Origin of the sequence: Allomuricauda sp. M10, assembly GCF_020782875.1 — a bacterium.
Lineage (GTDB): Bacteria > Bacteroidota > Bacteroidia > Flavobacteriales > Flavobacteriaceae > Flagellimonas.
Genome location: NZ_JAJGBN010000006.1, coordinates 1 through 230,686, shown reverse-complemented (window position 1 = coordinate 230,686; position 230,686 = coordinate 1). Strand labels below are relative to the sequence as shown.

The 230,686-nt window shown below is 43.6% G+C and carries 205 protein-coding genes, 3 tRNA genes and 2 pseudogenes (1 of these 210 cut by a window edge); 112 read left to right on the top strand and 98 right to left on the bottom strand.

Annotation, left to right across the window (positions count from 1 at the left end; all coding sequences use genetic code 11):
* Positions 1-1,270, bottom strand: partial view of a sensor histidine kinase gene (locus tag LKX84_RS15505; protein WP_228238179.1) — the 5' portion only. The gene continues 467 nt to the left of window position 1, outside the view; the window shows 1,270 of its 1,737 coding nt (coding positions 1-1,270); its start codon is at positions 1,268-1,270; its stop codon lies off the left edge, out of view.
* Positions 1,271-1,549: 279 nt separating this feature from the next.
* Here LKX84_RS15505 and LKX84_RS15500 point away from each other — a divergent pair, with 279 nt between their 5' ends.
* The 5 genes from LKX84_RS15500 to LKX84_RS15480 all read left to right on the top strand — a co-directional run bounded on the left by LKX84_RS15500 (position 1,550) and on the right by LKX84_RS15480 (position 9,923).
* On the top strand, positions 1,550-2,740 hold the full coding sequence (locus LKX84_RS15500) for a hypothetical protein (protein WP_228238177.1): 1,191 nt from the start codon (positions 1,550-1,552) through the stop codon (positions 2,738-2,740).
* 49 nt (positions 2,741-2,789) lie between these two features.
* Positions 2,790-5,327, top strand: coding sequence for a hypothetical protein (locus LKX84_RS15495; protein ID WP_228238176.1), 2,538 nt, complete (start codon positions 2,790-2,792; stop codon positions 5,325-5,327).
* A 68-nt stretch (positions 5,328-5,395) separates the two neighbouring features.
* Entirely contained in the window at positions 5,396-5,971 is a 576-nt protein-coding gene (locus LKX84_RS15490; protein WP_228238175.1) for an RNA polymerase sigma factor, read from the top strand.
* Positions 5,961-6,689, top strand: a complete 729-nt coding sequence (locus LKX84_RS15485; protein ID WP_228238174.1) for a tetratricopeptide repeat protein — start codon at positions 5,961-5,963, stop codon at positions 6,687-6,689. Before LKX84_RS15490 ends, LKX84_RS15485 begins: the two co-directional genes overlap by 11 nt.
* Positions 6,690-6,725: 36 nt before the next feature.
* Complete coding sequence (locus LKX84_RS15480) at positions 6,726-9,923, top strand: CHAT domain-containing protein (RefSeq protein ID WP_228238173.1); 3,198 nt, start codon at positions 6,726-6,728, stop codon at positions 9,921-9,923.
* Between the two features lie 18 nt (positions 9,924-9,941).
* On the opposite strand, the gene LKX84_RS15475 is transcribed toward LKX84_RS15480, so the two are convergent.
* Positions 9,942-10,709: a hypothetical protein gene (locus LKX84_RS15475; protein WP_228238172.1), complete on the bottom strand. Its 768-nt coding sequence runs from the start codon at positions 10,707-10,709 to the stop codon at positions 9,942-9,944.
* Between the two features lie 111 nt (positions 10,710-10,820).
* A tRNA-Leu gene (locus LKX84_RS15470) sits at positions 10,821-10,902 on the bottom strand.
* A gap of 158 nt (positions 10,903-11,060) precedes the next feature.
* Here LKX84_RS15470 and LKX84_RS15465 point away from each other — a divergent pair.
* From LKX84_RS15465 to pth, 3 genes are all read left to right on the top strand, one after another.
* Positions 11,061-12,002 carry a ribose-phosphate pyrophosphokinase gene (locus LKX84_RS15465; RefSeq protein ID WP_228238169.1) on the top strand — a complete coding sequence of 314 codons (942 nt, stop codon included), beginning with the start codon at positions 11,061-11,063 and terminating at the stop codon, positions 12,000-12,002.
* Positions 12,003-12,050: 48 nt separating this feature from the next.
* Complete coding sequence (locus LKX84_RS15460; protein ID WP_228238168.1) at positions 12,051-12,686, top strand: 50S ribosomal protein L25/general stress protein Ctc; 636 nt, start codon at positions 12,051-12,053, stop codon at positions 12,684-12,686.
* A gap of 90 nt (positions 12,687-12,776) precedes the next feature.
* Entirely contained in the window at positions 12,777-13,403 is a 627-nt protein-coding gene (gene pth, locus LKX84_RS15455) for an aminoacyl-tRNA hydrolase (RefSeq protein WP_228238167.1), read from the top strand.
* 1 nt (position 13,404) lies between these two features.
* On the opposite strand, the gene LKX84_RS15450 is transcribed toward pth, so the two are convergent.
* Both LKX84_RS15450 and LKX84_RS15445 read right to left on the bottom strand, forming a co-directional pair.
* Positions 13,405-14,091 carry a hypothetical protein gene (locus LKX84_RS15450; protein ID WP_228238165.1) on the bottom strand — a complete coding sequence of 229 codons (687 nt, stop codon included), beginning with the start codon at positions 14,089-14,091 and terminating at the stop codon, positions 13,405-13,407.
* Positions 14,088-17,732 (bottom strand): reprolysin-like metallopeptidase, encoded by a 3,645-nt coding sequence (locus tag LKX84_RS15445; protein ID WP_228238164.1) that lies wholly within the window; start codon positions 17,730-17,732, stop codon positions 14,088-14,090. Before LKX84_RS15445 ends, LKX84_RS15450 begins: the two co-directional genes overlap by 4 nt.
* A gap of 185 nt (positions 17,733-17,917) precedes the next feature.
* Between LKX84_RS15445 and LKX84_RS15440 the strand changes: the two genes are divergently transcribed.
* The 18 genes from LKX84_RS15440 (at position 17,918) to LKX84_RS15355 (ending at position 30,745) form a co-directional block, all read left to right on the top strand.
* The gene (locus tag LKX84_RS15440; protein WP_228238163.1) at positions 17,918-18,850 is read left to right on the top strand and encodes a bifunctional riboflavin kinase/FAD synthetase; all 933 of its coding nucleotides are present in this window, start codon (positions 17,918-17,920) and stop codon (positions 18,848-18,850) included.
* A gap of 107 nt (positions 18,851-18,957) precedes the next feature.
* Positions 18,958-20,229, top strand: coding sequence for a serine--tRNA ligase (gene serS, locus LKX84_RS15435; RefSeq protein WP_228238159.1), 1,272 nt, complete (start codon positions 18,958-18,960; stop codon positions 20,227-20,229).
* A 230-nt stretch (positions 20,230-20,459) separates the two neighbouring features.
* A complete protein-coding gene (locus LKX84_RS15430) occupies positions 20,460-22,247 on the top strand; it encodes a tetratricopeptide repeat protein (protein ID WP_262909163.1) in 1,788 nt (595 codons plus the stop codon).
* A 176-nt stretch (positions 22,248-22,423) separates the two neighbouring features.
* Positions 22,424-22,738 (top strand): DUF4286 family protein, encoded by a 315-nt coding sequence (locus tag LKX84_RS15425; protein WP_228238158.1) that lies wholly within the window; start codon positions 22,424-22,426, stop codon positions 22,736-22,738.
* 4 nt (positions 22,739-22,742) lie between these two features.
* Positions 22,743-23,051, top strand: a complete 309-nt coding sequence (locus LKX84_RS15420) for a gamma-glutamylcyclotransferase family protein (protein ID WP_228238149.1) — start codon at positions 22,743-22,745, stop codon at positions 23,049-23,051.
* A gap of 18 nt (positions 23,052-23,069) precedes the next feature.
* Positions 23,070-23,942 (top strand): 16S rRNA (adenine(1518)-N(6)/adenine(1519)-N(6))-dimethyltransferase RsmA, encoded by an 873-nt coding sequence (rsmA, locus tag LKX84_RS15415; protein WP_228238147.1) that lies wholly within the window; start codon positions 23,070-23,072, stop codon positions 23,940-23,942.
* Positions 23,929-25,284, top strand: coding sequence for a magnesium transporter (gene mgtE / locus LKX84_RS15410; RefSeq protein WP_228238145.1), 1,356 nt, complete (start codon positions 23,929-23,931; stop codon positions 25,282-25,284). Before rsmA ends, mgtE begins: the two co-directional genes overlap by 14 nt.
* A 10-nt stretch (positions 25,285-25,294) precedes the next feature.
* Positions 25,295-25,660, top strand: a complete 366-nt coding sequence (locus LKX84_RS15405; RefSeq protein WP_228238143.1) for a cupin domain-containing protein — start codon at positions 25,295-25,297, stop codon at positions 25,658-25,660.
* 18 nt (positions 25,661-25,678) lie between these two features.
* Positions 25,679-26,611 carry a 2-hydroxyacid dehydrogenase gene (locus LKX84_RS15400; protein ID WP_228238141.1) on the top strand — a complete coding sequence of 311 codons (933 nt, stop codon included), beginning with the start codon at positions 25,679-25,681 and terminating at the stop codon, positions 26,609-26,611.
* A gap of 9 nt (positions 26,612-26,620) precedes the next feature.
* Positions 26,621-27,037, top strand: a complete 417-nt coding sequence (locus LKX84_RS18010) for a response regulator transcription factor (protein WP_317206480.1) — start codon at positions 26,621-26,623, stop codon at positions 27,035-27,037.
* Between the two features lie 87 nt (positions 27,038-27,124).
* Positions 27,125-27,640, top strand: a complete 516-nt coding sequence (locus tag LKX84_RS15390; RefSeq protein ID WP_228238139.1) for a DUF4199 domain-containing protein — start codon at positions 27,125-27,127, stop codon at positions 27,638-27,640.
* Positions 27,637-28,095: a DUF1801 domain-containing protein gene (locus LKX84_RS15385; RefSeq protein ID WP_228238137.1), complete on the top strand. Its 459-nt coding sequence runs from the start codon at positions 27,637-27,639 to the stop codon at positions 28,093-28,095. The genes LKX84_RS15390 and LKX84_RS15385 overlap by 4 nt, the downstream gene beginning before the upstream one ends.
* Positions 28,092-28,478 carry a VOC family protein gene (locus LKX84_RS15380; protein ID WP_228238134.1) on the top strand — a complete coding sequence of 129 codons (387 nt, stop codon included), beginning with the start codon at positions 28,092-28,094 and terminating at the stop codon, positions 28,476-28,478. The genes LKX84_RS15385 and LKX84_RS15380 overlap by 4 nt, the downstream gene beginning before the upstream one ends.
* Positions 28,479-28,530: 52 nt before the next feature.
* The gene (locus LKX84_RS15375) at positions 28,531-28,911 is read left to right on the top strand and encodes a TM2 domain-containing protein (RefSeq protein ID WP_163633275.1); all 381 of its coding nucleotides are present in this window, start codon (positions 28,531-28,533) and stop codon (positions 28,909-28,911) included.
* Positions 28,912-28,988: 77 nt separating this feature from the next.
* Positions 28,989-29,312, top strand: coding sequence for an ArsR/SmtB family transcription factor (locus tag LKX84_RS15370; protein WP_228238132.1), 324 nt, complete (start codon positions 28,989-28,991; stop codon positions 29,310-29,312).
* Between the two features lie 2 nt (positions 29,313-29,314).
* Positions 29,315-29,803, top strand: coding sequence for a DUF6428 family protein (locus tag LKX84_RS15365; RefSeq protein WP_228238131.1), 489 nt, complete (start codon positions 29,315-29,317; stop codon positions 29,801-29,803).
* 10 nt (positions 29,804-29,813) lie between these two features.
* Positions 29,814-30,305 carry a GNAT family N-acetyltransferase gene (locus tag LKX84_RS15360; protein WP_228238130.1) on the top strand — a complete coding sequence of 164 codons (492 nt, stop codon included), beginning with the start codon at positions 29,814-29,816 and terminating at the stop codon, positions 30,303-30,305.
* A gap of 17 nt (positions 30,306-30,322) precedes the next feature.
* Positions 30,323-30,745, top strand: a complete 423-nt coding sequence (locus tag LKX84_RS15355) for an arsenate reductase ArsC (protein WP_228238129.1) — start codon at positions 30,323-30,325, stop codon at positions 30,743-30,745.
* On the opposite strand, the gene LKX84_RS15350 is transcribed toward LKX84_RS15355, so the two are convergent.
* The 3 genes from LKX84_RS15350 to LKX84_RS15340 all read right to left on the bottom strand — a co-directional run bounded on the left by LKX84_RS15350 (position 30,742) and on the right by LKX84_RS15340 (position 34,406).
* Positions 30,742-32,565, bottom strand: coding sequence for a GNAT family N-acyltransferase (locus tag LKX84_RS15350; protein ID WP_228238128.1), 1,824 nt, complete (start codon positions 32,563-32,565; stop codon positions 30,742-30,744). The two genes, LKX84_RS15355 and LKX84_RS15350, sit on opposite strands and share 4 nt — an antisense overlap.
* A gap of 79 nt (positions 32,566-32,644) precedes the next feature.
* On the bottom strand, positions 32,645-33,895 hold the full coding sequence (locus tag LKX84_RS15345) for an aspartate kinase (RefSeq protein ID WP_228238127.1): 1,251 nt from the start codon (positions 33,893-33,895) through the stop codon (positions 32,645-32,647).
* 28 nt (positions 33,896-33,923) lie between these two features.
* Complete coding sequence (locus LKX84_RS15340; protein WP_228238126.1) at positions 33,924-34,406, bottom strand: GNAT family N-acetyltransferase; 483 nt, start codon at positions 34,404-34,406, stop codon at positions 33,924-33,926.
* Between the two features lie 110 nt (positions 34,407-34,516).
* On the opposite strand from LKX84_RS15340, the gene fbp reads away from it, so the two are divergent.
* Positions 34,517-35,530 (top strand): class 1 fructose-bisphosphatase, encoded by a 1,014-nt coding sequence (fbp, locus tag LKX84_RS15335; RefSeq protein WP_228238125.1) that lies wholly within the window; start codon positions 34,517-34,519, stop codon positions 35,528-35,530.
* Here the strand turns inward: fbp and LKX84_RS15330 are convergent.
* On the bottom strand, positions 35,527-35,955 hold the full coding sequence (locus LKX84_RS15330; protein WP_228238124.1) for a TerB family tellurite resistance protein: 429 nt from the start codon (positions 35,953-35,955) through the stop codon (positions 35,527-35,529). The two genes, fbp and LKX84_RS15330, sit on opposite strands and share 4 nt — an antisense overlap.
* Before the next feature lie 98 nt (positions 35,956-36,053).
* Between LKX84_RS15330 and LKX84_RS15325 the strand changes: the two genes are divergently transcribed.
* The 4 genes from LKX84_RS15325 (at position 36,054) to LKX84_RS15310 (ending at position 40,821) form a co-directional block, all read left to right on the top strand.
* Positions 36,054-38,516 (top strand): ligase-associated DNA damage response DEXH box helicase, encoded by a 2,463-nt coding sequence (locus LKX84_RS15325; RefSeq protein WP_228238229.1) that lies wholly within the window; start codon positions 36,054-36,056, stop codon positions 38,514-38,516.
* 131 nt (positions 38,517-38,647) lie between these two features.
* Positions 38,648-39,280, top strand: a complete 633-nt coding sequence (pdeM, locus tag LKX84_RS15320; protein ID WP_228238115.1) for a ligase-associated DNA damage response endonuclease PdeM — start codon at positions 38,648-38,650, stop codon at positions 39,278-39,280.
* A gap of 528 nt (positions 39,281-39,808) precedes the next feature.
* Positions 39,809-40,141, top strand: coding sequence for a single-stranded DNA-binding protein (locus tag LKX84_RS15315; protein WP_228238111.1), 333 nt, complete (start codon positions 39,809-39,811; stop codon positions 40,139-40,141).
* A 245-nt stretch (positions 40,142-40,386) separates the two neighbouring features.
* Positions 40,387-40,821: a hypothetical protein gene (locus LKX84_RS15310; protein ID WP_228238109.1), complete on the top strand. Its 435-nt coding sequence runs from the start codon at positions 40,387-40,389 to the stop codon at positions 40,819-40,821.
* 59 nt (positions 40,822-40,880) lie between these two features.
* Here the strand turns inward: LKX84_RS15310 and LKX84_RS15305 are convergent, their stop codons facing one another.
* The 8 genes and pseudogenes from LKX84_RS15305 to LKX84_RS15270 all read right to left on the bottom strand — a co-directional run bounded on the left by LKX84_RS15305 (position 40,881) and on the right by LKX84_RS15270 (position 52,306).
* Positions 40,881-42,440, bottom strand: a complete 1,560-nt coding sequence (locus LKX84_RS15305; protein WP_228238105.1) for a M20/M25/M40 family metallo-hydrolase — start codon at positions 42,438-42,440, stop codon at positions 40,881-40,883.
* Between the two features lie 102 nt (positions 42,441-42,542).
* On the bottom strand, positions 42,543-42,728 hold the full coding sequence (locus LKX84_RS15300; protein ID WP_143070710.1) for a hypothetical protein: 186 nt from the start codon (positions 42,726-42,728) through the stop codon (positions 42,543-42,545).
* A gap of 58 nt (positions 42,729-42,786) precedes the next feature.
* Positions 42,787-43,620: a phosphatase PAP2 family protein gene (locus LKX84_RS15295; RefSeq protein WP_228238104.1), complete on the bottom strand. Its 834-nt coding sequence runs from the start codon at positions 43,618-43,620 to the stop codon at positions 42,787-42,789.
* A 30-nt stretch (positions 43,621-43,650) separates the two neighbouring features.
* Positions 43,651-44,552 (bottom strand): annotated as a pseudogene (locus tag LKX84_RS15290) (histone deacetylase).
* A gap of 8 nt (positions 44,553-44,560) precedes the next feature.
* On the bottom strand, positions 44,561-46,684 hold the full coding sequence (locus tag LKX84_RS15285) for a Tex family protein (RefSeq protein ID WP_228238103.1): 2,124 nt from the start codon (positions 46,682-46,684) through the stop codon (positions 44,561-44,563).
* A gap of 108 nt (positions 46,685-46,792) precedes the next feature.
* Positions 46,793-48,919: a methionine--tRNA ligase gene (gene metG / locus LKX84_RS15280; protein ID WP_228238102.1), complete on the bottom strand. Its 2,127-nt coding sequence runs from the start codon at positions 48,917-48,919 to the stop codon at positions 46,793-46,795.
* A gap of 144 nt (positions 48,920-49,063) precedes the next feature.
* Positions 49,064-50,782: a DUF1501 domain-containing protein gene (locus LKX84_RS15275; RefSeq protein ID WP_228238100.1), complete on the bottom strand. Its 1,719-nt coding sequence runs from the start codon at positions 50,780-50,782 to the stop codon at positions 49,064-49,066.
* A 9-nt stretch (positions 50,783-50,791) separates the two neighbouring features.
* Positions 50,792-52,306 (bottom strand): DUF1800 family protein, encoded by a 1,515-nt coding sequence (locus LKX84_RS15270; RefSeq protein ID WP_228238099.1) that lies wholly within the window; start codon positions 52,304-52,306, stop codon positions 50,792-50,794.
* Between the two features lie 171 nt (positions 52,307-52,477).
* Between LKX84_RS15270 and LKX84_RS15265 the strand changes: the two genes are divergently transcribed.
* The 6 genes from LKX84_RS15265 (at position 52,478) to LKX84_RS15245 (ending at position 57,433) form a co-directional block, all read left to right on the top strand.
* Positions 52,478-52,837: a YraN family protein gene (locus tag LKX84_RS15265; protein WP_228238098.1), complete on the top strand. Its 360-nt coding sequence runs from the start codon at positions 52,478-52,480 to the stop codon at positions 52,835-52,837.
* A gap of 52 nt (positions 52,838-52,889) precedes the next feature.
* Positions 52,890-53,549 (top strand): aspartate kinase, encoded by a 660-nt coding sequence (locus tag LKX84_RS15260; RefSeq protein ID WP_228238097.1) that lies wholly within the window; start codon positions 52,890-52,892, stop codon positions 53,547-53,549.
* Positions 53,550-53,622: 73 nt separating this feature from the next.
* Positions 53,623-55,605: a DUF3352 domain-containing protein gene (locus LKX84_RS15255; protein WP_228238096.1), complete on the top strand. Its 1,983-nt coding sequence runs from the start codon at positions 53,623-53,625 to the stop codon at positions 55,603-55,605.
* Between the two features lie 291 nt (positions 55,606-55,896).
* Complete coding sequence (locus tag LKX84_RS17970; protein ID WP_262909162.1) at positions 55,897-56,028, top strand: hypothetical protein; 132 nt, start codon at positions 55,897-55,899, stop codon at positions 56,026-56,028.
* Between the two features lie 17 nt (positions 56,029-56,045).
* Positions 56,046-57,200 (top strand): serine hydrolase domain-containing protein, encoded by a 1,155-nt coding sequence (locus LKX84_RS15250; RefSeq protein ID WP_228238092.1) that lies wholly within the window; start codon positions 56,046-56,048, stop codon positions 57,198-57,200.
* A 59-nt stretch (positions 57,201-57,259) separates the two neighbouring features.
* Complete coding sequence (locus tag LKX84_RS15245; RefSeq protein ID WP_228238088.1) at positions 57,260-57,433, top strand: hypothetical protein; 174 nt, start codon at positions 57,260-57,262, stop codon at positions 57,431-57,433.
* Positions 57,434-57,513: 80 nt separating this feature from the next.
* On the opposite strand, the gene mfd is transcribed toward LKX84_RS15245, so the two are convergent.
* Positions 57,514-60,999, bottom strand: coding sequence for a transcription-repair coupling factor (gene mfd, locus LKX84_RS15240; RefSeq protein WP_228238086.1), 3,486 nt, complete (start codon positions 60,997-60,999; stop codon positions 57,514-57,516).
* A gap of 1,126 nt (positions 61,000-62,125) precedes the next feature.
* On the opposite strand from mfd, the gene LKX84_RS15235 reads away from it, so the two are divergent.
* Both LKX84_RS15235 and LKX84_RS15230 read left to right on the top strand, forming a co-directional pair.
* On the top strand, positions 62,126-62,350 hold the full coding sequence (locus tag LKX84_RS15235) for a hypothetical protein (protein ID WP_228238085.1): 225 nt from the start codon (positions 62,126-62,128) through the stop codon (positions 62,348-62,350).
* 73 nt (positions 62,351-62,423) lie between these two features.
* Positions 62,424-63,026 (top strand): GNAT family N-acetyltransferase, encoded by a 603-nt coding sequence (locus LKX84_RS15230; protein ID WP_228238084.1) that lies wholly within the window; start codon positions 62,424-62,426, stop codon positions 63,024-63,026.
* A gap of 10 nt (positions 63,027-63,036) precedes the next feature.
* On the opposite strand, the gene LKX84_RS15225 is transcribed toward LKX84_RS15230, so the two are convergent.
* The 3 genes from LKX84_RS15225 to LKX84_RS15215 form a co-directional block, all read right to left on the bottom strand.
* Positions 63,037-64,173: a glycerate kinase gene (locus LKX84_RS15225; RefSeq protein WP_228238083.1), complete on the bottom strand. Its 1,137-nt coding sequence runs from the start codon at positions 64,171-64,173 to the stop codon at positions 63,037-63,039.
* A 46-nt stretch (positions 64,174-64,219) separates the two neighbouring features.
* Positions 64,220-64,876, bottom strand: coding sequence for a hypothetical protein (locus LKX84_RS15220; RefSeq protein ID WP_228238082.1), 657 nt, complete (start codon positions 64,874-64,876; stop codon positions 64,220-64,222).
* 125 nt (positions 64,877-65,001) lie between these two features.
* Complete coding sequence (locus LKX84_RS15215) at positions 65,002-66,324, bottom strand: hypothetical protein (RefSeq protein ID WP_228238081.1); 1,323 nt, start codon at positions 66,322-66,324, stop codon at positions 65,002-65,004.
* A gap of 232 nt (positions 66,325-66,556) precedes the next feature.
* Between LKX84_RS15215 and LKX84_RS15210 the strand changes: the two genes are divergently transcribed.
* The 5 genes from LKX84_RS15210 (at position 66,557) to LKX84_RS15190 (ending at position 71,950) form a co-directional block, all read left to right on the top strand.
* A complete protein-coding gene (locus LKX84_RS15210) occupies positions 66,557-67,258 on the top strand; it encodes an SIMPL domain-containing protein (RefSeq protein ID WP_228238080.1) in 702 nt (233 codons plus the stop codon).
* 19 nt (positions 67,259-67,277) lie between these two features.
* Positions 67,278-67,769, top strand: a complete 492-nt coding sequence (locus LKX84_RS15205; RefSeq protein ID WP_228238078.1) for a DUF6265 family protein — start codon at positions 67,278-67,280, stop codon at positions 67,767-67,769.
* A gap of 96 nt (positions 67,770-67,865) precedes the next feature.
* Positions 67,866-71,015 (top strand): VPS10 domain-containing protein, encoded by a 3,150-nt coding sequence (locus LKX84_RS15200; RefSeq protein ID WP_228238070.1) that lies wholly within the window; start codon positions 67,866-67,868, stop codon positions 71,013-71,015.
* Positions 71,015-71,587, top strand: coding sequence for a pentapeptide repeat-containing protein (locus LKX84_RS15195; RefSeq protein WP_228238067.1), 573 nt, complete (start codon positions 71,015-71,017; stop codon positions 71,585-71,587). The genes LKX84_RS15200 and LKX84_RS15195 overlap by 1 nt, the downstream gene beginning before the upstream one ends.
* Before the next feature lie 9 nt (positions 71,588-71,596).
* Entirely contained in the window at positions 71,597-71,950 is a 354-nt protein-coding gene (locus LKX84_RS15190; RefSeq protein ID WP_228238066.1) for a hypothetical protein, read from the top strand.
* A 1-nt stretch (position 71,951) separates the two neighbouring features.
* Here the strand turns inward: LKX84_RS15190 and LKX84_RS15185 are convergent, their stop codons facing one another.
* Positions 71,952-72,422 (bottom strand): CBS domain-containing protein, encoded by a 471-nt coding sequence (locus tag LKX84_RS15185; protein WP_228238064.1) that lies wholly within the window; start codon positions 72,420-72,422, stop codon positions 71,952-71,954.
* Positions 72,423-72,543: 121 nt separating this feature from the next.
* Here LKX84_RS15185 and LKX84_RS15180 point away from each other — a divergent pair, with 121 nt between their 5' ends.
* From LKX84_RS15180 to LKX84_RS15170, 3 genes are all read left to right on the top strand, one after another.
* Positions 72,544-74,814: a M28 family peptidase gene (locus LKX84_RS15180; protein ID WP_228238062.1), complete on the top strand. Its 2,271-nt coding sequence runs from the start codon at positions 72,544-72,546 to the stop codon at positions 74,812-74,814.
* Positions 74,807-75,616, top strand: coding sequence for an SDR family oxidoreductase (locus LKX84_RS15175; protein ID WP_228238061.1), 810 nt, complete (start codon positions 74,807-74,809; stop codon positions 75,614-75,616). Before LKX84_RS15180 ends, LKX84_RS15175 begins: the two co-directional genes overlap by 8 nt.
* Positions 75,617-75,698: 82 nt before the next feature.
* On the top strand, positions 75,699-76,397 hold the full coding sequence (locus LKX84_RS15170) for a hypothetical protein (protein ID WP_228238059.1): 699 nt from the start codon (positions 75,699-75,701) through the stop codon (positions 76,395-76,397).
* Here the strand turns inward: LKX84_RS15170 and LKX84_RS15165 are convergent.
* Together LKX84_RS15165 and LKX84_RS15160 are read right to left on the bottom strand one after the other, a co-directional pair.
* Positions 76,394-76,903 (bottom strand): nuclear transport factor 2 family protein, encoded by a 510-nt coding sequence (locus tag LKX84_RS15165; protein WP_228238057.1) that lies wholly within the window; start codon positions 76,901-76,903, stop codon positions 76,394-76,396. The two genes, LKX84_RS15170 and LKX84_RS15165, sit on opposite strands and share 4 nt — an antisense overlap.
* Entirely contained in the window at positions 76,893-77,393 is a 501-nt protein-coding gene (locus LKX84_RS15160) for a hypothetical protein (protein ID WP_228238056.1), read from the bottom strand. The genes LKX84_RS15165 and LKX84_RS15160 overlap by 11 nt, the downstream gene beginning before the upstream one ends.
* Before the next feature lie 64 nt (positions 77,394-77,457).
* Between LKX84_RS15160 and LKX84_RS15155 the strand changes: the two genes are divergently transcribed.
* Positions 77,458-78,399: an NAD-dependent epimerase/dehydratase family protein gene (locus LKX84_RS15155; protein WP_228238050.1), complete on the top strand. Its 942-nt coding sequence runs from the start codon at positions 77,458-77,460 to the stop codon at positions 78,397-78,399.
* 7 nt (positions 78,400-78,406) lie between these two features.
* Here LKX84_RS15155 and LKX84_RS15150 read toward each other — a convergent pair whose 3' ends face one another.
* Both LKX84_RS15150 and LKX84_RS15145 read right to left on the bottom strand, forming a co-directional pair.
* Positions 78,407-78,832, bottom strand: coding sequence for a DNA primase (locus LKX84_RS15150; RefSeq protein ID WP_228238049.1), 426 nt, complete (start codon positions 78,830-78,832; stop codon positions 78,407-78,409).
* Between the two features lie 63 nt (positions 78,833-78,895).
* A complete protein-coding gene (locus LKX84_RS15145) occupies positions 78,896-79,102 on the bottom strand; it encodes a hypothetical protein (protein ID WP_228238047.1) in 207 nt (68 codons plus the stop codon).
* A 4-nt stretch (positions 79,103-79,106) separates the two neighbouring features.
* Here LKX84_RS15145 and LKX84_RS15140 point away from each other — a divergent pair, with 4 nt between their 5' ends.
* From LKX84_RS15140 to LKX84_RS15130, 3 genes are all read left to right on the top strand, one after another.
* Complete coding sequence (locus LKX84_RS15140) at positions 79,107-81,401, top strand: TonB-dependent receptor (RefSeq protein ID WP_228238045.1); 2,295 nt, start codon at positions 79,107-79,109, stop codon at positions 81,399-81,401.
* Positions 81,402-81,611: 210 nt separating this feature from the next.
* Entirely contained in the window at positions 81,612-82,514 is a 903-nt protein-coding gene (locus LKX84_RS15135) for a serine hydrolase (RefSeq protein ID WP_228238043.1), read from the top strand.
* 88 nt (positions 82,515-82,602) lie between these two features.
* Positions 82,603-85,338 carry a hypothetical protein gene (locus LKX84_RS15130; RefSeq protein ID WP_228238039.1) on the top strand — a complete coding sequence of 912 codons (2,736 nt, stop codon included), beginning with the start codon at positions 82,603-82,605 and terminating at the stop codon, positions 85,336-85,338.
* Here the strand turns inward: LKX84_RS15130 and LKX84_RS15125 are convergent.
* Together LKX84_RS15125 and LKX84_RS15120 are read right to left on the bottom strand one after the other, a co-directional pair.
* Entirely contained in the window at positions 85,325-86,587 is a 1,263-nt protein-coding gene (locus LKX84_RS15125) for a serine hydrolase (RefSeq protein ID WP_228238038.1), read from the bottom strand. The two genes, LKX84_RS15130 and LKX84_RS15125, sit on opposite strands and share 14 nt — an antisense overlap.
* Positions 86,584-89,496 carry a PEP/pyruvate-binding domain-containing protein gene (locus LKX84_RS15120; protein ID WP_228238037.1) on the bottom strand — a complete coding sequence of 971 codons (2,913 nt, stop codon included), beginning with the start codon at positions 89,494-89,496 and terminating at the stop codon, positions 86,584-86,586. The genes LKX84_RS15125 and LKX84_RS15120 overlap by 4 nt, the downstream gene beginning before the upstream one ends.
* Positions 89,497-89,801: 305 nt before the next feature.
* Here LKX84_RS15120 and LKX84_RS15115 point away from each other — a divergent pair, with 305 nt between their 5' ends.
* Entirely contained in the window at positions 89,802-91,424 is a 1,623-nt protein-coding gene (locus LKX84_RS15115) for an RluA family pseudouridine synthase (RefSeq protein WP_228238036.1), read from the top strand.
* A gap of 259 nt (positions 91,425-91,683) precedes the next feature.
* Here the strand turns inward: LKX84_RS15115 and LKX84_RS15110 are convergent, their stop codons facing one another.
* The 3 genes from LKX84_RS15110 to LKX84_RS15100 are packed head-to-tail and all read right to left on the bottom strand — an operon-like array spanning position 91,684 to position 94,008.
* Positions 91,684-91,869, bottom strand: a complete 186-nt coding sequence (locus LKX84_RS15110; RefSeq protein WP_228238035.1) for a hypothetical protein — start codon at positions 91,867-91,869, stop codon at positions 91,684-91,686.
* A gap of 11 nt (positions 91,870-91,880) precedes the next feature.
* A complete protein-coding gene (locus LKX84_RS15105) occupies positions 91,881-93,275 on the bottom strand; it encodes a radical SAM protein (protein ID WP_228238034.1) in 1,395 nt (464 codons plus the stop codon).
* Positions 93,265-94,008: a prolipoprotein diacylglyceryl transferase gene (locus LKX84_RS15100; protein WP_228238032.1), complete on the bottom strand. Its 744-nt coding sequence runs from the start codon at positions 94,006-94,008 to the stop codon at positions 93,265-93,267. Before LKX84_RS15100 ends, LKX84_RS15105 begins: the two co-directional genes overlap by 11 nt.
* A 185-nt stretch (positions 94,009-94,193) precedes the next feature.
* On the opposite strand from LKX84_RS15100, the gene LKX84_RS15095 reads away from it, so the two are divergent.
* A complete protein-coding gene (locus LKX84_RS15095; protein WP_228238030.1) occupies positions 94,194-95,288 on the top strand; it encodes an acyltransferase family protein in 1,095 nt (364 codons plus the stop codon).
* Positions 95,289-95,478: 190 nt separating this feature from the next.
* Here the strand turns inward: LKX84_RS15095 and LKX84_RS15090 are convergent, their stop codons facing one another.
* The 17 genes from LKX84_RS15090 to LKX84_RS15020 all read right to left on the bottom strand — a co-directional run bounded on the left by LKX84_RS15090 (position 95,479) and on the right by LKX84_RS15020 (position 112,421).
* The gene (locus LKX84_RS15090) at positions 95,479-97,785 is read right to left on the bottom strand and encodes a hypothetical protein (RefSeq protein WP_228238025.1); all 2,307 of its coding nucleotides are present in this window, start codon (positions 97,783-97,785) and stop codon (positions 95,479-95,481) included.
* 421 nt (positions 97,786-98,206) lie between these two features.
* Positions 98,207-98,278 (bottom strand) — tRNA-Arg (locus LKX84_RS15085).
* Positions 98,279-98,359: 81 nt separating this feature from the next.
* Complete coding sequence (locus LKX84_RS15080) at positions 98,360-98,770, bottom strand: response regulator (RefSeq protein ID WP_228238024.1); 411 nt, start codon at positions 98,768-98,770, stop codon at positions 98,360-98,362.
* A 102-nt stretch (positions 98,771-98,872) separates the two neighbouring features.
* Complete coding sequence (locus LKX84_RS15075; protein WP_228238022.1) at positions 98,873-99,286, bottom strand: DUF6691 family protein; 414 nt, start codon at positions 99,284-99,286, stop codon at positions 98,873-98,875.
* Positions 99,283-99,840: a YeeE/YedE family protein gene (locus LKX84_RS15070; RefSeq protein ID WP_228238021.1), complete on the bottom strand. Its 558-nt coding sequence runs from the start codon at positions 99,838-99,840 to the stop codon at positions 99,283-99,285. The genes LKX84_RS15075 and LKX84_RS15070 overlap by 4 nt, the downstream gene beginning before the upstream one ends.
* 59 nt (positions 99,841-99,899) lie before the next feature.
* Positions 99,900-100,103, bottom strand: a complete 204-nt coding sequence (locus tag LKX84_RS15065; protein WP_119620086.1) for a DUF2892 domain-containing protein — start codon at positions 100,101-100,103, stop codon at positions 99,900-99,902.
* A gap of 9 nt (positions 100,104-100,112) precedes the next feature.
* Positions 100,113-100,418 carry a hypothetical protein gene (locus LKX84_RS15060; protein ID WP_228238020.1) on the bottom strand — a complete coding sequence of 102 codons (306 nt, stop codon included), beginning with the start codon at positions 100,416-100,418 and terminating at the stop codon, positions 100,113-100,115.
* Positions 100,419-100,522: 104 nt separating this feature from the next.
* Positions 100,523-103,717 (bottom strand): efflux RND transporter permease subunit, encoded by a 3,195-nt coding sequence (locus tag LKX84_RS15055; RefSeq protein ID WP_228238019.1) that lies wholly within the window; start codon positions 103,715-103,717, stop codon positions 100,523-100,525.
* A 16-nt stretch (positions 103,718-103,733) separates the two neighbouring features.
* Positions 103,734-104,822 (bottom strand): efflux RND transporter periplasmic adaptor subunit, encoded by a 1,089-nt coding sequence (locus LKX84_RS15050; protein ID WP_228238017.1) that lies wholly within the window; start codon positions 104,820-104,822, stop codon positions 103,734-103,736.
* A gap of 7 nt (positions 104,823-104,829) precedes the next feature.
* Positions 104,830-106,134 carry a TolC family protein gene (locus LKX84_RS15045; protein WP_228238015.1) on the bottom strand — a complete coding sequence of 435 codons (1,305 nt, stop codon included), beginning with the start codon at positions 106,132-106,134 and terminating at the stop codon, positions 104,830-104,832.
* Positions 106,135-106,289: 155 nt separating this feature from the next.
* A complete protein-coding gene (locus LKX84_RS17965) occupies positions 106,290-106,424 on the bottom strand; it encodes a hypothetical protein (RefSeq protein WP_262696584.1) in 135 nt (44 codons plus the stop codon).
* Positions 106,425-106,431: 7 nt separating this feature from the next.
* Positions 106,432-107,889 (bottom strand): NAD(P)/FAD-dependent oxidoreductase, encoded by a 1,458-nt coding sequence (locus tag LKX84_RS15040; protein WP_228238013.1) that lies wholly within the window; start codon positions 107,887-107,889, stop codon positions 106,432-106,434.
* 117 nt (positions 107,890-108,006) lie between these two features.
* Entirely contained in the window at positions 108,007-109,044 is a 1,038-nt protein-coding gene (gene cydB, locus LKX84_RS15035) for a cytochrome d ubiquinol oxidase subunit II (RefSeq protein WP_228238009.1), read from the bottom strand.
* A gap of 5 nt (positions 109,045-109,049) precedes the next feature.
* Positions 109,050-110,423, bottom strand: coding sequence for a cytochrome ubiquinol oxidase subunit I (locus tag LKX84_RS15030; protein ID WP_228238008.1), 1,374 nt, complete (start codon positions 110,421-110,423; stop codon positions 109,050-109,052).
* A 127-nt stretch (positions 110,424-110,550) separates the two neighbouring features.
* On the bottom strand, positions 110,551-110,679 hold the full coding sequence (locus tag LKX84_RS17960) for a hypothetical protein (RefSeq protein ID WP_262909160.1): 129 nt from the start codon (positions 110,677-110,679) through the stop codon (positions 110,551-110,553).
* 93 nt (positions 110,680-110,772) lie between these two features.
* Complete coding sequence (locus LKX84_RS15025) at positions 110,773-112,035, bottom strand: FAD/NAD(P)-binding oxidoreductase (RefSeq protein ID WP_228238007.1); 1,263 nt, start codon at positions 112,033-112,035, stop codon at positions 110,773-110,775.
* Between the two features lie 179 nt (positions 112,036-112,214).
* Positions 112,215-112,421 (bottom strand): DUF2892 domain-containing protein, encoded by a 207-nt coding sequence (locus tag LKX84_RS15020; protein WP_228238006.1) that lies wholly within the window; start codon positions 112,419-112,421, stop codon positions 112,215-112,217.
* A gap of 247 nt (positions 112,422-112,668) precedes the next feature.
* Between LKX84_RS15020 and LKX84_RS15015 the strand changes: the two genes are divergently transcribed.
* The gene (locus LKX84_RS15015) at positions 112,669-113,547 is read left to right on the top strand and encodes a sterol desaturase family protein (RefSeq protein ID WP_228238004.1); all 879 of its coding nucleotides are present in this window, start codon (positions 112,669-112,671) and stop codon (positions 113,545-113,547) included.
* A gap of 7 nt (positions 113,548-113,554) precedes the next feature.
* Here the strand turns inward: LKX84_RS15015 and LKX84_RS15010 are convergent, their stop codons facing one another.
* The 14 genes from LKX84_RS15010 to LKX84_RS14945 form a co-directional block, all read right to left on the bottom strand.
* A complete protein-coding gene (locus LKX84_RS15010; protein ID WP_228238001.1) occupies positions 113,555-114,193 on the bottom strand; it encodes a DUF3365 domain-containing protein in 639 nt (212 codons plus the stop codon).
* Positions 114,190-114,459, bottom strand: a complete 270-nt coding sequence (locus tag LKX84_RS15005) for a heavy-metal-associated domain-containing protein (protein ID WP_228237994.1) — start codon at positions 114,457-114,459, stop codon at positions 114,190-114,192. Before LKX84_RS15005 ends, LKX84_RS15010 begins: the two co-directional genes overlap by 4 nt.
* An 11-nt stretch (positions 114,460-114,470) precedes the next feature.
* A complete protein-coding gene (locus tag LKX84_RS15000) occupies positions 114,471-114,815 on the bottom strand; it encodes a rhodanese-like domain-containing protein (RefSeq protein ID WP_228237993.1) in 345 nt (114 codons plus the stop codon).
* An 85-nt stretch (positions 114,816-114,900) separates the two neighbouring features.
* Positions 114,901-115,281: a rhodanese-like domain-containing protein gene (locus LKX84_RS14995; RefSeq protein ID WP_228237992.1), complete on the bottom strand. Its 381-nt coding sequence runs from the start codon at positions 115,279-115,281 to the stop codon at positions 114,901-114,903.
* A gap of 8 nt (positions 115,282-115,289) precedes the next feature.
* Positions 115,290-116,699 carry an MBL fold metallo-hydrolase gene (locus LKX84_RS14990; RefSeq protein WP_228237991.1) on the bottom strand — a complete coding sequence of 470 codons (1,410 nt, stop codon included), beginning with the start codon at positions 116,697-116,699 and terminating at the stop codon, positions 115,290-115,292.
* A 56-nt stretch (positions 116,700-116,755) separates the two neighbouring features.
* Positions 116,756-118,489, bottom strand: a complete 1,734-nt coding sequence (locus LKX84_RS14985) for a SulP family inorganic anion transporter (RefSeq protein ID WP_228237989.1) — start codon at positions 118,487-118,489, stop codon at positions 116,756-116,758.
* A 61-nt stretch (positions 118,490-118,550) separates the two neighbouring features.
* Positions 118,551-119,183, bottom strand: a complete 633-nt coding sequence (locus LKX84_RS14980; RefSeq protein WP_228237987.1) for a Crp/Fnr family transcriptional regulator — start codon at positions 119,181-119,183, stop codon at positions 118,551-118,553.
* A 146-nt stretch (positions 119,184-119,329) separates the two neighbouring features.
* Positions 119,330-120,403, bottom strand: a complete 1,074-nt coding sequence (locus tag LKX84_RS14975) for a sulfatase-like hydrolase/transferase (RefSeq protein WP_228237985.1) — start codon at positions 120,401-120,403, stop codon at positions 119,330-119,332.
* 3 nt (positions 120,404-120,406) lie between these two features.
* Positions 120,407-121,996 carry a fibronectin type III domain-containing protein gene (locus tag LKX84_RS14970; protein ID WP_228237983.1) on the bottom strand — a complete coding sequence of 530 codons (1,590 nt, stop codon included), beginning with the start codon at positions 121,994-121,996 and terminating at the stop codon, positions 120,407-120,409.
* Positions 121,996-123,357, bottom strand: a complete 1,362-nt coding sequence (locus tag LKX84_RS14965; protein WP_228237981.1) for an aspartate aminotransferase family protein — start codon at positions 123,355-123,357, stop codon at positions 121,996-121,998. The genes LKX84_RS14970 and LKX84_RS14965 overlap by 1 nt, the downstream gene beginning before the upstream one ends.
* Positions 123,344-124,618 carry a hypothetical protein gene (locus LKX84_RS14960; RefSeq protein ID WP_228237979.1) on the bottom strand — a complete coding sequence of 425 codons (1,275 nt, stop codon included), beginning with the start codon at positions 124,616-124,618 and terminating at the stop codon, positions 123,344-123,346. The genes LKX84_RS14965 and LKX84_RS14960 overlap by 14 nt, the downstream gene beginning before the upstream one ends.
* Position 124,619: 1 nt before the next feature.
* A complete protein-coding gene (locus tag LKX84_RS14955) occupies positions 124,620-126,257 on the bottom strand; it encodes an alkaline phosphatase family protein (protein WP_228237977.1) in 1,638 nt (545 codons plus the stop codon).
* A gap of 41 nt (positions 126,258-126,298) precedes the next feature.
* Positions 126,299-127,753 (bottom strand): SusD/RagB family nutrient-binding outer membrane lipoprotein, encoded by a 1,455-nt coding sequence (locus LKX84_RS14950; RefSeq protein WP_228237976.1) that lies wholly within the window; start codon positions 127,751-127,753, stop codon positions 126,299-126,301.
* A 20-nt stretch (positions 127,754-127,773) separates the two neighbouring features.
* Positions 127,774-131,061: a SusC/RagA family TonB-linked outer membrane protein gene (locus LKX84_RS14945; RefSeq protein ID WP_228237974.1), complete on the bottom strand. Its 3,288-nt coding sequence runs from the start codon at positions 131,059-131,061 to the stop codon at positions 127,774-127,776.
* Between the two features lie 280 nt (positions 131,062-131,341).
* On the opposite strand from LKX84_RS14945, the gene LKX84_RS14940 reads away from it, so the two are divergent.
* Positions 131,342-131,908 (top strand): helix-turn-helix domain-containing protein, encoded by a 567-nt coding sequence (locus LKX84_RS14940; RefSeq protein WP_228237972.1) that lies wholly within the window; start codon positions 131,342-131,344, stop codon positions 131,906-131,908.
* Here LKX84_RS14940 and LKX84_RS14935 read toward each other — a convergent pair whose 3' ends face one another.
* The 3 genes from LKX84_RS14935 to LKX84_RS14925 are packed head-to-tail and all read right to left on the bottom strand — an operon-like array spanning position 131,909 to position 135,031.
* A complete protein-coding gene (locus LKX84_RS14935) occupies positions 131,909-132,592 on the bottom strand; it encodes a phosphonatase-like hydrolase (RefSeq protein ID WP_228237971.1) in 684 nt (227 codons plus the stop codon). It lies immediately after the preceding gene.
* Positions 132,589-133,761: a TIGR03364 family FAD-dependent oxidoreductase gene (locus LKX84_RS14930; protein WP_228237970.1), complete on the bottom strand. Its 1,173-nt coding sequence runs from the start codon at positions 133,759-133,761 to the stop codon at positions 132,589-132,591. Before LKX84_RS14930 ends, LKX84_RS14935 begins: the two co-directional genes overlap by 4 nt.
* Complete coding sequence (locus tag LKX84_RS14925) at positions 133,751-135,031, bottom strand: DUF5690 family protein (protein WP_228237969.1); 1,281 nt, start codon at positions 135,029-135,031, stop codon at positions 133,751-133,753. Before LKX84_RS14925 ends, LKX84_RS14930 begins: the two co-directional genes overlap by 11 nt.
* A 197-nt stretch (positions 135,032-135,228) precedes the next feature.
* Between LKX84_RS14925 and LKX84_RS14920 the strand changes: the two genes are divergently transcribed.
* The 3 genes from LKX84_RS14920 to LKX84_RS14910 all read left to right on the top strand — a co-directional run bounded on the left by LKX84_RS14920 (position 135,229) and on the right by LKX84_RS14910 (position 139,764).
* Positions 135,229-136,713 (top strand): xylulokinase, encoded by a 1,485-nt coding sequence (locus LKX84_RS14920; protein ID WP_228237968.1) that lies wholly within the window; start codon positions 135,229-135,231, stop codon positions 136,711-136,713.
* A 13-nt stretch (positions 136,714-136,726) separates the two neighbouring features.
* Positions 136,727-138,052, top strand: a complete 1,326-nt coding sequence (xylA, locus tag LKX84_RS14915) for a xylose isomerase (protein ID WP_228237967.1) — start codon at positions 136,727-136,729, stop codon at positions 138,050-138,052.
* A 62-nt stretch (positions 138,053-138,114) separates the two neighbouring features.
* Positions 138,115-139,764 carry a solute:sodium symporter family transporter gene (locus LKX84_RS14910; protein ID WP_228237966.1) on the top strand — a complete coding sequence of 550 codons (1,650 nt, stop codon included), beginning with the start codon at positions 138,115-138,117 and terminating at the stop codon, positions 139,762-139,764.
* Between the two features lie 78 nt (positions 139,765-139,842).
* On the opposite strand, the gene LKX84_RS14905 is transcribed toward LKX84_RS14910, so the two are convergent.
* Complete coding sequence (locus tag LKX84_RS14905) at positions 139,843-140,535, bottom strand: LytR/AlgR family response regulator transcription factor (RefSeq protein WP_228237965.1); 693 nt, start codon at positions 140,533-140,535, stop codon at positions 139,843-139,845.
* A 3-nt stretch (positions 140,536-140,538) separates the two neighbouring features.
* Positions 140,539-141,537, bottom strand: coding sequence for a sensor histidine kinase (locus tag LKX84_RS14900; protein ID WP_228237963.1), 999 nt, complete (start codon positions 141,535-141,537; stop codon positions 140,539-140,541).
* A 295-nt stretch (positions 141,538-141,832) separates the two neighbouring features.
* Here LKX84_RS14900 and LKX84_RS14895 point away from each other — a divergent pair, with 295 nt between their 5' ends.
* From LKX84_RS14895 to LKX84_RS14875, 5 genes are all read left to right on the top strand, one after another.
* On the top strand, positions 141,833-142,393 hold the full coding sequence (locus LKX84_RS14895) for a YceI family protein (protein ID WP_228237961.1): 561 nt from the start codon (positions 141,833-141,835) through the stop codon (positions 142,391-142,393).
* Between the two features lie 24 nt (positions 142,394-142,417).
* Positions 142,418-142,984, top strand: a complete 567-nt coding sequence (locus LKX84_RS14890) for a PepSY domain-containing protein (RefSeq protein ID WP_228237959.1) — start codon at positions 142,418-142,420, stop codon at positions 142,982-142,984.
* Positions 142,985-143,179: 195 nt separating this feature from the next.
* Positions 143,180-143,707: a DinB family protein gene (locus LKX84_RS14885; protein ID WP_228237957.1), complete on the top strand. Its 528-nt coding sequence runs from the start codon at positions 143,180-143,182 to the stop codon at positions 143,705-143,707.
* The gene (locus LKX84_RS14880; protein ID WP_228237955.1) at positions 143,691-144,431 is read left to right on the top strand and encodes a DUF1080 domain-containing protein; all 741 of its coding nucleotides are present in this window, start codon (positions 143,691-143,693) and stop codon (positions 144,429-144,431) included. Before LKX84_RS14885 ends, LKX84_RS14880 begins: the two co-directional genes overlap by 17 nt.
* A complete protein-coding gene (locus LKX84_RS14875) occupies positions 144,424-145,287 on the top strand; it encodes an alpha/beta fold hydrolase (RefSeq protein ID WP_228237953.1) in 864 nt (287 codons plus the stop codon). The genes LKX84_RS14880 and LKX84_RS14875 overlap by 8 nt, the downstream gene beginning before the upstream one ends.
* A 43-nt stretch (positions 145,288-145,330) precedes the next feature.
* Here the strand turns inward: LKX84_RS14875 and LKX84_RS14870 are convergent, their stop codons facing one another.
* The 4 genes from LKX84_RS14870 to rseP all read right to left on the bottom strand — a co-directional run bounded on the left by LKX84_RS14870 (position 145,331) and on the right by rseP (position 147,794).
* Positions 145,331-145,807 carry a cupin domain-containing protein gene (locus tag LKX84_RS14870; RefSeq protein WP_228237951.1) on the bottom strand — a complete coding sequence of 159 codons (477 nt, stop codon included), beginning with the start codon at positions 145,805-145,807 and terminating at the stop codon, positions 145,331-145,333.
* Positions 145,808-145,943: 136 nt separating this feature from the next.
* Positions 145,944-146,017: transfer RNA gene (locus LKX84_RS14865), tRNA-Asn, on the bottom strand.
* A 3-nt stretch (positions 146,018-146,020) separates the two neighbouring features.
* Positions 146,021-146,305, bottom strand: a complete 285-nt coding sequence (locus LKX84_RS14860; RefSeq protein WP_228237949.1) for a GIY-YIG nuclease family protein — start codon at positions 146,303-146,305, stop codon at positions 146,021-146,023.
* Between the two features lie 133 nt (positions 146,306-146,438).
* Positions 146,439-147,794 carry an RIP metalloprotease RseP gene (rseP, locus tag LKX84_RS14855; RefSeq protein WP_228237947.1) on the bottom strand — a complete coding sequence of 452 codons (1,356 nt, stop codon included), beginning with the start codon at positions 147,792-147,794 and terminating at the stop codon, positions 146,439-146,441.
* Positions 147,795-147,944: 150 nt separating this feature from the next.
* Between rseP and LKX84_RS14850 the strand changes: the two genes are divergently transcribed.
* The 10 genes from LKX84_RS14850 to LKX84_RS14805 all read left to right on the top strand — a co-directional run bounded on the left by LKX84_RS14850 (position 147,945) and on the right by LKX84_RS14805 (position 155,401).
* Entirely contained in the window at positions 147,945-148,619 is a 675-nt protein-coding gene (locus LKX84_RS14850; RefSeq protein ID WP_228237945.1) for an SCO family protein, read from the top strand.
* Between the two features lie 86 nt (positions 148,620-148,705).
* Positions 148,706-148,948 (top strand): ferrous iron transport protein A, encoded by a 243-nt coding sequence (locus LKX84_RS14845; RefSeq protein ID WP_228237941.1) that lies wholly within the window; start codon positions 148,706-148,708, stop codon positions 148,946-148,948.
* Positions 148,945-151,161 (top strand): ferrous iron transport protein B, encoded by a 2,217-nt coding sequence (gene feoB, locus LKX84_RS14840; protein ID WP_228237935.1) that lies wholly within the window; start codon positions 148,945-148,947, stop codon positions 151,159-151,161. Before LKX84_RS14845 ends, feoB (LKX84_RS14840) begins: the two co-directional genes overlap by 4 nt.
* Positions 151,161-151,310 (top strand): hypothetical protein, encoded by a 150-nt coding sequence (locus LKX84_RS14835; protein ID WP_228237934.1) that lies wholly within the window; start codon positions 151,161-151,163, stop codon positions 151,308-151,310. Before feoB (LKX84_RS14840) ends, LKX84_RS14835 begins: the two co-directional genes overlap by 1 nt.
* 70 nt (positions 151,311-151,380) lie before the next feature.
* Positions 151,381-151,779 (top strand): Plug domain-containing protein, encoded by a 399-nt coding sequence (locus LKX84_RS14830; protein ID WP_228237932.1) that lies wholly within the window; start codon positions 151,381-151,383, stop codon positions 151,777-151,779.
* 139 nt (positions 151,780-151,918) lie between these two features.
* Complete coding sequence (locus LKX84_RS14825; protein WP_228237931.1) at positions 151,919-152,443, top strand: RNA polymerase sigma factor; 525 nt, start codon at positions 151,919-151,921, stop codon at positions 152,441-152,443.
* Between the two features lie 2 nt (positions 152,444-152,445).
* A complete protein-coding gene (locus LKX84_RS14820; RefSeq protein ID WP_228237929.1) occupies positions 152,446-153,237 on the top strand; it encodes a HEAT repeat domain-containing protein in 792 nt (263 codons plus the stop codon).
* Positions 153,238-153,256: 19 nt separating this feature from the next.
* Positions 153,257-154,009 (top strand): DUF4097 family beta strand repeat-containing protein, encoded by a 753-nt coding sequence (locus LKX84_RS14815; RefSeq protein ID WP_228237928.1) that lies wholly within the window; start codon positions 153,257-153,259, stop codon positions 154,007-154,009.
* Positions 154,010-154,042: 33 nt separating this feature from the next.
* Complete coding sequence (locus LKX84_RS14810; RefSeq protein ID WP_228237927.1) at positions 154,043-154,753, top strand: hypothetical protein; 711 nt, start codon at positions 154,043-154,045, stop codon at positions 154,751-154,753.
* Between the two features lie 45 nt (positions 154,754-154,798).
* A complete protein-coding gene (locus LKX84_RS14805) occupies positions 154,799-155,401 on the top strand; it encodes a hypothetical protein (protein WP_228237926.1) in 603 nt (200 codons plus the stop codon).
* A gap of 33 nt (positions 155,402-155,434) precedes the next feature.
* Here LKX84_RS14805 and LKX84_RS14800 read toward each other — a convergent pair whose 3' ends face one another.
* From LKX84_RS14800 to LKX84_RS14790, 3 genes are read right to left on the bottom strand one after another with little or no spacing between them, the layout of a single operon-like run.
* The gene (locus LKX84_RS14800) at positions 155,435-155,827 is read right to left on the bottom strand and encodes a DUF423 domain-containing protein (RefSeq protein ID WP_228237925.1); all 393 of its coding nucleotides are present in this window, start codon (positions 155,825-155,827) and stop codon (positions 155,435-155,437) included.
* A gap of 10 nt (positions 155,828-155,837) precedes the next feature.
* Complete coding sequence (locus LKX84_RS14795; protein WP_228237924.1) at positions 155,838-156,248, bottom strand: DUF2141 domain-containing protein; 411 nt, start codon at positions 156,246-156,248, stop codon at positions 155,838-155,840.
* Positions 156,249-156,689, bottom strand: coding sequence for a hypothetical protein (locus LKX84_RS14790; RefSeq protein ID WP_228237923.1), 441 nt, complete (start codon positions 156,687-156,689; stop codon positions 156,249-156,251).
* A gap of 57 nt (positions 156,690-156,746) precedes the next feature.
* Here LKX84_RS14790 and LKX84_RS14785 point away from each other — a divergent pair, with 57 nt between their 5' ends.
* From LKX84_RS14785 to LKX84_RS14755, 7 genes are all read left to right on the top strand, one after another.
* Positions 156,747-157,544: an SDR family NAD(P)-dependent oxidoreductase gene (locus tag LKX84_RS14785; protein ID WP_228237922.1), complete on the top strand. Its 798-nt coding sequence runs from the start codon at positions 156,747-156,749 to the stop codon at positions 157,542-157,544.
* A 6-nt stretch (positions 157,545-157,550) separates the two neighbouring features.
* Positions 157,551-158,027: a hypothetical protein gene (locus tag LKX84_RS14780; RefSeq protein ID WP_228237921.1), complete on the top strand. Its 477-nt coding sequence runs from the start codon at positions 157,551-157,553 to the stop codon at positions 158,025-158,027.
* A 139-nt stretch (positions 158,028-158,166) separates the two neighbouring features.
* Positions 158,167-161,274, top strand: a complete 3,108-nt coding sequence (locus tag LKX84_RS14775) for a VPS10 domain-containing protein (protein ID WP_228237920.1) — start codon at positions 158,167-158,169, stop codon at positions 161,272-161,274.
* A gap of 72 nt (positions 161,275-161,346) precedes the next feature.
* Positions 161,347-163,095: a glycoside hydrolase family 13 protein gene (locus LKX84_RS14770; protein WP_228237919.1), complete on the top strand. Its 1,749-nt coding sequence runs from the start codon at positions 161,347-161,349 to the stop codon at positions 163,093-163,095.
* A gap of 86 nt (positions 163,096-163,181) precedes the next feature.
* On the top strand, positions 163,182-163,580 hold the full coding sequence (locus LKX84_RS14765; protein ID WP_228237918.1) for a hypothetical protein: 399 nt from the start codon (positions 163,182-163,184) through the stop codon (positions 163,578-163,580).
* 77 nt (positions 163,581-163,657) lie between these two features.
* Positions 163,658-168,007, top strand: a complete 4,350-nt coding sequence (locus tag LKX84_RS14760) for a CusA/CzcA family heavy metal efflux RND transporter (protein WP_228237917.1) — start codon at positions 163,658-163,660, stop codon at positions 168,005-168,007.
* A gap of 2 nt (positions 168,008-168,009) precedes the next feature.
* On the top strand, positions 168,010-169,143 hold the full coding sequence (locus tag LKX84_RS14755) for an efflux RND transporter periplasmic adaptor subunit (protein ID WP_228237916.1): 1,134 nt from the start codon (positions 168,010-168,012) through the stop codon (positions 169,141-169,143).
* Here the strand turns inward: LKX84_RS14755 and feoB (LKX84_RS14750) are convergent.
* The 3 genes and pseudogenes from feoB (LKX84_RS14750) to LKX84_RS14740 form a co-directional block, all read right to left on the bottom strand.
* Positions 169,140-171,373, bottom strand: a pseudogene (feoB, locus tag LKX84_RS14750) (ferrous iron transport protein B). The gene LKX84_RS14755 and the pseudogene feoB (LKX84_RS14750) overlap by 4 nt on opposite strands.
* Positions 171,357-172,400, bottom strand: a complete 1,044-nt coding sequence (locus LKX84_RS14745; protein ID WP_228237915.1) for a metal-dependent transcriptional regulator — start codon at positions 172,398-172,400, stop codon at positions 171,357-171,359. Before LKX84_RS14745 ends, feoB (LKX84_RS14750) begins: the two are co-directional and overlap by 17 nt.
* A gap of 25 nt (positions 172,401-172,425) precedes the next feature.
* Positions 172,426-173,073, bottom strand: a complete 648-nt coding sequence (locus LKX84_RS14740) for a metal-dependent transcriptional regulator (RefSeq protein ID WP_228237914.1) — start codon at positions 173,071-173,073, stop codon at positions 172,426-172,428.
* Between the two features lie 81 nt (positions 173,074-173,154).
* Between LKX84_RS14740 and LKX84_RS14735 the strand changes: the two genes are divergently transcribed.
* The 5 genes from LKX84_RS14735 to LKX84_RS14715 all read left to right on the top strand — a co-directional run bounded on the left by LKX84_RS14735 (position 173,155) and on the right by LKX84_RS14715 (position 179,861).
* Positions 173,155-175,425, top strand: coding sequence for a TonB-dependent receptor (locus LKX84_RS14735; protein ID WP_228237913.1), 2,271 nt, complete (start codon positions 173,155-173,157; stop codon positions 175,423-175,425).
* A gap of 50 nt (positions 175,426-175,475) precedes the next feature.
* The gene (locus tag LKX84_RS14730; RefSeq protein WP_228237912.1) at positions 175,476-175,970 is read left to right on the top strand and encodes a DinB family protein; all 495 of its coding nucleotides are present in this window, start codon (positions 175,476-175,478) and stop codon (positions 175,968-175,970) included.
* Between the two features lie 224 nt (positions 175,971-176,194).
* A complete protein-coding gene (locus tag LKX84_RS14725) occupies positions 176,195-177,061 on the top strand; it encodes an inositol oxygenase (RefSeq protein WP_228237911.1) in 867 nt (288 codons plus the stop codon).
* 3 nt (positions 177,062-177,064) lie between these two features.
* A complete protein-coding gene (locus tag LKX84_RS14720; RefSeq protein ID WP_228237910.1) occupies positions 177,065-178,669 on the top strand; it encodes a solute:sodium symporter family transporter in 1,605 nt (534 codons plus the stop codon).
* A 49-nt stretch (positions 178,670-178,718) separates the two neighbouring features.
* A complete protein-coding gene (locus LKX84_RS14715) occupies positions 178,719-179,861 on the top strand; it encodes a lycopene cyclase family protein (protein ID WP_228237909.1) in 1,143 nt (380 codons plus the stop codon).
* On the opposite strand, the gene LKX84_RS14710 is transcribed toward LKX84_RS14715, so the two are convergent.
* Positions 179,858-180,841 (bottom strand): polyprenyl synthetase family protein, encoded by a 984-nt coding sequence (locus tag LKX84_RS14710; protein WP_228237908.1) that lies wholly within the window; start codon positions 180,839-180,841, stop codon positions 179,858-179,860. The two genes, LKX84_RS14715 and LKX84_RS14710, sit on opposite strands and share 4 nt — an antisense overlap.
* A 178-nt stretch (positions 180,842-181,019) precedes the next feature.
* Between LKX84_RS14710 and LKX84_RS14705 the strand changes: the two genes are divergently transcribed.
* From LKX84_RS14705 to LKX84_RS14675, 7 genes are all read left to right on the top strand, one after another.
* Entirely contained in the window at positions 181,020-181,568 is a 549-nt protein-coding gene (locus tag LKX84_RS14705) for an RNA polymerase sigma factor (protein ID WP_228237907.1), read from the top strand.
* Positions 181,558-181,980 (top strand): hypothetical protein, encoded by a 423-nt coding sequence (locus tag LKX84_RS14700; protein ID WP_228237906.1) that lies wholly within the window; start codon positions 181,558-181,560, stop codon positions 181,978-181,980. Before LKX84_RS14705 ends, LKX84_RS14700 begins: the two co-directional genes overlap by 11 nt.
* On the top strand, positions 181,967-182,110 hold the full coding sequence (locus tag LKX84_RS14695) for a hypothetical protein (protein WP_228237905.1): 144 nt from the start codon (positions 181,967-181,969) through the stop codon (positions 182,108-182,110). The genes LKX84_RS14700 and LKX84_RS14695 overlap by 14 nt, the downstream gene beginning before the upstream one ends.
* Before the next feature lie 90 nt (positions 182,111-182,200).
* The gene (locus LKX84_RS14690; RefSeq protein ID WP_228237904.1) at positions 182,201-182,806 is read left to right on the top strand and encodes a TetR/AcrR family transcriptional regulator; all 606 of its coding nucleotides are present in this window, start codon (positions 182,201-182,203) and stop codon (positions 182,804-182,806) included.
* Entirely contained in the window at positions 182,807-184,138 is a 1,332-nt protein-coding gene (locus LKX84_RS14685) for a TolC family protein (RefSeq protein WP_228237903.1), read from the top strand.
* 23 nt (positions 184,139-184,161) lie between these two features.
* Complete coding sequence (locus tag LKX84_RS14680) at positions 184,162-185,337, top strand: efflux RND transporter periplasmic adaptor subunit (protein WP_228237902.1); 1,176 nt, start codon at positions 184,162-184,164, stop codon at positions 185,335-185,337.
* Positions 185,338-185,383: 46 nt separating this feature from the next.
* Entirely contained in the window at positions 185,384-188,890 is a 3,507-nt protein-coding gene (locus LKX84_RS14675; RefSeq protein ID WP_410548885.1) for an efflux RND transporter permease subunit, read from the top strand.
* A gap of 73 nt (positions 188,891-188,963) precedes the next feature.
* Here the strand turns inward: LKX84_RS14675 and LKX84_RS14670 are convergent, their stop codons facing one another.
* Complete coding sequence (locus LKX84_RS14670) at positions 188,964-189,314, bottom strand: toxin-antitoxin system YwqK family antitoxin (RefSeq protein WP_228237900.1); 351 nt, start codon at positions 189,312-189,314, stop codon at positions 188,964-188,966.
* A gap of 376 nt (positions 189,315-189,690) precedes the next feature.
* Between LKX84_RS14670 and aspS the strand changes: the two genes are divergently transcribed.
* The 4 genes from aspS to LKX84_RS14650 all read left to right on the top strand — a co-directional run bounded on the left by aspS (position 189,691) and on the right by LKX84_RS14650 (position 193,818).
* Complete coding sequence (gene aspS / locus LKX84_RS14665; RefSeq protein ID WP_228237899.1) at positions 189,691-191,436, top strand: aspartate--tRNA ligase; 1,746 nt, start codon at positions 189,691-189,693, stop codon at positions 191,434-191,436.
* A 54-nt stretch (positions 191,437-191,490) separates the two neighbouring features.
* The gene (locus LKX84_RS14660) at positions 191,491-193,281 is read left to right on the top strand and encodes a chloride channel protein (RefSeq protein ID WP_228237898.1); all 1,791 of its coding nucleotides are present in this window, start codon (positions 191,491-191,493) and stop codon (positions 193,279-193,281) included.
* Positions 193,278-193,541, top strand: coding sequence for a hypothetical protein (locus LKX84_RS14655; RefSeq protein WP_228237897.1), 264 nt, complete (start codon positions 193,278-193,280; stop codon positions 193,539-193,541). The genes LKX84_RS14660 and LKX84_RS14655 overlap by 4 nt, the downstream gene beginning before the upstream one ends.
* Before the next feature lie 82 nt (positions 193,542-193,623).
* Complete coding sequence (locus tag LKX84_RS14650) at positions 193,624-193,818, top strand: cold-shock protein (RefSeq protein ID WP_163632942.1); 195 nt, start codon at positions 193,624-193,626, stop codon at positions 193,816-193,818.
* Between the two features lie 54 nt (positions 193,819-193,872).
* Here LKX84_RS14650 and LKX84_RS14645 read toward each other — a convergent pair whose 3' ends face one another.
* The gene (locus LKX84_RS14645; RefSeq protein WP_228237896.1) at positions 193,873-194,322 is read right to left on the bottom strand and encodes a nucleoside deaminase; all 450 of its coding nucleotides are present in this window, start codon (positions 194,320-194,322) and stop codon (positions 193,873-193,875) included.
* Positions 194,323-194,372: 50 nt separating this feature from the next.
* On the opposite strand from LKX84_RS14645, the gene dxs reads away from it, so the two are divergent.
* Together dxs and LKX84_RS14635 are read left to right on the top strand one after the other, a co-directional pair.
* Positions 194,373-196,178, top strand: a complete 1,806-nt coding sequence (dxs, locus tag LKX84_RS14640) for a 1-deoxy-D-xylulose-5-phosphate synthase (RefSeq protein WP_410548884.1) — start codon at positions 194,373-194,375, stop codon at positions 196,176-196,178.
* Positions 196,175-197,233, top strand: a complete 1,059-nt coding sequence (locus LKX84_RS14635; RefSeq protein ID WP_228237895.1) for a DUF3078 domain-containing protein — start codon at positions 196,175-196,177, stop codon at positions 197,231-197,233. The genes dxs and LKX84_RS14635 overlap by 4 nt, the downstream gene beginning before the upstream one ends.
* Here the strand turns inward: LKX84_RS14635 and dgt are convergent.
* Positions 197,230-198,588 carry a dGTP triphosphohydrolase gene (gene dgt, locus LKX84_RS14630; RefSeq protein ID WP_228237894.1) on the bottom strand — a complete coding sequence of 453 codons (1,359 nt, stop codon included), beginning with the start codon at positions 198,586-198,588 and terminating at the stop codon, positions 197,230-197,232. The two genes, LKX84_RS14635 and dgt, sit on opposite strands and share 4 nt — an antisense overlap.
* 148 nt (positions 198,589-198,736) lie before the next feature.
* Here dgt and LKX84_RS14625 point away from each other — a divergent pair, with 148 nt between their 5' ends.
* Genes LKX84_RS14625 through LKX84_RS14615 form a run of 3 tightly spaced genes read left to right on the top strand, consistent with a single transcriptional unit; the run spans position 198,737 to position 202,865 of the window.
* The gene (locus LKX84_RS14625; RefSeq protein ID WP_228237893.1) at positions 198,737-201,010 is read left to right on the top strand and encodes an inorganic phosphate transporter; all 2,274 of its coding nucleotides are present in this window, start codon (positions 198,737-198,739) and stop codon (positions 201,008-201,010) included.
* A 32-nt stretch (positions 201,011-201,042) separates the two neighbouring features.
* Positions 201,043-201,762, top strand: coding sequence for a DUF6503 family protein (locus LKX84_RS14620; protein WP_228237892.1), 720 nt, complete (start codon positions 201,043-201,045; stop codon positions 201,760-201,762).
* Complete coding sequence (locus tag LKX84_RS14615; protein WP_228237891.1) at positions 201,762-202,865, top strand: glycoside hydrolase family 130 protein; 1,104 nt, start codon at positions 201,762-201,764, stop codon at positions 202,863-202,865. The genes LKX84_RS14620 and LKX84_RS14615 overlap by 1 nt, the downstream gene beginning before the upstream one ends.
* A 3-nt stretch (positions 202,866-202,868) precedes the next feature.
* On the opposite strand, the gene nadD is transcribed toward LKX84_RS14615, so the two are convergent.
* From nadD to LKX84_RS14585, 6 genes are all read right to left on the bottom strand, one after another.
* The gene (gene nadD / locus LKX84_RS14610; protein ID WP_228237890.1) at positions 202,869-203,453 is read right to left on the bottom strand and encodes a nicotinate (nicotinamide) nucleotide adenylyltransferase; all 585 of its coding nucleotides are present in this window, start codon (positions 203,451-203,453) and stop codon (positions 202,869-202,871) included.
* A gap of 3 nt (positions 203,454-203,456) precedes the next feature.
* Positions 203,457-204,056, bottom strand: a complete 600-nt coding sequence (gmk, locus tag LKX84_RS14605; protein ID WP_228237889.1) for a guanylate kinase — start codon at positions 204,054-204,056, stop codon at positions 203,457-203,459.
* The gene (locus tag LKX84_RS14600; protein ID WP_228237888.1) at positions 204,053-204,910 is read right to left on the bottom strand and encodes a YicC/YloC family endoribonuclease; all 858 of its coding nucleotides are present in this window, start codon (positions 204,908-204,910) and stop codon (positions 204,053-204,055) included. The genes gmk and LKX84_RS14600 overlap by 4 nt, the downstream gene beginning before the upstream one ends.
* An 86-nt stretch (positions 204,911-204,996) precedes the next feature.
* On the bottom strand, positions 204,997-205,707 hold the full coding sequence (locus LKX84_RS14595) for a DUF1080 domain-containing protein (protein WP_228238225.1): 711 nt from the start codon (positions 205,705-205,707) through the stop codon (positions 204,997-204,999).
* Positions 205,708-205,750: 43 nt separating this feature from the next.
* Positions 205,751-206,488: a DUF1080 domain-containing protein gene (locus LKX84_RS14590; RefSeq protein ID WP_228237887.1), complete on the bottom strand. Its 738-nt coding sequence runs from the start codon at positions 206,486-206,488 to the stop codon at positions 205,751-205,753.
* The gene (locus tag LKX84_RS14585; RefSeq protein WP_228237886.1) at positions 206,485-207,537 is read right to left on the bottom strand and encodes a sugar phosphate isomerase/epimerase family protein; all 1,053 of its coding nucleotides are present in this window, start codon (positions 207,535-207,537) and stop codon (positions 206,485-206,487) included. The genes LKX84_RS14590 and LKX84_RS14585 overlap by 4 nt, the downstream gene beginning before the upstream one ends.
* A gap of 159 nt (positions 207,538-207,696) precedes the next feature.
* Between LKX84_RS14585 and LKX84_RS14580 the strand changes: the two genes are divergently transcribed.
* Positions 207,697-208,161, top strand: a complete 465-nt coding sequence (locus LKX84_RS14580) for an ASCH domain-containing protein (RefSeq protein WP_228237885.1) — start codon at positions 207,697-207,699, stop codon at positions 208,159-208,161.
* Between the two features lie 42 nt (positions 208,162-208,203).
* Here the strand turns inward: LKX84_RS14580 and LKX84_RS14575 are convergent, their stop codons facing one another.
* Genes LKX84_RS14575 through LKX84_RS14560 form a run of 4 tightly spaced genes read right to left on the bottom strand, consistent with a single transcriptional unit; the run spans position 208,204 to position 212,065 of the window.
* Positions 208,204-209,340 (bottom strand): Gfo/Idh/MocA family protein, encoded by a 1,137-nt coding sequence (locus tag LKX84_RS14575; protein WP_228237884.1) that lies wholly within the window; start codon positions 209,338-209,340, stop codon positions 208,204-208,206.
* Between the two features lie 13 nt (positions 209,341-209,353).
* Positions 209,354-210,583 (bottom strand): nucleoside permease, encoded by a 1,230-nt coding sequence (locus LKX84_RS14570; protein ID WP_228237883.1) that lies wholly within the window; start codon positions 210,581-210,583, stop codon positions 209,354-209,356.
* Between the two features lie 19 nt (positions 210,584-210,602).
* Entirely contained in the window at positions 210,603-211,046 is a 444-nt protein-coding gene (locus LKX84_RS14565; RefSeq protein WP_228237882.1) for a DinB family protein, read from the bottom strand.
* A gap of 20 nt (positions 211,047-211,066) precedes the next feature.
* Entirely contained in the window at positions 211,067-212,065 is a 999-nt protein-coding gene (locus tag LKX84_RS14560) for a sugar phosphate isomerase/epimerase family protein (RefSeq protein WP_228237881.1), read from the bottom strand.
* Between the two features lie 136 nt (positions 212,066-212,201).
* Between LKX84_RS14560 and LKX84_RS14555 the strand changes: the two genes are divergently transcribed.
* Together LKX84_RS14555 and LKX84_RS14550 are read left to right on the top strand one after the other, a co-directional pair.
* Positions 212,202-213,920 (top strand): GMC oxidoreductase, encoded by a 1,719-nt coding sequence (locus tag LKX84_RS14555; RefSeq protein ID WP_228237880.1) that lies wholly within the window; start codon positions 212,202-212,204, stop codon positions 213,918-213,920.
* Positions 213,920-214,573, top strand: coding sequence for a gluconate 2-dehydrogenase subunit 3 family protein (locus LKX84_RS14550; protein WP_228237879.1), 654 nt, complete (start codon positions 213,920-213,922; stop codon positions 214,571-214,573). Before LKX84_RS14555 ends, LKX84_RS14550 begins: the two co-directional genes overlap by 1 nt.
* Positions 214,574-214,731: 158 nt before the next feature.
* Here LKX84_RS14550 and LKX84_RS14545 read toward each other — a convergent pair whose 3' ends face one another.
* Both LKX84_RS14545 and LKX84_RS14540 read right to left on the bottom strand, forming a co-directional pair.
* Complete coding sequence (locus tag LKX84_RS14545; RefSeq protein ID WP_228237878.1) at positions 214,732-217,197, bottom strand: ribonucleoside-diphosphate reductase subunit alpha; 2,466 nt, start codon at positions 217,195-217,197, stop codon at positions 214,732-214,734.
* 118 nt (positions 217,198-217,315) lie between these two features.
* Positions 217,316-218,302, bottom strand: a complete 987-nt coding sequence (locus LKX84_RS14540; protein WP_228237877.1) for a ribonucleotide-diphosphate reductase subunit beta — start codon at positions 218,300-218,302, stop codon at positions 217,316-217,318.
* 898 nt (positions 218,303-219,200) lie between these two features.
* Between LKX84_RS14540 and LKX84_RS14535 the strand changes: the two genes are divergently transcribed.
* Both LKX84_RS14535 and LKX84_RS14530 read left to right on the top strand, forming a co-directional pair.
* Positions 219,201-219,935: a LytR/AlgR family response regulator transcription factor gene (locus LKX84_RS14535; protein ID WP_228237876.1), complete on the top strand. Its 735-nt coding sequence runs from the start codon at positions 219,201-219,203 to the stop codon at positions 219,933-219,935.
* Between the two features lie 15 nt (positions 219,936-219,950).
* A complete protein-coding gene (locus LKX84_RS14530) occupies positions 219,951-221,918 on the top strand; it encodes a tetratricopeptide repeat protein (RefSeq protein WP_228237875.1) in 1,968 nt (655 codons plus the stop codon).
* Here LKX84_RS14530 and LKX84_RS14525 read toward each other — a convergent pair.
* On the bottom strand, positions 221,911-222,480 hold the full coding sequence (locus LKX84_RS14525; RefSeq protein ID WP_228237874.1) for a DUF3109 family protein: 570 nt from the start codon (positions 222,478-222,480) through the stop codon (positions 221,911-221,913). The genes LKX84_RS14530 and LKX84_RS14525 overlap by 8 nt on opposite strands.
* 121 nt (positions 222,481-222,601) lie before the next feature.
* On the opposite strand from LKX84_RS14525, the gene LKX84_RS14520 reads away from it, so the two are divergent.
* Together LKX84_RS14520 and LKX84_RS14515 are read left to right on the top strand one after the other, a co-directional pair.
* A complete protein-coding gene (locus LKX84_RS14520) occupies positions 222,602-223,186 on the top strand; it encodes a MarC family protein (RefSeq protein ID WP_228237873.1) in 585 nt (194 codons plus the stop codon).
* 9 nt (positions 223,187-223,195) lie between these two features.
* Positions 223,196-223,393 (top strand): hypothetical protein, encoded by a 198-nt coding sequence (locus LKX84_RS14515; RefSeq protein WP_228237872.1) that lies wholly within the window; start codon positions 223,196-223,198, stop codon positions 223,391-223,393.
* A gap of 6 nt (positions 223,394-223,399) precedes the next feature.
* Here the strand turns inward: LKX84_RS14515 and LKX84_RS14510 are convergent, their stop codons facing one another.
* The 4 genes from LKX84_RS14510 to LKX84_RS14495 form a co-directional block, all read right to left on the bottom strand.
* Complete coding sequence (locus LKX84_RS14510) at positions 223,400-225,028, bottom strand: S41 family peptidase (protein ID WP_228237871.1); 1,629 nt, start codon at positions 225,026-225,028, stop codon at positions 223,400-223,402.
* Between the two features lie 16 nt (positions 225,029-225,044).
* Positions 225,045-225,482 carry a deoxycytidylate deaminase gene (locus LKX84_RS14505; protein WP_228237870.1) on the bottom strand — a complete coding sequence of 146 codons (438 nt, stop codon included), beginning with the start codon at positions 225,480-225,482 and terminating at the stop codon, positions 225,045-225,047.
* 86 nt (positions 225,483-225,568) lie between these two features.
* Positions 225,569-226,153: a HupE/UreJ family protein gene (locus LKX84_RS14500; RefSeq protein ID WP_228237869.1), complete on the bottom strand. Its 585-nt coding sequence runs from the start codon at positions 226,151-226,153 to the stop codon at positions 225,569-225,571.
* Positions 226,154-226,224: 71 nt separating this feature from the next.
* On the bottom strand, positions 226,225-226,962 hold the full coding sequence (locus tag LKX84_RS14495) for a TerB family tellurite resistance protein (protein ID WP_228237868.1): 738 nt from the start codon (positions 226,960-226,962) through the stop codon (positions 226,225-226,227).
* Between the two features lie 122 nt (positions 226,963-227,084).
* On the opposite strand from LKX84_RS14495, the gene LKX84_RS14490 reads away from it, so the two are divergent.
* From LKX84_RS14490 to LKX84_RS14475, 4 genes are all read left to right on the top strand, one after another.
* Positions 227,085-227,495: a BrxA/BrxB family bacilliredoxin gene (locus tag LKX84_RS14490; RefSeq protein WP_228237867.1), complete on the top strand. Its 411-nt coding sequence runs from the start codon at positions 227,085-227,087 to the stop codon at positions 227,493-227,495.
* 79 nt (positions 227,496-227,574) lie between these two features.
* Complete coding sequence (locus tag LKX84_RS14485; protein WP_228237866.1) at positions 227,575-228,312, top strand: lysophospholipid acyltransferase family protein; 738 nt, start codon at positions 227,575-227,577, stop codon at positions 228,310-228,312.
* On the top strand, positions 228,309-228,968 hold the full coding sequence (locus LKX84_RS14480) for an HD domain-containing protein (protein WP_228237865.1): 660 nt from the start codon (positions 228,309-228,311) through the stop codon (positions 228,966-228,968). The genes LKX84_RS14485 and LKX84_RS14480 overlap by 4 nt, the downstream gene beginning before the upstream one ends.
* Before the next feature lie 57 nt (positions 228,969-229,025).
* Complete coding sequence (locus LKX84_RS14475; RefSeq protein WP_228237864.1) at positions 229,026-230,450, top strand: Gfo/Idh/MocA family protein; 1,425 nt, start codon at positions 229,026-229,028, stop codon at positions 230,448-230,450.
* Positions 230,451-230,686 lie beyond the last annotated feature (236 nt).

The window sequence follows — 230,686 nt, the reverse complement described above, 5'->3', positions numbered from 1 at the left end:
CCTGTGAGGAACTTTCCAGAACATGGCGCATCAACTTGCTGAACTTGTTCAGATAATTCAAAGCGGCGGATTTTTCTTCGGACAATACCAAATGTTGAATGGAGCCCAAGGCATTAAAAATAAAGTGGGGGTTCAACTGCGAACGTAAAAGCCTAAGATAAGTCTTGGACGCTTCATGTTCCGCTTGTATCTTTTTAAGGTTTTCTTCCATAACCTTATAACCAAGTCCGAGTGAGAAAACCGTTATTTCACCAACCGCCCCCAATCTAAGATAATTACCATCCCCCGTCACATAAACCAATACGGAACAAAGTCCATAAATAAAAGAGCCCACTATGATAAACCAATTCAATTGATCTTTGAACCTTAAGATCAAGTACCCCAAACTGAACAAAACCAGAATTGATAGGAGTACCGCCCGAATGTCCAATAACAAAAAATGTAACTGAAAATTCCCTATCAAAATAAGAAGTGTATCGATTACCAACCAGACCATAAAAATGGCCACTGAAATATTAATAGCCTTGTTCAACAGGGGGTAATTTTGTTTGGTATTCAAAAAATATTTTTCAAAAAGTGCATAGAACAGCCCAGCCAACAGCTCAAAGGTATTGCCCAACAAAAAGGAAGTGAAGGAATAATTCCCTACGAAACGTTCATACCACCCAAAGCCATATCTGCCCAAAAAAATGGCCAGTGAAAGAGCGTACAACGAATAATATATGTACTCAGGCTGTTTGTAGGTGCGATAAAACACCATACTTATGACCACCCCAACAAAAGCGGCTCCCCACAACAAATAGCCCAATGAAAAAATCCTTACCGAACTTTTGGAAAGATGTACTTGCTTATATTCTTCAAAGCGTTTCGCATAAAAAAGGAATGCCTTATCCCCCAAATGTTGCCTAGTATTCAATTTAGAAAACTTGAGGTACAGATACCTACCATGAAAAAGATTTCCCTTTTGGAAGGTAAATTTTCCAGTAAACCTAGCATTCAACTCAAAACTGCCCATTGTCAATGAATCCAATTTATTTTGGTTGAGATAGAACAACTTGGCCCTGTTCAGGTTTCCAATTTGCAAGATCCATGGATCTTGACCTTCGTCCAAAAGTGTCTCGTATGGGCCAAAATCCAATCGGGCCACATAAATGGTACTAGGGTCGGTCGGGCCAAAATTAGAAGGCTCTTCGTATTCCAGATTGGCTGCCCGTTCCCCTGGAATGTTCTCTTTGGTGTTATACAAATGATATGGGACAATATGGTCCATGCCTTGCAATGGTTCGACCTGGGCATTTACCTCAGAAAAATACAACAGGGCAAAGCATATGACAAATAAGATTCTCCTTGTGGGGATGGAGAGCACTACTGGCATAGATTGAAAATGGTATGGGTCTGCACTTTTAAAGATATAAAAATGTAAGGATTTAACGATAAGTTCCAGTATTAACAAAAAGTGACGTTTTCCCCTTCAAAAAAAATAATTATTCGGCTGATGACATTTCATAATGATTTCGATAGGAAGATATAACCCTATCAAAAGTCCATTATGAGAACACTGATTTTTACCTTCATTTGTCTTGCCTTCGCCTGCAAGGAAAACCCACAAGACCCCAATAGCTCCACCTATAATGAGCGACTTGACGAGGAGAGTGCTTGGAACAACGGCACATCAGATCAAAAAGAGCCATTTTTCCAAACCAGCCGAAATAAAACCCATGAACTGCGCGATGCCCGCACAGGAATGGTAGTGCAGAGTACTGAATATCCTTCTAACTGGAAAGTGATTTCCAAACCCATCTACACCATAGATCAAAAAATTCCTGATTTTCTTATGCAGATCGATGGGCCCAATCACTTGAAAACCTTCAACACACCCACCAAGTTTCATGTATCGTATCAAAGTCCACAGTTAACGCAGATGATGTCCCAATACGGTATGGCCTCCATGATCCGGCCCATGGTAGGAAACCAACAACTTTTTAGGGAAGACGTGGAACCCCGCATGCAAAAAAACGGATACACCTTTGTACGTCAACGTTCCATGCCCGATGACGAAGCTTATGTGAAACAAAAAATGCAGGAAAATGGGTTCGGACAAGGGTATTTGGAGTACACCGCCACGGAATGGAAGAACCAAAACGGCCAGAAGGCCTTGGCACGAATTGTAAAAATAGCACTGCAACAACCGCTCATGAACAATGAGATGATGACCATGTGGCTCTATACAACGGATTATGTTTTTGTGGATGAAGGACAGTTTGAAGCGACTCTTGACCAACTCCATAAATCGACCGTGGGCACACAGGAAAATCCCCAATGGAAACAATACATGACCCAATTGAACCAACAACGTGCCATGGAAAACCAGCGAAAAATGCAGATCGCCGCACAACAGCACCAACAGCGTATGAACGACCGATGGGCAGCTTTCAATGCGCACCAAGAAAACATGCGGGCCATTTCAGCGGCACAGGATGCCAACCATGCCTCGTTTATGAACCGCAATTTTGGTGCTGGTAGTGATACGGGCCAACGCCAATTCCTGAACATGATCAACGAACAGGAAACCGTGTACAATCCCCTCACCGGAAACAATTACCAAGTAAATGCAGGGTCCACGGAATACTGGATGGATAGTGACGGCAACTACATTCAAAACAACGACCTCTTTTATACCCCCAATGGCGATATCAACCTCAACAACAGGGAATGGGTAAAAGTGGGCAATACCAATTGATGACATTTTGAATTCCTAACGATATATACAAAACCAAAATACCGAACACATGAAAAATACATACAAATTCCTTTTTCTTATCCTGCTGCTCAGTATGACAATGGGATGCAGTTCCAAAGATGACATCACCATTCCACCTGATGACGACACCTCGCAAACAGATGATGACAATGGCTCCAGTGTTTCCCTGACATACGAGGAGATCGACATCCAAATTGAACTGCCAGAAGGGATGAGTTTGGATATTTCAAACACCTACGTCGAGACTGTACTGAGTGAATATCAAATAAAATCAGATCTTACGGCGAGTATAAATGTCCTAAAGGACAAAAAAAGCCTGGTCTATTTAAGGAACACCGATGGTGAAATCATTCTCATGGGGTTCATCTCCAAAGAACACCCCATATTAGATGCCCGATCAACTTTTGAGGCCTCCCTGTTTTTCCGGTTTGGAACAGTGTTCAGATTGCCCGAGTTAAAGGAAAAATTCCTGAATGAATTCAGGGACCTGGCTGAAATTGACCCCTTTGTCACCGAATTGGGGGAAATGTACAAAACCGATGCCCTACTACTCAAGTCAGACACTTTCAGGAGTTGGTTAGACGATGCGGCCAGTAAGTTAGTGAACAACAAAAAGGTAATCGATATCCAAAACAAAGTGCTCATACCCAACAACGACACTAAAAGTGGCATTAAGGTGGTACAGGATAGTGACAATGTTTTAAGTGTGGACGTCCTCAATTATTACCGAAGGAGGGCACGTGCCTTTTTCTACAAAGTGGCCGTGAAAAAAAATGGGGAATTTGAGACACTATTGGATCTGGATCAAGTCATCACCAGTTATGAAACCTCTCTTGAACCAAACCTTGAACTGGATATTTCTGCCATAAACGGTATTACCTCCATACAAGGCGGCGTCATTGATGTGGCCATTGGTCATGGTAATAATACGGATGTTGGGTTCAAAAGTAATGGCCCCATAGAACTGGAACTTTTGGATAATGATGACGCTTCTAAATATGCGATAAGGGTACTGGGTCCCGGCAAACAAAGCACCCGTATTCATACCAAACAAGAAGGTGATGCCCTATTGAAAATGCAATTGGAGACCTTTCTTCTGGATTTTATGATTCCAGGCATTACAACCCTGTTAGGTGTTGGCGACATAGCGGACACTTATATTGCCTCCATAAATGTCGACACCGGCGTAGAGCTATTAAATGCAGTATTGGCATCTACACCAGGAGCCCTCGACGCCATTGATGAGGGAGAATTTATTACTGCTCTATATGAGTTTACAAAGGCTTTCATTGGCAATGTTGTAGGTATTGAAGGGTTTTTCGAAGAAGTTTTCGTTAAACCGTTGCAAAAGCAAGGCATATATGCCTCAGTCGGAGATTTAAAGGGGAAATTGGCTGCTCCCCTAACGATCACCAATGCCATCCTTACCAGTGTTGACGGCTATCGTATTGTCGATGATATCTATAAATCCTCTCAACTCGAGCAATTCGAATCCATTGTAAGCCGCAGCAAAGTGCGTATCTCCCCATATGAAAAGGGCATCGTACTTGGCGAACAAGTGGAATATAAGGCGACTTCTCCGGATATTGATCAGACCACAACCAGCAATTACCTATATAAATGGATAACCACTGAAAAATTTGGTGACTTCATAGAAAATTCGGGAACGAACCAAATCACATATAAAAGCAACCCTGACTACGGAACATTGCCCCAAAATGCCCATGACAGCATCTATGTAGAGGTATATATAAAAGAGGAAGGGGGTCTTCTCGGTGCTCTTGTTGGGAAAGATTCGACCATAGTGAACATTAGTCCCACAAAATACAAGATTCGGCCCGATGGGATTACCATAGACGGTGATTCAAAACTAACCATGAGGGTTGTGGACGCCGATAATGCGCCACTTACCAATAGTAACGGAATGTACTATAAAGTCGTTTGGCAAACACAGGGAAATTACGGGAAACTCAATGGTGCTGACATTAGCGTTACAACATATTCGGAAGACGGGTTCTCAGTATCCTATGAAACTTTTGATCGGGAAACTGCAAATGCCACTGAAGTGGTTTCAGCCAAAATCTATTCCAGTACTTCAGCCCTATTTAACGGGGATGATTCAGAATTGACATTAGTTGATGAAATTGAAGCTACTATAAATATAGAAAACAGGGATGATGTCCTCATCTATTATACAAAGGTAGGCTATGACAAAAAAAGCTCTCCACTTACGGGAAACCCTGATTATACCCATTGGGAATATTGGAGTGAGTGGAAATGGAACTCATCCGAGGCGGTCATCCCGGATGGATATGAAGTGCAACAAGTAAGTATGAGAATCGTTGAGCGGATCCCAGATCTGATTCCATCGTGTTCCTATACTTCCAATACGTGGAGCCTAGAACCCGGGGAGTCCATGGAACCTAACTATACAGTGTACTGTGGAGGATCGGGATTCAATGTGGGACCTAATACCAATGAAGATACTTTGGCCAACATGGAAAGTCTATATGGTTCGGTGGAAGGCTATGCAAAGGTCATGGTGTACTTAAGGGCAAAAAATTGAAACCATAACGATCAAATGACGGATGGGCTGCTAATTTTTTATAAATTCCCCATACTTTCCAACAAAGTATGGGGAATACACACCAAAAGGTAGACAAAGCAGTCAGTGGTTTCAGAAAAAACGATTCGGAAACCATGCAGACAATCTACCAAGAAGTGTATCCAAAAGTGCGTGCCCATATCTTAAAGAACAATGGTAATGAAGATCAGGCCAAGGATACTTTCCAGGAGGCATTTGTGGCCTGTTGGAGGAACATCAAGGAAGAAAGGTTTTTGGAAGGAAATGTTTCCGGATATCTTTTTACCATAGCCAAGAACAAATGGACCGATTTTTTACGATCATCGAAGTATAAAAAAACCATCAACACGGATTCACAATCCTTTTTAAAGGTGGTGCAGGATGACCCCATGCCCAAGGATGACATTCTTGAGGAAGAACAGAACAGAAGTGCCATGCAGACTGCTTTTGATCAATTGGGTGAAAATTGCAGGTCCCTCCTTCAGTTGTTTTATTTTGAAAGGAGGTCCATGGAAGAAATTTCAAAAGAGATGGGAATGGCTCCCCATTCAGCGCGCAACCAAAAATACCGTTGCATGGAAAAGCTGAGAAGCCTAAGCCTTCAAATCAAGAACAATGAACGATAGCTCCTACATATCACAAGAACGCCAAGAAACCTTTGAAAGGTATCTGATGGCCCAAATGGACCATCGGGAACGTTCCCAATTTTTGGAAAATTTGGAGCAAGACGCCCAATTGATGCAGGAATTCAAAGAATTCAAGGCCTTGTTCCATAGTGTTGAGGAAGCTTCGCTTCGTGAACAGATGGAATCCTTTCATACCGGATTGGAATCGCCATCCAAAAAAACAATAAAAGGCCGCACCTTCCCCATCTATAAAATTGCCGCGGTCATTACAGTTTTGGTTGCCATGGGCCTATGGCTCCTCTACCAAAAAAATCCTAATGAAAAACTCTACCAAGAATATTTTACTGCAGACCCAGGGCTTCCTACCGTTATGGGAAATAGCAGCAATTACAACTTTTATGAAGCCATGGTGGATTATAAACAGGGCCATTACAAAACCGCCATCACCAAATGGGAACAGTTATGGGCACAGAAAAAGGACAACGATACCCTCAATTACTTTTTGGGTTCCGCGTATTTGGCAGACGGTGAGGCAACCAAGGCCATTTCCTTTTTTGATCTGGTGGTAGAAGACGATAACGCTTCATTTAAAAACGAAGCTGCCTTTTACCAAGGACTTGCCCATCTCAAAAATGGCGACACCCATGCAGCCCTAAAAAGTCTTGAAAAAGCCAAAGATGAAAAAAGTCGGGAATTGATAAAAAAACTTAAGGACTGATCGGTTATGTACAAGGGCCTATCATCTTTTCTCTTGATGTTTGCGCTTTTGTTGCAGACGTCTATATTTTCACAACAACATCCCACCCTAAAAAAACTGGACAGCCTCATATCCGCTGATGCTTTTCAGGAAGCACAAAATATTATTGGCAAAGAAGTTGCGAAGGGTCAAAAAAATGCCCAATTGAATTTGGGCAAATTGGTGTACCCCCTCGCCAAAATTGAATTTCTGCAAGACCACCAAACCAGCTTTAAAAAGGCCCAACAACTTTTGAAAAATCTGGAGAGCAGCCATCAACCAGATTCCGTTCGTTTTGAGGCCCTCATGGGTATGGGTCTTGCCCAAATAGACCAAGGAGATGTCATCCAGGCCAATGAAACGGTTCTTCGGGCCAACACCATTGCCAAAGCGATGCAAGATCCACAAAGCATACTTACATCGGAATATTATTTAGGAGAGATTGGTTTAAAGTTGGGGGATTTTGACCAATTAATGGACCAAACCGAAAAGGCGCTTCGTGTGATGAACAACCATCCAAGATCCAAATTCCGATTGGCACCACGAGTGCTGAACTACAAGGCTTCCCTCATGCATTTTATGGGTAAGCCCGATAGTGTCAACTTCTATTTTGAAAAAGCCATCAAAAGTATTGACGCCAACGACAAAGACCCCGAGTACCGATATTACCTTCCGAGTGTGATCTATGGCAACTGGACCTTGGCCAAGCAAACGGCTGGAGATTATGATGCGGCAATGGAGTACACATTAAAATGCATTTCAAGCTACAATGCCTTCCTGCAAAACACCCATAATCATCCCCTTACTGAAAAAGTCCATGGCAATCTTTCCATTGCCTACCGAAACCTGGGCAGTCTTTACAACGATTTGGGAGATAAGGAAAAGGCCATTCAAGTGGCCACTTTGGGATACCATCATGCCAAAAAATACCTTCTTCCCAATACCGTTCAATATTTCAGTGCTTTGGTGATGATGGGAGAGGCTTACCTTTATGGCGGCAATCCAGAAAAGGCGAGAATTTATCTGGAAGAGGCAAAAACTTCCTTAAAGACCATTCCTGGAGACAACTGGTTGTACGCGGCAAACCTGTATTCCGTTTTGGGCGACCTCGAAAAAAGGGATGGGAGTATTTCAGTGGCCATTACCAATTATCAAAAAACGTTGGAGGCCTATAAAAATAGTAGTCCCGATGAGTTCAGTCAAAATGTGGTCTATGCGCAATTCAACCTCGCCCAGTCCTATGCCGATGACCATCAGTTCAACAAGGCCGAAAACCTGATTGAAGAAACCTATTCCGAAACGGCAAAAACCTATGGCCCAGAAAGTTTTCTGGCCAAAACGGCACTACTCACCAAAATCCGGATTTCTTACTTAAAAGGAGATTTTGAAAAAACCGTTCAGCTGTGTGAACAATTATTGCCCACCCAACAAAACGAAGCGGAAAGTCAGGACAGGCTTTACCAATGGGGCGATCGACCCGAGATTTTACTGTATTTGGCAAAATCCAAATTTCAATTAGTGCCCCATTCCTTAAAAAATCTTCAGGATTTGGCAAAAACGGTTGATCAAGCAACAGCTTTTGTAGAGAAACGTAAATCTTTGGTTTCTTCCCAAGAAGGTGTGGCCAATCTTATCGAAAACAATAGAGAAATCTTCAATTTCGCCAAAAAGGTATATCTGGAATTGTACCAACAGTCTCATGAGGACAAGTATCTGGAAAAGGTCATGACCCTGAACGAATCCTCCATTTACAATCGGATCAGGGCCAGGCTTAACCTTGTCAACAATACACTTTCCCCCACTGCAATCCGCGAGCAAGAAAACCAGCTACGGGAACAGATCGATGCATTTTTCGATGTAGAAGAAGACCAAACCTTGTTCAATGCCGCAAAGTGGGATTCCCTTTCCATCGCTTGGCAAAATCATTTGACATTCCTTCAACAAGAATATCCGGAATACTATAAAATGAGGTACGCCTCCATTTTGGAGCCTCTTAATAATCTGGAAAAACAAGTTCCCTCAACCACCACTTTGGTTCGTTATTTTTCGGATGGGGATGATGCCTATGCTTATGTGTACCATGATGGTGAGGCAAGATTGACTCCCTTGGGAAACCTTAAAACCCTATGTATTTCCTCGATTTCGGATTACAGTATTCCCGAAGATGAACTGTTCGACTGTCTGCACCAATTGTATGCAAAGCTTTGGAAACCTTTTGAAGAACAGGTAAAGACAGAAAATGTCATCATTTTTCCGGACGGGGAACTTTTTAATTTGAGTTTTGAACTGCTCACGCCCAAAAAAATCAATTCCCTGAAACAATTGGCCACCAATAGTCTTTTGACCAAATACAATATTTCGTACAACTATAGCCTGTTCATGTTGGATCAACAACAAAAGGTTCTGGAATTTGAAAAGAATTTCATCGCTTTTGTACCCGAGTTTGGCACACAAATGAAGAGTGATTATGAAATGGCCATCATGGATTCCCTTTATCTGGACAAAACCTATCTCACCTTGTTGCCCCAACCTTTCAGCTACAACCTGGCCAAAAAATTCGGAAAAGTGTTTCATGGCGATACGTTTTTGAATGAAAAGGCATCCAAACAAGTGTTTTCGAAAATGGCGAAGGAACACAAGATCATCCATATTGCTACCCATGCCGAATCCAATAACTTGACCCCAGAACTCTCTCGATTGGTCTTTGCCAAAAACACTACGGACATGGTCGACATCAACGACAATTATCTCTACACCTACGAAATTTATAATGAAAATTTGAGTTCCAATCTGGCCATTTTAACCGCCTGCGAGACTGGCAAACCTACCTATCAACCTGGGGAAGGAATGATTTCCTTGGCCCACGCCTTCAACTATGCCGGTAGTGAAAGCATTTTGACCAGTTTGTGGCAAATCGATGAAAAATCCAGCGCGGAAATCCTGGCTTCTTTCTACCACTATCTTTCCAAAGGAAAACGCAAGGACGAGGCCATACGTTTGGCAAAGTTGGATTATTTAAAACAATCCGAAGGGCGCACCCTGCACCCACAATATTGGGCGGGCCTAGTGTTGATGGGAGATGCCGCTCCAATCGAACTTCACCAATCTACACACTGGATGGTTTGGGCCATTATTTTGATGTCGCTTTTAATCCTTGCCCTGATTTTCCGTAAAAAGAAAACCCCCGCAAAAACGGGGGCAAACTCAAACAACTAACTAACTTAAAGAGAAATCCTATCCTCCGGTATTGTTCGGAATATTGGGATCGTTATCGTCGGGATCCTCATTGGCGGGAACACCGTCGTTGTCATTATCCACAAAAGTGCCGTCCCTTCCCACAAATAGCTGAAAGTTAATGGGGAAAAAGGTGTCCATAACCTGGGTTTCATATTCGCCGGTCGGTGCTGTGGTCACTGAAATGGCCGAAAAAGTACCGCCTGCCGCATAGGTGGAACGCACCCATATTTGAGCCGTAATGCCATCAAAACGGAGCAAACGGGCAGTGAACTGGGACGAAATACCTTCAAAAGTATTGTTGGCCGTGGTGGTGCAAAGCACTTCTGGAGTACCAGAAAATCCGTAGTGGGCAAAAACCCCATTGATCTCATTGCTAATGATGCTCGTTGCAGATACCTGACCGGCAGCTTGGGTATTCGGAATCCAGCGGAAAACCACTGCATTGTCATTCCGTACCAAATTGACCCCTAGCGTAGCCGTCTGGGCATCCGTTACCTCAAAGGCGGAAAAACCTGTTGGGTACGTGAACCCGATCAGTGGTTGCAAGCTGTGGATAAACTGTCCGCCTGGGTTTTTAATGACCGGGACCTGCGCCAAAGGAGCTGGAATGGAATGGGCAAATTCCCAATAAATACCAGTGATACCGGTTACATTGGCACAAAGACCCTGAGGTTCTGCATTGATGCGTCCATCATCGGAATCCGAACTACAGCTAAGGCAAAAAAGAAAAATAAAAGTGGCAATTAAAGTTTGAATGGTTTTCATGATGATTATGCTTTTTCTTGATATCGGGTAAAAAGAAAAATGTCATCACAATTGTTCCAATATCTTAGGAAAGAGCATAAAAAAAGCCGAGAAAATCTCGGCTTTTACCTGTACCTTGGGTGGGAATCGAACCCACACGTCCGAAGACACTGGATTTTGAATCCAGCGCGTCTACCAATTCCGCCACCAAGGCATCATGGCATTTTCAAAATGCGACTGCAAAGCTAACAAAATATTTTAATTTCCAACCAAAAAATAGTTTGATTTATCCTTTAGCAACCCGAATTAATTTTTAAATTTGCACCTCTTTAGAAAATAGCCCTTTAAAAAGCTAGATAACAAGAGTTTGCAATGGCCTATCAAGTTCCCGAACCTAAAATTTTTGCGTGTAGCCAAAGTACGGTGCTTGGCGAGAAAATTGCTGCTTCTTATGGGGCCGAACTAGGGAACGTTCTTTTTTCACGGTACAGTGATGGGGAGTTTCAACCTTCGTTTGAAGAATCCATTCGTGGAGCCAGGATTTTTCTGATCGGCTCTACCCATCCCGGACCTGAAAACTTAATGGAAATGTTGTTGATGATAGATGCCGCCAAGCGCGCTTCTGCCAGACACATCACTGCGGTTATGCCTTATTTTGGTTGGGCCAGACAGGATAGAAAAGATAAACCCCGTGTTCCGATCGCGGCCAAATTGGTGGCCAAGATGTTGGAAACGGCAGGTGCCACGAGAATCATCACCATGGACCTACACGCTGATCAAATCCAAGGTTTTTTTGAAAAACCCGTGGATCATCTGTTCGCCTCTACCTTGTTCCTACCCTACCTGAAAAGTTTGAACTTGGACAATCTCTGCATTGCTTCACCGGACATGGGAGGTTCCAAAAGAGCCTATGCCTATTCCAAGGCGTTGGAGTGTGATGTAGTGATCTGTTACAAACAAAGGGCCAAGGCCAATGAGATTTCGCACATGGAACTCATCGGTGACGTTGCAGGAAAAAATGTGGTCTTGGTAGATGATATGGTGGATACCGCCGGAACCTTGACCAAGGCTGCCGACCTGATGATGGAACGCGGAGCCATTAGCGTACGTGCCGTAACAACACACGGGTTGCTTTCTGGCAATGCCTATGAAAGAATTGAAAAATCGATGTTGACGGAATTGATCATAACCGATTCCATTCCGATCGATCATAACCAGAAAAAAATTAGGGTATTGTCTTGTGCCGACCTTTTTGCAGATGTAATGCACCGGGTCCACCACAACACCTCAATATCCTCGAAGTTTTTGATGTAGCCTTCGAAATAAAAGTTTAGAATTTAATTTAATTAGTTAATAGAAATTATGAAGTCAATTACAATCAAAGGATCCCAAAGAGAAAGCGTGGGCAAGGTTGCTACCAAGGCCCTACGTAATGCTGGAAAGGTCCCTTGCGTGCTGTACGGAGGGGATAAACCAATTCACTTTTCAGTTGAAGAATTTTCATTCAGAGATTTGGTCTACACCCCAAACGCTCACACTGCTGTGATTGAGTTGGAAAACGGCCAAACTTTTGAAGCCGTATTGCAGGATATCCAATTCCATCCTGTAACCGACAGTATTTACCACGTGGATTTCTACCAGTTGTTCAAGGACAAGCCAGTTACTATGGACATTCCTGTTATTTTGGAAGGAAATTCCCCAGGGGTACGTAACGGTGGTAGATTGCTTTTCAGAAAGAGAAAGCTTACCATTAAGGCGTTGCCAGATTTGCTACCGGATTCCATCACTGTGAACATCTCCAAACTTAGGATTGGTGGTACCATTTCAGTGGAATCCCTGCTTAGCGAAGATTATTCCATTTTGCACCCAGACAACACATCTGTTGTACAGGTGAAAGCTTCCAGAACTTCTGTTGCCGATGATTCGGAAGATGAAGAAGAGGAAGGTGCTGAGGCTCCAGCCGCTGAAGCTACTGAAGCTGCCGAGGCTACGGAATAGTCCAAACCACAACATTTTAAGCATCCCTGCATTGGCTCTTATGAACAATTGGGGATGCTTTTGTATTTTTAGACTTTTACAACCCTGTTGATGTTCCAGTTCATTCAAAGATTATTTGGCAGACCATCACTTTTGGAAGAAACAGATCCCATGAAAAAATTCTTGATTGTTGGGCTTGGCAATATTGGGTCCGACTATGATGAAACCCGTCATAACATCGGATTCAAAGTCCTAGATTTTTTGGCCGAACAGGAGGCTTTTACTTTTGAAAGTGCCAAACTAGGCTCTGTTGGCTCCTTCAAGCACAAGGGCAAAAGCATCATTTGCCTGAAACCATCCACCTATATGAACCTCAGTGGAAAGGCTGTAAAGTATTGGATGGAACAGGAAAACATCCCATTGGACAACCTTCTTATCATTACGGACGACATCAACCTGCCTTTTGGTACCATCCGACTGAAAACCAAGGGCAGCGATGGAGGCCACAATGGCCTGAAAGATGTTCAAAATGTACTTCAAACCGTTACCTATAATCGTTTTAGATTTGGTGTGGGTTCCGATTTTGGCAAAGGCCGCCAAGTTGATTACGTTTTGGGGAAATGGAATACTGAAGAAGTCAAGGCTATGCCTGATCGATTAATGATTGCCGCGGATCTAGTACGTTCTTTCGTATTCGCCGGGGTAAAAAATACCATGAACGAGTTCAACGGCAAATAACCTAGAATACCTTAAACTCGAACACCCCGGAGTCCGAAGTATTGCCTTCCAAATCTGTGGTGATCACTTTCCAATAGTACACCGTAGCAGACTCAACACTTGCCGCCAATTTCATGGTAGAAGCGTTAGTCGTTCCCAATAAAGTTGTAGGTGGATTTACATCGGAAAAATAGACTTCAAAGGTGTCTATATCATTGTCCACATCGGCCCCTGACCATTCCAGTTCAACCTCATTGGCAATATCTTTTTGTACTGTAGTACCGGAAGCAGGACTCACCAATTGCGCCGGAAACGGGGCATAAGTGGTCTGCGAACCTGCATTATAGAACAACCAGGTCTCACTTGTTGCCACTTGGTCCGATTTTGAATTTCGGGAAGTTACCGACCAAGCAAAAGGGGTTCCTTTGGCTATGGACAAGCTAGCGGATGTAGCGGCTGTGGAAATATTCTGGGGTACATTGGTATTCAAGTTAATCACGCTCAACGTGTAGCTATCGGTATTTTTACTGGTATTCCAACGAAACGTGACCTGGCTCAAGGTCTCATTCACGCTAGTTCCAGTGGTACATTCGGAGTTCTCTTCCGGAAAGACCAAAAGGGCGCCTTGAGGTGCAGGTGGCGTATTATCCTTGCTACAAGCAACCAAAAACCCCAAGATGGATATATAGAGCAGTTTCCGCATCATCATCTCTTAATAAATTTAAACATTTCCTGTGCCCCATCCTTGGTCAAACCCAAGTAATAGATTCCCCTTGGCAGTACGGACAAATCCATTTCAAGGTTTTCCCCATTGACCGTTTTTTGCATGGACATCACCAATCGTCCGTTGCCGGAATAAATTTGGATATCCACCTTCCCTTCATAACCTCCCAAATAGACTTCCGTAACAGAATCCACTGGGTTTGGTGATAATATGGGTTTGGTAGAATAAAAGAAAGTCTTTTCAACAACGCCCTGGCATGGAAGATCGGAATACACGCGTAAAGTATTCACTCCTTCCTTCATGGGTAATTGTATCTTGGAAGCTTGGGTCTGTGTTACCAATCCGTTCAATTCCACATTGTAAAAGTCGGCGCCGCTAAGGTCAAGACTTAAAATTCCGGCATCGATCAAGGCGTCCACATCCAAAATATCCGGTTCGGTGATCACCACACTGAAGCATACCTCTTCATAGGTAATCATCCCATTGGTTCCCGTTATGCAGAAAGAATATTCCCCAGCGGCCAAGTTTCCAAACGTTTGGGAATTGGAAAAATCCACAGTGGTAGGAGTGCCACCGCCATCAAAAACAACAGTATAGGTTATAGACGTATCCACAGGAGTAATGGTCACCGAACCATTGTTGCTGCTTCTACAGGTTTCACTTTGAATCTCTACTTCAAAATTGTCGGCATCAAATCGGTATACAGCGCATCCGTTGGTATTGACCGCGACACCCTTTGGGGTTCCCAGGCATAGGTCATCGCCATCATCAAAAACACCATCCTCGTCAGCATCGGGTCGGTAACTGCCTTCCACGCAAACATCCAAGGAAAAACCGATCAGGGTACCTCCATCACTTGCGGCCGTATCCTTGATTTCCAAAATCCACTCTCCCAAAATGGATTCTCCCTTTAGGGAGGCCAAGGAACCAAGAGGACTCACGGTTCCGGAAACTGCAGGATTACCATTACAGGTTATGGGGTCTCCTTCATCATCGAACACTGCATTGATATTGTTTAGATCCCCACACGTATTGGAAAGCAAGGCTACACGGGTACCTTCAGGAGAAATTAGCGTAATTACCAGATCCTCCAAATAGCTATGGTCCAGTTCCAGGTTTACATTGACATCGGAAATGGGAAGATCTTCCCAGAAAAACACTGATGTGGTAATAGTGGGGGTTCCGGTGGAAGAAATGGTTATCGGCAAATCACTGGATTCCATATTCTTGCAATCCACCTGGGAAGTGATGAAACTAAAGGCTGTACCAAATGTTCCTGTACCGCAGCCATTACTAGGTCTTACCCGCCAAAAATATTCAGTCTCCTGTTGCAAACTGGTCGTCTTATAAAAATTGAAAGGAACAGTGGCCGATTCGATTACATTGACAAAACCGGCATCGGTTGAAACTTCTACATCATATTGGGTGAACAATGGATTTTCTTCCCAAGACAATTGGGCATCCAAGGAGACCCCACCTTGCCCATTTGTTGGCGAAAGCAACACCACATCCGAGAAAGTGGTATCCTCAATAGCAACGGAAAGCACTACACTTTTGGTCACTGAAGCTGAAGTGGAGGTCACCGTAATATCATAAAGTCCTGCAGCTACACCACCGGTATTGGATAAGGTCAAACTGACGGCAGTATCGTTTGTCGTGGCATTGGTAGGAGCAAAAACGGCTGTAAGTCCAGCTGGCACATCAGCTGTAAAGGTTGATGTTTCGTTAAAACCAGCATACGTTTCATATACAAAAGGAATCACAAGGTCGTCCGGTTGGCACACCTCAAATTCCAATTGGTCAAAATGCAATACCACTTGCGATTGTTCAATGGTAAAATTGGATGCATTGATTGCAAAGAAAATATTGTCACTGGCCTTCACCATGATGCGTGCACCGGTCGTGGCATCCCCTGGCAATAAAATATTGGCCGACCCATCATTGAGTTCATCCTCTGCTAAAATAATGGGGAAAGTTTGCCCTCCATCAAGAGAAAGAAAAATATCCACCAACTGTGCGTTGATGGGCAGAATATTGGTATTGGCCACATCCCAAGTAATTTCTTGAATGGATCCAGCCGTGTAAACTTCATTGGTACTTTGGGAGGTGACCACAAATGGGCCCGCCGCCTTTAACACGTTTACGGCCAGCACATCCGAAACCACCTGACCTCCACCTAAGGCATTGTCCCTGACGGTAAAAGCAAAATTCAAGGTGCGTTCAATTTCGGATACCGTTTCCCAAGCTTCGTTTTCGGTTGGGTTTACTTGGGTCAAGTTGCCTTGGGTAACTTCCGATAGTTTTGGAAAATAGCGAATGGGATCCGCACTTGGAGGTAACGACCTGAAGTTGGCACCACTAGGATTCGTTGGCCCGAAAGTGGTGTTGGTTACCACTCCATCATCTATCTGTTCCCAAGTATAGGACAGCACATCGCCCACATCGGGGTCGGTTGCAATGCCTTCCAAAACAAAGGCGGTTCCCTTGGGAATGGTATAATCCCCTACTGGTGAGAGAACGGGCGGCGAATTGGTCAACGGGGTTACCTGGGCACAAGAGGTGGTCTGTAAATAATCTGATATTTGTTGTATACTGTAATAATGATAATAATCGTCCCCATTTGGAGCCACATCATTGGCTTGTGTGATACCGGCATAACCCATAATGGTGGTTCCGCTCCCAGGTTCTGCCTGTACCCCGGTACCTTCCGATTCAAACGACCACGTGTGGTTGGCACCAAATTGATGGCCTAGTTCATGGGCCACATAATCCAAATCGAACACATCCCCCTCGGGAGTGGAAGAAGCGGAGAACCCACTTCCTTTCCTATTATCCACACAAACAGCCCCGATGAAACCGGCATTACCGTTGTTCAATTCGGGATCGTTCACCTTGTGGAACAAATGACCTACATCATAGTTGGCCTCCCCAATAATGGAGGTTATGGTCGCTTGCACTTCAGAATTCAAGCTGCTTCCGTAGGGATCTGTATTAGGATTTGTAAAAATTAACAGGTCATTGTTGGCAATGAGTTCCAGGGTAACGGCCAAATCGGTCTCAAAAACCTCATTGATGCGGGTAATCGTAGCATTGATCCCTGCGAGGGCGTCTTCAACCGTGCCTCCTTTGCCCTGGGTATATTCTCCCGTAGCGGAAACGGCAATCCTATATTTGCGCAACACCTGGTCATCCACCAAAGGCGTAATGGTTTTGGAGGTGGTCAAAAGCGTTTCAACCGTTTCACAAATAAAATCATCTTTGGAAGTGAGACCTGCTCCTTTCGCATACAAAACATAGGCATCCGTTTTGTTGGAAATGGGTTCCATAAACGTTTGTTCATGGTTTTTTAGATTGATGATCATACTCTCCAATCCCTTTTGGGAGCTGCTCAATTTCACCTTGTACTTTCCGTCGGAACTAGTACCGGAATATGATTTAATGTTGGGATACTTCTTGGCCAGATCAGGGTGCATGACCGGTGTTTCCTTTAAGGTAAACGGGATGATGTTTCCTTCGCCATCCGGCAGATAGACAACCTTGTTTGCGCTTTTTGAAGTGCCGAAGGTCTTCATCTCATCCATAAAAACCTGTCGGTCCAAGGAGAAGACTTTTTTCGCCTTGCCCATATCTTTGATGGACGCGCTCTTTAATGTAGATTGCTTGGGAATGTTCTTCCAATAGCCCTGCTGCCCGTAAATGCAAAAGCAGCTAAAAAATATGGTTATTGAAAAAACTAGGTGTAATTTAGCTCTCATACAGATTTTGGGCATAGTATAATTTCAAATGTAAGCCTTTTTTATTTCTTGATCGCTTGGAAACAATCCAGAACATTTCTCTCTTCAAAGACATTCCAAATCAAACGATTATCACCATCGGAACCTTCGATGGGGTACATCTTGGTCACCGAAAGATATTGGAACGCCTCATAAATAATGCCAAAGCCACCAACCTGAAATCCACGGTGCTCACTTTTTTCCCGCATCCGCGAATGGTGCTTCAAAAGGATGTGGATATCAAGCTATTGAACACCTTGGAAGAGAAAAAACAGATCATGGAAACTTTGGGGCTCGACTATTTGATCATCCATCCCTTTACCAAGGAATTTTCGAGACTAACGGCTACTGAATTTGTGGAAGATATATTGGTTGATGGTCTCAAGGCCAAAAAAATAATCATCGGGTATGACCACCGATTTGGAAGAAACAGAAATGCCAACATTCAAGATTTGATCGCTTTTGGCAATACCCTAGGTTTTGATGTGGAAGAAATTCCCGCCCAGGAAATAGACGATGTTTCGGTGAGTTCAACCAAGATTCGGAATGCCCTTTTGGAAGGCGATATTGAAACGGCAAACAGCTACCTAAGCTATGCTTACATGCTGACCGGCATTATCGGAAAAGGAAAAGGTTTGGGCAAAGAATTTGGATTCCCCACAGCAAACCTTCACATTGAAGAAGAATACAAACTCATCCCAAAAACCGGGGTGTACGTAGTGAAAAGTACCTTGGAAGGAAAGGAATATTTCGGCATGATGAACATTGGTTTTAATCCCACTGTTGATGGCACCACCAAAAGCATTGAGGTGAATTTTTTTGATTTCGACGGAGACCTTTACGGCAAGAAAGTACAGGTCAACATCCTGCATCGAATTAGGGCTGAACATAAGTTCAATTCCGTAGAAGAACTGAAACAACAACTACAAAAAGACAGGGTACGGTCCTTGGAACTGATATCCAACAAATAATCAGTTACATTTCAAAAGGAACAAAAAATAACATCTATTTGGATGCCTAACGAATATTGTTGGGCACTTCTTCAGATTGAATTAAATTTGCCGCACAAAACAAGGCCATGCTTCAATTACAGACCATTAGGGAAAACAAGGAAAGTATCATCACCGCTTTAAAAAAGCGTAACATCGATGCAGCACCCATGATTGCTGCCGTTATCGAATTGGATGAAAAAAGACGTTCCATACAAACGGAACTGGATGGCATACTTGCGAAATCCAACAAACTTTCCAAGGAAATTGGTCTCCTTTTCAAATCGGGCAAGGCTCAAGAAGCCAACGCTTTAAAAGAAAAGACCGCTGGTTTTAAGGAAACATCCAAGCAGTTAGGTGACGAACTCAACGCCACTGCGGCTGCGCTTCAGGAGCAACTGTACTTGATTCCCAATGTTCCGCACAGCTCTGTTCCTGCCGGAAGTTCAGATGCAGACAATGAGGAGGTTTTTCGTGAAGGAGACATCCCAACCTTGTTTGAAGGTGCCATGCCCCACTGGGAATTGGCCAAAAAATATGACATCATCGATTTTGAGCTTGGGGTAAAAATCACTGGTGCAGGATTTCCAGTTTATAAAGGAAAAGGCGCTCGTTTGCAACGTGCCTTGATCTCTTACTTTTTGGATAAGAACACGGCGGCCGGCTATACCGAAATGCAAGTGCCCCATATGGTGAACGAAGCTTCTGGTTATGGAACCGGACAGCTGCCAGACAAGGAAGGGCAAATGTACCACGTTCAGGCTGATGACCTATATCTAATCCCCACTGCTGAAGTACCGGTTACCAACTTGCACAGGGACGATATTTTGGCGGAAAGTGATTTCCCTATAAAATACACAGGTTACACCCCATGTTTTAGAAGGGAAGCCGGAAGTTACGGTGCCCATGTACGTGGATTGAACCGTTTGCATCAATTTGATAAAGTGGAGATTGTTCGATTGGAGCATCCCAACAATTCGTACCAAGCTTTGGACGAAATGGTGGAGCATGTGAAAAACATTCTTCGTGAGTTGAAATTGCCCTACCGAATATTAAGGCTTTGCGGTGGAGATCTTGGTTTTACCTCTGCCCTCACCTACGATTTTGAAGTGTTCTCCACTGCCCAGGACCGTTGGTTGGAAATCAGTTCTGTTTCCAATTTTGAGACTTTCCAAGCCAACCGTTTAAAACTGCGTTACAAGGATGAAAACGGTAAAAGTCAATTGGCCCACACCTTGAACGGAAGCTCTTTGGCCTTGCCTAGGGTTTTGGCGGGTATCTTGGAAAATTATCAGACCGAAAACGGTATTAAAATCCCCGATGCCCTTGTCCCGTATTGCGGGTTCGAGCTCATCGACTAGGTTTTTCAATCATTATTTGGATTCACTTAACAGAATCCCCAGCATTTCTGCGTTATATTTGAAATAAAACACTGTGTTTTAAAATCAATAGCATTCATTTTTGAGCACTATTGGTCATTCCGACAGAACAAAGTGACGAGGAATCTCATATTCTTAGCTTGAAATGAGATTTCTCACTACGCTCGAAATGACAGTACGCTCTCATTTATTTGCTTTTAAGAAAAATACTATTGCGCCCCATTTTATTTCTCATATCGTTCCTCCTGTTCCAAGTTACGGCCTTGGCCCAAGAAGACTTTTTGGCCAAGCAGTACTTCAATGACGGGGATTATGAAAAAGCAGTGGTGTTTTATGAAAAATTGGCGGAAACAAACCCCAGGCGTACCGATTATGCCGAAGGACTGGTAGCTTGCTACCAGCAATTGGAACGTTATACCGATGCAGAAACTTTTCTGTTGGACAAGCTAAAGGACAATTATGCCTTCCCCACTTTCTTCATTGAATTGGGCTATAACTACACCCTTCAAGATCAAGCGGACAGGGCCACCGAATATTATGACAAGGCCATTCAGAAAATAGACGAGAACCCCAATTATGGGTATAGCGTAGGGTATCGCTTCCAAAAATATGCCCTGCTGGATTACGCCATCAAAGCATATTCAAGGTCCATGGAACAGAAACCGGACCTGAACTACGATTTTCAATTGGCCCGTATTTATGGGGAACAGGGAGACATTGAAAAAATGTACCAATCCTACCTCAATCTTATTTGGGAAGGAAAGACTTCCCGCTCCAATGTCCTTCGGAACATAGAAGATTTTATTTCTGAAGACCCTGCGAACGAAAACAATATCTTACTGCGAAAAGTATTGCTCAAAAACGCCCAGAAAAGTCCAGATGTGTTGTGGAACGAATTGTTGAGTTGGCTGTTCATCCAACAGAAACAATATGGAAGCGCCTTTAGTCAAGAAAAGGCCATCTTCAAGCGGGCCGAAGGAAGCAATATGGACCGATTGGAAAATTTGGGCGACATCTCCCTTGAGGATAATGACCTTGAAAACGCCACGGCCATTTTTCAGTTCATAGTTGAAAATACCGAAGAACCCAGGATTAAACTGAATGCCCAACTGCGCTTGATAGATATAGAACTCAAGAATCCAACTGCCAAAACCTTCGACTCTGTTGAAAAGCAGTTTGAACAACTGGTAGCCGAATATGGGAACAAATCCCTCACGTTACAATTGCAGATCGCCTATGCCAATTTTTTGACCTTCAAATTGGAAAGACCAGAACCAGCCATTACCATGTTGAAAGAAAGTTTGGAACTACCCATGGGCCGAGTGGGCGTTGCCTATGTTAAATTGGCCTTGGGTGATATTTTGGTATACGACCAACGTTTCAATGAAGCATTGATCCTCTTCACACAGGTACAGAAAAGCCTTAAAAATGATGTGTTGGGTCAAGATGCGCGCTTTAAGGTGGCACAGACCAGTTTTTACAAAGGGGATTTTGATTGGGCCCTTACCCAATTGAAAGTTTTACGTGGTTCTACATCCCAACTCATTGCCAACGATGCCATGCAGTTGAGTCTTTTGATTTCGGACAATTCCTTGGAAGATTCTACCCAGACCGCCTTGAAGAAATATGCCAGGGCGGACTTGTTGGCCTATCAAAACAAAAACAAAGAAGCGATTGCCGAATTGGAGGACATCCTTCAAAACCACAAGGGCGAAAAAATTGAAGACGAAGCCTTGTTGAAACAAGCAGAACTCTTGGTAGAGCAAAAAGATTATGAAGCGGCCGAATTCAACTACAAAAAAATCGTGGAGTTCTATTCCGATGGCATTTTGGCCGATGATGCCCATTTTCAACTTGGGGAGTTATACCGAAACCTATTGAACGAGCCCGAAAAAGCAAAAAGTCATTACGAAAAGATCATCTACAACTACCAGGACAGCTATTATTTTCCGCAGGCCCGAATCAATTTTAGGAAGCTCCGTGGTGATGCCATAAATTAATCACGTTGTCATTCCCGCTGGTGCCTGAGCGTAGTCGAAGGAAAAGCGGAAATATCATAAAGATTTCTCAATCGTACCAATCACTTTTGGCACTCGTTTCGAAATGACATCAGAAATTATTGAATACCGAAAAAAAATAGACTAATTTTCAACTCTATCGAAATTCAAAAAAACACATGCTCATTTATAACGTAACCATCAATATTGATGCGGATGTTCATGACGATTGGCTTGTTTGGATGCGGGACAAACATATTCCCGACATGCTGAACACTGGCAAATTTTCACACGCCAAAATGGTAAGGGTATTGGTGGAAGATGATGGGGGTATCACCTACTCCATTCAATATACCACACCCGATAGGAAAACCTTGGAATCCTACTACCGTGATGATGCCGAACGCATGCGGGGTTATGCCCAAAAATTGTTCCCCAATAAGTTTGTGGCCTTCAGAACAGAACTAGAGGTGATCAGCCAACAAATTCCCTAGCCCTTTGGAATATCTTTTCACCTACGGTACGTTACAGGACCTTCAGGTTCAGCACTATATTTTTGGACGGGGACTTACTGGAGTTCCGGATGCACTTTTGGGTTTCAACAAAATGGAAAATGCTGTTTATGGACGATATCCGTTGGTACTTCAGACTAAAAATCTAGAAGATAAGGTTAGCGGTATGGTTTATGAAGTTACGGAAGAAGACCTTAGAAAAGCGGATATTTACGAGACCACAGCCTACAAACGTGAAAAATTCCCATTGGAATCAGGATCCAGCGCATGGGTCTATATCGAAAATTCCAAGTAACTTGCAAAAAAACCTCCGGTGTCCAAGAAAAACAAGAAGAAGTCCGCACATGGCGGACATAAGAACCAACCAACAGGGCAAGAGGAAGGTGCTGTAAGGGCCAAAAAACATTTGGGCCAGCACTTTCTAACGGATGAGTCCATTGCGAAAAGAATTGCGGACACGCTCTCCTTGGATGGCTATACCAATGTTTTGGAAATCGGGCCCGGAATGGGGGTTTTGACCAAATACCTGTTGCAACGCGACTTGGATCTTGTAGCCATGGACCTCGATGAAGAATCCATTGTGTACCTGAACCACAGTTTTCCTTTGGAACACCAAGAAATTTTAAAAAAGAACAATCGGTTGAACGTGGTGGAAGCCGATTTTCTAAAGTTCGACCTTTCGGAATTGTACGGGGAGGAAGAATTTGCCATCACCGGAAACTTTCCCTACAACATATCAAGCCAGATTGTTTTCAAAATGCTGGAGATGCGCAATCAAATCCCTGAATTTTCGGGGATGTTCCAGAAAGAAGTGGCCCAGCGTATCTGTGAAAAACCGGGTAGCAAAACCTATGGGATCTTATCGGTTTTGGTGCAGGCCTTTTATGATGCCGAATACCTATTCACGGTTCCGCCTACGGTTTTTGATCCTCCACCCAAGGTGGATTCCGGTGTACTTCGATTAACAAGAAGAAAGGAACTGCAACTCCCCTGTGATGAGCGTCTGTTCTTTAAAGTAGTAAAAACCGCCTTCAACCAACGAAGAAAGACCATCAGGAACAGCCTTAAAACCTTTAATCTTTCCGATAATCTCAAAGAAGATGCTATCTTTGACCAACGCCCAGAACAGCTCGGTGTAGCAGATTTTGTAACGTTGACCCAGAAGATAGCCAATGACCCCGTTTAAACTCACAGACGAGCTTTTAGAAGACATCAAGGCGCTGATAGCGGAGCAAAAGAATGCCGAGTTACAGACCATGTTGTCCGAGTTCCACTATGCCGATATCGCGGAGATTGCGGACGAGTTGGAAGTTGAGGAGGCCACCTATCTCATTAAACTACTGGACAGCGAAAAGACTTCCGACATCCTTGCAGAAATGCACGAGGACATCCGGGAAGCTGTATTGGGCAACCTTACCGCAAAAGAGATTGCAAGCGAGCTCGAAGAGCTGGACACGGATGATGCGGCGGATATCATCAGTGAACTTCCGAAGGAAATCATCCAAGAGGTTATCTCGGAAATTGAGGATAGGGAGCATGCCAAGCACATTGTGGACCTGTTGCGTTATGATGATGACACTGCGGGTGGTCTTATGGCGAAGGAGCTTGTGAAGGTGAACGAGAACTGGAACGTACTTACCTGCGTGAAGGAAATGCGCTCCCAAGCCGAAAATGTGACCCGGGTACATTCCATTTATGTGGTGGACGATGAAGGTATATTGAAGGGCCGTTTGTCATTAAAAGACCTATTGACCACCTCCACCAAGACCAACATCAAGGATGTGTACATCCCAAAAGTGGATTATGTAAACGTGAACGAAAACACGGAGGAAGTTGCCAAGATCATGTCCAAATACGACTTGGAAGCCATTCCTGTAGTTGACGAAATAGGACGCTTGGTGGGCCGCATCACTATTGACGACATTGTGGACGTGATCAAGGAGGAGGCCGATAAGGATTACCAAATGGCCGCCGGTATCTCGCGTGAGGTAGAAGCGGACGATAGTGTTTGGGAAATTACCCGTGCACGGTTACCTTGGTTGTTGATAGGCATGTTCGGAGGAATTGGTGCTGCGAGTATCATCAATAGTTTTCAGCCCCTGATGGGCAATTTTCCCATTTTGCTCATTTTCGTTCCCTTGGTCCAAGCTACGGCAGGAAATGTAGGGGTACAATCCTCGGCCATCATGGTACAAGGTTTGGCCAATGATACTGTAAAAGGGGAAGTTGTAGGGCGTTTGGTCAAAGAATTTCTAATTGGACTGATCAATGGAGGCGCCATTGCATCCATAGTTTTGTTGGTAAGCCATTTTATTTTTAAAACTCCCTACATGGTCTCCTTCACCATTGGAATTGCCATCATATTGGTTATCATTATTGCAGCCATCATAGGTACGTTTATTCCTGTTTTTTTGAATAAAAGGGGAATCGACCCAGCAATCGCGACCGGTCCTTTTATCACCACTAGTAATGACATTTTTGGCATCTTGATTTACTTCTCCATCGCCAAATTGATGTTGGGTATTTAAAAACGAAACGATGAAATCCATCAACCTAAAACAAAAACATGCCGAGTTCACCAAACATTGGCACCCCCACCAAATTGCCGTTGTGGACGATATGCAGGTACTATTGGCCAAATTGCAGGGCGAGTTTGTTTGGCATGCCCACGAGCATGAGGACGAATTGTTCCAAGTGATCAAAGGAACGCTCTACATGCAATTCAGGGATCGCACCGAAGTGGTGAACCAAGGCGAAATCATTGTGGTACCCAAAGGAGTGGAGCACAACCCTATGACCAAGGATGGGGAAGAGGTACATGTTCTCCTTTTCGAAAAACTTACCACTGCACATACTGGCGGTGTGCAGCATGAAAAAACACAGATCCATTATCCAAAAATTTAGGAATTGTATATTTAACGCATGAAAGTTCTCCACCTCGATACCAACCACCCTTTGTTGATTGAGCAATTTGCTGCATTAGGATTTGAAAACCATGAAGACTATACTTCCACCAAAGAAGAAGTGGAAAATAAAATACAGGATTATGATGGCATCGTAATCCGAAGCCGATTTACCATAGACCAACAATTTTTGGAGAAGGCCACCAACCTCAAATTTATTGGAAGAGTGGGTGCCGGACTTGAAAACATTGATGTTCGGTATGCCAAGATGAAGGATATTTACATGGTTTCCGCTCCTGAAGGCAACCGAAATGCCGTGGGTGAACATACCTTGGGAATGCTTTTATCCCTCATGAACAAAATGTGCAAGGCCAACCGAGAAGTAAAAAAAGGCAAATGGGACAGAGAGGGCAACCGTGGCGTGGAACTCGATGGACGGACCGTTGGCATCATCGGATATGGGAACATGGGCAAAGCCTTTGCCAAAAAACTTAGAGGTTTTGATGTGGAAGTCATCTGTTATGACATTGTTGGTGGTGTTGGGGATGATAATGCACGGCAAGTGGGAATCATGGAATTCAAACAGAAATCGGATGTGATAAGTCTTCATGTTCCACAAACCGAATTGACCGAAGGCATGGTAAACACGGAATTCATCAACAGTTTTCAAAAACCCTTTTGGCTGTTGAATACTGCCCGGGGCAAATGCGTGGTCACCAATGACCTTGTGGAGGCCCTTAAATCTGGAAAAATTTTGGGTGCTGGATTGGACGTTCTGGAGTACGAGAAAAAATCGTTCGAGAACATGTTCGTTCAAAAACCGAAAGCCTTAAAATATTTGAGAAAGGCCAAAAACGTGTTACTGACCCCACACGTGGCAGGCTGGACGGTGGAAAGCCATGCAAAACTGGCACAGACCATTGTGGACAAGGTGAAGGCAAGATTTTGCTAATTTTAAAGGGTGAAAAAGACCATATTCGTTTTTTCCGCCCTCATCATTGCCTTACTGGTCCTCTTTAGGCTAAGTCGTTATTCCTATGTATCAGAAGACATTTCCGTAGAACTTACCATTGGCTCTATTGCGGTGATTTTCTTCCTTGTCGGTATCTACATCAACAAAAAAACGCTTCACAGGGAAAAGTCGAAACCAACCCAAATCGACCATAAAAAAATCGAGGCATTGGGCATCAGCAAACGGGAGTACGAAGTGTTGATCCTTATTTCAAAAGGAATGTCGAACAAAGAAATTGCAGATTCTTTATTTGTTTCGGAAAGTACCGTAAAAACCCACGTGTCCAACCTTCTCCTTAAACTGGATGCCGAACGTAGAACGCAAGCCATAAAAAAGGCCAAGGAACTTCAAATTTTAGGACAATAATGCCCTAATTCTGCAAAATTGGTACTTTAGTATGAGTCCGGATGAGAACCAACCAGCTACTTTTGAATCAACCAATTAAGCAATACCATGAAAAAAACAATCCTTAAATATGGGGCTTTCGGAGCCATTACCATTTGTGTACTCTTTATTTTTAGCTGGTACGGTCTTAGTACCCTTTCTCTGCCAGTACAGGAAGTATTGGGCTATGTTTCCATATTCCTTTCCCTTTGTTTTGTATACTTGGGCATTCGTCATTATAGGGACAAGGAAAATGGAGGCGCGGTCAGTTTTAAGCAAGCATTGACTATGGGGCTCTTGATCAGTTTGATCACGGCCATCATCTTTGGTTTGTTGGATGTTTTTTATACGGAGGTACTCAATCCAGGGTTTATGGACTACTACTATGCCGAGATTGCAGAAAATATGAAAGGCACCCTTCCACCGGATGAATTACGGATCCGTTTGGCCGAATTGGAAGAACAAAAGGCCCAATTTTCCAATCCGATCTTGTCCTTTACCTTTATGGCAACAACAGTTTTTGCCATCGGATTGATTATTACTTTATTATCTGCATTGATACTACAACGAAAAGCTGAATCATGACCATAGACGCCAAAACCCCGGAAGAATACATCAGCAAGGTACCTGAAGATCGTATGGAGGCCATTTCAAAATTGCGGGAAACCATAAAAACCAATTTACCTGAAGGTTTTGAGGAATGCATCACCTATGGCATGATCGGGTATGTAGTACCCCATTCGCTCTACCCGGATGGATACCATTGTGACCCTAAACAACCACTCCCCTTTGCCTGCGTTGCCTCCCAAAAGAATTTTGTGGCCCTGTACCATTCAGGGATCTATGCAGATACAAAAATCCACGATTGGTTTGTGGCGGAATACCCAAAATACGTAAAGACCAAATTGGATATGGGCAAAAGCTGTATCCGGTTCAAGAATATCCAAACCATCCCTTATGAACTCATCGGGGAACTTTGCCAAAAAATGACCCCACAGAAATGGATCAACCTCTATGAACAAAACATTAAAAAATCATGAAAAACAGAGTAACAGGATTAGGTGGCATCTTTTTTAAAACCAAGGACCCCGACCAGATCAAAACGTGGTACAAAAAGCACTTGGGCCTTAATACCGACAACTATGGTTGTTCCTTTTGGTGGAAAGACCAGGATGGGAACGACGCCATGACCCAATGGAGTCCGTTCAGCAGCGACACCAAATATTTCGAACCCAGTGAAAAACCTTTTATGATCAATTTTAGGGTAGAAAACTTGGTGGAACTTATGGAAGAATTAAAGAAAGAAGGAGTGACTATTGTAGGTGAAATTGCAGAATACGATTATGGCAAATTTGGCTACATCATGGATCCCGATGGTAACAAATTGGAACTTTGGGAGCCTGTTGATAAAGCCTTTCTTTAGATATTGAATTATTTGCTACATTTAAAAATCATTAACCAACACATTTAATACAATGTCAGAAGAAAACAAAGACTTCGGGGACAAAGCCGAAGAAGCTGCAAAGGAGTTTAAGGAAGAAGCCAAAAAAACCGCGGAGGAATTCAAAGAAGGCCTTCAAGGTGCCGGAGGAGACAATAAAAAAATATTGGCCGGTATCCTAGCCATTTTAGTGGGTTCTTTGGGCGTTCACAAATTCATATTGGGCTATAACAAGGAAGGATTCATTCTTTTGGGCGTATCAATCGCCGCCTATGTCCTTTCTTGTGTGGGTATCGGACTGTTGTTCGTTTGGATTCCTGGTATTATTGGATTGGTGGAAGGCATCATCTATTTGACCAAATCCGATGCAGAATTTTACAATACGTACCAAGTGGGGAAAAAGCCTTGGTTCTAAAAAAATTGGCCAGAGTGAAATTCTCTGGCTTTTTTATTTCAATATATCATCGTAATATTGCAATATATAATTTTATAATGGGAGCGACCAAAACCTATATTTTTTCCACCAAACAGAATGAACTTGCCAAAATTGCCAAGGTATTGGCCCATCCTGCTAGGGTGGCCATTCTGGAATACATCAGCAAGCAAGATGCCTGCATCTGTACCGATTTGGTGGACATCATCGGCCTATCCCAACCCACTATTTCCCAGCACCTGAACGAAATCAAAAAAATCGGGTTGCTCAAGGGAACTTTTGAGGGCAAAAACCTTTGTTATTGTATCGACCAAGAGCGTTGGAAGGAATTACAAGAGACCTTTCATCTGTTCTTTTCCAATATTAACCGTAATTGTTGTTAACCATGAAAACATCAGAATTTTTATCCCTTTTAAAACAACATCAGAACAAAAGCTTGCTTTTTGAATATGCCCCCAATAAACTGGTCGGGGCCAACTACCACATCACCGAGGTGAAGAACATTACCATTGATTCTGTGGACTGCGGTGCAGTAACCGATTTTTGGAAAGAAACCATTGTGCAACTTTGGGAAAGTCCAAAAGAAAAGGACAAAACCGAATTCATGTCTATTTACAAAGCCCTTGGAATCCTCAACAAGGTGGACAAAATCAAACCTATGGACAAGAACACTGAGATCAAATTTGAATATAGCAACGACCATTTTCATACTGCCCAGCTATTTGTAAACGATTACGATCTGAGCGATTCGGAATTGACCATTAAACTTTCTGTAGAAAAAACAGATTGCAAGGCCAAGGAAACCTGTGGGGTTCCGGTTGAAGCCGAAGCGGAGAAAGAAGCTTGTTGTGCACCTGGTTCAGGATGTTGTTAATTCTGATGCCATGACGATCAGAAACATGCAACCCTCCGATTGGGAACAAGTTTCCCAAATCTATGCCGAAGGCATGGCCACTGGTTTTGCCACTTTTGAGACCAAGGTTCCCAGTTTTGAACATTGGGATAAATCTCACACGGACCATTGCCGATTGGTGGCTGAGGAAAACGGTATTATTTTGGGATGGGCAGCCCTATCCCCTGTTTCCAGCAGATGCGTGTATGGCGGTGTGGGCGAAGTAAGCGTTTACATCGCCGCCAATAGTCGAGGTAAGGGCGTTGGCAAACAATTGTTACAACAGCTAATCTCCGATAGCGAAAAAGAGGGATATTGGACCTTACAATCCGGTATTTTTCCAGAAAATAATGCCAGTGTTCAACTTCACGAAAAAGTCGGATTTCGCTATATTGGCAAGCGCGAACGAGTGGGCAAACTACATGGCGAATGGAAGGACAACCTTTTATTCGAGAAGAGAAGTAGCTCGGTCGGAATTGACTGATAATCAACCCAAAATCTATGAAAAACGTATTGGTACTTTGTACCGGAAATTCCTGCCGTAGCCAAATGGCACACGGTTATCTGGCCCATTTTCAAAAGAAATTGGCCCATATTTATAGTGCTGGTATTGAAACGCACGGTTTAAACCCAAAAGCTGTTGAATTCATGAAGGAGGACAATGTGGACATTTCGCACCATACCTCCAACCATGTGGATGAATACCAAGGAATTGAATGGGATTACATTATCACGGTATGCGACCATGCCAAGGAACACTGTCCCTACATCCCATCAAAAAATGCAAAAAGAATGCATCAAAATTTTATGGATCCATCCAAAGTAAAGGGTACGGAAAAGGAAATCCAAGAGGCGTTTAGGGCAACCCGGGATGAAATCAAGGCTTTTTGCCATGACTTTGTTCGGGAAGAATTGATGGATTAAGCCAAATCCTCGGGATTGGAGTTCCCTTCTGCCATTTTTCGCTCTAATTCGGCCTGAAATTCCTCCATTACGGGTTTTACGGTGCTCTCTGGCAAGTCGGCAATACGGATGTACATGAGTCCATCCACCGAATTATTGAACAAGGGATCTACGTTGAAGGCGACCACCTTGGCGTTCTGTTTGATGTACTTTTTGATCAAAACAGGCAAGCGCAGACTTCCGGGTTCCACTTCGCTGATCAATTTGTCGAATTTGTTAAGATCGGCTTGGGTCTCATCAAAGATGAATTCCTTGTCGGCATCGTTCAGCTTAACCTTGAATTCTTTTTTAGGGCGAATGTATTGGGCCACATAGGGATCCCAGTAATTGGATTTCATGAACTCGATCATCAAGCTTTTGGAGAAATTCGAGAACTGGTTACTGATACTCACCCCGCCAATCAAATATTTATGCTCCGGATGCCTTAAGGTAGTATGCACGATTCCCTTCCAAAGGAGGAACAAGGGCATTGGTTTTTGTTGATATTCCTTTACGATGTAGGCGCGGCCCATTTCGATGGATTTTTCCATCATACCATACAATTCTGGCTCAAATCGGAACAAATCTTGAAGATAAAATCCATCAATGCCATACTTTTTGTAAATCTCGGATCCCAATCCCATTCGGTAGGCTCCCACGATTTTCTTTTCATCATCATCCCAAAGAAAAAGGTGGTGATAATAGGAATCGAACTTATCCAAATCAATGGCATTATTGGTCCCCTCGCCCACTTCCCTAAAAGTAATCTCACGTTGTCTTCCGATTTCGTTCAAACAAAAAGGCATGTCTTTCTGTTTGGCCAGAAATACCTCGTAGTTTTTACTTTGCGAAACCCGACAATCCTTTTCGCGCAAACGGGCAATTTCCTCCTCCAACACTTTGGTGCTGATCTGGGTAGCTATTTTTTTGGGGGGTTTTGGAATTTTTAATGAGGTCGGCACCTTGTCGATCAAGCGTTCCTTTTCAAAAACATTGGCCAAGAGATAGGTTTTTTTGCGTAGCAACTCCGTGAAGGATTCCAGGGTCTCTTCCTCTTGTTGGGCAGCCACCGATATGGGTTGACCGATCCTGACCTTGATTGGCCTCATGCTCTGTGAAGTCAGTTCCGAAGGCAATTTGGCCGTTCGGAAGACATCGTTCATTTTGGACAAGGTGTAGAAAAGTCGACTGTTACGGGCATGAAAATATATGGGAACAACAGGCACTTCCGCTTTGCGAATCAATTTGATGGCCGCTTCTTCCCAAGGTCTGTCCACTACCAATTTCCCATCGCGGTAAGTAGAAACCTCACCGGCAGGGAATATGCCAAGGGGATGCCCATCCTGCAAATGCTTTAATGCATTCTTAAAACCTGCAATGCTGCTTTTGGCGTCCTTATGGCTTTCAAAAGGATTCACCGGCATAATAAAGGGCTTCAGGGGTTCGATCCTATGCAGCAAAAAATTGGCGATAATTTTATAATCCGGACGCTCGTTCGATAAAAGTTTCAACAATAAGACGCCATCAATTCCCCCTAGTGGATGGTTGCTGATGGTAATATAAGGTCCGGTCTTTGGCAACCGTTTGATATCCTCTTCGGGGATCTCAAAGTCGATTTCGTAATGATCCAGGATGGCATCCAAAAATTCGGGGCCAGGAAGTTGCTTGTTTTTATTGTAAAACCTATTTATGGTGGTAATCCTAGTGGCTACCATCAAAAGCCAGCCAACAAAAGTGCCCAAAAATCCATACTTATCCAGATTTATCACTTTTGCAACCTCTTTCGCAGTAACCAAGCCCATGTAGTTTCTTCTTTAGCTAGCCGTAAAGATAGAAAAATACAATTACTGACCCTGCTGGCCAAAAAAAGAGATCAAGACCTTACTGCACAACCAATTGTACCGTTTCCTTGCCACGTTGCTCTACCAATACCGACTTCCCATTTTGAAGGGATTTTACCGCCTGTTCATCAAAATGGCGGATGGTGTAAAGGGAAACATCTTCATGGCAGACTACCTTGAATTTCTTTTTCAGTTCTTCAAGAAGCGGTTGTAGTCCTTTGAACTTGTTGTCCAAACAAACGGAAAAACTAATGGCGGAATTCTGAATCAGGTCCACTTTCAACCTATGGTCATGGAACAGTTTGAAGATTTCGCTGATGTTGTCCTCCACTATGAATGAAAAATCCAAAGAAGAAAGCTTTAGCAACACCTGATTCTTTTTAACAATGAAACAGGGCACTTTGGGCACGATCCCTATTCCTTTGCCCACAGTGGTTCCCATATCCTTAGGGTTTACAAAGGATTTTACATGCAAGGGTATTTCCTTACGCTGCAACGGTTGCAAGGTTTTGGGGTGGATTACGGAAGCACCATAAAAGGCCAACTCAATGGCTTCGCGATAGGATATCTGCTCCAAAAGTTGGGCTTCTTCAAAATTGCGTGGATCGGCGTTCAATACCCCAGGCACATCTTTCCAAATGGTAACGGACTCGGCATTTAGGCAATAGGCCAAAATAGCGGCGGTATAATCCGAACCTTCCCTGCCCAAAGTGGTGGTGAAGTTATTGTCATCACTTCCCAAAAACCCTTGGGTGATGTTCAGTTTGGACATATCTACCCGTGCTGTAACCTCTAGTTGGGTTCTTTCCCAATTGATTTGGGCATCGCGATATGTATTATCCGTCTTGATCATGGTGCGTACATCCAACCAGGTGTTGGTAAGTCCAACTTCGTTAAAATAAGCACTCAAAATGGTGGTGGAAAGCAATTCACCATAACTGACGACTTGATCGTACACGAAACCATATTTTGGGGATTTGTTCCAGGCTAAAAAACCCTTCACTTCATCAAAAAGCAATTTGATCTTGTCATAAATAGGATGGCTTGGACTAGCGAATAATCCGGATAAAATGCTGTCATGGTAGTCAATAACCTCCTGAATGGATGCATTCAAAGCAGCTTTGTCATAAAAATAAGATTCCACAACCTTCTCCATGGCATTTGTAGTCTTGCCCATGGCCGAAATAACGACCAAGGTATCTGAGTATCCTACTTCTTTAAGGACACTGACCACATTCTTAACTGCATCGGGATCTTTTACCGAAGCCCCACCAAACTTAAATACTCTCATGTTATTTTGTACTTGTATGTTGAAAAGCTCAGTTTAGGCTTTCCATATAATTTTTGATTCCTTTTTCGTCCAAGTGTACCACATCCCAATCGCGGAGTACATTGGCTCCTTTTTTCTTATAGAATTCAATCGCGGGCTCGTTCCAATCCAAAACTTCCCAACAGATTCTCTTTACACCAAGTGAATGGCCATAACGGACCACCTCATCCAACAAGGCCGTTCCTAGACCACTTCCCCGCATGCTTTCGGATACGATCAAGTCTTCCAAATGAATGGCCGGTCCCTTCCATGTTGAATATCTCGGATACACCAATGCAATCCCCGAAATACCTTCTTGGGTTTCGGCCACAAAACAATGGAACATCGGTTTCTCCCCGAACCCGTGCTTCAGCAAATCTTGTTTGGTAACCTCAACGGCGTGGGGTTCCTTTTCAAAATCTGCCAACTGTTGGATCAAAGCTAAAACGTGCTCCATGTCATCGGGTCGAGCATCCCTGATTGTAAATTCCATATTTGTTACAAATAAAACTCAAAGTTATAAAATTCTAAAACTTATCTCTAGCGAAAACGTTGTAGTTTCACAAAATGCACGATATTTGTCTTTAAATAAAACAGCTTTCCATGTTTGACAATCAGCACCGCACCCTAGGTGAATTCATCATTGCCAACCAAAACTCATTTCAATATACTTCCGGGGAACTTTCGCGACTGCTAAATGGCATCCGTTTGGCGGCCAAAGTAGTGAACCACGAAGTGAACAAAGCCGGGTTGGTGGATATCATCGGTTCTGCCGGGGAGACCAATGTTCAAGGGGAAAACCAACAAAAATTGGATGTGCTGGCCAATGAAAAATTCATTCAAACCCTAAAAAACAGGGAAATTGTTTGCGGCATTGCTTCTGAGGAGGAAGATGATTTTATCAGCATCAACAGTTTTGACAAACAACACCAAAACAAATACATTGTTTTGATCGATCCTTTGGATGGTTCTTCTAACATCGATGTCAATGTTTCCGTGGGAACCATATTTTCCATTTACCGAAGGATCACACCAGTGGGCACACCCGTCACCCTTCAGGATTTTCTTCAACCTGGACGAAACCAGATTGCTGCGGGATACATCATTTATGGCACTTCTACCATGTTGGTCTATACCACTGGGGATGGCGTAAACGGTTTTACATTGAACCCCGCTTTGGGCACTTTTTACCTATCTCACCCCAACATGCAGTTCCCAGAATCGGGAAAAATCTATTCCGTGAACGAGGGCAATTACATCCATTTTCCGCAGGGCGTGAAGGATTACATCAAATACTGCCAGATGGAAGAAGGTGATCGCCCTTATACTTCCCGTTACATTGGTTCCTTGGTATCGGATTTCCACCGGAATATGATCAAGGGGGGCATTTACATGTATCCCAAAAGCAGCAAGGCCACCAATGGTAAATTGCGCTTGCTTTATGAGTGCAATCCCATGGCTTTCTTGGCCGAACAGGCCAACGGAAAAGCCAGCAACGGGTTCCATCCCATTATGGACATTCAGCCTACGGAGCTACACGAACGCGTGCCGTTTTTCTGCGGAAGTAAAAAAATGGTGGAAAAGGCGGAAGAGTTTATGGCCAAGGCCAAATCTTAAACCTCTCTTTTTACCAATTCGTAATAATCCTCAAATGGAATTCTTCCTGTGAAGATTTTGATGGATTTATCGATGATCTCAGTCGCTTTTTTAGGAGAAAAGCCCAAACCAATGGCATACCTTTCAACCATTTTGCGCTCACCCTCCTCAATATCGTGGTCAGAAAAAATGATCTGAAAGAACTCGAACAGCCTTTTATATCTCTTTTCGCCACTGTGCGGTGTCTCAATGGGGTATTTATTCTCCTTCTTCATTACCTCCTTAATCTCAGCCTCAGTAATGTTGAGTTTGAAGGCAAATTTTTCAAGAATCGCTTTTTCTTTGGGGTTGATCTCTCCATCAATGGCAGCCAAACTTGCCAAAGTGGCAAAATGGGCCAGGTTTTTCCTGTGGTCTCCGTGCTCGTAAAGATCTAAAATTGGCATATCAGAAATTTTGTGGCACAAATATAAATCTTATCGCAAAAAGGTGGGTACAAACCCTTGAAAGAAATTCGTAATTTCAATCCAAAGTACTACCGAAACTGCGCCAAAACGAACTCTTCCATATTGCCGAAAACTGGTTCCATGACCAAAAATGGGAGCCTTTCCCCTTCCAAAAACAGACCTGGACTGCTTTTCTGGAAGGCAAGCACGGCTTATTGAATGCCCCTACCGGAAGCGGCAAGACCTATGCCCTTTGGTTTCCGATCGTGTTGAACTACATCCAAAATCATCCTGATTATAAAACCAAGCACAAAAAAGGATTGAAAGCGGTTTGGATCACTCCGTTACGGGCACTTTCCCAAGAAATCAAACAATCTGCTGAACGCATTACCCAAGATCTGGGCACCCAAATGACCGTTGGGATTCGAACTGGGGACACCTCGACCAAGGAAAGGTCCAAACAAAGGACGGCCATGCCTGACCTGTTAATTACAACCCCTGAAAGTCTTCATCTACTATTATCCTCCAAAGGGTATGCAAAACTTTTTAAGGATTGTACCGCCATTGTAGTCGACGAATGGCATGAACTTTTGGGCACCAAAAGAGGCGTTCAAATGGAATTGGGCCTTTCCCGATTGAAATCCATTTGCAAGGACCTTCGCATTTGGGGTATTTCTGCCACTATCGGTAATTTGGAACAGGCACGGGAAGTGCTGTTGGGGCCTACATCCAAAGAACTGGAAAACTCGGTTTTGATCAAGGCGGAAATCAACAAGAAAATCACCGTTAAGAGTATCATCCCAGAGGAAATGGAAACTTTTCCGTGGCGAGGTCATTTGGGATTGCATCTTTTGGAAGACGTTATCCCGATCATCAATAACAGTAAAACGACACTGCTTTTTACCAACACCCGGAGTCAATGTGAAATCTGGTTTCAAAAAATACTGGAGCAACACCCTGAATATGCCGGGGAACTGGCCATGCACCACGGCAGCATCAACAAAGAAACGCGGCTTTGGGTAGAACAGGCTATCCGTAATGAAAGTTTGAGGGCAGTAGTCTGTACCTCCAGTCTAGATCTTGGTGTGGATTTTGCCCCGGTGGAAACCGTGGTGCAGATCGGCGGTCCTAAAGGAGTAGCCCGATTTCTACAGCGCGCAGGAAGAAGCGGTCACCGACCCGGCAAGGAAAGTGTTATCTATTTTTTGCCCACCCATGCCATGGAACTCATAGAAGCTTCGGCCATGCAAAAGGCGGTGCTCCACAATGCCGTGGAAGATCGTATTCCCTACCTCAATAGTTTTGATGTGCTTATCCAATACCTGACTACCTTGGCGGTTTCGGATGGGTTTTATCCGGATGAAATTTATCGGGAAGTAAAACAGACCTTTTGTTTTCAAGCGCTTTCCGAAGAGCAATGGCAATGGCTGCTTAATTTCTTGGTGATGGGCAGTCAAAGCTTGAAGAGTTATGACGAATACAAAAAAGTGGAGGTTGAAGAGGACGGCAAATTCATCGTGCACAGTAGGGCGGTTGCCATGAGACACCGTTTCCAGATTGGGACTATTGTGGGTGACGCCACCATCCATGTGCGATATCAAAAGGGAGGATACATCGGCTCCATTGAGGAATATTTCATCTCCAAATTGAGTCCTGGGGATGTTTTCACGTTTGCAGGCAGAAATTTGGAATTCATCCGAATCAAGGGCATGTCGGCACATGTGGTCAACTCCACAAAGCGGACCAACAAGGTACCGAGTTGGATGGGTGGCCGATTGAGCTTCTCGGCAAAAATGTCGGAACTGCTGCGCCAAGAACTGTACACTGCCGAATTGCCCCAAAATGAACAATCCCCAGAAATCCAATCCCTTGCTCCCATGTTTGCCAAGCAAAGGGAGGAAAGTATGGTGCCCCAACCTCACCAATTTTTGATTGAAACGTTTAAAACCTCAGATGGATATCATCATATCTTTTATCCGTTCGAGGGCCGCGCCATTCACGAGGGCATGAGCAGTCTACTGGCATACCGGATAAGTTTATTGACCCCGATTACCTGTTCCCTTGCCTTTAACGATTATGGGTTTGAGTTGCTTTCGGATAAAAAAATCGACATTCAGGCCATTTTGGACAACAACCTGTTTGCCACAGATTATATGTTGTCCGACCTTCAAAAAAGTCTGAACTCCAACGAAATGGCAAGACGAAAATTCCGAGATATTGCAGTTATCAGTGGGATGGTATTCACGGGCTATCCAGAGAAAGGGGTAAAAATGAAACATCTGCAAAGCAGTTCCGAATTGTTGTTCGATGTGTTCAAGGATTTTGAAGACGACAATCTTTTATACCAACAAGCCTATACCGAAACCTTTGAACACCAATTGGAGGAAGGCCGTTTACGATTGGCCCTGGAACGCATTGCCCAACAGGAAATTGTTTGGAAACAATGTAAAAACCCTACTCCTTTTTCCTTTCCCATTATCACCGATCGGTTACGGGAAAAACTGTCCAACGAAAAATTGGCGGATCGCATCAAACGGATGACCGCAAAGCTTACCCGATGAATAGGAGCATGTCATTTCGAAATGAGGAGTATAATGACAATTGAGAAATCTCAACCAATATCAGATTTCTCACATTTGCTTCGCTCGGTTCGAAATGACAATACCATTAAATTTGTAACAACATATCATCTGTGAGTCACATCATCCAAATAAAAAACCAAAACTTCACCCTCCACCCTTTAGGTGGTCTCTTTTGGGAAGAGAAATCCCTGTTGCTGATCAGTGATGTGCATTTGGGCAAAGTGTCCCATTTCCGAAAGTTCGGTGCGGCAGTTCCCCGAAAGGCCATCCATCAAAATTTTGTGTTGTTGGATAAGATCGTGGGGGATTTTCAGCCCTTTCAAATCTGCTTTTTGGGCGACCTCTTCCATTCGTCATTGAACAAGGAATGGGAGCTTTTTGAAAATTGGGTGGCCAAAACACCTGCGGAAATTATTTTGGTTTCTGGCAACCACGACATCATCGCCCCTGAAAAATTTAAAAAACTGGACGTTAAAATCTTTCCAGAACTCATTTTGGACGATTTTTTATTGACCCATCACCCTGAAGAACGTGACGGATTGTTCACCTTTTGCGGACACATCCACCCTGCCGTTAAACTACAAGGCTTTGGTAGGCAGCATTTGAGGCTACCCTGTTTTTTCAAATCAGAGCACCAGATGGTCTTGCCGGCTTTCGGGGAATTTACGGGAACCCATACCCTGAAACCTTCTAAAAAGGACGAGGTTTTTGCGATTGTGGAGGACTCGGTGGTGAAAGTTTAGCAATATTGAACCAAACCAGATTCATTCTGAAAACACAAGAACAAACTTAAGTTCAAGTGCAAAAGGTTTTACCATAATTGGATTCTTCGATTCGCTTAAAATGACATAAGAATATTTGGGATAATTTGTGCCATTCGTGTCCAATCATTTAAGATGACAGTAATTGAATGCAATGTAACCCTTCGACTCCGCTCAGGGTACCCATAGAAAACAACAACAATTTGTCGTTTCGAATTGGATTCTTCGATTCGCTCAGAATGACCTTGATTTTCTTTGTCATTTCAAAATAGCTAAGCGACAAGAAATCTAAAACTTGTCATCGCGCCCTGATGATTATCACCATGGTCAGAATTCAAGGAACAGATTTAAAAGGGTGCCAAATATAGGGGAACTATAAACATTTACATCCGTTTACAAACGAAAGCAAATATTTTCAAACCGAATGGGATTTTGGCGGCTAGCTAAGTTTGCCCTGTCGAATGATGACAATTCGATGGCATGAACTGTTTAACGCTAAAATCTTACATTATGAATTCACTTAAAAACAAAGTACAGTTGATCGGACACTTGGGCAATGACCCAGAAATGGTAACCCTTGAAAATGGCAACAAACTGGCCAAATTCTCCTTGGCCACAAACGAAACTTTTAAAAATGCCGAAGGCGAAAAGGTTACGGACACCCAATGGCACAACATCGTGGCCTGGGGCAAGATTGCAGAAATCGCAGAAAATTATCTCGCTAAGGGAAAAGAGGTGATGATCGAGGGCAAATTAATGTCCCGTGCCTATGAGACCAAGGAGGGCGAAAAGCGCTTTATCACCGAAATCAAATGCAACGAACTTTTGATGCTCGGTAAATAAATTTTATAGTATTACTTACTCAAAAGCCACCAATCGGTGGCTTTTATCATTGGAGATATATTGTTCTGTCCATTCGAGCGCCCGCCTGCCGAACGGGTAGGCAGTCGAGAATTGGGTGTTTAAGATATTTGGTGTGCATAACGCTTCTCTTCAAGTTCTAATTAGGGTAAATCATTTTTCAGTTGTTATAAAACCAAATGAACGGTTCTTCCGTACATAAAATAAGAACCCTAAAATTTGAAGCTATGAAATATATAGGAACAATCACCGCAATGTTGGCCTTGTTTATCTCAGCATCGGTCTCTGCCCAAGAAAACCAAGAAAAGGAACAGGATAAAATTTCGTATTACGAGCAGCGCGCCAAAGAAGATGCTGTTTATGAACAATCTTTGGCCAGCAATAATGACGAAGATGAAAAGGATTTCTGGAAAGATCAAAAACGATATGAAAAGGATTTAAGAAAACGGGACAAGGAAGCCTATAAAGCCTATATGAAAGGAAAACAGGATGCTTATGCCGAGCATGCCCAACATTGTGATGATCATTGCCATCACAGCAGGGAGTATTACGGTCATGCCCATTTCTATTATACCTATTATGATTATAATTATCCCAGAAGAACGTATGTGGGTACCGGGGTTAGGGTATCCTCACCACGAGTTGGAATTAGCATTTTTTAGATTTAGTTAGTCAATACAAAAACGCCCCGAAAAATTCGGGGCGTTTTTATTTTATCTCGTTAGTTGTCTTCCAAACCACCTTTGCGTTCCGGTGAGCGGGGAGATGGCCATTCAGCCGGTTCCCCAGTACTGTCGTCCAAAGGCAAAATTGCTTTGGCACGATCCGTTTTCTCGGGATACTCACTGGCCATATAGGCCAAGATTGCCGTAAGGATGGCATTGTTACGCACATCATCAAAAATGATCTTGTCATAGGTATCCCTGTTGGTGTGCCAGGTATAGTTCCAATACGACCAGTTCAGAGAACTTAAACTGAATGCAGGTGCACCAGCAGCTTGAAACGATGCATAATCCGAACCCCCTCTTGCGGGCGTACCCGGGAACGAAGTTTCAATTTCATCGGTGATTTCCTTTGGAACAGCATGCAACCATTTGCCCAAATAGTCATAGGCATTCAAAAATCCACCGCCAGTGATGCGTACCACCCTACCGGTACCATTATCCTGATTGAAAACAGCCTGTACTCCTGCAACAATCTCAGGGTGGTCCTCAACATAGGCCCTAGATCCGTTCAGTCCTTGTTCCTCACTGCCCCAGTGTCCCACCAAAATGGTTCGTTTTGGGTTGGGATAGGCTTTTTTCAAGATGCGCATGGCTTCCATCATCACCAAGGTTCCGGTTCCGTTATCGGTAGCTCCGGTACCTCCATCCCAAGAATCGAAATGGGCGGACAGGATAACATATTCATCCGGTTTTTCGGAACCTTTAATTTCTGCAATGGTGTTGAAGGTAGGCGATACCCCCAAATCTTTGGACTCGGCCACCACGTGGATCTGTGGTTTTTGTCCAGATTCCACCAAACGGTATAGCATGCCATAATCTTCCAATTCCAAATCCACAGTAGGGATTTTTTTGGTACGGGCACTGAAGATTTTGTTCACCCCAAATCCTTTGGACCAATAAGAAGCAATGATTCCAACCGCGCCGGCAGCTTCCAAGGCTTCAGGCAGGGTTCTGGAGTTATACCCCATGCTCTTCATATTGGCGTTCCATGCCTTGTCCATTTCGTCGCGCTCCTGTTTCATTTTTTCGAACGACTTTTCGGTGGCAAATTCTTCCCAGTTGTAATCTGGTCTTCCGGTAGGTTCCAATTTGGAGACCATGACCATTTTGCCCTTAACTGTGGGCAACCATTTTACAAATTCCATGGAATCCTTTACCATAGGTAAAACTACCAATTCGGCAGTGGTCCCTTTTTTAGGGGTGGCAGGGCTCCATGCCAATTGGGTCCCTTGCAGGCTTTGTACCCTTGGGTATACCATATCGATATGTGAAATGCCGCGTTCCCAACCTTTCCATTCGCCCCATTGTTCATTTTTGGCGGAAATACCCCAGCCAGCATATTTGGCAACGGCCCAATCATGGGCCTTTTTCATTTGTGGGGTTCCGACCAATCGGGGTCCGATGCCGTCCATCAACTCGTGACCTAGGGTTTCGAGTTGTGAGTTTTCATTGGCTTCCTTTAAGATGGCCTGAACGACAGGATCTTGTTCCTGGGCCAAAAGAAATACGCTGTTGGCCAACAGCAGTGTGATGAGTAGAGAGGTTTTCCGTAACATGATGGTTTTAATTTGTCCCTAAAATAGAACATAATCGGGAGCTTGGGAAATGAGACAGCCAGGAAAAGGGATGGAATAGGAGTTTTGGAGGAGAGGTTGGGACTAGGCCACTTTCTTCAAAAGGTCGAAACAAGGGCATTTGGAGCAACGTTTGTTCTCCCCTTTTTTGAATTTCTCACAGCATTTGGATTTCAATTTGCCTTGGTTGGACAAATTCTTCAGCAATGCTTTTTTGAGTTTCTTTTTTTCCTTCTTCTTTTTACCCATCACTTGGAACAGAGAAGGCAAAAATAATTATTTTAATTCAATCTAAATAAATAATTAACACAATGACGTTTAGATTCAATTAAAATCGAAGGGACACACCCATCGTATTGGGTCCGAAGGACAGATTCCAGCTTACCTCTTTACTATTGTGGTTATACTTTTCATCATATTTCGAATCCAAATACCGGTCAATGGATTCCACAATGAAAATACTCAGTACCGTACTGAAGGCCACATCGGAAAACCAATGGAAGTCGTCCACCACCCGAACAAAACCGGGAATCAACCCAACGGTATAAATTCCGGCCTTTACCCAAGGACTTCGGAATTGCTTTGCAATGGCATACGCATTACTGAAGGCCAGCATGGCGTGACCCGAAGGAAAGGAATCATAATTGTAGACGCGGTTCAAGTGGAAGGGGTCAAAAGTATCCGAGCTTTCCCCACTTTTGGGTCTGGCCCTCCCAATGATCCGTTTGCTTACTTGTTGAAGAAAACCACCTGCAGTGGCAGAGGAAATCAACAGGACCCCGGTGCGTCTTAACTTTTCGTTTTTGGTGAACAATCCTGCTAGATATACGCCACCCGTAAGCATATAATTGTTCTCAGGGCTACCGTATTCATGACCATAATCGATTACAAAATCAGGAATATCTTGTCTAAATCCATTTTTCCAATGATTTACCTCTTCATCCACTGTTGCCAATAAAAGGGTGCCTCCTGTCAAGTATCCAAAATTGGCCCAATCGTTACCTTGCCAATGAAAGGGTCGGGAATAAGCATACCCCACGCCACCAAAAACATTCCCGATGTCATAGGTGAAATCGTTCCAAAGATTTTTTTCTTTTTCGTCTACTTGACCCATCACAGGTGCAACAATAATCAGGAGAAATAGGTAGTTCAGTATTTTCATGAAGGTTGAAAATTTGGATAATCCGCAAAATTACGCATAAATATCCTGTGCCAATCGAAAGGTGTTCGCATGGGCTTCAACAATAATCTTGATTTCTGGGGAATACCCGCCACCCATACTACACTGTACAGGAATGTTGGCATCGTGGCAGGTTTGCAATACAAAGCGGTCCCGTTCCTTGCACCCTTCCAAAGTAAGGGATAGGGTGCCTAGTTTGTCCGTTTCCAAAACATCTACCCCACAGAGGTAAAAGATGAATTCGGGACGTACCTTTTCCAACAACGATGGGAGGGTATTTTTTAGGATAGAAAGATACTCCTGGTCCGTAGTGCCCTTCTCCAAAGCAATGTCCAAATCGGAAACTTCCTTTTTAAAAGGATAATTGCCTTTCCCATGCATGGAAAAAGTAAAAACAGAACGGTCGGTCTGAAAAATTTCGGCAGTTCCATTTCCTTGGTGTACGTCCAAATCTACGATCAAGATATTGTTAATCTGTTTGTTACGCTGCAAGTATCGGGCGCCGATGGCTTGATCGTTCAGCATGCAAAAGGCTTCCCCACGATTGGAATAGGCGTGATGCGTTCCCCCGGCGATGTTCATGGCGATACCATGTTCCAAGGCAAATTCGCATCCTTTATGGTGCCATCGGCAATGATACGTTCCCGCAAAACGAGTTCCTTACTCAAGGGAAAACCAATTTTTCTAGCCTCTTTCGGAGGAATCTCCAGATTCAACAAATCGCTGTAATACCCTTCATCATGAACGGCTAAAATGTGCTCATCATCAGGTATGGAAGGCTCATAAAAATGCTCTGGACCACAAGTACCTTCATGGAGCAATTGTTGGGGCAACAGCTCATATTTCGCCATGGGAAACCGATGCCCATCCGGTAAATGATGTTTATAGATGGGGTGATAGGCAATCTTGAGCATGTAAAAAGTTATTTGTGCAGCGCCAACTGAATCCGTTTTCTAGGGACATCCACATCCAACACCTTAACGATCACTTGTTGATGAAGGCTAACATGTTCGTTGACATCTTTTACAAAAGTATCGGATAGATTGGAAATATGGATCAGGCCACTTTCCTTGATCCCGACATCCACAAAGCATCCAAAGTTGGTGATGTTGTTCACAATACCGGGCAGCAATTGTCCTTGTCTCAGATCCGTAATTTCCCTGATATTCTGGTCAAACGTGAACACCTTGGCTTTTTCCCTTACGTCCAAACCCGGTTTTTCCAGCTCTTTTACAATATCTTCCAAAGTGGGCATACCAATGGTTTCCGTACAATAGGATTTTAGTTCGATGCGCTGCAGGGCAGCTTTGTTCCCAACAATTTCCTGAAGTGGAATTTTTTGGTCCTTGGCCATTTTGGCCACCAAGCTATAACTTTCAGGGTGTACCGAAGAATCATCCAAAGGATTATCGCCATTTTTGATGCGCAAAAAGCCGGCACTTTGTTCAAAGGCCTTACCACCCAAACGGGCCACTTTTTTGATTTCATCCCTATTTTTGAAAGCCCCATTTTCATTGCGATGTGCCACAATGTTTTCGGCCAATTTGGGTCCGATTCCAGAAACATAGCTGAGCAGCGGAATACTTGCCGTATTGATGTTGACGCCCACAGCGTTCACACAACTTTCCACCACAGTGTCCAAAGAAGATTTCAATTGGGTTTGGTCCACATCGTGCTGGTATTGCCCCACCCCAATGGATTTGGCATCGATCTTCACCAGTTCGGCCAACGGATCGGCCAATCGGCGACCAATGGAAACCGCTCCCCGAACGGTAACATCATAATTGGGAAACTCATCCCTGGCAATCTTGGAAGCCGAATAGATGGAAGCCCCAGCTTCGCTCACCACAAATACTTCAATTGGTTTTTTAAAGGGAATGCGTTTGATCAATTGTTCGGTTTCTCGAGATGCGGTCCCATTTCCTATGGCAATAGCCTCAATTTTATAGGCATCCACCAAGGAACTAATTTTTTTAATGGCCCCAGTTCGGTCATTTTGCGGTGCATGGGGATAAATGGTTTCGTTGTGCTTCAAATCGCCGTGTTCATCCAAACACACCACTTTACATCCTGTCCGGAACCCTGGGTCGATGGCCAAAATGCGTTTTTCGCCCAAGGGAGCACCCAAGAGCAATTGCTTTAGGTTTTTGGAGAACACCTGTATGGCGGCCAAGTCGGCCTTTTCTTTGGCAATGCTTAAAAGTTCGTTGGAAAGGGATGGAAACAATAGCCTTTTGTAGGCATCGGCGATGGCCATTTCAATTTGTTCCGCACAGGCATTGTTCGATTTGATCAAACGCCGTTCCATATTCTGAAGGGCCCGTTCTTCATCAATTTCAATTTTCACCCGGATGAATCCTTCCTTTTCTGCCCTCATGATGGCTAAAAATCGGTGGGAGGGGCATCGTTCCAAAGGTTCGCTCCAATCAAAATAATCCTGGAATTTTTGTGCCTTCTCATCGTCTTTTTTGATCTTGATCACTTGCGTGCTGATCAAGGCATGGCGTTCCAATTGGCTGCGCAATTGATTGCGGATATCGCCCCGTTCGTTGATCCACTCGGCAATGATATGTCGGGCACCTTCCAACGCTTCATCCTCGTTTATGACCTCCTTGTTGAGATATTTGGAAGCGATGAACTCGATTTCATCGGCATTTTGCGCCATAATAATCTTGGCCAAGGGTTCCAGTCCATTTTTACGGGCGGTCTCTGCTTTTGTCTTTTTACTCTTCTTGAAAGGAAGGTATAGGTCTTCCAGACTGGTCAGGTCCATGCAGCCCAAAAATTTGGCCTTGAGTTCTGGGGTGAGGGCTCCTTGTTCTTCCACCGCTTTAACGATGGCCGCTTTCCTCTTTTCAAGGGCCTCAAATTGGGTTTTGTACTGCACAATGGCCCCTATCTGGACTTCATCCAAATTTCCTGTGCGTTCCTTTCGGTATCTGGAGATAAAGGGAATGGTACAATCTTCGTTCAAAAGTGCCACGGTATGCTCCACACTTTTTTCCGACAATTGGGTATGTTGAACGATATAGGGTATGAGTCGCATGATGTTTGTTAAGTAGTTGTCACTTCGAGCGCAGTCCAGAAGTCTTACCATCCAATTTTTAAAACTGGTCTCGACTGCGCTCGACCGGACAGTTTCTTTGGATATGAGTTAACTTATACCTTCCCCGTTGTTAACCCCATCCTCATCAGGGTTCATAAAAACGAGTTTTCCCTCTTGGTTTTCCGTCATCAAGATCATGCCCTCACTTTCCACACCACGTAGTTTTCGAGGGGCCAAGTTCACGAGAACGGTCACTTTTTTACCGATGATGTCCTCCGGTTTAAAACTTTCCGCAATGCCTGAAACAATGGTTCGGGTGTCCAAGCCTGTGTCAATTTTCAACACCAAAAGCTTATCGGCCTTTGGCATTTTTTCCGCTTCTAGAATGGTACCTACCCTCATGTCCATTTTTGCAAAGTCTTCGTAGGCGATGGTTTCTTTTTGTGGCATTATCTCGTTTTCAGTTGTATTTGTGTTCGATGTAGTCGAAGCGTTGGATTTTTTAGTGGCTTCCAGTTTGTCCAATTGTTTTTGGATCTCTTCATCCTCAATTTTTCGGAAAAGTAATTCACTGGGGTTGAGTTGGTGTCCGGCTGGGAGCAGAGTGTCTTCTGAGGCAAGGTCGTCCCAACCAATAGATTTCTCGACTGCGCTCGAAATGACACTATTTTGGTCATTCTGAGCAACGCGAAGAATCCCTTTTAACTTGTTTGAAGTAAACGGCAAAAGCGGTTCGCTCAATATGGCAAGTCCTGTCGCAATCTGAAGTGCCACATACATGATGGTCTTCACGCGTTCCTCATCGGTTTTGATAAGTTTCCAAGGTTCTTCGTCAGCCAAATATTTATTGCCCAATCGAGCCAAGTTCATCAGTTCCTGACTTCCTTCACGGAAACGGTACCGCTCCAGGGAATTGGACAAGATTTCAGGGAACCCTTTTAGGGCCTCCAAAGTTTCAAGATCCACTTCAGAAAAAGTGTTTGGAGCAGGAACCACCCCGTTATAATATTTATGGGTAAGCACGGCAACACGGTTCACGAAATTGCCAAAAATGGCCACCAGTTCGTTGTTGTTACGTGCCTGATAATCCTTCCAGGTAAAGTCATTGTCCTTGGTTTCAGGTGCGTTGGCTGTTAAGGCATAACGAAGCACGTCCTGCATATCGGGGAATTCCTCCAAATACTCGTGCAACCACACTGCCCAGTTCTTGGAAGTGGACAATTTGTTGCCTTCCAGATTCAGGAATTCGTTGGCCGGAACATTTTCAGGTAAAATATAGTCGCCATGTGCCTTTAGCATACTTGGGAAGATAATGCAATGGAACACAATGTTGTCCTTCCCGATAAAATGGACCAGTTTGGTGTCCTTGCTTTTCCAATAAGGTTCCCAGTCCTTGCCTTCCCGTTCCGCCCATTCCTTGGTAGATGAAATGTAACCAATCGGCGCGTCGAACCACACATAGAGGACTTTGCCTTCACCACCTTCAACGGGTACTGGAATTCCCCAGTCGAGGTCGCGGGTCACCGCACGCGGCTTTAATCCGTCATCAATCCAAGATTTACACTGGCCGTAAACATTGGGTTTCCAATCGGACTTGTGACCATCAAGGATCCATTCCTTTAAAAATCCTTCATAGCGATCCAAAGGCAAAAACCAATGCTTGGTCTTTTTTAGGGAAGGAACCGTTCCGGTTATGGTTGATTTTGGGTTGATGAGATCGGTTGCGTTCAACGAGGATCCGCAGCGTTCACATTGATCCCCATATGCTTCCTCATTGCCACATTTGGGACAGGTACCGATGACGAAACGATCGGCCAAAAATTGCTTGGCCTCATCATCATACAACTGCTCGGTTTCCTCTTCAATAAAATCACCTTGATTGTACAGTTTCACAAAAAAATCGGAAGCTGTTTTATGATGCACTTCTGCGGAAGTTCTGGAATAATTATCGAATGAAATGCCAAAATCTGCAAAAGATTTTTTGATGATACTGTGGTATTTATCAATCACTTCTTTTGGAGTAACCCCTTCTTTTTTGGCTTTCATGGATATGGCCACACCATGTTCGTCGCTACCACAAACAAAGGCCACATCGTTGCCCTTCAGTCTTAAATAACGGGAATAGATATCCGCAGGAACATAAACCCCGGCCAAGTGCCCAATATGGATGGGGCCATTGGTGTAGGGAAGTGCTGCGGTTATGGTATATCTTGATGGATTGGTTTGCTGGGCCATGAAATCTTTAAATTAGGCCCCAAAAATACTGAATTTAACGGGATCGGTCATAAAAAAGGACACCTCCGAAAATGCGACCTGTATTGGGGTTTGGGGTGCATTCTCGAAGGTATCCAAAAATAGATAGCAAAGTGTCCCGCTTCTTTAGGAAATCATCACTGATTTACTCATTTTTTTACCGCTCACCGAAATTCTATAAATGTATTTTCCGGTGGAAAGTGTATCGCGCATACGATCACGGATATTGATCTCTATTGGCCCTTCCATCAGCATTTCGTTAAAAATGGTGCCCACCCGTTGTCCCAAAATGTTGAACAATTCGATGTCAACATGGGCAGCCACGGGCATATCCAGATAGATGCTTGGATTTCGTGGTGAAGTTGCTGGATAAACGGCGGCGTGTACAATGCCGTCCAAAATATCTGGATTGGGGTTTTCTGGGTCTGGACTCGGTGGGGTATCTGGTAAAATCGGTGGATCGTTGTCCATGGCAATATCGTCAAACGTTTCGCCACTACAATTAAATCCTAGATCTATGGCTTTGTATTGATAGCCCAATAAATGTGCTTCTACTGAAGTTCTTGGTATGCATAACCATTCGGCCAATACGGTACCATAAAGGTCCCTAAAGTCCATGGTGTATTCCAGGTTTCCACGGTTGTTTGGTTCGTCCAAAGATGGGTGATCACCCACAAAGGCACTACCGTTCAAACCCGATCCGAAGAAAAGGGTGGGAGCGGCCTTACCGTGATCGGTACCATTGGATCCGTTCTCAAAAATCCTTCTTCCGAACTCGGAGAATGTCATGCTCAATACCTTATCGTCTTGCTGGGTAAAGGCAATATCTTCATAAAAATTGTTGATGGCAATGGAAAGGTTGGACATCAACCTTTCATGCACAATGGGTTGGTTACCATGGGTATCAAAACCTCCCATGGAGATCATGTATACCTTGGTTCCCAAATTACCTTTGATCAATCGGGCCAATAGGGCCAATTGTCTTGCAAAGCCGTTTTCTTGGTATACCACTTGGTTTTGACCTCTCATATAGGCATCGTGGATGATACCGGCATATTCGTAGGTGGTGTTGGCAACGCCTCTTAAAAAGCGAAGCTGGTCACCGTACATACAGTCATCAAACGGAGCGTTTTCAATGTCATAAAAGGTACCTGTTTGGGCGATTTGTTCCAATTGATCCACATTGCTGGTCACAAAAGCATAGTTGGTTTCCTCTCCCTGGAAAATAAGATTGGCCAAATTCCCGATTTGGATGGCCGCCGGAGCAGCCGGTGGGTTGATGAGGTAATCTGGATAGAGTTGCTCAAAATGTCTTCCCATCCATCCGGTATTTTCTCCAGAAAAACCAGTGGTGGTCAAATCGGTGTTGGCAAAAATATCTGATCCCGTAAAGTGGGACAAACTTTGGTTTTGGTATCCTACACCGTGAACCGCCTTGAATTGGCCATCGCCCCACATGGATTCCAAGGCACTCATATAGGTGGGCACGCCAAAATCATTGGTAAGTTTTAGGACTTTACTTTCAGGGATATAGATGTTGGGCCTTGCATTGGCATAAGAATCATATTGTTGGATCGGAATAACGGTACTCAAGCCGTCATTTCCGCCAGATAATCTGATGAGGATCAGAATATTATCGGTCTCCGCTGCTGCAACTGCCGCCGTAAATGGGGATGGGGCAGAAGCCGAGATCAAATGGCTCCCCAAGAACATGGAACCTGAACCGGCAATTCCGAGGGCCTGCAAAAAGGACCTTCGACTCCATTTGGTGTGTTCCTGATCGTGACCATCGTGTTCGAGGCCTTTGTATGGGGATGTATCGTGGGTATGATGGGTATCGCACATGGTGAAGGGTTATTTAAGTTGAAATTCAGGTTCTCTGGACAAATGGCGTAATAAAACATGTACTTGGGTAGGAACTTCCATACTGGAGGAAAGGATCCACCAACTGTTTCCACCTGGAATATAATCCGGTGAATAATAGTCTTCGGGTACATCATCGATCTTGAAGGCATCCATGGCCTTTTCAAAATCGGCATCCGTCAAAAGGCCCTTTGGAGTGAATTTATCTACCAATGCCCTTACCACAATTTCTGGATTGCTGGTATTCATGTTGGCCGGACCTACTGCATCCATGGCCAAAGTTCTGAACTGTTCAGGATCGTTTTGGAAGAAACGATCAATATAGACTTCCATGGTCAACCATCGACCTATAATGAAATTCGTGTTGATCCAAGTTCGGTCCCTCTGCCAACCTTCCACTTCTGGAGGTTGAAAAAAGGTCTGACCTATTAGGGAACAGGAATCCACTAGGTTGATGACATCCATGTCATCATAAGCGAAGTTGGTCTCCTTTATAAAGTTAAAATAAAGATCCGCAGGACTTTTGATGATAACGCCAATAGCGGTCTCATCAAAAAAGTGCTGGCTCTTGAAAAGTTGTCTAATAACCGGATCGATATCGAAGTTGTTGGAAATAAAGGTTTGGGCCAACCCATCAATGATCTGAGGGGCAATGCCATTACCATCATCACCTGTAGAATCAGGATGAACAAAGAATTCATATAGTTTTTTGCAGATGTACCATCCAATTTCGTTCGCTCTCTGGTTGAACAAAATATCAATGACATCATCATAGTCCCAATTACCGGTCTGGCCAAAAATGGTCTTGTTTCCAGTATTGAATTCGGTAGGGTCAAAGGTAACCTGGGTACATCCTTCCTCTCCTCTTTCGGTATATCCTGAAAGCGCTTTTGCGGTTTCAATAATATCTTGCTCCGTATAGTTATTGCCCTCACCAAGGGTGAAAAGCTCATAGAGCTCACGGGCATAGTTTTCGTTGGGGTTGTTCCCTCGGTTGCTTACACCATCCAAATAATACAGCATGGCACTGGTAAGACCAATTTCACTGGTGAAGGTCTTGAAGTTGCCCAATGCATTACGTTGAAGGCAATTGATGTAATAATAAAGGAACTGGTTACAGTTATATACTTCCAACTGGGTTACAAAGTGGTTGCTCCAGAAGAAACTTAACCTGTCGCGAAGTCCATTGTCCAATAGGGCATTACCATATTGTGTGGTGAATTCGTCTTGTTGGGCCCGTCTCATCTGATTGGCAAGATCGTCATCTGCGGGGTAGTTGGCATTGTTCCAATCGGCCCAGGCGGGTGCTGGGATCACGGGCGCTGCTAGTGCCTGGTTGACCAAATTGTCCACAAGGGAACCTGCCGTTTGTCCAACAGCAGCATTAATGGTGTCCACAGAGGCACTAAAACCTAGCCTTCGGTACAAATGGGCCGCGCGTAACTCATCCAAAGGAGTTGTGTACGGCGCCAAAGTTGAGGTATTACAATTGATGAAGTACTCCATAGCAATGTCTGGCGTTAATTAGGTACATAGTTTTGGGGCAACTATATGTTTATGCTAATGTTGGATGTGGTTCAATTGGGCCAACAAATTACAATCTTAACGTTTCAATGTCCGTGAACTACCAAATTTTTCGATGAAATGCATAAATTTTTTTGATATTGCTTTTTTTTCATGGCAACACATAACGATTTTGGGAAGTTTGGCGAACAGAAAGCCATTGATTATCTGAGAGATGAGGGGTATGAGATTTTGACTCAAAATTACCGATACCTCAAGGCGGAAATTGATATTGTGGCCAAGAAGGGAAACATTCTTGCCATGGTGGAGGTAAAGTCAAGGAATATAGGGTTTCTGGAGGATATGACAACCGTGATTAGTGCCAAAAAAATCAAACTTTTGACCCTAGCGGCCCATCAATTTGTGATGGATAATGACCTGGATCTGGAGGTGCGTTTTGACGTGATCAAAGTGATAAAAATGAAGAACAAAACGGTTTTGGAGCATCTGGAAAATGCATTTCATTATTTTTAACCATTTGTTTGTTTTGTAACAATATGTTATTTTTGTGCCAAACCAATCCTCAATGAAAACAATATCAGCAGTAGTTGAGCACTACATTAAGAAAAAACCGTTCCTCCAAACGGCTCTGGCACAGGGTATTATTAACCTCACTTCCCTTTCTCGCCAGATCAAACCGGAAATTGCCGATGAATTGGGTAAAGATGTAAAGGATGGTGCCATTGTGATGGCCCTAAAGCGTCTTTCTGATGATCTTGAGTTCCGCGCCACCCACAAGATCGTAAAGGTCCTTAAGAACATCGGTGAGATCACCGTGCGATCCAACTTATCGGACTACACCTTCTTGGCTTCCGATACCATGTTGGAGCAACAGGCCAAACTGTTGGAAGAGGTGAATGCCAACCAGGATGTGTTCTATACTTCTTCCCGAGGGGTGAACGAGATCAATATTGTGATCAGTAACATTATGGACAGCGTGGTGGAAAAATATTTCAAACACGAACGTTGCACCCAAAAGGCGGAAGGACTTTCCTCTATCACGGTAAAATTACCGGCAGAGAACGTTTCCGTTCCCGGGATCTATTACTTTATTTTCCAAAGATTGGCTTGGGAAGGCATTGTATTGTATGAAGTGATTTCCACTACCAACGAGTTTACCATTTTGGTGAACGATGAACAGGTTGATGTGGCCTTCAAGACTATAAAGGACCTGAAACAACTTTAATTTTTCGTTACCATTCCTAGGTCTAAACTAAAACGGGAACTCCTTCGTTTTAAAAAGAGACACTTTAGGAACAATGACCAAAAAAAGGATTTTTTACGGTTTTTTGGCCCTACTGGCACTGTACCTGTGCTATTTGGCCTATATTTTTGTACTATCTCCCAAAACCAATCTGCAATCCATTTACTTGATCCCGAAGGATGCAGTGTTTATCATTGAATCGGAACGCCCAGTGGAAAGTTGGGACAAGGTGAGCGAGAGTGCCGCTTGGCAGCATCTCCAAAAGAACGGTTACTTTGCCGAACTCACGGAGAACATTCAAAAAGTGGATACCGTTTTCAATGACAACCACAAGCTCTTCGAGTTTTTTGATGGTCGGTCGCTGTTCATTTCCATCCACATGATCTCTCCCAAGGATTATGGTATTTTTTATGTGTTGGATCTAAAACGTATTGCCAAACTGCAATTGCTGAAAACGTATTTGAACACCTTGCTCAATGATGATTACGTGATGAGCAAACGCATGTACCACGACCACGAGATTTTGGAAGTCCATGATCGCGAAAGTAAGGAGACCATGTATCTCGCCTTCATCAAAAACCAATTGGTGGCCTCTTATACCCATTCGCTGGTGGAGGCTTCCATAGACCAATACCAGGAGCCCGTTTTGGGAAGGAACCTCAATTTTTTACAGATCAACCAAAAAGTAGGTCATGAGGATCTGTTCCGGTTGTACCTTCAATACAACTATTTTGATGATTATGTAAAACGGTTTACCGATACCCCATCGGATTGGGTCCGTAGGGTGAGTGAGAATTTTTTGTTCTCCGGATTTTACTTTGATCTAGATCGGAACAGCACCCTCACTGCAAATGGCTATACCAACATCAGCGATACCAATGAATATTACTTGGAAGCGCTGCAAAAATCGGGAACTGCGGAACGGACCATTCCCAATATTGCTCCCAAACGGACTGCTTTGTACATCAGTTATGGGTTCAACAGCTTTGCCGAGTTCTACAAGAATTTTGAAACGGTCCAACAAAACGACCCCAAACAGTTCGAAAGTTATCAGGAAGGTATCGAGAAGGTAGAAAAGTTCCTGAAAATCAATGTTCAGGACAATTTTGTGAGCTGGATCGGGGACGAAATCGCCCTTTTGCAGATCCAATCCCATATTTCCAAAGGAAAAAATGATATGGCCCTGATATTAAAGGCAAACGATGCCGAAAAGGCCAAAACCAACCTCGATTTTGTGCTGGAACAAATCCGGAAAAAGACCCCTGTCAAGTTCAAGGCGGTAAAGTACAAGGATTACGAGATCAACTTTCTTTCCATAAAAGGATTTTTTAAAATGCTGTTGGGTGGAAGGTTCGATGAATTTGACAAACCCTATTTTACCCAGATCGATGAATATGTCATCTTTAGTGATAACCCCAATACCCTCAAAAGTATTATAGATGATGTGGTGCAGGAAGAGACCCTTTCCAGTTTGAAGGATTTTAGGGATTTTGATAAAAAGTTCGAATCAGAATCCACCATTTTCGTTTACAGCAATGTTCCCATTTTGTTTGATAATATGTATGCCCTTGCCGATGCCGAAACCAAGCAAAAAATGAAGAAGAACAAGGATTTCCTTATTTGCTTTCCACAGTTTGGACTTCAATTGAACCCGGAGGAAGATCTGTTCGAGAGTCGGTTGGTGATCAACTATCAAGATGTGGAAGAGGTGAAAAGGAATCCTTTTTTCCAAGAGGAAGAACCGGAGCCAACCCCAACAATTCAAAATAGTTCCTCTGAGGAAATCACCGATGCTATTTTCGATCTAAAACCCATTTATCCCACCGACCTGAATGCCGATTCCTACAGTAAAATGTATACGAACGGAGCGATCAAGTTTGAAGTGGATTTAAAAGATGGACTCAAACACGGTCGCTATACCGAGTACTATCCCAATGGCACCGAAAAAATCACTGGCCGTTTCCGTAATGATGATCAAGTGGGCACGTGGAGATACTACAACCAAGAAGGGGAACAGGTACATAAAAAACGGTTTTAAACCTTATTGTCATTCTGAACGTCCCGATGGCAATCGGGATGAAGAATCTAATGGCACTATATGGGATGCTGAAACCAGTTCAGCATGACGTGAGGTATATAGGATTTCTCAATTGTCGTTTCCATCCAAATGTCGAAATGACTATAGAGCCAGATTGTCATTCTGAACGTCCCGATGGCTATCGGGATGAAGAATCTAACAGCACACTATTAGATGCTGAAACCAGTTCAGCATGACGTGGAGTATTCAAGATTTCTCAATCGTCGTTTCCATCCAAATGTCGAAATGACCATGAAACCTACTTGTCATTCTGAACCTCCCGATGGCTATCGGGATGAAGAATCTCATTTAATGCTTCTCACCCTTGAAGGTTCTTGCGGTAGGGCAAGAAATCCATCAACAATCCTTACCTTGATGCGCTAATTAACCAAACCCTTCACATGAGACCTCTTTTTAAAATTTCCCTCCTTCTTTTATTGATGGCCAGCAACCCTTTATCGGCCCAAAAAATGCATTTCCCCGAAAGAAACGAAACGTGGAAAACTGCCGAAAAAAGCCAGTTTAAATACAAGGCAGACCAATTGGCCAAAGCGGTTGAATATGCCAATGCGAACGAATATTCCGGTTCCCGCGATTTACGGATTGCCATTCTGGATGGCTTTAAGCAAGAGCCGTTTCATCAAATTTTGGGACGGACGAAAAAGCGGGGTGGACCTGCAGGAATGATTTTTAAGAATGGCTATCTATTGACGTCTTGGGGAGACACCAAACGGGTAGATATGACCTTTAGCGTTACCAAAAGCTTTCTCTCCACCGTGGCCGGTTTGGCCGAGGATGAAGGACTTATTGCAGACACCAATGATAAAGTGGGCGACTATATTTGGGACGGCACTTTTGATGGGGAACACAACTCCAAGATTACTTGGGAACATCTATTGCAACAGAATTCCGATTGGTCCGGCGAACTTTGGGGCGGTAAGGATTGGGCTGATCGCCCACCTCGCGAAGGAGGTCTGGACGATTGGAAATATAGAAAACTGAACGAACCGGGCACCGTAATGGAATACAATGATGTTCGGGTGAATGTTTTGGCCTATTCCTTAACACATGTATGGCGGAAACCGGTTCCCATGATTTTGAAGGATAAAGTGATGGACCCTATTGGTGCCACGACCACCTGGCGTTGGTTTGGATATGACCATGCATGGACCGAGGTGGATGGTATCCAAATGAAATCAGTGACAGGTGGCGGACACTCCGGTGCCGGACTTTTTATTTCCACTGAGGATATGGCCCGTTTTGGGATGTTGTTCCTGAACAATGGCCTTTGGAAAGACCAACGATTGATCAGTGAAGGCTGGATCAAAAAGGCTACCGCACCTTCGGTACCCAATGTAAACTATGGCTATATGTGGTGGCTCAACCAAAATGGACCCCGTCATTGGGAAGGTGTGCCCGAGCATGTGTTTTACGCTGCAGGTTTTGGGGGTAATTTTATTGTGGTGGACCAAAAAAGTGGTTTGCTCATAGTAACCCGTTGGTTGGAACCTTCAAAAATTGGGGAGTTTGTAAAGCAGGTTTATGAGGCTTTCTAAATGCCATTCTGAACATCCCGATGGCTATCGGGATGAAGAATCTAACAGTACTAAATGAGATGCTGAAACCAGTTCAGCATGACGTGGGGTATTCAAGATTTCTCAATCGTCGTTTCATTCCTCATATCGAAATGACCATGAAACCTGATTGTCATTCTGAACAAAGTGAAGAATCTCATATTCCAAAAAGAAATGCTGAAACAAATGGTGCTGGTCTAAACGGAAGTTCCTAAGATTTCTCGTCGCTTCGCATTATCGAAATGACTCTCATTGGTCATTCTGAACGTCCCGATGGCTATCGGGATGAAGAATCTCACCCTATTGAAGCAGGTACAACTCTCAATGGCTCCAAAACCTTGAAAGCCTTTTCCACATTGGTAATGCGATCAAAAGTTAATAGGAGACGTAATCCGTTTCTTGTCTGTTTTTCCTTGAGTCTGGCCTGTTGGGAATGGCTCTGCACGTATTGCAGTACTTGGGAGAATATAGGTGTTTGGTAAAAATTGGATTGCTGGTCGGCAATAAAATAACCCATGAACTTACCTTGTTTCATCACCACTTTTTCCAGACCAATGTGGGTGGCGATCCATTTAATACGAACAGAATTCAACAAGTCTTGTGCCTGATCGGGCAACTCTCCAAAACGGTCCACAAGATCAGCCTCGAATTTCTGAAGTCCTTGTTCATCCTTTACCTCATTGAGCTGGGTGTACAGGTTCAATCGCTCCGTAATGTTGTTGATATAGTCATCGGGGAAGAGCAGTTCAAAATCGGTATCCAGTTGAATGTCCTTCACGTAGACTTTTTCTTTATGACCCTCTACCTCTTCGTATAGATCCTTAAATTCATTTTCCTTGAGTTCGTCAATGGCTTCCGTCAATATTTTTTGGTAGGTCTCAAACCCGATTTCGTTGATGAATCCACTTTGTTCACCACCCAATAAATCCCCGGCACCACGGATTTCGAGATCTTTCATGGCAATGCTGAAACCGCTTCCCAGATCGGTGAACTGCTCCAATGCTTCAATTCGTTTTCGGGCATCGGGGGTCATCACTTCATAAGGTGGAGTAATGAAAAAGCAGAACGCCTTTTTGTTGCTTCGTCCCACACGGCCACGCATCTGGTGAAGGTCGCTCAACCCAAAATTGTTGGCGTTGTTGATAAAAATGGTGTTTGCATTGGTCACGTCCAACCCACTTTCCACGATGGTGGTGGAGACCAGCACATCAAACTCCCCATTCATAAAGGCCAGCATGAGCTGTTCCAGTTTTTTGCCTTCCATCTGTCCATGACCGATTCCGATTTTGGCATCGGGCACCAAACGTTGGATCATTCCAGCTACTTCCTTGATGTTCTCGATTCGGTTATGGATAAAGAATACTTGTCCGCCACGTTGGATTTCATAGGAAACGGCATCCCGAATAATTTCTTCATTGAATCGGATAACTTGACTATCGATAGGGTATCGGTTGGGTGGTGGGGTATTGATGACGGATAGGTCCCTGGCTGCCATCAAACTGAATTGCAGCGTTCTAGGAATGGGAGTAGCTGTTAGGGTAAGTACATCCACATTTTGTTTGATGGAGCGTAGTTTTTCTTTTACGGAAACTCCAAATTTCTGTTCCTCGTCCACAATCAACAATCCCAAATCCTTGAACTGGACATTTTTGTTCACAAGTTGATGGGTGCCAATAATGATATCCACCTTTCCAGCTGAAAGACCATCTAGCACTTCTTTTTTCTCTTTGGCAGTCCTAAAGCGGTTGAGGTAATCTACCGTAACGGGCATATCCTTCAAACGCTCCCTGAACGTGCGGCTATGTTGAAATGCCAAAATGGTAGTAGGTACCAAAACGGCCACTTGTTTGCCATTGTCCACCGCCTTGAATGCCGCCCGAATAGCCACCTCGGTCTTTCCAAAACCAACATCACCACAGATGAGACGGTCCATGGGACGTTCGCTCTCCATGTCCATTTTTACATCCTGGGTCGATTTTTCCTGATCAGGAGTGTCCTCGTACAGGAAAGATGCTTCCAATTCATACTGTAAATAACTATCGGGGTCATACTGGAAACCTTTTTCCAAACGTCGTTTGGCGTACACTTGAATAAGGTCGAAGGCAATTTGCTTAACGCGGCTCTTGGTTTTCTGTTTCAGGGTTTTCCAAGCCGCGGAACCAAGTTTATAGATCTTGGGCGGCGCCCCGTCCTTGCCATTGTATTTGGAAATTTTATGTAGCGAATGGATGCTCACATACAAAATATCACGGTCGCCATAGATCAATTTGATAGCTTCCTGCTTTTTGCCTTCCACATCTATTTTTTGAAGCCCTCCGAACTTGCCAATTCCGTGGTCAATGTGGGTCACATAGTCCCCGATCTCCAGTTTGTTGAGTTCCTTGAGGGTAATGGCTTGTTTCTTGGCATAGCCATTTTTAAGGTGGAATTTGTGGTAGCGTTCAAAGATTTGATGGTCGGTATAGCAAGCCAGTTTCAGGTCGTCATCAATGAAACCTTGATAAAGGGGTAGTACGATTATTTTGTAATCCACACTTCGACTACGCTCAGTGTCCTTTACGCTTTCATTTTTTGGTTGGCTGAGCGAAGTCGAAGCCAAATCATCAAAAATGTCATGGAAACGTTTGGCCTGTTGCTCGGTGGAGCAGAAAATATAGTTGGTGTACCCCGCTTCCCTGTTTTCGTTCAGGTTTTCAATGAGCAGGTCAAATTTTTTATTGAAGGAAGGTTGGGGTTTGGTGTGGAATTGCATTATGTCACTTCGACTTCGCTCAGTGACCATATTGTCTAAATTTTGGGGGCTGATCGGAGTCGAAGCCCCAATCTCAACACATAAAAAATCCACAAGTTGTTCCTTCAACAAAGTCGAATCTGCAAATAGCTCCTTGGGTTCTGCATGCTTGATTTCCTTTCCCAGTTTTGCAAAACTTTCTTCCGCTTTGGCAAAGAACGAATCGATTCGATCATAGATCAAAGCAGGATTTTGAGCAAAGACCACCGTGTTGGGGGCAATATATTTTAAAAAGCTCTCCCGTGATTCCTGTAAGAACTTGTTTTCTACATTGGGGATGATGGTAATCTTCTTCACCTTGTCCGTAGAGAGTTGGGTCTCCACATCAAAGGTTCGAATGCTATCTACTTCGTCACCAAAAAATTCGATGCGATAGGGTTGGTCGTGCGAAAAGGAAAACACATCCACAATACCCCCACGAACGGAAAACTCCCCGGGTTCGGTCACAAAATCCACCCGTTTGAACTGGTATTCAAATAGCACTTCATTTAAAAAGTCAAGGGAAAGGGTATCCTCCAATTTTATTTTTAGGGTGTTCTTGTCCAATTCCTTTCGGGTGACCACCTTTTCAAAAAGGGCATCAGGGTAGGTGACGATCACCGCTGGTTTTTTGCGTGAGTTGATGCGGTTGAGCACTTCGGCACGCAACAATACATTGGCATTATCAGTCTCTTCAATTTGGTAAGGCCTTCGGTAACTGCCTGGATAGAAAAGCACATCGTTTTCCCCTATCAACAGTTCTAGGTCGTTCAAGAGATATGCAGCTTCTTCCTTATCGTTCAAGATTAAGAGAAATGGGGCATCAACCGTTTTAAAAATTTCCGAAACCACAAAGGACAGGGAAGAACCTACAAGTCCTTTTACATGTATCTTTTTTTGGGTGATGTGCTTCTCGACTGAGCTCGAAGTGACAATTTGGACAATGGCATCCCTCAGTTTCCCGAGTGTGGGAGACTGTGCAAAGAGTTGGGAAATCGGGGCTTTGGTCAATCCAAAAACTTTGCGGCAAAGATAAACTGAATTGTTTTTAAGGAAAGTATTTTTTTAGATTTCTCGTCGCTTTGCTCCGTCGCAATGACAAAATGTTGATGTTTTGTAGGGGACCCTGAGCGGAGTCGAAGGGTTACTTTTTGGTTTATCATGACTATCTAAAACAATTGGACACGAATGATGCAAATTATCTCGAATGTCCCATTGTCATTCTGAGCGCAGCGAAGAATCCAATTCGAATCGACAAATTGATGTTATTTTTGTGAGGCACCCTGAGCGGAGTCGAAGGGTTACTTTTTGGTTTATCATGACTATCTAAAACAATTGGACACGAATAGCGCAAATTATCTCGAATGTCTCATTGTCATTCTGAGCGAAGCGGAGAATCCTATTCGAAACCACAAATTGATGTTATTTTTGTAAGGGACCCTGAGCGGAGTCGAAGGGTTACTTTGTGGTTTATCATGACTATCTAAAACAATTGGACACGAATAGCGCAAATTATCTCGAATGCCTCATTGTCATTCTGAGCGCAGCGGAGAATCCAATTCGAAACCACAAAATGTCGGTGTTGCTCATGGGACCCTGAGCGGAGTCGAAGGGTTTGTTTTGCATCCGATCACTGCCGTCTTTAATGATTGGACACGAATGGTGCAAATTATCTCGAATGTCCCATTGTCATTCTGAGCGCAGCGAAGAATCTCCAAAAAGTTGTTTATTTTAATCGGAACCTATAAAATCATTGATTTATTGGCCGGTATTGGTGGTCTATTGGTTGCTTTTGAAAAGTCTTCTACCTATCCTGAACATATAATAGGTTACTATCCAAAAGAATATGTACAACAAAAGGTAGAAAGTGAATGAACCCCATTTGGCTCCACTATTCCCCTTTATGGCATCTGAAAACCCTAAGGCCAAGGTTGGAAAGAAGAGAATGAGCCTAAACACAAATGCAATGCTCATTAACATGAGTGCAAATCCTATTAATTTCTTTATAACTAGTGGAAACCTCATTCTTGGATAAAGATATGAGATTCTGTTATTACTTTTCCCAAAATGCATTGATGTACATGTGACCCAATCCCCAAATCGGGGTCTAAACTTAAATACCAAAACCCCAATCATAATGGCTATTCGCAGTATCAACAAATACTCCGTGATCAAAAGGTTCAGTCTTGGTAAACGGATGTACGACAAACAGGAGACCATCTACATTCAAGAACAGGACGCCCAACACGGGGAACCCCAAAAAGTTTTCGATAGCAACAAGGAATATGTAACCGACATATCTTCAGACATTTATTCCTCCCTAAGAAAAAATTTCATAGTGCCTACCGAAGACAATCAGTGATCCTTTTGTTAATTCCAAACCACAAAAAAGTACCACCCGTCTTTTCCCCTATCTTTGGGGCAAAACACTAGCTATGCAACCTTGGTTGAAACCCGTTACCCTTGAAGGAAATTTGGTAAAACTTGTGCCCATGAAAAAGGAACACAAGGTGGATCTGGCCTTTGCCGCATCCGATGGCAACCTTTGGGAGCTTTGGTACACCTCTGTCCCAACCCCTGCAACCACAGATGCCTACATCACCACCGCCCTTTCGGAACAAGAAGCAGGCAAATCGCTCCCCTTTACCATTGTGGACAAAAGGACCAATGCCGTGGTGGGCACTACCCGTTACATGAATGTGGAAGCCGCACATAAACGGCTGGAAATCGGCTCTACCTGGTATGCCAAAAAAGTACAGCGCACCGGGGTGAACACGGAGTGCAAATACCTGTTGCTGAAATACGCCTTTGAGAATTTGGGCTGCGTTGCCGTGGAATTCCGCACGCATTTCCACAATCACCCGTCCCGAAACGCCATTCAGCGCTTGGGCGCCAAACAAGACGGTATTTTAAGGAACCACCGCATTGATGCACAAGGCAATTTAAGGGATACCGTGGTATTTTCCATATTGGAGAGCGAATGGAAAACAGTAAAAGCTTCGTTGGAGTTCAAGATGCAAAGAGGGCCGTTGCACTAGCCAAAAATACCTAAGCTTTGCTTGTTTTGAGCAGATGGGCAAAATTATAGCTGGTCAGTTCCAGGTTTTGAAAGCTTTTGGCCTTGGCCTCATCCAAATTACCGATCTGGTTTAAAATGGAAACCGCATAATCCAATCCCATGTGTTGCATTTCCGCAATGGTCACATCTACCGAACCACAAAAAGCGGCCACGGGCACCTGATACTTTTGCGCGGCCTTGATCACCCCGTTGATGGTTTTACCAGAAAACGTTTGTCCGTCCAATTGGCCTTCCCCGGTAATCACCCAATCGGCGCCTTGTACCACTTCCTCAAAATTAGCGAGTTGCATGACCAAATCCACCCCAGAGGTCAGGCTGGCGTTCAAGAACACCACGGCTCCTCCCCCAACACCTCCGGCGGCTCCTGCTCCGGGAATCTCCTGTACGTCCACACCAAAAGTAATTTGGAGGACCTTGGCGAATTGTTCCAAGCCTTCATCTAAAAAGGCCACCTCATCAGGCGAGGCCCCTTTTTGTGGACCGTAAATTTTGGCGGCACCCTGTTCCCCATAAAATGGATTGTTCACATCGCAGGCCACTTGAATATTGGCTTTGGATAATTGTGGATACACCTTATCCATATCGATTTGAGCCACCAGGCCTAAATTTTTGCCCACAGGTTCCAATGCGTTGCCTTCGCTATCCAAAAAATGATAGCCCAACGCCTGGGCCATGCCCATGCCGCCATCGTTGGTGGCACTTCCGCCGATACCCAAAACGATGGTTGTTGCCCCTTTTTCCAAGGCATCCAAAATGAGTTCCCCAGTGCCCAAGGACGTGGTGTGCATGCAGTTCATCTCGGACTTTTGGAGCAGTTTGTAGCCCGAGACTTCGGACATTTCAATAAATGCGGTGTGTTTGTCTTGGGAAAGCAAATAAGGGGCTTCCATTTCTCGGAACAAGGGATCGTGCACCCGCACTGGTACGGAGGAAGCATTCAGGTAATGGCTCACCACCTCAATGGTGCCATCCCCGCCATCCGCCAAGGGTCTTTTTACGATCTCCGCCTGGGGAAAGACTTTTAGGATCCCACTGGCCACCGCTTCGCAGAATTCCTGCCCGGTGAGGGAGCCTTTGTATTTATCGGGTGCGAGGAGGAATTTCATGGGTTTTGGGAGTTGGGTGAAAACATGTAATTGATTATTGTCATTGTTAGCTGCTGGCTTTTAATTTTTCCATTTCAGACTTTTGTTTGCTATTCAGAGGAACCTCATATAATGCAATTGCCAACGTTGATTCATTTAAATTTTCAAAATCGATATTCTTTATTTTTTCTTTGTTAAATAGGTCTAAAACTTTGTCTGTGCAAAAACGGTGCATAGTTGAATTTCCGTTTTCGTCTGGGTTGCACATGAATAGATCTGAACCGTCCCAGTAATCATTTTTAAAGTAAAAACCTTTGACATGTGGTTCAGTATATATTCCAATTTTGTCCAGAACTATTGAGCTTTTTGAATAATCTCGATACCCACAACGGCCCGTTATAATTAGCCCAAAATATTTTTGGTCAATTAATTCATTCTTTTTTGAGCGGATTTCAACATTGTAGGTATTCCAGCCTGTAATTCCGTTTGCCTTAAACAATTCAATCACTCTTTCACTAACTATTAGCGGAAAAGCGTTCGTTGTCCAAATAATATCATAGAGAATATTTCCGCCCATCGAATGTTTAACAGGAATGGTTTCTGCCATGAGTTTGTCACCGCGTGAAATTTCAGGTTCAGCCAAGTCATAATTTTCCACAACTCCTCGAAATGGTCTATTCGAAAAAGCCTCTCTAATCATATATGTTTTATCGTAATTCAGCATTTTTAGCTTGCAGGTATGAGTCTGGGGCAAGAGTAATTGCGAAGATTTTCGGAGGCCTGCCCTGAGCGCAGTCGAAGGATAAAAGAGAACAAGCAATTACTTATAGCCATTGTAAGCAATAGTATTTATTCTTTTTCTTCGATATTTATCATTTCTTTAAAAACGTCAGATTCTTTTCTGAATTTTTCAAATTCCTCTGTTTTCCTCATTTCCTCAAATATTGGGAACTCTAATACATTTTCTACTGTAAGTTCATCTGTCTTAATTGAACTTTCTAGATTTGAAAAGAACTTTTTTTTGTCTTCTTTCAAACCCCAAAGACCCATTTGAAATTTCAGAGCTTTATCTGAATAATCAACTTCGTTTATTTCTTTTGATATGGAGTCATATTTACCTTCTCTTTTTATACAAAGCCAACTATTAAGCTGTGCTACTGTTCTATGTGCAGAAGCATTATCTCTGTCTTTAAATATAGCCTCTGAAATACCACCTGCTATGTCCCATCTATTCTCCAAAAGATTACTATAAACAATGTCGTTCAATATTTCTTCTCTTGTTTCACTTTTCTTCTCAATTTTTTTCCAAATCTCAGAGGCAATTAAGGTAAATACAAGATGTATTTTACATATTGAATTTTCTAAATATTCTTTTGTAACCTCTAATTCATCGCCAATTTTTACATTTTCCCTTAAGGATTCAGGTACTTTTGTTAGATAAATAGAATTAACAACACCTCCATTATGGACTAATAGGTTACGTCTTTGGTAAATTTCAATAAGTTCATCTTTTTGTCTGTAAGCTAATTCGGATTTTATCTTTATTTCATCTTTTAATATTGAAAGCCAACTTTCAAAACCACCTCTAAATATTTCTTCAATTTTTTGGTCGATTAGAAATTTTTCAGCGTCTTTAATATCTCCAAATGTTTTTAAATTTTCTAGGCTTAATGTTTTCTTCTTAATACCAGCTGAATCAGGATATTTATCATAATAAAAATGTAAAACTTGTGAGAAAAACCATTCTACTGTACTTAAGAGGCTTATTAAAGAACTTTTTAATAATTGATGTTTTTGGTGACTAATTTTATAAACATTTTCTAAACTCGAATCAATTCTTGGATGCAAACTTTTTGGAACAGAATAGATGAAATCTGGAATTTGCTCAATTGATAAATCTTTGTTGTCTTTTTTTACTTGTTCCTTGTCAATTTCACTAGCTATAATTAAATCGCCATTTAATAATTGTTTAAGTTGCTCTTGGATGTAGTTTTTCTTTTCTTCATCTTTTTCTAATGCTACATCTTTAGCTAAGTCAAAGCCTTTGGAAATTATTTCTCTTTCCTTTTCAGCTTCTTTTAAATGTTGGTCTAAAAATGGTTCAATTAGCTCAATGAACTCTCTAAGTCCGCTAATATTTTCGTTGAAATTCCTTAAATAGTTATCTAGCATTCGTTTCTTAATATTATTTCCAACTTGTTTATATAAATATAAAACACATCCCTACACCCCAAATACGGAGTACTATCGACGCATCCAATCACCCTCTTCCGCATCCCCTATTCTGTACTCAAGATAATCAAACAATTCCAACCCTTTTACGGAATAGCATATTCGCGTTTGTAAAGTGGTACAGGTTTTGTATCTCACAGGGAAGTATTTACCTTTAAACAAAAATGAAACTATGAAAAAATGTATCCTATCGATTACCGCATTGCTATGCACCACCGCCTTTTTTGCCCAGACCAAGAGTTTTTTGGATGTGCCCTATCTGGAAACCTCCGCCCAAGTGGACACCTTGGTAACGCCGGACAAAATCTACCTCAGCATCACCATTCAGGAAAAAGACACCAAAGGCCGTGTGTCCGTAGAGGAGCAGGAGAACAAAATGGCGCAACGCTTTAAGGCCATGGGCATTGATATAGACAAACAGTTGGTGATCAAGGATTTTAGCAGCGATTTTAAAAAATATTTCCTGCGCGACAAGGAGGTGCTGAAAAGCAAACAATACTCGTTGGAAGTCTATTCCGGCAAGCAGGCCGGGGAGGTCATGGTGGCCTTGGAGCAATTGGAAATCGCCAACGCCTATGTAGAAAAGACCGAATATTCCAAAATGGACGAACTGGAACTGGAACTGAAATCCAGGGCCATGAAAAAAGCCCAACAAAAAGCCGTTGCCCTGACCAAGCCATTGGGCCAAAAAGTGGGCATGGCCATCCATATTGTGGACAACTCACAACCCTACTACCCCCGTTACAACCAGCCCGTGATGATGGCCAAAATGGAAATGGCGGCAGATGCGAGCATGGAGCAACCTTTGGACATCGATTTTGAAAAAATAAAAGTGGAATCCATGGTGAACGTCAAGTTTGCCCTTTCCAACTAAACCACAAAAACCACAACACATGAGACGCTTATTGTTCCTTTTATTGATGGGCACCGGCATCGTTTCCGCCCAAAAGACCATGCAACTGTCCGAAGGACAGGAATCGCCCACTGCTTCTTTAAAGGAGGTGGCTTGGATCGAAGGCTCTTGGAGCGGGGAAGCCTTTGGCGGAACGGCTGAAGAGATTTGGAGCGCGCCATTGGGCGACTCCATGATGTTCGTGTTCCGTTTGGTGAACGACAATAAGGTCTCTTTTTATGAAGTGGGACACATTCAACAGCTGGAGAATTCCCTTATTCTCCAGCTGAAACATTTTGATGGCAACCTGAAGGGTTGGGAGGATAAAATCGAGACCATCGACTTCAAATTGGTGAAACTGGAAAAGAACAAGGTCTATTTTGAAGGGCTTACCATGGAGTTGGTGGATAAAAACCACATGAACGTCTACGTGCTCATCGAGGAAAATGGCGAAGCCGAGGAAATCCTTTTTGCCTATTCCAAAAAACCTTGATGTTTCCCTAGGGATTACGGGCAGTTTTACGCTGCTCATTGTACATCCAATGGCTTTGAATTAGTATCTTTAACAGGATAACTAATTCCAACACTCGTGAAACCAAGACTATTACTCCTATGTGCCCTGTTGCTGGCCATTTACCCTTCGCATGCCCAAAAACGAAACAAAAAATCCGACACTCCCGCAGTTGTCGTCAACGATTCCCTTTTCCCAGGACTGAAATGGCGTAACATTGGCCCGTACCGTGGAGGTCGAAGTGTTACCTCTACCGGGGTGGTGGGTCAACCCCACACCTATTACATGGGTTCTACCGGTGGCGGCATCTATAAAACTACGGATGATGGCATTACTTGGGAGAACATTTCCGATGGATTTTTAAAGACAGGCACCGTCGGTGATATTGCGGTTTCCGAAACCAATCCCAACTTGGTTGTGGCAGGTATGGGAGAGCATCCTGCCCGTGGGGTGATGACTTCCATGGGAGATGGCGTGTATAAATCCACCGATGCAGGCAAAACCTGGAAACATATCGGTTTGGACAAGACCCGACATATTGGTGATGTGATCATCGACCCAACCAATCCCGATATCCTTTTTGTGGCAGCCCAAGGCGCACAATACGGCCCATCCGAAGATCGTGGCGTGTATCGTTCCTTGAATGGGGGCGAAACTTGGGAAAAAGTCCTTTATGTGGATGAAAACACAGGAGCTTCCTCCCTTTCCATGGATATGAACAACCCCATGATCCTGTATGCCGCCATGTGGCAACACCGCAGGTATCCTTGGACCATGGAATCCGGTGGGGCGTCATCCGGACTGTACAAATCCACCGATGGGGGCACCACTTGGACCAAGATGGACAAAGGCATTCCAAAGGAATTTGGTAAATCGGGCATCTCGGTTTCCAGGGCCAATTCTGATATCGTTTATGTGGTTTTGGAGGCCGAAGGCGAAAAAGGCGGGGTCTATAAAAGTGTGGATGCCGGAAAGACCTGGCAGCAGACCAGCAAGGACCGTATCAACATTGCCCGTTCTTGGTACTATATGGAAATCTTTGCCGATACCCAAGATGAAAATGTGGTGTACGTATTGAACGCTCCCGTGACCAAATCCATTGACGGCGGAAGGACTTTTGCTCCTTTATCCACTCCGCATGGCGACAACCACGACCTCTGGATCCATCCGCAGAACAACAAAATCATGATCAACTCCAATGATGGGGGTGCCAATATCAGCAATAATGGAGGAAAGAGCTGGAGCTCCCAGGAGAACCAGGCCACTTCCCAGTTTTATCGCGTGATCACAGATAATTTGGTGCCTTACAACGTGTATGGTGGCCAGCAGGACAATACTTCGGTGGCCATTGCCAGCAGAACCCATGACGCTGGTATCGATTGGAAGGATTGGTATGCCGTTTCAGGTTGTGAAAGTGCCTATTTGGCCTTTGACCCCAACAATCCCGAGTTTATTTATGGGGGCTGTTACCAAGGGATCATTGAGAAATGGGTGCGGGCTTCCCAAGAAGCTAAACCGATCCAGGAGTATCCTGAATTGGGACTTAGCAAGGTGCCCAAAGATTTTAAGTTCCGATACAATTGGAATGCACCCATCATCAGTTCGCCCCACGACCCGAATACGATTTACCATGCGGGGAACGTGGTCTTCAAAACACTGGATGGCGGAAATACTTGGGAAGTGGTGAGTCCTGATCTTACCCGCAACGACCCAAAACAACAAGGCCCAGGCGGTGGACCGTACACCAACGAAGCGGCCGGTGGCGAAAACTACAACACCCTGATGTACTTAGTGGAATCCCCGCACGAAAAAGGAGTACTTTATGCCGGTTCGGATGATGGTTTGGTGCACATCACCAAAAACGGTGGCCAAAGCTGGGAAAACATTACCCCTCCCAATTTAAAGGAAGGCATTATTAACAGCATTGAGGTATCTCCCCATAATCCTGCAACGGCCTATATGGTGGCCATGCGATACAAGTTCATGGATTTGGATACCTATATTTTCAAAACGGCTGATTATGGTAAAACTTGGACCAAGATCACCCAAGGGATTGATGGCGAGCATAACTTTGCCCGAGTGGTCAGGGAAGATCCAAAACAAAAAGGACTGTTGTATGCCGGTACCGAAACAGGTCTGTTCGTTTCTTTGGATGACGGACAACATTGGCAAACCCTACAACTCAATTTACCGATTGTTCCCATCAACGATTTGGCCATTCACGACAACGATTTGATCGCTGCCACGGCGGGACGTTCCTTTTGGATCTTGGACGACCTTGGGGCCATTCAAACCAGTTTGAACCCAGCCACCAAGTTGAGCATTGTGACCCCGAAACCGTCTTACCGCATTTTTAACGGCAGTACCGATAAACCTGTTCAAGGGTTGGGGCAAAATCCAAAATCGGGGGTAACCTTTGATTACTACTTACCTGAAAAATTGGATTCCACAGAGCTGAAACTGGAGGTGCTTTCTGGAGGAAAAGTGATCCGAACCATCACCAATCAAGCACCAAAAGATTTTAAAAGTTGGCCCGGTGGGCCTTCCAAACCCGCGGTTCTGCCTTCCCTGAAAGGATACAACCGATTTACCTGGGATTTTAGCCGTGAATCCGTGATTCCTATAGATCAGGTTTTCGCCTATGGCGGGTATCGAGGGGCCCGTGTAGCGCCTGGCACCTACACGTTACGCCTTTCTTTGGGTGATGAAACTGTAGAGACCAATGCAGTGGTTTTGGCCGACCCGAATGTGGAAGGTACGCCGACGGATTATGCGGAACAACAGTCCGTTCTTGTTAAAATTGATGAGAGCATCAACAATATGCACAAGGGCGTTAACCAGATCAGAAAGGCTAAAAATCAACTTAAAACCTACAAAGACTTGTTGAAGGACAATGAAAAAGCCAAAGGCTTGATTGAAAATGGGGATAAGCTTTTGGAGCGCATCACCACTTGGGAAGAAAAATTGATCCAGCCCAATCAGAAGACCTTTCAGGATGTGATCAACTTCCGTAACCAGTTGAATGCCGAGTTCATGAACTTAAAAGATTTTGTGGATGTGGCCGAGCCCAAGGTTACCAACGGTGCCAAGGAACGCCTAAGAGATCTTTTGACCCAGTGGAAAACCTACGAGGATGAAAAAGATGCCATTGTAAACGATGGCATGAAAGCTTATAACGACATGTTCAAATCGCTGGAAATTCCGGCCATCATATTATCCGAAGACTAATGGCACAACCCTTTTGGTTCGATCAGGAGTTCACAAAGCAGGATTATTCCCAAAACAAATTGCCGAAGGGTGATTATGAGAATTGCCGTTTTGTGGACTGCCTGTTCACCAAAGGATTTTTGGACAATCAAAATTTTGTGGAATGCACTTTTGAAGGTTGCGACTTTACCAACGCCAACATTGCCCATACCATTTTTAACGAGGTCACTTTTGTGGATTGCAAAATGGTGGGGGTACAGTTCGAGACCTGTAATCCGATGGTTTTGGCTTTTCAATTTACAGGATGTAATCTTTCGGTGGCTTCCTTTTACGGCATGGAAATTCCAAAAACCTTCTTTTTAAACTGCAAACTACACCAAGTGGATTTTTCCGAAGCCAATCTCAAAATGTCGCAATTCCCTAATTCAGACCTGGAAAACGCCATTTTCAACCATACCCAATTGGAACAGGTGGATTTTTCGTCCGCTTTTAATTTTTCCATTGATCCATCTATCAACACCTTGAAAAAAAGCAAGTTCAATAAAGAGGGATTGATCGGTTTGTTGAAAAAGTATGATATTGTGGTCACCTAATCTTATGCCATGTCTGAAAGAAAATGTTTGGAATGCGGTGCAAAATTGGTGGGGCGGATAGACCAAAAATTCTGCTCGGACCACTGCCGGAACTCCTATAACAACAAACTGAACCGCGATAGCAAGAACCTGGTTCGAAACATTAACAACAAACTCAGGAAAAATTACCGCATCCTCAACAGTTTTCCCTTAAATGAAGGAAAGACCAAGACCACTAAAATGCGTTTGCTGGATAAAGGCTTTGACTTTGAGTATATTACCAACCTGTATACCACCAAAAAAGGCAGTACCTACTATTTTGTGTATGATCTTGGTTACCTACCGCTTGATAATGATTATTATATGATCGTAAAGCGGGAATAAGCTATTTCCAGCTCTGGGCGGTCAGTTTAAGAGCGGCCACCACGATATCCTTTCGGCTGATCTGCCCTACCAAAATGTCATTTTTCATGACGGGCAACCTACGCCTATTATGACGGGCAAAAACACCTGCAGCATCAAAAATGGACATATCATATGGAATAGTCTCCACATTCTTGGTCATGAAACGCTCTACACTCTTATCCAAAATGGGTTGATTGAAATACCTACTCTCGGAAATCTGTTTCATACAGTCCGCTTCGGATACGATTCCAACCAAAAAACCATTGTTATCCACCACAGGTCCACCAGAAATGTGGTGCTTGGCAAAGGTTTCCATGACTTCCAAAATAGACTGATCCGGGGAAAAAGTAATCAGCTTTTTGGACATATAGTCTTCCACCAAAATAGGGGCATTGTATTTCTTCTTGTTCTCCTCCTTGGAACGTACGCCTTGAAAACTTTTGATTGCCATATGGTTAGAATTTAAAGTTGAATAATAAATATAGCTTTTTTTAGTGAATAACCTAATTTTTAACATCTAAATATGAGAACCTTTCATAAATTCATACATTTATGTTCCAACAAACCAAAACATGAAATTCTCCCGAACCCTTGCCCTTTTGCTCCTTAGTATTGCAGTGTATTGGAGCTTTACATCTTTGATGCCTACTTACCACCCGGATTCCACTATTTCAATGGATTCTTTTTCCACAGATCGGGCCTTGGTACATGTGAAAAATATATCCATGGAACCCCATGCGGTAGGTTTTCCCGGACATGACCGGGTTAAAAGCTATATCATTGCTGAATTGAAAAAAATGGGCTTGGAGACCACCACCCAAGAAGGTTATACTGCAGGTGACTGGGCCAATTTGAGTAGGGCCACCAATATTTTGGCCCGAATAAAAGGTTCTGGGGAAGGGAAGGCACTTCTTTTGCTGTCGCACTACGATAGCGGACCCCATTCCTCTTACGGCGCCAGTGATGCCGGAAGCGGAGTCGCCACCATTTTGGAAGGGGTTCGGACCCTTTTGGCCAGTAACGAAACCCCCAAGAACGACATCATCATTCTCATTTCAGATGCGGAGGAATTGGGCCTGAACGGGGCCGATCTTTTTGTGAACAGCCACCCTTGGGCCAAGGATGTAGGACTTGCACTCAACTTTGAGGCACGTGGCAGCGGTGGACCCAGTTACATGCTCATTGAAACGAACCGTGGCAATGGTACCCTCATCAAAGAATTCACTAAGGCAAAGCCACAATTTCCTGTGGCCAATTCATTGGTCTACAGTATTTACAAGATGCTTCCCAACGATACCGACCTTACTGTTTTTAGGGAAGATGGCGATATAGATGGGTTTAATTTTGCTTTTATCGATGATCATTTTGATTACCACACCGCTTTGGACACCTATGATCGACTGGATAAAAAGACATTGGCCCATCAAGGAAGTTATTTAATGCCTTTATTGCACTATTTCAGCAATGCCAATCTCAACAACCTGAAAAGTTTGGACGATTACATTTATTTCAACCTACCCTTTTTTAGGTTGGTCTCCTACCCTTTCGAATGGATATGGCCCATGTTCGGTTTGTCACTTTTGGCATTTGTAGCGCTTTTGGTCCTTGGTTTTAAGAAAGAACGTCTGAATGCCAAAGAAATCTTGAAAGGGTTTTTGCCCCTGTTGATCACTCTGGTGGTCAATGGTGTGGTGGGCTATTTCTGTTGGACGATGATCACCTGGTGGTATCCCGGTTTTAAGGATATGCTCCATGGCTTCACTTATAATGGGTATACGTATATCGCTGTTTATGTAACCTTTGCTTTGTTTGTTTGTTTTTATACCTATCACAAGTTCAAAAAAATAAGCACTCCCAACATATTGGTGGCCCCTATCGTTATCTGGTTGATCATTTGTGGATTGGTGGCCGCGTATCTAAAAGGAGCCAGCTTTTTCATTATACCATTATTCGGTTTGTTGGCGGCTTTTATGGTGACCATCAACCAAGAAGAACCCAGTCCGTACCTTTTGGTGTTTTTGGCACTGCCGGCAGTGTTGATCTACTCGCCCTTCATCAAAATGTTTCCTGTTGGGCTCGGACTTAAAATGATGATGGCCGCTACCCTGTTCACTACATTGCTGTTCTTATTGGTGCTTCCATTCTTTGGTCAACTGAAAAGTAAAGGGCGGTTGTCCTATCTATTCTTGTTCCTCTTCTTTGTTTTCGGAATCATGAGCCATTTACAATCCGATTTCAACCAAAAACGACCAAAACCCAGTAGTCTGGTCTATATTTACGATGCCGATAACGATACTTCAGTTTGGGGTACCTATGACCAAAAACTAATTGGATGGAATGCCCAATTTTTGGGAAATGATAAAAGAAAACCCGAAGCCGAGACCCTATTTAGCAAGTACAGGACCCAATTGAACTACATATCGGATGCCCCTAAAAAGGATATTGCCCTACCGCGAATCGATATGGTTAAGGACACCGTAATTGGTGAAGAACGGATCATTGAACTTTGCGTTACCCCAAAACGAAATGTGAACCGTTTGGATGTGTACACGAACGCCACACCTGTAAATGCCGCCACGGCTAACCGTATTCCCCTGTCGCCCTACTTTTTACAAAATCGGAACAGCAGATTGATCACCCATTACATCACCAATAACGATTTCACGGAACTGGAATTGAGTTTTCCAAAAGATTCGGTTTTGGAACTCAGTTTTTATGAAGCTTCCAACGACCTGCTCACCAATAAGGAGTTCAGCGTTCCCCAAAGACCGGAAACCAGCATTCCCATGCCGTTTGTACTGAACGATGCCATATTGACCATTAAAACCTTAACGTTTGAGTAAAAGGATAGGGGTTTTAGGTTGCGGCTGGCTGGGATTGCCCTTGGCCCAGAGATTGGTCGAAAAGGGGGTGGAGGTGCACGGGACCACTACCTCTTCCGATAAATTGGAAGCGCTTCAAAATTTGGGCATTGTTCCCTATCATATTTCCTTATCGGAAAATAGTATTGATGGGTACATCGAAACCTTTTTGTCCCATATCGATATTTTGATCATCAATGTGCCTCCCAAACTTAGACACGGTAATGCTGAAAGTTTTATTGAAAAAATGAAACTACTGCGTTCAAAGATTCAAAATAGTTCCGTTTCCAAAATCCTTTTTGTGAGCAGTACGGCCGTTTATGGCGATGAAGACGGTGATGTTACCGAAGACACACTACCCAATCCCATTACGGAATCGGGCAGGGAATTGTTGGCCAGCGAGCAACTTTTTTGCAACGATTCCAGCCGATTGACCACCATTTTAAGGTTCGGTGGACTGATCGGTCCAAACCGACATCCCATCAAACAATTATCGGGTAAAAAGGATTTAAAGAACGGGCATCATTCGGTTAACCTGATCCAACTGGAAGATTGCATACATATGATCACTACCATCATTGCCGAAGAGTATTGGGGTGAAATCTTCAATGGGGTGTATCCACTGCATCCCAGTAAAAAAGAATATTATTCCAATGAGGCCAAAAAGCGTGGAGTTCCTCCGCCTGAATACCAAAATCTTCCGATTCTGGATAAGGGCAAACGCGTAAAAAGCAAAAAATTCCTTCAAAAAGGGCATCAATTTACCACTTCAATCCTTTCTTGATGCGCATAACCTTTACTTATGGGATTCTTAACAGGAGGGTAGCAATAATTTTTTTAGTTTTGGCGCACTAATTTGAAGATCAATGAAAAAGATTGTATTTGCGCTGTTGTTATTCATGGGAATCAATGGATTTTCTCAAACCAAGAGCGAATTATTGAAGCATTATGAAGCTTTTTACAACGAAATGCGCTTGCAAGGCGATGTGAACGGTATCATTGGGGCCTTGACCCATTTGAATGTGCTTTCCCCATCCAAGGAGAGAAAGGACACCTTGGCCTTTGTTTACATGAACAACGGACAACACATGCAGGCCTTGAATACCATTGGGATCGAGGCGAACACAACCGATTCCGATTTGGCCGTACAGATCAAAGCCGTTTCCTTAAAAGCCCTGAACCAACCCAAAAGGGCATTGGAACAGTTCGAAGAACTTTATAAGAGAGAACCCTCTCCTTATGTAGCCTACGAAATGGCCGATCTAAAAATTCAGACGGGGGATATTGCAGGTGCCGCTACCAACATTGAATACGGTATTGCCAATGCCAAGGATGATATGCTCTATGCCTTTTACGAAAGACAACAACCCTATGAAGTGCCTCTTAAAGCTGCTTTTTATCATCTTAAAGGTTTGGTGGACTTTAACCAGGACAGGAACAATTTCGATTTAGCCATTGCATCCATTGACGAAGCACTTAAAATTGCACCGAATTTTAATTTGGCCAGTTTAAGCAAACAAGCTTTGGAAGCCAGAAAGAAAGAGGGAACTACCGAAGGAAACTAGTTTTGTTGCTTGGCCTTTAGCTCCAAAAGCAACTCATCATCCTTTTTTTCCTTAATCTGGATAAGTTCGTCCACATTTTCATTGGGGACGGCAATCGACAATACATAATGGGCAATCTTCCATTGCCCATTCACTTTTTTAAGCACCCCTGAACCCCTACAGATTTTCATTTGGGTGTCCAATAATTCATCAAACCAAGCAAACGTCTTGCCTTCGTTCATGTAAATATTGCGTTGCACAGATGTAAAACTCCAAGCCTTTCCCCTATCAAAATACGGTTTGGAAAAACTTCTGAACGCTTCATTCTGCCAATTTTCCATGGCATCCGTTCCTAAAAAAACGGCATCTTTGGTCATCAATCCAAAGTAAGCATCAAAATCGGCATTGGCGGCGGCAAGGTGCCAGTTATCCAACACTTCATTGATTTTTTGTTTGTCGGAAACCTGAGCACTAACGGCTAACGTGGTCAACAAATAGCCAAAGAAAATAACGGCTTTAGTTTTCATCCAGAATCAATTTTTTGTCCAATTGACTGTTCACAATTGTATTGAATTGTTTGCGCATGGCATTGTAAGCCTTTATCATATCCACAGAAGGTTCTGTAGTGGGTTGGTTCTCCAGGATGCTGGCTTTTACCATGTATAAATATGTCCTGATTACCCGTTGTCTGCTTTTGATCTGAAAGGTATCGAACAACTCGGGGTAATTGCCCTCGTTCAATTTCTTTTCCTTTTCGATAAGGTCGTCAACGGCCAGTGCCAAATCTTCCGTATTGGTGGCCTTGTACAACACATCAAAACTGGCATCGAACGCCTTGAACTCCTCCCAGCCATCCAAAATTTCGGTAGCCTTCAGGTTGATGGTGGCCCTAGTTGGCAATTTCTGGTAGTCAAAGGTCAAATCCACTTTAGCTGATTGGTCCACAGTACCTTCATCAGTTTTTTTGCATCCTGCTACAACTGAAAAAATAAAAAGGGCAACTAACAATTTTCGCATAGGCGAATGTACAAATTTTAATAAAGGGTATCTTTGCTCCCAAACCGAATTAACTTCAATTTTAATGCACAAACCTATACTTATTATTGGCGCTTGCGGCCAAATCGGCACGGAACTTACCATTGAACTTAGGAACAAATATGGTGCGGACAATGTAATCGCGAGTGATATACGGGAAGGCACGGATTCCTTGATGCAATCCGGTCCGTTTGAGCTATTGGACGCCACCAATTATGCCGCCATTGAAGATGTAGTGATGCATTACGATATTGATGAAATCTACTTAATGGCCGCCATGCTCAGTGCCACCGCGGAGAAATTCCCGATGCGGGCCTGGAACCTGAACATGAATTCCCTGTTCAATGTGCTTAATTTGGCAAAGGAAAGCAAGATCAACAAGATTTTTTGGCCATCCAGTATCGCAGTCTTCGGGCCGAATACCCCTAAGGATGACACCCCGCAAAGCACCATCATGGAACCCAGCACAGTGTATGGGATCAGCAAACAATCAGGGGAACGTTGGTGCGAGTACTATTTTAAAAAATATGGGGTGGATGTGCGCAGTGTCCGCTACCCTGGATTGATCAGTTGGAAGACCATGCCGGGTGGTGGAACCACGGATTATGCCGTGGAAATCTATCATGAAGCGCTTAAAACCGGGCAATACGAAAGCTTTTTGAAAATGGGCACCAAACTACCGATGATGTACATGGACGATGCTATAAGGGCCACTATCAGTTTGATGGACAGTCCTGCGGAACAGATCAAGGTCCGTTCCTCTTACAATTTGGCAGGTATGAGCTTTGCTCCGGAGGAGATTGCCGCCAGCATCCAAAAGCACATCCCCGATTTTAAAATGAGTTATGCCCCGGATTTCAGGCAACAAATCGCCGATTCATGGCCTGGCAGCATTGATGATACCGAAGCACGTGAACAATGGGGATGGGAGCCTAGGTTCGATTTGGACCAGACTACCGAGGAAATGCTAAAAAACTTAGGGAATTAGGGACTGATCAATAGTCGTCTTCGTCGTCATCCTCGTCGGTGTCGTCCGCTACATCATCCACATCGTCGTCATCGTCGTCGTTGTCAACATCATCACGATCGTCGTCGTCATCGGTATCTACATCATCACCGTCTGAACCTGAGAAATCGTCGTCGTTGCCAGGAATCTTGCCCAAATCTTCGGTATCCAAATCGTCGTCTTCGTCTTCGTCATAATTGGCCATACTATGTTCCAATTTCAAGCTGATCTTGACCAAATATTTGGTGTCGTCCGTAGACACTTCAACGGCTTCTATCAATTCGCCCTTTAAGTTGCGGAAGGTAATTACATCATTGTCCCCGTAACCGTCGGGGTACTTTTCCACCAATAGTTTAAGTACCTCTGGGGTCAACTTCTTATAATCCACTATCACTCTTCTGAGGTTGTTGTTCATGGTGCTTGTATTATCTAAATGATCGAGCTAAAATTAGAATAAAACTCATTCCTCGGAAAAAAATTATGAAAAAAATCGTTCGCCACCAATTTTTGGTCTTTTCCCAACAACGAAACCAACAGAAAGTGAGTAAAGTACCGCATTAAAAAATGTCTTTTTTTTATTGATTTTTCTAGTAAGACGTGGCATCATAAAATTGAAGAACCTATCATCTTTTGGTATTTCGTTTCGTAATTTCCCTTCCAAAACAGACCATCCTTCTAAATTCAACCTTATGACCAAATTTTTATCCGCTCTACTTTTGTTGGGCGCCCTTTTCTCCATTCAGGCCCAAACCACTGTAAAAGGTACTGTCACCAATAATGAAACCAACCAACCTTTGGAAGGCGCATCCATTTATGTGAGCGCCATCAACAAGGCAACCGCAACGGATGCTTCCGGAAATTTCCGCCTTTCAGGCTTTGGGAAAGGCACTTATGCCATTCAAATAAGCTTTGTGGGTTTTGAAACGGAAGTGGAAACCTTTGAAATAGATGATGAACAGGAACTCAACCTGAACATAGTCCTTGAACCACAGCCTTTTGCCATCAATGAAGTGGTGGTGGCCGCAGCTTACGAAAAACCGCAACAAGAGGAAACCTTTAAAATTGATGTAATTCCCAAGCAACAAATGGCCAAGACCGGTGGTATGAGTGTTATGGATATCATTCCCAAAGTACCTGGGGTAAGTGCCGTTTCCACAGGGCCGTTGGTCAGCAGACCGGTAATTAGGGGACTATCTAGTAACCGTGTTTTGACTGTTGTGGACGGAATTCGTTTTGAGACGCAACAATGGGATGACGAACACGGTATCGGTATCAATGAATTGGGGATGGACCATATTGAGATTATAAAAGGCCCGTCCTCGTTACTTTATGGCCCAGAAGCCATGGGTGGCATTGTTCGTTTTGTGGAGGAAAAACCAGCCGAAGTAGGAACCACGGAAGCCGACATGGAAGCCATGACCTACTCTAACAACCGAGGTGGAAGAGCTGAAGCCGGGGTAAAAAGTTCCACGGAAAAATTCAATTGGGGTGTCAGCGCCCTTGGCAAACTGCTATCCGACTACTTTTATGATGGATTTGATTTTCGGGTGCCCAATACTCGACTTTTGGAATATGGTGCCAAGGGATTTACCGGAATAAACAGGTCTTGGGGTAATTCCAAACTTTCGTACACCTTCAACCAGGCCTATTATGGCATTTTGGATGGAAAGGATATTGTAAAGGACGAAGACGGCCGCATCATCAACATTGATAGTTTGGAAAAAGAAAAGTTTCCCTTTGAGACTGAAGCCCCTTTCCATGGCGTCATAGACCACAGGATCATCTCCAAAACTACCATCTTGGCAGGTGCCTCCACCATAAAGGCCACTTTGGGCTATCAGAACAACCATCGTACCGAAAACGAGGAACTCGCAGGAAATAAAAAAGGGTACACGTATCTGGATATGATCCTCAAATCATACACCTATGATGTAAAATGGTTGCTTCCTGAAATGGGTCATTTCCATACCATTTTGGGTTCACAGGGCATGCACAAGAACAACACGAACGGCAATAAGGGCACTACGCAATTGATCCCAGATGCCGACATTAACGATATTGGCTTTTTTGGAGTGAGCCGATGGGAAGAAGATCATTTCAACCTAAGCCTAGGAGCCCGTTATGATCACCGGAACCTGGATACGGAGGAAAGCACCAATACAACCGTGACCCAACCCGCTATTTCCAGAACTTATGACAACCTTAGTTATTCTTTGGGAGCCGCTTTTGAGCCTATGGAACATGTGATTTTAAGAACCAGTGTGGCAACTGGCTACCGATCTCCTAACCTCAATGAACTGATGTCCAACGGTGTAAAACTGGAAAGTCAACGGTATGAAGTTGGTAACCCCGATTTTGTGAAGGAGACTAATACCGAATGGGACGCGAGCATTGCTTATGAAGGCAAACAAATTTCTTTGGAAGGAAGCCTGTTCTACAATAGCATCAACGACTATATCTACATCACTCCCACAGGCGAGGAAACCAACAGCAATCTGGATTCGGAAGTTTTGGTTCCCTTGTTTGAATTTCAACAACGCGATGCGAACATTTATGGAGGAGAAATTATGCTGAACCTTCATCCAACTGCCATTTCATGGGGACATTTGGAAACATCCCTTTCTTCCTTAAAAGGAAAACTGGCCGATGAGGACGAATACCTCTACCAAATGCCGCCTACCAAATGGAACAACGATATCTTCATCACATGGGACCATTGGGGCAAATTGACCGAATGGACATTCAATATTGGCACCAATACCAGTTTTGAACAACATCAGGTGGCTTCCAATGAAATGGAGACTTCAGGTTATACCTTGGTACATTTGGGGTTGGACACCCACTACCGAAAAATGGAATTTTTCTTGAACGCCAATAACCTGTTGGACCACAAATATTTAGATCACATGAGCCGATTCCGGTCGTACGAGATCTACAGTCCGGGACGGAATATTTCACTGGGTATAAAAATGCCTTTACTTTGATTCAGATAGAAAATAAAAATACCAGGGAAAGCGTTTATTAAGAAGAACTTTGTGCAAGGTTTGGATAATTTTTTAACAAAAGGGACAATGATCTAGAAACCAAGCCTGCATCATTGCTAGGGTTTACAATTCGTCTAAAATTTAATTTTTAACACATTGTGCATCTTTGGATTATATAATTTTGGCTAGTTTTTTATACCCCTTGTATTGATGAGGAACTTTTTTGTTGTTTTATTTTTTTCCGCACTAATCCCATCCGTTTCAGGGCAACAAGCGTTGCCCTTGAAAATGGGCAGTGAAAGCATGAAGCCGCTCACCAAGTTGGTGGATACTTCCCTTCAAAACAGTTTGGAAGAGGAAATCATGAGCAATGAAACCTGGTCCCATTTGATCTCACAAAAAAAGATGGCCGTGGGCATTGTGGATCTGAGCAATCCAGAAAAGGTCCGCTTTGCAAGGATCAATGGCAATTACATGATGTATGCTGCAAGCTTGCCCAAAATAGCTATTCTCCTATCGGCTATGGACGCCATTGAAAAGGGAGAGCTGGTGGAGACCCAAGAGGTAAAAAAAGATATGAGGTTGATGATCAGCAAGTCGGACAATGCAGCTTCCACCCGAATGATCGACCGTGTTGGGTATGCCAAAATAGAATCGGTAATGACAGATCCCAAATACGCTTTTTATGACGAAGAAAATGGGGGCGGGCTTTGGGTAGGAAAACGTTACGGCGGAGGCGGTGACACCAATAGGGAACCCTTGAAACATTTAAGCCACGCAGCTTCGGTGACCCAGGTTTGCAGGTTCTATTATCTTTTGGCCAATGGCCAGTTGGTGAACGAAAAAAGATCCAAGCAGATGTTGAACATCATGGAGAACCCTGAGCTACACCATAAATTCGTGAACACCTTGGACATCATTGCCCCTACGGCGCGCTTGTTCCGTAAGTCGGGCTCTTGGAAAACGTTCCACTCCGATTCCATCCTTGTTTGGGGAAAAGAATCCAATCGCAGATACATTTTGGTGGCCCTTGTTGATGATCCCGATGGGGAGCAAATCATCCGGAATTTGGTAAAACCTGTGGAAAAAGTATTGAAAAAACCCGAAATTTAGACATTGGATAGCACTTTGACCAATGATCTATAGACTGGCAAATCAATTTTTTGATATACGAAAGGGAGAATACAAAATCTCCCTTTTTATGTTCTGCTATATTTTTCTGATCATTTCGGTATTGTTGATCATTAAACCGACCATCAATGCTCTGTTCCTTTCCGAGCTCGGTGCCGAAAAATTGTCCTTGGCCTATATTTTAGTGGCCCTTACCGCAGTGGCAAGTTCCATGTTCTATACCAAGATACTTGCCAAGTTCGAATTGAACCGCATCATAAAAACTACCCTTTCCACCTCAATCATCATTTTGATCGCCCTTGGCTTTCTTTTGATTTTTGGGTTGATGAACACCTACCTGCTGTTTTTCTTCTACATATGGGTATCGATCTATGCGGTGTTGTCCGCTTCGCAGTTTTGGGTTTTGGCCAACCTGGTCTACAATGTCAGGGATGCCAAAAGACTATTTGGATTTATTGGTTCCGGGGCCATTTTGGGGGGTATTTTCGGTGGATACCTGACTTCCATATTTGCTCCCCTTTTTGGCAACGATGCCATGATCTTTATCGCCGCTGTTTTGTTGATGGGTTGTTTTCCCTTGCTCCGATATATTTGGAGATTGCGTGTAAACAAACTGGATGAGTTCAAACAGAAAAAAAGGATCTCTCTTACCGATGGACATCCTTATAAACTCATCAAAAAGTCGAGACACCTTACCTATATGGCATTAACTGTGGCCGTTGGGGTGTTGGTGGCCAAACTTGTGGATTACCTTTTCAGCGATTTTGCGGCCAAATCCATTGAAGATCCTGAGGAACTTACTTCGTTTTTTGCATTCTGGTTCTCTACCTTCAACCTGCTTTCCTTGGCCGTGCAGTTGTTTTTAACGCATCGGATCGTAGGCATTTGGGGTGTTGGGTTCTCACTATTGTTATTACCATTAGGCATTCTATTTGGAGCCGTTTTTTTCCTCTTTCTTCCAGAGCTTTCGGCCATTGTGGCCATAAAGGCCATGGATGGGATCATGAAACAGTCCATCAATAAAAGCGCCTCTGAATTGTTGGCCTTGCCCCTTCCATTCGAACTGAAGAACCGGACCAAATCGTTCATCGATGTGGTGGTGGACAGTATTGCAACTGGTTTTGCTGGTCTTTTGCTGGTTTTCTTCGTAAATGGACTGGAATTGGGCACGTTGAGCGTGACCCTTTTGATCATCGGTTTGGTGTTGGTATGGATTTTTTTCATCGGGGTATTACGGAAGGAATACTACGCCACCTTCAAAAACAATTTGGAATCGGCTACCGCTAAGGACAAGAACGCATCCGTGTCAAAAGCCAAAAATGTCTCCGCGGTAGAGGGCATGAAAAGTGTCTTCTCATCTGGTAGCGAAGAACAAATTTTGTTCATGCTCACCAAGTTGATGGAAATTAACGACAGACGATTCACCAGTGATGTATTGCGGTTGCTGGACCATCCATCTCTAAAAGTAAAGGCCGCTGCCATGCGCAACCTGTATTTTTTGAACAGCTCTTCCATGGTGGTTCAGATCAACGAATTGTTGACATATGGGGACGAAGACCTCACTTTGGCCACTTTTGAATATCTCTTGTTGCATTCCGATCATAAGGAAGAATATGTCTTTGACCAGTTTCTGGATTCTGAAAATGCCTTGGTCCGGGACACGGCCCTATTCTGTTTGGCAAGGGAAAGTGCCGGCAATATGACCTTGAGGACGAACCATAATCTTGAAGAAAGGCTGGAAAAACGTTTATCCTATACCGAAAACCCCATCAATCCACTTGTATTAAAAGCCGTTGGCGCCTCTGGCTACCCGCAGTTGTATCACGTGATCATGGAAGGTTTGGACAATCAGGACGAAGTTTTGAAAAAAGCGGCCATCACCGCGGCAGGTATCAGCATGCATCCGATGTTCATAGACAAATTGCTGCACTTGTTGCCTCATAAATCCTATCGTCCAATCGTGATCGAAGCATTGAACAACTATGGCCCGGGCATTTTGCCCATTTTGGTTTCACAAGTCAGCGAAAGGTCCATTGAACTGGAAATATGCCGCTTTGTGCCCTTGGTCATTAAATCTTTTAAATCGAAAGAGGCCGTGCATTGTCTTTTCCAGCTTTTTGATGATGTGGATCTCAGCATCCGGTTGGAAGTGGTCCGTGCCCTCAGCGATATCAGAAAAGAACGCCCCACCCTGCGTTTCAACCGTTTTAAAGTGGCTTCCAAGGTTTTTGATGAATGTAGCTTGTACCACCAGACCCTATCAGCCATGCATACGCAAATCATCATTTCATACCGCAACAGGAAAAAGTCGGGGGCAGGAATCGATATAGAGGAAAGGGATGCCAGGGCTACGCTTTTGGAACTTTTGGAACGACGATTGGATGCCGGTCTTGAGCGAATTTTTAAGCTCTTGGGATTAAAATATGTACAAGAAGATGTACAGAATGCCTATTTGGGACTTTTGAGCCCCAAGCAAGAGGCGCGAAACAAATCCATTGAATTTTTGGATAACCTATTGACCGGAAACTTAAAGCAAAAATTACTGCCCATCATTGAAGAAGCCACCATGGATTTTTCATCGGAGGAAGCAATCCAGAAAATCAAACACAATATTCCATCTGAAATGGAATGCTTTGAGCAATTGCTTCAGATGCCGGACGTGAACTTAAAACTGGCAGTGCTCTATCTCATCGGTAAGCAAAAGGAAAGCAAATACGAACCTTTATTGAAAAGATTCACTTCGGACGAAAACCAAAAAATAAGGGATTTTGCCCAAAACGCTTTGACAGAGATCAACCCTTCCTAACAATCTTATCAATGGCCGAGGCCAAGTACATATGATCTGAGGCTGAATTCTTCCGCAGTACGTTGGTCATCAAAACCACCATATACCTACAATTGTCCGGATGTTCTACAATGATGACAGAGTTCATGAAATTTTGTACGTTGCCCATGTACTTTCCACATTCTTCGCCCTTGGTTCTATCGCACTTGTACAAGCTTCCCGATTTAAAATAAACAGCTGCATCCTTCAATGCAGGGGATTGTGCATAACGGATTCTTCTATCCGTCATATACATCAACCGTTTCATTTCCAGACTACTGGCCTCATCAATAACATTGCCTTGTTCCAATTGGATCAAAAATTTCATCAATCCATAGGGCGTACCGATGCTTCCACCTTTATCGCCCACATAGGTATTGGCCCCACCGGTAAAGAAACTGCCCAACCGCCATTCATCAGAAGTAATGCCCAAATTGCGAAGGGGTAGATTGACCACATCGTTGGCCAGATCGGTGAGGTCTTTTTTAGGCGTTTCCTTAAAATAGGCCATGGCCTCCTCCTCGGTAAGATCAGGGTATTTTTCGCCAAAAGCAGCCATTAAAAGGGCTTCCCGCCACACAATACTAGCTGCACCATTGTTGCTCACAGAAAGCATATGATCGGCCCATTCGTACAAACTGAACACATCACTAGCGATGACCTGGCGTTTTACCAAAGTGTTCTTCTCTACATTAAAAATGGGAATGGTATGCTCGTCTGTTAGTCCCCATACCCCAGCTTTCACCACCTTATTTTTCAGCAATTGAGTTCGTAGCTCAAAGGAATCGGGGTAAATTTTGGCCAATTGATCAAAAAGGGCCGTCAACACCGCCAACTTGCCCACACTTCCCGGTTGGTAGCCCAAGGTTTTGTTGCGTTCCGCATACCGAATGCTATCCGGTTCGGAAATATCGAGAATCGTCAGGGAATAACTTTTATCCAATCCTCGGAATAAACCGTTGATATCCTTTTGAAACGTTTCATCCACCACAAAAAAACTGCCCACACTGTCCGCTTTTCTGGAAAGGAGGTTCAATTGAATGTCTTCCCATGATTTTTTGGCGCCCTCGGGCAAAGGTGAAGTATCTTTCAACTCCCCATTTTTAACCATTTCGAGCCTTTTAAGCCTTTTGATCCCCGTTCGCTCATAACCATCGATGGGATATTCCACAAACTCGGTGAAACCCAATCCTATTAACCCCAATATGCCGAGTGCAATAATCTTTTTCATCTAGATTTTTTGGATAGTGAAATTCGTTTGGTCAGGTCGATCTTTGGCGTGATGGATTCCAAATACGTAGACCCCAACGCTTTTTTATTCTCCACAAAAGGCCTGATCTGGAACAGCCAAAGTTTGTTGTCCTTAAAGCCCAATTCTACGTCATAGGCCCCTTGATAATCCGAATGCGTTTCTTTTGGAACACGGTCCCGAATCTGATGGGCCAATTCTCTAATCTCATTGATGTTTCGCTCGTTCAGCACACGCTCTTGAAAGGTGGCTTTCTTCTTTTCGGTGCCTCCCGTTTTGGGCAATCCGTTGTAAAAACGTTCCCGCGCCGGGGCCAATAAAGTGTACCCTCCCTCATCTTTGATGAGATATTGTTCCGCAGCCTGTCCATCCACAGCACCGCCAGCTCCCCTACTAAAGGCTACCGTCAGGTCCTTATCGGTGCCCATACTGATGCCCTTGGTGATCAATACGCCCGAATAATCCACATCCACACTTGGAATGACCAAAATGGATGGAAACACGTTTTCGGGGTTCAACAAATATTTTTGGCGCCATTTAAAACTGCGTTCTGTATATGGAGATGCCCAAACATCTTTGATTCCTTCCAGTATCTTTTCCCTTTCCACCGAATTGAAAATGGTAAGGTTGAGTCCGGCACCGGTAAAATCCTTCAAATCCTCCATATTGGTATCGCTGCGCAGAAACACGGGGACGGAATCCAATTCGGAACCCAGAACGTTTTTGAATCCTGTTTCCAATTGATCGATAAAGTCGTCCCGAAGCGGCATTTTTTTGATGGCATCCCTCAAGATTTCCAATTGACGTAATTGATAATTTTGCACTTCCTTTTCCGAAATACCGGAAGCCAACTGGCGATTCGCCTCTTCGAACATTTTGGTCAGGAAATTCCAATAGGATCCCTCTTGATCGGGCATTTTTTGGTCCATGTGTGTTCTGAAAATCCCAAAGGGAATTACCAAACCTTCCACAACTTTTTCAGGGAACATCTTTTTAAGCTGGCCAAGGTTGGCTGCCTTGGGGCCACATATTTTTCCAGAATCATCGGCATCCACATCCCGCATATTCAGCACCTTGTTTTCATCCAAACGAATCTGTTGAATGGGCACTTCGATGCGTTCCTCCTTTCGTTCCTTTTTTTCGAAAAGGGCCAACTCATCCTTCGTCATTTGGCTTTCGGGTTTCAAAATCACATTTCCTTTGTTGGAAACAGCATAAAACACTCTTGAACCGTCATATTTTTTAAGATCTTGAAGGTTTTGGTCCGACAATGCCGCGTTTGGAATTCCGAGGTTACGGGCCAACAATTGCACGTGTGAGACCATATTACCTTCAGCAACCGTGGCAATTCCTGCAACCGGTTTTAGATCGGATGGGGGCCGTTGGAACACATAGATCTTGTCCGAAGACACCTCAATATCATCCGAACTGCCTCCTACTACCACCAATTCCCCAAAGGCATAGCCAGGGTTAAGACCACGAATGGTACTCTGGTTTTGAATGTCCATGACTTTATTGGCCAATTGGGATTCGGCAGAAATGAGATTTCCCAATTCCCCCACACTTTGACCCAAATGCAGGGCCACTGACCCTCTTATCTTGTCATCTACAAACCCGGCGGTAAGCGGTTCAAAAGCAACATATTCCTTTACGATTGCATCATAATTGGCCTTAACCATGGCCGCACTCCATTCCACTGCTGATCGGGCGCGATTCAATACTTCGGTCAATTCGCCCAATGAGCGTTCATTCGCCTCATAGTTGGTAAGGTAGCTTGCCAATTGGTCCCATTCCCATTGCTCCAAGTACCCAGAACCTGTAACGGCCATCCCCAAATAGCAGATTTTATGTAGCAGTTCCTTTAAGTTTTCAGGCTGGTAATCGGGTGAGCTTTTAAAAACGATCTCTTCCAATTTTAAGGATACATCCAGCAATTGCAACCTGGCCATGGGTCGCTTCTCCTCTAAAAGTCCATTTCGGATATCGAACAACAATTGGGATGCCTGTTCCATCAACAGTTTTGGATTTCCCATCAATTCCTTGTTGGAAGCAAAGCTTTCGATAGCCTTTCCCAGTGGAGTGCCTTTTGTGAGCAAGGCTCTTTTGGGAAGTGCGGAAATATCCACTGGCTTGTGGAATTCCCTCATAGTGGCTACCAGTTCATCCAGTTTTTTGGACAGATCCGTTGTTAACTTGGCACTATGTTTTTGCTTGAACTGCAGCACTTTTTGGATATCGCCTTCTTCGGGTTGGCTGTGGATTTTTGTCCTGAGATCCATGAAAGGTTCGTACAGGTCAGAAATCACTTTGGACTCACTCCGCATTTTCTGGGCCACGTTATCGTCCCCATTATGCGGAATATCCTTCAATGATTGGCGCACCAGGAAAAACTCATTCTTCAGGACCTCATCATCTGCCAAAAGCCATTTGTAAAATTCGATGCCCCATGCTTCCTCATCTTCGGATTGGATGGCGCCCCGATAATATTGTCCCTTTTGGTTGATCCAACCATTGTCCACACTTCTTAAATATTTGTCGAGTTGGTACTGCTTCAATCGGGAATGGTCATTGGCAACATCCCAGAAAGGTTCTTGATCAGTATAGGCCAAAATCTGGCCCAAATAAATATGATTGGATTTACCCAAGGCTTCAACCTCATCCTTGTAGCGGGCATGCTGCACCCCTGGTCCAATTTCATCTGGACAAGGATCTTTTGGGGCACGGATACTTCCATCGGTACAGAACCATCGAATGTCCTTGTATGGGCCACGGATGTCCTTTTTAAACTTATTTACAAGCAATACAACATCCTTAGGCTCCACTTTTTGGGCCTGATTTGAAAAGGGGAATAGAATTAAAAGGAATAGTACAATTCTATACAAACGTTTCATAGCAATCACGTTTTGAGTAGGGTTCGGTGTAGTAAATATATTCAATTAACATCAGAAAATGGTATTCAAGTTCCATCTTGCCATTTCTATGCTTTTCCGAAAATAGTTGAATTACCGACCTAGTTTATGTTAGAAATGGTGTCTCTGTAAAAGTCAAGTCTTACTTTTAAACCCAAAAATAGCTTATCCACAGAAGAGGTGTAAATTTGCAAGAATGATCAAGTCCATGCAGGACATGTAATCAGCTAGAAAATTAACGGGTATTGGCAACTGGTTCACCTTTAGAAGAATCCAAAATAGTTTATTTGACAACGAATGAACAGGACCCACTTCCCGATTCATTTGAATATCCCCATTTTTATACACCGATTGCCATTGCCAAAAAAGCGGCGCAAGACCTTCAAAATAGATTGAAACAAAATCTACCGGAATTGGTGGATCAACCAACCGGACGTATGTTGGGCGTGCTTGTGGTTCAACCCAAAGGTGGTGGCCTTGGATATCTCAGTGCCTATTCGGGGGAGCTACAACCTGAACTGGAAATATTGCCCTTTGTACCTCCCGTTCATCAATTACCAAAAGGAGAGGATTTTCCGGAAATGGCCACCATCAATGCCATTAACAAAGAAGTTATTGCGTTGGAAGAAAGTGATGGGTTCATCAATGCAGAGCAGCAATTAAAAAAAATCACCGAAGAGACCAAGGAAAATATTCTGGCCGCCAAGAAAGCGGCAAAAAAGGGCAAATCGGAACGGGACAGACTTAGAAAAGAGTCCATTCAACTTCCTGAAAAAGAACGCCAGAAACTCCTAGAAGAATTGGCAAATCAAGGAGCCAATGAAGGAATGGACCTGAGACGTTTTACCCGTTCAGAGAACTTGAGGCTAGAGAAGGCAATAGCAGCATATGGAGAGTTCCATGCACGCATTGAAGCGCTGAAAACCCAGCGCAAAGCCAAGTCCATAGAGCTACAGGGTGCCATTTTTAAATCCTTCATTTTTTTGAACAGTGTCGGAGAAGGGAAAGATGTTAAGACGGTCTTTACCGATTTTGGGATAGATGTGCCACCAGCCGGAGCTGGGGAATGTGCTGCGCCAAAACTTTTTCAGTATGCCTTTCAACAAGGAATGAAACCCGTGGCACTGGCTGAGTTTTGGTGGGGGCCTTCACCCAATTCGGAGATAAGGGAACATGGTAAGTTTTACCCTGCCTGCAAAGGTAAATGCCGCCCTATTTTGGCGCATATGCTCAAAGGAATTCCCGTAAAACCAAACCCCTTGTTGGAAAATTTTGGAGCAGGAAAGAAACTGGAAGTTCTTTTTGAGGACGAACATTTGGTGGTCGTGAACAAACCTGCCGGCATGTTGTCCGTCCCAGGAAGGCACATAAAGGATTCGGTCAAGGCCCGTATACTGGAAAAATATGCCAATGCCAACGGCCCAATGATCGTACATCGGTTGGATCAAGATACCTCGGGGATCATGATCGTTGCCCTTTCCAAAAAAGCGCACAAGTTGCTCCAACAGCAATTCTTGGAGCGGACCATTCACAAAACCTATTATGCGATACTGGAAAAACCCATTGAGGAAACATCGGGACAAATTGAGCTCCCCCTTGTGTTGGATATTCACAACAGGCCCATGCAAATGGTACATTATGAGCATGGCAGACCGGCATTGACACTTTATGAAGTGATACAAAAAACAGCCACTCGAACTTTGATCAAATTGAATCCTGTAACGGGACGTTCGCATCAATTGCGGGTGCACTGTGCTCATAAATCGGGACTACATGCGCCAATAGTTGGGGATAATTTATATGGCACCCCGTCAGAGCGACTTTGTTTGCATGCGCAACAGGTGGAATTTATGCATCCCATGACCAAAAAGCCAATGAAAATCGGAACAGAAATTCCTTTTTCTATATGATACTAAGGGTGATGCTCACCAATTACGAAAACATTATTTTATTGCTTTGGATCAGTTGTAGAAAAGCAGCCTCGGCAAGAATCGAACAATATATCCGAACCCCTATATTTACTAGGGTTTCCACTTTTTGATTTCAAAATGTTGACGATTTGCGAACTCTTATGATTGATTTGTCTTCCGTCATTTCAAGATCAGGCAAACCGAATAATTGATTGATTTTAAAACAAAAGGTTGCGGAATAGTTTGGTATACTCCCAATTTAAGACAACATCGCACCACAAACTCCAAAACCAACCACCAACATGACCGCTGCAACAATAAAAAGGATTTTTGCGGTTTTTGGTTTCGACTTCAGTTTTACAATGCCAATGATGAACAATATGATCGGGGTCAACCAATACGCGATCAACAACAAGAACAACAATAGTATCATTATTTCATCCATGGGTTGAAAGTTTAAACTGCACTTTCCTTAAGTTTTTCCAAGTATTCCACTTTGTCATCCCTATAAAATAGGTTCATGGTTTCAAAGGGAATTATTTTATTGTCCTTGTTAACGATATGGACACACGATTTTTTAATCGCCCTTACATCAAAGTTATGTGCATCAATAAATTGCATGATGATTATCCTGAACAAATTGTCATACCCAAGATTGGGTGCCTCCACAAAGGGAAGGCAACAAAGTAAACTGTGCAATTTGGACGATGCTTTGTCCGTGGAGGTCCCAGTGCTGAATATTTCGAACATTTTTTGATGTAAGGCCTCATCTTGCTCATACACAATGGTATTTTTGCCATTGTCCAGCAAATCGGCCGGGTTCACATATCTTGTTAGTGGAATGTTGTTGCCATCCAGTTTTAATACATAACCCATTACAAGCGCATCAGGATTGCAGGGTACGGGTATTAAATCATCAGCGGTGAAAATCGGTGTTTGCTCCAGTATCTTCCGTCTCACTTCCGTTAGGGTAATCCTATCTTTTTCCGCATCGAAGTTATCCAGTCTGCCCGCAATTTGTGTAGGTTGAAACGTAACGCCCCTAACACATTTTTGTTGAAGGGCATAGTCGATCACCTTTCCCATCTCATGATCGTTCAACCCTTTTTGAAGAGTAACTACCAAGGTGGTTGAAAGATTGAGTTGGTTTAAATGGTCAATGGCCTTCTCCCTAATTTTCTTCAGATTTGCTCCTCGCAACGTTACCAAGGCATCTTCTTCGAAGGAATCAAATTGCAAATAAATTTCAAAGTCGGGCGAGTATTTTTTTAACCGCTTCGCAAATTCAAAATCCTTTGCAATTGCCAACCCATTGGTGTTTACCATAATATGCTTGATGGGCAGGGTTTTGGCATAATCCAGGATTTCATAAAATTGAGGGTGTATGGTGGGTTCACCCCCGCTGATCTGCACCACATCCGGCTCCTTTTCATTTGCCACAATGGTATCCAACATGGTTTTCACTTCTTCAAAAGTTCGATGTCTTCCATAGGTTGGGGAAGAACCGGCATAGCACGTGGGGCATGTGAGGTTACATCGGTCCGTTATTTCAATAATGGTTAGGCAAGAATGTTGCTCGTGATCCGGACAAAGCCCACAGTCATACGGACATCCATAATGGGTCTTTGTATTGAACTTATAGGGCGTTTCGGAAGGCTTGTTGTAGTTTCTAATGTTTTTATAATACTCAATATCATCGGCCAGTAAAACTTTTGAGTTGCCGTGTTCCGGACATCTTTTCAGCATGTAGACCTTTCCGTCTTCAAATACAATCTTGGCATCAATCCGCTTTAGGCAGTCAGGGCACAGGCTGATGGTATAATCGTAATAGGTATATTTTCTAGTAGGCATTTCTCACCAATTTATTTAACGTGGGCAGGTAATACATCCAGCACACTACACAAAGCCATTGAATACTGCTCAATCCCAAAACATAAAAAACATTGGGTTTCAGGAACTCTATAAAGAAACGAAATCCAAAGTATGCCAGCATAAAAACCTTGAACAGTAATCCATTTTCCTTTTCAAGGTAATTCGAAAATCGCTTCAAAAGGACGAACAGTAGTATTAAAAATACCATTTCATAAAGGGAGGTTGGATGTCGTAACACCCCATCTCCTAAGTTCATCCCTGTAAAAAAACGGGTTTCCTTACCATAGGTAAATTCGTTGGTGCCACTTAAAAAACAACCTAAACGGCCAATAAGTATTCCTACGATAATCGGAAAAGTGAATAGGTCGCCCGAGGATTGTTTTTCACCTATTATTTTTTTTGATAATTCAACTCCGATCAATCCGCCAAACAAACCTCCCATTATTGACTTTGTGTTGAGCAACTGCAACAGATTATCGGTGTTCATTGGGATCAATGGATTTTCCAAAAATCCCATAAGTCTTGAACCCATAAAGGCTCCAACAATGGCCCCAAGTATGATCGAAAGCCTATTTCCGTTGGATATGTTGTCTTTGGACGACCTTCGTAAACTTACATAATACCTGAACCCAATAAAGAAAGCCAGATATTCCAGTATGAGATGGACATTGATCTTAATTCCGAAAAGGGAAGGCTCGAAGGGTATGGTCAAAGTATTGATTGTTTATTCGATCTTAAATTTTTATTCAAACGTTTACATAACATAATTGTACCTTTCCTGTACATCAAAGAATTTGAAAGTACCTTTCATTAAAAGTATGATGAATAGTCCGATTGTCCAATAATTACGTATTTCTAGCAACCCATGCCCCTTGAAATGGATAAAACAAATTCCCCTTGAAAAACCATATAACAACTTCTCCACATGATCGATCAGGAACGGAAAGGCTATACTTTATTGATGCCCTTCGCGCCTGGGCCATTTTAATGATGCTTCAGGGACATTTTGTGTCCGCATTATTGGCAGACAGATATCGTGAAGAAGACAGTTACATCTATTTCATTTGGGCATATCTTAGAGGGGTGACTGCTCCTGTCTTCTTTACCGTATCGGGATTTATTTTCACTTATTTGCTCTTCAAGAAATATGATATGGGATGGTCAAATCCACGTGTAAAGAAGGGAATAAAGAGAGGTGTTCTCCTCATTTTCATCGGTTATTTGTTGCAGGTCCGGTTAGATAAATTGTTTAACGGTTCCGCTAACCCTGATTTCGATATCGTCCATGTACTCCAATGTCTGGGACTCTCCATGTTATTGATTATTGCTCTTTATTTGATGACATTTAGGTTCAATAAGTATGTGTTCCTGATTTTGTTAGGTTCCATTACCATTTTACTTTTCCTGTCAAACGCCACATTTGAACTATGGGATTTTGGTGTATTGCCCGATTGGCTCTCCAATTATATTACACGTGATAACGGTTCCGTTTTTACCATTGTACCCTGGTTTGGTTTTGCAACGACCGGGGCATGTATTTCCGGGTTCTTCCATATTCATCTCAGCAAAAAGAGGTTCTACTTGAAGGCAATTTTAATAACCTTGTCCATTGGGGCACTACTGATCTTTCACTCCTATGGTTTTGTAAAGTATCTTGGTAATCTGATCGATATCCAGTTTTTTCATACCGCACTTGACGACAGCTACCTTTTTGCTCGTTTGGGCGTGGTTCTTTCTGTTTTTGCCATTTTCATTTGCTTGAGAAACATTCTGAACCAGAAGATTTTTCTTGATATTGGTCGGAATACATTGTCCATTTATATTCTCCATACCATTATCCTTTACGGCAGTATCACGGGATATGGCTTGAGCAAATATTACCATCACTCCCTCTCCCTTTTACATGTTGTCCTTGGGGCCGTGTTTTTTCTTATCGCTATTTGTTCCATTGTTCTCATGGCCAATAAGAAATTCATACGCCTTTTTAGCTAAAGCCAATCATTTGGACCATTGTTTTTTTGAATTTTAAGTTGACATCATTGGTTAAATATTGCTTTGATTTCTCGAAAAGTTTTTCTTTGAAACTGTAAACGAACTGTTCGGATACTGTGTTACTTTTTTTGCCATTTCCAATCATATTGATGCAATATTCACCCAAATTTGGGCAACCGGAAAGCCAAGCCTAATGAGCTGAATATTTATAGTCAAAAGGACTACAAATTAGTTCAGTATGGTACAAATGTCCATCGGCGGACATACCTTCAACAATGACCTTCACCTCTTTCTGATCATTTAAAGGCACAATGATTGAGTAGGGTACCTCTGAGTTGACCCCAAGTAGACTTTCCCACCAAATTGCACCGTACTTTTTATATAAAAAGGAACTGTAATCAGGATAATTTGGAGTAAAATAGTCTTGTGTTCGACTGAATCCATTTGGTATTTTCAAACTTAAAAATTTCCCTCCTCTGCCGTACAATCGATCATAGTTGTTTCGCAAATACATCGAAATGAAAGGTGTTGGCCTACTTTTGTTGTAAACAACTGATTTTATGGACGAAAGAGGCCTAGAAATTAGATCTCCAGGACTGCTCGACATGCCATCAATAAATACCGGCACTTGTTGCAATCCAGGAGGGTTGGAAATATAAATATTGATACCGCCTTCCCCTTTAACATAATTTGGAAGTATCCTAAAGCCCAACATGCGGATATAACTTTCAAAAGTGTATCGTTTTAAAGCTGCTTCATCAATAATCCGTATTTCGGTGTTTGCCGTTATTTGATATTTTTTGATCTCCTTCGCCTTTTCCGAAACCACAACTTCGTCCAGAGATATGGTCCTATCCGTTAGAGCCATATTTTCATCCGTATCCAATTGTACAGGTTGCTTTCCAACCTTATTTACAATGCTTAACCAATTGTTGTAATCATAGGAGTCCTGGTCATTGTTAAAATAGAGTTCCGCTTTTGGCATTCTAAGTTTTCCCTTATTGCTCAGAACACTGATCAAAATAGAATCACCCTCAAAAACTGGAAGGTTGCCTTGGAAACTCTTATCGGAGGAAAGATCAAAAAGATTGACGGTGCCAAATGATTGGGACATTAATGAAACCTGCATTTCAATGCTTGTATCCGCATCTAAAATCTTCCCCTTGATAGCAATGTTATTTTCCAATTCAAAGAGCGGATTTTGGATATTATCCCCCCTAATATTCCAATTCAACTTATCTGTGCCCTCCATTAGCAACCTTGTATCCAACTGAAAATCCTTTGAACGTTTTGTCCCTTCAAAAAAATAGTTGCCATCAACAAACTGCTGCTTGAGGTAAGGCTGTACCAAAAATGAGGAACCAATAGAATTGTTTGGCAAATATGCACTTGATTCAGCGGGAAGCACCGACATGCTTAAATTAGCCATCGTCATTCCTTCAGGCAGTATCAGATCCAACTGCAGGGAATCTTGATTTTTGGTCAGGCAATAGCTCACCTCTACTGAATGGACCATTGTACTAGTTGAACGTTTATTGAAGAACATACGCTGTGAGAGCGGTTTCATTTTTTCATCCAAAATCACAGCTGTATTTATTCCAATTGGGATTTGATTTCGATTTACAGAGATGGCATTTTTGTCTCTATCGAGCTCATACTGATGAATGAATGGAACATTGTTAAGGTTAAAAATAGCCATTGTAATTTTTGAGCCATTTATTGAATCCAATGCATGATCCGACCATTTAGGACTAAGAACAACAACATCTTCGGCCATGTTGTCTACGCTTATACCAAATCCTTCTTGAAGTTTACTTTCAAGCTTCTTTGTGATCCACTGACCATTAACATCTTTGATTTTTAGAAAATAGGATGCGTTGGCATCTGCAATGAAACCGAATCTACCTTGCCCCAACTCATTGGTTTGAATATTTGACTGGATTTCTGTGCCTTCTTCCGTCACCAATTGTATTCCATCAGTTTTTACAGGATTTCGAGCCTCATCATAGATCATCAACCCCACATTATTATAAGCATCCGCGATAATATGTTGCCCTTCAGGATGAATTAAAATGGTAATGCCCTCTTTTTTGATTTCAGGAGTTGGCTTTTCGTTCCCAATCAATGTAATGTTTTGAACAAAAGGAGTGGAAGCCTCAAAATTTTTCATGTAGTTGGTCCATGCCATTAGCGTATAGGAATCCTTCACAAAAGTGGAATCAATTTTAAAATCTCCGCTGCTGATACCATTGTCCACCAAAAACATTTTTTTTGCAATCATTTTTCCATCTTCTGAAAAAATACCAACATGCAAGTTCGTGGTAGTTGAAGAAGGCAATTCCTGAAGTCCATCTTGTACATAAGCCTGAAACCATAAATGTTCTCCATTAAAAAATGCTGTTTTGTTTAGCTGTAGATGTATATTTTCAAGCAAGGGAATATCTACGTTGCTTTTAGTAACAGGCTCCTGCCCATAAGAAAAAAAGGATAGCTTCAAAAAAAGGGAGAAAACAATTATAATGTTAATTCGGAATACCATTAATATTGAATATTTATACTATTCGTTTAAGAAGATCATGAAAAATGACATGATATTATCTTCCTTTCAGCAAGATCTATACCGTGATTTTTTGTATTTCTATAAATGTAGGATTTTTCCGTTTACCAAGAATTCTGATTCCTTCTAAAAGAAAAATGGTCATTCAAATTTTTGCAACAAGTGAAATGTCACAAACTGCACTGTAAATGGCCATACGAAGAATGCAGGCGAAATATCCCAACGGTTTTGAAGCTTTGCTTTTACAATGTTTTAGAAGCTATTTATTATGAGCCAAAAAGAAAGGAAAATGCGAATGATAATTGATTTTTAGAATCTCCTCTAGGAATTCCATCAGATGAATCATTCGGAAGTCAAAAAGTAGCCTCGGCAAGAATCGAACTTGCATCTAAAGTTTAGGAAACTTCTATTCTATCCATTGAACTACGAGGCCATTCCTAAAATGGATTGCAAAAATATGCTTTTTTGAAAAACTTTATCCTATTTCAGTATATTTTACCTCAAGGAAAAAGCTTTAACTCACCGTTCGCTTCTTTTCTTCCTCCACCAATATCTTTTGCAGGTAGGATCGTGACAAAGGTTTATCCACATAACCCGCAATCAATTGATGGCCTTTTGCAATGATTCGGTCGCTGGTGTTGGTAAATGCCGAAAGTACATATACACTGGGTAGTGGATGATCGTGGAACATGTTCTGGAAATTTTCGAGGAAGTCCCATCCGTTCATACCATCCATCACCAAATCCAGAAAGATAATATCGGGCAACCTGTTATGCTCCTCGGCAAAGTCCAAGCAGGACTTTAAACCCTCTTCGCCACTGGAACAGGTAATGATATCAAAATCTCCCGGGGATTGTTGGATACAATAACGTGTGGCAAACTGCGACACCAGATCATCATCTATAATGCACGTGGTTAATTTCATTATGGGACATTTAAGTAAGATTGGGACCGACAAAGCTATACGGATGCCCCCAACAAACCTTCCAAAATCGTTGTTCTGACCAAATATCCCGTTGAGAAAACCTTAATGGGGCAATTTATCCCTCAAAATTCCATAAATAAAGGCTCCCATTACTGCACCAAAAAGAACGATGAGAATGGGCCAATATCCTGCTCCGGCCAAAATGTACATGGGTCCAGGACATGCGCCGCCCAAGGCCCAGCCCAAACCGAAAAGAGTTCCCCCGATGATGTATCGGGTGAAAGACCTTTCCTTGTCCTGAATATTGATCGGTTCCCCAAAAAAGGACTTTACCTTGGATCTTTTGATCCATTGGACCAAAACAATGCCAACCGCCAATGCAGAACCAATAATGCCGTACATGTGGAACGAATCGAACTGGAACATTTCATAAATGCGGAACCAAGAAGCGGCTTCCGATTTGTAAAGGATCACCCCTAAAAAGGTACCTACGATGATGTACAATACACTTTTCATGATCCAAAGATTAAGGGGAAAATAATATGGACCATAATCAGTCCACCAATAAAAAAGCCGATCACTGCAATCAACGAAGGGCGCTGAAGATTGCTCAAGCCCGAAATGGCATGGCCCGAAGTACAACCTCCGGCGTATCTGGTTCCGAAACCGACCAGAAATCCGGCCACCAAAAGTAGTATCCAAACGGTTGGATGTGCCAAAGCTTCCAAACTGAACAATTCCGTCGGCAAATAGGCGGTCCCTGAGCTTTCAAAACCAAGTTCGTTCAACTTGGCTACGGTCTTTTCGGAAATTTGAACAGCAGGATTGGGCGATAACACACGGGCGCCTAAAAATCCCCCAATGACCGAACCCAATACGACCAAAAGGTTCCATCTACGGGATTTTAGGTCCACCTTGAAATAATCCGTGAACTTACCGGCGCCACCTATTGAACAGAACGTCTCTAGGTTGGAGGACATGCCAAAGCGTTTGCCCATCAGGATCAAAACAGCCATGACCAAGGCAATGAGGGGCCCGGCAATGTACCAGGGCCAAGGTTGATAAAGCATTTTCTCGGATTTTAGACAAAAATGGAGAAAATGCTTTGAATTTCAAACTTAGTTACCGCTTAACAACAATTTTTATCGGAATCGGAAACCCCGAATTTTTTTAGGATGTCTTCCAACAGACACCATTTGGTCAAGGATGATTGCAACAAATTGGCACCAACAAAAGCCGTAAACCATAACCAATTGATATTCACATAAATGGCCAAGGCCAAACTTATCAAGATAAAGGTGCCAGCGACTCCTCTTACGATTCTATTTCTCATATATTTCTTTTAAACTGTTCTTTGAACGGGAAGCTCTACCGCCCTGATCGGGTTTGTGGTTTCACTGTCCGAATTGAATTCTTTTAATAGTTTGAAGACCTCTGTGACTTTCTCCTCTTCGCAGAAAGAGAAAAACAGATTGGATGCCGCACCACCCTTTTCACTTGGAAACCAGCTACTGGTGTACAACAAGGGCGATGCGCTTTTATATCCATCAATGTCCGAACCACTAAAGCTTTCGATACCGGCTTTCTTAAAAATCTTGAGGACCTCTTTTTTGTACTCCTCCACCGTGGTAACAATGATCATTTTCATGTGTTAATTTTTATTGTTTTTCTATGATCACATGGAATCTTTGATGACTAAAAGAATCATTGCACTGTATGTCAAAAGATTCTTTTAGTCATTTCGATTTCATGCTAATTGTAGTTTTTACGTTCAATCATATAATATACCAATGGCACCACCAAAAGGGTCAATATGGTCGATACTATGGTTCCTCCCATAAGTGAAATGGCCAATCCCTGGAAAATGGGGTCGAACAAGATCACAAAAGCTCCAATCACAACAGTTCCTGCTGTTAACAAAATAGGTGTGGTACGGACCGCTCCGGCCTCGATTACCGCTTGTTTCAACGGAATACCCTCATTCAACCTTAGGTTGATAAAGTCGATCAGCAATACCGAGTTCCGGACCATGATTCCCGCCAAAGCAATCATACCGATAAAAGAGGTGGCGGTAAAGAACGCTCCCAAGAACCAGTGACCCAGTACAATCCCGATCATGGATAAAGGAATCGCAACCATCATCACCATAGGTGCCTTAAAGTTTTGGAACCAACCCACAATCAACATGTAGATGATCACAATGACACCCAAGAAAGCAATGCCCAAATCACGGAACACCTCCAAAGTTATTTGCCATTCCCCATCCCATTTCACGGTATAGTCATCCTCAAACTGGGGCTGTTCCATATAGAGTTCGTTCATGTTGTATCCTTTGGGCAATTCCAATTGGTTCAACTTGTCGGTCATACCCAAAATGGCATACACAGGGCTTTCCAATTCACCCGCCATATCAGACATGACATACACTACTCGTTTTTGGTTTTTTCGATAGATACTCTTTGCCTTGATGCCCTCATTGATGGTCACCAAGTCCCCAACAGAAATCATATTGCCTCGTTGGGAGGCCACTTTCAGTTGTTTGATTTCATCCAAAGTGGATTTATCCTTTTCGCTGATGGAAAGCACAATCCCGATCTGATCAAAGGAATTTTCATCGTAAACGTGAGATATCGGCATTTCCCTAAAAGCCATTCCCATAACCTGAACGATTTGTTGTGGCGTAACTCCATAAAACATGGCCTTTTCCTTGTCCACTTCAAAATTGTATTCCACTTGGTCATCTTCCACCATCCAATCTACATCCACCACATCTGTAGTGTTGTTCAAAATGCCTTTTACCTTATCAGCAACAGCAATCTGCTCGTTGTAATCAGGGCCATATACTTCGGCAACAATGGTAGACAACACGGGAGGGCCCGGTGGCACCTCAACAATTTTTACATTGGCATTGTACTTTTTGCCCAATTCTTGCATTTTTGGTCTGAGCAATTTGGCAATATCATGGCTCTGCTCGCTACGATCGTGCTTATCAACAAGGTTGACTTGAATATCAGCCATATTACTACCACCTCTTAAGTCGTAATGCCTTACCAAACCATTGAAGGTAATAGGTGCCGATGTACCCACATAGGTTTGATAGTTGACTACTTCAGGTCGGGTTGACAGATAAGCACCTATTTCCTTGGCCACTGCCGAAGTACGTTCCAAAGTAGTGCCTTCGGGAAGGTCTATGACCACCTGGAATTCGTTCTTGTTATCAAAAGGCAACATTTTAACCGCTACCGATTTGGTGAAGAACATGGCCACGGAACCGAACAGCAATACCACTGTTATACCGATGAACAACCATCTCTTTTTACGGCTTTCGATCAAGGGTTTTTCAAATCGCTCATACGCTTTGTAGATGAACGTATCCTGAATCTCAACGGGTTCTTTTTCGTTCTCTTTTTTCTTATCCTTTTCCCTTAGGAAGATATAACCCAAATACGGGGTTATGGTCAACGCTACGAACAAGGACAACAACATGGCAATGGACGCACCAATAGGCATTGGGGACATGTAAGGTCCCATCAACCCAGATACAAAGGCCATTGGCAATACGGATGCAATTACCGTAAAGGTTGCCAAAATGGTCGGGTTACCTACCTCATTGATGGCGTATAATGCCGCATCCTTGAAGGGTAATCGTTTCATTTTAAAGTGGCGGTGCATGTTCTCCGCAATGATGATGGAGTCATCCACCACAATACCCGTAACGAACACCAAAGCGAACAGGGTGATACGGTTCAGGGTATAGTCCAGCATATAGTAGCTCAGCAAGGTCAAGGCGAAAGTGATCGGAACCGAAAGGAACACCACAAGTCCACCTCTCCAGCCCATGGCCAACATTACTACAAAGGTTACCGCAATAATGGCACCGATCAAGTGCATCAAAAGTTCCGAAACCTTTTGCGAAGCAGTCTCTCCATAGTTACGGGTCACTTCCACATGTACATCATCCGGAATCAAATTCTTTTTCAAATGTTCCACTTTCTCTAACACCACATCGGAAATCTTCATGGCATCGGCCCCTTTACGCTTAGCTATGGAAAGGGTTACCGCTGGGTACTCTGATTTATACTCGGATGATTTCTCACTGGCTGCACCAAATCCAAGGGAAACATAGTTTTTGGGCAATTCCGGTCCATCCAAAACGGTGGCAACTTGTTTCAAATAAATAGGTTGACCTTGCTTGGTACCTACGATCAAGTTTTCCAAATCTTCTTTGGTCTCCAAGAATTTTCCTGTGGCAATATGGAACTCGGTATCGTTGTTCAAAAAGTTACCGGAATCCATCTGCTGGTTATTGGCCTTGATCATTTGTGCGACCGCTAAAAGGTCAATCCCTGATTCAGCCATTTTATCCTTGTCCACTACAATGCGAAGTTGACGGCTACGCCCCCCTACCTTTTTAGTGATGGAAACCCCATTTACTTTTTCAATTTCGTTGATGAGTTCCCCAGAGATTTCACGCAATTGGAAATCGTTGTATTCATCGCTCCAAAGCGTCAATGCCAACATGGGTACATCATCAATGGCTCGAGTCTTTACCAAAGGCATGGTGACCCCTTCGGGCATCTGGTCCATGTGCTTGTTGATTTCATCGTACAAACGTACCAAGGAACGTTCAATATCCTCCCCCACATAAAACTGCACAATGGCCATTCCCTGCTCCTGCATAGAGGTGGTGTACACATACTCTACCCCTTTTATGTTGGATATGATCTTTTCCAGCGGTTTGGTGATCCTGGATTCCACCTCGGTTGGGCTGGCTCCGGGATATCCCACAAATATGTCCGCCATGGGTACATCAATCTGTGGCTCTTCTTCCCTTGGGATCAGGAAGGAACTGTACACCCCGATAATCATGAATACGATCATCAAGAGTACCGTTAGCTTAGAGCTGATGAACCCTCTCGCTATTTTGCCTGCAAGTCCGTCTTTCATTATTCCCTTTTTTAGGTTATTGAATGGTTACTTTAGCTCCATTGTACAGCTTGCCTTCGGCAGAAACAATGTATGTTTCCCCTTGAGAAAGACCCGACAATACTTCCACCTCATCTCCGTAGGTCTCGCCCAAACGCAACCAACGCAATAGGGCCACATTGTCTTGCCCCAAAGTATAGATGCCGCTCAACTGGCCTTTTTGGATCAAGGCTTTGGACGGAACCGTAACAATGGTTTTCTCATTTTTCACTTTGTCCGTCTCCAGCCTTACGGTTGCATACATACCTGACAAAATTTTGGCATCCGTTTTATCCAATTGTACTTTCATCAAATACTGCCCGCCTGTGTTTTGGGCAGAGGCACTTAATTCAGTCACTTTTCCTGTAACGATGGTATCCAAGGCTTTAACTTGAATCAAAGCTTTGGTTCCCACTTGGATCCCAGTGATGTTGTTCTCGGCCACTTTGGCCACTACTTCAAAACCTCCTGGAGATTCCACGGAAACCAACGGCACCCCTGGGTTGGCCATATCACCTTCGTCTATGTAGGTATTGGTCACCACTCCACTGAATGGGGCGCGAATGTTGGCGTAGGCAAATTGGGAATTGACCTCGTTCTTCATTTGGTTGGCTGATTCCAATCGTGCCTTGGCCATTTCGTAACGGGCGGTCATATCATCCAATTCCTTTTGGGAGGCACTGTTTTCGTTGAAGAGATTCTGGAACCTTTCGTAATCCTTTTTGGCATTGTTGAAAGCTACCATAGCCTCGGCAATGGAGGCTTCCACCTGCGCTTTTTTGGCACGTAGATCCACATTATTGATGGAGATTAACAAATCTCCCTTGTTCACTTTTTGGCCAATTTTCACTGGCAAAGATTCCACGTAGCCCATCATTCGGGTACTGAGTGTGGCGTTGTTCAAGGCGGTTATCTGTCCGCTTCCGGCCAAAATGGTGTTACTGTCACCTGTTTCCACTTCGGCAACGGTCACGGGAACTGCCGGTCCACCATCCTTTTTCTGCTCCTTGTCACTTCCGCAACTTGCAAGGGTAATCCCCAATGCAAGGGCGATAAAGGCATTTTTATATATCGTAGTGTTTTTCATATCGCAATTATTCTTTGGTTAAAAATGTTAGTAGGGATTGTGCTTGGTTATATTCGAAAATGGTTTGGTAGTAGGCCAATTGCTTTTCGGCGTACATGGCCTCTGCCATCAATAGATCGGTTGTTTTTTCCAAGCCTTCCTTAAATCGGTTTGTACGTATTCTCAAGGATTCTTCGGATTGGTCCATAGCCAATTTTGAGGTCTGGAGCCTGTTGCGCGCATCTTCGACCATCCTTCTGGTGCGTTGTAGCTCCATAGAACTTTTGGCAACGTACTGTTCGTATTCTTGTTTCGCTTTCTCATAATTTGTTTTGCTCTTGCCCACTTTTGCAAAGCGTTGGGCTCCTTTAAAAACATCCCAGCTTAAACTTGCCCCGATGATATATCCCTTGGCATCAGTACGGAAAATTTGGTCATCGTACATTTCATAACTGGCAAAGGCATTCAACCGTGGCAAAAAGGTCATGTTCTCTGCCCTCATGTTGGCCTTGTACGCTTCGGAAACCAAGTCCATGGCCCTTACATCGGCACGATTTTCCAATGTTGCCTCGGCAGATCCTCCTAAATCATTGGGCATCAATTCTTCGGTAGGTTCATACACCACGTTGCCTTGTTCGTTCATTAAAAAAGCCAAATAATCGGATGCATTTTTTACGTTGCTTTTGGCCGAGTTCAGTTGGTTCTCTACTTCGGTGACCCTAACTTTCACTTCCAGCAGATCTGCTTTCTGTAGCAATCCCTGATTGAAGCTGTTCTGGGCCGTGTTCAGGTTCGCATTAGCCGCTTCGAAGGCTTTTTCCAATACCTGTACCGCCCTGTGGGCCAATTGCAATTGTCCAAAGGCCTTTTGCGCCTCAAAATCCAAATAATCCCTTGTGCGTAGTGCCTGAAGATCTTTCGCCTCCATAGTGGTTTTAGCCGCTTTGCGTTGATAGAAACCATCCATATTGATGAGTGGTTGCTCCACTGCAATCTTGGTGGCGAAGTTTTCTATTTGATCGGGATCATTCAATAGGGCAGGGTTAAAATCTGCCTGGGTCAATATCTCTTGGTTGAGTTTTGAGCCAAAGGCCATCAAAGGATTGGTGGTCGTTATCCCGGTATGGGAAACCGATACCTGAGGCAAAAAAATAGAACTTGAAAATTGGTAATCGTATTTGGCCATCTTGGCTTCCTGTTCGGATACCTTGATGCTGGCATTGGACTCCTGAACCCTTGCCAAGACATCTTCCATGGAAATCTTCACATGGTCTTGGGCCCACAGGGTTCCCTGTATACCAATGAGTGTGATTGCTATAAGTATTCGCTTCATATGCTATTTTAATTTGGGTCAAAATTAGATGCGTAAAAAGACACACACAGTAACCTGTGTTACTAAGAAATTTGGGAATGAAAAAACCCCAATACGAAGAAGTCCCCACAAAGGAAATCCGTATTGAGGTTTTGTACAATGATGAATGTCAGGGTTTAAGCCTTTCGGGTACCCCCGTGTCCCCCGGCTACGATCACCAACACTTTTAAGCTCAAAAAAATGAATTTAAAAAACTGGACGATGGGGTTCATCATCATAAATCGCTTGTATTTTGATATGCGTCGTGTCATGATTTTTCTATTCAGGAATTAACCACCAAAAAGGTTTCATTTTTGCTTTGTAGATGAAGGCATAGTGCAATGCCAATTTTAGCCAGTGTCCGGCCAAACCGATAGAACCAAAGGTTTTACCCAGTTTTCTACCATGGGTATCCGGATATTTTTTGAAATCGGGCACAATGGGATAAGTTGTGATGCTGATGCCACTACCCTTGGTCATTCCAAACCCGGCCGAAGCGATACAGGCAGCTCCCATGTTACCCATTGAGCCCTTATGATGCAATTCGTGGTTCGGGTTTTTGATCATCTCAATAATATTATCGGCCACTAATTTTGCCGTAATGCCCGAAGGCATTCCCGTACGTGGTGGAGCTGGGGTGATGTCCGTTCCGTTTTTGCTCTTTCTCGGTTTTGAAATGCCATGGGGAGGTGCAAAGGCTATCCCCGGTGCAAAAATATTGGCGTACGATGGGTTTTGATAGGTTTCCGGCCAGTCCTGAACCGTCCATTCCTCGTAAGGTTTGGGCGTGTAGTCGGCATCAACGATCATAAACCCTTTAAAGAGTTTTTCCGTAATATCACCCCCATTCTTGTCATAGGCCTTAAATCCATGACCCGAGAATGAGGGTATCAACATGGCGAAATCATAGCTTTCCTGCTTGTATTCGCCATCAAGGGTTTCATAATGAGCCAACCCATCTTCCACTTTGTTGACCCCGGCTCCCAAAATCCAATGGATTCCCCGGTCTTCAAAGACCATCTCCACCATTTCGTTGGATTTCATGATATTGCTTCCGTAGCTCAACAGCATTCCGTCCATCCCAAAATCCCCTAGTTGGTATTCGTTGGAAATCCAGGTGATTTCGGCCATATCCCTTACCTTGTGTCTTCTAAGCTCTTGCTCCACATTCAAAATGTATTCAAAAGCGGCACCTTGGCAGGTGGCCTTGGCATGACCTGTACCGATCAGAATCTTGACCTTTTTGCCCTGCTTCATTTGTTTGATGACCTCTTCCAGGGCCACCCAAGCTTCTTGGGCGTGGGTATAGGTGCAAACGGAATGTGCCTTGTTCTTACCTGGTGAAAGTCCCTCGGTCCCTTCAAAATTGAGTTTTGGACCCGTTGCATTGATCAGATAGTCATAGGTGACCTTCTCTTGCTTTCCCTTCTCGTCCCCTGTCACATATTCTGCCAAGACGTAGGGTTTCTGCTCATCATTATCTCCTTCGGGATAAAAACTGATGGCTTTGGCCTGTTTATAATCGATATGTTTTTTGGCGTACAGGGGGGCCAATGGAAATATGAGATCCCTGGGTTTCATCCTACCGATCCCAACCCATATATTGGATGGGATCCACTGGTAGTTACTATTGGGTGAAACCACCACCACTTCATGCTCTTTTGGGAGCTTTCTTCTGAGATGCGAAGCGGCCACATGACCCGCTATTCCGGCTCCCAGAACAACAATTTTTGCCATTTTTATATCATTTTCACCAAAATTAACTTTAGGGTTTCAGATATAAAGTGACTTAGGTCACATAGAAAAAAGGTACCTAATGAGTTGCCTTTCAATTGTATAAACCTATATAAACAACTAATAACTGGTCTCGTCCAACTTGACCTTGCCCCAGAATGTTTTGTACACAAATATGGTATAGAACAGTACCAAAGGGGTACCGATGGCCACAATTGTCAACATAATCTGTAACGATTTGGTAGAGGAAGCGGCATTGTATATGTCGATATGAAACTTAGGGTCTATGGTAGAACGAAGGAGCACGGGATACAATTCAACCGCCACCAAAACCAACAAAAAGGCAATGGTCAATGATGAAAACAAAAAAGCCCACTTGTATTTTCTTTTCTCCGCCAAACGGGGCACATTGGCTATACTCAAAAAGGTCAAGAGTGGGATCACAAAAAGCGATGGATTACTCTTAAAATCGTCCGAAAGGTGGGGAATGTAGATCAACGTATATAGGGTGGTAATGGAAAAACTCACCATAAAAAAGATCATTCCCCTTTTTAATAGTCTCGTCAGTTTGGCAAATAATCTGCCTTCCGTCTTCAACAGTAGAAAAATAGCTCCATGTGCCATAAAAAGTGATAAGGTGGTAAATCCGGTCATCAAGGCGTATGGATTCAAAAATTCAAAAAGGACACCGCCTTTATATTGATAATCCTCCCCTATCGGGATGCCTTGCAACACATTTCCGAGTACAACCCCAAGCAAAAAGGCCAGCATGATACTGGAAATGCTGTAACAGATATCCCAAAGCCTTCTCCACCACAACATGGGTTCCTTCCCCCTAAATTCTATGGAAATGGCCCTAAAGATGATGAAGAGCAAAAACAGCATAAAGGGGATATAGAGTGATGAGAACAATGTGGCGTACATCAATGGGAAACCTGCAAACAAGGCTCCGCCCCCAATCACCAACCATACCTCGTTACCATCCCATACAGGCCCCACTGCATTCAAGGCAATCCTTCGGCTGTGTTCTTTCTTTAGAAAGAGGTGCCAAGCACCTGCCCCAAAGTCGAACCCATCCAAGATGGCATATCCTGAGAACAAACCGCCAACGACCAAAAACCACCATGTGGGATAATCCAATCCTAAAAATGTTTCCATATTGTTTAGTTAATCATGTGAGTCAATGTTCCTCCAAAAGGTGTTTCGTCGCTTTCCGCTTCTTCGTATGGCCCGTGTTTGATCTTTTTGTGCAATAGATAGATGAACAAGGTGAACAACAAGGCGTATATCAAAAAGAATAGAATCAACGAAAACATGATCTGATTGTCAGAAACAGCCTGTGAAAAGGCTTCGTCGGTTCTTAAAAGACCATAGACCACCCATGGCTGCCTTCCCATTTCTGCGGCAAACCAACCCACCTGATTTGCTATCTGAGGTAGGAATACCGCAAATACAAATATCCAGAGCAACCATTTCTTTTGAAAGAGCTTGCCCCTCCATAATAAAAAACTGGCGAACAAGGTCAGGAAGATCAGAGTCATTCCTATGGCTACCATAATATGATAAAATTGGAATACGGCGTTCACTTGTGATGGGCGTTCATCCTCGGGAAAGGCATTGAGTCCGGTTACTGGGGTTTCAAAATTGTAGTCCAATAGAAAAGAAAGTCCTCCAGGTATCTTGATTCCCGATACTTCTTGGCTTTCTTGGTCCACCCAACCCATGATGTACATATCCGCTGGGGCCGATTCCTCATAATGTCCTTCCAATGCAGCCAATTTTGCAGGCTGATTTTTAGCCACCCCATCTGCGGATTGATGTCCTGTGAACAATTGTCCCAATGAAAATATGGTCGCTACGATCAGCGCAATCTTAAAGGCCTTTCTTGAAATTTCAATGTACTTGCCCTTGACCATGTAATAGGCATGGACACTCATGACCAAAAAAGCTCCGGCCAAAAAGGCTCCCAGCCAAACGTGGGTCAATCTATCCACACTGGAAGGATTGAACACCATGGCCCAGAAATCTGTAATCTCTGCCCGGGCTTCCATCCCTTCTCCCACAATGTGAAACCCAGCCGGGGTCTGTTGCCAACTATTGGCCACCACAATCCAAATGGCTGAGAACATCGACCCTAAAAATACTCCGATGGTGGAAACCAAATGGACCCAAGGCTTGACCCGGTTCCACCCGAAAAGCAATATGCCCAAAAATCCACTTTCGAGAGCGAAGGCAAAAATACCTTCGGCCGCGAGTGCACTTCCAAAAACATCGCCCACATACCGGGAATACACGGCCCAGTTGGTCCCGAACTCAAACTCCATGACTATACCTGTCACCACACCGATACCAAAAGTAAGTGCAAAAATCTTGGTCCAGAATCGGGCCAGTTTATGGTAGATTTCCTTTTTGGTCCTGATGTAGATACTTTCAAAAATGACCAACAACAGACCTAGGCCAATACTTAAAGGGGGGTAGATGTAATGAAACGCAACTGTGAAGGCAAATTGAATACGGGCGAGTATTTCCGTTTCCATGGATATGATTTTGAAATCAAAAATAACCCCGAAAATTATCTTATTAGGTTACCCATGTTACAAAAAACAAAGTTTTAACATGACGATTTGGGTCGTCATGTTAAAACCGTAAACATATCAATTTCAATTATTTTTTTCCGCTGTTCATCATGGCAAAGACCGCAACTACCAAAACAACGACCACCAAGGCGAACAAGCCAATCATCCAGATGCCGTTCTCCCAAGATACTAGGGGGATATTCATGAGTGTTTTCACAATGTATTGGTTTTAATTGGAACCAAATTTAAGTTCCATACGGCCTACAGAACATGATAATTCTCATGTTGATGCATCCGTAATCCTTTGATGCTAAACATTTTTACCCTTCAGCATTTTGTTCCAATACAGGTTGGGCAGGCCGTATTTCTTCAACATCCAAAGCCTCCAATGCTCCTTGGCACTATTAAAAACAAGCATCCGCTTTAGTTTGGGGTCGGGGATAAAATTGTTGTTATAATCAAACTCGGCCAAGGTCATTTTTCCATAACCGGTCACTAAGGGGCAAGAGGAATAACCGTTGTAGGATTTGTTATCGGCAGATTTGTGCTCCATCAATTTTAGGATATTGTCCACCACAACAGGAACCTGTTTTCTAACCGCAGCTCCTGTTTTGGCTGTGGGAAGTGCCGCCACATCACCCAAACCGAAAATGTTCCCGAACTTGTTGTGCTGCATGGAATGGTGGTCCACATCCAACCAGCCGGATGCATTGGCCAGAACAGAGTCCCTTACAAATTTTGGGGCCGCCTGTGGAGGGGCCAAGTGCAACATATCAAATGGGACTTGAATGTCCACATCACCGATCATTATTTCACCCAAATCATTGTCTTCGTTTATTATACAACGATTCTCTTCCGGGGCAGTATGGCTAAAGTGTACAATCTTGTTTTCAACATCGATCTCCTTTGGAGCATAAAACGGCTTAAAATGGATGCCATACCGATCAATGACCTTCATTAGGGTTTCCCTTATTTCCTTTACCCCAAAAATTACCGATCCCGGGGTGGCAAAAATCACATTGGTTTTATTCTTTAACCCATTCTTCCCAAAATAATCAGCAGCCAAATAGGCAATCTTTTGCGGTGCACCACCACATTTGATAGGGGTTGTAGGTTGGGTAAACAGGGCATTCCCCTTTTTAAAATTGCGTATGGTTTCCCAAGTGAATTCTGGATCGATGTAATTGCTGCAAGCGACGCCTTTTTCAAATGCCTCGGGAAGCCCCTTGATCATACTGGGTTCCATGACCAATCCAGGAGCGACCACTAAAAAATCATAGGTGATATCGCCACTACTTTCAGTGGTAATCGTATTCTGTTCAGGTTGAAAAGCTTTGGCCTTGTCTTTTATCCAGTCCACGCCACTGGGCATAACATCGGCCATGGGCCTGGCGGTCTTCTTAAAATCATAGGCTCCTGCTCCAACCAAGGTCCAAGCAGGTTGATAGTAATGTGTTTCGGAGGGCTCGATGATGGCTATATCCAGCTTTTGGTTCTTCCTCAATAATTGGGCTGCCGTCATGATTCCTGCGGTACCTCCCCCAATGATCAATATTTGATAATGTGATTTCATTTTTGTCTGTTCTGTTAATTTTTATCGTAAAATATTGAGGAAAGTCATAAAAAAATGTAACTAAAGTTACATAATCCTTAAAAAGAGGGTTTTATAAATTGAAATCTATCATTTTTTTACCCATAAAAAAAGCCGCTCTTTAAAAAGAACGGCTCTTTTTTATCAACCAACCAAAAAACCTAGTTTTTGACCTTGCAAGTGTTGATCCCAAAAAGGGTGTACAAGGGACAAAAACTAACAAAACTCGTTAAGACAAAGATTGCCGCAAATGCTAGCAACACATATGCCAATGTTCCTGTTATCACATTAAAATAGTACAATGCTCCAACTACCAGTGCTAGGATGATTCGGATAACGCGGTCTGCACCGCCCATGTTTTTTTTCATAATGCTTAGTTTATGATACCCATACAAGTTACCAAAAAATCACGTCATTTTTCACTTCTCATTTTTTGGTAATCAGAACATTGGGTCAAAATTAGTGAACCATGCCAAACCATATAGTAACCTGTGTTACATAGGCTGTATTATTTTTGCAGTATATTTAAGTTAGGCACTTTAAAGTGCTTTTAAGCTTAAACTTACAATAACTGGTAAGGCTCGGGTCGTGTTCCACGACATATTGATCAAGAATATGCAAGATTATATAAACGCTTTTGTAAATGGTTTGATGGGTACCTTAAATTGGACCTGGAAGTCCATTTTGTTTGAGGTGCCTTGGTACACCAATTATTTTTGGGGGTTGATTGCCATTTCCCTTTTGGTTTGGGGGTTGGAAATTTTGTTCCCATGGCGAAAGGAACAATCCATCATCCGGAAGGATTTTTGGCTGGATGGGTTCTACATGTTCTTTAATTTCTTCATTTTCGCTATTGTCATCAACGGGGTCTACAAAATGCTTGGCGTTTTGTTCGGCGATATGGGCGTCACATCCAAAACCTTGGCCATTGTAGATATTGCGCATTGGCCACAGTGGGTGCAGCTAGTTGTGTTTTTTATCATTTTGGATTTTGTACAATGGTTCACCCATGTGCTTTTGCACAAATACCCCAAGCTTTGGGAATTTCATAAAGTGCACCACAGTGTGAAGGAAATGGGCTTTGCCGCCCATTTGCGCTATCATTGGATGGAAAACATCCTTTACAAACCTTTAAAGACTTTGGGGGTGATGGTCCTAGGCGGATTTGAGCCCGAGCAGGCCTATATTGTTCATTTTGCCGCTATTGCCATAGGGCATTTTAATCATTCCAACATTAAATTGACATATGGCCCCTTGAAATATGTATTGAACAATCCGGTAATGCACCTGTATCATCACGCCTATACCATTCCAGAAGGTTCGTACGGTGTAAATTTCGGGATCAGTCTGAGTATTTGGGATTATATCTTCAAAACAAACTATATCCCGGAAGACAGTGGTAAAATTGAACTGGGTTTCCCTGGGGATGAAAAACTGCCAAAAGGATTCTGGGGGCAATTGGTGTACGGTTTTAAGAAACCTTCAAAACCGTGATCAAGGTTTAATTGGAATCGTTTGGGGCATCAAAAACAATGCTCCAAATACCCCTGACTTCATTCACGTCATAGCCAGTGGCTTTGTCATCGGGATATAATCGGGACAAATGCTGAACTACATCGGCCTGAATGCTTTTGCCCGGAATTCCATGGCAATTCAAACACATACTGTTGGTAACAATGGGATAATAGAAATGAACTTTTCCGTTGACCTCTTTTAGGATGGGTTCCAGGGTAACCCCAGCGGCTACATCCTTTTTAAAAGTTTCAATATATGCCAGCTCCGATGCATTGGCAGCATTATCAGGGTTACGGGGTTTGTCCGACACCCTTTTAATCCTCGCATTGAAATTCATGGACATACTATCCGTCAATGGATAGGCCCTTTCATTGCAGAATACCACAGCCTCCTCCACCCCTTTGTTCTGAATGGTTCCCATAAGGTTCTTGCCCAACACTTTCTGGGTTTCCTGGGCGAACTTCATCCCCATTTCCTTTGGGGTTTGTGTGGTTGCACCCACTTCCATTTCCGTTGGGGACTTTGCCTCGGGTTGCAATATGTTGGTTTCAGAAGTCTTGGGTCCCTGTTTACAGGAAAGCACCAATAGTAACACCAACAAAGGAAGGCCCACCTGTTTCATCATAGTCCCAATTTGCCATTGGCACAACTTACAAAAGATTTGGCCTTTAAGAACATTCCGTTCTCATCATCAAGGGTTGGGTACCCCAATTGTCTCAAGGTGTCTTTAACCAAGGAAGCGTCATCGGCGCTTTGATGTTCAAAGCTAACCGATGAGCGTTCCTTCTCCACAATCACCTCTTTTATACCGTTCATTTCCGACAGTTTGTTGGAAATGGTTCTTGCACATCCACCACATTTAAGGTTCTGTACGTGAAATATTGTTTTCATCCCAACTTGAATTAATAGGTCCAGGTCCTGTATCCTCCACGGAGGTCATATACTTCTTGGAATCCCATGTCTGCCAACATCCTTGCCGCTTTTTGACTGCGATTCCCGGATTGGCAATAAATATATAGGGGTTTATCTTTTTTCAATTTGGAAAAAGCGGACTGAAAGGCAGAGCCCTGAAAAAAGTCGATATTGCTTGCTCCTTTGATGTGGCCAGCCATAAACTCTCCCCGGGTCCTAACATCTACCAATTGTACCTTTCCTTTGGAAATGGCCATTTTGTAATCTTCACGGTCCAATATCTGTACCTGTTCCGGCAGTGTTTGTCCCTTGAACAAAAAGCTGAGTAATGACATACTTTATTCTATTTAAGGGCTAAAATACCGTGAATGCCAAACGTGGTCAGTAACGCTGGTTACATAAGGAAGAAATTGCAAAAAATTAGGGTTTTCTCCAGTCGTCGTAGCCTCCGGAGTAGTCATAGATTTTGGTAAAACCCTTACTGCGAAGGATTTTGGCAGCATAGGCACTGCGTGACCCGATCATACAATACACATAAACAGGTTGCTCTTTGTCCATGGTCTCGATCTGTTTTAAAAAGGCTACCCTATTGCTCAGGTCAAAATTGATGGCGTCATCAATATGCCCTGCATTGTATTCTTCAGGAGTGCGCACATCCACAAGTTGCACATCCTTTCCAATGACTTCCGCCTTTATGGTCTCCTTGTCTACCCTGGTGATGGTTGCATCTTGTTGGGACTGACACGAAACCACAGTGGCGAAAATCACTGAATACAATGTTAGTTTAAACCAATGGCGCATGGTTTTTCTTATTTTAAGGTCGATGGACAAACGTAATCCGTTACAGGCACCCCTGCTTTTTTGATTTCGGCAAATCCACCGGATACATCCACTAAGTTATGAATTCCCCTGCTTTTAAGAATGGAAGATGCGATCATACTGCGATAGCCCCCGGCACAGTGAATGTAAAAAGTTTCTTCACTTGGGAATTCGGCCAAGTGATCGTTCAAATAATCCAAGGGGGTCAAGTTGGCATCTACCACATGTTCTGCCTTGTATTCGGATTCCTTCCTAACATCAAAAACAGGAACGCCTTTATCCACCATAATCTTGAATTGCTCGGCATTTACATTGGGTACCGTATCATATTCCTTTCCTGCCGCTTTCCAAGCTTCGATTCCACCTTTTAAATAACCTAGGGTATGATCAAAACCAACCCTAGAAAGTCGGGTTACGGTTTCCTGTTCCTTACCTTCTGGAACCACCAAAAGAATGGGCTGTTCCACATCGGCGATCAAGGCTCCCACCCAAGGCGCAAAGCTTCCATCCAAACCAATGAAGATAGATCTTGGCACATGACCCTTTGCAAAATCATCTTGGTGGCGTACATCCAATACCACAGCTCCTGTTTCATTGGCAGCCACTTCAAAGGCATCCGGGCTCAAACCGTGCGTACCTCTTTTCAAAATGGTATCTATATCCTCATACCCTTCCTTGTTCATTTTCACGTTCAAAGGGAAATATTGAGGCGGAGGCAACAAGCCTTCGGTAACCTCGGCGATAAATTCGTCCTTGGTCATATCTGCCCGAAGGGCATAGTTCATTTTCTTTTGATTGCCCAAGGTATCAACGGTCTCTTTCATCATGTTCTTTCCGCAAGCGGAACCGGCACCGTGTGCAGGATAAACGATCAAATCATCGGCCAAGGGCATGATCTTATTGCGAAGGCTCTCATACAATGTACCTGCCAATTCCTCTTGGGTCATATGTGCCGCTTTTTGGGCCAAATCGGGTCTTCCTACATCGCCAAGAAACAAGGTATCGCCACTAAAGATGGCATAGTCCTTTCCGTTCTCATCTTTAAGCAAAAAGGTAGAGCTCTCCATGGTATGGCCCGGGGTATGCAATACCTTGATAGTCAACTTACCCAATTGGAACTCTTGTCCGTCGGTGGCAATAATGGCATCAAAAGAGGGTTTGGCCGTTGGGCCATAAATGATTGCCGCACCGGTTTCCTTGGCAAGCGTAACGTGCCCGCTTACAAAATCGGCATGGAAGTGGGTCTCAAAAATATATTTGATTTTCGCGCCACCCTCAGCAGCTTTTTTAATATAGGGCTTTACTTCCCTCAACGGATCCACAATAGCCGCTTCTCCTTCACTTTCTATATAATAAGCCCCTTGGGCCAAGCATCCTGTATAAATCTGTTCAATCTTCATGTGATATGGTTTTTATCAAATATAAAATGGTATGCCATAACTTTCTGTGACCAAAGTTACAAACTCTTGGACTTGGACTGTAATGATACCCGTTTCTGAATCATACTTCTTTCCTGTTGGTCGAAACAGCCATCTACCGCTTCAAAGGTTTGGACAAAGAGATTTTCTTCACCTAAAACATCGATCAGGCCGCTACTGTACAAAATGTCCCTCGTAGGGCCTATGGCCCCAGCAATTAGGAATTTGATACCTTTTTCCCGAAGGTCCAATATGATGCGCTCCAACATGACTGTGGCACTGCTATCTATGTAATTGATTGCTTCCGCGTTCAGCACAACGACCTTTAATCCGATTCCTTTTTTTTCTATTTGTTTGTACAATTGTTTTTTGAAATAATCCTTGTTACCAAAATACAGCTGGGCATCAAACCTTAAGATCAGCTTATCCGGATCAATTTCTACCTCATCCGAAAATCGGTCGATATTTCTGAAATAATTGGTTCCCTTAATTCTTCCCAAAATGGCAATATGGGGATTGGAAATGCGATAGACCAGCAACAAGAGAGAAAGCAATACCCCCAATAGGATACCTTCTATCAAACCAATGAATAAGGTCATCAAGAAAGTCGCCACCAAAAGCAGAAACTCATCCTTTCTATTTTTCCAAAGTACCATTGGATATTTGAGGTCTATCAACCCAAAAACTGATACGATAATGATAGCACCCAGTACTACGGTAGGCAAATTATGGAACACAGGAGTTAGAAAAAGCAGGACCCCAGCCACCAATAGGGCGCTGAAAATAAGGGACATTCCTGTTTTTGCTCCTGCCTGGTCATTGACAGCTGTCCTGGAAAAACTTCCTGAAACCGAAAAAGAATGGAAAAACGACCCCAATATATTGGACATACCCAACGCCCTAAGCTCTTGATTGGCATCGAGTTCGTACTCTGGGTGTCTTTCTTCCACAGTTTTGGCTATTGAAATGGACTCCATAAACCCGAAAAGGGCCACGGTAATAGCTATGGGAAGCAATTGGCCGATCCTATCCCATAAAATGGGCGGGGGTTGAAATGCCGGCAATCCCTTTGGTATCTGGCCCACAACACGTATTCCCAATGTATCCAAACCAAATATGGAAACGATCAAAATACCCAAGACCACCATTAACAAAGGGGTGGGAATCTTTTTACTTACCCTATTCAGTATAATTATAACAAGCGCTGCCAAAACGCCAAAAATCAAGGTATAGGGATTGATTTCTCCCAAACTGCCCACGATATTTCCGATCAGTAGATGAATCTTGCTCGATTGTTCGAATTCGGTTCCCAATATATGTTTAAGCTGCCCCAGGCCAATAAGAATGGCTGCCGCCGAAGTAAAACCACTGATTACGGGTTTTGACAAAAAATTGACAAAAAATCCCATCTTCAATATTCCTAATAGAAGCTGGACGCCCCCTATGAGCAGGGTTAAAAAGAGTATGGCCGCTATATAATCCTCAATGCCTGCTAAATGTAATGCCCCAACACCTGCAGCAACCAATAAGGAATCCATGGCCACAGGGCCAACTGCCAATTGTCTCGATGTGCCCGTTAAAGCATAAATAAAGGGTGGTATCAAAGAAGCATATAACCCATAAATGGGCGGCATACCAGCGATCATGGCATAAGCCATTCCTTGGGGCACGAGCATTATCCCAACAGTTATCCCTGCAATCAAATCGCCGTACAACAACGAACGGTCATAATTGCGGATCCATGATAAAAAAGGAAAATACCTTATGAGCATCTGATTGGTTTTGCGCAAAAATATAGTGCCTAATGGTAGCCCACAGTAACAAAGGGCACAATTACAGATCTAGAACATGAATGTAACTCCTATGCAATTTGAGCTTTTTCATTTTTTCCAGCTTTTTCAATAACCTGGAAACCACGACCCTTGATGTATGTAGATCATAGGCAATTTCTTGGTGGGTACTCCTGATCTTATTGTCGTTGGTCACTTCCACTTTCTTTTTAAGATACTCCACCAACCTTTGATCCAAGTTCTTGAATGCGATACTGTCCACGGTCTGCAACAACTCGTTCAATCGGTTGTGGTAACTATCGAACACATAATTGCGCCAACCTTGATATTTGGCCATCCATTCTTCCATCTTTTGAACGGGGACCATGATGATTCTAACATCGGTTTCGGTTATGGCCCTGATCTCGCTCTTGGTGTGTCCCATGCAACAGGCCATGGTCACCGAGCATGTTTCGCCTTGTTCCAAATAATACAGCAGCAACTCATCCCCTTCCTCATCTTCCCGCAACACTTTTATGGCCCCGGAAAGCAGCAACGGCATACTACGGATGTATTGGCCTATATCCATGATGGTTTCCCCTGCGGGGACTTCCATCAATTTTCCCACTTGAAGGATTTCCTCGATCAGGGGTGGTTCAAAATAATTGCTGAATGTTCCAATAAGATCTTCTTCCATGCTGTTGGTATAGGTCCCCTAAGGTAATTATTTTAATAAAGAAATTCCCGAATCAATTTTGTCCCAATATGCAAAACCCACACTTAAAGTGTGGGTGCATCGCAAATTAACGCAAACTAATAAACTGAAATTAAACCTACTTAAACTTAATTTTTCAAAGGTTGACCCTTCATTTCCTTTGGAAGGGCAACATTTAATTTTTTCAAAATGGTCGGTGCAAACTGGTTGGAATAGAGTTGCTCTTCCGATTTTACTTCCCCAGTTGGCTTTACATCTTTTCCGAAGGTGACCATCCATACCTCACCTGCCCCATTGACCTCGGAACCATGGCTTCTCCAAGTATCCAAAGGCTCGGTTCCCCTACCGTGGTCTGTAGTGATGATGAAAAGAGTTTGATCCTTATAAAATTGATCCTGTTGGGTAAAGTCCCAAAGTTCTTTGATCAAGGCATCGGTATTGTGTGCCGAATTTAGGTATGCTTGATAATCCCCATCATGGGCAAAGTCATCCGTTTCGCCATAGGAGATGTATAGTAATTTGGGATGTTCCTTTTTCATATGCTCCAAGGCATAATGATGGGTGAAGGCATCCAACCGAACACTACCCCAAGGACTTGGGATTTGACCCTGCAGCTCGTTCAGGAATTTCTCCCTTTCGCTCAAATTGCCTGTAGCCGTCTCAAACCCCGCATTCACGGGAACACCGGAACGCTCCTCGTTGATGATAAACGGAAACACATCCCAACTCCCAAAAGCGGCCACTTTCCCTTTCCCTTCAGGCATGTTGTTGTACAATTCCAAAATGGTAACATTGGGGTTTTCTATCTTGTCGTTGCTGCGGATGTTTTTATCATCGGCGGTCCCGGTCAAGATTTCATTGTACCCAGGGTAGGAAAACCACATGGTATTGGTCAAATTCACCTTGCTTCCCAATGTTCGGTTTCCATGTAACTGTCCCATTTTAGCAACTTGGGTCCAGAAAAAGGGCATCAAAGCTTCCCTTCTCTCCTCAGGAGTTTCTCTCCAAAAGGCATTCTTTAGAGCATCTACCTCATGAACGTAGTCCTTGTTCCCGATCAACAAAGGGTCGGCACCTGTAAACAATTCCTGCCAACGATACCCATCCAGGGTGATCAAAATCACTTTGGTATCGGAATCCTGTGCACTTATCTTTAGAAAAGCTACCAAGGCAGCCATCAAAAGCAACATCTTATTTTTCATTTTCTATTTGGTTTTAAATAATGTGGTTTCGGACCAATCGCTCCAGTTGAGGTTTTGGTCGCGGTAACGGACCCTCCAATAATAGGTGGTTCCGGGTTTCAATCGTTTGGTTTTTTCATCGGTAAGGTCGTCATCTTTTTGACGGTCTTCTTCATAGTACCAGTTTTCATATTGTTTCCAACTGTCCAAAGCCAATTTTTCAAAATTCTTGGTTTCGGAAACCTGCCAATGGGCAGCACCATGGAAAGCTCCACTGATCGGGCTTGAAAATTCACCAGCTTTTAACATGGCAAATTCATCCTCAACTTCTGCGTTGTTTATAGGTGAAATTGTTTTCGGGGTTTCGGGTTTCTTTTCCATTTTCCAAATGGTGATGCTATCGCGAAGCTCATTATCCCTTAGCTTGGATTCATTGCCGCGACTTATCCTTTTTATGGTGAATTTTGGGTCATTTCGATTTCCATCCACCTCAACCATCACAAAACCATATTCATCTTGGGAAACCGTGAACTCATCGTAATCCCTGCCTTCAAACTCGCCCCAATTATCGATGGAACCTCCTGCAGAAGCCACATTGATCCACAAATGCTTGTGATCTCTGGACTGTCCCCTGGAGTAGGCATGGGTATGACCGAAAAAGTGAATACTGGGTTTCCCTGTTTTGGTTGAGAACTCTTCCAGCATTTTAACCACTTTTCCCGTGGGTTCTTCTTCTCCTGGAATCCAAAGCTCCGATTTGTAGGGATGGTGGAGTTGGGCAAAAACAAAGTCGATATTATCATCCTTTTCCGTGTCTTCCAGTACCTTTTCCAACCATTCGTATTGCTCCCTCAAATCCCGATACCCGTCATTGGAATTCAACCCGATCACACGGGTATTTCCGTAATCTTTAAACCACCAATGTTCAGCATATGCTGGAGTTCCGTTCTCGGGAAGACTGAAATATTTGAAGTAAAAAATGGAATTGCGTTCATGGTTCCCCAAAACCGGGTACACGGGCACTTCGGCAAATAATTTTTGGGCAGGGTCAAAGAAATGGTCTTTCCATTGATAGTATTGGCTGCCGCTCTGAACCAAGTCTCCCGGAATCATGATCATGGCCAGGTTATTGGGCAATTTACCACCAAATTCCTTTTTTAAATATTGAATGATGCCCTCGTTCACCACTTCTGAAAACTTATTCGGATTTTGGCTATCGTATTGCATATCGCTCATGGCAACTATGTTGAACGATTCCTCATCACTTGCAAAGGGCGGCGTTTTAAATTGAAAGATTTCCGATTTGGCCCAACCCGTTTTCACCCGATAGTAGTATTCGGTAAAGCGATCCAGGCCTGTTAATTTAACAGTATGTACCCTCGATTCCGAAAAGTTGATGTCCTCGGCTTTTCCCAGGGCCTTTTTGCCCAATTTTGGAGTGGTTCCATATTCCACAATACTCTCTTCTCCATTGGTGGTCTCCCACATAATGGTAATGGAATTGGGTTTGGCATTCTGCAAGTAGGGTTGAATCAAAATTTGGGGTTCCGATTGGGCCATCAAATGGACGGTGCCCACAAATAAGTAGATCAGTAGTTGGTTGATTTTTTTCATTAAGCTATAGCGTTGGTTTTTAGAAAAGCCTGGTTTAAAATGTCCAAGGCTTTTTCCAGTTCTTCTCTTGAAATGGTCAAAGGAGGGGAGAGTTGCAGTACATTTCCTTTGGAAACTTTGAAACTCAATCCATTCTTTAGGCATTCGTACATGATTTCCTCGGCTTCGGCAGTCGCTTTTTCCTTAGAGGTCCTATTGGTCACCAATTCGATTCCCCATAAAAGTCCAACCCCGCGCACATCGCCTATCAAAGAATATTTTCTGTGCATTTTGTAAAGGGCTTTTTTCATGAATTCCTCATCCGCCTTTACTTTTTGCAATAGGTTTTCTTCTTCAATAATTTCCAAAAGGGTCAATCCGGCCACCGAGCCCAACGGACTTTTCTCATGGGTATAGTGCCCCAAGGAAATATGTCCGAAACGGTTGTACTCTTCACGGGTCACAATGGCTGCTTGGGGAACAATGCCTCCACCCAAGCCTTTGCCCAAACAAAGGATATCGGGTTCAATACCGAACAGTTCGTAGGCGAACATTTTTCCCGTACGTCCGAAGGCGATCGGAATTTCATCCAAAATCAACAGTACCCCATACTTATCACAAAGTTCACGGGCGCCTTGCCAATATTTTGCGGTTGGAATCTGAACATCGGTGTTGCGGATGGTCTCGGCCAAAAAGGCACCGATCTCATCATCTTTGGACAACACATGCTCCAAATATTCCAAGGCCTTTTCCTCGTTTCCTTCAAAAATACCACGGTAGGTAATCGGAGGTGGAATGCGTTCCACACCGGGCATCAAAGGACCCATATGTTCCTGAAAAATGGATTCGCCACCTACACTGATGGCATCCAAATTGGCTCCATGGAACGAATCCCAAAAGGAAACCACTTTGTGCTTTCCGGTCACCGCACGGGCCAATTTTAAAGCAATACTTATGGAAGAACTCCCGTTCGGAGTAAGCAAAATTCTATTCAGGCCTTTTGGGGTATAGGACGTCAATTTTTCCGCAAACTGAATGGCCTTTTCATTGGTATATCTTCGGGTTGAAAATGTAAGTTCCTGAAGTTGCCCCATGAGTGCACTCACCATTTTAGGGTGCGAAAATCCTACTTGGTGCACATTGTTGCCATGAAAATCCAGATAGCGCTTCCCCGAAATACTCTCCAAATAGGAACCTTCGCAATTTTTTAAGACATCCAAACACGGGGTGGACATGGATTGGTGCAAAAAGTATTTAGCATCCTTATCCAATAGTTCCTTGGTCTGGTAGTTCACTTCTTCCTTCAACCATTCTCCCCTTGCAGAGGTGAGGTTGATGTCGCCTTCCACAACAGATTCCGCGTTGTGCTTATCGTGCTTCATATGGTCCATATTTCGCCAGTATTTCCCTTTCTTCGGATGAATCGTTCAACACATAAATATCGTACGAATTCCCATGATTGTAAACCCGTACCACAATATGTCCCTTTTGGCTTTTGTATTGATCCAACCTGCCCCCGATTACATCCTTGGTGCCTTGAAGCATGATGGTTGAAAAAATATCTCGTTCGCCTGGGTACAATTGTGTTGATGTTATTCTTCTTAAAACTTCCTCGCCCGGATGATCGGCGGTCCAATTCTGTTGGATCCAGACACGAGGCCTGATGGTCCGAACATAAAATGGATTTTGTGAATCGCGGTTTCCGTGATGGTTGAGTGTGGCCACATCCACCGGGCCAATTACTGGGGCCACGTGGGATTCCAAAGCATCCAAATCCGTCTGACCCATGCCGTCTATGCCGGAAATATCACCGCCCGTGTAATAGTTGAACTTGCCGTAATCGATTCGGATGCCATTGCTCAATGGATTCTCCCCAGGGTATTCCCCTTGTTTGAAAAGGGAATAAAACGAATTATCATACCCCGTCCAAATGTTTCCATTGGAGGCAATGTTCTGAATCAAGAATTCCGGATAATCCTTTGGATTATTTTTTAATGTAATCTGATCCGAACGGCCCACCTTCAATGCTTCATTGACCAATCCAACTTTTTTAGTTTGATAATCGATAAACTTCCAATACTCTTTTAAAGTGGGCACCATTCCATAGGCATCGCTAGAAAAGCGCTGCTCGGCTTGCACTTTGGGATCCTTCAGGTTGATGGGGAATTCAAATCCGCGATCGATCAATTTTTTGATGGGAATCAAGGTTCCCACTTCCATGATTCCGGTTAATTGATACCCTCCGGGAGCTGTTTTTCGTAAGGAATCAATTTCCCCGAAATGGTCATCGTGGTAATGGGTGATGAGGGCATAATCCAACTTTCGTTCCTGACTTTTGGGCAAAAACTGGTCGATATAATCCACAATCCATTGAGGTGCCGTTTTGGACCTGTTAGGAACCAACTGGGCATTTCTACTCGATGTGGTCCTTGGATGGGTCTCGGACATATCTCCCGCATCTACCAACAAGTTGGTACCATCAGGAAAAATCATAAAAGCAGCATCACCTCGTCCAGTATTGATATGATGGATGTCCAAAAAACCAGGTTCCCAAGCAGGCAATTGCTGCTTTTGACCTTTTACAATCAAAGCCGTAAAAAACAGAACGGCCAAAACACCTGATTTTTTGAAGTTGATATGCATGTTATTTTTCTCTGTATAAATGATTGGCGGGAATGATCTGCTTTGGAATGTTGGCCCCTTGGTATTTCACATCCAAATGGTAGCCTCCTCCGCCGTTAAAAAATTCTACCCTGATCAAATGTTTGCCTTTCATCAATTCAATGGCTTCGCCACGCTCCATGACTCCATGGTCACCGTCATTGTCTACTAACAATTTTCCGTTCACATAGAGTTTACTCCCGTCGTCACTATTGGTGAAAAAGCCATATTTCCCATCTTCGGGAATATCCAAATAACTTTCCAAAACCAAGGCTACCTGTTCTTGTTGTACATCATCCGTCAATGCTTGTTTATGGGAGAATTCTGCAACAAAACCTTCTTTAACAGGCTTTAAGGTAGCGAAATTGGGCAATTTGTCCATCCCTTCCCCGTAATAAATGGCATAGGCAACAGGGTCTTCTTTTGTTTCAGGGACCAACCTGAAATTGGCCTCGGCAATCGTACTTACCATTTGCCCTTCTTGAAAAATCCCTGCCTTTACGATCTCGGTCTGCCTCAAATAAAAAGTATCTTGATATGCCTTGCTGTTTTCCATGGTCGGAACAGCATTTCCAATGGTATATCTGATCTCACCCACATTGTTGGGGTTCTGCATCACCACGGCAACGGAATCAGCCTTAAACACTCCCCCAGCAGGTTCAAAATAGCCAGCATCTGGAAGTATCTTGGGTTGAGTAATTTGTTCCTTGCGCTTATAGGTCAAGTTAGGTTTTTCATTGCCGATGAACGCTCCTTTAACGGGTCTCCCGATCCAAGATTGGGGAGTTTGCAATCCCATGGCATAGGCCACCGTGGCAGCATTGTCGTATTGGTAAACGGTCTCTTCAATTGTATAGCCCTTTTTGATTCCTGCACCATAAAGGAGGAAGGGAATCTCCATTTCGGCCAGACTCTCACCCCCGTGCCCAAAACCAATTCCACCGTGATCGGCAGAAACAATGAACAAGGTTTTTTCAAAGATACCCGCTTCTTTGGTCGCATTGACAATCTCCGTGATCAAAGAGTCCGCCTTTTCCACGGATTTGTAATATTCCGGACTTCCATGCCCCAAGGCATGGCCTGCATGGTCCACATGATCCAAATGCACAAAGGTGAATTTAGGGGTATGTTCCTTAATGTAGTTTACAGCCTGCAGTGTTGTATTGTCCTCATGATCTCCGTCAATATCAAAATCGACATCCTCCTTTTCGAACAAACGACCAAAGCCATCCCAGTCATAAATGGCACCTACATGAGCTTCTGGTCGCTGATCATGGAATAAGGTAAAAATGGTTGGGAAGGTTCCATTTTTGGTTACCACCACAGGCGGTAATTGATGGTCGAATTTCTCCCAGCCGTTGGAAGTGATTCCATGCTGTTCGGTATCGGCCCCCATGATCATACTAGCCCAATTGGGACTGGAACTTGATGGCAATACGGAACGGGCATGCATGGTAGCCGCCCCATTTTGGATCATGGTATCCATCATCGGGGTATTGGCCTTTTGAATCCCGTTTGGACTCATGGCATCCACACCAATAATCACTATGTGTTCTATACCCTTAGGGGTATCATCCTCTTTGGAAGAACAAGACCACAGGAACAAAATTCCCGTGGTCATGATCAAACCTTTTTTTATATACTGATAAAACATGGGCTGTGTTAATTTTCCCACCAAACCTTGGTCGTGATCTTATCACTTCCCATTCTGTTGACAGCCTCAGTATAGTTGGCATTATTCAACGATTCCTCTTCACTTGGGTACTCGAACCTGCTTGGATATACATCGTAGAAAGCATCGGGTCCTGGTTCAATGGTTGCAGGGAAACCAGTTCTCTTGTATTCAATGAATCCTTGGTAATCGGTGTAGAACAAGTTGATGTACTTTTGGGTCATGATGGTTTCCAACGTATTATCAAAAGCTACTCCTGTACTGGTCAAATAATCCGCTGGCATGGCCACATCCCAATAGGCGAAGTTGGCCGTGATCCCTTCCTCATACAACGCTTGTGCATCAGCTGTGATCCATCCTCTTTGGGCCGCTTCCGCTAAAATGAACTGTACTTCGGAATACAACATCAACCTTGCTTGGTTGGCATTAGCCTGAAAATAGAAGTAATCGATATTGAACTTGGAAAGGAAAGCATCACCACCTTGGTAGGTATAAGCAGGACCATCCACAACTCCGTTCAACATACCCACAATTTCTGGGGTACCCAAAGTAACCGAATTGGCGGTTGGGTCGGCGAAAAATTCCAATCGGGGATCGTTCAATCCTTGCAACATGGTCACAAAATGCTCGGAAATCCTGTACTCGTTATAAGAACCTACACGGTAAACGGATTCCTCGGTAACAGGGTGTGCATCTGGATTGGCGGCAAGAAAGGTTTGTACTGCATTGTCGTCATTGGAAGCCATCACAGGATACTGCCCAGGGTTGTTATAAATTTCTGAAATCACACTGGATGAAGTAGATGGAGCAACCTCGCTCAAACGAAGGGCCAAACGCAATCTCAACGAGTTAGCAAATTTTCTCCAAAGCGATAGATCCCCATCGAACAATAGGTCCCCTTTAATGGCATTCAATTCAGAACCCGACAAAATGGAATTCGCATTGGCCAATTCTTCCAACATGGACGTGTAAATATCCTGTTGTGTATCATAAACAGGGGCGTGATTGGCCTCGCTTGCTTGGTTTACTTCCGAAAAGGGAACATCTCCCCACATATCGGTCAAGATACTAAAAGCCCAAACTTGCATGATCCTTGAAACAGCAACGTAACTATCAAGTTCATTGGCATTGGCCAATTTTTCCAATTCCTTGGCATCTCGAATGGCACTGTAATAGCTGTCCCAGGCGCCGCCTTGATCTCCCCAGTCAAAAAGGTCAAAAGAGGTAAACACAATACGTGCCCCATATTGTCCCATTAGGTTTCCTTCGCTCCAAGACCCACCTACAGCTTCTCTGATGGCCCTTCTTTGAAGGTTGGTCAAAAGCAGTTCCGGGTTTTGGTTGATGTTCAACGCCACATCCGGATTATCGTTGCTCACGTCAAACTTGTCGCACGACCAAAGGGTCATTACAAGTACGGTAGCTATAAAGAATATCTTTTTCATTATGTTGTGTATTAGCCTGATTAAAATTCTACGTTGATTGAAAATCCTACACTACGCGTTGTAGGTACTGTGGCATTTTCCACCCCGGGAACAAAACTTCCTCCTCCGAAAGACAACAATTCTGGGTCGCCATGGTTGAAATCCTTGGCCCACAACCAAAGGTTGGTTCCGATAATGGAGAAGCTCAAATTCTTGATATCGTCTGTTTTCAAGAACCCTTTAGGGAAATCGTAAGTCAATCTGGCTTCCCTCAATTTGATGAAAGTGGCATCGTAAATACCTTCAGTGTCATTGTCCCTTCTGTAACGGTTGTTATGGTAAGCATTGGCAGCAACGATTACATTATTGGGCACATATTCACCTCCTTGCAACATCACACCATCACCAATGATACCATCGTTCCAAGTTGTTCCATTGGTATCGGTATAGGTTAGTCCAGAATCGGCAATACCTGGGTGAGCACCACCGTACTCTGGGGAACGACCCCAAAGGGTTTCCACCACGTTTCCGGAAGTTGCAGCGATCAAACGTGTTCTGGAAAGCAATTCCCCGCCTTGTCTCCAATCCAAAAGGAAGTTGAGGGAAATGTTCTTGTACTTAATGGTGTTGTTCCAGCCCAAGGTAAAGTCAGGGTTGAAGTTCCCTACTTTTCTCAAGGTATTGTCCTGTTGCACCAAACCGTTGTTGAAGATCACTTCGCCGTAATAAGGACTGTCCTTATCTTCTACCTTTACCAATCCGGTTCCCCACATATCACCAAGCGAACCGCCTTTTTCGGCAACCAAGGTAATTCCGTTTCCGCCATAAGAATATCTATCCACACCATCGGCCAATTCCAAAATCTTGTTTCGGTTTAAACCAAAGTTGAAGGAAGAGTTCCAAGAAAAATTCTTGCTTTCGAAAGGGGTAACGCCCAACATGATCTCTACCCCTTGGTTTCTGATCTTACCGGCATTGATGGTCCTGGCAGATTTTCCTGAAGTTACAGGAAGGTCAATATCCAAGATCTGGTTTTTGGAAACCGTGTTGTAGTAGGTGGCATCCAAGGTCAATTTGTTGTTGAACATCCTAAGGTCAGTACCAAATTCGTAAGAGGTTTGGATCTCAGGTTTCAAATCGAAGTTTGGCAACGTACTGGATGGACTTGCAGTTGGATTGTCTCCTACAGGTGTTCCTAAAGCGTAATATTCTGAAAGACGGTATGCATCAGTATCGCTACCTACCTGTGCCCAACCACCACGTAGTTTGGCAAAGTTTAGAACATCGTTGTTGTTGATGTCCAACAAATCGGTAAGTACCACACTCAACGATGCAGATGGGTAAAAATAGGAGTTGTTTTGCTTAGGAAGTGTGGACGACCAGTCATTACGAGCAGTCAAATCCAAATACACACTGTTGTTCCATCCCAATTGTGCAAACGCATACAAAGAATTGATCTGCTTTTCCGGACGGCTGGTTGTTTGCACCAAATTACCATCCACATTCGAGAAGGAATAGATTCCCGGAATCAAAAGTTTGTTGGCCATCAAAGCATTGAAATGGTTTTTCTGAACCATTCTGTTTCCACCGAAGTTGGCATTCACATTGAATTTATCATTGATTCTCTTGTCATAGGTCAACAAGAAATCCAAGTTGGTTTCCTGAAAATTGATCTTGTCTTCCCGGTACTGACCATTAGGGAATCGTTGAGTGGAATAGGCCCTTTTGATGAATCGGTATTCAGAGAAGAAATCACGACCACCACGTACCATAAATTTAAAATCGTTGTTGATCTTATAGGTTGCTGAAAGGTTACCAATAACCCTGTCCTTAGCAAGAGCATTGGTATTTTCATACATGGTAAAGTATGGGTTGTCGTGATAATTGTAGTTGTAGTTGAACTGTTGGAAGCCTTCCAATCCATCCTGCCAGTAGTTCCTCAAGTTTTTAACATTCACTTGTTGGCCCCACCATATGAAGAGGTACATTACAGATTCCGTACCATAACCGTTTACGTGACGGTTATCCGAATCTGAACGGATGTAGTTGATCTTGGAGGACAAACTCAACCTATCGGAAATTTGATAATCCCCAGAAACGGAGATCGTGTTTCTTCTTAAATCCGTATTGGGCACAATACCTTTGTTGTCCAAATTGGTATAGCTCACACGGTAGTTTCCATTTTCGTTGGATCCGTAAAGGGAAACGGTATTGATCAAGGTTCTACCGGTTTCCATGAATTCTTTAGCTGGGTTACCACCATACACAAATGGAGTGGCTATGATATCTCCCCTTCTTTGAAGATCGACCCCAGAGGAACCCAAGACATAGTCCAATCCGTGAACATCACCTCCACGTAAACCGTTGGTGGTAGGAGAATCATGCTGTGGTCTTAAGGTACCGTCCAAAAGGGGACCCCAAGATTCATCCACACCATCATAGGTTCCATTTCCGTAGCCATCTGAAAAGGCAAAATCAAAGTTTTTACCCTGTCCATAAACTCCTTGATATTCGGGAGCTTTCAAAACACTTTCAAAAGTGGTCTTGGAACTAAAACTGATACCACTCCTTCTTCCTTTACCGGATTTAGTGGTAATGATCACCGCACCGTTGGCTGCCCTGGAACCATAAAGTGCCGTTGCGTTGGCACCTTTCAATACAGAAATGGAGGCAACATCGTCAGGGTTGATCTCCGCAGCACCGTTACCATAATCAAGGTTCATGTTAGATGCGCCGCCCAAGGTATTGGTTCTGGTATCCGTTGTATTGTTGATTGGAATACCATCCACAATGAAAAGTGGTTGGTTGTCTCCCTGCATAGAGGAATACCCCCTTATCACAACGGATGAAGATTGTCCAGGCCCTGTACCGTTTGTCACCACCTGTACCCCGGCTGTTCTACCGGCAAGGGTACTTACGGTGTTGGTGCTGGTAGATTGGGACACCTCATCGCCCCCAACCTTTTGCACAGCATAGCCCAAGGATTTTTCGTCCCTTGTAATGTTCAAGGCCGTTACCACAACCTCGTCCAGCTGCTGGGAATCAGGTTGCAACATAATGGTCCCAGTGGATTGACCCGCTGTGGAGAAATCTTTTGCCAGATACCCTATATAGGTAACCAGCAAAGTTTCATTGGCACTGGGCAACTGAATTTCAAAGTTCCCATCAAAGTCTGTAGCCACACCAGTGGTGCTACCCTTCACAACAACGGAGGCCCCAGGCAGGGGCATGCTGTTCTCGTCTACTACCTTCCCTGAAAAAGTACTCTGGGAATAGCCGATCATACTTACGGTAAAGGCAAGTAAAAACGCTAGGATTGATTTTTTCATTTGTTGAGTATTTGTAAAATTTGGTTAATTATTTATCAACAAATATCCAACACAAGAGTTAAGGCATGCCCTTAAACAGATTAAAAAAAGGATACGGAAAGGTTAAAAGAAACTGCCCAATGTTAGGTAAACATTATTTACAAATATGCACTTTTAATAAGCCCTATATTTATAGGTATTTTGAAAAGAATCCATTTTTATAAGGGATTGAAGACTTTTTTTAGTAATTATGAATATTGACAGAATGTGATAAATATTAAAATAGCGAGCATACCCCAAAATGGAAGATTATTTAATTGGAATAGGCAAACGGATCAAGGAAATACGGAAGAACAATAAAAAGACCATTAACGATGTTGCCATCAATGCTGGAGTAACTGCCGGATTAATTTCCAGGATAGAAAATGGAAGGACCATACCGTCCTTACCGGTGTTTTTAAAAATCGTTGGTGCGTTGGATACGGAACTCACAGATTTCTTTGATGGGATGCCCAAAGTAAACGGCCAGAATTTTTTGGTTTCCCGGAAAGATGACCAAACCATTATTGAAAAAGAGGACGAGGCCATTGGCTTTACCTATAATTACATCTTTAGTAAACAACTGAACTCCGTTGGATTTGAAAGTGTTCTTTTGGAAGTACAACCCAATTCAAAGCGGGAAAAAGTAGTTACAGATGCCTTTGAATTCAAATACATTTTAACCGGGGAGTGTTCCTATGTAATTGGGGACCAAGAAGTGTTGTTAAAAGAAGGGGACTCCATTTTCTTTGATGGTAGAATCCCCCATGTTCCGATCAACCGAGGGGCTGTGCCCTCCAAAATGTTGGTGGTGTATTTCTTTATCTGATCAAGGATATAGCACCCCAGCCAAAGCATCCAATGAAGTAAGGATGTAGGTAGGCTCTGCGGTTTCCAACTGCTCACGGGTTTGTGCTCCTGATAACACGGCCACGGTAATACCACAGTTGGCATTTTTGCCTTCTTCAATATCGATAACGGAATCGCCAGCCTTCAAAACATGTTCCGGACCTTCAATTTGGAACATCTCCATGGCCTTGTCTATCATTTCCGAAGAGGGCCTTCCGTTCACCACATCATCCGCAGTGATCAAGGCATCAATTTGTTTGCCGGGTTCCCAACCCAATTTATCCAAAAGGGATTGCGCCGTTTTTCGATCATATCCCGTGTTCAACACCACTTTTACCCCGTGGGACTTTAAGATTTCAAAAAGTTGCTCCACCCCATCATACGGAGTCACTTGTAAATTGGCATAGGCTTCTTTAAGCATTTCTTTAAAATCGCTGTGTACGGCCTTGGCATCCACTTCTTCATCACGCTCGGCCTTGGTGGCTTCCAACACATCCAAAATTGCCTTATACTTTTCCTTTCCGGCACCATATTCAAGAACCGTTTCCAAGGGAACATCAACACCCCATTTGGCCAAAGCCTGCCTAACCGTTTTGTAAACCACATTATCTTCGTTCACCGTTGTTCCGGCCATATCAAAAACCGCTAGTTTAATGTCTTTCATAAGTTGATTTTCTGCGTATTAAAAATTGATGCTACATTCTTTTTGCTGAATCCGGCACTTCCTGTCATTCCTTTACCCCCAATTCCGGTGACGATGTGGATATGTTCCCCGATCGTCTTCTGGAAAATATCATTGGTTTTGCATTGGGAGTACATGCCATACCATCTTCTTTGGATTTCATAGGTAGGCAAATCGATAATTTTCTTGGCTTCCTCCACCATAAAGTGGTCGATGTCCATATCCAGGTCATATCCCAAATCCTCTATGGAATTGGCATCGGCATATTGATGGGAATCTCCCAAAATTATGGAACCATCCGTTGCCTGCTTGAACAAAATATGAACGCCCCACTGTTTTTGAAGACTATCTTCAGGTTCGTTCTTTTTGATTTCGGCATAGGACGGGCATTCATAAAAAGCCTCGTACCTTCTGATGGACCATCCGGTTAAAATGGAGCCTTTTAGTTCATAATTCCCTTGGGGTTTGGTCTGCATCATCTGTAACTTGGATACCTCAAGGTCGCTGTTGGCAAATACTTCGGGATACAGGTTCTTAAAATCGCTGCCATTGCAAATGATGACTTTTTTTGCCCAAAGCGATTCCCCTGATGCACTATCCACCTTCACCCATTCGCCGTTGCGTTCGCACCCAATTACAGGAAAACTCATTTTGATTTCCATCCCCTTGTAGGTCGACAAAAATTCCTGCAACCTATGGATCATGATCCTGGGTTCCACCGTAACTTCTTCCGGGAAAAAGAGACCAGCGGTCACATAATCCTTTCTTAAGCCCGGGTAACGTTCCAGGCATTCACTTTTGGTGAGCATTTTGGAGGTATAATCATTGCTGTTGTTGATGGCCCTCAGTTCCACCAACAATTGTTCCTCCTCTTCGTTGGATGCCAAATACACGCTTCCATTTTGCCGAATACTGATATTGAACTGTGATTGGATCTCTTTATAAATGCGAAGGCTTTCCCTTCCGAATTGTTGCCATTTGGAGTTCATTCCCGAAGGTACCACTTGGCCAAAATTTTGTGTGGTGGCCCCTTTAGGATAGGCATCCTTTTCAACCAAACATACCTTTAGGCCCATTTCCATGGCGTGGTAAGCATGAAAGGTTCCCAAAATGCCACCACCAATGATGACGGCATCGTATCTATTTTCCATAATCTAATCCTTGATTACTATTTTCTGATTTATGACGTGCGCCAAAATGCAGGAACAACATGACCGTGATCACGATGCCAATCACCGCCACGGCATAGGTACCGTACACAAAGAAGTTGAGCCATGAGAGCTTGGCCTGTCCGAAATTCTTATACAGCAAAACCAAAACACTGCCTGCATAACCAAAAGCATCCGCTATGTAAATGAGAAAACCGGAGTTGCCCCTTACTTTGAAAGCCGCAATGAACCGATCAAAAAACAGACAGTTGAAGGGCACATAGCAAATGTAAAGTCCAAATCCTGTAGAGACCATCCAAACAAAAGGATCTAAAACCCCGGTTTGGAACAGGATGGTGGACAAGGCCAACACCACGGTCCCCAACAATAACAATCCGTGATAGGTGAGCAAAGCTTTAAAATTATCCTTGATGTAGAAAATGGTGCCAATAATCAGTAGCACCACAATGGCAATGATGATCTCGGATGTAGAAAACACCGAAATATCACCTTGATAACCGATGCTGTCCCACAATTCGCGGGCAAAATTGTCCCTAAAATCCCTGAAGGCCGTCAAAAAGGTGTAAAAGATGACCACTAGGAGCAACGGAAAAAAGAACTGCTTTACCAAATGTCTGCGGTCTTCCTTCGTCATCGGGATCCGTTCGGTCCTGTTTTCGATATCATCAGCAGTCGGCGGCGGTACTTTTTGCAACAAATAGGAACAAAGAAGCAAAGGAATAAAAAACAATGCCCCGGTTACCACTGGCATCCAAAATTCAGTAATTCCCCAATGGTGCATCACATAAAGCCCCACAGATTTGACCACGCCACTGGAAACGATGAAACTGGCCGAGAGTACCACCCCAAGGATGTCCGTGAACCTTCTCCCTTCAATATAGGAGAACACAATGCCCCAGATCATTCCCAACGGCAAACCGTTCAGGAACATAAAAACAATATTGTAAGGGGCAGGCACCAATGCAAATAACAGCAAGGAAAGTTCCGCCATCACGATCAAGGCAATCAGGTACATCAACCTTCGGTTGGGCTTTAATTCGGAAATTACCTTGATCCCCACAAATTTGGACAGCGCATACCCGATCACCTGGGCAATGACCAGTAAAATTTTGTAGTTGACCCCAAAATAGGACAAGCCTTCAAAAGTGGCCACGGAAAAGGGCTTTCTAAAGGCATACATGCAAAAGTAAGTGCCAAAGGCAGCCAAGGAGGCGTGTAGCACAAAGATTAAACTCGACCGCTTTTTCAACATACCTTATATTATATGTTTACAAATACTAAAATAATGTTTCAAATTACTCAAATTTATAATAAAGTTCCGCTTCTTTTTAGATTAAAAAATTGTTAGAAAAAAATTACACTTTTTAAGAATTAGAAGATATAATCCGAATTTAAAAAGAGAGTTCATCTATAAATAACTATTTTCATTGAAGAATTCCACTTCAATTTATGTATTGGATAGGTTACGATATTGGCAGTTCCTCCATAAAAGCTGCACTGGTTCATGCCGAAGATGGCAGCGTTGTCGCCATTGCACAACAACCCAAACAGGAAATGCCCATTGATTCGCCCCAAAAGGGTTGGGCAGAACAAGACCCCGATTTTTGGTGGAAGCATGCATGCAATGCCACTCAGGAATTGATCACCAAGCATCATATCGATAAAAAACAAATCAAGGGAATTGGGATTTCCTATCAAATGCACGGTTTAGTGGTGGTAGACAAAGACTTGAAACCACTGCGACCATCCATCATTTGGTGCGATAGTAGGGCGGTGGAAACCGGGGAAGCGCTTTTCAACAAAGTGGGTCAGCAAAAGTGCGTACAGCATTTATTGAATTCCCCCAGCAATTTTACCCTTTCCAAGTTGAAATGGGTCAAGGACCATGAGCCCGAACTTTTTAAAAGCATCTATAAGTTCGTGTTGCCCGGGGATTATATCGCCTTAAAACTTTCCGGGAAATGTGTGACCACGCCTTCTGGCCTTTCCGAAGGGATCCTGTGGGATTTTAAGGAAAATGCATTGGCTACCTGGCTTCTGGAAGAAGCAGGAATCGACCCTTCCTTGGTTTCTGAAATTCGTCCCTCTTTTTCAGAACAAGGAACCGTAAGCAAACGGGGCGCTATGGAATCCGGGTTACCAGAAGGTATCCCTATCATGTACCGGGCTGGTGACCAACCGAACAATGCCCTTTCGTTAAATGTAATGCTACCTGGAGAAATTGCGGCCACAGGCGGCACTTCGGGAGTGGTCTACGCCATTTCGGACCATGAACAGACGCATGAGCATACCCGAATCAACAGTTTTGCCCATACCAACCATACGGCCGATCAACCCCGAATTGGCAAGTTACTCTGCATCAACGGAACGGGGATCCAATACAGTTGGATCAAGAACGAGCTAACCCAAGGACTTTCCTACCATGACATGAACCTAAAAGCCGAATCGGTGCCTATCGGGTCAAACGGACTTCAAATCATTCCCTTTGGGAATGGGGCCGAGCGCATGTTGGAAAACAAGGATAAAGGATCACGCATTCTGAATCTCAATTTCAATATCCATAAGGCTCCCCATCTATTCAGGGCGGCACTGGAAGGCATTGCCTTTTCCTTTGTGTATGGTATGGAAATTTTAAAGAACGATGGGGTACATATCACTTCCATCAAAGCTGGGAGCGACAACCTTTTCCAGGCCAACATTTTTGCCAAGACCATTGCCTCACTCACTAAGAGCGAAATCAATATTGTAGAAACTACGGGTGCAGTGGGAGCGGCCCGAGCGGCAGCTTTGGCGTTTGGTGATTTTAAAAACATGACCGAGGCCACGGCTTCGGATGCCATACAACAAACCTTTTCCCCAGATACCTCATCAACTGCATATAAAGAGGCCTATCAAAAATGGAAAAAGGAACTCAACAACTATTTGCACAACTGAACAAATCCATATTATGATCACAACAGGAGACAAGGAATTTTTTAAGGGGATCCCAAAAATTCCGTTTGAAGGAAAAGGATCGGACAATCCACTTGCCTTTAAATACTATGACGAAAACAAAATGGTGGACGGCAAATCGATGAAGGACCATTTTCGGTTCGCTATCGCATACTGGCATACCTTCACAGGAGTCGGTGCCGATCCCTTCGGGGCACCTACCCAATCTTTCCCCTGGTTAACGAGTTCGGACCCGATCCAACAGGCGAAGGATAAGATGGATGCCGCGTTTGAGTTCATCACCAAAATTGGCGCTCCATACTTTTGCTTCCATGATTTTGATCTGATCGCAGAAGGAAGTACTCTTGCGGAATCGGAAAAGCGATTGGATCTCATCACCGATTACGCCCAAGCAAAAATGAAGGCAAGCGGGGTAAAACTCCTTTGGGGAACAGCCAATTGCTTTAGCAACCCCCGTTATATGAACGGTGCAGCTACCAATCCCGATTTTGATGTGGTGGCCTTTGCCGGGGCCCAGATCAAGAATGCTTTGGATGCCACCATCAAACTTGGGGGCGAAAATTATGTGTTTTGGGGTGGTCGTGAAGGCTATATGTCGTTGTTGAACACGGATATGGGCAGAGAGTTGGACCATATGGCCCGTTTTCTTCATATGGCGAAAGACTATGCCCGCAAACAAGGTTTCAAGGGAACCTTCTTCATTGAACCGAAACCCATGGAACCTTCCAAACACCAATATGATTTTGATGCAGCCACAGTTTTGGGCTTTTTGACTAAGTATGATCTTTTAGGTGATTTTAAACTCAACATTGAAGTGAACCACGCCACTTTGGCCCAACACACTTTTGAACATGAATTGCAGGTCGCTGCCGATAATGGCCTTTTGGGAAGTATCGATGCTAATCGGGGAGATTACCAGAATGGGTGGGACACCGACCAATTCCCCGTGGATGTGTATGAACTGACCCAAGCCATGTTGGTGATCCTTCAAGCGGGAGGTTTTCAGGGCGGTGGCATCAATTTTGATGCGAAGATCAGAAGGAACTCCACAGATCTGGAAGATATTTTCTATGCCCATATTGGGGGAATGGATGCGTTTTCAAGAGCATTGCTTGCAGCTCACAGTATTTTGGAAAATTCAGACTATCTTAGCAGAAGAAGAGACCGTTATACCTCTTTTGACTCTGGTACCGGAAAGGCCTTTGAAGAAGGAAAACTTACTTTAGAGGATCTTTATACGCATGCCAATGCTCATCAGAACATTCAAAAGCGGAGTGGTCAACAGGAGTTGTTTGAGAACATCATCAACCAATTTATATAATTAACAAAACAAACTAATCCATTTGGCTCTCAACCAATGGCCAAACAATCAAATTTTACTAAATGGCACTTATTTCATTTTTGGGATTTACGCTCTTGGTAGCATTCATATCCTGGTGGTCCGTTCGCAAAACGGATGAAACATCATCTGATGGTTATTTTTTGGGCGGAAGAAGCCTAACGGCAGGCGTGATTGCCGGCTCATTGCTCTTGACCAACCTTTCTACGGAACAAATCGTAGGGCTGAACGGTAGCGCTTACAAGGATGGTCTATCCGTTATGGCATGGGAAACTCTGGCCGCGTTGGCCATTGTGGTCACAGCCATGTTCTTGCTTCCACGTTATTTGAAGGGTGGACTTACCACCGTTCCCCAATTTTTGGCAAAAAGGTTCGACACTACGACAAAAACCATTACTTCAGGATTGTTCCTCACGGGTTATGTGGTGGTATTACTTCCTGTGATTCTTTATTCAGGATCTGTGGCCATTAGTGGCATGTTCGATGTGCCTAAAGTACTCGGGGTATCCGATTCCACAGCATTGGTCATCTGTATTTGGGGTATCGGGATCGTAGGTTCCATTTATGCCGTTTTCGGTGGATTGAAGGCAGTAGCCGTTTCAGATAGTATCAACGCAATCGGACTTATCATTGGCGGTTTACTGATTCCTGTTTTTGGGTTGATGGCCATTGGCGACGGAAGTGTTCTGGGAGGATTGGACACCTTGATGTCCGCAAATCCTGAACGTTTTGATTCCACAGGAAATCCGGGTCAAGAAGTACCCTTTGCCACGATTTTTACCGGGATGATGCTGGTACAATTGTTCTATTGGGGAACCAACCAACAGATCATTCAAAGGGGCTTGGGTGCTAAAAACTTGGCCGAAGGTCAAAAAGGACTCTTGTTGGCCGCTTTCTTGAAGATTTTAGGACCCATCATCCTGGTTTTACCTGGAATGATCGCCTATTACTATTTTGAAGGTGGTTTGGCCAGTAGCGACCTTGCGTATCCTGAATTGGTGCGTGCCGTATTGCCTAAACCGTTAATGGGCTTTTTTGCCGCAGTATTGTTTGGGGCCATTTTGAGTTCTTTCAATAGTGTATTGAACAGTTCTGTAACCTTGTTCGGAATTGATATCTACAAGCAGCACATCAACAAAGAAGCATCAGAAATGACCATAGTAAAGTATGGGAAGATCTTTGGTATCTGTTTGGCCTTGGCGGCGATGTTCATTGCACCGCTCATTGCCAATGCTGGAAGTCTTTTCAATTATCTTCAGGAAATCAACGGTATTTATAGCATCCCGATCTTTACCATCATCGTCATCGGATATTTGACCAAAAGAGTGCCCGCTATTGCGGCCAAAATCGGTATTCTTTCCGGTTCCATTCTGTATATCATCAGTCAATTTATAGTGGGCCCAAGAATGGTAGCAAGTGCATTGGCAGAGGCCAAGGCCAACGGTATTACCGACCCACAAGAGTTGCATATGGTAGAAGCAGGAGCTTATCCCCACTACCTGCACGTAATGGCTATACTCTTCATTACCAATATCATCATCATGTTGATCATTGGTAAAATTTACCCAAGGAAAGAACCTTTCACACTGGAGTATACCAAACAGGTATCCATTGAGCCTTGGAAGCACGTGAAATTGGCCAGTGCTTTCATTTGTGTGGTAGTAATCGCCATCTATGTCTACTTTGCTAAGTAAAGAAGCGGAAAACATTTCCATATAAATCGAAAAGGCCCGGAACAACATCCCGGGCCTTTTCTTTTTTAGGTTGGTCAATTATTGTAATACGCTTTTTAGAAAGTGGTCCTTGTACGCACGTCCCAAAGGAATTTTTGCGCCGTTGGTGAGCAATACCTGGTTCCCCGAAATGCGATCTATTTTTTGGGTGTTGATGATATGCGATTTGTGTACCTGGAAAAACTGGTTCACGGGAAGTACATCCAACCAATGTCGCAAGGGCTCGTTGGATAATATTTTTTTGTTCTTCAAATGGATTTCGGTATAATCGGAATCCGAAGAAATGGTATAAATATCACGGATTGAAACCTTGATATGCTCATGGCTAGATTTGACGTAAATCTCGCTAACCTGAGACACATCATTCTTAGGTGTTAGGTGTTCCTGTTTCAAACTGACCTTGTTCACGGCCTGTAAAAACCGTTGAAAAGAAAAAGGTTTTAGAAGATAATCTACCACATTAAGGTCGTACCCTTCCAGGGCATATTCGGAAAAAGCGGTAGTGAGGACCACATGGGGTGCCTCTGGAATGCTTTTTAAAAAATCGAGACCATTGATCTTAGGTAAATGAATGTCGAGAAACATGAGGTCCACGGGTTCAGCCTTCAAGAATTCCATGGCTTGCAAACCGTCTGAAAAAACGCCAACCAGCTCCAAGTTGGGCACATCTTGGATGAACTTTTTTAAAATACGCTGTGCAGGCGGCTGATCTTCAACGATAATGCATCTCATACTTTATGCTTTTTCCAGTTCAAGCCTTAAATAAACATCGTAGGTGTTGGCGGATTCCTTTATTTCGAGTTTGTGCTTCTTCGGATATAAAATCTCCAAACGTTTACGCACGTTCTGAAGCCCGATTCCTTTGGCAACTGTATCCAAACTAGCCATCACTTCAAAATTGTTCTTACAGTGGAACTCCAGTACATCGTTCTCTACTTTAATGGAAACATCTATCTTAATATCCGAAGACTGGCCCGATTGACTATGCTTAAAAGCATTCTCAATAAATACGATCAAGATCAACGGGGCAATTTTATAATCCTCTTCAATTTCATTCACTTCAAACTGAACAACACCCCTATCCTCTATCTGCAACTTGTACAACCGGATAAAGTTCCCCAATTGTTCCAGCTCCTTCTTTAAAGGTACAAACTGTTCCTTGGATTCGTACAACATGTAGCGCAAAACCCCGCTCATCTCCAAAATGATCTCTGGGGTCTTGGGTGAATTCTGTAAGGCGTATGAATACAGATTGTTCAAGTTGTTGAACAAAAAATGGGGATTGATCTGACTTCGTAAAAACTGGATCTCGCTTTCCTGGATGGCCGTTTCCAATTCATCAATCTGTGCCTGTTTTTGAAGGGCGTCCCAACCAAATTTACATCCCGATAGAATGAACATGACCGGCAACAGTCCCAAAAGGGAGATGTATATTCCCGGAAAATTATCACCTCTTTTGGTACCAGGGTACATGAGGGGCTCCAAAATCAATTCCTCTATGGAAATTACGGTAGCCACAATGATGGCAAATCCAAGGAAAAATTGCCAATATTTCTTTCTGTACAAAAATTTGGGCATGAGGTAATAGGTAACAACCACGGTGGCGCCACTGTAATACAAAAGAAAAAGTGCCTTATCAAAGCTAATGGTCTCCTCATTTCTATCAAACGAGAAAAATAGGAGCACGATGATGTGCAATACAATTTGGAAAAGAAGCTCCTTTCTAGAAATCAATACTTTGCATTTAAATAAAGGTCAAATCTAGGGATAAAACGCATCTGCCAAAAAACAGATTTCCAAACAACCATATTTGCCCCCTGAACGACATTTTAACCTACTTTGTACAACCCTCTGGTTGATTGGAGGTTAACCTTTGTCGTTTGCAGAAAATAGTTGTTCGGTATCCAAAACATTACCCATCTTTGGCCTCCCCTCTATTCTGGCATAGAGATGGGGACATTTTGTAATTTTTGGTTTACTTTACAGGCTAAAATTTAAAGAAACTCTACAAACACAAAAAATCAAGAAAATGAAAAAAACACTATTTGCCATTGCCTTGTTGACCGGTCTGGTCGCTTCGGCTCAATCGACCTGGAAATCTGATAAATCGCATTCCAAAATTGGATTCGCCATTACCCACTTGATGATCTCTGAAGTAGAGGGAAGTTTTGGTGATTTTGATATTACCGCCACCGCTAGCGATTCTTTTGAAAATGCCGAATTCAGCGTGGAAATCCAAACCGCCAGCATTGATACCGATAACGAAAGACGTGACGGCCATTTAAAAAGCGCCGATTTCTTCGATGCCGAAAAATTTCCTGCCATCAGCTTTAAAAGCACGGGGTATTCCAAAACAGGTGACAAGACCTTTACCTTGACCGGTGACTTGACCATGCACGGGGTAACCAAACCTATAACCTTGGAAGGAAAAGTAAACGGAATCATTACCGATCAACGTAGCAATAAATTAAAAGCTGGCCTTAAGTTGACAGGAACCATAAACAGACTTGAATTTGGAGTTGGTGGAGACACCCCAACTTTGGGCGATGATGTGGAAATGACCATCAACCTTGAAATGGCTCAACAATAATTATCTAGATCAAGAGAATTAACCATGAAGAAGGGAAGGCCCATACCTCCCTTCTTCTTTATTTTACAGCAACCAATTACCATGGGAAGAAAATCAGAGAATACGTTTAGGGAATTTCACCGTTACTTGGGATTCTTTTTGGCCGGGATTATGGCAGTTTATGCGATAAGCGGCATTGTACTTACGTTCCGTAGCACGGACTTCTTAAAAAGTGAATACGAGGTAAACACCACATTGGAACCCAATCTTGAAGGGGAAGCCTTGGGCGCAGCCTTGCGCAAAAGAGCCTTTAAAGCAGACAAGATTGAGGGCGACCTAGTTTATTTTGATGGAGGAACCTACAACCAGAAAACCGGTGAGGCCTCCTATACAGAGAAGCGTTTGCCCATGATCTTGGAAAACATGAACAAACTCCACAAAATGCACACGGGCAACCCGTTGTTCTGGTTGGGCATTTTCTTCGGAATTGCGTTGCTTTTCTTTTCGGTATCGGCATTTTTTATGTTCAAACCCAATGCCCCCATTTATAAAAAGGGACTCTATTTTGCAGTAGCAGGTTTTCTATTGACCATCGTATTGCTCCTTGTATAACGATAAGTAGTTCCCCACGAAACTGAAAAAGCCACCCTCAAAAGGTGGCTTTTTATTTTTAGAATGGATGGAAAAATAAATCAACATTAATTTTTCATCTATTTTGTAAGGAACCATCACCCATCATCGACTTTAACGAAGTGGGTATGATAAACACATTCACAACTGGACACTATCAAACTAAATAATTCACTAATGAAAACAAACAACATTCTTCTTGCAATGGCCTTCATGGTTATGGCCATCACTAACATCAATGCCCAAAACCTATCCGATATGATAGCGGATTGGGAACGCGCCAAAGCCTATACCTTAGAGTATATGGAGACCATGCCCGATGATAAGTTCGACTTTAAGGCAACCCCTGAGGTACGTTCCTTTGCGCAGCAATTGTTACACATTACCGATGCCAATTATGGGTTCATGGCTGCGATTACAGGCACTGAAAGTCCAGTAGGCTTTGGGGAATCTGAAAAGACCATGGACACATCAAAAGCAAATGTGATCGAATTGGTTAATGCCGGATACGATTATGTCATTACCGGATTGAAAAACTTGTCCGAAGACCAATTGAGTGAATCGGTCAACCTTTTTGGACAGTTTGAGATGACCAAGGCGAAGGCATTGGACAAAATGTTCGAGCACCAGACTCACCACAGGGGGCAGGCCACCATTTATTTGAGGTTGGCCGGGGTTAAACCGCCCAATGAAAAGCTTTTCTGAGGCATTGTACCTTAGCAGAATGAAAATTGTTTATGTGCTGTTCTTCTCCTTGGTGGGCTGTGTTTTTATGGCCCAAGGGCAACAGTTACATTATCAAGGGCAACGATTTCAGTTCAGCCACGTGTTATCGGATATCGTTGCCCTAAATGGCGAACAGGTTCTTAGGGTGCAGCGCGACATGCAAAATTTCCCTACCAATCCAAACAATATGCTTTCAACGGTAGACGAGCCTACATTTTTGAAACTGGTTGGTGATGATTTTATCAATGGCATTATTGAAGTCAAGGTGCTAAGCAGATTAACGGCTGAGGCTCCTGAATTTGCACGTGGTTTTTTGGGATTGGCCTTTAGGATATCAAAAGACAATTCCCAGTTCGAATCGTTCTACATTCGTCCGACCAACGGACGTGCAGAAGATCAGTTGCGAAGAAACCATGCCATCCAGTATTTCTCATATCCTGATTATAAATTTGCCCGACTTCGCAAGGATTTCCCTGGGCAATACGAGTCATATGCCGATATGGGCCTTGATGAATGGATTACCATGAAAATAGTGGTGAATGGTGCCATCGCCAAACTATATTTAAATGGAAATGTGCAACCATCCCTCATTGTTAACGACCTCAAGCTTGGGGCGCAACAAACGGGCGGGATTGGTCTTTGGGTAGAGGTAGGAACCGAAGGTTTTTTCAAGGATCTTAAAATAGTACACAAAAATGAATAAGAAAATATTCGCCCTTTTTGCTCTGTTGGCAACATTGTCCATATCAGGGATGGCCCAGAATGGAATGCGACATTTCATGCAAGCAGAACCTTCACCAAATGGAGCGATCCCTTATGGAAACAACACGGCTATCGGACAATATGCACAAGCAGGGGATGCCAAAATCTACTTTGAAGTTTATGGCGAGGGAAAACCCTTTGTTATCCTGCATGGAGGTGGTTTAGGTTCCCTATACGAAATGGGGAGGTTCATTGACAGCTTGAAACAAGATTACAGGGTAATCGCCATTTCCACAAGAGGGCACGGGCGTTCTGAAATCGGGCATTCACCCATTACTTATGAACAAAAAGCGAACGATGTAATGGCTGCCATCAATACGGTAACCCGTGACAGCGCTACCGTTCTCGGTTTTAGTGACGGTGCTTACGCCGCTTACAAAGTGGCAAGCTTGTATCCTTCAAGGGTTAAAAAGCTTATCGCCATTGGTGCAGGGGAACAGGTACCTGGACTGCGAAAGGTTATTTTGGACACCCAGATGCTCAATGCCGACCCCCTGTACAAAGCACAGCAGTTGGCACTCATGCCAGAACCTGATCGCTTACAGGAATTTTGGACCAATTTGGCCCACTTTTATAATGAAATGACAGCCAGCAAGGAACTGTTCAACAGTATTCAATGTCCTGTACTGCTCTTGGCCGGGGAACGTGACGGTAATGCTCCCATGGCAACGGTCATGGCTGCTTATCAAATGATTCCCAACTGTCAACTTGGAATTGTTCCGAATGCGGGCCATGTGGTTTTCCTTGAAAACTTTGATGCTGTCTGGGCCAATTTGAAACCCTTTTTGGAACAATAATCATCAAAAAACGAAAAAGCCTCCAAAATTGGGGGCTTTTTCATTAATTTTTCTTTAGTTTCTCCGCTACCTGATCGTAGTATTCTTGGGTAAGCACTTCGGTCCAAACAGTGGGTTCGGTTCCCCCATAAATGGCCAAATAGGTTACATTGCTTTCTTTTGTTGCGGTATGCCAATGCTCCACTTCTTTTTCACATTTGATCACATCCCCGGTCTTAAGGATAATGGGGGCTTTTCCTCTTTCCTGATAATACCCCTCACCTTCAACAATGATGAGTACTTGTGGGGTGGGATGTTTGTGCCAGTCCAAGGTTGAATTGGCCCTAAAAGTTGCTTTGGTAATGTTATAATCCAGATCGGCATCGGCAAGGAGTATGGGGTTTAACCATGCTTCACCAATATAATGGGTGTTGGGCGCTTTTACGCCTTCAATCTTATAGCTGGTAATGGTATACTCCGAGGTTTGGGAAAACCCTAGAAAGGGAGCTACAGCTAACACCAGTAATACAACATGTTTCATGGTATTCTTTTTCAGTAAGGTAGGGAAAAAAGCGTCGTTTGGGATAGTAAATATTTGGTCTGAACTAGGATAAACGTTCAACCATAACCATGTAAAAACAAAAAGAGCCACACTTTCGTGCAGCTCTTCATTTTTGCTCCCCCTCTTGGGCTCGAACCAAGGACCCTCTGATTAACAGTCAGATGCTCTAACCAACTGAGCTAAGGAGGAATGTCAATTATATTTTTTTATCAGCTTTGAAACTATTTCGGGATATTTCTTCAAATCCTCGATATACTTTCGGCTCTTCATTTTCTTTATGTGAGATTCAATTTTCCTGGCCAATTCCCTTGAACCACATTCTATTACCAGAAAAATTTCCCAATCATCACTACCTGAGGTAAAACTGTTCTTAAAAAATCTATTGTTATGCTGGGATATTCTATTTGGAATATCAACTGACTCTCCAATATAATATTTGTCCAATTTTACAGAGTAAATAACATAAACCGAACTCAAAACTTGTAAAGAACTTTTATTTCCTGCTCTAACCTCCCGATAGCTATCGGGATGAGCTAAGGAGGAATTTTACCTTAAGCGGGTGCAAATATAGCAGATTCTTTATTATACCACAAACAAAAAAATCGCTTTTCTATTTAAAAAGCCATTTGTAAAGATCGTTTCCATTGGCAAACAGCAACAAAGCGATCAATAAAAAGAAGCCTACCATCTGCGCATACTCCAAAAATTTATCACTTGGCTTGCGCCCCGTGATCATTTCGTATAATAAGAACATCACATGCCCCCCATCCAAAGCGGGTATCGGCAATATGTTCATGAATGCCAAAATAATGGATATAAAAGCCGTTGTGGCCCAAAAGGCTGGCCAGTTCCAAGAATCGGGGAACATGCCACCAATGGCAGCAAAGCCTCCCACACCTTTATAGGCTCCAGTTTCTGGATTGAAGATTTTTTTCAACTGCTTCATGTAGCTTGACAGGGTAGATACTCCTTTGTTGATTCCTGCCGGAATCGCCTCCAAAAAGGAATATTTTTGGGTCTCTATCCTGAATACTCCTTTGTTCTGAAAATCTTCCATAGTGATTGCCGCAGTTTCCAAGCCCAATTTGGCATCCTTGCTTACTTGGGCAATCACATGATGCTCCATACCGTCTTCCCTTTTTACAAGCACATCAACTTCTTTTCCCTTATTGCTGTCCAATATGGTCATCACCTGATCGCGATACTTGGCAGGCGAACCGTTAATGTTGATAAACTCGTCTTTAGATCTAAAGCCTGCATTTTTATTATGGGAAGTATCCGGAACCTGGTTTACGATAAAGGGCACCCTAAAACTCAAAAACTGGATCTTATCTTCATCTTCCAATAAGGTTGAAATAAAATCAACCGGAATTTCCTTTTCAATTCGTTGACCATCTCTTTCCAAAGTAATGGTGTTGCCATTGATCAATTCGGCAAAAACACTTCTGAAGGTTTTAAGTTCATTCCCATCAACTGCAATGATCTTGTCTCCGGTCTGGATCCCTATTTCGTCACCGATGGATTTTTCGGTTACCCAAACCCCATCCTTTAAGCTGTCCATGGGGATGTATTCGTCTCCATAGGAATAGGCCATACCAATATAGATGACCACTGCCAAAATAAAGTTTACAGTTACCCCACCAACCATGATGATCAAGCGTTGCCAGGCCGGTTTGCTTCGGAACTCCCAAGGTTTGGGCTCTTCCTTCATCTGTTCGGTGTCCATGCTCTCATCGATCATCCCGGAGATTTTCACATAACCTCCCAACGGCAACCAACCGATACCATAAACCGTTTCGCCTATCTTCTTTTTAAAAAGGGCAAACTTCACATCAAAAAAGAGAAAGAATTTTTCGACCCTCGTCTTAAAGATCTTGGCAGGTATAAAATGCCCCAACTCGTGCAAAACAATAAGCAGGGAAAGGCTTAGAAAGAATTGTATGGTCTTTATTAATATAGGGGTCATCAGTCAGTATTTGTTAAAACGCACAAAAGTAACCTTTTAGGTAGTGATAAAAAAACCTTGGTTTTGTCCATACATCGATTTAAGAAAGATTTAGGAACAAAAGTTGAGTTTTATCATGGCGAATCATAGCTTGGGCCGTAATTTTGCACCATGGGTTCCTTTTTTGCAAAATACAAATTGTTCGGGTTGGTGTTCTTGGGTCTCTCGGCCATCATCATTTACCTATTTTACAACGCCTTACAGCCCGAAAATGTGCTGCCCATTTACCAACCCAACATGGTGGACCAATCCCTTGTGGACAGTACTCTTTTCTATAAAAAGAAATACCACACCATTTCTGATTTTGCCTTGTTGAACCAAAACGGGGACACCATTACCCAAGAAAATTACAAGGATAAAATTTACGTTGCGGATTTCTTTTTTACCACCTGCCCCACTATTTGCCCCATCATGACCAAGAACATGGCCGAAATTCAAGATGCCATTTTAGATGACCCAAACATCATGCTGCTCTCGCATTCAGTTACCCCGGTGATCGATTCCGTACCCCAATTGAAAAAATATGCTTTGGAAAAGGGCGTAGTGGATAGTAAATGGAATTTGGTGACCGGTGATAAGAAACAGATCTATGAACTGGCCCGTAAATCGTACTTGGCCGTGAAGACCGATGGCGATGGTGGTCCCTATGACATGATCCATACTGAAAACTTCATTTTGGTTGACAAGGAGAAAAGGATACGTGGCTTTTATGATGGCACCAATAGGGAGGAAATCAGCAAATTACTGGAAGACATCAAAACTCTTGAAGCCAGTTATGAGGACTAACGGAAAACCTTAAGAGGAATGATGACCGATTATTTATCATTTTTACTTATTTTTGCCCTTAATTATATTCAATCTAAATAAGCTTAGTGGCTACTGTTGCAGACCTCACCCAAGGCCAAAAGGGAATCATCAAGGATTTTGAGGAACATGTTCTTCCCATAAAATTGTTGGAACTCGGTTGCCTCCCCGGAAACAGCATAGAGCTGATCCAGGTGGCCCCTTTGAACGACCCCATTTACATCAACCTTAGTGGGAGCCACATTGCCATAAGACGATCACTGGCCGAACTCATAGAGCTGGATATCATTGACGAAAACCAACCCCTATGAGCAAGAATATCAACGTTGCCCTGATCGGTAATCCCAATACCGGAAAAACCTCCGTTTTCAACCAACTTACCGGGCTCAAACAAAAGGTGGGCAACTATCCAGGTATCACTGTAGAAAAAAAAGAAGGAATTTGTAAGCTGCCAAGGGGGGTGAAGGCCCATATTCTCGATCTTCCAGGCACGTATAGCCTTAACACTACTTCTTTGGATGAAAGTCTGGTGGTGGAACTTCTGCTAAATAAAAACGATAAAGATTACCCTGATGTAGCCGTGGTGATTAGCGATGTGGAAAATCTGAAACGAAACCTGTTCCTTTTCACCCAGATCAAAGACCTAAAAATTCCGACCATTTTGGTCATCAATATGGCCGATCGCATGTCCAGAAAAGGGATTTCCTTGGATATAGAAGCCATGGAAAAAAAACTGGACACCAAAATAGCCTTGGTCAGCACCCGAAAAGGTGAAGGCATAGAACGAGTAAAGGAACTCATCGCCGATTATAAAAACCTGTCCTCCGCACCCAATGTGGACACCAAAAGGATTTCTCCCGAATATTTTGAAAGGCTTCAAAAAACCTTCCCTAACGAAGATCTTTACAAGCTTTGGCTGGTAATTACCCAAGATGTGAACTTTATGCCCATCGAAAAGAAACGCATTCAGGACACCACATCATTTGCCACCAAATCCAAGGAAGAACTTAAAAAATTACAGCACAAGGAAACCGTTCTCCGGTACCAGTTCATCAACAACACTTTGAAGGAGACCTACAAAGTAGATTTCTTGGCAGCAAAAGGATTGCGGGGATCTTTGGACAAAATCTTGACGCACAAAATTTTCGGGTACCTCATTTTCTTTGCCATTCTCTTGCTCATCTTCCAGACCATTTTTGAATGGAGTTCCTACCCCATGGATTTCATTGACGAGCAATTTGCCATGGCGGCCGAATGGATTAAAACTACCCTTCCTCCCGGAGTTTTGACGGACCTTTTGGCTGAAGGGATCATTGCAGGAATCGGTGGTATCGTGATCTTTATACCCCAAATTGCCTTTTTGTTCCTGTTCATTTCACTACTGGAAGAATCAGGATATATGAGCAGGGTGGTTTTCTTGATGGACCGATTGATGCGCCCCTTTGGACTTAGTGGAAAAAGTGTAGTGCCCTTAATCTCGGGGAATGCCTGTGCCATTCCAGCCATTATGGCCACCCGTACCATTGAAAATTGGAAAGAGAGATTGATCACCATTTTGGTGACACCGTTTACCACTTGTTCCGCACGGTTGCCCGTTTATCTTATATTGATTGCCTTGGTAATTCCGGAAGGAAGCATTCTCGGATTGAGTTATCAGGCACTTACCCTAATGCTTTTGTACCTCATCGGATTTGGCATGGCCATTTTCTCGGCGATGATCTTGAACAAGATTTTACAGATCAAGAGTAGGTCCCTTTTTATGGTGGAGATGCCAACCTATAGGCTTCCGCTTCTAAAAAATGTGGCCTATACCGTTTTGGAAAAGACCAAGAGTTTTGTTTTTGGGGCAGGTAAAATCATTTTGGCTATCTCCATTGTACTCTGGTTTTTGGGCTCCAACGGCTATTCGGAAGATTTCAAGAATGCCGAGCAGATTGTGAACGACCGAATCGAAAAGGAAGGCTTGAGCACGTATAGCAAAAACTACATCCAGAACAATATAGATGCTTACCGTGAAAGTGCTTTGGAAGATGGGGTTGCCGCTAACATTATTCAGGATTCCATACAATCCATGACCCACGAACTTAGGGATAGGGCCGAAGCCCAGGAAATTGCCAGTTATAAATTGGAACACTCCTATATTGGCCAAGCCGGAAAAGCTTTTGAACCAGTTGTAAAACCGTTGGGGTACGATTGGAAAATTGGCATAGCCGTACTTACTTCCTTTGCGGCACGTGAAGTATTTGTAGGTACGTTGGCCACCATTTACAGTGTGGGAAGTGATGAGGAGGAAACTATCAAAACCCGTATGGCAGCCGAACTTGACTCTTCAGGCAAACCGTTGTTCAACTTGGCATCTGGAATATCTTTAATGTTGTTCTATGCCTTTGCCATGCAATGTATGAGCACCTTGGCCATTGTAAAACGGGAAACCAATTCCTGGAAATGGCCTTTGTTGCAATTAGGCTTCATGAGTGTTTTTGCCTACCTTGTAGCATTGCTCGCTTATCAAATCCTGATCTAATGGAATCGGTGCAGAACATATTGGTTTATGTGATCGTGGCCGCGGCCGTTGCCTATTTGGTCTACAAATTCCTGCTGCCAAAATCTCTGATTCCAGGGCGTAAAAAAAATTCCAAGGATTGTGGCGATGGCAATTGTGGTTGCCATTAGGAAATCTTACCTCTTATTTTAGCCCGATTTTCAATAAAAATGAATAGATTGTAGTGTTCAATCTTTTCCTATGAAAACCCTTATTCGTTTTAGTTCTGTTTTGGCAATGTTTGTTGTGATGGCTTGTGGATCTTCCAAATCTTCTGAATACAATAAATTGGCCGCACAACAAATAAAGGAAAAGAACAATCAAAATATTCCTTTGATCGATAGGGTCAGGCGCTTGTCCGGCATCACCATGAGAAATGGCATTCCCTACTTTATGAAGGCAGCCAACCAGGTCAGTGGAACGGCCACGGAACCCCTTTATATCCTCAATGGCTATACCGTGGGCAATTCCTTCTATTCGGTAAATCAATTGGTAGAAAGTGTAAACATTAAGAAAATTGAAGCCCTCACTGGATCTGACGCTGCCGAATATGGTTCAAGGGGCGCAAGTGGGGTCATAAAAATTACCACCTACCAATAACAACTCACCTTAGGATTTTCAAAGGGAAAGTACCTATTTCCAAATCTACCTGACATCAACCTTTAATTTTTTTTACTGGTGATGTAACCTTTTACATTTTCCTGACTATATATAGTAAACGCCAACTAAAAAACATCTTTTGGAAGCGCTTTCAGATGAAATGATCATGCAAAAAGTGTCCGAGGGCAACTTAGACTTGCTCAGGCTACTCTTTGATAGACACCACAAACATGTGTTCAATTTTCTGTTCAAAATGACAGGGGATCGCATGTTGAGTGAAGATCTTACCCAGGATGTTTTTTACAAATTGATCAAGTATAGAAGTTCATACCAATTGGGGTCGTTCAAGTCTTGGCTGTTCACCATTGCCAGAAACAGTTTAAAGACACATTTTACCAGACACCACAAAACGTTTGAGGATATTGAGGTTTTGGCGTACCAATCGGCGGAAGAAGTAAATGACATGACCGAAAACAATGCCCATTTACAAAATGCATTGAACCGATTGTCCCCGGAAGACCGTGAACTTATTTTCTTGAACCGCTATCAGGAAATACGCTATGATGACTTGGCGGAAATGATGGGCAGCACCCCAGGTGCGATCAAGACCAAGGTCTGCCGCATATTAAAAAAATTGAAGGAAATCTATTTAGAAACGATATAACCATGGAAAACAAACACATCTCAGATCTGATCCCCGAATATTTAGATGGCTCCTTGGATAACAAAACCGTAAAGATCATTGAGGAGCATCTAGCAAATTGTACCCAATGCCAACAGGAAGTCAACGAAACGAAAACCCTTTTCACCGCCTTTAAGAGCGATGTGGTTGAAGTTCCTTCGGAACGGTTGCGATCCAGTTTTGAAGAAGCTTTGCAATCTGAAAAAGCAACTTTGGGCAAAGTCGTTCCCTTGTCCTCCGAAAAGAAAAATCATCATTGGGCGAACTCCGTACTGAAAGTTGCAGCCAGTATTGCCTTGTTGGTCGCTTCCTTTCAAATGGGAGGTGTTTTCCAACGGAAAAAAATTGATCAACAATTGGCGGAACTGCAAGACGAGAACCTCAATATGAAACAGACTGCCATGCTTTCCCTCATGGAAAACCAATCGGCCAGTAAACGGATACAGGGTGTGGCCTATATTGACGAGTTCGAGAATCCGGATGAATCCATCATTCAGGCATTAGGGAACAGGTTGCTCCATGACGATAACGACAACGTTCGGTTGACCGCATTCGAGGCCCTTTCCAAATACACTTCTTCGGAAACCGTAAAAAATGTGCTCATTGAAGCCTTGGAGAAAGAAAAAAATCCAAGCATACAGGTAGCCATTATCCAAGCGCTGGTGCTCATCCAAGAGAAAAAAGCAGCGGAACCCATGAAGAAATTGTTGGAAAATGAAGATACCCAGCCCTTCATCAAAGAACAGATCAAAGCAGTATTACCAAGTTTAACATAAATATCAAAAAACGAAAATCATGAGAAAATTCACCATTATCCTAGTCGCACTATTTGCCAGTGCGGTTGCCCAGGCCCAAGCCGATTATACCAAATCGTTGAGTGGCATCCAGTGGGTAAAAATCGAGTCCAAAGCGGACGTAATTGTAAAAACGCACAGTTCCAATGAACTGTTGATCAAATCCGGTCCATCCGTTGAAACCCCGGAAAGGGCTAAAGGACTCAAATTGGTGGGCGAAGGCGGCACCGATAATACCGATGTAGGTTTTTCGGTTATTCAGGATGGCAGTACGCTTATCGTTTATAACTTAAGGAAATCCGGTGATGCCGAAATCTATCTCCCAAAAAACCAAAACGTTTCCGTGAAGAGCACTTGGAACGGGGATATTGAAATTGACGGTTTCGCAGGCGAAATTGAGGCAGATGCCCAATTGAACGGTAGCGTAAGGGTCACCAACGTAAACGGTCCGGTTACTGCCAATACCCTCAACGGGGAACTGAATGTGACCTTCGGAACGGTGAAACAAGATTCACCCATTTCCCTCTACTCTACCAATGGCGCAGTTGATGTGTCCTTGCCCGGCAACACGCCTGCCAATCTATCCCTAAGCACGTTGAACGGAAATGTGTACACCGATTTCGATGTAAAAGCGGAAGAAAAGAACGGGATGCGATCCCTTTTGGGAAGGAATATCAAATCTACCATCAATGGCGGAGGGGTCAGCTTTTCCATGAAATCCACCAACGGAAACATGTATCTCAGAAAAAAATAATCACAATCCAAAACATCAAAAAAACGAACAGTCATGAAAAATTTCATTTTAGCCTTGATAGGGCTTTACACCCTATCCTTGAGCGCCCAAAAAGTCATTGAAAAGAATTTTAACTATTCTGGCCAATTTATTGATCTCGATGTAAAATTCGCATCCAACATTGAAGTGAAAACATGGGACAAATCCACCGTTTATTTCAAGGCAGACCTTACCACGGAAGACGGTAAATATCTAGACCTGTATAAATTGGAAATCGAGGAAGGTTCCAATACCATCAGCATCACTTCGGAACCCAAAGCCTTGTTCAAAGCCTTTCATGATGAATGGAACAAAAACCATCCTGATGAAGAAAACCGGTATTATTTTACCAAGGAAACCTACAAGTTCAACTATGTGCTCTATGTACCCAAAAATGCTTCGTTTAAGGTCAGTAGCATTAACGGAAAATTAAAATCCGAAGTTATTGAAGGCAATTTTACCGCCGAATTGATCAACGGGGATATCGACATTAAAAAGTACAATGGCGATATGGACCTTCAGACCATCAATGGAGCGATCGACCTGGTAATGAAAGATACCCAAATGGTGGCCGAAACCTTGAACGGGAACATTTATGCGGATGAAAAAATGAACCTTACGGTATCCAAGCGTCATGTAGGGCAAAAAGTGGAGGGTAGTTTTGGCAACGCCTCCCACCGAATGAAATTGAATACGATCAACGGTAATGTTTATCTTAGGTTGTAGATAAATGCTGAAAACGGCAAATTGTCCTTGCCAAAAAACCCAATTATGAATAAACTGTTATTGATTTTAGTACTTCTCCCCCTCTTCGCATCCGGTCAATCAAAATTGGATGGTGCAATTCAAATGAAAACGGAATACGGTTCAACCAACCAAGAAATCCAGGACATTTTATCCTTCGAGGGAATAGATTACTATCATGTACAGTTTATTGGGGAAGCGCTAAAGGGCAAACATGTAAGCATCATCGCCAAAAAATTATGGGATGGGGAAATTACCGAAATCGACACCATTGTGAATACGGCCAAAATAACGGGAATGCCCCCAATCAGTTCCGATACCTTAAAATTTAAGATCACTGGAAAAAAATTCACCCAAGATCAACTCAAGGTGTTTTTCAGGTTTGAACGCTTCGGAAATAACAGGATGTATGAGGCTATGGATACCTTCGATTATTCGCTTAGGGATATCGGAACCCAAATAGATATTGAAATAGGCAAACCCTTTCCAGCATTCGCCTACATTTTACCCTATGAAAAAGATGGCTGGAAAATGTGGTGCGCGGTGGACAGCAGTGGCAAAGACGTGGAAAGTTGGGGCAAGGAATTTGGGTTGAAACATTATCTGATTTTTGAGATGCTTTTTGAATAACCAAGGGAACATTCATGTTGAAGACCGAAGGCTCTAAATCAAATTGGAAACAAAGGAATAAAGCAATAGGGCCCAACCGACAACCAAAAGCAATCCCCCAATTGGGGTAACCGGACCCAAAAACCGAAGTTTTTCCCCTTTGGCTGCGCTCAAACAAAGAGCGTAAATACTGAAGGAAAACAAGAGGGTACCAAAAATGAAACAATTGACCATGGCCGAATCCAAAGGCCTATCGAAACTTAGATTAAAACCAAGTACCAAAAGCACTAAGGCGTGGTACATCTGATACTTGACCCCTGTCTCAAAACTATGTAAGAGTTCGGGGGTCAATTTCTTTTTAAGGGCATGTGCTCCGAAGGCACCAAAAATAACAGCTAAAAGTCCATAAAGGGCTCCCATTAGCTGCGCCATGAACAATGTTCCCATCTACAATAATTTAAAGATTAATATTGATCTCATAATCCGAGGTAATGCGAAAGGCGCATTCTTTGTATTTGGGTGGCCCGAAGGTTTTCATCTCGGCATTTGAAAAAGCTACTTTTTCCCTGGGTATGCCCAACCAATTAGTATCTAGTTTACCATTATCGTTCTCATCATGAAAAACGGCCAAGGCATATTCCCCTGCGGGTAGGTTCGCAATTTTTAAGACCACACTGCCTTCATGCGCCGGAACACTTTCCGTTTTCAACACACTTTCAAAAGAAAGAAAGGCTTCATCTGAATTGTACACCGCCACATTTACCTTTCCATTTTTAGTGGGCACATTATGTACGTGTACCGAAATGGTATGTTGAGCCAAGAGCATCAAGGGAAAACACATCAAAATGAAAAAAAACAAATTCCTCATTTATTCATTTCCTTTGGAAGTTGAACGGTTTTGTAAATCCGTTTGCAAAATGGAGTATAATTCCTGGGTCTGAAGACTATCTTTCAGGTTGATGTACATTTTTAACGAGTCGTGGTGCACCACTTTAATTTTCTGCTGCCTTAGGTCATCCACAAAAACATAGACTTTGGTTTGGGTGATGGAATCCTTAAAAACCCCTTTTTCGGTGGTCATCCAAGAAAACCCGCTGGAACGTTCCATTTCCGGCAATTTGTCGACCAAAAGTATACTGTCTATCTCAGCTAAAGGGACTTTTTGAAAGTAGATACCCGAAAAAATCCTAAGGTTGCCCTCCTCTATCTTATGCCAATTTTTGTAATGCTCCACAAAAACGAGCACGCAGAACACCACGGTGATTATGATCAGTACGTTCAAAAGCCAATGTCTTTTTTTATTGCCCATATGGGATGATACGTTTGAGGGATTTAAAGGTAGTGCAATTCAAATTAGCATTCAAAAATGCCCAATCCTATTATCTTTGAAGCATTAAGTATCACCATTATGGATTTTACCGGAAAAAATGTGTTGATCACAGGGGCCTCCCGTGGCATCGGAAAAGCCACTGCAATGGCATTCGCCCAAAACGGGGCCAAAGTCGGCATTAACTACAGAAGTAATGACGAAGCCGCCCAAAAGGCATTAAAAGAGCTGCCTGGAGAAGGTCATCATCTTTTTAAATGGGACATTACCCAAAAAGCAGATACCGAAGCATTGATTGCAGAATTCATTAAAGTTTATGGTCAGTTGGATGTTTTGGTGAACAATGCGGGCATTTCCATTTTCCATGAAATTGATAAAGTGGATTTCGATCATTGGACCCATGCATGGGAAAAAACCTTTGAAACCAACCTTTTTGCCGCAGCCAACCTGTGTTATTGGGGCGCCAAAGCCATGATGAAATCGGGTGGCGGTCACATTGTCAACGTCTCCTCCCGAGGATCCTTTCGGGGAGAGCCCACCAAACCGGCCTATGGTGCAAGCAAAGCTGCTTTAAATGCCATGAGTCAGTCCCTGGCCAAAAAATTAGCCCCTTATCACATTTATGTGGGGGTTGTGGCCCCGGGGTTTACCGAAACCGAAATGGCAAAGGAAACCCTCACCCCGGAAGAACGTGAAAATCTGTTGCGGGAATCCCCTTTTAAACGAATGGCCCAACCGGAAGAAGTGGCCCATGCCATATTGTTTTTGGCCTCTGATGGTGCGGCCTATTCCTCTGGTACCATCATCGATGTGAACGGAGCTTCCTATCTGAGATAACCAATCATGAAGCCATCCACCATAGCACAGCTCAAAAAAGAACTTCAATATCGATCTTCGGATGATGTGGTTCAACTCTGCTTGCGATTGGCCCGTTTCAAAAAGGAAAACAAAGAACTCCTAACCTATTTACTCTTTGAAGCAGACAATGAAGCTGGATACATCGAATCCGTAAAGCAGGAAGTGGATGAACTTTTTTCTGAAATCAATGTGAGCAGTTTCTTCTACATCAAGAAAAGTGTAAGGAAGATCCTTCGAACCATCAAAAAATACATCCGCTATTCCGGCAGCAAAGAAACCGAAGTGGAGCTGCTTTTATATTTCTGTGAAAGACTGAAATCCCTGCGTCCATCCATCAACAGAAACACTACCTTAAAAAATCTGTATGATCGGCAATTGGTTTATATCGAAAAGAAATTGCCATTGTTGCACGAAGACCTTCAATATGATTTTGGCGAACAATTGAACCAATTGAAAGGATAAACTTATGTTTTTTCAACCATTTCTTTAGAAAGTTTAAAAATATGGGGGACATCCACACAATTGATGAAACATTTTCAATGGTATTGAGTAAATTGTAACTTTATTTTAACCACTCAGAACCAACACCAACATTATGGGAATGCTAAAAACCTCAACCAGAACATGGCTGCTACTGTCCATGTTCCTCCCCTCAGTATTTAATTATGCCCAAACTACCACTGCTATGCAAGTGGATACTAGTTTTTATAGCGGGTTTAAATGGCGAAATATAGGCCCGGAAAGGGGCGGTCGATCTTTGGGTGCTTCTGGAAGTCCATCCAGGCCCAATGAATATTATTTTGGGGCCACAGGTGGTGGTCTTTGGAAAACCATAGATGGCGGTAATACGTGGAATTGTGTTACCGATGGACAGGTAACCAGCTCTTCTGTTGGTGCCGTTGCAGTAGCTGAGACCAATCCAGATGTAGTATATATCGGTATGGGCGAAACCCAGCTAAGGGGAAGCATCACCCAAGGGGATGGCGTCTACAAAACCACCGATGGCGGAAAGACTTGGACACATTTAGGCCTGGAAGAAACCCAAGCCATTGCAAGGGTTCGCGTCGACCCGACCAATGAAAATATCGTGTACGTGGCGGCCCTTGGTCATCCTTATGGAGACAATGAGGAACGTGGCGTTTTTAAAAGTACAGATGGTGGAGCCACCTGGAAAAAAGTACTTTATGTAAGCAATAAGGCCGGAGCTGCCGATCTGATCATTGATAGAAATAACCCTAACATTATTTATGCCAGCACTTGGCAGGTATACCGTAAAGCTTGGAAAATGTGGGGCGGTGGTACTGATTGTAAACTTTGGAAATCTACCGATGGTGGAGAAACTTGGACCGATCTTACCCAAAATGCCGGAATGCCAAAAGGCCCGATAGGTAAAATTGGGGTTACGGTTTCGCCAGTGGATTCCAACAGGGTTTGGGCCATTGTTGAAGCCAATGAAGGGGGTGTATTTAGATCCGATGACGGTGGAAAAACCTGGGAACTCACCAATAATGAGCGTAAGTTGAGACAACGTGCCTTTTACTATTCCCGATTGTTTGCAGACCCCAAAGATAAAGACGTGGTTTACGGATTGAACGTGGGCTTTTTCAAATCAACAGATGGAGGAAAAACCTTTGATGTGACCATTGATCCTCCCCACGGTGACAACCACGACCTATGGATCGACCCCAACAATCCCGATAGGATGATCAGCAGTAATGATGGCGGTGGGGTTGTAAGCCTTAACGGAGGTAAAACTTGGACAGAACAGGATTATGTTACTACACAGCTGTACCACGTTATGGCTACCAGTGATGTGCCCTACCATGTGGCCGGAGCCCAACAAGACAACACTACTTTGGCCATACCAAGTGAGGGTTGGGATTTTATGCAGGCCCGCGGACCCAACCATGGTTGGTATTATGCCGTAGGAGGAGGCGAAAGCGGTTGGATTACCCAAAGCCCTACCAATCCCGATATCTTTTATGCAGGAAGCCAAGGTGCTCTGCTCACCCGTTATGATAGAAGCAATGGCCAAACCCGCGACATACAGGTGTACCCCCGCTTTTTTTCTGGGGAACCTGCAAGTGCCCTTCCAGAAAGATGGCAATGGACGTTCCCGATCATGTTTGCGCCTAAAGATCCCAATGTCATGTACACTTGTTCCCAACACGTTTGGAAAACGACCAATGATGGACAGACTTGGGAAAGAATAAGTCCTGATCTTACCTATGCCGACCCGGAGACTTTGGGTAAAACGGGTGGTATGATCACTATGGATATGAATGGTCCTGAAATCTACGCCACAGTGTTTGCATTGGCACCATCAAACCACGACATCAATACCATTTGGGCAGGATCTGATGATGGGAAGATCCACATCACCCGTGATGGGGGAAAGACTTGGACGGATATTACCCCTAAAGAACTTCCAAAATTCTCCAGGGTAAGTATCATTGATGAATCCATACACAATCCAGGGACCTTGTATGTGGCAGCAAACCGTTACCAGGTTGACGACCGTGAGCCTTATGTTTTTAAGACGCACGATTACGGCAAAACTTGGACCAAGATCATCACCGGAATTGAAAAAGGGCATTTTGCAAGAGCCATCCGCGAAGACCACCAAAGGGAAGGACTGCTCTTTTTGGGCACGGAACATGGCGTTTATTTTTCCATGAACGATGGCGACAACTGGCAACCCCTTCAATTAAACCTTCCCGATACACCTATCAGGGATTTGGTGATAAAGGATAACGATGTGGTCCTCGGATCTCATGGTAGGGGATTCTGGATCTTGGATGACATTCAGCCCCTTCGTGAATACTCCCCAGAATTAAAAAGCAAAAAGAATGTCCTATTTAAACCAACGGACGCTATTCGGGGCATCTACAATGCCAATTTTCAATATTATTTGGAAGAACAGGTAGATACCATCACTTTTGAAATTTTGGATGGGAAAGGAAATTTGATCGACTCCTTTGGAGGGAATCAGCCTAAGTATAAAAAAGACGATGGTGAATCTTGGTACGGTAGGGGCACTTCCAAACCCACTACGGCCAAAGGCATCAACACCTTTTCATGGAACCTAAGGTATCCGGGGCCAACCACATTTGATGGGATCATCATTTGGGGCGGATCGGTCAAAAATGGTCCAAAGGCACCTTTGGGCACCTACAAGATCAGAATGAAAGTAGGTGATGAAGTAGTTCAGGAACTCCCTTTTAATATTGTGATAGATCCCAACTTAAAAGGTATCACTGCCGACGATCTGGACAAACAATTTGAATTGGCTTCCAAGATTACCAAAAAGGCCAGTATTGCCAACGAAGCGGTTATTCAAATCAGAAGTATCCGTAAGCAATTGGACAGTATTGGAAAAGGTATCACGAGCAAGCAGTTCAAAAAACTTTCGAGCGATCTTATGGTTCCCTTGACCGTTGTGGAGGAAGACCTTTACCAAGTCAAGAACCAGTCCGGACAGGATCCCCTCAATTTCCCGATAAAGCTGAACAACAGGTTCATTTCCCTTCAACGTAGTGTTGAAAATGGAGATGCCCGTCCGACAGATGCGTCTTATGTGGTTTTTGATGAGCTATCCAAGGAACTCGACATCCATATCGGAAAATTGAACAGTACTTTGGATAAACAACTTCCAAAATTGAATGCCTTTTTGGAGAAAAACGGAAGTGCTACCATCAGTTTGGAATAACCGCATTTCATACCCATAAGATTTCAGGCAAATCACCTATCTTTAAGGAACATAGCGCATAAATTAACTGTGATGAAACGTTCCTCAATTCGATTGGTGATTTGTCTTTTTATATTCTTGGTGGTGTCCAATTCCTGTAAGCAAAACAATGATTCTAAAACTACTGACCCTATTCCAAATGCCGCGTGGTGGAAAGAAGCCATCGTTTACCAAATTTATCCCCGCAGTTTTAAAGATTCGGATGGTGACGGTGTCGGTGACTTCAAAGGAATTATTGAAAAGCTCGATTACATTAAAAGTTTAGGCGTCACGGCCGTTTGGCTCAATCCCATTTACAGTTCTCCAAATGCCGATAACGGTTATGACGTGAGCAACTACCGTGGCATCATGGACGAATTCGGAACCATGGAAGACTTTGACGCCCTTTTGGCCGGATTGCATGAGCGGGATATCAAATTGGTCATGGACATCGTAGTGAACCATAGCAGCGATCAGCATGAATGGTTCAAACAATCCAGAAGTTCAAGGGACAATCCTTATCGTGATTATTATCATTGGTGGCCAGCTGAAAAAGGGGACCCTCCATATCGCTATAGTTTGTTCGATGCAAAGGGCGATGCCTGGCAATATGACTCACTGACAAATGCCTATTACCTGCATTATTTTGCCAAACAGCAACCCGACCTTAATTGGTCCAACCCCAAAGTGCGCCAAGAGGTCTATGACTTCATGAAATTTTGGGCCGATAAGGGTGTTGATGGTTTTCGATTGGATGCCTTCCAGTTTGCAGCCAAGGACACTACCTATCCTAAATTTCCGGATGGTTTTGAAAAGGACTTTATCCAATACTACGCCATGCAGGATGGGCTCCATGACTATTTGAAAGAAATGAACTTAGAGGTTTTCAGTAAATATGATGTTATGAGCGTTGCCGAAGGCGCCGGCCGTAATTTTGATGATGCCCATCAATTGGTGGACCGGGATAGAAATGAACTCAATATGGCCTATGCTTTTGAGGGTGTGGATATTCCCAAGTATGAGGGATATGAATTGGCCACCATGAAAGATGTTTTCAGCAATTGGGACAAGGAATTTGCGGAAGACGGTTGGCTTTCCATTTTTTTGGCCAATCATGATCAGGCCAGAATGGTGAGTAGGTGGGGCAATGATTCCGAGGTTTTCCGAAGTGCTTCGGCCAAATTGTTGAACACCTTTATTATGAGCATGCGGGGAACACCCTATTGCTATTATGGCGATGAATTGGGAATGACGAATATCGATTTTGATACCATTACACAATACCAAGACATAGCGGCAATTAATGGCTATCAAAAGGCTTTGTCCGAAGGGGAGGATATGGACTTGTTCATGAAGAAACTCAATTTTGGCTCACGTGACAATGGAAGAACCCCAATGCAATGGGACAATTCAGAGAACGCAGGATTCTCTGTGGCAACGCCTTGGCTACCGACGAATCCCAACTATGTCGACATCAACGTAAAAAAGGAAAACTCGGATCCTGGTTCCGTGTTGAACCATTTTCGGGAATTGACAAAGCTTCGAAAGGAAAACCTTGTCCTCGTATATGGAAGCTACGAACTTTATGCAGCGGAACATCCAACCATTTATGCCTACACCCGAACCTTGGGAGACCAGACCCTTTTAATGCTGTTAAACTTTTCCAAAGAAAGCGCTGACATAACATTTGATAAGGGATGGGCCAAATCCCCAATTCTTATAAATAACTATAATGACCTTCAGATTTTTAACGATTCCATAAAAATGAAACCGTTTCAAGCAGTGATACTGAACATCAACTAATTCATTATCAACCATATCAGAATCATTCTAAATTAATGGTCAGGTATTTATCCTACCTCGAATTGTCGTAATTTTATGGTGTCAGGATGAATAAACTTATTACCATAGGGACCGCAATGCTCATTTTGCTCCAGAGCATCAACATCCATTTTAAGGATTTGGTGGAATTGGATCAATTGGTGGAACACTACAAGTTCCACAGTGAGGAATATGGTGATAATTTTATGGTTTTCATGTCCAAACACTACGGCGAATTGAAAGCCTCCCACAGTCAAAAGCACCAAGAAGAACAGAAGGATCATGAAAAGTTGCCTTTTCAGCATCAATCCCAAAGTTTACAACAATTGGTCTTTATCATGGATTCCAACCCATTTTTGGGATCCCGTTCGGAAATTCCATTGACCAGAAAAGGAAATTTCCATTATCAGATGTCAGACTCCCAAGTGTGGGGCGATGGGTTGTTTCAACCACCCAAACAAGCATAATTCATAGTATCCCAGCCATAACTGGGCACTTTTCAGAGGCCTTATTGAATCTATAATGCTATCATTTTCTATGAATCATGTTTTCAAAAATCATTTCTTTTAGTGTAAAGAACAAGTTCATTGTTCTACTCTTTACTTTATTTATTGCTTTGGTAGGTTTGTACTCCCTATCAAGAATCCCCATTGGTGCCGTCCCCGACGTGACCAATAACCAGGTACAGGTACTCACCACTTCCAGTAGTTTGTCCACACAGGACATGGAGCAGTTCATCACCTACCCGATTGAGCTGGAAATGGCCAATTTACCTGGGGTTGTGGAAATCCGGTCGGTTTCCAAATTCGGACTTTCAGTGGTCACCATTGTCTTTGAGGATGACTTGGGCACGTATTTGCCCCGTCAACTTATCGCCGAAAAAATCAAATCGGCCTCCAAACGTATCCCAGAAGGTTTTGGAACTCCGGAAATGGGACCCATAACCACTGGTTTGGGGGAAATCTATCAGTACGTTCTCGATGTTGAACCCAAATATCAAGGGCAATATACCTCCACCGATCTTAGGACCATTCAGGATTGGATCGTGAAACGTCAACTCTCTGGAATTCCTGGAGTCGTAGAGGTCAATACTTGGGGTGGACACCTGAAACAATACGAAGTCGCCATCCAGACCCAAAAGTTGAATGCTCTGGACATAGCCGCCAGTGAAGTTTTCACTGCTTTGGAAAAAAACAACAGCATTGCTGGCGGTGGATACATTGAGAAAGTCAACCAAGCCTACTTTATCCGCGGTGAAGGCTTGGTGGCCAACCTCAAGGATATCGAAAATATAGTGGTAACCACCCGGAATGGGATTCCTATTTATATAAAGGACATTGCCAAAGTCGGGTTCGGTAGCGCTCCCCGCTTTGGTGCCATTACTGGTAATGGGGAAGGCGAGAAAGTGTTGGGCCAAATCATGATGTTGAAAGATGCCGACTCCAAAAGGGTGATCGAAGCCGTGAAAGAAAGGGTAGCCAATATTTCGGAAGCCCTACCGGAAGGGGTTTACATCAATCCCTTTTTGGATCGTAGTGAATTGATCGGAAGAACCACCTTTACCGTGACAGAGAACCTTATTTTAGGATGTCTCATTGTAATTTTTGTTGTCGTTCTGCTTTTAGGAAATTGGCGTTCGGGGCTTGTTGTCGCCTCCGTAATTCCACTTTGTTTGTTGTTCGCCCTTACCATGATGAACATTTTTGGAGTGGATGCCAATTTGTTGAGCCTTGGCGCCATTGACTTCGGTATCATCATCGATGGAGCGGTGATCATCGTGGAATTTATTGCATTCCAAATCAGTCAAAAACAATCGGAATTGACCAATTTGGAAAAGCATGAAATTCAAGCCGTTAAGGATAAAATAACGGTACAAGGTGCAACCAAGATGATGAACTCTGCTGTATTTGGACAGCTAATCATTCTACTCGTTTTCATCCCCATTCTTTCGTTAAGCGGTGTTGAGGGAAAAATGTTCAAACCGATGGCATTGACTTTTAGTTTTGCACTACTTGGAGCAGTATTGCTTTGCTTTACCTATGTTCCCGTTGCTTCGGCCCTATTCCTGAAACCTAAAAAGGATGAATCCAAAGGGATATCGGCTCGGTTGGTAAACTGGATCAACAGACAATACGAACCCGTTATACATTGGGCCATGGAGAGCAAAAAATTGGTGCTATCCATCGCCGCAGCCTTATTGGTTGGGGCCGTCCTTCTTTTTACGACCATGGGTGGTGAATTTGTCCCTACATTGGATGAAGGGGATTTTGTGATTCAACCTGTACTCAAGACAGGGACCTCATTGGCCAAGACTGTGGAAACTACCACCAGAATCGAAAAAATCCTTTTGGAAAATTTCCCCGAGGTAAACCAAGTGGTCAGTAGGATCGGGGCCGCAGAGGTTCCTACAGATCCAATGTCCATGGAGGAAAGCGACGTGATCATATCCCTGAAACCGAAATCGGAATGGGTTTCTGCGGAGACCAAGGATGAGCTTGCGGATAAATTCAAGGAAGCACTAGCTGTGATCCCTGGAATGGAAGTGGAATTCACCCAGCCCATTGAAATGCGCTTTAACGAGTTGATTACAGGAGTTCGTGCCGATATTGCCATCAAGATTTTTGGGGAAGACCTTGAGATTTTGAACAAAAAGGCCAACGAGATCAAACTACTTATTGAACATGTGGAAGGCGCTTCGGACATTACCGTGGAAAAGGTGGAAGGACTTCCGCAAATGAACGTTGCTTTCGATCGGGCCAAGATTGCCCGTCACGGTCTCAACATTGCGGACCTGAACGAAATGGTCTCCATGGGATTTGCCGGAAAAATTGTGGGCAGTGTGTTTGAAGGGGAACGCCAATTTGATATGGCCGTTCGGTTGGATGCCGATAACCGTCATGATATTTCCGATCTTAAAAATTTATACGTAGATCTTCCAACAGGTGGTAAAATTCCGTTGAGCGAACTAGCTGAGATCACCTATCAAAAAGGTGCAGCCAAAATATCACGGGACAATACCCGGAGAAGGATAGTTGTGGGTATCAATGTACGAAACCGTGATTTGCAATCCGTGGTGGATGATGTACAGCTGTTGATCAACAAGAACGTCAAACTGCCCACCGGATATACTATTTCCTATGGCGGACAATTTGAAAACCTACAGAATGCCAAGGCAAGATTGATGATCGCAGTGCCCATTGCCCTGTTGCTCATTTTCATCATGTTGTATTTTGCCTTCCATTCGGTTAAGGAAGCTTTGTTGATTTTCTCCGCCATTCCACTTTCCGCAGTTGGAGGGGTGCTTTTGTTATGGCTCAGGGGAATGCCATTCAGCATCTCGGCAGGGGTTGGTTTTATTGCCTTATTCGGTATTGCCGTGTTGAACGGTATCGTACTTATCGAACATTTTAAGGAGTTGAAGGGGAAAGATTTCGACTCCATGGAAGATCTTATCAAACAAGGAACCAAAGACCGTTTGCGTGCCGTTTTATTGACCGCTTCGGCTGCCGCTTTAGGATTTTTGCCAATGGCGGTCTCCACTAATGCAGGTGCCGAGGTACAACGTCCTTTGGCCACGGTGGTTATCGGTGGGTTGGTAACGGCAACCATGCTCACCTTGGTGGTATTGCCTGTTTTGTATGCATATTCCCATAACATCAAATTCAAGGGAATGAGACAAAGAAGAAAAATGAAAAAGATGATGAAAAATCAGGGATTGACCCTAATTCTAATCCTGCTTTCCTTTTCTGGATTTTCCCAAACCAAACTGAACCTTGAAGACTTGAAGTCCCTATCTGTGGAAAACAACAAGGGAATTCAGGCAGGCGCTTTGATGGTGGACCAGGCCGAAGTATTGAAGGGAACCGCCTTTCAGTTGGAAAAAACGGATTTCTACTATCAATATGACGAGAACAACCTGGCCTTGAACGGAGAACCCTTGAAGGTTTTCGGGGCAAAGCAGATGTTGGAATTCCCGACGGTGTATGGGGCCAAGAGCAAGGTGCAGAAATCGAATTTCGAGCTGCAAAAATCCTCTTTGGAACTTCAGAAAAAGACCTTGTTCCAAGCATTGAGTACAGCCTATTACGATTACCAAACACTGCATCAAAAGGCTAAAATGTACCACACGTTGGATAGCATCTACACCAAGTTTGCCCATGCGGCGGACCGACGTTTTGAGCTTGGTGAGACCAACTATCTGGAAAAGGTAACTGCGCAGGCCAAACAACGGCAGATTGCCAATGCCTACTCCAAGATCCAAAGGGAAATATTGACAACAAAAGCTTTGATTTTTAGTTTGGTGCAAAGTGGGGACACATTGGACATTGCCGTCGAAAACCCGGGAAAACTCTCCGTTCTGAATGCTACTGGACTATCAGAAACGGAAACCGCTTTTTTGAATCAGCGTCAAGATCTGAGCAATGCCCAAAAAAGTTTGGAAGAAAACCGATTGCTTCCGGACATCGACTTGGAATATTTTCAAGGTACGAACAAAGGGTTGGGCACTTCGTTGTATGGCGTTCAATTGGGAATAAGGGTTCCGTTGTTTTTCTTCGGACACAGCAACAGGGTGAAATCCTCAAAGATCCAGACCAAGATCACGGCCATGGAAAACCAGGAGATCAGCATTACCACAACCCAAAGGCACAAATCGCTTTTGCAACAGTTGGAACAGCAGACCAAGGAACTTTCCTATTATGAAGATGAAGGGGGGTTGCTTTCCGAACAGATTTTGAAAGCCGCTTCGGGCAACTTCAGCAATGGGGAAATCGACTTTTTTCAATACATCCAAAGTTTGGAGAATGCCTACGAAATACAGTTGAATTACTTGGATGTGCTCAACCAATACAACCAAACCGTGATTGCCATTAATTACTTGACCATAACATTATAACAATGAAAAATATCATCTATAGCTACGCCACCGTTTTCCTTTTATTGATGACAGCCTGTGGCAACAAAAACAACGAAAACAGCACTTCCGAAGCCGAAACGGAATCGAACGCCATTGTAGTGACCCAAGACCAATTTTCCGCCAACAATTTTGTTTTGGGCGGTTTGGAAGAAAGAAGCTTTCCTGATGTAGTGGAAACTTCGGGAATGATCGATGTACCACCTGAAAATAGGGCCAGTGTAATGGCCTTTATGGGCGGATTCGTAAAAAAAACACCGCTTTTAATTGGCGACAAGGTGAAAAAAGGACAACTTTTGGTGACCTTGGAAAACCAAGAATTTGTGCAAATGCAACAGGAATATCTTCAGGTGTACAACCAACTGGATTTTTTGAAAGCCGAATTCGAGCGAAACCAAACCTTGTACGATGAAAAAATCGCTTCGCAAAAGAATTTCCTTCAAGCCAAAAGCAACTATGAAACCGCCAAGGCCAAATACCAAGGATTAAGGGAGCAATTGCAAATGCTCCATATTTCGCCCAGTCAAGTAGAAAAAGGGGCTATTACTTCATTGGCCAACATTTATGCCCCTATTTCAGGTAGTGTTACACAAACGAACGTTTCCATGGGGAGTTATGTGTCACCTGCCAGTAAAATTTTGGAAATCATCAACAATGAGCATGTGCACTTGGAACTTACGGTTTTTGAAAAGGATATTTTGAAAGTGAAAAAAGGACAAAAAATCGAGTTTACCATTCCAGAAGCATCCAACGAAACCTTTAAGGCCGAAGTATATTTGGTGGGTGCCTCCATTGATGATGCCAAAAGAACCATAAAAGTACATGGCCATCTGGAAAATGAGGATCATACCGGATTTTTACCGGGCATGTTCGTGAATGCCATGATCATGACCGATACCAAAAAGGCCATGTCCCTTCCAGAAGATGCGGTCATTGAATCCGAAGGATCATCGTACGTGCTAAAATTGATTTCCCAAAATGCGGAGAGCTACACTTTTGAGAAAGTCCATGTAACCCAAGGCAATAATTTTGGTGGTTTCACCGAAATAAGCTCGGAAGACCTCAAGCAAGGCGATCAATTTTTGCTCAAAGGTGTTTTTGATCTGATCGGCGGTTAAAATTCAAATCCCCAAGCAAACAAATACCATAATTGGGCCGTAAAAAAGCAGACCACAAATCCCAACACAATGGGCAAAAGAGTAGCAATTAGAGTCCATTTGGCACTTTTGGTCTCTTTGTAAATAGTATAAATAGTAGTGGAACAGGGGTTGTGCAGCAAGCTGAACAGCATCAGGTTGATTCCGGTGAGCAATGTCCAACCCCCTGCCCTCAATATGCTTTCTGTACTGGTGATGGAATCCAGTTCGAACATGACCCCTGAGCCCTCACCGACCCCGGACATCCCTGTCACCAACACGGTAAGCATCAAAATGGTTGGGATTACGATTTCGTTGGCTGGAATGGCAATGATATAGGCCAATAAAATGACTCCGTTCAACCCAAAGACCACAGCAAACGGGTTGGACCAATCAATGAAGTGCTCGGCCAAGCTCAATCCACCTATATGGATGTTGGAAACCAACCAAATCACCATTCCCGCTGGAACGGCAAAAACCACTGCCCTCCACAACACGAACAAAGTTCTATCAATCAATGAAGTATACAAGGTTTGAAGTACCCTTGGCGGACGATAAGGCGGCAATTCCAAACTGAAGGTAGAAGCTTCGCCTTTCAACACGGAACGACTTAAACCCCAAGAAACAATCAAACTGAAGGCGATACCCAGAACCGCAATACCTACCACCGCCCCTGTGGAAACCAAGCCGGCCCAAAATGGGGATACCATTCCTCCGATGAAAATGGTGGCAATCAAAATCTGAGTTGGCCATCGACCATTGCAAAGCGAAAAGTTATTGGTGATAATGGCAATCAATCGTTCCCTTGGGCTATCGATGACCCTTGCGGCGATAACACCCGCAGCGTTGCATCCAAATCCCATACTCATGGTAAGGGCTTGCTTTCCGTGTGCCCCAGCTTTTCGGAACAAACTGTCCATATTGAAGGCTACCCTGGGCAAATACCCCAAGTCTTCCAAAAGGGTGAACAAAGGAAAAAATATGGCCATTGGCGGTAACATTACGGAAATGACCCAGGCCATGGCCAAATAGGCCCCATCGATCAAAAGTCCGGATAACCACCATGGCATAAAACTGTCCGCTCCACTTTTCAGGATGGGGTGCAGCGTATCTACCAACAAAGAAGCCAAAAGTCCGGATGGGTAATTGGCGCCAGAAATGGTGACCCAAAACACCACGGCCAAGAGCACGAACATGATCGGAAATCCCGACCATCGGCTGGTCACGATCTTATCGATCTTTCTATCTAAACTGAAAGCCGGTTTATCCCCATCCATGGAAACCGTTTTGCGCGCAATCTGTGCCGCATCGGCGTATAAGGAAGAAACGATCTTATCATGGATGCCCATGCCCAATTCCCATTTCAGGTTGTTGGCCATCCCCAAAATTTCTTCCGTATTTTTTGTTTTGTTTTGCTCCATCATATCGCAATTGGGGTTTCATTCTCTACCAATCCATCCAAAATGCCATTCTGTAATGCCTCGATGATGCTCTGGTCTCCTTCCAACAAACGTAAGGCCACCCATTCCGCATTGGGCAAACCCGGATAGGTTTCCCTTAATTTTTTAGATAAGGTATCAATGGCATGTTTTAATTGGGGTGTATGGTTTCTAACGCGATGTGGCTTACAGATGTATTTGCCCGAGGCCACTTCAGCAATCATGGCCACCAATTCGTCCATACCATCTCGCCTTCGCGCCGAAGTGGGAATCACTGGAATCCCCAATTCCCTAGTAAGCTCACGCACATCGATTTCTACATGGTTACGTTTGGCTTCATCCATCAAGTTTAGACATAAAATGGCCCTATCGGTGATTTCCAAAATTTGCAGTACGAGATTCAAGTTCCTCTCCAAACGGGTAGCATCAGCAACGATCACGGTAACATCCGGACGGCCAAAAAGGATAAAATTTCGGGCCACTTCCTCATCTGTACTGGTGGATAAAAGGGAATAGGTACCCGGAAGGTCCACAATCTTATAATTGTCGTCAGCAAAAGAAAAAGCTCCCTCTGCCCTGCCAACCGTTTTTCCCGGCCAGTTTCCGGTATGTTGTCTTAATCCTGTCAAATTATTGAATACCGTACTTTTCCCTGTATTGGGGTTTCCGGCCAACGCCACAACATAATCTACCTTGTCCATATCAATTCCCAATCGGACGAGGTTTCCCTTGTGGTGCACCGGACAATTTTCGCAATTAGGCTGACTGCTCATGTTGTTCTTTTTTAATGTTATTGATGAAAATCAGGTTGGCCTGATCTTTTCTGATGGCGATGGTGGTTCCCAAAATGCGGTACCCCACAGGGTCTCCCGAGGCACTCCGAAGCTCAGCGGTTATCGAGTTACCCGGAACAATCCCAAAATCCATCAACCTTCTTCTTTGTAAACCACGACAGTAAGATGAAATGCCCACTATATTGGCGGTTTCATCAGGTTGAAGTTCGGATAAACGCTGGTAGCCCTCCTGAATCGGCTCTGCCTTTGGAAGCGGCTGAACCGTAATGGCAGAGGCAAAAAGCGGCGTAAGCACACATTCGTTCCCATCGGCGGCAAATGTGATTTTTCCCTGTTGTACATCCAATTGATAGACCTGCATGCCGGGGTATAGACCAAGGGCCGAAAGTTGTTCAAAAATATAATGGGGCTCGTCCTCAATATGCACAATTTGGGCCACTTCCCCTTCCTTTAAACTACTTAAGGGCCGTCCCAAAAACGGTGGAATTTCCCCTTCCGTGGAAGGAATGGGGTCACCATGGGGGTCAAAGGCCGGGTTACCCATGCGAGCCGCAATCCTATTGGCTTCTTCCAAGGACAATTGGTGTTCTTGAATGTCGGCCTCCCCATGCCAATCCATATGTTGTACCCCTGTCTCGTCTGCCAAGAAGCGTTCCCAAATTCTGTGTACCCGTACAATGCGAAGCGCATAGGATTTTCCGGTATCGGTAAGGTGAATGTTATGTCCTTCAAAAACTACAAGGCCCATATCTTTCAAGTGGGCCATCAGTTTTGCCATTTGATCGGCACTGATGTTCAGGTTGCCCGCGGCACTGTTCAAGTTGCATGCAATGCCCTTATATTCACAATCAAACAAGTATTTCAAAGTGTCTTCCAACAGAACGCGTTGGGAACTCATCCGTACTTTTCCCAAACGGGCCAACAATCCTTTTTTGGGCCAGAACACCCAAATAAGGATCCCAACGGCCACCAATCCCAAAACCAAGGCCAATACTGGTTGTTCCATTGCTATATTGGATTAATTGTTCGTTTCATTTTAAATAGATGTTACAGGCAATCTGATGCGAAACGGTATGTTCCCGTTCCCCAATCTTTAAGTGAAGGGAACCATCGAACGCCTCTTTTCCTAAAATTTGGATCGGCTTACCAATGGATATCTCATGTTTATCCAGATATTGCAAAAAGGCCGAAGAACTGTCCTTTACCCCTACACAAATACCATGGGCACCAACGGGCAGTTCGCTCAACAAATCCTTATTATGTTCCTGGAATTCACCGTTCTTTCCTGGAATGGGATCACCATGGGGGTCGTATTTAGGGAACTTGAGCAATTGGTCCAACTTATCGATCAATTTTTCACTTTTAATGTGCTCCAACTGTTCCGCCACTTCATGTACCTCATCCCAAGCAAAATCAAGCTTCTCCACTAGAAAAGTTTCCCAAAGCCTGTGTTTCCGAACAATGGAAAGGGCGGTTTTAACCCCTGCATCCGTGAGGGAAATCCCCTGGTATTTTTTATAGTTCACCAGGCCTTTCTCTGCCAATTTCTTGGCCATATCCGTAACAGAGGATGGTTTGGTCTCCATCTGCTCCGCAATGGCATTGGTGTTTATGGAACCTTCATCCCCGCTTCCCAAATGGAAAATTGTTTTAAGGTAGTTCTCCTCTGATCGGGTCATCTCAATTTAATTTTATCAAAAATACATTTTTTATTTATAAAAAACTATTTTTAGATTTGTCTAAATTTAATTTTATATAAATTGAAAACCATTCGTAAACATATTGCCCTCCTTTGGATTTCCTTAGTGAGCAGTTGTTGTTTCGCACAGTCGGGATCGATAACGGGGAAAGTAACGGAGAATGGACAACCCCTGCCTTTTGTGAACATCACGATCAAAAACAGTCAACTTGGGACTTCTTCGGATGAAAACGGGAATTTTACTTTGTCCAATATTTCGGCTGGGGAGCACTTGCTTTTGGCTTCAGCATTGGGGTTTGTTTCCTTTTCAAAATCCATGAACATAACCGAAGGCCAATCCGCAACCCTCGGTATTGAGATGATTCCTTCGGCACAAAGTTTAAACGAGACCGTGGTTACAGGAACCCTAAAACCTGTAAGCCGATTGGAGAGTCCCGTTCCCGTGGAAGTCTATTCGCCAACGTTTTTAAAAAAGAACCCCACCGCCAGTGTTTTTGATGCCCTTCAAAACGTGAACGGGGTTCGCCCACAAATCAATTGCAATGTGTGCAATACGGGCGATATCCACATTAACGGACTGGAAGGACCTTACACCTTGGTGCTCATAGATGGTATGCCAATTGTAAGTGGTTTAGGCACCGTGTATGGTTTAACGGGCATTCCCAATTCCTTGATTGAACAAGTGGAAATTGTCAAAGGTCCGGCATCTTCATTGTATGGCAGTGAAGCTGTTGGCGGTTTAATCAACATCATCACCAAAAACACCTTGAGTGCCCCGGAGTTTTTTGCCGATGGTTTTGTGACCGGATGGGGAGAATATAATCTGGATGTGGGAAGTAAATTCAACTTGGGGAAAAAATCGGATGTGCTTTTTGGAATCAATTACTTCAACTACAACCAACCCATAGACAACAATGGCGACAATTTTACCGACTTAACCCTACAAGACCGCATTTCCATCTTTCAGAAATGGGATTTTGAGCGCCAGGAGTCCCGAATTTTCTCTTTAGCGGGCCGGTTTTTTTATGAAGACCGATGGGGCGGAGAAATGCAATGGACTCCAGAATATCGGGGTGGTGATGACATTTATGGCGAAAGCATCTATACTCGGCGTTGGGAGGTTTTGGGAAAATATCAATTGCCCATGGATGAAAAAATGTTGCTTTCTTTCTCCTACAATGACCACAACCAAAACTCGGTTTATGGCAATACCCAATATTTGGCGGACCAGCGTATCGGTTTTGCGCAACTTACCTGGGACAAATCCTTAGGTAAACATGACCTGCTTTTTGGAAGTGCCATTCGCTATAATTATTACAATGACAATACTCCGGCCACTCCATCAGCAGATAACATTTGGATTCCGAGTTTGTTTGCCCAAGACGAGATTGCCATTGCCCCAAAACATTCCTTTTTGACGGGAATGCGATATGATTATGACAAAAGGCACGGCAACATTTTTACACCAAGGGCTGCCTACAAGTGGAAAGTATCTTCCAACGACATTTTACGTTTGAACATAGGGACCGGGTTTCGGGTGGTGAACCTTTTTACTGAAGATCATGCTGCCCTTACTGGTGCGCGAGAGGTAGTTATTGCGGAGGAGCTGAAACCAGAACGGTCCTTCAACATAAACCTAAACTACCTGAAAAAAATCTATAGCGACAATGGAACTTTCATCGGTTTTGATGTCTCTGCGTTCTACACCCATTTTTCCAATATCATTTTGCCCGATTACGACACCGACCCCAATCTTATCATTTATGATAACCTAGATGGAAAATCGGTTTCTCAGGGTGTCAGTGCCAATGTGGATGTTGCCTTTGCAAACGGACTCAAATTTTTAGTGGGTGCCACTTGGCAGGATGTAAGCAACACTGAAAACGGCATACGCCAACAGCAAATCCTTACCGAAAGCATTACGGCCGCCTGGAATTTGTCGTATACATTTCCCAAACTTCAATTAGCCGTTGACTACACCGGAAATCTGTATGGCCCCATGCGATTGCCCCTTTTGGGCGATTTGGATCCCCGTCGGGAATATTCTCCAACATGGAGTATTCAAAACATTCAATTCACTTATAAGGGAATTCCCGACTTTGAAATGTATGCAGGCATCAAAAACCTGTTGGATTGGACTCCAAATCGGGGTAACCCTTTCATCATTGCCCGGGCCAATGACCCTTTCGACAAAAACGTCACTTTTGATGCAAATGGGAATGCCGTTGCCACCGCGGACAATCCGTATGCCCTTACTTTTGATCCAGGATATGTGTATGGCCCCAACCAAGGGATAAGGGGGTTTTTAGGATTGCGGTATACGGTGTTTTAGAATCAGGGTGGATTGGTTATCTTGGATTCCACTTTATTCAAATCATCCTAATGGAAATTACTCAACTTAAATCCATTCTGTGGAGCCAATTCGGGGCAAGCATTGATATGTTGCACAACGCCATTGAGCGTTGTCCGGAAGCCGTTTGGAACAAAGAGAAAAAGTTTTGGTACAATGCCTACCATTGTATCTTCTTTTTGGATTACTATTTGACTTTGGATACTGCAAATTATGCTCCTCCCCCTCCCTTTGACGAATCCGAATTTGAGGACCGAATGCCCGAAAGAACCTATACAAAGGTTGAAGTATTGGATTATCTAAATTTCTGCAGGGATAAATGCAAGACCTTTATCTCAGGATTATCGGAAGATTTAGGTGAGGTATATTGGATCAATCAATCCAAGACCATGGATTACAACGTAATCGAAATCCTATTATACAACATGCGCCATGTTCAGCACCATGCCGCGCAACTGAACCTCATACTTCGTCAAGAAATTGATGACGCCCCTGATTGGGAATTTCAAGTAAAAGATCGCTTATAAATTTAGTTTTTGTCTCTATCCTTACTATTAAATCAGGATATTTCCCTTCATCTTAACATCAGCACAGGACAAAACAGCAATACACAATCACGGTTGAAAAAGCAATTTCTAAAACACCGTTGTCAACCAACTTTGACTATAATATGCTGTTTTATAAGCCATAGATCAAAAAAATTCCTATTTTTATTTTAGCGGGACCGCACATCCCCATTATTTGCACATACATGAAACTAAGCCAACAACAAAAGAAAGAAGCTCATGATATGATGGAGCTTTGGGAAGATAACGTGTTGGAACGTTACCCCGAAAATGCCACAAAATCCAAGGAAGAATTCCGTAATTACGATGATCCTGCTAGGGATACGGTTAGGGAATTCTACAAGATGAACCACACCTATCAGACCTATGATTTTGTGATGGAAAAAGAAAAAGAGTTCCTTTCCCTCAACCGCAGGAAAATGAGCCTTTGGGATGCCGTGGAATACCTGAACACCTTAGTGGACGATTCCGATCCCGATATTGATCTGGACCAGACCCAACACTTGTTGCAGACTTCCGAAGCCATCCGTGCCGACGGACACCCCGATTGGTTTGTTTTGACCGGGTTCTTGCACGATTTGGGCAAGGTGCTTTGCCTTTTTGGCGAACCACAATGGGCCGTAGTCGGTGACACGTTCCCCGTCGGCTGTAAATTCTCGGATAAAATTGTGTATCCAGAATTCTTTAATGCCAACCCGGATAATACCGATGAACGTTTCAACACCAAGCTTGGCGTATACAAGGAAAATTGTGGGTTGAAAAATGTTCATATGTCATGGGGTCATGACGAATACCTTTACCACATCATGAAGGATTATCTGCCTGAAGAAGGTTTGTACATGATCCGCTATCACAGTTTTTATTCCCAACACAGGGAACATGCCTATGATCATTTGATGGATGATCACGATCGGGCTATGTTCAAGTGGGTGGATAAATTCAATCCCTACGATCTATACTCCAAGGCACCCGTAAAACCCAATGTAAAGGAACTACGCCCCTATTATGAGGATCTGGCTTCCAAATATCTGCCCGATACAATTCGGTTTTAGCGGATGGTAGCATTTATTAGTTTTTTTGTGTTCACGGCATTTGTTGCCGCGTACTCCAGTTGGAAATTACGGAAGGACAACTTTTCCACCAAGGATGGTTATTTTTTGGGTGGACGTAGTCTGACAGGTATTGTAATCGCTGGTTCCCTATTGTTGACCAATATTTCCACCGAACATTTGGTGGGCATGAACGGCGATGCCTATAAACACGGTGCCATTATTGTAGCATGGGAAGTGACCTCCGCTTTGGCCTTGGTGGCCGCGGCCCTGTATTTTGCGCCTCGCTATCTACAAATGGGTCTCACCACCATCCCAGAGTTTCTGGAAAAGCGTTTTGATGGATTGACCAGGACCATTATTGCCTTTTTGCTTATCATTTCCTTTGTATCCACTCTTTTGCCCATTGTGTTGTACTCGGGGGCCATAAGCATTGAGCAGATTTTTGATATTTCCGGGTTGTTGGGCATCACCCAGACCGAAGGCCTTTGGTTAACCGTAATTGTAGTGGGGTTCATCGGTGCCGTTTATGCCATTTTTGGTGGATTGAAAATGGTCGCTTATACCGATACCATCAACGGTTTTGGACTGTTGATAGCCGGAATTTCCATTCCGTTATTGGCTTTGTGGAACATTGGGGATGGCAATATTCTGGAAGGACTCCGATTGGTTTTTGAAAAAGCTCCAGAGAAATTCAATGTGGTCAGTGATGAAGTTTCTGTGGGTCCAGGCTCCAGGGATGCCATCATGCCCTTTGGCGTATTGTTTACGGGATTGATCATCAACCAATTGTATTTTTGGACCATGCACCAATCCATCATCCAACGGGTGTTAGGTGCCGTAAGCTTGAAGGAAGCTCAAAAAGGATTGTTGTATGCAGGTCTTTTGAAGATTTTGATTCCTTTGATCATTGTTCTCCCCGGCATCATTGCCTTTTATTATTTCAACGATACGTTTTACGATAAGAAGGAATTGGTCTACCCCAGTTTAGTGAAACAAGTATTACCCTTTTGGATGACCGGTTTTTTTGTTGCCGTTTTGATGGGAGCCATTTTGAGTACTTTCAACAGTGCGTTGAACAGTGCAGCTACCATTTTCAGTTTGGGTATTTACAAGCGTTATATCAATAAAAATGCGAACGAAAATAGATTGGTCAAGATCGGTAAATCAACCTCGGCATTGTTGGCCTTGTTTGCCATCGGGATTGCACCTTTTATTGCCCATGCTCCCAGAGGACTCTACCAATTGTTACAGCAGCTGAACGGCATATTCTTCATCCCGATGGCAACCGTTATCTTGGCTGGCTTCTTTTTACCCAAGGTATCCGCCAAAGCGGCCAAAGTGGGGTTGGTGTTTGGATTGTTCTTCTATGTGTTCACCAATTTTATCTGGCAGGTAGATATGCACTACGTCCATATTTGGGGCATTGAATTTGTTCTCAATATTATCGTCATGCTTTTGGTCTCAAAATTCTATCCAAGGACCAATTCCTTCAGCATTACAAACATTGGTGTGGTGGATGTTACCCAATGGAAATATGCCAAAGGTTTCAGCATATTTTTGGTGGTGGCCACCCTAGCAGTTTACATTTTATTGGGTCAAGTAGGATAGTTCCAAAACTTGATCCCCAACTACGGCTTTCAATGTGTATTTTTACGCCATGACCCAATTCGACTACATTATAGTGGGTGCCGGTGCAGCTGGACTTTTATTGGCCGATGCCATGGGAAGTGATGCTTTCTTTTCCAATAAATCCATTTTAATATTGGAAAAAGAACCTAAAAACCAGAACGACCGTACTTGGTGTTTTTGGGAAAAAGGAGAGGGTCAGTTTGATTTTTTGATACACCAATCATGGGACCAAATTCATATTGCAGGGAAAGATCTGGAATTACAAACATCTATTGCCCCGTACACTTACAAAATGGTTCGAGGGATTGATTTTTACCAGCACTTCGTTCCCAAGATAAAAGCATATCCCAATATCACTTGGAATCAGGAAGCAGTACAGTACATTAATGAGGAAAATGGTCGAGTCATCGTCACCACGGAACACTCAAACTATATTGGTGATTATGTTTTTTCAAGTCTTTACGACAAGGAAGAAGTTACCCAACAAAAAAAGTATCCCCTACTGCAGCAACACTTCTTGGGATGGACAATAAAAACCAACCGTTCGGTTTTTAAATCGGACACGGCCACTTTTATGGACTTTTCCATTCCCCAAAACGGCAATACCCGGTTTATGTACGTACTTCCCTTTTCAGAAACCAAAGCATTGGTGGAATATACCTTGTTTTCAGAACATCTTCTGGAAAAAGAAGCGTATGAAGAAGCCATCAAAAATTATATCGAAGAGCAGTTTCCAGACACTACTTATACTATTCAGGAAAAGGAATTCGGAACCATTCCAATGACCTGCTATCCTTTTCATCAAAAAAATACCAATCGGATTTTTCATATCGGAATTGCAGGCGGATGGGCCAAATCCAGTACCGGTTTTACCTTTTTAAACACGAGTAAACAGATTATAAAATTGGTGGAGCATTTGAAAATGGAAAAGCCACTTTCTAAATTCCATCAAAAAAGCAGGTTTGGGTTTTACGATATGCTTTTGTTGGACATTCTGTACAAAAACAATCATTTGGGAGCGTCCATTTTTACCTCTCTTTTCAAACAAAGAAAAGCATCTCTGATCCTGAAATTTTTGGCTAATGAAACCAATCTATGGGAAGAACTGCAGATTGTAATGGCGCCAAAACCGATGCCCTTCATCAAAGCATTGGTCAACCGGATTTTTTAAACGGTACGTTGCATCAAGCTTTCCCCAAATTGCCTTAAAATTTGTTTGCTTGCTTCTGGCAAATTCAGTTCATCCAAAGTTTTGTAAGCTTTTTGCGTGTAAGATTCAATTTCGCTTTTGGCATCCTCAACCGCCCCACTTTCCATAAAAATCGATTTTACGGCCTGCACCTTGGTGGTCGGGTCTTCGGGTTTAATGGAATACAGATGCAACAGGCTTTCCCGATCTTGTTGGGTTGCCCTTTCCAAAGAGCGCAAATACAAAAAGGTCTTTTTGTTCTCCATAATGTCCCCTCCAACCTGTTTTCCAAAAGTCTCGGGATCTCCAAAGGCATCCAAATAATCATCCTGCAACTGAAAGGCAATCCCTAGGTTACGACCGAATTCGTAAATAGCAGTTGCTTCCTTTTCCGGGGCCTTGGCAATGATCGCCCCCATTTTCATGGCAGCCGCCACCAATACCGAGGTCTTGTATTCTATCATTTTAAGATATTCGGGGATGGTGACATCGTCCCTCGTCTCAAAATCCACATCGTATTGTTGGCCCTCACAAACTTCGATGGCAGTTTTGCTAAAAAGCTTGGTGAGTTCCATGAACATTTCCTTAGGGTAACTTTCAAAAAATTGATAGGAAAGGATCAACATGGCATCTCCCGATAAAATTCCGGTATTGATGTCCCATCTTTCATGCACGGTAACCTTTCCGCGGCGCAAAGGGGCATCATCCATAATATCATCATGCACCAGGGAAAAATTGTGGAACATTTCAATGGCCAATGCGGCATCCAGGGCTTCTTCCACCTTCCCGCCAAAAAGTTCCGTGGTCATTAACGTTAAAATGGGCCTAAGTCGTTTTCCACCCAATCCTAAAATATAATGAACCGGATCGTAAAGGTTTTTCGGTTCGGTAAACTGCGACCTTTTTTCTAAATGGGCCAAAAATGGTCCTTTGTACCTGTCGATGAATTCAGTTTTTGCCATAGCGTCAAAAATACATGCAAAAAATCAAAAAATGGCGGCGACCCTAATGAATACTTCGCGTTTGTAAGCATCCTAAAGCTGAAAACAGCATCCCTTAAAAAAATTTTGCTCCAAAAATGCAATAGATTTGAAATCCTTCGTCTCTATAGTTGAAGACAGCAACCAGTCCAATTGATCAATGGCAGCCAAAACGGAAAACCATAATAACCTCACTACTTTTTTCAACGACGAGTATGGATCGTTGAGATCATATGTGCAGTCCAAGATCCGGGATACCTCGGAGCGGGATGCCGAGGATATTGTGCAGGATGTTGCCCTTCGGATTTTTTCGCGGCCGGATGATGCCATTCCCATTACCAACGTTGGGGGATTTGTGTACAACGCCATACGAAACAGGATCATTGATATTATGCGGGGGAAAAAGGAAAGAAAGCTCCCCAGCGACGAAATCGACAAACAGTGGCAAGAATTTGCGGAACTGTTCTATGGCGATGCGGACAACAGTTATTCCCTGGAAATGGAAACGGCCCTAAAAAATGCAGTTGCCGACCTGAAGCCTGCCTACAGGGACATCATCATAGCTGTGGATTTTGAAGGATATACCTATAAAGAAATAGCCGAACAGACCGGAATATCCCCTGGAACATTGATGTCCAGAAGGCACCGGGCCATGTCGGAATTATCAAAAATATTGGAAAACTTAAAAGAGTTTAATTATGGAACGTAAAAACGAATTTGAAAGAAATATGGAAAGAAATATGGGCCATTATGTAAAAAAAGTGGTCAAGGTAATCGCCATGATCGTATTTGGGGGAATTCTCTTCCTTTTGGCCAACTACGTGCTCATGCAGTTATGGAACTGGTTGATGCCCGATATTTTCGGACTGGGCACCATAACCTTTTGGCAGGCAATCGGCATCTTTGTCCTTGCCAAGCTCCTCTTCGGATTTGGCGGTGGTGGAAAAAAAGGTGGCGGACCTCGTCACAAAAGAAGGTTTAATGCGTCAAACCGATGTGGAACTATGCGTAGGGATTTTAAAGAGTGGCAGCATTACGACCAATTTTGGAAAGAAGAAGGGCAACAAGCCTTTAAGTCTTATGTGGAACGAATCAAAAACGAAAATCATGATACAGAGTAAAAAGAACATTTTAAAGGAAAGATACCTCCATAGGTACAGGCCTTTTTATTGGAGTTTGGGCAATTTGGGCGTGAATTTGACCAGGTCGGAAGACCTAGTTCCCCAATTGGTATTGAACAAATCCAATTAAACCAAACATTTAAGCCCTCGTTAAAAAAATGTAAAACCACGGAAACTTTTTTTGTTTTTAAAGTTTCCGTGGTTACATTTGCCGCTCATTATGAGGGAGAAGATCATACAAAAAGCAGCTGAAATGTTCTTGAACCTTGGTTTCAAGAGTGTTACCATGGACGATTTGGCCAATGAAATGGGGATTTCCAAAAAAACCATTTATTCCCATTTCCGAAATAAAACCGAATTGGTCCAGGCAACAACCATGTCCATGTCGGAATTGATCACTTGTGGCATTGATAACATCATTGCGCTTGAAAAAAATCCGATTGAGGAACTTTATGAAATCAAAAGGTTTGTAATGGTACATCTGAAAGATGAAAAATCATCACCATTGTACCAATTGCAGAAATATTATCCGAAGATCCATGGAGCGTTGAAGGAAATACAGTTTGAATGTACACACCGCTGTGTGGCCGAAAACGTGAAGAGGGGAATCGAAATGGGCATTTACCGTGAAAACCTGGATGTGGAATTTGTGTCGCGCATTTATTTTTCTGGCGTCATGAGCATCAAGGACAATAGCATTTTCCCAACGGAAATTTTCAGCAAGGCCCAGTTACTGGATTATTATCTCGAATATCACCTTAGGGGCATTGTAACCCCAAAGGGTAGGAAAATACTAAACTCAATCATCAATTCAAACCAAGAATAAATGCGAACAACCCTAATCAGTCTAATGTTACTATTGCCCTGGTTGGCTTCGTCCCAGGATACCATACCAAGCTTCAGTTTGGATGGTGCCATAGCCTACGCCCTAGAGCACAACTATAGCGCCATCAATGCCTCACGCGACCTTGTGGATGCCCAAAAACAGAAATGGGAAACCATTGCCACGGGCCTACCCCAGATCACTGGAGCGGTCAGCTATCAGAACCAATTGAAGCAACCGGTATCCCAGATTCCCGCGGAATTTTTCGGGGGTGAACCGGGCACCTATCAAGAAGTGGTATTTGGTCAAAAGCAATCCATGACAGCCACAGCCACTTTAAGACAACAAATCTTCGATGGATCATACATTGTTGGGGTACAGGCAACCAAAACATTTTTGGAATACAGCCAGAACAGCATGGAGAAAACCGAGTTAGAGGTGCGAAAATCCGTGGTGGAAGCCTACGGCAATGTCTTATTGGCCCAGGAAAGTGTGCAGATTTCCGAAAGGAACAAAGCCACTTTGGAAAAGAACCTTTATGAGACCAAACGCATTTACGAGAACGGTCTGGGGGACGAGGAAAGTGTGGACCAATTGCAGATTACGCTTTCCTCAGTGGACAACCAATTGAAGAATGCCAAGCGTTTGGAACTGATAACGCTTCAGATGCTCAATTTGGTTTTGGGATTGCCTATTGAAACGCCCACTGTTTTGACCGAAAACTTGGATGATCTTACCCAACGTCAAATAGACCTTGGTCTGTTGGACAGTGAATTCACCATTGAAAACAATGTGGACTACAAAATGGCCTTGAACCTGAACGAGCAAAGAGCCCTTGAACTAAAATTGGCAAAAAGCTATGCCCTGCCCACTTTGAATGCGTTTGTAAATTACGGCGGCAACTCTTTCAGCAACGATTTCTCTTTCTTGAACAGTGGACAACAATGGTTCGGTTCCTCTATTTTGGGAGTAGACCTGAACATCCCCATTTTTAGTTCATTCAAGAGAAGTGCCAGCACCCAACGAGCCAAAATTGCGCTGGACAAGGCCAAAACGCAATTTACAGAGGCTCAGGCCCAGATCAGACTTCAATTGGAAAGTGCCAAGAGCGATTACATCCTTGCCATTGAGCAGTACGGTACTTTCAAGGAAAATTTGGAACTGGCAGAACGTATCGAAAAGAAAAACCAAATTAAATATGCCGAAGGTCTTGCCACCAGCTTTGACCTAAGACAGGCCCAAACACAGTTGTACACCAGTCAACAAGAATATCTACAATCCATGGTAGATGTCATCAACAAGAAAACCGAACTGGAAACCATATTAAACAAATGATCACAAAAGAAAACCATTCCATCATGAAAAAAACTATATATATAACACTAACTGCAGCGGTCCTGGCTTCATGTGGCGGCACAAGTACCAAATCTTTGGAGAAAGTCATCGCAAGCAACGACATTGAAGCCATCCGTGCCAAGCATGTGGAAATTTCCAAAGAGCACAAAGCTCTGGAAATGCAGCTGAATTCCTTGGATTCCGTCATCGCGTTGTTGGACGATTCCGCCAAATTACCTTTGGTAACCACCATTCAAGTACAACCCAAAAAGTTCGATCACTATTTGGAACTTCAAGGGGATGTGATGACCAAACAGAACGTACTCATCTATCCAGAAATGGCCGGTACCCTGAACCATGTCTATGTAAAAGAAGGCCAAAAAGTGGCCAAAGGTCAGATTTTGGCCAGCATAGACGATGGTGGTCTATCCAGTCAATTGGCCCAACTCAGGACCCAGGCGGAATTGAGCAAGACCACATTTGAACGCCAAAAAAGACTTTGGGAACAGAACATCGGTTCCGAAATACAGTACCTACAGGCCAAAACTACATATGAGGCCCAACAAAGTGCCGTGAAACAAATGGAAAGCCAAGTGGCCAAATCTACCATCAGGGCTCCGTTTGCCGGAATCATTGATGATGTGATCAAAGATCAGGGAACCGTAATCGCGCCAGGTGCAGGATCGGAGGTATTCCGAATCGTGAACCTTTCCAATATGTATGTTGAAGTAGAAGTTCCTGAAAGCCACTTACCCAATGTAACTCCCGGAAAAGATGTGAAAGTATTCTTCCCGGTGTTGGGTGACAGTGTTGCCACAAAAATTAGGGAAACCGGAAACTTCATCAATCCGAGCAACCGCTCGTTCACTGCAGAAATTCCAGTGCCTAGCCATGATGGCAAGATCAAACCGAACCTTACGGCAAGGGTAATGATCAACGACTATACCAGCGAAGATGCCATTCTTATCCCGCAGAGTATCCTTTCAGAAAATGCAGATGGGGAACAGTATGTGTACTTGGTCGCCGCTGATTCCATTGAAAATGACCCAGTGGCCAAAAAAGTGGTGATCACCACGGGTAAAACCCAAGGGGATTTTGTGGAAGTGCTATCCGGGATCAACAGTGGTGATGCCATTATTGATGAAGGCGCCCGAAGCGTGAAAGAGGGACAAAAAGTAAAGATCAAAAACATCCAATAATAGGATCCAACGTCTATCAACCATAGACTAAATGACCAAAAAAAATATGAGCAAACAAAAAAAGCAAGTAGATAAGGAGTTCGGTTTGTCCTCTTGGGCCATCGATAACCAAACCACCATGTATGTGTTGATCGTGGTGATCCTTATCCTTGGCGCCATGGCATATTTCAGTATGCCCAGGGAAAGCTTCCCGGAAGTCAAGGAAACCAAAATATATATCAGCTCCCTTTATCCTGGTAATACCGCCGAGGATATTGAAAAATTGATAACGGATCCCTTGGAGGATGAACTGAAAACTGTGAGCAATGTGGTTGAAATTACCTCAACCTCGCAGGAAGATTATTCCATGATCATTGTAGAGTTCGATGAGAACATTTCGGTGGAAGGGGCCCTTCAAAAAGTGAAGGATGAAGTGGATTCCAAGACCGCGGGTGAAGACTGGCCTACCTTTAATGATGCAAAGGTAGAACCCAATGTTTTTGACCTTAGTCTTTCGGAAGAAATGCCCATTCTCAACATCAACATCTCCGGGGATTATCCCGTGGACAAACTCAAGGAGTTCGGGGAATATCTAGAGGATGAGATCGAAGGATTGCAGGAAATCAAACAGGTAGATATCCGTGGTGCCCAAGAAAAAGAGGTGGAAGTGGCCGTGGACATCTACAAAATGATGGCCGCCAAAGTCAGTTTCAATGATGTAATCGGTGCCATCAGCAATGAAAACATGACCATGTCTGCCGGTAACCTGATTGCCAGTGGGCAGCGAAGGACTATCCGGATTGTGGGGGAAATAGATCAACCCAAAGACCTGGAAAATTTCGTGGTCAAGTCAGAAAATGGCAATCCTATTTATCTAAAGGATATTGCAAAGGTGACCTTTAAGGATGAGGACAAGACCACTTATGCAAGGGAATTTGGTGAACCCGTGGTGATGCTCGATGTAAAAAAACGTTCCGGCAAAAACATGGTTGCAGCTGTGGACCAGATCAAGGTCATTGTGGAAGATGCCAAGAAAAATATTTTTCCACAAGACCTGAAAATCACCATCGCCAATGATCAATCTACTCAAACCATTGGTCAGGTTGATGATTTGGTGAACAACATCATCTTCGGTATCATCTTGGTGGTTGGGGTATTGATGTTCTTTTTAGGATTCAAGAATGCCTTGTTCGTAGGATTTGCCATCCCAATGTCCATGTTCATGTCACTAATGATATTGAACGCGTTGGGCTATACCATGAACACCATGATCCTTTTCGGATTGATCATGGGATTGGGTATGTTGGTGGACAATGGTATTGTGGTAGTGGAGAACGTGTACCGTTTGATGGACGAGGAAGGCATGTCCCGAATAGATGCTGCCAAAAAAGGGATCGGTGAAATTGCGTTCCCGATCATCATTTCTACCTTGACCACCGTAGCCGCCTTCGTTCCGCTGGGGCTATGGCCAGGTATCATGGGACAGTTCATGATGTATTTTCCGATAACGCTCTCGGTGGTGTTAGGGTCATCCCTATTCGTGGCCATATTCTTCAACTCGGTATTGGTATCAAGATACATGACCACCGAGGACAAAGAAATGCCGTTAAAGCAGATTATTCGCATAACCTCCATTGTTGCCGCAATTGGATTATTGATCATCTTTTTCGGAGGAAGTTATCGCGGTTTGGGTAGTGTAATGGTACTGACCGCCATAATGTTATGGGCATATCGCTTCTTCTTGAGAGGTTGGGCCAATGGGTTTCAGGAAAAAATCCTTCCCAAATGGGAAAACCTTTATGAAAGGACCCTGCGTTACACCTTGGCTGGCAAAAAACCGGTTTTGATTGCCATCACTACATTGGTTTTACTTTTGATTTCCTTCGTAGGTTTTGGCATTTCTGTGGGAAGCCAAAGAACCAAAGTGGAGTTCTTCCCGGATAACAAACCCAACCAGATCATCGTATATATCGAGTATCCAGAAGGGACCGACATTGCGAAGACCAATAAGATTACCAAGGAAATTGAGCACAAAGTGTACGGCATCATCAATTCGGAAGCCTACATGCATGGGGATTATAACTTCATGACCGAAAGTGCCGTATCCCAAGTGGGTGAAGGTGCCGGAAACCCACAGACCGATGGTGGTTCCGCTGCCGAAATGCCCCACCGAGGTAAGATTACCGCTACCATGCGGGAATTTAAATACCGAGAAGGTGCCGACAGTAACGAACTGCTGAGAAAAGTACAGGAAGCCTTAAAAGATATTTATCCTGGTGTCGCCATTTCTGTGGAAAAAGATGCAGTCGGTCCTCCCGTTGGTTACCCGATTAACATTGAGTTGGAAGGTGATGATTATACCCAGTTGATCAATACTGCCGAAGAGATGCGCAACTTTATCAATACCAAGAACATTCCAGGTATTGATGAGCTCAAAATTGATGTGAACAAATCCAAACCTTCCATGTTGGTGGCCGTAGACCGCAAAAAAGCAGGGGAACTGGGTGTTGCCACCGGTCAGGTAGGTCAGCAATTAAGAAGCTCCGTTTTTGGATCTAAGGCGGGTATTTATAAGGAAAATGGGGAGGATTACGATATCTATGTCCGTTTTAACGAACAAGATCGCTACAATACCAGCGCCCTTTTCAACCAAAGGATCACGTTTAGGGATCCTTCTTCCGGACAGATCAAGGAAGTGCCTGTTTCCGCAGTGACCAAACAAGTGAACAGTACCGGGTTCAACGCTATCAAGCACCGTGATGTACGCCGAGTGGTGACCGTGTATTCCGCTTTGGCTCCAGGGTTTACTGATGCAGGTGCCATTGTAGGCAAGATCCAGGAAGAAATGAACGATTTTGAAAACCTTCCTCCCGGCATCAAGATTGACTATACCGGTCAGATTGAGGAGCAGAACAAGCAGATGGCCTTTTTGATGGGTGCCTTCTTTACCGGATTGGGCTTGATCTTCTTCATTTTGATTTTCCAGTTCAACTCCATTTCCAAACCAGGTATCATCATGCTTGCCATTTTCTTGAGCTTGATCGGGGTGTTTGGCGGATTGGTTGCTACAGGAAGCGCGTTCGTGATCATGATGACCATGATGGGAATCATTTCCCTGGCGGGTATTGTGGTGAACAACGGCGTTGTACTGTTAGATTATACCCAGCTCTTGATCGATAGGAGAAAAGACAAACTTGATATGGACGAGGACGAACTGTTGGAAATGGAAGATTTCACCGAAATCGTAGTAAGAGGCGGTAAGGCCAGGTTGCGTCCTGTATTGTTAACGGCCATCACCACCATTTTGGGATTGATTCCGTTGGCCACTGGTTTCAACATCAACTTCTTCACCTTGATGAGCGAGTTTAACCCGAACATCTATTTTGGTGGGGACAACGTAATATTCTGGGGACCCTTGGCATGGACCGTAATCTACGGATTGTTCGTAGCCACGTTCTTGACCTTGGTTGTGGTGCCCATCCTATTTAGTTTGGTGTACAGGCTTAAAATTAGAATAAGAAAAAGAAAATTAGCAAGGGAGGAAAGCAAAGCAGTTGATGTAACAACTGCTTAACCTCCCAAAAAGGTACCCAATAAAAAAAGCCCCGACCTTGAAAGGTCGGGGCTTTTTTTAAACACTGATTTAATTACTGGTTCACAGAGACGACTTCGCCTTGGCTCCAGTTTTTAACGTTTGCAATTCGGTTGTCGGTAAAATCCACTTCTTTCAATACATCATCTTTCCAGAAGAACCATTTTCCTGTTTTGGTTCCATTTACGTATTGACCTGTAGCTATCTTTTTTCCATCTGTATCGAACATCACCCAATCGCCATGAAGCTTTCCATTCAACATAAAGCCTGTCTGGGCAATTTCTCCATTATCGTGAAAATACGTAGCCTTTACCATTTTACCATCCTTCTCAAAAGTGGGTTTATTATCTTGTGCAGACAAACCTACTGTTAACATCACCGCCAAAAGAAATACTGCTTTTTTCATCACGCTATGGGATTTTAATTGGTTAATACTATTAGACAACGTAACAAATATACATATATTTTACGTTAAATACACTTTTAGGTAACATTTAGTTTACATTAAATTAACCTAAAATATTTACTTTATTGTTAATCAGTTATTTAAATCAAAAAATGAAGGAAATCAGCAAGATCTTAATCCTTATTTAAGGCCTTTAAACATACCATTTTTTACTTTCAATGTAAATTTAATGTTAAGTGAAAGTTAGAAAATCAACGAAAAACACCTGTAACAAAATCCCCTTTACAACGCATTTCATAGCCATCATCAGAAAATAGGTTTATCTAGCAATTAATAGTCAGGTAACTATTAAATTTGCCCTTTCATAAAACACATCATGTACAGAAGTAATACCTGTGGAGCCCTGAGGGCGTCACATATCGGTTCGGAGGTTATTTTAAGTGGTTGGGTGCACAAGGTCAGGGACAAAGGCTTTGTGGTTTGGGTAGACATACGAGATCGTTATGGCATTACCCAATTGGTTTTTGACCAAGACCGCACTCCCGCTGCCCTTCTGGACATGGCCCGCGAGTTGGGACGTGAAACGGTTATTCAGGCTAAAGGACAGGTGATAGAAAGAGCTTCCAAGAACCCCAACATCCCTACGGGCGAGATCGAGGTTTTGGTAAGTGAGCTTAACATTCTCAACAAATCCCTTTTGCCTCCTTTTACTATTGAAGATGATACCGATGGCGGGGAAGATATCCGAATGAAGTTCCGCTATCTGGACATCCGAAGAAACCCGGTAAAAAACAACCTCATCTTTAGGCACAAAGTGAGCATGGAAGTCAGAAAATACCTGACGGACCAAGGCTTTGTGGATGTGGAAACTCCTTATTTGATCAAATCCACCCCCGAAGGTGCCAGGGACTTTTTAGTGCCCAGCCGAATGAACGAGGGTCAATTCTATGCTTTGCCCCAATCCCCCCAAACCTTCAAACAGTTGTTGATGGTGGGCGGCATGGACAAATATTATCAGATCGTGAAATGTTTTAGGGACGAGGATCTCCGTGCCGACAGGCAACCCGAGTTCACCCAGATAGATTGCGAAATGGCCTTTGTGGAGCAAGAGGACATTTTGAACACTTTTGAAGGTTTGACCAAACATTTGTTGAAGGAAATCAAAGGGGTTGAAATTGAAAAATTCCCAAGGATGACCTTTGATGATGCCATGAAACTTTATGGTAACGATAAACCGGATATCCGTTTCGGAATGGTGTTCGGCGAGCTGAATGCCGTGGCCCAACACAAGGATTTTGGAGTGTTCAACTCGGCAGAATTGGTGGTCGGTATTGCTGTACCCGGAGCCGGTGAATATACCCGTAAGGAAATTGATGCCCTAATCGATTGGGTGAAACGTCCACAAGTTGGCGCCAAGGGAATGGTTTATGTGAAATGTAACGAGGACGGCACCTTTAAATCATCCGTGGATAAATTCTACGATGAACGGGATTTGGCCAAATGGGCCGAGGTGACCGGTGCCAAACCTGGCGACCTTATCCTGGTTCTTTCTGGTGATGCCAATCCTACGCGTGCTCAATTGAGTGCCTTGAGAATGGAATTGGCCAACAGAATGGGCTTGAGAAAACCGGATGAATTCGCCCCGCTTTGGGTAGTGGATTTTCCGTTGTTGGAATTGGATGAGGAAACCGGTATTTATCATGCCATGCACCATCCGTTTACATCACCCAAACCTGGGCAGTTGGAGTTATTGGAATCCAACCCCGGTGCCGTGAAGGCCAATGCCTATGATTTGGTCTTGAACGGAAATGAAATTGGTGGTGGTTCCATCAGGATACATGATAAGGAAACCCAGGCTACCATGTTCAAACATTTGGGCTTTACCCCGGAAGAGGCCAAGGCCCAGTTCGGGTTTTTGATGGATGCCTTTCAATATGGGGCTCCACCACACGGTGGAATAGCCTTTGGTCTGGACCGATTGGTGTCTATTTTAGGTGGACAGGAAACCATCCGTGATTTTATTGCCTTCCCTAAAAACAATAGTGGCAGGGATGTGATGATCGATGCCCCTGCAAACATCGACCCAAAACAATTGGACGAATTGCATATAAAATTGACCTAAATCTCATAAATTCAAATCCCGATCCAAGTCGGGATTTTTTTGATTTTAACATCAATGGGACATAAAAAATCTTGGTTGACAAAATTTTTAGTTTGGCGCGCCAAACATATCTCTCATAGACAATTTGTGGTCATTTTGAGTATTCTTGTGGGCTTCACCTCAGGAATGGGAGCCGTTATGCTCAAAAACCTGACCCACTTTTTTCAACATTTGATGGAAGGCAAATTAGTGGAATACTATCATCAAGCCTTTTATTTTGTTTTTCCCATTATCGGCTTGGCGCTGGTACGCATCATAATTAAATATGTGATTCGTAACAAGGTTAGCCACGGTATCCCCTCTACCCTTTATGCCATTTCCAAAAGAAAAGGAATCATGGACAGATACCAAATGTTCGGTTCGCTCCTAACAGCGCCAATAACAGTAGGTTTTGGTGGGTCCGTTGGGTTGGAAGGTCCAACGGTTGCCACTGGTGCTGCCATTAGCTCCAACATTGCCAGGGCCTTGCATTTGAACCATGCCACTAGAATTTTGTTGATCAGCTGTGCATGTGCCGGGGCTTTGTCCTCCATTTTTAAGGCACCCATCGCTGCGATTGTATTTGCCATTGAGGTTTTTAGTCTGGATTTGACTCTAGCGTCCCTCCTTCCCTTATTGTTGGCCTCGTTGTCCGCTATCATCACTTCCTATTTCTTTTTTGGGAACGATGCTTTGTTACCATTCAAGATAGTGGATGGTTTTACCATTTCCGATGTCCCCTTTTATATGATTTTAGGAGTGTTCGGAGGCATCACTTCCATCTACTTTACAGAAGTGTATACCCGTGTTCAGAAGTTTTTCGACAAACTCGGTTCTCCTATCCAAAAATTGTTGTTGGGTGGAGTGGTCATTGGGGTTTTGGTATTCTTGGTTCCACCTCTTTATGGTGAAGGTTTCGATACCATGAACAACCTGGTACAAGGCAATACCGATGCCGTTTTGGAGAACAACATCTTGAATCTAGACTTAAACAACGGCTGGTCTGTTATCTTACTCTTGGCCGGTTTGGTCGCTTTTAAGATTGTAGCCAGTGCCCTCACATTTGGTGCAGGTGGCGTTGGCGGTATATTTGCCCCTACCCTTTTCATGGGCAGCCTTATGGGCAATTGTGTTGCCAAGTTCATCAACCATTTGGGCATTTTTAAGAATATGGTTTCCGAAAGTAATTTTACCCTTGTTGGCATGACAGGTCTGATGGCAGGAGTACTTCATGCCCCGTTGACGGCCATCTTCCTTATTGCTGAAGTTACGGGGGGATATGAACTCTTCATTCCATTGATGGTGACCGCTGCCATTTCATATGCCCTTGCACGGTATATTCACCCACACTCCGTATATGCTATGGAATTGGCCAGAAAAGGGGAACTTATCACCCATAACAAGGATCATGCAGTCTTGATGTTCATGGAAATGGACAAAGTGATCGAAAAGAACTTTTTGCCCGTATACCCTAAAATGAATTTGGGCGATATTGTACACAAAGTGGTCACCCAATCCACACGGAACATTTTTCCTGTGATCCACGAAAAAAAAGGGACTTTGTTGGGTATTATTTTGATGGACGACATACGGCCCATCATGTTTGATCAAACCATGTATGATACGGTAACGGCAACCGATGTAATGCAGACCCCGCCGAGCATCATTGACCTGGATGTGGATAAAATGGCGGATGTAATGAAGAAATTTCAGGATAGTGGCGCATGGAACCTTCCTGTGGTGAAGGATGGCAAATACGAAGGATTTATTTCCAAATCTAAATTGCTCACGGCCTACCGAAGGGAGCTCATCAATTATACGCAATGAAAATCATCGTCAGATATATCGTTCTTCTAGTGGTCATAGCTTCATTGGCAAGCATCATATATGGTTTAACCATTGAGGAGAATGAACCCGTACCAGCCCAGAAATTCATTGGCGGAGGCACTGTAGGATTGTTTTTGGTGGCCATGCCGCTTTTCTTGTTTAACGAGAGTAAAGGCAAAAACATGAAAGATTACATGCTCACCAAGGAAAATATTAAGAAAATGCAAAATATTGATCGTAAAAACCCTGATACTCAATAATTTTCAAAAGATTTAATCTTCAATTTATCCAACGGGCCATAAAAAATCCTACATTAGTACTTTAACATTTTATTTTTTTTTAATGACTGGTACAGTAAAATTTTTTAATGATTCCAAAGGTTACGGTTTCATAACCAACGATGAAACAGGAAAAGACATTTTCGTTCATGTTACTGCATTGAACGGAGTGGAACTGAACGAAGGTGACAAAGTAGAATACATAGAAGAAGACGGCAGAAAAGGCGTGGTTGCTTCCAAAGTGAAGGTAATCAGATAACAATATTTTATTTTGATTTATTTTTAGGACCCTGGCGCTGCCAGGGTTTTTTATTTAGTTCAGGTTTCTTCGCTGGATAAAAAATCGCTTCAGTAATTCCGAAGATTCATTTTCCAAAATCCCGCTGACCACTTCGGTCTTGGGGTGCAAGTGCCCCCCTACCACATTGAAACCGCGTTCCAAATCCGGGGCCCCATACACTACTTTCGATATTTGACTCCAATACAACGCCCCGGCACACATTTGGCAGGGTTCCAACGTCACATAAAGGGTACACCCATGAAGGTATTTTCCCCCTAAAAAATTAGATGCAGCCGTAATGGCCTGCATTTCGGCATGGGCGGTAACATCCTTTAAACGTTCGGTAAGGTTATGTGCCCTTCCAATGATCCTATTGTTCACCACTACCACAGCTCCGACCGGTACTTCGCCATTTTCAAAGGCGGTTTCTGCCTCTTGAAGCGCCTTTTTCATGAAATAGGTATCATCGAACGGATTTTCCACAATCTTTTTTACATTTTTGAAGACATGGCTAAGCTACGCATAAAAAAATTTTGAGCAGAATCGGTACTTTTGTTTTTTATCCATTGGAAAAGCTGCTAACACATATCAATTTCCCCGCCGACCTCAAAAAATTGACTGTGGATGAGTTGCCCCAACTTGCCCAGGAACTTCGGGATTTTATTATTGATATCGTTTCTACCAAGGAAGGTCATTTAGGAGCCAGTTTAGGAGTGGTGGAGTTGACCATTGCCCTGCATTATGTTTTTGACACCCCCAACGACAAACTGATTTGGGATGTGGGCCACCAGGCCTATGGTCACAAAATCTTGACCGGCAGAAAAGAAATCTTTGAAACCAACAGGCAGTTAGGGGGTATCAGTGGTTTTCCCAAACGAAGTGAAAGTGTGTATGATGATTTTGGAACAGGGCATAGCTCTACAGCTATTTCTGCCATTTTGGGCATGGCCATGGCCTCCAAATTGAAGGGGGATTCCCAAAAGCAACATGTTGCCGTGGTAGGCGATGCTTCCATTGCCAGCGGAATGGCTTTTGAAGGTTTGAACCATTTGGGGGTTACCGATGTGAATGCCCTCATCATCTTGAATGACAACGCCATCGGCATAGACCCTAGTGTTGGGGCGCTTAAAAAATACCTCACCAATGTAAAAGCGGGTACCGCCAAGGACGAGAACATCTTTGAATGCCTTAACCTCAACTATTCCGGACCTATTGATGGCCATGATGTACAGGCTTTGGTAAGCGAATTGGAACGCCTGAAAAAAGTGCCCGGGCCTAAATTGTTGCATATCATTACCACCAAAGGAAAGGGATTAAAAAAGGCCGAAGAAGACCAAGTAGTGTACCATGCCCCAGGCAAATTTGATAAACATACTGGGGAACGGGTAAAAAAATCGAATGGTGCTGAACCACCCAAGTACCAAGATGTCTTTGGGCACACTTTGGTTGAATTGGCCAAGAAGAACCTGAACATTGTGGGCATCACTCCCGCCATGCCAACCGGAAGTTCCCTAAAGTTCATGATGGACGAGCTACCAGACCGTGCCTTTGATGTAGGCATTGCAGAACAACATGCCGTTACCCTGGCAGCAGGCATGGCCACGCAAGGATTGGTGCCTTTTTGCAACATTTATTCCACTTTTTTACAACGTGCCTATGATCAGGTCATCCATGATGTGGCCCTTCAAAAATTACCGGTCATCTTTTGTTTGGACCGTGCCGGATTGGTGGGCCAGGATGGACCTACTCATCATGGCGTTTTTGATATCGCCTATTTAAGATGCATCCCAAACATGGTCGTATTTGCTCCCATGGACGAAATGGAACTTCGAAATATCATGTATACTGCTCAGTTGGGGTTACATGGTCCCATTGCCATACGTTATCCTAGGGGCAACGGGGCAAACCTTAATTGGCGAAATGGGTTCGAAAAGATTGAAATGGGCACCGCCAGGTGTTTGAAGGAAGGGTCCAAAGTGGCCATTTTAACCCTGGGCCATGTGGGAAATGAGATAAAAATCCTGATCGAATCGTTAAAAAATCCTGAATTGGTGGCACATTTCGATATGCGGTTCGCAAAACCATTGGACAGAAACGTGCTACGTACTATTTTTGAAAAATATGAGCAGATCGTTACTGTGGAAGACGGATGCATGACCGGAGGGTTTGGATCTGCAGTACTTGAATTTGCAAATGAAGAAGGGTATTCAAAACCTGTTAAGATTTTTGGTGTTCCGGACCGTTTTGTTGAACAAGGAACAATACCAGAAACCCAAAAGCTGGCTGGTATGGATTTTGATACCCTATTTTCCTTTATACAATCAACCCTAGACCAATGAGGATATTTTGCTTGCTGATCCTTTTACTCACCGTTTCCTTTTCCGCCAGTGCCCAAATCAGTAGATTAAAAGTTTTTGAACCCGACAGTGTGAACAACGGATTCAAGATTGTGCGCATTAAGGACGTAAAGTTGAAATACCTCCCCAGGAGTGCCAAACTTACGGATCCAAGGGCCGTTTTGAACAGGGTAAAACCGTTGAGCAAATGGTATAAGCGTTTTGTACCTACATCGTTCTGGAAAAAGGAAAACCAATTCGGACTCAACATCAATGAAGTTTCCTTTGTGAACTGGAACGCAGGGGGTGACAATTCGGTTTCGGCACTGGCGAGTGCCCGGTTTACCAGAAACTATAAGTTCCGGTACCTCAATTGGGAAAACGAAGCCACTTTCCGATATGGCATGAATGCCCAGGAAGGTAGGAAACTCAGAAAAACGGATGACCAGATCAAACTGGCCTCAACCATCAGTTTTAGGAAGGATACCATTACCAACTGGTATTATTCGGTGAAGGCCACCTTCAACACCCAATTTTCAAATGGTTTTTCATACCCAAATCGGGTAAATCCCATTTCAAGGTTTATGTCACCGGGGTATTTGTTTGCGGGTATGGGTACCTCTTACATCACCCCGGATAACAAATTCAACCTGTACATTTCACCAGCAACCATGAAATCAACTTTTGTACTGGATGATATGCTTTCCAGCCAAGGTGCCTTCGGGGTAGACAAAGGCGAAAAGGTTTTTCTGGAACTCGGTTTTTCTATCACCAATTCTTTGGAAAAGGAAATTTTGAAAAACGTCATTTTGAAGCATACCATTTCGCTGTATACCGATTATGTTCGAAGTTTTGGCAATATAGATGTGAACTGGGAAACCAACTTCAACCTAAAGGTCAATGACCACATAAATGCCAATATTGGCACCCACCTTATTTTTGACGACGACATTAAGTTTGATGAGGTAGTGGATGCTGATGGGAATATCATCGACCCAGGAATTTCTAGAATCCAGTTCAAGCAATTGTTGGGACTCGGGCTTATCTACAACTTTTAAACCTTTCTCCCGGTAAGTTTATCGTGGATGTGTACCGCGGCACTGTCCGAAAGACTTGCCACAAAACAACTGGTGTCCAACAAAATTTTATAGACCGATGTTTCGGTATTGCGGTACATTTCAGGAAGACTTTTGATCAATAACCGGTCATAATTGGTAGCATTTCCCTGTTTGGTATTGATTAAGGCCGAAGTATACATATCCAAAAGATCGGAAATGATGCGATACCCCGCCAGTTCCTTGTCCACCACCTCGTTGGATTGATAGATCTTGTCCACACTCAAGGCAATGATATCTTTAACCTGGGCCTCATACTTGCCTTTGTCCAACAAAGCGGAATCGAACTCCCCCTTCAAGATCTTGTCCTCATTCTGAACAAAAACCTCAACGGCATCCTGGATCAGCGTATTGATGGCCAAAGCCCTCAAATAACTCAACCGATCACTGGAGTTGGTCATGGCGTTGTACTTTTTGGTGTTGATGTTGGCCTTTACCAAATTGATCAAATACTCCATCGCATATTCTTCGGGTACAAGCCCCAAATTGATTCCGTCCTCAAAATCGATGATGGTATAACAAATGTCATCTGCGGCCTCAACCAAATAGGTCAAGGGATGCCTAAAAAATCCAGTATTGGGGTTATGGGGATTGGGCAATAATCCAATCTCATTGGCCACTTCCATAAAAAACTCCTTTTCGGATTGAAAGTAACCGAACTTCTTATCGGCAATATGTTTGGATGGCTTTTTGGGCAAAGATGCCTTGGGATATTTCATAAACGCTCCCAAAGTGGCATAGCTCAATCGAAGGCCACCGGGAACCCCACTTCTGGATTCCGTGAGTAATTTGAAACCGTTGGCATTCCCTTCAAAATCGATTAGATCTTGGTATTCTTCTGCTAAAAGTTCTGCTTCATATTTGGACCCGGCACCATTCTTAAAATAGTTGCCGATGGCTTTCTCCCCACTGTGCCCAAAGGGTGGGTTACCAATATCGTGCGCCAAGGCAGCTGCTGCCACAATGGCTCCAAAATCATTAAAATGGTAACCATCCATGGCTGCCAATGACGGGTATTTGGTCAATATTTGTTGCCCGGCGATCCTTCCCAAACTTCTGCCCACTACTGAAACTTCCAAACTGTGGGTAAGACGGGTGTGCACAAAATCTTTGTTGGAACCAACACTGATGGGCATGGGCACCACTTGGGTCTTATCCTGTAAACTGCGGAATGCCGATGAGAAGATGATTCGGTCATAATCCACCTCAAAGCCCAATCGGGTCTCGTTCTGTTCTTTTCGCAATCGCTTTGCTGTATCTCCGTGACGTCTTAAAGAAAGTAACTGTTCCCAGTTCATGTTGTATGCATTTATGGCGAAGATATATCAAATCGATAACCTGTGCTTTCCGCACGGAAAATATTGATACTTTTAAGGCAGTATTTGGTAACCTTTTGTTAACCTTATTGCGGATTTATAGTGGCATTTTTGTCATATTTCTGAAAGAATGGGGGAGAATATCTACATTTTCATGGTTGTTGCACTTGGCATTTTGGCAATAACCGATTTGGTGGTCGGCGTAAGCAACGATGCCGTTAACTTCTTAAATTCCGCCATTGGCTCTAAAGCATTGTCTTTCAAGACGGTAATGATCGTAGCCAGTGTCGGTATAGCATTCGGTGCCGTTTCATCCAGTGGAATGATGGAGGTTGCCAGAAAGGGAATCTTTAATCCCGGGGAGTTTGTTTTTGAAGAGATCATGTTCATCTTTATGGCGGTCATGATCACGGATATCCTGTTGTTGGATTTCTTCAACACCTTGGGAATGCCGACTTCAACAACCGTTTCCATCGTTTTTGAATTGTTGGGTGCATCAGTTGCCATTTCCCTTTATAAGATTGCCGAAGCAGGAGGAGGTTTCTCCGATTTGATTACCTATATCAATACGGACAAAGCCGCCGAAATCATTTTTGGAATCCTGCTCTCCGTCTTCATTGCATTTACGGTCGGGGCCTTGGTACAGTTTGTCTCCAGGGTTTGGGTTTCTTTTGATTTTAAATCAAAATCGAAATGGATCGAATCCATTTTTGGTGGTTTGGCCATTACCGCGATTATATATTTCATTTTGGTGAAAGGTCTTAAAAGTGCTGCCTTGTTGGAAGGTTCCTTCTCCGACTTTGTAGCCAATCAACCGGAACTTTTTCTTTTGGGGAACCTTGTATTATGGACCGTGGTATCGTACCTCTTGGCCACCATGGCACGATTGAACATCTATAAATTGGTCATCGCTTTTGGAACTTTTGCCTTGGCCATGGCCTTTGCAGGAAACGACCTGGTGAACTTTATAGGAGTGCCCATTGCCGCGCTGCAGTCGTACCAAGATTGGCAAGCATCCGGAATTGCACCTGCCGATTTTAATATGAGCGGGCTTTCTGCTGCCGTACGCACCCCAACTTTATTGTTGTTGATTTCGGGTGCTGTGATGATCTTGACCCTTTGGTTTTCATCCAAGGCCAAAGGAGTTGTAAAAACCAGTGTAGACCTTGCCAGACAGGACGAAGGGGATGAAAGGTTCCAACCGAATTACCTGTCCCGTCAAATCGTAAAATTGAGCATTGCGGCCTTTGAAACCCTTTCAAAAGTTATCCCTCCGGCATTGCAAAGTAGAATAGACAAGCAATTTGTGATTCCTTATACCTTCGTACCCAAGAGCAAGGTGCAAGATATGCCCGCATTCGACTTGGTGCGTGCTTCCGTAAACTTAATGGTGGCCAGTATCCTTATTTCCATGGCCACGTCCATGAAATTGCCCTTGTCCACCACCTATGTAACCTTTATGGTGGCGATGGGTTCCTCCTTGGCCGATAGAGCTTGGGGTGCCGAAAGTGCCGTATACCGCGTTGCCGGGGTGTTGAACGTAATCGGTGGATGGTTCTTTACCGCATTGAGTGCCTTTATTGCTTCTGCTATCATTGCGTATATTCTGTTCATCGGCAAATTCATTGCCTTGGCCATTATGTTGGTTGCCGCTGCTGCCATTTTGCTCCGCAACTATTTATCGCACAACAAAAAATCGAAAGAAATCAAGGCCGAAGACAGTCTGAGACGTGCCGAAAGTAGTTCCATTCAAGGGGTGATTGAAGAAAGTGCCGCCAATATTGCCAATGTGGTAAAACGAAGCAATCGAATCTACACCAATTCCATCAACGGGTTGGCCAAACATGACCTCGATTTCTTGAAGAAAAACAAAAAGCAGAGCAACAAACTTTCCGAAGAAATTGATGACCTGAGAAACCACACGTTTTATTTCATCAAAAATTTGGATGAGGCCCACGTGGGAGCTAGTAACTTCTATATCAATGCCATGGGGCATTTGAATGATATGTCCCAATCTTTGGAATACATTGGGAAAGTGAGCTTTAACCATGTTCATAACAATCACAAAAAGCTCAAATACAACCAGATCAAGGAGCTAAAGGAAATCGATCAAAAGCTTGAGGAGATATTCGACAAGACCCAAAAGGCCTTTGAAGAACGTTCCTTCCAGCAAATCGGAGCCATTCTGAGCACCAAACAGGATCTTTACGATATGGTCTCCCAAAAGATAGATCGTCAGGTATCCCGCACCAGGACCGAAGAATCAAGCCCCAAGAACACTACGCTTTATTTTTCCATTTTAATGGAAAGTAAGGACTTGATCACCGCCATGATGGACCTTTTGGAACTGTATTATGCGGAGCATGACAGCACCGTTACCCCGGCCAAGATCGAGAAGAAATAAAGTGGTATCTTTCCTATCAGATTACTTTTGATATGAAAAGATTTTACCTTGCCCTTTTGGCGACATCCTTGTTGCCCATAAACGGAATGAAGGCACAACAAACTGCGGATCAAGTACTCGGCAAGGCCATTGCCTTTCATGATCCCAATGGAAACTGGCGCAGCTTGAATACTATTTTTACTGTGGTGATGACCACGCCTGAAAAACCCACCCGTACCAGCACCATCAAGGTGGATTTCCCCCATAATTCCTTCAACCTAAAAGTAGAACAAGGTGGCGACACCTATACCTACAACCTAAACGGGGAAAACTGTACCATCACCTTGAACGGAAGTGAAAACATTTCCAAAGCGGATGCCGAAAAATTTCGGTTGGATTGCAAACGGGGCGATTTCATGAAAAATTACTACACCTATCTATATGGGCTTCCCATGAAATTAAAAGATCCTGGCACTCTTTTGGATCCCAAAGTCCAGAAAAAAACTTTTAAGGGAAAGGAATATTTGGTCCTTAAAGTTACCTATGATGCAGAGGTAGGTACCGATGATTGGTATTTTTATTTCGACCCGAAAAGTTACGCATTGGAAGTCTATCAGTTTTACCACGATGAGGCCAAAAATGATGGGGAATATATCTTGTTGGAAGGTTTGGAAGACATTAACGGCATCAAAATGCCTAAGACCAGAGCTTGGTACGTGAACAAAGACAACAAATATTTGGGAACGGACACCCTTGAAAAATCCAGTAAATAATGAAATACGCCTTTTTATTCTCCTGCTGTTTGGCTTCATGTTCCCTATTTGCCCAGTCTTTGGAAAAAAGTTGGATGTTGGGTCCATTTGTCCGCCCTGCAGATGCACAACCCGTACTCCAGAAAGATGAAACCTCTGTTTTCACAGATCCTATTACCCAAACCACTGCGCATTGGGAATCCATGGCAACCTTTAACCCAGCGGCCATCGTAAAAAATGACTCTATTGTGGTGTTGTACAGGGCAGAGGAAAAATTGGGTGAAAAGGAAATTGGCGGTCACCGATCCCGAATCGGAATGGCAGCTTCTAGTGACGGTTTCCAATTTTCCAAGAGATCCTCGCCGGTATATTATCCAAATGAAGATGGGCAAAAACAAAATGAGTGGCCCGGTGGCACCGAAGATCCTAGGATCGTTCAGACCGAAGATGGGCTTTATGTATTAACGTATACCCAGTGGAACCGCGAAGTTCCCAAATTGGCTGTGGCCACTTCCAAAGACCTTATCCATTGGGAAAAACATGGTCCGGTATTTCAAGATCACCGGAATGGACTGTACTTGGATCTTGAAACTAAATCCGGTGCAATCGTAACCGAACTCAAGAATGGAAAATTGGTGGCCGCCAAAATTCAGGGGAAATATTGGATGTATTATGGCGTACCCCATATTTGGCTCGCCAGTTCTACAGACTTGATCCATTGGGAGCCTTTGGAAACCCACGAGGACAAACTTGCTCCCGTTTTAAGCCCTAGGCCGGGTTATTTTGATTCGTGGTTAGTGGAAGCTGGTCCACCACCAATTGTAACGGATAAGGGTATTGTGGTGCTTTACAACGCAGGTAACTCACAGAATGTTGGTGTGAAAGATTTGGGCAACAGGGTTTATACAGGTGGACAGGCCCTTTTTGATGCCAACGAACCTTGGAAGATGCTCGATCGCACGGATGAACCCTTCATCAAACCAGAACTACCTTTTGAAAAATCTGGCCAGTATGTAGATGGTACCACCTTTTTGGAGGGATTTGTGTTCTATAAGGGTACTTGGTTTTTGTATTATGGTACCGCGGACAGTATGGTTGGGGTGGTTTCGGCAAAAATGGAATAATTCCTATCGATAAAAATTCATCTCATCCATATATTTCCAAACAGCATCAGGCAGTAGTGGACGGACATTTTTCCCTTCATGGTGGGCGTTCCGGATAAAAGTAGAAGATATTTCCATGATAGGCGCATCCACTTTAATTATTTTTGGGTTGCCTTTGAATTCATGCTCAACTTCACCCTGGGAAACCCTGGGATACACATAAATGTCATGTAACTCTAAAATAGCCTCGTAGTTTTTCCATTTATGGAAACTCTTCAAGTTGTCCTCCCCCATGATCAATGAAAATTGATGGTCCTTCCCATATTTCTCCTCCAAATGCACCAAGGTATCCACTGTATAATTGGGTTTGGGCAAATCGAACTCTATAGTACTTGGTTTAAGTTTTGGATAGTCCTGTACCGCTTCGTAGACCATTTGGTAGCGGTGGTGGTCATCTAGAAGCGATTGTTTGGTCTTAAAGGGGCTTTGTGGTGTAATGACGAACCAAACCTCATCCAGATTGGAAAACTCCACCAAATGGTTCGCAATGACCAAATGACCAATATGTATAGGGTTGAAGGTCCCGAAAAAGAGCCCTACCTTTTTCATACTTTACTCCTCTTTTGTATCCGGCAATTTGGCTCCCACATATTCGGCAACCAATCGATGTGCCTCATCAAGGGCAACTTCCAGATCATAATTCTTGATGATCTTATCAAATTGCGGTGCCGTGGCCAATTCCACAGAAGCCTTGGCAATTCTCATATTGATCTTGTCCTCACTTTCGGTGCTGCGTTTCTTCAAACGGATCTTGAGTTCGTCCACACTGGGTGGTTTCACAAAAACGGCCAATGTCTTGTCAGGGAATTTTTTCTTGATCCGAAGTCCACCTACCACATCAATATCAAAGATTACATTCTTGCCTTCGGCCCAAAGGCGTTCCACCTCACTCTTCAAGGTTCCGTAAAAATTGTCGCGGTACACTTCTTCCCACTCCAAAAAATCCTCATTCTTAATGTGTCGCTTAAATTCGGAAACAGACATAAAGTAATAGTTGACCCCGTGTTTTTCCTTGCCCCTTCGCGGTCTTGAAGTGGCAGAAACGGAAAAGGCCAAATTAAGCTCCGGTTGGTTCAACAAGTGCTGCACAATGGTGGTCTTGCCACTACCGGACGGTGCCGAGAATATGATGAGTTTTCCACCTTCCGTCATAGCACATTGAGCATTTGTTCCTTGATCTTTTCCAATTCATCCTTCATTTGCACCACCAATTGTTGCATGGGGGCATAATTGGCCTTGGAACCGATGGTATTGATTTCCCTTCCCATTTCCTGGGCGATGAAGCCCAACTTTTTTCCATTGGAATCGTTGGATTCAAGGGTGGTCTGAAAGTAGTTCAGGTGATTGGCCAAACGTACCTTCTCTTCAGTGATATCGTATTTTTCTAGATAATAGATCAGTTCCTGCTCAAACCGATTATCGTCCAATTCAATTTGAAGGTCGGCCACAGCACGCTCCAAACGCTCGCGTACCGTTCCCAATCGCTCTGGGTCCATGGCATTCACTTTTTCCAACAAGGCATTCAAGGTCCCGATCCTGTCCACAAAATCCTGTTCCAACACCTTTCCCTCTTCGTTCCTAAAATTCACGATTTCGGAAAGGGCCTCTTTCATCGCTTTAAGAATGGCCTCATACTCAGTTTCGTTGATGTCGTCTTTGTCGGTTTTTAAGGTATCGGGCATTCGAAGGGCCAGTTCAAGAAGTTTAATGTCATCGCCATTGGCAATGTTCCTTAACTGCTCCATGTATTTTTTGACCACTCCTTGGTTTACCTCAGCGGTTGTCTCTTCTCCTGTGATTTCCACATAAAGTCCTAGATCGATCTTGCCACGTTCCAGGGTATCGGCGATCATCTTGCGCAATTCCAATTCCTTTTCACGATACGATTGTGGAATTCTTGCGTTGATGTCCAAACTTTTACTGTTGAGCGATTTAAGCTCAATGGTTATTTTTTTGGAAGGAAGCTGTATCACGTGCTTCCCAAAGCCGGTCATGGATTGAATCATAGTTCAAAATAAATTTCGCCAAAGGTAACCAAAATTGCTTTTGGCCCTTTGGCGGTTTTGTATTGTTAAAGCGGTTTGGGAAACGATTACAGTTCCCTTACCCAAATATTTCTGTAGCTTACACGACTGTTATCCCCATGGTCTTGGAGTTTCAATGGCCCTTTGCCATGAACGGGATTCTTAGGCCAACCAATATAAGGTGTGGTTCCCTTGATCTCAACATGATCTTGGATTAAAACACCGTTCTGAATTACCGTAAGCGTTCCCGACTTAACTTTTTGCCCTTTTTCAAAAACAGGTGCATGGTAAATGATGTCATAGGTATTCCAATCCCCTGTTGGTACCGAAGCCATGGCCAAAGGTGTATGCTGCTTGTAAATGGATCCTACTTGGCCGTTTACATAGGTGTCATTATTGTTGTTGTCCAACACCTGAACCTCATATAATCCGGAAATAAAGATGCCACTATTGGCCCTACTTTGTCCCTTACCTTGCACTTCGGCTGGTGAGCTCCATTCGATATGAAGCTGAATGCTACCAAAATTCTGTTTGGTCTGAATGTCTCCCGTTCTGTTGTTCACGGTCATGCTGCCATCTTTGTTCAAGGTCCATTTGGCAGCGGTACTATCTTTGGTACTGATCCAATTATCCAACGATGTACCATCAAAAAGTACAATGGCATCACTCGGTGCAGATCCATTGGTACCTGGGGTCACCTTTGGTGGTACCGGTTCATAAAACTCGGTTTCCTCTGGTTTCGTAGGCTCCACCTCTTGGGCCGAAACATAAAGACCCATAGATAATCCAATGGCTAAAAAGGCAAATTTCAACTTTGTCATTTTATAGTTCTTTTATCTTGATATTTCTGAAAGACACCATATTCCCATGGTCCTGAACTCCCAATTTACCTGTTTTGAAGGCTCCAAAAGCTTCCCAATCCGCAAATTTGGAGTTGGCCACCAATGTATCCCAACCTTCTCCTTCAACCGGGAATTCAACCACTGTGGTACCATTAAGTTTGATGTAGCCTTCATTGGTTTTATGGTTGATCATGATTTCAACGGCATTCCATTCGCCTGCGGGCTTCACCACTTTTGCCGATGGAGACACCATATCGTAAAGAGCCCCGGCCAAACGATCGGTTCCATTTTTGGCATCAGGATGTCTTTCATCGTCCAATACCTGGATTTCAGGTCCTGTGATATAAGGCTCCCCATACTTTTCGTCTTCATTTACGCCCCAAAAGATTCCACTATTTCCGCCTTCGGCAATCTTCCATTCCAACATCAATACAAAATCGGTGAACTCCTTATCGGTCACCAGGTTGTAGTTGGCACCTTCGGGCCTTGTTTCCGGTGGGTAAAGTACCATGGCACCGTCTTCCAATTTCCAAGGTTCGGTCACAGCTCCATTGTTGTAAAAATGCCATCCATCAAAAGAAGTACCATCGAATAGAACGGTCCATTCTGGGGTTTCCACCACCTCCGCCACTTCTTCAGTGACTTCGGTCTCTTCTTTCGGTTTTTCCTTGCAAGCAAAGGTCAGGGCCAAAACGGCCAACACAATTGGTTTTTTCATAATCCTAGTATTCGTTTTAGTTGATTTTTATCTATTTCTGCTCCAGCAAAATCATCGAAGGTTTTGGTTGTTGCCTCAATGATATGATCTTGTATGAATTTGGCTCCCTCACGGGCTCCCTGTTCCGGACTTTTAATACAGCATTCCCATTCCATCACGGCCCAAACATCGCATCCGTATTGGGTCAATTTGGAGAAAATCGTCTTAAAATCGATTTGACCATCCCCAAGAGAACGGTACCTTCCGGCCCTGTCGCCCCAATCGTTATAACCACCAAAAGCCCCTTTCTTACCGGTTGGGTTAAACTCGGAGTCCTTCACATGGAACGCCTTGATGAACTCATGGTAAAAGTCGATGTATTGGATATAATCCAGCTGTTGCAATACAAAATGGCTGGGATCATAAAGGATGTTCACCCGCTTATGGTTGCCCGTAGCGGCCAAAAAGCGTTCAAAGGTATCCCCATCATGCAAGTCTTCCCCTGGGTGGATCTCGTAACACACGTCCACACCCTGTTCATCAAAATGGTTCAATATGGGCAACCATCTGTTGGCGAGTTCTTCAAAGCCCATTTCCACCAATCCGGCAGGACGTTGTGGCCATGGGTGGGCAGTGTGCCAAAGCAAGGCTCCTGAAAACGTGGCATGCGCATTAAGGCCCAATCTTCTACTAGCCGTAGCCGCTTTTTTAACGGTTTCAATGGCCCACTGGGTTCGCTCCTTGGGTTTGCCCTTAAGCGCATCGGGGGCAAAATTGTCGAACATAAGATCATAGGCCGGATGCACGGCAACCAATTGCCCTTGCAGGTGGGTGGAGAGTTCCGTAATCTCCAATCCGTAGGAATTGATCTTTCCCTTGAGTTCGTCACAATAATCTTGACTTTCGGCAGCTTTGTCCAAATCGATTAAAAATGACTCCCAGGTGGGAATCTGAATGCCCTTGTACCCCAAACCTGAGGCCCATTTGCAAAGTCCGTCCAAGGAGTTGAACGGTGGTTGACTGTCCACAAATTGTGCTAAAAAAACAGCCGGTCCTTTTATTGTCTTCATTGAAATTGATTTTTAGGAATTTGCAAATCCTGATTTATTTAGGATTTATCTTCTATATTTAAGAAAAAAACTATGCTAATTTTACATCTCATGTAGTAAGACATAAATATAGGGATTCATTAACAATTAATACAGCATATCTTTCTTTAAATACTACTTATGGAAAATGCCTCTGCCCGAAATCTTTGGGGCGACTTTTTGGACGCCCATCTGGAATTTGCCTCCCAGGAAGCCCCCAAGGTCATACACTTTTGCGATAATGAAAAAGATGCCAACGAATGTGCGGATCTCACCTGCAAGGAAACAAAAAGGGCCACTACACATTCCTTGAAAGGCCTGCAATTGCGTAACGAAAAATTGCCCAAGATCGGGGATTTTTCCGTGGTTACCGATTGGAACGGAAATGCCAAGTGTGTAATCCGGACCACAGGTGTGAAACTGATACCTTACTTCAGTATTCGGGAAGAACATGCTCGAAAAGAAGGCGAAGGGGATAAAAGCCTGGACTATTGGAAAAAGACCCATTGGGACTATTATACGCGTGAGCTTACGCAATTGGGTGCAAGACCAACCGATAGTATGATCGTGGTCTTTGAAGAATTTGAAATGCTCTACAAAAAATAATGGCGGCCAATGGCCGCCATTTCTTTTATGGTTTGATGGAACTTAATCCATATCGATCCAAATATTCCCTTGTTTGTGGGAAGCCACGGTACTCTCGATAAAGTTCAAGCCACGAACCCCGTCCAACATGGTAGGGAACTCGCCACTGTTATATTCTTCACCGCGAATGGCCTTGGCCACGCCCAAATAAATATTGGCCATGGCATCAAAAATACCTTCAGGGTGACCTGGGGGCAATTTGGTGCCATCCAAAGACAATTTGGAATTGTACTGGTGCCCTGGTTTATACACCTGCAACGGCTCTGGGTCGTTTAATTTGTATAGGTAATTCGGATTTTCCTGTTCCCATTTCAATCCACCTTTTTGACCGTAAATGGCTATGGTAAGGTTATTTTCCTCCCCTGTTGCCACTTGGCTGGCCCTGATGACCCCTTTAACGTTTTTATCCATTCGGATAAGGGCAGTGCCGTCCATATCCATCACATTGTCGTCATAGATATAATTAAAATCACACAATACGGACTGTACCTGTAGCCCTGTGGTAAACTCGATCATATTGAAGGCGTGTACCCCAATATCTCCCATACAGGAACTGATACCTGCCTTTTTGGGATCCAATCTCCAAACGGTTGCGCGTTTTTCCTTATCGTGGATGATCGGGTTCATCCAACCTTGGTAATATTGGGCATCCACTTTGTGGACCTTACCAATAACTCCTTCTTTGATCATTTCCCTCATTTGGCGCACCATGGGATACCCGGTATAGGTATGGGTAACCGCAAAAACGGTCCCCGCCTTTTCCAAGGTTTCCTGTAAAATGATGGCTTCCTCATACGTGGTGGTCATGGGTTTTTCACAAATGACATGGAACCCGTTTTCCAACAATTTTTTGGCCATGGGAAAATGCAAAAAGTTGGGTGTTAGAATGGAACATACCTGAATACGTTCGTCCTCTGGGAGTTTCATCTCCTCTTCCACCAAGGTATCAAAATCCTTATAGATCCGGTTGGTGGGCACATCTATCTTTTTTGCAAAATCGAGGTTGGCTTCAAAGTCGGGATTGAAGACGGCCCCTACTATTTCATAATTGTCATTGATGAAGGAAGCTACACGGTGCAACACCCCGATAAGGGAATCCCCACCTCCTCCAAGAATTCCAAGTCTGATTTTTTTTGGCATGTTCTAGTTTTAGTTATGATTTATATTCAATTTTTTCGTTTTTAAAGATCACGGCAAATAATACGAAGACCACCGCGGCAAAAGCAGCTGGGTAAACCCATATTTTCTCCCAGGTATGCGTTCCGTCTTCCAAAAGGAAAGAATCGGTAATCTGTCCTGCAATCCAGAAACCGATCAACATACCCACACCATAGGTGGCCAATGTAATCAACCCTTGGGCCGCACTCTTATATTTTTCACCTGCCTTGGTATCGGTATAGATTTGTCCGGATACAAAGAAGAAATCATAACAGATTCCATGAAGGGCAATACCCAAAATCAGCATAAAGGCCAAATCACCTGAATTTCCGTAAGCGAACATCAGATAACGAACTGTCCAAGCCAACATACCTACCAAAATGGTCTTTTTGAAACCGAACTTGGTGAAAAACATAGGCAACAACAACATAAAGAGTACTTCGGAAGCTTGACCAATGGTCATTTTACCCGTTGGATTGTTCAAGCCAATTTCTGTCAAGAACGGGTTGGCATTCTGATAATAAAAAGCCAGTGGAATACAGATCAATACGGAAGAAATGAAAAACACCAAGAAGTTTTTATCCTTCAAAAGTTTCAAGGCATCCAATCCCAATACATCGGAGATGGTCACTTTTTCACTTTTATCCACTCTTGGTGGTGTCTTGGGCAATGTAAAACTGAAAAGACCTAAAATAGCGGAAGCAATGGCCACCATTAAAAAGGTATTCTTCAACATACCGGCTTCAAGGCTTTCTGGGGAATCCCAAAGGAACACATAGCTGATCACAAGACCTGCAATGATCCACCCAATGGTACCGAACACTCGGATAGGCGAAAATTCCTTGGCTGGATCCTTCATTTGGTTGAAGGAAATGGAATTCACCAAAGCCAGGGTTGGCATATAAAGAATCATATAACCCAACACGTAGGGATAGAACACCGTGAAATCGGTGGTCTGGAACATTTGGTACATCAAAAATGCCCCGATCAAATGAAGCACCCCTAGGATACGTTCCGCATTAAAATACCTATCGGCTATCAATCCAATAATGAAAGGAGCAATGATAGCCCCCCATGATTGGGTTGAAAAGGCTTGGGCAATCTCGCCCCCACTTGCCTTAAGATTGGTCCCCAAAAAGGTTCCCAAGGTTACGAACCAACCGCCCCAAATAAAAAATTCGAGGAACATCATGAAGGACAGTTGAAATTTGGTTTTACTATTCATGTTAAGTATTAGTTAGTAGTTATCGTTTATAATGTACATAATCCAAAGGTTCGGGCACTACCCCGGCATTGCGGAGTTCCATCATGATCTGTGCCCTATGATGGGTAGAATGGTTGATGATATGAAAAAGAATATCCTTCGTTTCATTGGCAAAGGTCCTTCCCTCACTGTTCTCATACCCTACCCGTTTTTCAAAATTATCGGTATTGGAGATAATTTCAAAGGAAGTGCGCTGGTTCTCGTAATGGATATCGTCCCATTTATCGATTTTGTGCATTTCCCAAACCGTATAGGTATTACGAATGCCCATCAATCTGTGGTTCCAGATATGGTGGGCATTCAATATGTGGCTGAAAAGCCGTTCGCATGACTCTGGAACGGTGCCCAAAGTCTTGCATTGTTGAATTATTTTTTTGTTACAATAAAAATTGTAATCGAAGAGCTGCTGCAAAAATCCCTTCATACGCCCTCAGATCAATTGGTTTATTCCAATATTCTTTCTATCAGTTTTTTGGTGGCCAAGATACCTTCTTCCTCGCTCAACACGTTGCCTTCGTATTCCACATCAATATAGCCTGAATACCCGGCATCTTCCATGATCTTGATCATTCTGGCAAAATCGATGGTGGTCTCGTTGCCCTCGGCATCAAAATCGAAGGATTTGCCACTTACCCCTTTGGCATAGGGCATCAATTCCTCTACACCTTTGTATCGGTCATATTCTTCAACACATTTGGATTGGTAGTAGTCCCCAGCTTCCCTTTTGATACAAAAGTTACCAAAATCAGGAAGGGTTCCCACGTTTTCCATGTTCACTTTCTGCATTACCTCAGCCAACAATTTTGCATTGGAGGAAGGACCACCATGGTTTTCAATGATTACATTGATCCCTTTATCCTTGGCGTATGTAGCCAATTGCGTAAGTCCAGATACCGAAGCTGGCACCCATTCTGCTGGGTCTTGGGTACCGTTAAGGTTCACCCTAATGGAATGGCATCCCAAAGCTGCGGCCGCATCTACCCATTTATAGTGGTTTTCCACTGCAGCTTTTCTGGCCGCTTCATCCACATTGGCTAGATCACCTTGGCCATCAACCATGATCAACAGGTTTTCCAAACCATATTTTTCACTTTCTGCCTTGCTCTTGGCTACCCAATTGTTCATGGCTTCTTCCGAGAAATTGGCGGCCTGTAATTCCTTATAATATAAGGCACTTACATATTCCAACCCCTCAAAACCCCATTTGCTGGCTTTTTCGGCAAAGGTGTACGGATCTACCCCACCTTCAAAAATCATCTTATGCATGGACCATTGAGCCAAAGAGATTTTAAGTTCCGGCTTGGAATCTTCCATGGCCATTTCTTCCGACCCAGTTTCTTCGGATGTTTCAGTTTTTGGGTTTGGTTTGCAGGACATAATTCCAAATAGGGCCACAGCAACCAAGGTTAAAATACCATTCTGAGCTAAACTTCTTCTGTTCATATTCTTAGGTTGATTAATTTCAAATAGAATTCAAAAACTATAACGTTATAGTACCGAATTCTCAATAAACATAGGGTTTAAATGTAGAAAATTAATTTAATAATTAATACATTTAGCAAATAAACAATCCGAATAAATGAGTAAATTTTATTACAACGAGGAACAGGAATCCTACGATGCCATCGTGGTCGGTACGGGCATCAGTGGTGGTTGGGCTGCCAAGGAACTGTGCGAGAACGGTCTCAAGACGCTTGTCTTGGAACGCGGTCCCATGGTAAAACACCGTGAGGACTACCCAACGGCCAATATGGACGCTTGGGATTTCCCCCATGCCGGTAGAGCTACTAGAGAAGATGTTAAACAACAGGAAAAACAATCCAGAACGGGTTACACAACAGGTGCCGCTTCCAAGCATTGGTTCGTGAACGATTTGGACCATCCTTATAATGAAACCAAGCGTTTCGATTGGATGCGTGGTTACCATGTGGGCGGACGTTCCATCATGTGGGGTCGCCATAGCTACCGTTGGAGCGATATCGACTTCAGTGCCAATAAAAATGAAGGCATTGCCGTGGATTGGCCGGTACGTTACAAGGACATCGCATCTTGGTACGATAAAGTTGAAAGTTATATTGGTGTCTCAGGAGAATTGTTGGGTTTACCACAATTACCTGACGGACAGTTTGAGCCCATGATGGAACTCAACTGTGTGGAAGATATGGTAAGAGGCAAAGTTGCCGAACATTTTGGTGGTCGTGTGATCACTGCCGGTAGGGTTGCCCACATCAACAGTGATAAAAAATTCGAGGGCGATGGGCGTACCCGTTGCCAGTTCAGGAACCGTTGTGTCAGGGGATGCCCTTTTGGGGCCTACTTCAGCAGTGTTTCTTCAACATTGCCTGCAGCGGAAAGAACCGGAAACATGACATTGAGACCTGATTCCATCGTTCATGAAATCATTTATGACCCCAATACCCAAAAGGCAACGGGCGTCAAGGTCATCGACAGGGAGACCAAGGAGGAGTTCGAGTTCAAGGCCAAGGTAATCTTCCTTTGCGCCTCCGCGATCGCTTCCACTTCCATTTTGATGCAGTCCAGATCCGACAGGTTCCCTAACGGATTGGGGAACGACTCAGGAGAATTGGGCCATAACGTAATGGACCACCATTTCTTGGTAGGTGCAAGCGGTAAATTCGATGGATACGAAGACAAGTTTTACAAAGGAAGAAAGCCGAACGGTATCTACATCCCCAGGTTCAGGAACCTTGGCGGCGATTCCGACATGAAGGACTTTAAACGTGGATACGGATACCAAGGTGGTGCCGGAAGAGGCAATTATGAAGAAATGGTTGCAGAAGCAACCTTCGGTCAAGGATACAAGGACGCTGTTCTTACCCCAGGCGGATGGACCATGAATATGCTTGCTTTTGGAGAAACGCTTCCATACCACGATAACAAGATGACCCTTGATTACGATAAGAAAGATAAGTGGGGACTACCTACCGTTACTTTCGATGCGGAAATCAGGGAGAACGAATACAACATGCGTAAAGACATGCAGGATCAAGCAGTCCAAATGTTGGAAAAAGCAGGCGCCAAGGACATTACTCCTTACGATGCTCCTTACGCTTTAGGCTTGGGTATCCACGAGATGGGCACCGCACGTATGGGCCTCGACCCGAAGACCTCCGTGGTGAACGGGAACAACCAGGTGCACACCTGTAAGAACGTGTACGTGACCGACGGTTCCTTCATGGCCTCGGCCAGCTGCGTGAACCCCTCGCTCACCTACATGGCATTCACTGCAAGGGCCGCCAACCATGCCGCCCAGGAACTCAAAAAAGGAAACATATAATGGAAAGAAGATCAGCACTCAAGAACATGGGGATGGCCTTCGGCTACGCCGTGGCGACCCCTACACTGTTAAGCCTGCTCCAGGGCTGCAAGGACAAGCCCTCCTACGCGGAGTGGGTCCCCGCCTATCTGGACAAGGGACAGGGACAGGCCCTGGCCACCACCCTGGACGTGATCCTTCCCAAGACCGATACCCCCTCGGCCACCGAGGTGAACGTGCACGGCTTCATAGACGCCTACCTTGACCAGGTCATGCCCCTTGACCAGAGGGACTTCACCATGATGAAAATGGGGAAGTTCTACGACAAGGCCCTGGAGGGCTCCGGCAAGACGGAGCTCGCTGAGCTGGCGGCGGCGGACATAGAGCCGGTACTGGCCACCTACCTGAGGAAGCGCACCGACGAGGAGGAAAAGGCACACTCAGAGGCCGTTATGGGCTACATGCAGGCCATCATGCAGGGCGGCGAGGCCACCCTGGACGAGGAAGTGGCGCGCTACACCTTTGCCAACGAGCTCAGGGACCTGGCCACATGGGCCTACAAGTCCTCGGAGAAGGTCGGCGAGGAGGTACTTGCCTACCTGCCCATACCCGGAGAGTACATCGCCTGTGGCGACCTACAGGAACTCACCGGCGGAAAGGCCTGGTCCGAATAGGAAACACGGAACACAACAAAAGGGCCTCCCAACCGGGAGGCCTTTTCTTTTGAATACATCCAAAAAAAATACCTCGGATGGTTCTGTTGTGGGGTGAACCTTTTCCGAGGCATTTGATCAATAAACACTATCGCATGTACCGAAAAGCTCGATACTGACTATGACCCGCACATCAAGCAGTCATCATCTGCTTGGCCTTCTTTGGCGCGAGCAATCATCTCTTTCATTTCTTCTGGCGTTAAGGGCTGAATATCAATTTCCTGCTGACCTACCGATGTAGCCTCTACTTTTATTTCTTCCGCGGCACTGACCGTTTCTACTTCAGCCATAACCGCCACGGGCTCTTCTTTCTTTTTGGTGTTGTCCAAAGTGAATTTAATGGCATCCACAGCAGCTTTCGTCCTCAAATAGTACATGCCGGTCTTGAGTCCGCTTTTCCAAGCGTAAAAGTGCATAGAAGTGAGCTTGGCATAGTTGGCATTTTCCATGAACAAGTTCAAGGATTGGCTCTGATCAATGAAATACCCTCGTTGACGGCTCATGTCGATGATATCCTTCATGCTAAGTTCCCAAACAGTCTTGTAAAGCTCCTTGATGTCTTCGGGAATGGCATCGATATCTTGTACCGAACCGTTGGCACGCATCAATTCCTGTTTCAAATTCTCGTTCCAAAGTCCCAATCTTACCAAGTCTTCCAACAAATGTTTGTTCACCACAATGAATTCCCCGGAAAGCACCCTTCGAGTGTAGATGTTGGACGTGTAGGGTTCAAAACACTCGTTGTTCCCCAAAATTTGGGATGTGGAAGCGGTGGGCATTGGAGCTACCAACAAGGAGTTCCTGACACCATGTTTCAATACTTCCTTCCTCAATTTATCCCAATCCCATCTTCCGGATAGTTCGCTGTCTTTTATGCCCCAGAGGTTATGTTGAAACTCTCCTTGGGAAATTGGCGATCCCTTGTAGCTGGAATACGCTCCATCTTCCTTGGCCAATTCCATGGAAGCAGTAACCGCAGCAAAATAAAGGGTCTCAAAAATTTCTTGGTTGAGTGCTTTGGCCTCATCACTAGTGAAGGGCAATCGCAACATGATGAAGGTATCTGCCAATCCTTGTACGCCTAATCCAACGGGTCTGTGCCTCATATTGGAATTTCGGGCCTCTTCCACAGGGTAAAAATTCCTATCGATGACCTTGTTCAGGTTACGGGTCACTTGCTTGGTAACCCGGAAAAGTTCCTTGTGATCAAATTCGCCATTCTTCACGAACATGGGAAGGGCAATGGATGCCAAGTTACATACAGCCACCTCATCTGGGGAGGTATATTCCAAAATCTCCGTACAAAGGTTGGAGGAACGGATAGTTCCCAAATTCTTTTGGTTACTCTTACGGTTGGCGGCATCCTTATAGAGCATGTATGGTGTTCCTGTCTCAATTTGGGATTCCAAAATCTTTTCCCAAAGATCTCTTGCCTTTATGATCTTTCTTCCTTTTCCTTCGGCCTCATATTTTAAGTAACGGGCCTCGAATTCTTCACTATGGGAATCAAACAAGCCTGGGCACTCGTTGGGGCACATCAAAGTCCATTCGGCATCCGACTCTACTCGCTTCATGAACAAATCTGGAATCCACATGGCATAGAACAAATCACGGGCACGCATTTCTTCCTTTCCGTGGTTCTTTTTCAACTCCAAAAAGTCATAAATGTCGGCATGCCAAGGCTCCACATAAATGGCAAAGCTTCCCTTACGTTTTCCACCCCCTTGGTCTACATAACGGGCCGTATCGTTAAAAACCCTGAGCATGGGAACAATACCATTGGAAGTGCCATTGGTTCCTGCAATATAGGATCCAGTGGCCCTAATGTTGTGGATGGACAACCCGATTCCACCGGCGGATTGTGAAATCTTGGCGGTCTGCTTCAAGGTGTCATAAATGCCATCGATGCTATCATCTTTCATGGCCAAAAGAAAGCAGGAAGACATTTGCGGTTTAGGGGTACCTGAGTTGAACAAGGTAGGCGTGGCGTGAGTGAAGTACTTTTTGGACATCAACTCATAGGTTTCCACCACGGAATCCAAATCATCCAAATGGATACCCACCGCAACCCTCATCAGCATGTGCTGGGGACGTTCGGCAATGTTTCCATTAATCTTTAACAAATAGGAGCGTTCCAATGTCTTGAAACCAAAATAATCGTAGCCAAAATCACGGTTATAGATGATGGTGGAATCCAGCTTTTCCGCATTTTGAGAAATGACCTGGTACACTTCATCCGAAAGTAACGGTGCTTTTTTGCCTGTTCTGGGATTTACATATTCGTAAAGGTCCTTCATGGCTTCGGAGAAGGACTTTTTGGTGTTTTTATGTAGGTTGGAAACGGAAATCCTGGCAGCCAACTTGGCATAGTCAGGGTGGGTAGTGGTCATGGTTGCTGCTATTTCCGCAGCCAGATTGTCCAGTTCGGATGTGGTAACCCCATCATACAAACCTTCAATGACCCTCATGGCCACTTTTACCGGATCAACTAAACTGTTGAGTCCATAACAAAGTTTTCTAACCCTGGCCGTGATCTTGTCGAACATGATCGGCTCTTTTCTCCCGTCTCTTTTAACTACATACATGGTGTTGCTCGTGTTTAATTGTTGTTGTTTGCCTTATTGTTAAAAAATTAACATTTTAAAATTAAGGCCATTAAAACCCTCTAAACCTTTGGTTGGGAGGGTTGTATTCTTTTACGGATTAAAAATCCGCGTCGAAACTGATCTTCTGGGAATCGGTGTCCTTTTCCTTGTTAAGGACCCCGGCCTTTTGATATTCCGATACGCGTTTTTCAAAGAAATTGGTCTTCCCTTGGAGCGAGATCATGTCCATGAAATCGAATGGATTGGTAGCGTTGTATACCTTTTCACATTCTAGTTCTACCAATAATCTATCCGTTACAAACTCCAAGTACTGGGTCATCAATTTGGCGTTCATTCCGATCAAGCTCACCGGTAGTGATTCGGTAATGAACTCCCTTTCTATGTTCAGGGCATCTACAATAATGTCCGTGATTCGCGATTTTGGCACCTTATTCACCAAATGTTTGTTGTGCAAGTGAACGGCAAAGTCGCAGTGCATGCCTTCATCACGAGAAATTAACTCGTTGGAAAAGGTAAGGCCAGGCATCAACCCGCGTTTCTTCAACCAGAAGATGGAACAGAACGCTCCTGAAAAGAAGATGCCCTCAACAGCTGCAAAAGCGATCAAGCGTTCGGCAAAACTTGGTGATTCGATCCATTTAAGCGCCCAATCGGCTTTCTTTTTAATGGCAGGAAAATTTTCTATGGCCTTGAACAAGGTATTTTTCTCCTTTTCGTCCTTTACATAGGTATCGATAAGAAGCGAATACGTTTCTGAATGGATGTTCTCCATCATGATTTGAAATCCGTAGAAAAACTTGGCTTCCGAAAACTGCACTTCGTTCACGAAATTTTCTGCCAGGTTTTCGTTAACGATTCCATCCGAAGCGGCAAAAAAAGCAAGAATGTGCTTGATGAAATACTGCTCATCCTCGTTCAGTTTGGTATTCCAATCGGTAAGGTCCTGATGTAAATCGATTTCTTCAGCGGTCCAAAAGCACGCTTCACATTTTTTGTACCATTCCCAAAGGTCGTGGTGCTGAATGGGAAAGATGACGAATCTATCCTTGTTTTCCTGTAATATGGGCTCAATTGCTGCGGACATGTTGATCGTTATATCGTTAATTAGTTTGGAAGGAGGTTTCCTCTTGAACAGAGTAAACAAATATTTAAAAATGTTGTTGAAAAGTAAAGGGGCAAAAGCGAAAACGGGAACAAAGTTTTTAACACTGCATGTTGAAATCTAAGGCAGCCGAGTAATGGCGCATGACCGATGAAATATGGGATCGTGGAAAGATTTTCTGGCCATAAAAAAAGACCAAAAAGTATATTGAACAATACCTTTTGGTCTAACTTTTATGATGAACGTGCATATAGTAGAATATTACCAAACAGTACGGCCTCTCCAAGTTCGGCCTTGTTAATCTTTTATCGTCCTAGGTAGTTCCCCCGAAACCTAAAATCAACTCCAGATTTGGCCAACCCGAAGATTTTGTCTTGCAAGCGGTTTCTATAATCAAGAGAATGGTTGCTTTGGCCGTACAATTTTTGGTAATACAATATGTTAAGAGCGTAATCGGGAAAAAAGGGTTATTTTTTTGCAACCACTCTTTCCCAATCGGATTTAAGCTTCACTTGCCTATGTTCCGATACTGCGGCAAAAACCAAGGCAACGATTAAAATCACGAAAAGAACAATACATTTTCTCATTTCAAGCACATATTTAACTGCCCCAATTTTTTGGTAGCGCCAAGATAGATAACAAAAATCCTGGGCAAGGTAGCGTATGTATGAACGGTCACTTTTTGTGTATAATTGGTTTTCGGTATTTTGAAGTGTTGGACCCAATTCATGCAAAATGGCCTATTTATGAAGGAATTGGAAGATTTTTCCCATGATTTTGCATTTTATACCAGTTATACGTCTTAAATGCCCATTAGCACATAATTTTAGATCTGTAATGAGAATAATCCTAAATTTGAAATAACGTATACCTACACAGTATGTTAGAAGCCGTAATTGTTGATGACGAGATCAAGGCACTTCAAAGTTTGAGTTGGGAATTGACCAATTTGAGTGATGAGGTGGACATCGTTGCGTCCTTTACCGATGCCCATGAGGCATTGGATTATTTGGAACGCAACACTCCCGACTGTCTTTTTCTTGATATTGAAATGCCGGCTATGGATGGTTTTCAGTTCATCAAAAACCTGAAGAACAAGGATTTTCCGGTGGTGATTACCACGGCCTACAACCAATATGCCCTGCAGGCCTTAAAGAACGAGGCCATCGACTACTTGCTTAAACCCATTGACACGGACGATCTTGAAGTGACCATCGCCAAGATCAAAAGATATAACGCCAAGAACCTCACCATTGAGCGTTTGGAAAAAATCCTGTTGAACTTCAACTCTGAATCGCACAGTAAAAAAATCACCATCAATACCGATGGAAAACTGCTTTTCCTGAACAGTGATGAGATTTTGTTCGCGGAATCCGACGGCAACTACAGTACCATATTTTTAAAGGACGGGCAGAAAATCCTCCTGACCAAAAAACTGAAAGAGGTAAATGCACTGTTGCCAGATACCAGCTTTTTCAGAATCCACAACTCTTACATCATCAACCTCAACAAGATCAAAGAATTCCTAAAAACCGATGGCTATGTGGTTTTGGAATCCAATCATAAAATTCCAGTATCCCGGCAAAAGAAATCCGATTTTTTGGATATGCTGTAATTCTCCCAAAAGCCTGTGGCCATAGTAAAGTTCACACAAATCGAGCACCTACATCGAGTACAAAGAACGACTCTGTTTTTTTGGTTGACACTCTTTTTTGCTAATGCTTCACTGGCGCAAGACTTCCCCGATTCCTTTAAGGAAAAGGCCGAAAACCTAAGTCTTTTGCAGCCCAAGACCTATGAGGAACTAGACGAGGAACTCGATGAGGAAAAACAGGACACTACCTTTTTGAGGTACTTTGCAGGACTCAGCAAAGAAAACAATTATCTGGAGGGCGAAGCTTACGCCCTGAACCAATTGGGAATGAAATACAGGAACATTTCCCAATACGAAAAATCCGTGCTATTGCACGAACAGGCCTTGGAACTTTCCGAAAAGGCCAATAATACCGAGATGAGGGTGTTGAGCCTGAACATGCTAGGCGTTGTATACCGAAGAAACGACGCCATCAAGACCGCTCTGGACTACCATCAAAAAGCACTGGAGTTGGCAGAGCAGGTAGAAAATCCATCGGACCACATTAAAAGAAGTATCAACGTTGCCCTAAACGGTATAGGAAATCTATATATCGCCCTGGGCCAGTTTGATCTGGCCATCATGCAGTTTCGCCGTGCCCTTAGGCTGGAAGAAGAACTGGGCAACAAACTGGGACTGGCCATAAACCATCAAAATATTGGGAATTGCATGGAGGAAAAAGGGGACTTGGAAGGTGCCCTTGAAAACTATCGCAAGTCCTTGGCCTACAATGAAGAGATCAACTCGGATATCGGGCGGATCATATGTAAAAACAGTCTGGCCCAAATCTATCTAAAACAGGATATGCCCTATGCCGCTCTTGTACTTTTGGAACCCCTGCATGACGAATCCATAAGACTGGGTGATTATTTCATCGCTTCATCGGTCTTCGTCAACACCGGTTGGGCACACACCAAATTGGGCAATTATGAAAAGGCCCACGATTACATTCAGCAAGGTTTGGACATGGCGGTAAACCGAAATTTGCCCAGCAGTATCCAGTACGGTTATCAAAAAATGTCCGATCTGGAAAACGCTCGTGGCGACTTTAAAAAGGCTTATGAATACTACAAAAAGGCAGATGAGGTCGATAGGGAAATTTCGAGTGCCACCAATTTACGGTACATGAACGATATCATTGTACGGTATGAAGCAGACAAAAAGAACAATCAGATTGCGGTACTTGCCAAGGAAAATGAGATCGTTAGGCTGCGTTTGAAGAAGAACCAAACCACCCTTTTGGTGAGCGCATTGATCGTTGGCCTCATCTCTTCCATTCTTTACATCCTATATCGACAATACCAGAGTAAGAACGAAAAAAGGGTACTCACCTTGGAGCAGAAAATGCTCCGAAGCCAAATGAACCCTCACTTTCTGTTCAATTCCTTGAACTCCATCAAGCTTTACATCATCAACAACGAACAGAAGAATGCCGTTCACTATCTGAACAAGTTTTCCAAATTGGTGCGGAAAATCCTGGAGGCTTCTTCCCAACGGGAAATCTCCTTGGCGGAAGAACTGGAGACCGTTGAACTTTATATGAACATTGAGAACATCCGCTTTTCCAACGAGATCGATTTCAGCATCAATGTAGACAAGGATATTTTTATCGATAATATCAAGATTCCTTCCCTCACCCTGCAACCTTTCCTGGAAAATTCCCTTTGGCACGGACTATCACCCAAAGAAGGGGAAAAGAAAATCCAGATCCACGTAAAAAGAAAGGACAAAGGCCACGTAACCATAGAAATCATTGACAATGGTGTGGGCCGAACCATGGCCGAGGCCAATAAGGAAAACAGGGTGCTCAAACGAAAATCTGTGGGAATCCATATTACCAAAGAGCGCTTGGCCAATTTCTCCAAAGATTACCAGAACAAGTTTGATGTGGATATAGTGGACCTATTTGATGAAAACGGCAACCCGAACGGCACCAAGGTCATTTTGGACATCCCTACTATTTAGGATTTCCTTTTGCCACTTCCTCCAACTCGCTATACCAGGCTTTACCAAATTTCCTGATCAGGGCATCCTTTACGAATTTATAGATGGGAACTTTTAATTCCTTGCCCAAACTGCAGGCGGGATCACAGATTTCCCATTTATGATAGTTCACGGCCGTGAACTCAGAATACTCCCTTGTCCGGATCGGGTACAGATGGCAGGAAATGGGTTTTTTCCATTTGGTGACACCGTCGTTATAAGCTGCCTCAAGTCCGCATTTAGCAATTCCATCATCCGAAAAAATCACGTAGGCACATTCGTTGTTGTTCACCAATGGGGTTTCCCATTCGCCGTCCTCACCTTTCACAAAAGCCCCTTGTTCCTCAATGGCCTGAATGCCTTCTGGCCTGAGATAGGGTTTAACATCACTGTACAGGTTCACCAGTTTATCCGTTTCTGAATCCTCCAAAGGAGCACCATACTCGCCACCTACACAACAAGCACCTTTACACGCATTGAGGTTGCAGACAAAATCGTTCTCCAATATCTCTTCCGAAACGATGGTTTTTCCAATCTGGAACATAGGGTTCGCTTTTGAAGCAAAGGTAGTTTAAAACACAAAATTTGACATTTTATAAACCTTAGAATGTAATCCAAAAGGTTTTTTTACACGTACATTTGCAGTCCGAAAAAAATAAGGTGCCATGAATTTCAATTTTAAGGAGATAGCTACAGCGGGAATGATTCTTTTTGCGGTGATCGATATATTGGGAAGCATCCCAATTATTATATCGCTTAGGAACAAGGTGGGCCATATTCAGTCTGAAAAGGCTTCGATTGTAGCGGCCTGTATCATGATCGCTTTTTTGTTCGTTGGGGAAAAGATCTTGAAATTGATCGGTATCGACGTGAATTCCTTTGCTGTGGCGGGTTCCTTTATCATATTCTTTTTGGCCATCGAAATGATCTTGGGGATAACCTTATACCGTGATGATGTGGCGGAAACCGCTTCCATTGTTCCCATTGCCTTCCCATTGATCGCCGGTGCCGGTACCATGACTTCGCTTTTGGCACTAAGGGCCGAATATCATGTGGAGAACATTATCGTTGCCATTCTGCTAAACATTATCTTTGTATATATCGTTCTTAAATCCAGTGCGAAAATTGAGCGGGTGTTGGGCAAAAATGGCCTCAACATTATAAGAAAAGTGTTCGGTGTGATCCTTATGGCCATTGCCGTGAAGCTTTTTGCTTCCAACATCAACCAGTTGTTCAACCAAGGATATTAAACCAGTGTCATGAACAAGACCCTTAACATTATCATCATTATTTTGGCCATGGGCCTGATCGTTTACAATGTTACCTTGGTAGATTTTGACAATCCACTGCAAGGTGATAGCACCATAGCCTTGATCGGCATTGTGGCCTCATTGTGTGCCATTGTATTGTTGTTGATTTTTATGGCTTCCAAAAAGATTGAGAAGAAACTGAAGTAGTCAACCCTACGGTTTTGTGCCCACAGCTCCCAATTGGGTGGGATCTATGATCGATTCATCCAACTGTTTAACCCTTTTCAACATAGGATCAAAATCACCCTTTATCTGTGCGGACATGTTCGGGGAATACAATTGCTCCGCGATATTGGCCTTAAGATAGGCTTTGATCTTATCCTCGTAAGCATAGAAATCCAAACGCACCTTGCGATCCAACACAAACTGGATAAAACGATCAAATAGGATATCATCTACCTTGAATTCGTCCAAAAATTGATTCTGTGTGTACTCCTCATATCGAGTTCGGTCCTCTTCCAAATGCTCAAAAACAAATCTGGCAAAAAACTGATACGTTTCGTCCATGCTTTCAATGGCTTCTTCCTCATTGCTGCCGATCGGAACGAACACATCAGGCACAATACCTCCGCCTCCATAAACCACTTTACCTTTTGGGGTGACAAATTTTAAAGAATCGGCTACTTTGATGCTATCCGCAGAAACAAGTTCCCCATTGGTGTACCGCTCCATGAATTTCTGGTAATAATCGTGGTTGCCATTCTTGTATGATTTTTGAATGGAACGACCGGTTGGGGTATAATAGCGACTTACGGTTAACCGAACGGCAGAACCGTCGCCAAGGTCCATTTCACGTTGTACCAAACCCTTCCCGAAGGAACGTCTTCCCACAATGGTCCCGATATCATTGTCTTGCAATGCTCCGGCAATGATTTCACTTGCAGAAGCGGAACGCTCGTTGATCAATACATAAACGGGTTTGTCCTCAAAATCACCTTTACTGGTGGCATAGGCTTTCTTGATTCGTCCCTTTTTGTTTTTGGTGAATAGGATCAATTTATCTTCCCCTAAAAATTCATCGGCCAACTTTTCGGCAATGCCCAAATAACCACCAGGGTTATCCCGAAGGTCCAACACCAATTTTTCGGCGCCTCTTAACTTTAGTTTTTTAAGGGCATCCTTGAACTCATCAAAAGTAGATTCGGCAAAGCGATTAATCTTGATGTAACCCATATCGCCAGTAAGCATATAATAAGCATCCACACTTCGGATCGGCACACGGTCCCGGGTAACAGACATATCCAAAACCTTATTCTCCGACTTTCTATACACCTTAAGATTAACCTTGGTCCCGATTTTACCTTTTAGGGTAGACACCACATCGTCATTAGGGATTCTTCTACCGTACAGCGTATCTTGGTCGGCCATTAGAATGCGGTCACCGGGCTTTATGCCACTAATGTAGCTGGGACCGTTCTTAATGGTCCTGATCACAGTGATGGTATCCCGGAACATATAAAAACTTACCCCGATCCCTGCAAAGTCGCCCTTCATGTTCTCGGCAACCTCGTTCATTTCACTTTTTGGGATATAAACCGAATGGGGATCCAATTTGCCTAAAATATTGTTTACCGTAACATCAACAATACTGTCCGTATCAATTTCATCCACATACTCATAATCGATATAATCGATGAGCCTGTTCAGCTTGTCTTTTTTGGAATTGGTGGAAAAGAGTTTTTCCGGTGAATCGTTAAAATGGAGTTTGCCCCCAATAAAAATGCCGATGGCTACTGCCAATGCCAGCAAGGTGGGCCAAATATATCCGTTTATCTTTTTCATAATAGTATTCTGGCGTTTAGACCATTTCTTCCAAAATGGGCAAATGGAGCACTTCTACCCCGGCCCGCTCCAGAAATTTCAGTCCGGAGTCATCCTTGTAGGCCTGTTGGTATACCACACGTTTTATGCCAGCCTGATGTACCAACTTGCTACACTCCCTACATGGGGAAAGTGTAATGTACAAAGTGGAACCCTGACAGGACTGCGTGGACGATGCCACTTTTAAGATGGCATTGGCCTCGGCATGCAATACATACCATTTGGTGTACCCCTCATCGTCCTCACAATTATTCTCAAAACCTGTGGGAGTACCGTTATAACCGTCTGAAATGATCATTCTATCCTTTACGATAATGGCACCCACCTGTCTTCTCTTGCAATAGGACAGTTTACCCCATTCCTGGGCCATCCTTAGGTATGCCTTATCGTACTTTTCTTGTTTGCTCTCCTTCATAAATCCATGAATAAGCTGATATTTAAATAAATATACCTGCTTTGGAAGACCCTTACAACCTAATTCGATTAAATTTAACGGTGCCCTTACAAGGGAAACGTAGCAATGAGCAAGGGTATTGTAATGGCTGCGATCAAAATGGAGGCCGCAGCAATAAAAATGTTCCTTTTCACTTTTAACAAATCCAATGCCACAAAAGCAATGGCCAAAACAATCAGGATGATGGTCACTTGGGAAAGCTCAATTCCCGTAGCAAATCCCAATAAAGGTGTAATCTTGTCCTCCTCTTCGGCCATCAACATTTTAAAATAGTTGGAAAAGCCAAAACCGTGGATCAAACCAAAAAATCCAGTAGCCACATAATGCAACAATTCGCCAACATTCACTCCTTCCTTAAAAACATAGGTAAAATTGAAGAGTGCCGTCACCAAAATGGTCACTGGGATCAAGAATTCAATGAGTCCCACATCAACGGTCACCACATCGTAAACCGATAACGCCAAAGAAGTGCAATGCGTCACGGTGAAAATGGTAGCCAATAGCAACACATGTTTCCAATTTTTAAAAGTAAAAGGTACCGCCAAAGCCGACAAAAACAGAATATGATCATAGGCACCAAGATCCAACACGTGATGAAGGCCCATTTTAACATAGAAAAAAAACTCTTCCATTATTTTGCTTTTAAATTGACGATCTCAATAGGTAAAACTCCAATCCCGAACTACTAATTACTATATCCTTGTTAAGATATTCCCCTTTCCTTTTGAATAGTCTCGTAGGCTTTTTGTACTTCCTTGAACTTTTCCTCGGCTCCTTTCCTAATGGCCTCGTTTTCGGTCACCACGCGGTCGGGATGGTATTTTTTCGCCATATTCCGATACGCTTTTTTCACTTCATCATCGGTGGCGGTTCTTTCAATTTCCAAAATTTTATAGGCGTTATCGGCAGATTTTACGAACATGGCCATGATACTTTCAAAATCATGTGCCCCCACCCGCAAATAACCGGCTATTTCCGTTAATTTTTGAACTTCGGACGGACTCAATTGTCCATCGGCCTGAGCGATTCCGAATAAAAAATGCAGCAACTGCAATCGAACTTCATAACGGGTGCGTTGCACCATGTAGGCACAGATGCGTTCCGCGGAGATTTCCCTTTTTTTAATGACCTCGTTAAATGTTCGGAAAATGGCGTTGGCCTTTTCCTTTCCGTAAGTACTCAAAAAATATTGTCGAACATAATCGAGTTCGGATTGGTTTACCGAACCATCAGCCTTAATAATGATGGAACAAAGGGAAAGCAGGTTCAATTCAAAATCGGCAGGAGAAACGGTCTGATTGTTCGCATTCTGGAAAACCGTCCTACCGCCACTGTCGTTACTACTCCAACCGTCTAAGAGGCTACCAACAATAAATCCCAGCACTGCCCCTGGAAACCGAAAAACCAAATAACCGATAAAGGCGGCCGCCCATTTGATCATCTTTCAAAATTTAAACCCCAAATATAGGGCATTGCAGAAGAAACAAAGCTTTAAGCAATGTTAAGGGTGATGAAAAAAACCTAACAATACTGTATCTTTGGATTCTAATTAAAAAGAAGCCTATGTATCCCGAAGAATTGGTAAAACCTATGCGCGCAGACTTGGCCAACGCCGGGTTTGAGGAACTACATACAAGTGAGGCAGTAGAAAACGCCCTAAAACAGGAAGGAACCACCTTGGTGGTTGTCAATTCGGTTTGTGGATGTGCCGCTGCCAATGCCAGACCAGCAGCCAAGTTGAGCTTGCAAAATGAAAAAACGCCAGACCACTTGGTGACCGTATTCGCAGGAGTGGATATGGCCGCCGTTGCAACGGCCAGAAACCATATGGTCCCCTTCCCTCCATCATCGCCAAGCATGGCCCTTTTTAAGGATGGGGAATTGGTTCATATGATCGAAAGACATCATATTGAAGGTAGACCTGCTGAACTGATTGCAGAGAACCTTATGGAAGCATACGACGAATTCTGTTAATGCTTTCGATTATCCAAAAAGACAGACCACCCTTAAGGGTGGTTTTTTTATTTTTACGCTGAACTAAAAAATGCCTGCCGTGCTCAAGATATTATCCTATCCATTGACCGTCCTATTTTTTATCAGCTTTGGATTGGTTTTGGTCATTTTTCATCCCATTCAATGGATCTGTTTAAAAGTTTTGGGGTATGATGCCCATAAACGGAGTGTTTCCGTCCTTAATTGGTTCATCATGCTGTGCACCGGTATTTTAGGAACACGGTACAAGTTTGACAACCCACACCAAATTCCAACCGATAGACCCTTGATCATTGTGACCAATCACCAGAGCATGTACGATATTCCGCCCATCATCTGGTTTATGCGAAAGTATCACCCCAAGTTTGTAAGCAAAATCGAACTCGGTAAGGGTATTCCCAGTGTTTCATTCAATCTAAGGCACAGTGGTTCTGCTTTGATCGATAGAAAGGATCCCAAACAATCCATTGAAGAGCTGCAAAAACTGGGTAAATATATCCAAAAGCATAACCGAAGTGCAGTGATTTTCCCCGAAGGTACCCGAAGCCGAACAGGGGAACCCAAACCTTTTCGGACCACAGGATTAAAAGTATTGATGAAACATGCACCATCTGCATTGATTATACCCATCAGTATAAACAACTCATGGAAATTGCTCCGCTACGGTAAGTTTCCGATGGGCCTAGGTTCTTATGTGCAGTTTAAAGTACATGCCCCTGTGGAAATTCAAGGAAATGCCGATGCCGTCATTGCTGAAGTGGAAAAACAAATTGTATCAGGCATAAACCTTCCCAAATGAGTCAAGACCAATTGGTACAAAATACCATTCATTTTGTTAAAAAAACCCTTGTTGAGGCCGAAGGGGGGCATGATTGGTTCCATATTGAACGGGTGTACAACACCGCAAATCTCATTTTAAAAAAGGAAACGGCAGATGAACTCGTGGTGAAACTATCAGCCTTGTTACATGATATTGCCGACCCCAAATTTCACAATGGAGACGAATCCATCGGACCTAAAATTGCCCGAGATTTTTTAAGGGAACAAAATACTTCCGAGGAAACCATCGAACATGTAACGAAAATCATCCAACACATGTCCTTTAAAAATAGTCTTGACAAAAGCCAAGGATCATTTACATCCAAAGAAATGGAAATTGTACAGGACGCCGACCGCTTGGATGCCATGGGTGCCATTGGTATTGCCCGTGCCTTCAATTATGGTGGATTCAAGAACAGGGCACTGTACGATCCCCGTATGCCGCCAAACCCGAACATGAACAAGGAAGAGTACAAAACCTCCAATGCACCAACCATCAACCATTTTTATGAAAAGCTGCTCTTGCTAAAGGATGGGATGCATACGGAAACGGGCAAAAAAATTGCCTTGGAGCGGCACCAATTCATGCTGGAATACCTGGAACAGTTCTACAAAGAATGGAATGGTAGGGATTAACTTTCAATAATCCCCTTCTCTTTTGTATCTTGGTTGAACATAATCAAACTAAACAAAATGCAAAGAAGAAATTTTCTGAAAAATGCCGCTGCTGCATCGGCTGCATTTTCCATTGTGCCTAGTTATGTATTGGGCAAAACCCATGTTCCCCCAAGTGATACCTTATATGTTGCCGGCTTTGGTGTTGGTGGCAGGGGGAGCGGCGTAATTCGTGGGTTGCACGAAACAGGTCGTGTAAAATTCGTGTCCTTGTGTGATGTGGATGCCCGACGCGCCAAGGAAACTTTTGATATGTTCCCTGATGTACCTCGATACAAAGATTTTAGAAAGGTGTACGATGAGCGATTGAGCGACATCGATGCCATAATGGTGGCCACCCCGGACCATATGCACGCTACCATTGCGTTGCCCTTTATGCGAGAAAAGAAACACGCCTATGTTGAAAAACCATTGACCCACAATATTTATGAGGCCCGTTTGATGACCAAAGTGGCCAAGGAAAATGGCATTGTGACCCAAATGGGAAACCAAGGTGCATCCAGTGACGATAGCCGAATTGCCCGAGAGTGGGTAGAATCCGGTATCATCGGAAAAGTACATACCATTGACTGCTGGACCAACCGACCTGTTTGGCCACAAGGGGTTCCCATGCCTACCCAAAAACAACGAGTGCCCAAGGAATTGGATTGGGATCTTTGGTTGGGCGTAGCTGCTGAAAGGGATTACAACGAAGCCTATCTTCCGTTTAAATGGAGGGGGTTCTGGGATTTTGGAACCGGTGCTTTGGGTGATATGGGCTGCCATATCATGGAAACCCCTTTCAGTGTTCTGGATCTTGGCTATCCAAAAGAGGCAGAAGCAAGTTGTACCACGGTTTGGGTAGGTGATTTTGTGGAAGCCGATTACAGCCATTCCTGCCCTCCATCATCTAAAATACATTTGAAGTTTGACCATGAACATCATGGTGAAATTGCCTTGAACTGGTACGATGGTGGGATTAAACCAGACCTTCCGGACGAGTTGAAGGATGGTGAGACCATTGGAGATTCCGGTGGTGGAACCGTCATGTACGGAGACAAAGGTATCTTGGTTTGCGACACCTATTCCAGCAACGCGCGTTTGCTGCCTTCAGACATGATGGATCTTTATAAAGCCCCAGCTCCTAAATACCCAAGGGTACCCGGTAGCGTAGGCGGTCATATCGCCAACTTTGTGGATGGTTGCTTGAATGGCACACCTACTTCTTCCAACTTTGAAAAAGCGGGTAGATTGACTGAAACCGTGTTGATGGGCAACCTTGCTGTAAAAGCATATCAATACAAAGAATTGAAACCAGGCAAGAAAGCCACTGATTGGGATCCATATGCTTCTCCAGGCAGAAGAAAACTGATCTGGGATGGTGATAACATGAAAATCACCAACTACGAGAAGGCCAATGAATGGGTGACCCGTGATTATAGAAAAGGATGGGAATTGAAATAAAAGTCCCATTTTAATAAAAAAAGCCACCATTTAGGTGGCTTTTTCTTTGCATATGGTGATGTACTCTGCTATTGGCTCTCTCCAACCCACAGTAATGTTCCTTACGTCATTCTGAGCAAAGCGAAGAATCTAATCGCTTTCAACCTTTTAACAAATCTCTCGGCCGCAAGCTCCCTCGAAATGACAACAACAACACAACTATTTTCCTAAATGAAATGAATTTGCTCCCCTCTGTC

Bases quoted from the DNA above. Each gene is read 5' to 3' on its own strand.
- LKX84_RS15500 (WP_228238177.1), top strand. From the start codon at position 1,550: ATGAGAACACTGATTTTTACCTTCATTTGTCTTGCCTTCGCCTGCAAG.
- LKX84_RS15495 (WP_228238176.1), top strand. From the start codon at position 2,790: ATGAAAAATACATACAAATTCCTTTTTCTTATCCTGCTGCTCAGTATG.
- LKX84_RS15490 (WP_228238175.1), top strand. From the start codon at position 5,396: ATGGGGAATACACACCAAAAGGTAGACAAAGCAGTCAGTGGTTTCAGA.
- LKX84_RS15485 (WP_228238174.1), top strand. From the start codon at position 5,961: ATGAACGATAGCTCCTACATATCACAAGAACGCCAAGAAACCTTTGAA.
- LKX84_RS15480 (WP_228238173.1), top strand. From the start codon at position 6,726: ATGTTTGCGCTTTTGTTGCAGACGTCTATATTTTCACAACAACATCCC.
- LKX84_RS15475 (WP_228238172.1), bottom strand. From the start codon at position 10,709: ATGAAAACCATTCAAACTTTAATTGCCACTTTTATTTTTCTTTTTTGC.
- LKX84_RS15465 (WP_228238169.1), top strand. From the start codon at position 11,061: ATGGCCTATCAAGTTCCCGAACCTAAAATTTTTGCGTGTAGCCAAAGT.
- LKX84_RS15460 (WP_228238168.1), top strand. From the start codon at position 12,051: ATGAAGTCAATTACAATCAAAGGATCCCAAAGAGAAAGCGTGGGCAAG.
- pth (WP_228238167.1), top strand. From the start codon at position 12,777: ATGTTCCAGTTCATTCAAAGATTATTTGGCAGACCATCACTTTTGGAA.
- LKX84_RS15450 (WP_228238165.1), bottom strand. From the start codon at position 14,091: ATGATGATGCGGAAACTGCTCTATATATCCATCTTGGGGTTTTTGGTT.
- LKX84_RS15445 (WP_228238164.1), bottom strand. From the start codon at position 17,732: ATGGGCAAGGCGAAAAAAGTCTTCTCCTTGGACCGACAGGTTTTTATG.
- serS (WP_228238159.1), top strand. From the start codon at position 18,958: ATGCTTCAATTACAGACCATTAGGGAAAACAAGGAAAGTATCATCACC.
- LKX84_RS15425 (WP_228238158.1), top strand. From the start codon at position 22,424: ATGCTCATTTATAACGTAACCATCAATATTGATGCGGATGTTCATGAC.
- mgtE (WP_228238145.1), top strand. From the start codon at position 23,929: ATGACCCCGTTTAAACTCACAGACGAGCTTTTAGAAGACATCAAGGCG.
- LKX84_RS15405 (WP_228238143.1), top strand. From the start codon at position 25,295: ATGAAATCCATCAACCTAAAACAAAAACATGCCGAGTTCACCAAACAT.
- LKX84_RS15400 (WP_228238141.1), top strand. From the start codon at position 25,679: ATGAAAGTTCTCCACCTCGATACCAACCACCCTTTGTTGATTGAGCAA.
- LKX84_RS15390 (WP_228238139.1), top strand. From the start codon at position 27,125: ATGAAAAAAACAATCCTTAAATATGGGGCTTTCGGAGCCATTACCATT.
- LKX84_RS15385 (WP_228238137.1), top strand. From the start codon at position 27,637: ATGACCATAGACGCCAAAACCCCGGAAGAATACATCAGCAAGGTACCT.
- LKX84_RS15380 (WP_228238134.1), top strand. From the start codon at position 28,092: ATGAAAAACAGAGTAACAGGATTAGGTGGCATCTTTTTTAAAACCAAG.
- LKX84_RS15375 (WP_163633275.1), top strand. From the start codon at position 28,531: ATGTCAGAAGAAAACAAAGACTTCGGGGACAAAGCCGAAGAAGCTGCA.
- LKX84_RS15370 (WP_228238132.1), top strand. From the start codon at position 28,989: ATGGGAGCGACCAAAACCTATATTTTTTCCACCAAACAGAATGAACTT.
- LKX84_RS15365 (WP_228238131.1), top strand. From the start codon at position 29,315: ATGAAAACATCAGAATTTTTATCCCTTTTAAAACAACATCAGAACAAA.
- LKX84_RS15360 (WP_228238130.1), top strand. From the start codon at position 29,814: ATGACGATCAGAAACATGCAACCCTCCGATTGGGAACAAGTTTCCCAA.
- LKX84_RS15355 (WP_228238129.1), top strand. From the start codon at position 30,323: ATGAAAAACGTATTGGTACTTTGTACCGGAAATTCCTGCCGTAGCCAA.
- LKX84_RS15350 (WP_228238128.1), bottom strand. From the start codon at position 32,565: ATGGGCTTGGTTACTGCGAAAGAGGTTGCAAAAGTGATAAATCTGGAT.
- LKX84_RS15345 (WP_228238127.1), bottom strand. From the start codon at position 33,895: ATGAGAGTATTTAAGTTTGGTGGGGCTTCGGTAAAAGATCCCGATGCA.
- LKX84_RS15340 (WP_228238126.1), bottom strand. From the start codon at position 34,406: ATGGAATTTACAATCAGGGATGCTCGACCCGATGACATGGAGCACGTT.
- fbp (WP_228238125.1), top strand. From the start codon at position 34,517: ATGTTTGACAATCAGCACCGCACCCTAGGTGAATTCATCATTGCCAAC.
- LKX84_RS15330 (WP_228238124.1), bottom strand. From the start codon at position 35,955: ATGCCAATTTTAGATCTTTACGAGCACGGAGACCACAGGAAAAACCTG.
- LKX84_RS15315 (WP_228238111.1), top strand. From the start codon at position 39,809: ATGAATTCACTTAAAAACAAAGTACAGTTGATCGGACACTTGGGCAAT.
- LKX84_RS15310 (WP_228238109.1), top strand. From the start codon at position 40,387: ATGAAATATATAGGAACAATCACCGCAATGTTGGCCTTGTTTATCTCA.
- LKX84_RS15305 (WP_228238105.1), bottom strand. From the start codon at position 42,440: ATGTTACGGAAAACCTCTCTACTCATCACACTGCTGTTGGCCAACAGC.
- LKX84_RS15295 (WP_228238104.1), bottom strand. From the start codon at position 43,620: ATGAAAATACTGAACTACCTATTTCTCCTGATTATTGTTGCACCTGTG.
- LKX84_RS15285 (WP_228238103.1), bottom strand. From the start codon at position 46,684: ATGCGACTCATACCCTATATCGTTCAACATACCCAATTGTCGGAAAAA.
- metG (WP_228238102.1), bottom strand. From the start codon at position 48,919: ATGGCCCAGCAAACCAATCCATCAAGATATACCATAACCGCAGCACTT.
- LKX84_RS15275 (WP_228238100.1), bottom strand. From the start codon at position 50,782: ATGTGCGATACCCATCATACCCACGATACATCCCCATACAAAGGCCTC.
- LKX84_RS15270 (WP_228238099.1), bottom strand. From the start codon at position 52,306: ATGGAGTACTTCATCAATTGTAATACCTCAACTTTGGCGCCGTACACA.
- LKX84_RS15265 (WP_228238098.1), top strand. From the start codon at position 52,478: ATGGCAACACATAACGATTTTGGGAAGTTTGGCGAACAGAAAGCCATT.
- LKX84_RS15260 (WP_228238097.1), top strand. From the start codon at position 52,890: ATGAAAACAATATCAGCAGTAGTTGAGCACTACATTAAGAAAAAACCG.
- LKX84_RS15255 (WP_228238096.1), top strand. From the start codon at position 53,623: ATGACCAAAAAAAGGATTTTTTACGGTTTTTTGGCCCTACTGGCACTG.
- LKX84_RS17970 (WP_262909162.1), top strand. From the start codon at position 55,897: ATGAAACCTACTTGTCATTCTGAACCTCCCGATGGCTATCGGGATGAA.
- LKX84_RS15250 (WP_228238092.1), top strand. From the start codon at position 56,046: ATGAGACCTCTTTTTAAAATTTCCCTCCTTCTTTTATTGATGGCCAGC.
- LKX84_RS15245 (WP_228238088.1), top strand. From the start codon at position 57,260: ATGCTGAAACCAGTTCAGCATGACGTGGGGTATTCAAGATTTCTCAAT.
- LKX84_RS15235 (WP_228238085.1), top strand. From the start codon at position 62,126: ATGGCTATTCGCAGTATCAACAAATACTCCGTGATCAAAAGGTTCAGT.
- LKX84_RS15230 (WP_228238084.1), top strand. From the start codon at position 62,424: ATGCAACCTTGGTTGAAACCCGTTACCCTTGAAGGAAATTTGGTAAAA.
- LKX84_RS15225 (WP_228238083.1), bottom strand. From the start codon at position 64,173: ATGAAATTCCTCCTCGCACCCGATAAATACAAAGGCTCCCTCACCGGG.
- LKX84_RS15220 (WP_228238082.1), bottom strand. From the start codon at position 64,876: ATGCTGAATTACGATAAAACATATATGATTAGAGAGGCTTTTTCGAAT.
- LKX84_RS15215 (WP_228238081.1), bottom strand. From the start codon at position 66,324: ATGCTAGATAACTATTTAAGGAATTTCAACGAAAATATTAGCGGACTT.
- LKX84_RS15210 (WP_228238080.1), top strand. From the start codon at position 66,557: ATGAAAAAATGTATCCTATCGATTACCGCATTGCTATGCACCACCGCC.
- LKX84_RS15205 (WP_228238078.1), top strand. From the start codon at position 67,278: ATGAGACGCTTATTGTTCCTTTTATTGATGGGCACCGGCATCGTTTCC.
- LKX84_RS15195 (WP_228238067.1), top strand. From the start codon at position 71,015: ATGGCACAACCCTTTTGGTTCGATCAGGAGTTCACAAAGCAGGATTAT.
- LKX84_RS15190 (WP_228238066.1), top strand. From the start codon at position 71,597: ATGTCTGAAAGAAAATGTTTGGAATGCGGTGCAAAATTGGTGGGGCGG.
- LKX84_RS15185 (WP_228238064.1), bottom strand. From the start codon at position 72,422: ATGGCAATCAAAAGTTTTCAAGGCGTACGTTCCAAGGAGGAGAACAAG.
- LKX84_RS15180 (WP_228238062.1), top strand. From the start codon at position 72,544: ATGAAATTCTCCCGAACCCTTGCCCTTTTGCTCCTTAGTATTGCAGTG.
- LKX84_RS15170 (WP_228238059.1), top strand. From the start codon at position 75,699: ATGAAAAAGATTGTATTTGCGCTGTTGTTATTCATGGGAATCAATGGA.
- LKX84_RS15165 (WP_228238057.1), bottom strand. From the start codon at position 76,903: ATGAAAACTAAAGCCGTTATTTTCTTTGGCTATTTGTTGACCACGTTA.
- LKX84_RS15160 (WP_228238056.1), bottom strand. From the start codon at position 77,393: ATGCGAAAATTGTTAGTTGCCCTTTTTATTTTTTCAGTTGTAGCAGGA.
- LKX84_RS15155 (WP_228238050.1), top strand. From the start codon at position 77,458: ATGCACAAACCTATACTTATTATTGGCGCTTGCGGCCAAATCGGCACG.
- LKX84_RS15150 (WP_228238049.1), bottom strand. From the start codon at position 78,832: ATGAACAACAACCTCAGAAGAGTGATAGTGGATTATAAGAAGTTGACC.
- LKX84_RS15140 (WP_228238045.1), top strand. From the start codon at position 79,107: ATGACCAAATTTTTATCCGCTCTACTTTTGTTGGGCGCCCTTTTCTCC.
- LKX84_RS15135 (WP_228238043.1), top strand. From the start codon at position 81,612: ATGAGGAACTTTTTTGTTGTTTTATTTTTTTCCGCACTAATCCCATCC.
- LKX84_RS15130 (WP_228238039.1), top strand. From the start codon at position 82,603: ATGTTCTGCTATATTTTTCTGATCATTTCGGTATTGTTGATCATTAAA.
- LKX84_RS15125 (WP_228238038.1), bottom strand. From the start codon at position 86,587: ATGAAAAAGATTATTGCACTCGGCATATTGGGGTTAATAGGATTGGGT.
- LKX84_RS15120 (WP_228238037.1), bottom strand. From the start codon at position 89,496: ATGAAACGTTTGTATAGAATTGTACTATTCCTTTTAATTCTATTCCCC.
- LKX84_RS15110 (WP_228238035.1), bottom strand. From the start codon at position 91,869: ATGGATGAAATAATGATACTATTGTTGTTCTTGTTGTTGATCGCGTAT.
- LKX84_RS15105 (WP_228238034.1), bottom strand. From the start codon at position 93,275: ATGCCTACTAGAAAATATACCTATTACGATTATACCATCAGCCTGTGC.
- LKX84_RS15080 (WP_228238024.1), bottom strand. From the start codon at position 98,770: ATGAAATTAACCACGTGCATTATAGATGATGATCTGGTGTCGCAGTTT.
- LKX84_RS15075 (WP_228238022.1), bottom strand. From the start codon at position 99,286: ATGAAAAGTGTATTGTACATCATCGTAGGTACCTTTTTAGGGGTGATC.
- LKX84_RS15070 (WP_228238021.1), bottom strand. From the start codon at position 99,840: ATGCTTTATCAACCTTGGCCCTGGTACATTGCCGGGCCCCTCATTGCC.
- LKX84_RS15065 (WP_119620086.1), bottom strand. From the start codon at position 100,103: ATGAGAAATAGAATCGTAAGAGGAGTCGCTGGCACCTTTATCTTGATA.
- LKX84_RS15060 (WP_228238020.1), bottom strand. From the start codon at position 100,418: ATGAAAATGATCATTGTTACCACGGTGGAGGAGTACAAAAAAGAGGTC.
- LKX84_RS15055 (WP_228238019.1), bottom strand. From the start codon at position 103,717: ATGAAAGACGGACTTGCAGGCAAAATAGCGAGAGGGTTCATCAGCTCT.
- LKX84_RS15050 (WP_228238017.1), bottom strand. From the start codon at position 104,822: ATGAAAAACACTACGATATATAAAAATGCCTTTATCGCCCTTGCATTG.
- LKX84_RS15045 (WP_228238015.1), bottom strand. From the start codon at position 106,134: ATGAAGCGAATACTTATAGCAATCACACTCATTGGTATACAGGGAACC.
- LKX84_RS17965 (WP_262696584.1), bottom strand. From the start codon at position 106,424: ATGACACGACGCATATCAAAATACAAGCGATTTATGATGATGAACCCC.
- LKX84_RS15040 (WP_228238013.1), bottom strand. From the start codon at position 107,889: ATGGCAAAAATTGTTGTTCTGGGAGCCGGAATAGCGGGTCATGTGGCC.
- cydB (WP_228238009.1), bottom strand. From the start codon at position 109,044: ATGGAAACATTTTTAGGATTGGATTATCCCACATGGTGGTTTTTGGTC.
- LKX84_RS15030 (WP_228238008.1), bottom strand. From the start codon at position 110,423: ATGGAAACGGAAATACTCGCCCGTATTCAATTTGCCTTCACAGTTGCG.
- LKX84_RS15025 (WP_228238007.1), bottom strand. From the start codon at position 112,035: ATGAAATCACATTATCAAATATTGATCATTGGGGGAGGTACCGCAGGA.
- LKX84_RS15020 (WP_228238006.1), bottom strand. From the start codon at position 112,421: ATGAAAAAAAACATGGGCGGTGCAGACCGCGTTATCCGAATCATCCTA.
- LKX84_RS15015 (WP_228238004.1), top strand. From the start codon at position 112,669: ATGCAAGATTATATAAACGCTTTTGTAAATGGTTTGATGGGTACCTTA.
- LKX84_RS15010 (WP_228238001.1), bottom strand. From the start codon at position 114,193: ATGATGAAACAGGTGGGCCTTCCTTTGTTGGTGTTACTATTGGTGCTT.
- LKX84_RS15005 (WP_228237994.1), bottom strand. From the start codon at position 114,459: ATGAAAACAATATTTCACGTACAGAACCTTAAATGTGGTGGATGTGCA.
- LKX84_RS15000 (WP_228237993.1), bottom strand. From the start codon at position 114,815: ATGTCATTACTCAGCTTTTTGTTCAAGGGACAAACACTGCCGGAACAG.
- LKX84_RS14995 (WP_228237992.1), bottom strand. From the start codon at position 115,281: ATGCGCCATTGGTTTAAACTAACATTGTATTCAGTGATTTTCGCCACT.
- LKX84_RS14990 (WP_228237991.1), bottom strand. From the start codon at position 116,699: ATGAAGATTGAACAGATTTATACAGGATGCTTGGCCCAAGGGGCTTAT.
- LKX84_RS14985 (WP_228237989.1), bottom strand. From the start codon at position 118,489: ATGCTCATAAGGTATTTTCCTTTTTTATCATGGATCCGCAATTATGAC.
- LKX84_RS14980 (WP_228237987.1), bottom strand. From the start codon at position 119,183: ATGGAAGAAGATCTTATTGGAACATTCAGCAATTATTTTGAACCACCC.
- LKX84_RS14975 (WP_228237985.1), bottom strand. From the start codon at position 120,403: ATGAAAAATAAGATGTTGCTTTTGATGGCTGCCTTGGTAGCTTTTCTA.
- LKX84_RS14970 (WP_228237983.1), bottom strand. From the start codon at position 121,996: ATGAAAAAAATCAACCAACTACTGATCTACTTATTTGTGGGCACCGTC.
- LKX84_RS14965 (WP_228237981.1), bottom strand. From the start codon at position 123,357: ATGAAGCACGATAAGCACAACGCGGAATCTGTTGTGGAAGGCGACATC.
- LKX84_RS14960 (WP_228237979.1), bottom strand. From the start codon at position 124,618: ATGCATATCAACTTCAAAAAATCAGGTGTTTTGGCCGTTCTGTTTTTT.
- LKX84_RS14955 (WP_228237977.1), bottom strand. From the start codon at position 126,257: ATGACCACGGGAATTTTGTTCCTGTGGTCTTGTTCTTCCAAAGAGGAT.
- LKX84_RS14950 (WP_228237976.1), bottom strand. From the start codon at position 127,753: ATGAAAAAGATATTCTTTATAGCTACCGTACTTGTAATGACCCTTTGG.
- LKX84_RS14945 (WP_228237974.1), bottom strand. From the start codon at position 131,061: ATGAAAAAATCAATCCTAGCGTTTTTACTTGCCTTTACCGTAAGTATG.
- LKX84_RS14940 (WP_228237972.1), top strand. From the start codon at position 131,342: ATGGAAGATTATTTAATTGGAATAGGCAAACGGATCAAGGAAATACGG.
- LKX84_RS14935 (WP_228237971.1), bottom strand. From the start codon at position 132,592: ATGAAAGACATTAAACTAGCGGTTTTTGATATGGCCGGAACAACGGTG.
- LKX84_RS14930 (WP_228237970.1), bottom strand. From the start codon at position 133,761: ATGGAAAATAGATACGATGCCGTCATCATTGGTGGTGGCATTTTGGGA.
- LKX84_RS14925 (WP_228237969.1), bottom strand. From the start codon at position 135,031: ATGTTGAAAAAGCGGTCGAGTTTAATCTTTGTGCTACACGCCTCCTTG.
- LKX84_RS14920 (WP_228237968.1), top strand. From the start codon at position 135,229: ATGTATTGGATAGGTTACGATATTGGCAGTTCCTCCATAAAAGCTGCA.
- xylA (WP_228237967.1), top strand. From the start codon at position 136,727: ATGATCACAACAGGAGACAAGGAATTTTTTAAGGGGATCCCAAAAATT.
- LKX84_RS14910 (WP_228237966.1), top strand. From the start codon at position 138,115: ATGGCACTTATTTCATTTTTGGGATTTACGCTCTTGGTAGCATTCATA.
- LKX84_RS14905 (WP_228237965.1), bottom strand. From the start codon at position 140,535: ATGAGATGCATTATCGTTGAAGATCAGCCGCCTGCACAGCGTATTTTA.
- LKX84_RS14895 (WP_228237961.1), top strand. From the start codon at position 141,833: ATGAAAAAAACACTATTTGCCATTGCCTTGTTGACCGGTCTGGTCGCT.
- LKX84_RS14890 (WP_228237959.1), top strand. From the start codon at position 142,418: ATGAAGAAGGGAAGGCCCATACCTCCCTTCTTCTTTATTTTACAGCAA.
- LKX84_RS14885 (WP_228237957.1), top strand. From the start codon at position 143,180: ATGAAAACAAACAACATTCTTCTTGCAATGGCCTTCATGGTTATGGCC.
- LKX84_RS14880 (WP_228237955.1), top strand. From the start codon at position 143,691: ATGAAAAGCTTTTCTGAGGCATTGTACCTTAGCAGAATGAAAATTGTT.
- LKX84_RS14875 (WP_228237953.1), top strand. From the start codon at position 144,424: ATGAATAAGAAAATATTCGCCCTTTTTGCTCTGTTGGCAACATTGTCC.
- LKX84_RS14870 (WP_228237951.1), bottom strand. From the start codon at position 145,807: ATGAAACATGTTGTATTACTGGTGTTAGCTGTAGCTCCCTTTCTAGGG.
- rseP (WP_228237947.1), bottom strand. From the start codon at position 147,794: ATGACCCCTATATTAATAAAGACCATACAATTCTTTCTAAGCCTTTCC.
- LKX84_RS14850 (WP_228237945.1), top strand. From the start codon at position 147,945: ATGGGTTCCTTTTTTGCAAAATACAAATTGTTCGGGTTGGTGTTCTTG.
- feoB (WP_228237935.1), top strand. From the start codon at position 148,945: ATGAGCAAGAATATCAACGTTGCCCTGATCGGTAATCCCAATACCGGA.
- LKX84_RS14835 (WP_228237934.1), top strand. From the start codon at position 151,161: ATGGAATCGGTGCAGAACATATTGGTTTATGTGATCGTGGCCGCGGCC.
- LKX84_RS14830 (WP_228237932.1), top strand. From the start codon at position 151,381: ATGAAAACCCTTATTCGTTTTAGTTCTGTTTTGGCAATGTTTGTTGTG.
- LKX84_RS14820 (WP_228237929.1), top strand. From the start codon at position 152,446: ATGGAAAACAAACACATCTCAGATCTGATCCCCGAATATTTAGATGGC.
- LKX84_RS14815 (WP_228237928.1), top strand. From the start codon at position 153,257: ATGAGAAAATTCACCATTATCCTAGTCGCACTATTTGCCAGTGCGGTT.
- LKX84_RS14810 (WP_228237927.1), top strand. From the start codon at position 154,043: ATGAAAAATTTCATTTTAGCCTTGATAGGGCTTTACACCCTATCCTTG.
- LKX84_RS14805 (WP_228237926.1), top strand. From the start codon at position 154,799: ATGAATAAACTGTTATTGATTTTAGTACTTCTCCCCCTCTTCGCATCC.
- LKX84_RS14800 (WP_228237925.1), bottom strand. From the start codon at position 155,827: ATGGGAACATTGTTCATGGCGCAGCTAATGGGAGCCCTTTATGGACTT.
- LKX84_RS14795 (WP_228237924.1), bottom strand. From the start codon at position 156,248: ATGAGGAATTTGTTTTTTTTCATTTTGATGTGTTTTCCCTTGATGCTC.
- LKX84_RS14790 (WP_228237923.1), bottom strand. From the start codon at position 156,689: ATGGGCAATAAAAAAAGACATTGGCTTTTGAACGTACTGATCATAATC.
- LKX84_RS14785 (WP_228237922.1), top strand. From the start codon at position 156,747: ATGCCCAATCCTATTATCTTTGAAGCATTAAGTATCACCATTATGGAT.
- LKX84_RS14780 (WP_228237921.1), top strand. From the start codon at position 157,551: ATGAAGCCATCCACCATAGCACAGCTCAAAAAAGAACTTCAATATCGA.
- LKX84_RS14775 (WP_228237920.1), top strand. From the start codon at position 158,167: ATGCTAAAAACCTCAACCAGAACATGGCTGCTACTGTCCATGTTCCTC.
- LKX84_RS14770 (WP_228237919.1), top strand. From the start codon at position 161,347: ATGAAACGTTCCTCAATTCGATTGGTGATTTGTCTTTTTATATTCTTG.
- LKX84_RS14765 (WP_228237918.1), top strand. From the start codon at position 163,182: ATGAATAAACTTATTACCATAGGGACCGCAATGCTCATTTTGCTCCAG.
- LKX84_RS14760 (WP_228237917.1), top strand. From the start codon at position 163,658: ATGTTTTCAAAAATCATTTCTTTTAGTGTAAAGAACAAGTTCATTGTT.
- LKX84_RS14755 (WP_228237916.1), top strand. From the start codon at position 168,010: ATGAAAAATATCATCTATAGCTACGCCACCGTTTTCCTTTTATTGATG.
- LKX84_RS14745 (WP_228237915.1), bottom strand. From the start codon at position 172,400: ATGGAACAACCAGTATTGGCCTTGGTTTTGGGATTGGTGGCCGTTGGG.
- LKX84_RS14740 (WP_228237914.1), bottom strand. From the start codon at position 173,073: ATGACCCGATCAGAGGAGAACTACCTTAAAACAATTTTCCATTTGGGA.
- LKX84_RS14730 (WP_228237912.1), top strand. From the start codon at position 175,476: ATGGAAATTACTCAACTTAAATCCATTCTGTGGAGCCAATTCGGGGCA.
- LKX84_RS14725 (WP_228237911.1), top strand. From the start codon at position 176,195: ATGAAACTAAGCCAACAACAAAAGAAAGAAGCTCATGATATGATGGAG.
- LKX84_RS14720 (WP_228237910.1), top strand. From the start codon at position 177,065: ATGGTAGCATTTATTAGTTTTTTTGTGTTCACGGCATTTGTTGCCGCG.
- LKX84_RS14715 (WP_228237909.1), top strand. From the start codon at position 178,719: ATGACCCAATTCGACTACATTATAGTGGGTGCCGGTGCAGCTGGACTT.
- LKX84_RS14710 (WP_228237908.1), bottom strand. From the start codon at position 180,841: ATGGCAAAAACTGAATTCATCGACAGGTACAAAGGACCATTTTTGGCC.
- LKX84_RS14705 (WP_228237907.1), top strand. From the start codon at position 181,020: ATGGCAGCCAAAACGGAAAACCATAATAACCTCACTACTTTTTTCAAC.
- LKX84_RS14700 (WP_228237906.1), top strand. From the start codon at position 181,558: ATGGAACGTAAAAACGAATTTGAAAGAAATATGGAAAGAAATATGGGC.
- LKX84_RS14695 (WP_228237905.1), top strand. From the start codon at position 181,967: ATGATACAGAGTAAAAAGAACATTTTAAAGGAAAGATACCTCCATAGG.
- LKX84_RS14690 (WP_228237904.1), top strand. From the start codon at position 182,201: ATGAGGGAGAAGATCATACAAAAAGCAGCTGAAATGTTCTTGAACCTT.
- LKX84_RS14685 (WP_228237903.1), top strand. From the start codon at position 182,807: ATGCGAACAACCCTAATCAGTCTAATGTTACTATTGCCCTGGTTGGCT.
- LKX84_RS14680 (WP_228237902.1), top strand. From the start codon at position 184,162: ATGAAAAAAACTATATATATAACACTAACTGCAGCGGTCCTGGCTTCA.
- LKX84_RS14675 (WP_410548885.1), top strand. From the start codon at position 185,384: ATGAGCAAACAAAAAAAGCAAGTAGATAAGGAGTTCGGTTTGTCCTCT.
- LKX84_RS14670 (WP_228237900.1), bottom strand. From the start codon at position 189,314: ATGAAAAAAGCAGTATTTCTTTTGGCGGTGATGTTAACAGTAGGTTTG.
- aspS (WP_228237899.1), top strand. From the start codon at position 189,691: ATGTACAGAAGTAATACCTGTGGAGCCCTGAGGGCGTCACATATCGGT.
- LKX84_RS14660 (WP_228237898.1), top strand. From the start codon at position 191,491: ATGGGACATAAAAAATCTTGGTTGACAAAATTTTTAGTTTGGCGCGCC.
- LKX84_RS14655 (WP_228237897.1), top strand. From the start codon at position 193,278: ATGAAAATCATCGTCAGATATATCGTTCTTCTAGTGGTCATAGCTTCA.
- LKX84_RS14650 (WP_163632942.1), top strand. From the start codon at position 193,624: ATGACTGGTACAGTAAAATTTTTTAATGATTCCAAAGGTTACGGTTTC.
- LKX84_RS14635 (WP_228237895.1), top strand. From the start codon at position 196,175: ATGAGGATATTTTGCTTGCTGATCCTTTTACTCACCGTTTCCTTTTCC.
- dgt (WP_228237894.1), bottom strand. From the start codon at position 198,588: ATGAACTGGGAACAGTTACTTTCTTTAAGACGTCACGGAGATACAGCA.
- LKX84_RS14625 (WP_228237893.1), top strand. From the start codon at position 198,737: ATGGGGGAGAATATCTACATTTTCATGGTTGTTGCACTTGGCATTTTG.
- LKX84_RS14620 (WP_228237892.1), top strand. From the start codon at position 201,043: ATGAAAAGATTTTACCTTGCCCTTTTGGCGACATCCTTGTTGCCCATA.
- LKX84_RS14615 (WP_228237891.1), top strand. From the start codon at position 201,762: ATGAAATACGCCTTTTTATTCTCCTGCTGTTTGGCTTCATGTTCCCTA.
- nadD (WP_228237890.1), bottom strand. From the start codon at position 203,453: ATGAAAAAGGTAGGGCTCTTTTTCGGGACCTTCAACCCTATACATATT.
- gmk (WP_228237889.1), bottom strand. From the start codon at position 204,056: ATGACGGAAGGTGGAAAACTCATCATATTCTCGGCACCGTCCGGTAGT.
- LKX84_RS14600 (WP_228237888.1), bottom strand. From the start codon at position 204,910: ATGATTCAATCCATGACCGGCTTTGGGAAGCACGTGATACAGCTTCCT.
- LKX84_RS14595 (WP_228238225.1), bottom strand. From the start codon at position 205,707: ATGGGTCTTTATGTTTCGGCCCAAGAGGTGGAGCCTACGAAACCAGAG.
- LKX84_RS14590 (WP_228237887.1), bottom strand. From the start codon at position 206,488: ATGAAAAAACCAATTGTGTTGGCCGTTTTGGCCCTGACCTTTGCTTGC.
- LKX84_RS14585 (WP_228237886.1), bottom strand. From the start codon at position 207,537: ATGAAGACAATAAAAGGACCGGCTGTTTTTTTAGCACAATTTGTGGAC.
- LKX84_RS14580 (WP_228237885.1), top strand. From the start codon at position 207,697: ATGGAAAATGCCTCTGCCCGAAATCTTTGGGGCGACTTTTTGGACGCC.
- LKX84_RS14575 (WP_228237884.1), bottom strand. From the start codon at position 209,340: ATGCCAAAAAAAATCAGACTTGGAATTCTTGGAGGAGGTGGGGATTCC.
- LKX84_RS14570 (WP_228237883.1), bottom strand. From the start codon at position 210,583: ATGAATAGTAAAACCAAATTTCAACTGTCCTTCATGATGTTCCTCGAA.
- LKX84_RS14565 (WP_228237882.1), bottom strand. From the start codon at position 211,046: ATGAAGGGATTTTTGCAGCAGCTCTTCGATTACAATTTTTATTGTAAC.
- LKX84_RS14560 (WP_228237881.1), bottom strand. From the start codon at position 212,065: ATGAACAGAAGAAGTTTAGCTCAGAATGGTATTTTAACCTTGGTTGCT.
- LKX84_RS14555 (WP_228237880.1), top strand. From the start codon at position 212,202: ATGAGTAAATTTTATTACAACGAGGAACAGGAATCCTACGATGCCATC.
- LKX84_RS14550 (WP_228237879.1), top strand. From the start codon at position 213,920: ATGGAAAGAAGATCAGCACTCAAGAACATGGGGATGGCCTTCGGCTAC.
- LKX84_RS14545 (WP_228237878.1), bottom strand. From the start codon at position 217,197: ATGTATGTAGTTAAAAGAGACGGGAGAAAAGAGCCGATCATGTTCGAC.
- LKX84_RS14540 (WP_228237877.1), bottom strand. From the start codon at position 218,302: ATGTCCGCAGCAATTGAGCCCATATTACAGGAAAACAAGGATAGATTC.
- LKX84_RS14535 (WP_228237876.1), top strand. From the start codon at position 219,201: ATGTTAGAAGCCGTAATTGTTGATGACGAGATCAAGGCACTTCAAAGT.
- LKX84_RS14525 (WP_228237874.1), bottom strand. From the start codon at position 222,480: ATGTTCCAGATTGGAAAAACCATCGTTTCGGAAGAGATATTGGAGAAC.
- LKX84_RS14520 (WP_228237873.1), top strand. From the start codon at position 222,602: ATGAATTTCAATTTTAAGGAGATAGCTACAGCGGGAATGATTCTTTTT.
- LKX84_RS14515 (WP_228237872.1), top strand. From the start codon at position 223,196: ATGAACAAGACCCTTAACATTATCATCATTATTTTGGCCATGGGCCTG.
- LKX84_RS14510 (WP_228237871.1), bottom strand. From the start codon at position 225,028: ATGAAAAAGATAAACGGATATATTTGGCCCACCTTGCTGGCATTGGCA.
- LKX84_RS14505 (WP_228237870.1), bottom strand. From the start codon at position 225,482: ATGAAGGAGAGCAAACAAGAAAAGTACGATAAGGCATACCTAAGGATG.
- LKX84_RS14500 (WP_228237869.1), bottom strand. From the start codon at position 226,153: ATGGAAGAGTTTTTTTTCTATGTTAAAATGGGCCTTCATCACGTGTTG.
- LKX84_RS14495 (WP_228237868.1), bottom strand. From the start codon at position 226,962: ATGATCAAATGGGCGGCCGCCTTTATCGGTTATTTGGTTTTTCGGTTT.
- LKX84_RS14490 (WP_228237867.1), top strand. From the start codon at position 227,085: ATGTATCCCGAAGAATTGGTAAAACCTATGCGCGCAGACTTGGCCAAC.
- LKX84_RS14480 (WP_228237865.1), top strand. From the start codon at position 228,309: ATGAGTCAAGACCAATTGGTACAAAATACCATTCATTTTGTTAAAAAA.
- LKX84_RS14475 (WP_228237864.1), top strand. From the start codon at position 229,026: ATGCAAAGAAGAAATTTTCTGAAAAATGCCGCTGCTGCATCGGCTGCA.